General features: G+C 35.5%; 223 protein-coding genes, 6 pseudogenes and 1 riboswitch (1 of these 230 cut by a window edge). Of the genes and pseudogenes, 177 read left to right on the top strand and 52 right to left on the bottom strand.

Features of this window, described 5'->3' with window-relative positions; translation table 11 throughout:
* Positions 1-554: 554 nt before the first annotated feature.
* Positions 555-1,595, bottom strand: a complete 1,041-nt coding sequence (locus tag JNUCC51_RS02835) for an NAD(P)/FAD-dependent oxidoreductase (RefSeq protein ID WP_337990743.1) — start codon at positions 1,593-1,595, stop codon at positions 555-557.
* 148 nt (positions 1,596-1,743) lie between these two features.
* Here JNUCC51_RS02835 and JNUCC51_RS02830 point away from each other — a divergent pair, with 148 nt between their 5' ends.
* From JNUCC51_RS02830 to JNUCC51_RS02815, 4 genes are read left to right on the top strand one after another with little or no spacing between them, the layout of a single operon-like run.
* Positions 1,744-2,532 carry an ABC transporter ATP-binding protein gene (locus JNUCC51_RS02830; RefSeq protein WP_100544342.1) on the top strand — a complete coding sequence of 263 codons (789 nt, stop codon included), beginning with the start codon at positions 1,744-1,746 and terminating at the stop codon, positions 2,530-2,532.
* A gap of 14 nt (positions 2,533-2,546) precedes the next feature.
* Positions 2,547-3,464, top strand: coding sequence for an iron-hydroxamate ABC transporter substrate-binding protein (locus tag JNUCC51_RS02825; protein WP_337990742.1), 918 nt, complete (start codon positions 2,547-2,549; stop codon positions 3,462-3,464).
* A 25-nt stretch (positions 3,465-3,489) separates the two neighbouring features.
* Positions 3,490-4,491, top strand: a complete 1,002-nt coding sequence (locus JNUCC51_RS02820) for a FecCD family ABC transporter permease (RefSeq protein ID WP_337990741.1) — start codon at positions 3,490-3,492, stop codon at positions 4,489-4,491.
* Positions 4,484-5,491 (top strand): FecCD family ABC transporter permease, encoded by a 1,008-nt coding sequence (locus JNUCC51_RS02815; protein WP_337990740.1) that lies wholly within the window; start codon positions 4,484-4,486, stop codon positions 5,489-5,491. The genes JNUCC51_RS02820 and JNUCC51_RS02815 overlap by 8 nt, the downstream gene beginning before the upstream one ends.
* A gap of 380 nt (positions 5,492-5,871) precedes the next feature.
* Here the strand turns inward: JNUCC51_RS02815 and JNUCC51_RS02810 are convergent, their stop codons facing one another.
* The gene (locus JNUCC51_RS02810) at positions 5,872-6,126 is read right to left on the bottom strand and encodes a hypothetical protein (RefSeq protein WP_337990739.1); all 255 of its coding nucleotides are present in this window, start codon (positions 6,124-6,126) and stop codon (positions 5,872-5,874) included.
* 178 nt (positions 6,127-6,304) lie between these two features.
* Positions 6,305-6,538, bottom strand: a complete 234-nt coding sequence (locus JNUCC51_RS02805; protein WP_337990738.1) for a hypothetical protein — start codon at positions 6,536-6,538, stop codon at positions 6,305-6,307.
* 69 nt (positions 6,539-6,607) lie between these two features.
* Between JNUCC51_RS02805 and JNUCC51_RS02800 the strand changes: the two genes are divergently transcribed.
* From JNUCC51_RS02800 to JNUCC51_RS02760, 9 genes are all read left to right on the top strand, one after another.
* The gene (locus JNUCC51_RS02800) at positions 6,608-6,763 is read left to right on the top strand and encodes a hypothetical protein (RefSeq protein ID WP_337990737.1); all 156 of its coding nucleotides are present in this window, start codon (positions 6,608-6,610) and stop codon (positions 6,761-6,763) included.
* A gap of 282 nt (positions 6,764-7,045) precedes the next feature.
* Complete coding sequence (locus JNUCC51_RS02795; protein WP_337990736.1) at positions 7,046-7,993, top strand: nuclease-related domain-containing protein; 948 nt, start codon at positions 7,046-7,048, stop codon at positions 7,991-7,993.
* 677 nt (positions 7,994-8,670) lie between these two features.
* Entirely contained in the window at positions 8,671-8,928 is a 258-nt protein-coding gene (locus JNUCC51_RS02790; RefSeq protein ID WP_337990735.1) for a hypothetical protein, read from the top strand.
* Positions 8,929-8,972: 44 nt separating this feature from the next.
* Positions 8,973-9,392: a MarR family winged helix-turn-helix transcriptional regulator gene (locus JNUCC51_RS02785; protein WP_337990734.1), complete on the top strand. Its 420-nt coding sequence runs from the start codon at positions 8,973-8,975 to the stop codon at positions 9,390-9,392.
* A gap of 12 nt (positions 9,393-9,404) precedes the next feature.
* A complete protein-coding gene (locus JNUCC51_RS02780) occupies positions 9,405-10,604 on the top strand; it encodes an MFS transporter (RefSeq protein WP_337990733.1) in 1,200 nt (399 codons plus the stop codon).
* Positions 10,605-10,767: 163 nt separating this feature from the next.
* Positions 10,768-11,634, top strand: a complete 867-nt coding sequence (gene efeO, locus JNUCC51_RS02775) for an iron uptake system protein EfeO (RefSeq protein ID WP_337990732.1) — start codon at positions 10,768-10,770, stop codon at positions 11,632-11,634.
* A 6-nt stretch (positions 11,635-11,640) separates the two neighbouring features.
* Entirely contained in the window at positions 11,641-12,900 is a 1,260-nt protein-coding gene (efeB, locus tag JNUCC51_RS02770) for an iron uptake transporter deferrochelatase/peroxidase subunit (RefSeq protein ID WP_337990731.1), read from the top strand.
* Positions 12,875-14,590, top strand: coding sequence for an FTR1 family iron permease (locus JNUCC51_RS02765; protein ID WP_337990730.1), 1,716 nt, complete (start codon positions 12,875-12,877; stop codon positions 14,588-14,590). Before efeB ends, JNUCC51_RS02765 begins: the two co-directional genes overlap by 26 nt.
* Before the next feature lie 978 nt (positions 14,591-15,568).
* Positions 15,569-20,038 (top strand): endonuclease, encoded by a 4,470-nt coding sequence (locus JNUCC51_RS02760; protein WP_337990729.1) that lies wholly within the window; start codon positions 15,569-15,571, stop codon positions 20,036-20,038.
* Between the two features lie 162 nt (positions 20,039-20,200).
* Here JNUCC51_RS02760 and JNUCC51_RS02755 read toward each other — a convergent pair whose 3' ends face one another.
* The gene (locus tag JNUCC51_RS02755) at positions 20,201-20,581 is read right to left on the bottom strand and encodes a hypothetical protein (protein WP_337990728.1); all 381 of its coding nucleotides are present in this window, start codon (positions 20,579-20,581) and stop codon (positions 20,201-20,203) included.
* A gap of 191 nt (positions 20,582-20,772) precedes the next feature.
* Between JNUCC51_RS02755 and JNUCC51_RS02750 the strand changes: the two genes are divergently transcribed.
* The gene (locus JNUCC51_RS02750) at positions 20,773-20,958 is read left to right on the top strand and encodes a hypothetical protein (RefSeq protein WP_337990727.1); all 186 of its coding nucleotides are present in this window, start codon (positions 20,773-20,775) and stop codon (positions 20,956-20,958) included.
* A gap of 380 nt (positions 20,959-21,338) precedes the next feature.
* On the top strand, positions 21,339-21,554 hold the full coding sequence (locus tag JNUCC51_RS02745; RefSeq protein WP_337990726.1) for a hypothetical protein: 216 nt from the start codon (positions 21,339-21,341) through the stop codon (positions 21,552-21,554).
* Positions 21,555-21,888: 334 nt separating this feature from the next.
* Here the strand turns inward: JNUCC51_RS02745 and JNUCC51_RS02740 are convergent, their stop codons facing one another.
* Positions 21,889-22,758 carry a pentapeptide repeat-containing protein gene (locus tag JNUCC51_RS02740; RefSeq protein WP_337990725.1) on the bottom strand — a complete coding sequence of 290 codons (870 nt, stop codon included), beginning with the start codon at positions 22,756-22,758 and terminating at the stop codon, positions 21,889-21,891.
* Positions 22,759-22,952: 194 nt separating this feature from the next.
* Here JNUCC51_RS02740 and JNUCC51_RS02735 point away from each other — a divergent pair, with 194 nt between their 5' ends.
* The 21 genes from JNUCC51_RS02735 to JNUCC51_RS02635 all read left to right on the top strand — a co-directional run bounded on the left by JNUCC51_RS02735 (position 22,953) and on the right by JNUCC51_RS02635 (position 44,300).
* A complete protein-coding gene (locus tag JNUCC51_RS02735; RefSeq protein WP_337990724.1) occupies positions 22,953-23,585 on the top strand; it encodes a TetR/AcrR family transcriptional regulator in 633 nt (210 codons plus the stop codon).
* Positions 23,586-23,710: 125 nt separating this feature from the next.
* Positions 23,711-26,029: an ABC transporter permease gene (locus JNUCC51_RS02730; protein WP_337990723.1), complete on the top strand. Its 2,319-nt coding sequence runs from the start codon at positions 23,711-23,713 to the stop codon at positions 26,027-26,029.
* A 3-nt stretch (positions 26,030-26,032) separates the two neighbouring features.
* A complete protein-coding gene (locus JNUCC51_RS02725) occupies positions 26,033-26,791 on the top strand; it encodes an ABC transporter ATP-binding protein (RefSeq protein WP_337990722.1) in 759 nt (252 codons plus the stop codon).
* Between the two features lie 4 nt (positions 26,792-26,795).
* Positions 26,796-27,071, top strand: coding sequence for a hypothetical protein (locus JNUCC51_RS02720; protein WP_337990721.1), 276 nt, complete (start codon positions 26,796-26,798; stop codon positions 27,069-27,071).
* Between the two features lie 195 nt (positions 27,072-27,266).
* Entirely contained in the window at positions 27,267-28,040 is a 774-nt protein-coding gene (locus JNUCC51_RS02715) for a hypothetical protein (RefSeq protein WP_337990720.1), read from the top strand.
* Entirely contained in the window at positions 28,037-28,393 is a 357-nt protein-coding gene (locus JNUCC51_RS02710; protein ID WP_337990719.1) for a GntR family transcriptional regulator, read from the top strand. Before JNUCC51_RS02715 ends, JNUCC51_RS02710 begins: the two co-directional genes overlap by 4 nt.
* A 10-nt stretch (positions 28,394-28,403) precedes the next feature.
* Positions 28,404-29,099, top strand: coding sequence for an ABC transporter ATP-binding protein (locus JNUCC51_RS02705; protein WP_337990718.1), 696 nt, complete (start codon positions 28,404-28,406; stop codon positions 29,097-29,099).
* Between the two features lie 5 nt (positions 29,100-29,104).
* Entirely contained in the window at positions 29,105-30,028 is a 924-nt protein-coding gene (locus JNUCC51_RS02700; protein ID WP_337990717.1) for an ABC transporter ATP-binding protein, read from the top strand.
* Positions 30,006-30,944: an ABC transporter permease gene (locus JNUCC51_RS02695; RefSeq protein ID WP_337990716.1), complete on the top strand. Its 939-nt coding sequence runs from the start codon at positions 30,006-30,008 to the stop codon at positions 30,942-30,944. Before JNUCC51_RS02700 ends, JNUCC51_RS02695 begins: the two co-directional genes overlap by 23 nt.
* A gap of 232 nt (positions 30,945-31,176) precedes the next feature.
* Positions 31,177-33,123: an N-acetylglucosamine-specific PTS transporter subunit IIBC gene (gene nagE / locus JNUCC51_RS02690; RefSeq protein ID WP_337990715.1), complete on the top strand. Its 1,947-nt coding sequence runs from the start codon at positions 31,177-31,179 to the stop codon at positions 33,121-33,123.
* A 60-nt stretch (positions 33,124-33,183) separates the two neighbouring features.
* On the top strand, positions 33,184-33,873 hold the full coding sequence (locus JNUCC51_RS02685) for a glucosamine-6-phosphate deaminase (protein ID WP_337990714.1): 690 nt from the start codon (positions 33,184-33,186) through the stop codon (positions 33,871-33,873).
* Between the two features lie 179 nt (positions 33,874-34,052).
* Positions 34,053-34,922: a LysR family transcriptional regulator gene (locus tag JNUCC51_RS02680; protein WP_337990713.1), complete on the top strand. Its 870-nt coding sequence runs from the start codon at positions 34,053-34,055 to the stop codon at positions 34,920-34,922.
* A 139-nt stretch (positions 34,923-35,061) separates the two neighbouring features.
* Positions 35,062-35,724, top strand: coding sequence for a response regulator transcription factor (locus JNUCC51_RS02675; protein WP_337990712.1), 663 nt, complete (start codon positions 35,062-35,064; stop codon positions 35,722-35,724).
* Positions 35,721-36,764, top strand: coding sequence for a sensor histidine kinase (locus JNUCC51_RS02670; RefSeq protein ID WP_337990711.1), 1,044 nt, complete (start codon positions 35,721-35,723; stop codon positions 36,762-36,764). The genes JNUCC51_RS02675 and JNUCC51_RS02670 overlap by 4 nt, the downstream gene beginning before the upstream one ends.
* A gap of 47 nt (positions 36,765-36,811) precedes the next feature.
* Positions 36,812-38,329, top strand: a complete 1,518-nt coding sequence (locus JNUCC51_RS02665) for a multicopper oxidase family protein (protein WP_337990710.1) — start codon at positions 36,812-36,814, stop codon at positions 38,327-38,329.
* 227 nt (positions 38,330-38,556) lie between these two features.
* Positions 38,557-39,294, top strand: a complete 738-nt coding sequence (locus tag JNUCC51_RS02660; RefSeq protein WP_337990709.1) for an urease accessory protein UreH domain-containing protein — start codon at positions 38,557-38,559, stop codon at positions 39,292-39,294.
* Positions 39,295-39,393: 99 nt separating this feature from the next.
* Positions 39,394-40,299 carry an aminoglycoside phosphotransferase family protein gene (locus JNUCC51_RS02655; RefSeq protein WP_337990708.1) on the top strand — a complete coding sequence of 302 codons (906 nt, stop codon included), beginning with the start codon at positions 39,394-39,396 and terminating at the stop codon, positions 40,297-40,299.
* 227 nt (positions 40,300-40,526) lie between these two features.
* Positions 40,527-40,850 (top strand): YnfA family protein, encoded by a 324-nt coding sequence (locus JNUCC51_RS02650; protein WP_100544371.1) that lies wholly within the window; start codon positions 40,527-40,529, stop codon positions 40,848-40,850.
* 315 nt (positions 40,851-41,165) lie between these two features.
* The gene (locus JNUCC51_RS02645) at positions 41,166-41,573 is read left to right on the top strand and encodes a GNAT family N-acetyltransferase (protein WP_337992177.1); all 408 of its coding nucleotides are present in this window, start codon (positions 41,166-41,168) and stop codon (positions 41,571-41,573) included.
* A gap of 321 nt (positions 41,574-41,894) precedes the next feature.
* Positions 41,895-42,965 carry an IS30 family transposase gene (locus tag JNUCC51_RS02640; protein ID WP_337989642.1) on the top strand — a complete coding sequence of 357 codons (1,071 nt, stop codon included), beginning with the start codon at positions 41,895-41,897 and terminating at the stop codon, positions 42,963-42,965.
* Between the two features lie 384 nt (positions 42,966-43,349).
* Entirely contained in the window at positions 43,350-44,300 is a 951-nt protein-coding gene (locus tag JNUCC51_RS02635) for a sensor domain-containing diguanylate cyclase (RefSeq protein WP_337990707.1), read from the top strand.
* 183 nt (positions 44,301-44,483) lie between these two features.
* Here the strand turns inward: JNUCC51_RS02635 and JNUCC51_RS02630 are convergent, their stop codons facing one another.
* Entirely contained in the window at positions 44,484-45,941 is a 1,458-nt protein-coding gene (locus JNUCC51_RS02630; RefSeq protein ID WP_337990706.1) for a stalk domain-containing protein, read from the bottom strand.
* A gap of 694 nt (positions 45,942-46,635) precedes the next feature.
* Between JNUCC51_RS02630 and JNUCC51_RS02625 the strand changes: the two are divergent.
* The 8 genes and pseudogenes from JNUCC51_RS02625 to JNUCC51_RS02590 all read left to right on the top strand — a co-directional run.
* Positions 46,636-46,827, top strand: a pseudogene (locus JNUCC51_RS02625) (sporulation membrane protein YtaF); the annotation flags it as partial.
* A gap of 112 nt (positions 46,828-46,939) precedes the next feature.
* The gene (locus JNUCC51_RS02620) at positions 46,940-47,602 is read left to right on the top strand and encodes a helix-turn-helix domain-containing protein (protein WP_337990705.1); all 663 of its coding nucleotides are present in this window, start codon (positions 46,940-46,942) and stop codon (positions 47,600-47,602) included.
* A 76-nt stretch (positions 47,603-47,678) separates the two neighbouring features.
* Entirely contained in the window at positions 47,679-48,647 is a 969-nt protein-coding gene (locus JNUCC51_RS02615; RefSeq protein ID WP_337990704.1) for an LCP family protein, read from the top strand.
* A gap of 789 nt (positions 48,648-49,436) precedes the next feature.
* Positions 49,437-50,405: a 2-keto-3-deoxygluconate permease gene (locus JNUCC51_RS02610; RefSeq protein ID WP_337990703.1), complete on the top strand. Its 969-nt coding sequence runs from the start codon at positions 49,437-49,439 to the stop codon at positions 50,403-50,405.
* A 195-nt stretch (positions 50,406-50,600) separates the two neighbouring features.
* Positions 50,601-52,310: an NAD-dependent malic enzyme gene (locus JNUCC51_RS02605; RefSeq protein WP_337990702.1), complete on the top strand. Its 1,710-nt coding sequence runs from the start codon at positions 50,601-50,603 to the stop codon at positions 52,308-52,310.
* A 415-nt stretch (positions 52,311-52,725) separates the two neighbouring features.
* On the top strand, positions 52,726-54,327 hold the full coding sequence (dcuS, locus tag JNUCC51_RS02600) for a DcuS/MalK family sensor histidine kinase (protein WP_337990701.1): 1,602 nt from the start codon (positions 52,726-52,728) through the stop codon (positions 54,325-54,327).
* On the top strand, positions 54,324-55,031 hold the full coding sequence (locus JNUCC51_RS02595; protein WP_337990700.1) for a response regulator: 708 nt from the start codon (positions 54,324-54,326) through the stop codon (positions 55,029-55,031). Before dcuS ends, JNUCC51_RS02595 begins: the two co-directional genes overlap by 4 nt.
* A gap of 784 nt (positions 55,032-55,815) precedes the next feature.
* The gene (locus tag JNUCC51_RS02590) at positions 55,816-57,975 is read left to right on the top strand and encodes an alkaline phosphatase PhoX (protein WP_337990699.1); all 2,160 of its coding nucleotides are present in this window, start codon (positions 55,816-55,818) and stop codon (positions 57,973-57,975) included.
* Positions 57,976-58,279: 304 nt separating this feature from the next.
* On the opposite strand, the gene nhaC is transcribed toward JNUCC51_RS02590, so the two are convergent.
* Together nhaC and JNUCC51_RS02580 are read right to left on the bottom strand one after the other, a co-directional pair.
* The gene (nhaC, locus tag JNUCC51_RS02585) at positions 58,280-59,662 is read right to left on the bottom strand and encodes a Na+/H+ antiporter NhaC (protein WP_337990698.1); all 1,383 of its coding nucleotides are present in this window, start codon (positions 59,660-59,662) and stop codon (positions 58,280-58,282) included.
* Between the two features lie 120 nt (positions 59,663-59,782).
* Positions 59,783-60,440 (bottom strand): annotated as a pseudogene (locus JNUCC51_RS02580) (sulfite exporter TauE/SafE family protein).
* Between the two features lie 685 nt (positions 60,441-61,125).
* Here JNUCC51_RS02580 and JNUCC51_RS02575 point away from each other — a divergent pair.
* From JNUCC51_RS02575 to JNUCC51_RS02525, 11 genes are all read left to right on the top strand, one after another.
* On the top strand, positions 61,126-61,746 hold the full coding sequence (locus JNUCC51_RS02575) for a DUF47 domain-containing protein (RefSeq protein ID WP_049666165.1): 621 nt from the start codon (positions 61,126-61,128) through the stop codon (positions 61,744-61,746).
* 15 nt (positions 61,747-61,761) lie between these two features.
* Positions 61,762-62,778: an inorganic phosphate transporter gene (locus JNUCC51_RS02570; protein ID WP_337990697.1), complete on the top strand. Its 1,017-nt coding sequence runs from the start codon at positions 61,762-61,764 to the stop codon at positions 62,776-62,778.
* A gap of 60 nt (positions 62,779-62,838) precedes the next feature.
* A complete protein-coding gene (locus JNUCC51_RS02565) occupies positions 62,839-63,015 on the top strand; it encodes a hypothetical protein (RefSeq protein ID WP_337990696.1) in 177 nt (58 codons plus the stop codon).
* Positions 63,016-63,162: 147 nt separating this feature from the next.
* Positions 63,163-63,372 carry a hypothetical protein gene (locus JNUCC51_RS02560; RefSeq protein WP_337990695.1) on the top strand — a complete coding sequence of 70 codons (210 nt, stop codon included), beginning with the start codon at positions 63,163-63,165 and terminating at the stop codon, positions 63,370-63,372.
* Positions 63,373-63,422: 50 nt separating this feature from the next.
* Positions 63,423-63,731 (top strand): hypothetical protein, encoded by a 309-nt coding sequence (locus tag JNUCC51_RS02555; RefSeq protein WP_337990694.1) that lies wholly within the window; start codon positions 63,423-63,425, stop codon positions 63,729-63,731.
* A gap of 190 nt (positions 63,732-63,921) precedes the next feature.
* Complete coding sequence (locus tag JNUCC51_RS02550) at positions 63,922-64,620, top strand: response regulator transcription factor (RefSeq protein WP_337990693.1); 699 nt, start codon at positions 63,922-63,924, stop codon at positions 64,618-64,620.
* Positions 64,617-66,065, top strand: coding sequence for a HAMP domain-containing sensor histidine kinase (locus tag JNUCC51_RS02545; protein ID WP_337990692.1), 1,449 nt, complete (start codon positions 64,617-64,619; stop codon positions 66,063-66,065). The genes JNUCC51_RS02550 and JNUCC51_RS02545 overlap by 4 nt, the downstream gene beginning before the upstream one ends.
* On the top strand, positions 66,065-67,126 hold the full coding sequence (locus JNUCC51_RS02540; protein ID WP_337990691.1) for a LolA family protein: 1,062 nt from the start codon (positions 66,065-66,067) through the stop codon (positions 67,124-67,126). Before JNUCC51_RS02545 ends, JNUCC51_RS02540 begins: the two co-directional genes overlap by 1 nt.
* A gap of 10 nt (positions 67,127-67,136) precedes the next feature.
* Complete coding sequence (locus JNUCC51_RS02535) at positions 67,137-67,358, top strand: hypothetical protein (protein ID WP_100544391.1); 222 nt, start codon at positions 67,137-67,139, stop codon at positions 67,356-67,358.
* A gap of 148 nt (positions 67,359-67,506) precedes the next feature.
* Positions 67,507-68,076 carry a DUF6434 domain-containing protein gene (locus JNUCC51_RS02530; protein ID WP_337990690.1) on the top strand — a complete coding sequence of 190 codons (570 nt, stop codon included), beginning with the start codon at positions 67,507-67,509 and terminating at the stop codon, positions 68,074-68,076.
* Positions 68,077-68,253: 177 nt separating this feature from the next.
* Positions 68,254-69,216, top strand: coding sequence for an MBL fold metallo-hydrolase (locus JNUCC51_RS02525; protein ID WP_337990689.1), 963 nt, complete (start codon positions 68,254-68,256; stop codon positions 69,214-69,216).
* Between the two features lie 47 nt (positions 69,217-69,263).
* On the opposite strand, the gene JNUCC51_RS02520 is transcribed toward JNUCC51_RS02525, so the two are convergent.
* The 4 genes from JNUCC51_RS02520 to JNUCC51_RS02505 form a co-directional block, all read right to left on the bottom strand.
* Positions 69,264-69,560, bottom strand: a complete 297-nt coding sequence (locus JNUCC51_RS02520) for a YrdB family protein (protein WP_337990688.1) — start codon at positions 69,558-69,560, stop codon at positions 69,264-69,266.
* A gap of 151 nt (positions 69,561-69,711) precedes the next feature.
* Entirely contained in the window at positions 69,712-70,065 is a 354-nt protein-coding gene (locus JNUCC51_RS02515) for a DUF4260 domain-containing protein (protein WP_337990687.1), read from the bottom strand.
* Positions 70,052-70,492, bottom strand: a complete 441-nt coding sequence (locus JNUCC51_RS02510; RefSeq protein WP_337990686.1) for a MerR family transcriptional regulator — start codon at positions 70,490-70,492, stop codon at positions 70,052-70,054. The genes JNUCC51_RS02515 and JNUCC51_RS02510 overlap by 14 nt, the downstream gene beginning before the upstream one ends.
* A 57-nt stretch (positions 70,493-70,549) precedes the next feature.
* Complete coding sequence (locus JNUCC51_RS02505) at positions 70,550-70,681, bottom strand: hypothetical protein (protein WP_337990685.1); 132 nt, start codon at positions 70,679-70,681, stop codon at positions 70,550-70,552.
* Between the two features lie 274 nt (positions 70,682-70,955).
* On the opposite strand from JNUCC51_RS02505, the gene JNUCC51_RS02500 reads away from it, so the two are divergent.
* The 7 genes from JNUCC51_RS02500 to JNUCC51_RS02470 all read left to right on the top strand — a co-directional run bounded on the left by JNUCC51_RS02500 (position 70,956) and on the right by JNUCC51_RS02470 (position 78,734).
* Positions 70,956-71,462: a sigma-70 family RNA polymerase sigma factor gene (locus JNUCC51_RS02500; RefSeq protein ID WP_337990684.1), complete on the top strand. Its 507-nt coding sequence runs from the start codon at positions 70,956-70,958 to the stop codon at positions 71,460-71,462.
* Entirely contained in the window at positions 71,455-72,657 is a 1,203-nt protein-coding gene (locus JNUCC51_RS02495; RefSeq protein WP_337990683.1) for a hypothetical protein, read from the top strand. The genes JNUCC51_RS02500 and JNUCC51_RS02495 overlap by 8 nt, the downstream gene beginning before the upstream one ends.
* 521 nt (positions 72,658-73,178) lie before the next feature.
* On the top strand, positions 73,179-74,624 hold the full coding sequence (locus tag JNUCC51_RS02490; RefSeq protein ID WP_337990682.1) for a GGDEF domain-containing protein: 1,446 nt from the start codon (positions 73,179-73,181) through the stop codon (positions 74,622-74,624).
* Between the two features lie 652 nt (positions 74,625-75,276).
* The gene (locus tag JNUCC51_RS02485) at positions 75,277-75,792 is read left to right on the top strand and encodes a sigma-70 family RNA polymerase sigma factor (protein WP_049666144.1); all 516 of its coding nucleotides are present in this window, start codon (positions 75,277-75,279) and stop codon (positions 75,790-75,792) included.
* A complete protein-coding gene (locus JNUCC51_RS02480) occupies positions 75,779-76,441 on the top strand; it encodes a TIGR04104 family putative zinc finger protein (protein WP_337990681.1) in 663 nt (220 codons plus the stop codon). Before JNUCC51_RS02485 ends, JNUCC51_RS02480 begins: the two co-directional genes overlap by 14 nt.
* Positions 76,442-76,588: 147 nt before the next feature.
* A complete protein-coding gene (locus JNUCC51_RS02475) occupies positions 76,589-77,146 on the top strand; it encodes a biotin transporter BioY (RefSeq protein WP_337990680.1) in 558 nt (185 codons plus the stop codon).
* 13 nt (positions 77,147-77,159) lie between these two features.
* Complete coding sequence (locus JNUCC51_RS02470) at positions 77,160-78,734, top strand: amidohydrolase (RefSeq protein WP_337990679.1); 1,575 nt, start codon at positions 77,160-77,162, stop codon at positions 78,732-78,734.
* Between the two features lie 41 nt (positions 78,735-78,775).
* On the opposite strand, the gene JNUCC51_RS02465 is transcribed toward JNUCC51_RS02470, so the two are convergent.
* On the bottom strand, positions 78,776-78,991 hold the full coding sequence (locus JNUCC51_RS02465) for a hypothetical protein (protein WP_337990678.1): 216 nt from the start codon (positions 78,989-78,991) through the stop codon (positions 78,776-78,778).
* Positions 78,992-79,248: 257 nt separating this feature from the next.
* Here JNUCC51_RS02465 and JNUCC51_RS02460 point away from each other — a divergent pair, with 257 nt between their 5' ends.
* The 4 genes from JNUCC51_RS02460 (at position 79,249) to JNUCC51_RS02445 (ending at position 84,117) form a co-directional block, all read left to right on the top strand.
* Positions 79,249-81,018 carry a glycerophosphoryl diester phosphodiesterase membrane domain-containing protein gene (locus tag JNUCC51_RS02460; RefSeq protein ID WP_337990677.1) on the top strand — a complete coding sequence of 590 codons (1,770 nt, stop codon included), beginning with the start codon at positions 79,249-79,251 and terminating at the stop codon, positions 81,016-81,018.
* A 14-nt stretch (positions 81,019-81,032) separates the two neighbouring features.
* Positions 81,033-82,304 carry a Trk family cation transporter gene (locus JNUCC51_RS02455; RefSeq protein ID WP_337990676.1) on the top strand — a complete coding sequence of 424 codons (1,272 nt, stop codon included), beginning with the start codon at positions 81,033-81,035 and terminating at the stop codon, positions 82,302-82,304.
* On the top strand, positions 82,301-82,987 hold the full coding sequence (locus JNUCC51_RS02450) for a hypothetical protein (protein WP_337990675.1): 687 nt from the start codon (positions 82,301-82,303) through the stop codon (positions 82,985-82,987). The genes JNUCC51_RS02455 and JNUCC51_RS02450 overlap by 4 nt, the downstream gene beginning before the upstream one ends.
* Before the next feature lie 182 nt (positions 82,988-83,169).
* Positions 83,170-84,117 (top strand): stalk domain-containing protein, encoded by a 948-nt coding sequence (locus JNUCC51_RS02445; RefSeq protein WP_337990674.1) that lies wholly within the window; start codon positions 83,170-83,172, stop codon positions 84,115-84,117.
* Positions 84,118-84,420: 303 nt separating this feature from the next.
* Here the strand turns inward: JNUCC51_RS02445 and JNUCC51_RS02440 are convergent, their stop codons facing one another.
* Positions 84,421-84,864 carry an Imm30 family immunity protein gene (locus JNUCC51_RS02440; protein WP_337990673.1) on the bottom strand — a complete coding sequence of 148 codons (444 nt, stop codon included), beginning with the start codon at positions 84,862-84,864 and terminating at the stop codon, positions 84,421-84,423.
* A 398-nt stretch (positions 84,865-85,262) separates the two neighbouring features.
* Between JNUCC51_RS02440 and JNUCC51_RS02435 the strand changes: the two genes are divergently transcribed.
* Together JNUCC51_RS02435 and JNUCC51_RS02430 are read left to right on the top strand one after the other, a co-directional pair.
* Positions 85,263-85,811 (top strand): cysteine hydrolase family protein, encoded by a 549-nt coding sequence (locus tag JNUCC51_RS02435; protein ID WP_337990672.1) that lies wholly within the window; start codon positions 85,263-85,265, stop codon positions 85,809-85,811.
* A complete protein-coding gene (locus JNUCC51_RS02430; RefSeq protein ID WP_337990671.1) occupies positions 85,811-86,356 on the top strand; it encodes a GNAT family N-acetyltransferase in 546 nt (181 codons plus the stop codon). Before JNUCC51_RS02435 ends, JNUCC51_RS02430 begins: the two co-directional genes overlap by 1 nt.
* 772 nt (positions 86,357-87,128) lie before the next feature.
* On the opposite strand, the gene JNUCC51_RS02425 is transcribed toward JNUCC51_RS02430, so the two are convergent.
* Positions 87,129-88,343, bottom strand: a complete 1,215-nt coding sequence (locus tag JNUCC51_RS02425) for an MFS transporter (RefSeq protein WP_337990670.1) — start codon at positions 88,341-88,343, stop codon at positions 87,129-87,131.
* Positions 88,340-89,383: an ArsR family transcriptional regulator gene (locus JNUCC51_RS02420; RefSeq protein WP_337990669.1), complete on the bottom strand. Its 1,044-nt coding sequence runs from the start codon at positions 89,381-89,383 to the stop codon at positions 88,340-88,342. Before JNUCC51_RS02420 ends, JNUCC51_RS02425 begins: the two co-directional genes overlap by 4 nt.
* 762 nt (positions 89,384-90,145) lie before the next feature.
* Here JNUCC51_RS02420 and JNUCC51_RS02415 point away from each other — a divergent pair.
* The gene (locus JNUCC51_RS02415; protein ID WP_337990668.1) at positions 90,146-91,237 is read left to right on the top strand and encodes a low temperature requirement protein A; all 1,092 of its coding nucleotides are present in this window, start codon (positions 90,146-90,148) and stop codon (positions 91,235-91,237) included.
* Positions 91,238-91,322: 85 nt separating this feature from the next.
* On the opposite strand, the pseudogene JNUCC51_RS02410 reads toward JNUCC51_RS02415, so the two are convergent.
* A pseudogene (locus JNUCC51_RS02410) lies at positions 91,323-91,741 on the bottom strand (transposase); the annotation flags it as partial.
* A gap of 73 nt (positions 91,742-91,814) precedes the next feature.
* Here JNUCC51_RS02410 and JNUCC51_RS02405 point away from each other — a divergent pair.
* From JNUCC51_RS02405 to JNUCC51_RS02370, 8 genes are all read left to right on the top strand, one after another.
* Positions 91,815-92,285, top strand: a complete 471-nt coding sequence (locus tag JNUCC51_RS02405) for a GNAT family N-acetyltransferase (protein WP_337990667.1) — start codon at positions 91,815-91,817, stop codon at positions 92,283-92,285.
* A 466-nt stretch (positions 92,286-92,751) separates the two neighbouring features.
* Positions 92,752-94,698 (top strand): primary-amine oxidase, encoded by a 1,947-nt coding sequence (locus JNUCC51_RS02400; protein ID WP_337990666.1) that lies wholly within the window; start codon positions 92,752-92,754, stop codon positions 94,696-94,698.
* Positions 94,699-94,720: 22 nt separating this feature from the next.
* On the top strand, positions 94,721-95,266 hold the full coding sequence (locus JNUCC51_RS02395) for a hypothetical protein (RefSeq protein WP_337990665.1): 546 nt from the start codon (positions 94,721-94,723) through the stop codon (positions 95,264-95,266).
* Between the two features lie 14 nt (positions 95,267-95,280).
* The gene (locus JNUCC51_RS02390; RefSeq protein WP_337990664.1) at positions 95,281-96,801 is read left to right on the top strand and encodes an aldehyde dehydrogenase family protein; all 1,521 of its coding nucleotides are present in this window, start codon (positions 95,281-95,283) and stop codon (positions 96,799-96,801) included.
* 33 nt (positions 96,802-96,834) lie between these two features.
* A complete protein-coding gene (locus JNUCC51_RS02385; RefSeq protein ID WP_337990663.1) occupies positions 96,835-97,644 on the top strand; it encodes a helix-turn-helix domain-containing protein in 810 nt (269 codons plus the stop codon).
* 678 nt (positions 97,645-98,322) lie between these two features.
* Positions 98,323-98,514: a hypothetical protein gene (locus JNUCC51_RS02380; RefSeq protein WP_337990662.1), complete on the top strand. Its 192-nt coding sequence runs from the start codon at positions 98,323-98,325 to the stop codon at positions 98,512-98,514.
* A gap of 74 nt (positions 98,515-98,588) precedes the next feature.
* Entirely contained in the window at positions 98,589-99,167 is a 579-nt protein-coding gene (lepB, locus tag JNUCC51_RS02375) for a signal peptidase I (protein ID WP_337990661.1), read from the top strand.
* Between the two features lie 221 nt (positions 99,168-99,388).
* Complete coding sequence (locus tag JNUCC51_RS02370) at positions 99,389-100,093, top strand: SAM-dependent methyltransferase (RefSeq protein ID WP_337990660.1); 705 nt, start codon at positions 99,389-99,391, stop codon at positions 100,091-100,093.
* Positions 100,094-100,264: 171 nt separating this feature from the next.
* Here JNUCC51_RS02370 and JNUCC51_RS02365 read toward each other — a convergent pair whose 3' ends face one another.
* Positions 100,265-100,858 carry a YdeI/OmpD-associated family protein gene (locus JNUCC51_RS02365; RefSeq protein WP_337990659.1) on the bottom strand — a complete coding sequence of 198 codons (594 nt, stop codon included), beginning with the start codon at positions 100,856-100,858 and terminating at the stop codon, positions 100,265-100,267.
* 312 nt (positions 100,859-101,170) lie between these two features.
* Here JNUCC51_RS02365 and JNUCC51_RS02360 point away from each other — a divergent pair, with 312 nt between their 5' ends.
* On the top strand, positions 101,171-101,938 hold the full coding sequence (locus JNUCC51_RS02360; protein WP_337990658.1) for a CsxC family protein: 768 nt from the start codon (positions 101,171-101,173) through the stop codon (positions 101,936-101,938).
* Between the two features lie 294 nt (positions 101,939-102,232).
* Here JNUCC51_RS02360 and fumC read toward each other — a convergent pair whose 3' ends face one another.
* Entirely contained in the window at positions 102,233-103,624 is a 1,392-nt protein-coding gene (fumC, locus tag JNUCC51_RS02355) for a class II fumarate hydratase (RefSeq protein WP_337990657.1), read from the bottom strand.
* 462 nt (positions 103,625-104,086) lie between these two features.
* Entirely contained in the window at positions 104,087-104,302 is a 216-nt protein-coding gene (locus tag JNUCC51_RS02350; RefSeq protein WP_049666100.1) for a hypothetical protein, read from the bottom strand.
* A gap of 525 nt (positions 104,303-104,827) precedes the next feature.
* On the opposite strand from JNUCC51_RS02350, the gene JNUCC51_RS02345 reads away from it, so the two are divergent.
* The 4 genes from JNUCC51_RS02345 (at position 104,828) to JNUCC51_RS02330 (ending at position 108,048) form a co-directional block, all read left to right on the top strand.
* Positions 104,828-105,136, top strand: coding sequence for a hypothetical protein (locus JNUCC51_RS02345; RefSeq protein ID WP_337990656.1), 309 nt, complete (start codon positions 104,828-104,830; stop codon positions 105,134-105,136).
* Positions 105,137-105,496: 360 nt separating this feature from the next.
* Positions 105,497-106,228, top strand: a complete 732-nt coding sequence (locus JNUCC51_RS02340) for an AAA family ATPase (RefSeq protein ID WP_337990655.1) — start codon at positions 105,497-105,499, stop codon at positions 106,226-106,228.
* Positions 106,225-107,448: a GNAT family N-acetyltransferase gene (locus JNUCC51_RS02335; protein WP_337990654.1), complete on the top strand. Its 1,224-nt coding sequence runs from the start codon at positions 106,225-106,227 to the stop codon at positions 107,446-107,448. Before JNUCC51_RS02340 ends, JNUCC51_RS02335 begins: the two co-directional genes overlap by 4 nt.
* Before the next feature lie 201 nt (positions 107,449-107,649).
* Positions 107,650-108,048 carry a DUF5412 domain-containing protein gene (locus JNUCC51_RS02330; protein WP_337990653.1) on the top strand — a complete coding sequence of 133 codons (399 nt, stop codon included), beginning with the start codon at positions 107,650-107,652 and terminating at the stop codon, positions 108,046-108,048.
* A gap of 25 nt (positions 108,049-108,073) precedes the next feature.
* Here the strand turns inward: JNUCC51_RS02330 and pdxR are convergent, their stop codons facing one another.
* Positions 108,074-109,462: a MocR-like pyridoxine biosynthesis transcription factor PdxR gene (gene pdxR / locus JNUCC51_RS02325; protein ID WP_337990652.1), complete on the bottom strand. Its 1,389-nt coding sequence runs from the start codon at positions 109,460-109,462 to the stop codon at positions 108,074-108,076.
* A gap of 112 nt (positions 109,463-109,574) precedes the next feature.
* On the opposite strand from pdxR, the gene JNUCC51_RS02320 reads away from it, so the two are divergent.
* The 5 genes from JNUCC51_RS02320 (at position 109,575) to JNUCC51_RS02300 (ending at position 112,328) form a co-directional block, all read left to right on the top strand.
* A complete protein-coding gene (locus tag JNUCC51_RS02320; RefSeq protein ID WP_337990651.1) occupies positions 109,575-110,015 on the top strand; it encodes a GNAT family N-acetyltransferase in 441 nt (146 codons plus the stop codon).
* An 18-nt stretch (positions 110,016-110,033) separates the two neighbouring features.
* Complete coding sequence (locus JNUCC51_RS02315) at positions 110,034-110,462, top strand: GNAT family N-acetyltransferase (protein ID WP_337990650.1); 429 nt, start codon at positions 110,034-110,036, stop codon at positions 110,460-110,462.
* A gap of 60 nt (positions 110,463-110,522) precedes the next feature.
* Entirely contained in the window at positions 110,523-110,924 is a 402-nt protein-coding gene (locus JNUCC51_RS02310; RefSeq protein WP_337990649.1) for a hypothetical protein, read from the top strand.
* 220 nt (positions 110,925-111,144) lie between these two features.
* Positions 111,145-111,753, top strand: a complete 609-nt coding sequence (locus JNUCC51_RS02305) for a CPBP family intramembrane glutamic endopeptidase (protein ID WP_337990648.1) — start codon at positions 111,145-111,147, stop codon at positions 111,751-111,753.
* A 389-nt stretch (positions 111,754-112,142) separates the two neighbouring features.
* A complete protein-coding gene (locus tag JNUCC51_RS02300) occupies positions 112,143-112,328 on the top strand; it encodes a helix-hairpin-helix domain-containing protein (RefSeq protein WP_337990647.1) in 186 nt (61 codons plus the stop codon).
* A 743-nt stretch (positions 112,329-113,071) separates the two neighbouring features.
* On the opposite strand, the gene JNUCC51_RS02295 is transcribed toward JNUCC51_RS02300, so the two are convergent.
* Positions 113,072-114,598 (bottom strand): MDR family MFS transporter, encoded by a 1,527-nt coding sequence (locus tag JNUCC51_RS02295; RefSeq protein ID WP_337990646.1) that lies wholly within the window; start codon positions 114,596-114,598, stop codon positions 113,072-113,074.
* 475 nt (positions 114,599-115,073) lie between these two features.
* Positions 115,074-115,571: a DUF1648 domain-containing protein gene (locus JNUCC51_RS02290; protein WP_337990645.1), complete on the bottom strand. Its 498-nt coding sequence runs from the start codon at positions 115,569-115,571 to the stop codon at positions 115,074-115,076.
* A gap of 91 nt (positions 115,572-115,662) precedes the next feature.
* Here JNUCC51_RS02290 and JNUCC51_RS02285 point away from each other — a divergent pair, with 91 nt between their 5' ends.
* Both JNUCC51_RS02285 and JNUCC51_RS02280 read left to right on the top strand, forming a co-directional pair.
* Positions 115,663-116,403 carry a sulfite exporter TauE/SafE family protein gene (locus JNUCC51_RS02285; RefSeq protein WP_337990644.1) on the top strand — a complete coding sequence of 247 codons (741 nt, stop codon included), beginning with the start codon at positions 115,663-115,665 and terminating at the stop codon, positions 116,401-116,403.
* A 366-nt stretch (positions 116,404-116,769) separates the two neighbouring features.
* Complete coding sequence (locus JNUCC51_RS02280) at positions 116,770-117,705, top strand: PD-(D/E)XK nuclease family protein (RefSeq protein ID WP_337990643.1); 936 nt, start codon at positions 116,770-116,772, stop codon at positions 117,703-117,705.
* A 256-nt stretch (positions 117,706-117,961) separates the two neighbouring features.
* Here the strand turns inward: JNUCC51_RS02280 and JNUCC51_RS02275 are convergent, their stop codons facing one another.
* Positions 117,962-118,591, bottom strand: coding sequence for a hypothetical protein (locus tag JNUCC51_RS02275; RefSeq protein WP_337990642.1), 630 nt, complete (start codon positions 118,589-118,591; stop codon positions 117,962-117,964).
* Between the two features lie 503 nt (positions 118,592-119,094).
* On the opposite strand from JNUCC51_RS02275, the gene JNUCC51_RS02270 reads away from it, so the two are divergent.
* Positions 119,095-119,322 (top strand): hypothetical protein, encoded by a 228-nt coding sequence (locus tag JNUCC51_RS02270; protein WP_049666076.1) that lies wholly within the window; start codon positions 119,095-119,097, stop codon positions 119,320-119,322.
* 306 nt (positions 119,323-119,628) lie between these two features.
* On the opposite strand, the gene JNUCC51_RS02265 is transcribed toward JNUCC51_RS02270, so the two are convergent.
* Positions 119,629-119,748 carry a YjcZ family sporulation protein gene (locus JNUCC51_RS02265; protein WP_337990641.1) on the bottom strand — a complete coding sequence of 40 codons (120 nt, stop codon included), beginning with the start codon at positions 119,746-119,748 and terminating at the stop codon, positions 119,629-119,631.
* A gap of 566 nt (positions 119,749-120,314) precedes the next feature.
* Here JNUCC51_RS02265 and JNUCC51_RS02260 point away from each other — a divergent pair.
* The 3 genes from JNUCC51_RS02260 (at position 120,315) to JNUCC51_RS02250 (ending at position 121,792) form a co-directional block, all read left to right on the top strand.
* On the top strand, positions 120,315-120,611 hold the full coding sequence (locus tag JNUCC51_RS02260) for a YfzA family protein (RefSeq protein WP_337990640.1): 297 nt from the start codon (positions 120,315-120,317) through the stop codon (positions 120,609-120,611).
* 149 nt (positions 120,612-120,760) lie between these two features.
* Entirely contained in the window at positions 120,761-121,141 is a 381-nt protein-coding gene (locus JNUCC51_RS02255) for a VOC family protein (protein WP_337990639.1), read from the top strand.
* Positions 121,142-121,303: 162 nt separating this feature from the next.
* The gene (locus JNUCC51_RS02250) at positions 121,304-121,792 is read left to right on the top strand and encodes a hypothetical protein (RefSeq protein ID WP_337990638.1); all 489 of its coding nucleotides are present in this window, start codon (positions 121,304-121,306) and stop codon (positions 121,790-121,792) included.
* A 99-nt stretch (positions 121,793-121,891) separates the two neighbouring features.
* On the opposite strand, the gene JNUCC51_RS02245 is transcribed toward JNUCC51_RS02250, so the two are convergent.
* From JNUCC51_RS02245 to JNUCC51_RS02235, 3 genes are all read right to left on the bottom strand, one after another.
* Positions 121,892-122,137 (bottom strand): YkuS family protein, encoded by a 246-nt coding sequence (locus JNUCC51_RS02245; protein ID WP_337990637.1) that lies wholly within the window; start codon positions 122,135-122,137, stop codon positions 121,892-121,894.
* A gap of 575 nt (positions 122,138-122,712) precedes the next feature.
* Positions 122,713-123,024 (bottom strand): RNHCP domain-containing protein, encoded by a 312-nt coding sequence (locus JNUCC51_RS02240; protein ID WP_337990636.1) that lies wholly within the window; start codon positions 123,022-123,024, stop codon positions 122,713-122,715.
* A 476-nt stretch (positions 123,025-123,500) separates the two neighbouring features.
* Positions 123,501-124,649 (bottom strand): hypothetical protein, encoded by a 1,149-nt coding sequence (locus JNUCC51_RS02235; RefSeq protein ID WP_337990635.1) that lies wholly within the window; start codon positions 124,647-124,649, stop codon positions 123,501-123,503.
* Between the two features lie 241 nt (positions 124,650-124,890).
* Here JNUCC51_RS02235 and JNUCC51_RS02230 point away from each other — a divergent pair, with 241 nt between their 5' ends.
* Positions 124,891-125,079, top strand: coding sequence for a transmembrane Fragile-X-F protein (locus tag JNUCC51_RS02230; protein WP_337990634.1), 189 nt, complete (start codon positions 124,891-124,893; stop codon positions 125,077-125,079).
* A 216-nt stretch (positions 125,080-125,295) separates the two neighbouring features.
* Positions 125,296-125,946, top strand: coding sequence for a DUF4085 family protein (locus tag JNUCC51_RS02225; protein WP_337990633.1), 651 nt, complete (start codon positions 125,296-125,298; stop codon positions 125,944-125,946).
* Positions 125,947-126,145: 199 nt separating this feature from the next.
* On the opposite strand, the gene JNUCC51_RS02220 is transcribed toward JNUCC51_RS02225, so the two are convergent.
* The gene (locus tag JNUCC51_RS02220) at positions 126,146-126,721 is read right to left on the bottom strand and encodes an LOG family protein (protein WP_337990632.1); all 576 of its coding nucleotides are present in this window, start codon (positions 126,719-126,721) and stop codon (positions 126,146-126,148) included.
* Positions 126,722-126,864: 143 nt separating this feature from the next.
* On the opposite strand from JNUCC51_RS02220, the gene JNUCC51_RS02215 reads away from it, so the two are divergent.
* The 3 genes from JNUCC51_RS02215 to JNUCC51_RS02205 all read left to right on the top strand — a co-directional run bounded on the left by JNUCC51_RS02215 (position 126,865) and on the right by JNUCC51_RS02205 (position 128,412).
* Entirely contained in the window at positions 126,865-127,182 is a 318-nt protein-coding gene (locus JNUCC51_RS02215) for a MazG nucleotide pyrophosphohydrolase domain-containing protein (RefSeq protein ID WP_337992176.1), read from the top strand.
* Positions 127,183-127,204: 22 nt separating this feature from the next.
* Entirely contained in the window at positions 127,205-127,648 is a 444-nt protein-coding gene (locus JNUCC51_RS02210; RefSeq protein WP_337990631.1) for a GNAT family N-acetyltransferase, read from the top strand.
* Positions 127,649-127,905: 257 nt separating this feature from the next.
* Entirely contained in the window at positions 127,906-128,412 is a 507-nt protein-coding gene (locus tag JNUCC51_RS02205; RefSeq protein WP_337990630.1) for a hypothetical protein, read from the top strand.
* 80 nt (positions 128,413-128,492) lie between these two features.
* Here JNUCC51_RS02205 and JNUCC51_RS02200 read toward each other — a convergent pair whose 3' ends face one another.
* Positions 128,493-129,665 (bottom strand): multidrug effflux MFS transporter, encoded by a 1,173-nt coding sequence (locus tag JNUCC51_RS02200; RefSeq protein WP_337990629.1) that lies wholly within the window; start codon positions 129,663-129,665, stop codon positions 128,493-128,495.
* Between the two features lie 429 nt (positions 129,666-130,094).
* Here JNUCC51_RS02200 and JNUCC51_RS02195 point away from each other — a divergent pair, with 429 nt between their 5' ends.
* The 6 genes from JNUCC51_RS02195 (at position 130,095) to JNUCC51_RS02170 (ending at position 133,176) form a co-directional block, all read left to right on the top strand.
* Positions 130,095-130,958 carry a GNAT family N-acetyltransferase gene (locus JNUCC51_RS02195; protein WP_337990628.1) on the top strand — a complete coding sequence of 288 codons (864 nt, stop codon included), beginning with the start codon at positions 130,095-130,097 and terminating at the stop codon, positions 130,956-130,958.
* Positions 130,959-131,065: 107 nt separating this feature from the next.
* A complete protein-coding gene (locus JNUCC51_RS02190) occupies positions 131,066-131,596 on the top strand; it encodes a GNAT family N-acetyltransferase (RefSeq protein WP_337990627.1) in 531 nt (176 codons plus the stop codon).
* A 179-nt stretch (positions 131,597-131,775) separates the two neighbouring features.
* Entirely contained in the window at positions 131,776-131,991 is a 216-nt protein-coding gene (locus tag JNUCC51_RS02185; protein ID WP_100541764.1) for a hypothetical protein, read from the top strand.
* A gap of 345 nt (positions 131,992-132,336) precedes the next feature.
* A complete protein-coding gene (locus tag JNUCC51_RS02180) occupies positions 132,337-132,723 on the top strand; it encodes a DUF2178 domain-containing protein (protein ID WP_337990626.1) in 387 nt (128 codons plus the stop codon).
* 18 nt (positions 132,724-132,741) lie between these two features.
* Positions 132,742-132,945: a helix-turn-helix transcriptional regulator gene (locus JNUCC51_RS02175; RefSeq protein WP_049666047.1), complete on the top strand. Its 204-nt coding sequence runs from the start codon at positions 132,742-132,744 to the stop codon at positions 132,943-132,945.
* 15 nt (positions 132,946-132,960) lie between these two features.
* A complete protein-coding gene (locus JNUCC51_RS02170) occupies positions 132,961-133,176 on the top strand; it encodes a hypothetical protein (RefSeq protein ID WP_337990625.1) in 216 nt (71 codons plus the stop codon).
* A 99-nt stretch (positions 133,177-133,275) separates the two neighbouring features.
* On the opposite strand, the gene JNUCC51_RS02165 is transcribed toward JNUCC51_RS02170, so the two are convergent.
* Complete coding sequence (locus JNUCC51_RS02165; protein WP_337990624.1) at positions 133,276-133,680, bottom strand: hypothetical protein; 405 nt, start codon at positions 133,678-133,680, stop codon at positions 133,276-133,278.
* Between the two features lie 820 nt (positions 133,681-134,500).
* Positions 134,501-135,646, bottom strand: coding sequence for a YhgE/Pip domain-containing protein (locus JNUCC51_RS02160; RefSeq protein ID WP_337990623.1), 1,146 nt, complete (start codon positions 135,644-135,646; stop codon positions 134,501-134,503).
* A 154-nt stretch (positions 135,647-135,800) separates the two neighbouring features.
* Between JNUCC51_RS02160 and JNUCC51_RS02155 the strand changes: the two genes are divergently transcribed.
* Entirely contained in the window at positions 135,801-136,421 is a 621-nt protein-coding gene (locus JNUCC51_RS02155; protein ID WP_337990622.1) for a TetR/AcrR family transcriptional regulator, read from the top strand.
* A gap of 183 nt (positions 136,422-136,604) precedes the next feature.
* Positions 136,605-137,381 (top strand): class I SAM-dependent methyltransferase, encoded by a 777-nt coding sequence (locus tag JNUCC51_RS02150; protein ID WP_337990621.1) that lies wholly within the window; start codon positions 136,605-136,607, stop codon positions 137,379-137,381.
* Positions 137,382-137,472: 91 nt separating this feature from the next.
* On the opposite strand, the gene JNUCC51_RS02145 is transcribed toward JNUCC51_RS02150, so the two are convergent.
* Positions 137,473-137,868 (bottom strand): glucosamine 6-phosphate synthetase, encoded by a 396-nt coding sequence (locus JNUCC51_RS02145; RefSeq protein WP_337990620.1) that lies wholly within the window; start codon positions 137,866-137,868, stop codon positions 137,473-137,475.
* Positions 137,869-138,165: 297 nt separating this feature from the next.
* Between JNUCC51_RS02145 and JNUCC51_RS02140 the strand changes: the two genes are divergently transcribed.
* From JNUCC51_RS02140 to JNUCC51_RS02045, 20 genes are all read left to right on the top strand, one after another.
* Entirely contained in the window at positions 138,166-138,777 is a 612-nt protein-coding gene (locus tag JNUCC51_RS02140) for an undecaprenyl-diphosphatase (RefSeq protein ID WP_337990619.1), read from the top strand.
* Between the two features lie 740 nt (positions 138,778-139,517).
* Positions 139,518-140,306: a DeoR/GlpR family DNA-binding transcription regulator gene (locus JNUCC51_RS02135; protein WP_337990618.1), complete on the top strand. Its 789-nt coding sequence runs from the start codon at positions 139,518-139,520 to the stop codon at positions 140,304-140,306.
* A gap of 177 nt (positions 140,307-140,483) precedes the next feature.
* Complete coding sequence (locus JNUCC51_RS02130; protein ID WP_337990617.1) at positions 140,484-141,350, top strand: carbohydrate ABC transporter permease; 867 nt, start codon at positions 140,484-140,486, stop codon at positions 141,348-141,350.
* Between the two features lie 3 nt (positions 141,351-141,353).
* Positions 141,354-142,181, top strand: a complete 828-nt coding sequence (locus JNUCC51_RS02125) for a carbohydrate ABC transporter permease (RefSeq protein ID WP_337990616.1) — start codon at positions 141,354-141,356, stop codon at positions 142,179-142,181.
* A 25-nt stretch (positions 142,182-142,206) separates the two neighbouring features.
* Positions 142,207-143,562: an ABC transporter substrate-binding protein gene (locus tag JNUCC51_RS02120; protein ID WP_337990615.1), complete on the top strand. Its 1,356-nt coding sequence runs from the start codon at positions 142,207-142,209 to the stop codon at positions 143,560-143,562.
* A gap of 114 nt (positions 143,563-143,676) precedes the next feature.
* Positions 143,677-144,384, top strand: coding sequence for an HAD family hydrolase (locus JNUCC51_RS02115; protein WP_337990614.1), 708 nt, complete (start codon positions 143,677-143,679; stop codon positions 144,382-144,384).
* 38 nt (positions 144,385-144,422) lie between these two features.
* Positions 144,423-144,749, top strand: a complete 327-nt coding sequence (locus JNUCC51_RS02110; RefSeq protein WP_337990613.1) for a hypothetical protein — start codon at positions 144,423-144,425, stop codon at positions 144,747-144,749.
* Positions 144,750-144,816: 67 nt separating this feature from the next.
* Positions 144,817-145,779, top strand: coding sequence for a sugar phosphate isomerase/epimerase family protein (locus JNUCC51_RS02105; protein ID WP_337990612.1), 963 nt, complete (start codon positions 144,817-144,819; stop codon positions 145,777-145,779).
* A 41-nt stretch (positions 145,780-145,820) separates the two neighbouring features.
* Positions 145,821-146,921, top strand: a complete 1,101-nt coding sequence (locus tag JNUCC51_RS02100; RefSeq protein WP_337990611.1) for an ABC transporter ATP-binding protein — start codon at positions 145,821-145,823, stop codon at positions 146,919-146,921.
* A 494-nt stretch (positions 146,922-147,415) separates the two neighbouring features.
* The gene (locus tag JNUCC51_RS02095; RefSeq protein ID WP_337990610.1) at positions 147,416-149,035 is read left to right on the top strand and encodes a spore germination protein; all 1,620 of its coding nucleotides are present in this window, start codon (positions 147,416-147,418) and stop codon (positions 149,033-149,035) included.
* A 3-nt stretch (positions 149,036-149,038) separates the two neighbouring features.
* A complete protein-coding gene (locus tag JNUCC51_RS02090; protein WP_337990609.1) occupies positions 149,039-150,229 on the top strand; it encodes a Ger(x)C family spore germination protein in 1,191 nt (396 codons plus the stop codon).
* A gap of 2 nt (positions 150,230-150,231) precedes the next feature.
* A complete protein-coding gene (locus JNUCC51_RS02085) occupies positions 150,232-150,468 on the top strand; it encodes a hypothetical protein (protein ID WP_337990608.1) in 237 nt (78 codons plus the stop codon).
* Positions 150,469-150,498: 30 nt separating this feature from the next.
* On the top strand, positions 150,499-151,599 hold the full coding sequence (locus JNUCC51_RS02080; protein WP_337990607.1) for a GerAB/ArcD/ProY family transporter: 1,101 nt from the start codon (positions 150,499-150,501) through the stop codon (positions 151,597-151,599).
* Between the two features lie 786 nt (positions 151,600-152,385).
* Complete coding sequence (locus tag JNUCC51_RS02075; RefSeq protein WP_337992175.1) at positions 152,386-152,730, top strand: ankyrin repeat domain-containing protein; 345 nt, start codon at positions 152,386-152,388, stop codon at positions 152,728-152,730.
* 831 nt (positions 152,731-153,561) lie between these two features.
* Positions 153,562-155,385, top strand: coding sequence for an IucA/IucC family protein (locus JNUCC51_RS02070; protein WP_337990606.1), 1,824 nt, complete (start codon positions 153,562-153,564; stop codon positions 155,383-155,385).
* Entirely contained in the window at positions 155,357-157,111 is a 1,755-nt protein-coding gene (locus tag JNUCC51_RS02065; RefSeq protein WP_337990605.1) for an IucA/IucC family protein, read from the top strand. Before JNUCC51_RS02070 ends, JNUCC51_RS02065 begins: the two co-directional genes overlap by 29 nt.
* Positions 157,112-157,113: 2 nt before the next feature.
* Complete coding sequence (locus tag JNUCC51_RS02060; RefSeq protein ID WP_337990604.1) at positions 157,114-158,346, top strand: AMP-binding protein; 1,233 nt, start codon at positions 157,114-157,116, stop codon at positions 158,344-158,346.
* On the top strand, positions 158,343-158,600 hold the full coding sequence (asbD, locus tag JNUCC51_RS02055; RefSeq protein ID WP_049666019.1) for a petrobactin biosynthesis protein AsbD: 258 nt from the start codon (positions 158,343-158,345) through the stop codon (positions 158,598-158,600). The genes JNUCC51_RS02060 and asbD overlap by 4 nt, the downstream gene beginning before the upstream one ends.
* Before the next feature lie 13 nt (positions 158,601-158,613).
* Entirely contained in the window at positions 158,614-159,588 is a 975-nt protein-coding gene (locus JNUCC51_RS02050) for a DUF6005 family protein (protein ID WP_337990603.1), read from the top strand.
* On the top strand, positions 159,585-160,409 hold the full coding sequence (locus tag JNUCC51_RS02045; RefSeq protein ID WP_337990602.1) for a sugar phosphate isomerase/epimerase family protein: 825 nt from the start codon (positions 159,585-159,587) through the stop codon (positions 160,407-160,409). Before JNUCC51_RS02050 ends, JNUCC51_RS02045 begins: the two co-directional genes overlap by 4 nt.
* Before the next feature lie 193 nt (positions 160,410-160,602).
* Here the strand turns inward: JNUCC51_RS02045 and JNUCC51_RS02040 are convergent.
* Positions 160,603-160,914: pseudogene (locus JNUCC51_RS02040) on the bottom strand (ATP-binding protein); the annotation flags it as partial.
* A gap of 952 nt (positions 160,915-161,866) precedes the next feature.
* Here JNUCC51_RS02040 and JNUCC51_RS02035 point away from each other — a divergent pair.
* Positions 161,867-163,633 carry a M60 family metallopeptidase gene (locus JNUCC51_RS02035; RefSeq protein ID WP_337990601.1) on the top strand — a complete coding sequence of 589 codons (1,767 nt, stop codon included), beginning with the start codon at positions 161,867-161,869 and terminating at the stop codon, positions 163,631-163,633.
* A 389-nt stretch (positions 163,634-164,022) separates the two neighbouring features.
* Here JNUCC51_RS02035 and JNUCC51_RS02030 read toward each other — a convergent pair whose 3' ends face one another.
* The 4 genes from JNUCC51_RS02030 to JNUCC51_RS02015 all read right to left on the bottom strand — a co-directional run bounded on the left by JNUCC51_RS02030 (position 164,023) and on the right by JNUCC51_RS02015 (position 167,469).
* Positions 164,023-164,532: a YfiT family bacillithiol transferase gene (locus tag JNUCC51_RS02030; protein WP_337990600.1), complete on the bottom strand. Its 510-nt coding sequence runs from the start codon at positions 164,530-164,532 to the stop codon at positions 164,023-164,025.
* Positions 164,533-165,192: 660 nt separating this feature from the next.
* The gene (locus tag JNUCC51_RS02025) at positions 165,193-165,657 is read right to left on the bottom strand and encodes an aminoacyl-tRNA deacylase (RefSeq protein WP_337990599.1); all 465 of its coding nucleotides are present in this window, start codon (positions 165,655-165,657) and stop codon (positions 165,193-165,195) included.
* Between the two features lie 353 nt (positions 165,658-166,010).
* Positions 166,011-166,535: a DinB family protein gene (locus JNUCC51_RS02020; RefSeq protein WP_337990598.1), complete on the bottom strand. Its 525-nt coding sequence runs from the start codon at positions 166,533-166,535 to the stop codon at positions 166,011-166,013.
* A gap of 400 nt (positions 166,536-166,935) precedes the next feature.
* The gene (locus tag JNUCC51_RS02015; RefSeq protein WP_337990597.1) at positions 166,936-167,469 is read right to left on the bottom strand and encodes a hypothetical protein; all 534 of its coding nucleotides are present in this window, start codon (positions 167,467-167,469) and stop codon (positions 166,936-166,938) included.
* A 227-nt stretch (positions 167,470-167,696) separates the two neighbouring features.
* On the opposite strand from JNUCC51_RS02015, the gene JNUCC51_RS02010 reads away from it, so the two are divergent.
* From JNUCC51_RS02010 to JNUCC51_RS01955, 12 genes and pseudogenes are all read left to right on the top strand, one after another.
* Positions 167,697-168,002, top strand: a complete 306-nt coding sequence (locus tag JNUCC51_RS02010; RefSeq protein ID WP_337990596.1) for an ArsR/SmtB family transcription factor — start codon at positions 167,697-167,699, stop codon at positions 168,000-168,002.
* A gap of 102 nt (positions 168,003-168,104) precedes the next feature.
* Positions 168,105-169,253, top strand: coding sequence for an MFS transporter (locus JNUCC51_RS02005; RefSeq protein WP_337992174.1), 1,149 nt, complete (start codon positions 168,105-168,107; stop codon positions 169,251-169,253).
* A 616-nt stretch (positions 169,254-169,869) separates the two neighbouring features.
* Positions 169,870-170,244, top strand: coding sequence for a toprim domain-containing protein (locus JNUCC51_RS02000; protein ID WP_337990595.1), 375 nt, complete (start codon positions 169,870-169,872; stop codon positions 170,242-170,244).
* A gap of 717 nt (positions 170,245-170,961) precedes the next feature.
* Positions 170,962-172,842, top strand: a complete 1,881-nt coding sequence (ltrA, locus tag JNUCC51_RS01995; RefSeq protein ID WP_337990594.1) for a group II intron reverse transcriptase/maturase — start codon at positions 170,962-170,964, stop codon at positions 172,840-172,842.
* 111 nt (positions 172,843-172,953) lie between these two features.
* A complete protein-coding gene (locus tag JNUCC51_RS01990) occupies positions 172,954-174,759 on the top strand; it encodes a type IA DNA topoisomerase (protein WP_337990593.1) in 1,806 nt (601 codons plus the stop codon).
* Between the two features lie 19 nt (positions 174,760-174,778).
* Positions 174,779-175,120, top strand: a pseudogene (locus JNUCC51_RS01985) (topoisomerase C-terminal repeat-containing protein); the annotation flags it as partial.
* A gap of 238 nt (positions 175,121-175,358) precedes the next feature.
* Positions 175,359-175,543: riboswitch (cobalamin riboswitch) on the top strand.
* Between the two features lie 200 nt (positions 175,544-175,743).
* Positions 175,744-176,718 carry a FecCD family ABC transporter permease gene (locus JNUCC51_RS01980; RefSeq protein ID WP_337992173.1) on the top strand — a complete coding sequence of 325 codons (975 nt, stop codon included), beginning with the start codon at positions 175,744-175,746 and terminating at the stop codon, positions 176,716-176,718.
* Complete coding sequence (locus JNUCC51_RS01975; RefSeq protein WP_337990592.1) at positions 176,719-177,492, top strand: ABC transporter ATP-binding protein; 774 nt, start codon at positions 176,719-176,721, stop codon at positions 177,490-177,492.
* A 57-nt stretch (positions 177,493-177,549) separates the two neighbouring features.
* Positions 177,550-178,542 (top strand): ABC transporter substrate-binding protein, encoded by a 993-nt coding sequence (locus tag JNUCC51_RS01970; RefSeq protein ID WP_337990591.1) that lies wholly within the window; start codon positions 177,550-177,552, stop codon positions 178,540-178,542.
* 50 nt (positions 178,543-178,592) lie between these two features.
* Complete coding sequence (locus tag JNUCC51_RS01965) at positions 178,593-179,312, top strand: precorrin-3B methylase (RefSeq protein WP_337990590.1); 720 nt, start codon at positions 178,593-178,595, stop codon at positions 179,310-179,312.
* A gap of 351 nt (positions 179,313-179,663) precedes the next feature.
* Positions 179,664-180,113, top strand: coding sequence for a MarR family winged helix-turn-helix transcriptional regulator (locus JNUCC51_RS01960; RefSeq protein WP_337990589.1), 450 nt, complete (start codon positions 179,664-179,666; stop codon positions 180,111-180,113).
* A complete protein-coding gene (locus JNUCC51_RS01955; protein ID WP_337990588.1) occupies positions 180,110-181,174 on the top strand; it encodes a threonine aldolase family protein in 1,065 nt (354 codons plus the stop codon). The genes JNUCC51_RS01960 and JNUCC51_RS01955 overlap by 4 nt, the downstream gene beginning before the upstream one ends.
* Before the next feature lie 596 nt (positions 181,175-181,770).
* Here the strand turns inward: JNUCC51_RS01955 and JNUCC51_RS01950 are convergent.
* Positions 181,771-182,283 carry a peroxiredoxin family protein gene (locus JNUCC51_RS01950; RefSeq protein WP_337990587.1) on the bottom strand — a complete coding sequence of 171 codons (513 nt, stop codon included), beginning with the start codon at positions 182,281-182,283 and terminating at the stop codon, positions 181,771-181,773.
* 205 nt (positions 182,284-182,488) lie between these two features.
* On the opposite strand from JNUCC51_RS01950, the gene JNUCC51_RS01945 reads away from it, so the two are divergent.
* From JNUCC51_RS01945 to yiaA, 13 genes are all read left to right on the top strand, one after another.
* Positions 182,489-183,844, top strand: coding sequence for a transposase (locus JNUCC51_RS01945; protein WP_337990586.1), 1,356 nt, complete (start codon positions 182,489-182,491; stop codon positions 183,842-183,844).
* A gap of 607 nt (positions 183,845-184,451) precedes the next feature.
* Entirely contained in the window at positions 184,452-184,895 is a 444-nt protein-coding gene (locus JNUCC51_RS01940) for a MarR family winged helix-turn-helix transcriptional regulator (RefSeq protein ID WP_337990585.1), read from the top strand.
* A 70-nt stretch (positions 184,896-184,965) separates the two neighbouring features.
* Positions 184,966-186,729, top strand: coding sequence for an ABC transporter ATP-binding protein (locus JNUCC51_RS01935; RefSeq protein WP_337990584.1), 1,764 nt, complete (start codon positions 184,966-184,968; stop codon positions 186,727-186,729).
* Positions 186,722-188,557 (top strand): ABC transporter ATP-binding protein, encoded by a 1,836-nt coding sequence (locus JNUCC51_RS01930; RefSeq protein ID WP_337990583.1) that lies wholly within the window; start codon positions 186,722-186,724, stop codon positions 188,555-188,557. Before JNUCC51_RS01935 ends, JNUCC51_RS01930 begins: the two co-directional genes overlap by 8 nt.
* Before the next feature lie 229 nt (positions 188,558-188,786).
* A complete protein-coding gene (locus JNUCC51_RS01925; protein WP_337990582.1) occupies positions 188,787-189,065 on the top strand; it encodes a phosphotransferase family protein in 279 nt (92 codons plus the stop codon).
* 14 nt (positions 189,066-189,079) lie between these two features.
* Positions 189,080-189,661 carry an aminoglycoside phosphotransferase family protein gene (locus JNUCC51_RS01920; RefSeq protein WP_337990581.1) on the top strand — a complete coding sequence of 194 codons (582 nt, stop codon included), beginning with the start codon at positions 189,080-189,082 and terminating at the stop codon, positions 189,659-189,661.
* A gap of 374 nt (positions 189,662-190,035) precedes the next feature.
* Positions 190,036-190,425: a GntR family transcriptional regulator gene (locus JNUCC51_RS01915; protein WP_337990580.1), complete on the top strand. Its 390-nt coding sequence runs from the start codon at positions 190,036-190,038 to the stop codon at positions 190,423-190,425.
* On the top strand, positions 190,422-191,108 hold the full coding sequence (locus tag JNUCC51_RS01910; protein WP_337990579.1) for an ABC transporter ATP-binding protein: 687 nt from the start codon (positions 190,422-190,424) through the stop codon (positions 191,106-191,108). The genes JNUCC51_RS01915 and JNUCC51_RS01910 overlap by 4 nt, the downstream gene beginning before the upstream one ends.
* A complete protein-coding gene (locus tag JNUCC51_RS01905; RefSeq protein ID WP_337990578.1) occupies positions 191,108-191,935 on the top strand; it encodes a hypothetical protein in 828 nt (275 codons plus the stop codon). The genes JNUCC51_RS01910 and JNUCC51_RS01905 overlap by 1 nt, the downstream gene beginning before the upstream one ends.
* Positions 191,936-191,946: 11 nt before the next feature.
* Positions 191,947-193,122: a hypothetical protein gene (locus tag JNUCC51_RS01900; RefSeq protein ID WP_337990577.1), complete on the top strand. Its 1,176-nt coding sequence runs from the start codon at positions 191,947-191,949 to the stop codon at positions 193,120-193,122.
* Positions 193,123-193,392: 270 nt separating this feature from the next.
* Positions 193,393-193,869 carry a GNAT family N-acetyltransferase gene (locus JNUCC51_RS01895; protein ID WP_337990576.1) on the top strand — a complete coding sequence of 159 codons (477 nt, stop codon included), beginning with the start codon at positions 193,393-193,395 and terminating at the stop codon, positions 193,867-193,869.
* Between the two features lie 76 nt (positions 193,870-193,945).
* Positions 193,946-194,302 (top strand): hypothetical protein, encoded by a 357-nt coding sequence (locus JNUCC51_RS01890; RefSeq protein WP_337990575.1) that lies wholly within the window; start codon positions 193,946-193,948, stop codon positions 194,300-194,302.
* Positions 194,303-194,542: 240 nt separating this feature from the next.
* Positions 194,543-195,037 carry an inner membrane protein YiaA gene (yiaA, locus tag JNUCC51_RS01885; protein WP_337990574.1) on the top strand — a complete coding sequence of 165 codons (495 nt, stop codon included), beginning with the start codon at positions 194,543-194,545 and terminating at the stop codon, positions 195,035-195,037.
* 171 nt (positions 195,038-195,208) lie between these two features.
* Here the strand turns inward: yiaA and JNUCC51_RS01880 are convergent.
* The 4 genes and pseudogenes from JNUCC51_RS01880 to JNUCC51_RS01865 form a co-directional block, all read right to left on the bottom strand.
* A pseudogene (locus tag JNUCC51_RS01880) lies at positions 195,209-195,397 on the bottom strand (3D domain-containing protein); the annotation flags it as partial.
* Between the two features lie 267 nt (positions 195,398-195,664).
* Positions 195,665-196,048, bottom strand: a complete 384-nt coding sequence (locus tag JNUCC51_RS01875) for a hypothetical protein (protein ID WP_337990573.1) — start codon at positions 196,046-196,048, stop codon at positions 195,665-195,667.
* Positions 196,048-196,188, bottom strand: coding sequence for a helix-turn-helix transcriptional regulator (locus JNUCC51_RS01870; protein ID WP_443136992.1), 141 nt, complete (start codon positions 196,186-196,188; stop codon positions 196,048-196,050). The genes JNUCC51_RS01875 and JNUCC51_RS01870 overlap by 1 nt, the downstream gene beginning before the upstream one ends.
* A 594-nt stretch (positions 196,189-196,782) precedes the next feature.
* Positions 196,783-197,451, bottom strand: a complete 669-nt coding sequence (locus tag JNUCC51_RS01865) for a hypothetical protein (protein WP_337990571.1) — start codon at positions 197,449-197,451, stop codon at positions 196,783-196,785.
* Positions 197,452-198,325: 874 nt separating this feature from the next.
* Between JNUCC51_RS01865 and JNUCC51_RS01860 the strand changes: the two genes are divergently transcribed.
* Positions 198,326-198,676, top strand: a complete 351-nt coding sequence (locus JNUCC51_RS01860) for a papain-like cysteine protease family protein (RefSeq protein WP_337990570.1) — start codon at positions 198,326-198,328, stop codon at positions 198,674-198,676.
* Positions 198,677-198,967: 291 nt separating this feature from the next.
* Complete coding sequence (locus tag JNUCC51_RS01855; RefSeq protein WP_337990569.1) at positions 198,968-199,420, top strand: hypothetical protein; 453 nt, start codon at positions 198,968-198,970, stop codon at positions 199,418-199,420.
* 408 nt (positions 199,421-199,828) lie between these two features.
* On the opposite strand, the gene JNUCC51_RS01850 is transcribed toward JNUCC51_RS01855, so the two are convergent.
* Positions 199,829-200,887, bottom strand: a complete 1,059-nt coding sequence (locus JNUCC51_RS01850; RefSeq protein ID WP_337990568.1) for a LysM peptidoglycan-binding and 3D domain-containing protein — start codon at positions 200,885-200,887, stop codon at positions 199,829-199,831.
* Positions 200,888-201,194: 307 nt separating this feature from the next.
* On the opposite strand from JNUCC51_RS01850, the gene JNUCC51_RS01845 reads away from it, so the two are divergent.
* The 6 genes from JNUCC51_RS01845 (at position 201,195) to JNUCC51_RS01820 (ending at position 208,585) form a co-directional block, all read left to right on the top strand.
* The gene (locus tag JNUCC51_RS01845) at positions 201,195-201,821 is read left to right on the top strand and encodes a hypothetical protein (protein WP_337990567.1); all 627 of its coding nucleotides are present in this window, start codon (positions 201,195-201,197) and stop codon (positions 201,819-201,821) included.
* Positions 201,822-201,958: 137 nt separating this feature from the next.
* On the top strand, positions 201,959-202,675 hold the full coding sequence (locus JNUCC51_RS01840) for a helix-turn-helix domain-containing protein (protein WP_337990566.1): 717 nt from the start codon (positions 201,959-201,961) through the stop codon (positions 202,673-202,675).
* Between the two features lie 40 nt (positions 202,676-202,715).
* Positions 202,716-203,837: an ethanolamine utilization protein EutH gene (gene eutH, locus JNUCC51_RS01835; protein ID WP_337990565.1), complete on the top strand. Its 1,122-nt coding sequence runs from the start codon at positions 202,716-202,718 to the stop codon at positions 203,835-203,837.
* Positions 203,821-205,599: an aminopeptidase P family protein gene (locus tag JNUCC51_RS01830; RefSeq protein WP_337990564.1), complete on the top strand. Its 1,779-nt coding sequence runs from the start codon at positions 203,821-203,823 to the stop codon at positions 205,597-205,599. The genes eutH and JNUCC51_RS01830 overlap by 17 nt, the downstream gene beginning before the upstream one ends.
* Positions 205,600-205,811: 212 nt before the next feature.
* Positions 205,812-207,026, top strand: coding sequence for a formaldehyde dehydrogenase, glutathione-independent (gene fdhA / locus JNUCC51_RS01825; RefSeq protein WP_100542294.1), 1,215 nt, complete (start codon positions 205,812-205,814; stop codon positions 207,024-207,026).
* A gap of 1,064 nt (positions 207,027-208,090) precedes the next feature.
* Positions 208,091-208,585, top strand: a complete 495-nt coding sequence (locus JNUCC51_RS01820) for an LURP-one-related/scramblase family protein (protein WP_337990563.1) — start codon at positions 208,091-208,093, stop codon at positions 208,583-208,585.
* Between the two features lie 233 nt (positions 208,586-208,818).
* Here JNUCC51_RS01820 and JNUCC51_RS01815 read toward each other — a convergent pair whose 3' ends face one another.
* Together JNUCC51_RS01815 and JNUCC51_RS01810 are read right to left on the bottom strand one after the other, a co-directional pair.
* On the bottom strand, positions 208,819-209,436 hold the full coding sequence (locus JNUCC51_RS01815; protein ID WP_337990562.1) for a sterol desaturase family protein: 618 nt from the start codon (positions 209,434-209,436) through the stop codon (positions 208,819-208,821).
* Positions 209,437-209,457: 21 nt separating this feature from the next.
* Positions 209,458-210,141: a GntR family transcriptional regulator gene (locus tag JNUCC51_RS01810; protein WP_337990561.1), complete on the bottom strand. Its 684-nt coding sequence runs from the start codon at positions 210,139-210,141 to the stop codon at positions 209,458-209,460.
* A gap of 264 nt (positions 210,142-210,405) precedes the next feature.
* Here JNUCC51_RS01810 and JNUCC51_RS01805 point away from each other — a divergent pair, with 264 nt between their 5' ends.
* Positions 210,406-210,609 (top strand): hypothetical protein, encoded by a 204-nt coding sequence (locus tag JNUCC51_RS01805; RefSeq protein WP_337990560.1) that lies wholly within the window; start codon positions 210,406-210,408, stop codon positions 210,607-210,609.
* Between the two features lie 114 nt (positions 210,610-210,723).
* On the top strand, positions 210,724-211,446 hold the full coding sequence (locus tag JNUCC51_RS01800; protein WP_337990559.1) for an SDR family oxidoreductase: 723 nt from the start codon (positions 210,724-210,726) through the stop codon (positions 211,444-211,446).
* A gap of 139 nt (positions 211,447-211,585) precedes the next feature.
* Here the strand turns inward: JNUCC51_RS01800 and JNUCC51_RS24755 are convergent, their stop codons facing one another.
* Together JNUCC51_RS24755 and JNUCC51_RS01795 are read right to left on the bottom strand one after the other, a co-directional pair.
* A complete protein-coding gene (locus JNUCC51_RS24755) occupies positions 211,586-211,678 on the bottom strand; it encodes a hypothetical protein (RefSeq protein WP_443136972.1) in 93 nt (30 codons plus the stop codon).
* A 95-nt stretch (positions 211,679-211,773) separates the two neighbouring features.
* Entirely contained in the window at positions 211,774-212,496 is a 723-nt protein-coding gene (locus tag JNUCC51_RS01795; protein ID WP_337990558.1) for a helix-turn-helix domain-containing protein, read from the bottom strand.
* A gap of 545 nt (positions 212,497-213,041) precedes the next feature.
* Here JNUCC51_RS01795 and JNUCC51_RS01790 point away from each other — a divergent pair.
* On the top strand, positions 213,042-214,127 hold the full coding sequence (locus tag JNUCC51_RS01790; RefSeq protein ID WP_337990557.1) for a DUF418 domain-containing protein: 1,086 nt from the start codon (positions 213,042-213,044) through the stop codon (positions 214,125-214,127).
* Positions 214,128-214,243: 116 nt separating this feature from the next.
* Here the strand turns inward: JNUCC51_RS01790 and JNUCC51_RS01785 are convergent, their stop codons facing one another.
* Positions 214,244-215,326, bottom strand: coding sequence for a helix-turn-helix transcriptional regulator (locus tag JNUCC51_RS01785; protein WP_337990556.1), 1,083 nt, complete (start codon positions 215,324-215,326; stop codon positions 214,244-214,246).
* A gap of 253 nt (positions 215,327-215,579) precedes the next feature.
* Between JNUCC51_RS01785 and JNUCC51_RS01780 the strand changes: the two genes are divergently transcribed.
* Positions 215,580-217,241, top strand: a complete 1,662-nt coding sequence (locus JNUCC51_RS01780) for a M28 family peptidase (protein WP_337990555.1) — start codon at positions 215,580-215,582, stop codon at positions 217,239-217,241.
* A 128-nt stretch (positions 217,242-217,369) separates the two neighbouring features.
* Here JNUCC51_RS01780 and JNUCC51_RS01775 read toward each other — a convergent pair whose 3' ends face one another.
* Positions 217,370-218,308 (bottom strand): helix-turn-helix transcriptional regulator, encoded by a 939-nt coding sequence (locus JNUCC51_RS01775; RefSeq protein ID WP_337990554.1) that lies wholly within the window; start codon positions 218,306-218,308, stop codon positions 217,370-217,372.
* A 244-nt stretch (positions 218,309-218,552) separates the two neighbouring features.
* On the opposite strand from JNUCC51_RS01775, the gene JNUCC51_RS01770 reads away from it, so the two are divergent.
* Positions 218,553-219,002, top strand: a complete 450-nt coding sequence (locus JNUCC51_RS01770; RefSeq protein WP_337990553.1) for a VOC family protein — start codon at positions 218,553-218,555, stop codon at positions 219,000-219,002.
* Positions 219,003-219,127: 125 nt separating this feature from the next.
* On the opposite strand, the gene JNUCC51_RS01765 is transcribed toward JNUCC51_RS01770, so the two are convergent.
* Positions 219,128-220,330 carry a macrolide family glycosyltransferase gene (locus JNUCC51_RS01765; RefSeq protein ID WP_337990552.1) on the bottom strand — a complete coding sequence of 401 codons (1,203 nt, stop codon included), beginning with the start codon at positions 220,328-220,330 and terminating at the stop codon, positions 219,128-219,130.
* Positions 220,331-220,636: 306 nt separating this feature from the next.
* On the opposite strand from JNUCC51_RS01765, the gene JNUCC51_RS01760 reads away from it, so the two are divergent.
* The 8 genes from JNUCC51_RS01760 to JNUCC51_RS01725 all read left to right on the top strand — a co-directional run bounded on the left by JNUCC51_RS01760 (position 220,637) and on the right by JNUCC51_RS01725 (position 226,386).
* A complete protein-coding gene (locus tag JNUCC51_RS01760) occupies positions 220,637-221,512 on the top strand; it encodes a helix-turn-helix transcriptional regulator (RefSeq protein WP_337990551.1) in 876 nt (291 codons plus the stop codon).
* Between the two features lie 251 nt (positions 221,513-221,763).
* Positions 221,764-222,558, top strand: a complete 795-nt coding sequence (locus JNUCC51_RS01755; protein WP_337990550.1) for a MerR family transcriptional regulator — start codon at positions 221,764-221,766, stop codon at positions 222,556-222,558.
* A gap of 182 nt (positions 222,559-222,740) precedes the next feature.
* Positions 222,741-223,469, top strand: a complete 729-nt coding sequence (locus tag JNUCC51_RS01750; RefSeq protein WP_337990549.1) for an NDxxF motif lipoprotein — start codon at positions 222,741-222,743, stop codon at positions 223,467-223,469.
* A 159-nt stretch (positions 223,470-223,628) separates the two neighbouring features.
* Entirely contained in the window at positions 223,629-224,462 is an 834-nt protein-coding gene (locus JNUCC51_RS01745) for a CPBP family intramembrane glutamic endopeptidase (RefSeq protein WP_337990548.1), read from the top strand.
* A 109-nt stretch (positions 224,463-224,571) separates the two neighbouring features.
* Positions 224,572-224,790, top strand: a complete 219-nt coding sequence (locus JNUCC51_RS01740) for a hypothetical protein (RefSeq protein WP_337990547.1) — start codon at positions 224,572-224,574, stop codon at positions 224,788-224,790.
* A 186-nt stretch (positions 224,791-224,976) separates the two neighbouring features.
* Positions 224,977-225,291: a thioredoxin family protein gene (locus JNUCC51_RS01735; protein WP_337990546.1), complete on the top strand. Its 315-nt coding sequence runs from the start codon at positions 224,977-224,979 to the stop codon at positions 225,289-225,291.
* Between the two features lie 284 nt (positions 225,292-225,575).
* Positions 225,576-225,785: a hypothetical protein gene (locus JNUCC51_RS01730; RefSeq protein WP_337990545.1), complete on the top strand. Its 210-nt coding sequence runs from the start codon at positions 225,576-225,578 to the stop codon at positions 225,783-225,785.
* A 223-nt stretch (positions 225,786-226,008) separates the two neighbouring features.
* Positions 226,009-226,386 carry an SET domain-containing protein gene (locus JNUCC51_RS01725; protein WP_337990544.1) on the top strand — a complete coding sequence of 126 codons (378 nt, stop codon included), beginning with the start codon at positions 226,009-226,011 and terminating at the stop codon, positions 226,384-226,386.
* 366 nt (positions 226,387-226,752) lie between these two features.
* On the opposite strand, the gene JNUCC51_RS01720 is transcribed toward JNUCC51_RS01725, so the two are convergent.
* Entirely contained in the window at positions 226,753-227,640 is an 888-nt protein-coding gene (locus tag JNUCC51_RS01720; RefSeq protein WP_337990543.1) for a LysR family transcriptional regulator, read from the bottom strand.
* A gap of 118 nt (positions 227,641-227,758) precedes the next feature.
* Between JNUCC51_RS01720 and JNUCC51_RS01715 the strand changes: the two genes are divergently transcribed.
* The 4 genes from JNUCC51_RS01715 to JNUCC51_RS01705 form a co-directional block, all read left to right on the top strand.
* Complete coding sequence (locus JNUCC51_RS01715; protein WP_337990542.1) at positions 227,759-229,129, top strand: MFS transporter; 1,371 nt, start codon at positions 227,759-227,761, stop codon at positions 229,127-229,129.
* A 175-nt stretch (positions 229,130-229,304) separates the two neighbouring features.
* On the top strand, positions 229,305-229,460 hold the full coding sequence (locus tag JNUCC51_RS24750; protein ID WP_443136991.1) for a DUF4362 domain-containing protein: 156 nt from the start codon (positions 229,305-229,307) through the stop codon (positions 229,458-229,460).
* 316 nt (positions 229,461-229,776) lie between these two features.
* Complete coding sequence (locus JNUCC51_RS01710; protein WP_443136971.1) at positions 229,777-230,109, top strand: hypothetical protein; 333 nt, start codon at positions 229,777-229,779, stop codon at positions 230,107-230,109.
* Between the two features lie 347 nt (positions 230,110-230,456).
* A protein-coding gene (locus tag JNUCC51_RS01705) for a hypothetical protein (RefSeq protein WP_337990541.1) crosses the window boundary here: on the top strand, positions 230,457-230,686 show its 5' portion. The gene runs 58 nt beyond the window's last position; the window shows 230 of its 288 coding nt (coding positions 1-230); the start codon lies at positions 230,457-230,459; its stop codon lies off the right edge, out of view.

Below are 230,686 nucleotides of genomic sequence, written 5' to 3'. Positions count from 1 at the left end.
TAAAAATACTATGGTTCCTGAGTTGTCATGAAGAACCTTTACAAAAAAGGGGGGGAGATTAATAAATAATTTGGGCTTCGACATTTTTACAATACATATCTATATATTTTTTTAGCACCTTATTCGATAGTCTAAACAATAAAAAAATACAGACGTATACTAGAAAAAAGATATTTGATAGGGGGTGAATTGATGCCATTTTATCCGCCTAATCCTAGAATGAGACCACCATTCCCACCAAGAAATAGACAAGGTTTTGGCCCTCCTATGCAAGGTAGAAGAGTGCCACCTTTCTTTTACCCTAATCAACAGCCCCAACCTTCTAGATTTGGAAGATTGCCACAGCATTTAAATACAATTATGAGCCATGCGGGAACAATAACAAATGGATTTGGTATGTTAAGGCAGATGGGAGCATTAATAAATTTCTTTAGGTAGATGGATCTTTTTAGACCGCCTTTATAAAGCAGGAAAGGCTTGAGAATAATTAGAACCCCTCTTAAGAGTAATTTCTCTTAAGAGGGGCTATTGTGATTGATAAATCATATTAATGCTTATTTAAGTTGCTTTTCAATAATAGAGCGATTTTTCTCTTTAAATACTTCATTATGTGATGACACGACCCCGTGGCGGTAGGCAGTAGGCTCTAAATAAGTTTTGATAGAGTTCACAGCATTGGCTGCATCTTGGAAAGTACCTAGAAGGAGATGAATTTTTCCTTCAAATGATAAAATATCACCTGCTGCAAAAATACCAGGCTGCTCAGTTTCTCCCGTGGCTTTCCCTTCGAAATAGTAATCATCTTTTTTAGGAACGGTAATCGCTTGATCTAACTCTAATGATGCCTCACGGTTATAACCATGACTAACAATTACTTCATCAATTTGACGGGTATAGCTTTGCTTTGTTTTTGAGTTTTCACACGTCACTAATTGAATTGCCGTTTTGTCAGCATTAGCGGTCAATTTAGAAATAGTTGTATGGCATTCAATGTTTACTCCAGCATCTATAGCCTCTTGAATTGTTGCTTCATGGGCAGATAATTTATCTTTACGATAAACTACAGTTACGTTTTTAGCGATAGGACTAAGTTCAACTGCCCAGTCAAGAGCCGCATTTCCGCCTCCTGAAATAATAATTTCCTTGTCCACAAAGTGTCGATAAGACTGTACGGTATAGTGTAAATTAGTCATTTCATATTTTTCTGCACCTTCTAGTGAAAGTTTTTGAGGGTTAATAATACCACCACCAACTGCTAAAAGAACGGTTTTAGAGTAATGTTTATCACCTTGTGCAGTATGTAGAATAAAAATATCATCTTGGCGCTCGATAAAATCGACTTTTGTCCCTGTTAAAATGGTTGGATCAAAAGTTTTTGCCTGCGCAATTAACTGTTTTACAAATTGTTCGCCTAATACTGGAGGGTGACCACCAATATCCCAAATTAGCTTTTCTGGATAAAGTAAAACTTTACCGCCAAGCTGTTGTTGACTCTCAATTAACTTCGTTTTCAATCCTCGTAAACCACTATAAAAGGCACTATATAGGCCTGCAGGGCCACCACCAATAATTGTTACATCGTATATATGTTGCATTTATATCGCCACATCCTTAAAAAATAATAAAAAAGTGTTTGACAAAACTTAATAGGAAAACTAGACTAAATTAAGTGATAATGATTATCATTATCGAATAATCGTTATCATAGCATGAAAAGAAGTAAAAGGAAAGAGAGGTTATGTTGTGCGTTTACAAGTTGAATCGATTCGTATCGGCTACGAGGACAAAACGATTGTGCATGATTTATCGCTACAAATTCCGGACGGTAAAATAACGACCATTATTGGTTCCAATGGCTGTGGTAAATCAACACTTTTAAAGGCTATTACAAGGATTTTGAAGCATAAGAGTGGACAAGTCATATTAGATGGTCAAAATATTTCCGAGATGAACACGAAAGAATTAGCGAAAGAGCTTGCCATATTACCACAAAGTCCGGAAAGTGCACATGGTTTAACAGTGGAAGAGCTTGTATCCTACGGTCGATTTCCATATCAAAAAGGTTTCGGTAATTTATCGCAAAAGGATAAAGAAATGATTGACTGGGCCTTAAAGGTAACTAAAACGGATGACTTTCGTCAGAACACAGTTGATGCCTTATCAGGTGGACAGCGTCAGCGTGTGTGGATTGCAATGGCATTAGCGCAAGAGACCGATATTATTTTTTTAGATGAACCAACAACTTATTTAGATATGGCGCATCAATTAGAAGTTTTAGAATTACTTAATAAGCTTAATGAAGAAGAGGGACGCACAATTGTCATGGTGCTACATGATTTAAATCAGGCAGCACGTTTTTCAGACTTTATTGTTGCGCTGTCAAAAGGAGAGCTTGTGAAGTTCGGTACTGCTGAGGAAGTAATGGTACCTGAAGTATTAGAAAAAGTGTTTAATATTGATGCAGTCATTGGTAAGGATCCACGTACAGATAAGCCAATGTGTATTACATATAACTTACTACAAACAGTGTAAAAGGAGATTTATTTATGAAAAAGTGGCTATTACCAATGTTTATGATGGTCGTACTAGTGCTTGCAGCGTGCGGCAATAAAGAAGATAAGGCGGATGAGGGCTCAAAAGATAAAGCATCTGCAGAAACGATTACGTATCAATCAGAATCAGGTCCTATTGAAGTACCAGCTAACCCAAAACGTGTAGTGGTGTTATCTTCATTTGTTGGGGATTTACTAAAGCTTGGCGTTAATGTTGTTGGTATTGATTCATGGTCTGAAGATAATCCAAACTTCCAAGATGAAATTAAAGATGCAGTGGTTGTTGAGAATACGGATATCGAAAAAATTATCGAGCTTGATCCAGATTTGATTATTGGTTTAAATGGTATTGAAAATGCAGATAAATTAGCAGAAATCGCACCAACTGTATTATTTACTTATGGTAAAGTTGATTACTTACAGCAATTTATTGAAATCGGTAAAGTTGTGAATAAAGAAAAAGAAGCAACTGATTGGGTAAAAGATTTTAAAGAACGTGCTGCAAAGACGGGCACAAAAATTAAAGAAAAAATCGGTGAAGATGCAACGGTTACTGTCGCAGAAATGTTTAATAAACAAATGTATGTGTATGGGGATAACTGGGGTCGAGGAACAGAAATTTTATATCAAGAAATGGGCTTGAAAATGCCTGAAAAAGTAAAACAAGATGCTTTAAAACCAGGTTATTTTGCAATTTCTTCAGAAGTATTAAATGAATATGCAGGTAACTATGTGATTTTTAGTACGTTTAAAGGTGAAGATAGCGCCATCAAAAATGCTGCGTGGTTTAAGGATTTAGAAGCGGTGAAGAATGGTCATTTATTTGAAGTGAATGGCAACGAATTTTACTTTAATGACCCAATCACTTTAGATTATCAACTAGATTTCTTTGAAAAGAAATTTTTACAATAATTTCAGTAGAGAGTAGCGAAGGCAAATGACAAAGTTTCGACATTTCCCATTTTGGCTTCAAGTATTGCTTGCACTGATCTTATTAGCGGTGACAGTTACGATCTCACTTTGTGTCGGCGCGGCAAATACAAGTATTGAAGATGTCTATCAAGCGATTGTCGGACAAGACGGTGGAAAGCATTATTCTATTTTACGTGAAATTCGATTTCCTCGCATTATTGCTGCTATTTTTGTAGGTAGTGCACTCGCAGTTGCTGGGGCAATTATGCAAGGGGTTACTAGAAACCCATTAGCAGATCCGGGACTTCTTGGCCTCACAGCAGGTGCAAATGCGGCACTTGCATTAACGATGGCATTTATCCCAAATACGTCGTATTATACGCTTATTTTTGCATGTTTCATAGGTGCAGGTGTAGGGATGATTGTTGTCTATGGTATTGGCGCATCAACAAAGAATGGCTTTTCTCCATTAAAATTAGTATTGGCCGGGGCAGCTGTATCCGCGTTATTACAGGCAATAGCTGATGGTACGGGAATATTATTTAAAATTTCAAAAGATGTTTCGATGTGGACGAGTGGCGGTTTAATTGGCACTACATGGCAAGCTTTAATAATTGCTCCTGTTATTTTAATAGGATTAGTGATAGCTTTTGTATTTAGTCGTCAGCTAACTATTTTAAGTTTAAATGAAGAAGTAGCTGTTGGATTAGGACAAAACACAGCAATCATTAAAGGCATTATGATGTTTGTAGTTGTCATTCTTGCAGGCTCTGCAGTAGCGCTAGTAGGTAATTTAGCGTTTGTTGGGCTAATGGTGCCGCATATTGTCCGAGCAATTGTAGGGACAGACTATCGATTTGTCTTACCGATGAGTGCTATTATCGGTGGATGGTTTATGGTGACTGCGGATTTTGCAGGTAGAGTGATTAATGCTCCATATGAGACACCGGTAGTTGCAATTATTTCAATTATCGGCCTTCCATTCTTCTTACTTCTTGTTCGCAAGGGAGGTCGCCAGATTGTTTAATGTAGGACGAAAAAAACAACGTAGATGGTTAATGGCTTGGATACTATTAACAGTAATTATTTTTGTTATGGGTATTTCAATGGGAGCAGCTTCGGTTTCAATTGATCGAATAATACCGATTTTAATGGGAGACGGTAGCTTCAAAGAATCATTCGTATTGTTCTCAGTTCGTTTACCGAGATTGTTTGTGCTAGCAGCTGCAGGGATGGCATTAGCATTAGCTGGTGCCGTTTTGCAGGGAGTGACCCGTAATGACTTAGCCGACCCTGGTATTATTGGGATTAACGCGGGTGCAGGTGTTGGTATTACGCTTTTTTATCTCCTTGTTAATGGAGATCTACCTAACTTTGCGTATGTGTTACCACTCGTAGGATTTTGTAGCGCTCTATTAACGGCATTCTGCATTTACTTTTTCTCGTATAAGCGCAATCAAGGTGTACAACCGGTCCAGCTCATTTTAGTCGGAGTAGGTGTAGCATCTGCTTTATCGGGTTTAATGATAATGATAATTTCCTCAGCTGAGCGTAGCGATGTGCAATTTATTTCGCAATGGCTAGCGGGCAATATTTGGGGAACAGATTGGCCATTTTTCTGGGCTTTATTGCCTTGGCTTGTGCTAGGCATTCCATTTATTTTTTATAAAGCAAATGTGTTAAATGTACTGGCGATGACAGAACAAACGGCGGTTGGCTTAGGCTTAAATATCGAACGAGAGCGTTTGCAACTATTAGTTGTCTCTGTAGCATTAGCTGCAGCAGCTGTATCGGTTACAGGAGGCATTGCCTTTATCGGTCTTATGGCACCACATATTGCAAAGCAGCTTGTCGGACCACGCTTCCAATTCTTTTTACCACTCACATTATTTATCGGTGCAAGCCTACTAATGCTAGCGGATACTATAGGCCGCGTAGCAATTTCAAGTGCGACAGTGCCAGCAGGTATAGTAGTAGCATGTATCGGCGCACCCTATTTTTTATATTTACTACGAAAAAACGACTGAATGGCTTAGGCTGTTCAGTTGTTTTTGTGTTGAAATGCTTTTCGGTAAGCGAGGTCACATCAAAGGAGAGTAATTCCATGGAGAAGGATAAAATTAGCGCGACGGAAGGGACTCCGATATCGACGGAAGGAACCCCTGCAACGACGGATGTCTATCTCAGAGGGACGGATAGAATTAGCGGCGACGGAAAACTAGACCTCATCGACGGATCGAAGACATAGAGCGACGGAAAGAACTTCGACATTGACGGAAAGAACTGCCGAAGCGACGGATGAAATTAGCGGCGACGGAAAGCGAGGGCCCATCGACGGATAGAAGTCTCAGAGTGACGGAAAGAACTACGATATCGACGGAAAGAAATGCTGAAGTGACGGATGAAATTAGCGGCGACGGAAAGCGAGGGCAGACCGACGGATAAAAGCCTCAGAGCGACGGATAAAAGCCTCAGAGCGACGGAAAGAACTACAATATCGACGGAAAGAAATGCCAAAGCGACGGATGAAATTAGCGGCGACGGAAAGCGAGGGCCCATCGACGGATCGAAGTCTTAGAGCGACGGAAAGAACTACGATATCGACGGAAAGAAATGCTGAAGTGGCGGATGAAATTAGCGGCGACGGAAAGCGAGGGCCCATCGACGGATAGAAGTCTTAGAGCGACGGAAAGAACTACGATATCGACGGAAAGAAATGCTGAAGTGGCGGATGAAATTAGCGGCGACGGAAAGCGAGGGCCCATCGACGGATAGAAGTCATAGAGCGACGGAAAGAACTACAATATCGACGGAAAGAAATGCCAAAGCGACGGATGAAATTAGCGGCGACGGAAAGCGAGGGCCCATCGACGGATAGAAGTCATAGAGCGACGGAAAGAACTACGATATCGACGGAAAGAAATGCTGAAGTGACGGATGAAATTAGCGGCGACGGAAAGCGAGGGCCCATCGACGGATAGAAGTCTCAGAGCGACGGAAAGAACTACAATATCGACGGAAAGAAATGCCAAAGCGACGGATGAAATTAGCGGCGACGGAAAGCGAGGGCCCATCGACGGATCGAAGTCATAGAGCGACGGAAAGAACTACGATATCGACGGAAAGAAATGCTGAAGTGACGGATGAAATTAGCGGCGACGGAAAGCGAGGGCCCATCGACGGATCGAAGTCATAGAGCGACGGAAAGAACTACGATATCGACGGAAAGAAATGCTGAAGTGACGGATGAAATTAGCGGCGACGGAAAGCGAGGGCCCATCGACGGATCGAAGTCTTAGAGCGACGGAAAGAAATGCCGAAGTGACGGATAAAATTAGCGGCGCTGGAAAGCGAGGCCCAACCGACGGATAGAAATTTTAGAGCGACGGAAAGAATATGGCCACCGACGGAAAGTGAGCAAAAAAATACTAACAAGAGCTGAATCGTGGGAATTTTTCCGTTCTTTCTATCTAAAAATGTTGGTGAAAAATTTAATTTGTACTATAGGCATTTCAAGTTTTTTGGAACCTCTTTTAATGAGGTTCTTTTTTTATAAAATAGTCATAGGAGGTGATGAGAAAATGATTTTATTAGATCGTCAGGAATCGGAGCAACACAAAATTTTAGAAGCTTTAATACGAAGATTACCTAGTACACATACTGAATACATGAACTATTTTGAGAAGTTGAGGCGTATACACGCAGGCTTTGCTGGGGAGCAAAGAGTAGATGCCGAATGGCTTGAAATTATTTTACCTCATCCGCATTATTTTCTTCATAATTTACAAATACTCAATCACTTTGGTACTACACATCAAATAGACACCGTTTTACTATGTCCTCAATTTATATTGATACTCGAAATTAAAAATGTAACAGGCTTTCTAGATTATGATGAATCCTTTAATCAATTTACAAGAACAACAGCAGAAGGAGATGTAGAGGGAATGACTAATCCACTTCATCAAGGAAGGCGACATATGGAGTGGATGATGGTTATGTTACAACAGTCCCGGCTTGAGATTCCCGTTCATTATGCAGTCGTTTTTGCAACGAAAAATGCTATTTTATCAAAGAGTTTAAGGGGGCAACCAATTTTTCATGTTTCAGGTCTGCGATATTACGTTAGAGAATTATTTCAGCAGCATAAAGAGGAGGCGATGGATGAGGAAAAGCTCTTTCAATTTGCTTCTAAATTATTGTCCATTCATAGGCCAATCAAAAGAGAAATGGCAATGCCTGTTCAGGATATAGTAAAAGGTGTGCTATGTGAAAGTTGTTTAAATGGACAGACCATGATCTATCGTTACCCAAGATGGTATTGTCAACGCTGCGGAACAGTTGATCAAGAGGCAATTTTTAGAACGCTTGAAGATTATCGATTACTAGTAGGCAAAGCGTTAACAAATAAAAGTTTTTGTGAGTTTTTTAAAATAGATTCGCCGAACACAGCTTATAAATTATTACGAAAGTTACCGTTGAAAGCTGAGGGAACTAAAAGTAATAGGAAGTATTTAATTGGAAATTAAAGAGCAAAAATTCAAGCGGTCTGAATTTTTACTATTTATGTTGTAAATGGATTGAACCAAGACATCAACGAAAAGAACCCTCAAGGTGTTGTATAAAATTAGCGGCGACGGAAAGCAAGGCCCAACCGACGGAAAGAAGTATTAGAGCGACGGAAAGAACCCCTGCAACGACGGAAGTCTATCTCAGAGGGACGGATAAAATTAGCGGCGCTGGAAAGTCCGGCCCAACCGACGGAAAGAAGTCATAGAGCGGCGGAAAGAACCCCTGCAACGAAGGATGTCTATCTCAGAACGACGGATAAAATTAGCGGCGACGGAAAGCAAGGCCCAACCGACGGAAAGAAGTATTAGAGTGACAGAAAGAACCACTGCAACGACGGAAGTCTATCTCAGAGCGATGTATAAAATTAGCGGCGCTGGAAAGTCCGGCCCAACCGACGGAAAGAAGTATTAGAGCGACGGAAAGAACCCCTGCAACGACGGAAGTCTATCTCAGAGGGACGGATAAAATTATCGGCAACGGAAAGCAAGGCCCAACCGACAGAAAGAAGTCATAGAGCGGCGGAAAGAACCCCTGCAACGACGGAAGTCTATTTCAGAACGACGGATAAAATTAGCGGCGACGGAAAGCAAGGCCCAACTGACGGAAAGAAGTCATAGAGCGGCGGAAAGAACCCTTGCAACGACGGAAGTCTATTTCAGAACGACGGATAAAATTTGCGGCGCCGGAAAGTCCGGCCCAACCGACGGAAAGAACCCCTGCAACGAAGGATGTCTATTTCAGAGGGACGGATAGAATTAGCGGCGACGGAAAACTAGGCCTCATCGACGGAAAGAACTTCGACATCGATGGAAAGAACCCTGACCCCGCCGGAAAGACAGTTCAAAACGCAGGACTTCTCGCTTATTTCCTACTAGACAAATACAATTTATAAGCGTATAGTTAGCTAGGCTAACTAATATAAAAGGAGTGGTAACTTTGACGATTGAACAAGAATTTTTTAATCAGTACCGCTTAATGTACAGACCGTTTATCAATCAAGTAAATGTGCTGCTAGAGGAATATCAGTTATTTAGTTCTCAATGGGCACTTCTTCGATTATTGAAGGATAAAGGACCACATACATTTGTTGACATTGCGAATTTTATGTTTATTGAAAAGCCGAGTGTGACAAGGCTTGTGCAAAAGCTTGTGGAGCTTGGCTATGTAGAAACGGTAGCTGGTAGGGATAAGCGTGAGAAGCTTGTGCAATTAACGGCTAATGGTGAAGAGATTGTGCAAGAAATTCAGGCACAGTTAAAGCCATTTTTTGAACAGGCACTCGTAGGGGTATCAAAGCAAGAAATTGAAATTGCGACACAAGTTTTAGCGAACATTTGTGCAAACATCAATCGGTAGGAGAGAAAAAAAGTGGAAGCATCTAGACAAAAACTTTGGACCAAGGACTTTTTAATCGTCTCACTTATTAACTTTACCATTACATTAATTTTTTATTTATTAATGGTTACAATTGCAGGCTATGCGGTTGAGCATTTTGGGGCATCAACTAGTACGGCAGGGCTTGTATCGAGTATTTTTATTATTGGTACTTTATTTGGTCGTCTTGGGACAGGACGTATTATTGGAGATTGGGGTAGCAAAAAAACATTATTTTGTGGATTATTATTGTTTATGCTATCAACGATGTCTTATTTTATCGCGACGAATTTGCCGCTTTTAATGATCAATCGTTTAGTACAGGGGATTGCACTTGGGATGGCAAGTACGGCGACGGGAACAATTATTGCACAAATTTTACCGCCTGAGCGTCGAGGAGAAGGGATTGGGTATTACAGCTTAAGTGCTATTTTAGCTACTGCTATCGGACCTTTTATAGGTATTCTTTTAACACAGCTGTTTGAAGATTATCGAATGATTTTTGCTGTCGATTCCGTATTAGCTATTGTTTGCTTTTTAATGTATTTTATCGTATCTGTTCCAGATGCACCGAAGAAGGCCAAAGAAATGGCAGAGAAAAAAGGCTTTAAATTAAGCAATTTTATCGAAATGCGCGCTTTGCCAATTGCTTTTGTGGCGCTCGTTATTGGCTTTGCCTACTCAGGGGTTATGTCATTTATGACGTTTTACGCTAAAGAGCTTGATTTGGTTGCAGCAGGAAGTTATTTCTTTATTATATATGCAATTGTAATTTTAGCGACACGCCCGTTTACAGGGAAATTACTAGATACTAGAGGTGCGAACATTATAATTTATCCATGTCTAGTCATTTTTGCGATCGGTATGTATGCCTTTAGTACGGCAACAAGTAGTGTTGTCTTTTTACTAGCTGCTGCTTGCATAGGGATTGGTTATGGCAATTTCAATTCAGTAGCGCAAGCAATAGCTATTAAGGTTACACCAAATGAACGTTTAGGACTTGCGACATCGACATATTTTATTTTATATGATTTAGGCTTAGGTGTTGGTCCTTATTTCTTAGGATTCTTCGTTCCGACTTCAGGGTACAGCGCCATTTTCTTCGCAATGGTATTTGTTATTTTAGTGTCAATTGTGCTTTATTATTTCTTATATGGAAAATATGAATATAAAAAACAAGCGAAAATTTCATAGTTTAGAATCATTATATTGTAGAAAAAATGATATTTTACTAGTTTTTTTAAATTTATAAACTAGAAAATGTCGTTTTTTTCTTTAAATAAAAATACTTCTTGCAATCGGTGATGATAATCATTATCATTCTCAATATAAACTATTTCGGAAGTAGGTACTTGGCATGAAAAAAACATCATTATTGTCAGTATTAGTTGCAGGGGGCATTCTTATGACTGGCTGTGGCAATACAGATGAAGCTAAAAAAGAAGATAAGCCTGCAACAGAGCAAGCAGAAAATACTACAAAAGTTGATCTATCCGCTGAATTAACAGCCTATCAAAAATTTGCGTTAGAGCAAATGGATCAATTCCTAATAAAAACAACAGACTTTGTGAACGCATTTAAAGCCGGTGACATCGAAAAAGCAAAAGCAGCCTATGCACCAGCACGTATGTATTTCGAGCGTTCAGAGCCAATCGCTGAGAGCTTCGGTGACCTTGACCCACGTATTGACGGTCGTTTAGCTGATATTCAAGAAGAAGGTAAGGGCGAAGAAGAATGGACTGGCTATCATAAGCTTGAACATGCGCTTTGGGTAGAAAATAAAACTGCAGGCTACGAGGCAATTGCAGATAAATTACTAGCAGATGCTAAAGAATTACACGCTTTAGTTCAAACTGTAGAAGTAACACCAGATTTAATGATTACAGGTGCGGTTGATTTATTAAATGAAGTATCAACATCTAAAATCACTGGTGAAGAAGAAATCTATTCACATACTGACCTTTACGACTTTAAAGCTAACATCGAAGGCGCAGAAAAAATCTTTGAAATACTACGTCCGAAATTAGAAGCGAAAGACAAAGACTTAGTAGCAACATTAGATGAAAAATTCAAAGCAGTAGATGATTTATTGGCTAAGCATGCAACAGCTGATGGCGGATATGTTTCTTATAAAGAATTAACTGAAGAAAACACAAAAGCGCTTGCAGCAGCAGTAAATCAACTTGGAGAACCATTAAGTCAAATGGGTATTATTTTGGAGTGATAATAAATGACAGTGTCAAATGATGGAAAATGGATTGATAAAAAAATATCTAGACGTGATATGTTAAAGTTAACAGGCATAGGAGTAGCTGGTGTAGCTATCGGTGCTTCCGGATTAGGTGGTGTTATGAAAGTAATGGGCTATGATGTGTTTGAGCCTGTTGCAGACAGCACGACAGCAGTTAACAAAGTTGATTTCTATGGAAAACATCAATCTGGCATTATTACACCAGTTCAAACAAATATTTATTTTGCTTCTTTAGATGTTTTATTTACATCAAAGAAAGAACTACAAGAGTTGTTCAATCAATGGACACCTCTTGTTGTGCGTTTAATGAATGGTGAATTAATGGTAGATTTAACAACAAATACTAGAGTGCCAACAGGAGATACAGGTGAAGCGGATGGCTTAGATGCTTCAAATTTATCGATTACGATCGGTGTAGGACCATCTTTGTTTGATAAGCTCGGTATCCAGCATTTGAAGCCTGAGGAATTAAAAGACTTACCTCATTTCCCAAAGGATCAGTTGCAAAAAGAATTTACTGGTGGAGATCTTTGTATTCAAGCATGTGCGGATGACCCACAGGTGGCATTCCACGCAGTACGTAATTTAGTTCGTGCAGCATCTGGAAAGGTAGAAATTAAATGGTCACAAGCAGGATTTAACTCATTCCCAGCTGGCGGGGGCTCACCTAGAAATTTATTTGCATTTAAGGATGGTACGGTAAATCCATCGAATACCGATGAAAAAGATTTAAATAAAGTAGTATGGGTAGATAAAGGTTGGCTAAAAGGCGGCTCTTATTTAGTTGCCCGTAAAATTCAGATGCATCTTGAAACATGGGATCGCACATCTTTAAAAGATCAGGAGGCAACTTTTGGTCGTTATCGCGATAGTGGTGCACCTTTTGGTAAAAAGAAAGAGTTCGATGATTTCGATGTAGAGGCGAAAGATAGCAACGGTGAGTATATTATGCCGGATACTTCACATGTGCATTTAGCACGTAAATCTGGTGCGCGTATTTTACGTCGTTCTTACTCTTATGCATCTGGAGTTATGACGAATACAGGTGCGCATGATGCAGGACTCCTGTTTATTTCTTTTCAAAAAGACCCGGCACAATTTACAACAGTCCAAAATAGCTTAGGACGTATGGATAAAATGAATGAGTACATTACCCATCGAGGCAGCGCAGTGTTTGCTTGCTTACCTGGAGTATCAAAGGGGAGTTATATAGGTGAAGCACTTTTTAACGCGCTGTAGTTTAGTAGTTTGCTTGTTATTGGCACTTGCTGTACCAGTGCAGGCAGCGCAATCATATAGTCAGTTGTATATTTCAATTAGTGATGCACTGATGAATACGAAGCAGGACAAGGAAGCTGAGGCAAAACATGCCCTTGAACAGTTTGCTACAGATTGGGCGTCGGTCACATCTGAGCAAAAAGACGCAAAAGAAAAAGTGGACGAAATTCTTGCGCAAGCAGTTGAAGCTACATCTAAGGATGAACGTTTAAAGGCACTATCTGACTTGTCAAATGCCTTACGTGCATTAGAAAAGCTTGAGAATCCTGTAGATGAAGCAGCGCAGCGAGCAGAATTTGGCACGAAATTTAAACCAGTTATGAAAGCATTTGAGGATGCTTTAGCAAGTGGTGATTTAACTACAATCGACGAAGCATATAAGGATTTTAATGCGAAATGGAAAAAAATTGAACGCCCTGTACGTGAGCAAAGCATTGCTATGTACGGCCAAATTGAAACACAGATGGCCTTTATTCGGATCTCACTTGCTTCCGAAAAGCCCGATGTAGCCTTAATGCAATCTCAATATGCAGAATTAAAACAAACAATTGAGGATTTTGTAGCAGGTAATGATACGGCGAAGGTTGTTGAAGGTGAGTATTCTTTAGCAACTTTAGTCGCTTATATTGATGATGCGAATGATTTTATCGATGCAGGTGATTATAAAGCAGCTTCTGATAAAATTCGAGATTTCATTAAAATATGGCCAAGTGTAGAGATTGATATTTCAACGCGTAACGGCAGCCTTTATACAAAAATTGAAAGTGATATGCCGATCATTGTTGGTGACCTATTGAAGTCTAACGTCGATGCCAAAGCTATTAAAAGTAAGCTTGATACTTTCCGCACAGAAATTGAACTGATTCAAGGTGACTCAGACTATACTTTGTGGGATGCAGCATTAATCTTACTGCGAGAGGGCTTAGAGGCACTGCTCATTATTATGGCATTAGCATCGTTCTTAGAGAAATCAGGACAAAAAACAATGCGCAAATGGATATATGTGGGTGCATTTGTAGGGATCTTACTATCAGCGGTAGCAGCTATTTTAATGTCGACACTTTTCCAATCTGCGACAATTGATACTAGTCGAGAGCTAATGGAAGGTTATATTGGTTTACTAGCAGCTGCAATGATGATTGGAGTTGGTATTTGGCTCCATAGTAAATCAAGTGTGACAAGCTGGAATCGCTATATCTCCAAACAAATGGGCAATGCAATATCTAGTGGTTCGGTTTTTGCGATGGCAGCTATTAGCTTCCTTTCCGTTTTCCGTGAAGGGGCAGAAACACTTGTCTTCTATGCGGGAATTGCACCTAAAATGGAGACATCACAATTTGTGCTAGGTATCGTAGTAGCAATTTTAATATTAGCTATTTTTGCATTTGTGTTATTTAAAGCAAGTGGAAAAATTCCAATTCATAAATTTTTCGCTGTCGCAACGGTGTTAATTTATGTGCTGGCATTTAAAATTATTGGTGTCAGTCTGCATACATTGCAGCTAAGAGATTCAGTTTCAACAACAATTGTTGATGGCTTGCCAGTTGTTAGCTTCATTGGTTTCTATCCAACTGTAGAAACAATGATAGGACAAGCGATTTTACTTTTACTTGTTGTAGCTACGATCATATATAAAAAGAAACAAAAATAATAGAAGGGCAGATGAATATCTTTTCATCTGCCTTTTATTTTGTAGAAAGACTATTATGTCAATAAGGAAACACTATTACGAAAAATGTAGGGTTAGTTTCCGTTCTGGCTGTGCACTTTCCTGGGGCGTCTGATGAGCCGTATTGTTGCTGCTGACGCTTCGTTAACACTTCGCTTTTGCGCAGATAAAACATTGCTGCTGACGCTTTGCTTACGCGCAGAATACAACCGCTGCGATGTAGGGTCACATAATCACTTATCTTTTAAAAGTGGGTGGAGCAGGGACATGTACAATTTCCAAAATGTACGTATCAATCTCCCGATACAGCACTCCAACATTTCTAAAATCTTTTTTAGTTTAAGAAAGTATAAAGGAGTAGTAAGAAAGATAGTCTCTTGACCAGTAATTGGTTAAGAGACTATTTTTTTGACGTAAATGTAATTAGCCCGTTCTTTTATAGTTAGGTAAATCGGGCGAGTGTCAAATTTTGTTCATATGTTAAAATTATGTTATAAATCGTTAAATTCCCTTTAGTAGATGTGTTTTTCTATTATTACAATTCATTAACATAATATAAATAATATAAAAATAGTGAATTAATAATAATATGGTTACATATATATGTATTGGGGAAATATGTTTTGGATAGTTCGACTATTTACGACATGCCGTATTCGATGAATGTCGTCTGTACGGTATAGTCCCAATTGAAAGCCTAGATAGAGAGTGGCTATGAGGTTAAATAGCAAAGATAGATTTACTTTGTCGTTAATGCATTCAAACGACACACAGCCGCGAATTTAAACAATATTGCTAGAAAGGTGACAGCAGTTAAGGAGGTTAGAGCCAATAAATAACAGAAGGACACCAAGCCTTAGTTGATTTCATTAAGGGCACAGTTCCCGATTCCGAACGCAATTATGTCAATGCATAATTGATAAAACTATCATTCTTAAAACTGAAAGGAGAATTGACTAGATGTCTAAGAAGAATTGGAAGAAGCCATTAAATACCTTTTTAGCAACAACTTTAGTAGCAAGTATTGCCGCACCAATAGCACCCATCACTGTAAATGCTGAAACACTTGCAAAGGATTTAATCATTTCAGAGTATATTGAAGGAAGTTCCTTTAATAAAGCAATTGAAATTTATAATGGTACAGGCACCGCGGTTGATCTGAGTAATTATACGCTAGAGCTTCATACGAACGGAGAAGCAACCGCGAAGAATAAAGTGAGTCTGACAGGTACTCTAGAAAACGATGCTACGTATGTTTTATATCATAAAGATGCAAATCCAAACATTAAAGCAAAAGGAAATCTTGAAAACACAACTGTTATTAATTTCAATGGGAATGATCCAGTCGTATTAAGGAAATCCGGTGAAATAGTCGATTCCATTGGACAAGTTGGTTCTTCAGCAGATTTTGCTAAAGATGTAACTTTAGTAAGAAAGGCTTCAGTCTTGAAGGGCGATACAAATATTAATGATCCATTTAATTCAGCATCAGAATGGAATTCATTTTCAGTAGATGAATTCTCCAATTTAGGCCAACACGTAATGGACAATTCAGGTGAGCCTGTTGACCCCGAAGCACCTTCAATTCTCTCAATTGGGGATGCTCGGAATAAAGGTGTAGGTGAAACGGTCACTATCAAAGGTAGAGTTGCAGCAGGCTTGAAAAATACATTCTCGGTCCAAGATGATACAGGTGGTATTGCTGTAAGACCGACTAGTCTAGCTATGTCTGTCGGGGATGAAGTTATTTTGAAAGGTAAGTTAGCTGATTACCGTGGGTTACTACAATTAGATGGTGCTACAATCGTTGAAAAAGTTGAAAATGCCGGTGTACCTTCTCCAAAGGTAGTAACAGGTGCTCAAGTAAATGAGGATAGCGAATCACAGCTAGTAACAGTGAATAATGTTACTCTTACAGATGTTCAGCAAGGGGCTGGATGGGCAAACTTTACTGCAAATGACGGAACGAATTTCCTCGTACGGGATGAAACAAATTCGCTGGGATTAACTGTCGGTACAAACTATGAATCTATCACTGGTATTGTTCAACAGTTCGATAAAGACTATCAAGTCATTCCTCGATCAAAGGAAGATATCGTAGAGGATAGTTCAGCACTAAAACCTGCTATTGCATCTCCTGGAAGTGGAACGTTTGTTGGGAAAACAACAGTTACATTAACAACACCGACGGCAAATGCAGAAATTTATTATACAGTAGATGGCACGGAACCAACTGATAAAAGTATTAAATATGAAACACCAATTGAGATTAGCAAAAATACTACTTTAAAAACAATAGTTAAAGCTAAAGATGGCACATACAGTGAAATATCTACATTTGATTATACCATTGCAGATAAATTACAAATTCATGATATTCAAGGTGCAGGGCATGCTTCAACATTTGATGGTAAGACAGTTGAAGGAATTGAAGGGATCGTAACTTATTCATTTACGTTAAATAATAATTGGTATTATACGATTCAAACGCCAGATGAATTAGTTGATAATGATCCAAATACTTCTGAAGGAATTTTTCTGTACAGTGGAAATAAACCATGGCCAGTAAAGGTGGGGGATTTAGTATCTGTTAAAGGTAAAGTAAGCGAATATGCTTACGATGGCTATGATGACAGGCAGCAAACAGATTTAAAAACTACACAAATTAATGTGCGTAATGATCAAAATGGGAAAGTAGAAGTACTTAAAAGTAGTGTAGCATTACCAAAAGCAATTAATATTGATAAGTTAAAAATGTCTTTTAGTAAAATCGACAGTGATCAGCTTGGCATTTTTAATCCAACAATCGACGCTATTGATTTTTGGGAAAGTATCGAAGGTATGAGAGTAGAAGTTAGCAACGTGAAAGCGGTAGCGCCACAGGAGCATGGAGATTTAGTAACGGTACTTGAGGATGAAGCAACAAACACAATTCACGGTGGGGTATTGTATGAGAAAGATAGTGCAAATCCAAACAGAGTTCAATTCCGATTAGAACCGAATGGAGCTGCACGTGATTTTGAGGTTGCTACAGGTGATAAGTTTAAAGGGCCAATTACAGGAATCGTAGGCTATTCCTATCAAAACTTTAAAATCTATGCTTCCTTAGATGAGATGAAGGAAGCTTATGAAAAAGGGAATACATCACCAGAGACAACAAAAATAGTAAAGGCAGAAGATAAGTTAACAATTGCCTCGTATAATTTAGAGAACTTCTCTAATAACAAAACTTCTACTACTGATGATAAAGCGAAAAAACTAGCAAGAGCAATTGGTATTGATATGGGCAGCCCTGATATTGTTGGTGTAACAGAGGTGCAGGATAATAACGGGCCATCTCCTGGAGATTCCAAAGCGGATCAAAGTTATAAAAGATTAATTGACGCTATCAAAGGTGTAAGTGGCGTCGAGTATCAATATGTTAATATCGATCCAATTAACAATCAAGACGGTGGAGCACCAGATGCGAATATTCGAGTTGGCTTCCTTTATAATCCAGAGCGAGTGAAGCTGAAGGAAGGTATGCCAACAGGAGATGCCACAACAGCTGTTGGTTATCAAGATGGGAAATTAACACTGAACCCTGGTCGTATTGATCCAGCAAACGATGCATTTAAAAGTAGCCGCAAACCTTTAGCTGCACAATTTGAATTCCAAGGTGAAGATGTAATTGTTATCGCAAATCATTGGAATTCTAAAACAGGAGATACGCCTTTATTTGGTGCAGTTCAGCCTCCACAATATGGAAGTGAAGTGCAACGTAAAAAAATTGCCAACATTATTTATAATTTTGTTGGGGGCGTTAAATCAAAAAATCCAGATGCAAACATAGTTTCTTTAGGTGATTTTAATGATTATCAATTTGCGGATTCGCTTAAAATCCATGAAGGTCAATTAATGACAAATATGATTAATAAAGTAGAAGCCTCTGATCGTTACACATATGTATTTCAGGGGAACTCACAAGTATTAGACCATATTTTAGTGTCAAACAATTTGGCAGAGAAAACGGATGTTGATATTCTTCATATTAATGCAGATTTTACAGACATGGCTGGCCGTGCAAGTGACCATGATCCTGTAATGGTTCAAATAGATGTTAATAAACCAACAGTTGAACCAATTCAGCCTGAAATAGTATATGACTATAAGAACTTCAAAAAGAACAAATTGACAATTAATAAACCTAGTGTAGCAGTACACCTAGATGCTCAATCTGTTATTCCAAAAGGTGTGTTCCTTAAAGGAGCCTATGCGGAACTACATGGAGAAGGCTTTAAGACGACTGATGTTATTCTTAGCCCAGCGAAAGCAGGGATGATTATTGACCTTAAAGGCACTACCGTGAAATCACTCACAATTGAAGGTGCAAAAGTAAGTGAAATAAGAGGCGCTGAAAATTTAGATTTAAAATCGATCATATATACTAAGGGTGCAGCTCCTGAGCAAATTAAATTTACAGATTCGAAGGGGAAACCCATTGTGGATCCATCTGTGCCTGCAGAAAACAATCAACCAATAATTCAAAATCCGATTTCAAACAAAACTGTAGCTGTAGGAGAAGAAATTAAAATTGATTTAACAAATCATTTTTCCGATCCTGATGGTGATGAACTTTCATTTACGGCTACAAAAGGCACTATCAATGGAAAGGTTCTAATACTCAATTTAGATGAGGGTAGTCATATTGTTGGCGTTACAGCATCTGATGGAAAGAAAAGTGTCACTACAAGTTTTAGTGTTACAGTGATTGCTAATGATTATTATGCAGGTGCCTATAACAAGGAAGGTCAAGCGCTAAAAAAGGCTCTTCATGATATTATTTCTGAACAAAAGGTACTTTCTTATGATGATGTTTGGAATGCATTGAAGTATACAGATGAAGATCCTTCTAATCCGAGTAATGTCATTTTATTTTACTCTGGTAAATCTAGTCCAAAAACAAACAGTGGTGGTAATGTAGGGAACTGGAACCGAGAGCATACGTGGGCAAAGTCACATGGTAACTTTGGGACAAGCAATGGACCCGGAACAGATATCCATCACTTACGCCCAACCGATGTACAAGTTAATAGCTCAAGAGGAAATTTAGACTTTGACAATGGTGGCAGTCCAGTGGCTGGCTGTAATGGTTGCTTGAAAGATTCAGATTCATTCGAACCACCTAATCGCGTAAAAGGTGATGTAGCACGTATATTATTATATATGGCCACTCGCTATGAAGCTGGAGATAAGGTGGATCTTGAATTAAATGACAAAGTTAATAATGGAACAGCTCCTTACCACGGTAAACTTTCTGTTCTTTTACAATGGCACAAGCAAGATCCTGTAGATGAATATGAAAAACGAAGAAATGAAAGAATTTACGAAATTCAAGGAAATCGAAATCCGTCTATAGATCATCCTGAATGGGTGGAGAAGATTTGGTAAGTTAAAGAAGAGTACTCAAAACGCCACTTCAAGGTTTAAGTTGAAGTGGCGTTTACTTTGCAATGAATCGTGAGCATACCGATGCGGCACATACCTTGTCCGAGGAGAGTGAAGCGGATTTTTACCATTTAAAAATATGTTAGAATTCTTATGAAGGAACTTTCAGACAACACCTTGTAAATCATTTATTTTTTTTATCTCAGCTTCATGCTGAATCGAGCGGGCAGATAATATTTCAATAATGCGGTGCTGACTTTCTTGAATAACAGCTAATCGGTTTATTTTTTCGTTCGTTTCTAAAACAGCTTGTTTGACTTGTTGCTGTTCAAATTCTACTATTTCAAGACGATTTTCCACTGACTCAAGACGATTTTCTACTGATTCAAGACGATTTTCCACTGACTCAAGACGATTTTCCACTGACTCAAGACGATTTTCCACTGACTCAAGACGATTTTCTACTGATTCAAGACGGCTTTCCATTGAATTAAGACGGTTGTCGATTGAATCAAGATGTTGATTGATTTGCTTAAGTTCGCTCAAAACTTCCTCCATCAATTTCACCTCTCTTCTATTAAATTATATCTATTTTGTTAATCTATCTCTCTTTATAATAATTCCTCTCATTATAGCATGGAAAAACTAGCTTTCAAGTATCAACATTGCATTCATTGACTAAATACGGCAGACTTAAATTAGAGGAAATGGAGTATTATTGTATAAGGAGGATAGATGTGGCAAAAAATGTAAAGAAGAATATGCAATATTCGCTAATTTTTTTCATACTATTTATTACATTTCGATGGATATTTCGAGGAGACATTCAATGGGGACAAATTATTGGAATATCAATTTTATATTTCCTTTTTAATATATTTTACGATTGGGCAAAAATTCCTTATAAATGGAAAAAAGGATAAGATTATCTGAGTTATTATCCGAATAGACTTATTAATCTTAAACGGTACTAACTCAAAGTTGGATCTGTTTAGTTCTCATCGTATTGTTGCTTGTAACAGTCAGTTAGTCCCTCAATGACATATTTTCCATTTCTCTACCACCTGCTTCTCTCCCGTGCTACAATTGTTTTAAACTTCTTTAGTGTGTGTCCAAACAACCTCTGAAATATATGGAAACAGTCTAAGAACTCCACGTCCTTTGGCAATTCGTCTGTGAGAAAGAGAAGCGACAGCAACAACACATGACTGAGTGACCTATATCAAGTTGGCTAAAAGTCGAGGCATAGTTAATTAGAAAGATTTCGCGTTAGTTAAGAAAAACAAAGATAGGGGGAATGAAGTTGGATAGTGTCAAACAGGGTAATGAAAGTAACGAAATCTACAGTTACAGAATCTACAATATTTTGGCGTATATTATCGCTATTCTATTTTCATCATTACTAGGAGTGATTATGGGAATTATAGGTGTAACACAGCGTAAGAAAAATGCTTGGAGTATTGTCATTATTTCAATTCTTAGTTGGGCTCTGAATTTATTTGTACTTAATAAAATATAAATGCAACTATACTAAAATAGGGATTGTATAATTATTGGGTGCAATTTTCATAATAATTTTTTAGTTCTAACAATCTAAAGGACTTGTACATATTACAACTCATACACATTAGTCCTTTTGTTCCATTGTTCACTAACAGGAACGTTTCTACATCTCATATGCTTTGAACAGTCAAAGCTGTGGTTATGATTGAATCAACGCTCATAAGTGCTACAGCTGCTGTGAAGACTTCTGTGGTCGTAATCAAACTTTATTACAAATATAGGTGTTAGCCGTTTAAAATTATCTACTGTCAGAAGGGCAGATGAATTAGGTTCATCTACCCTTTTTCATGTTAGTCAACCCAATAAGAAGGACGTTTCAGGTGGGATGGTAGTTTTGTTTGATGATTGCCTTGTGCTGAATTAATTTGCATTTGAGTTAAAAACATACTCGTTGAAAGGTCTGCACCGCGTAAATTTGCGTCACGTAAATCCGCGCCAATAAAATCAACCCCTCTTAAATCTGCATTTTGTAGATTGGTAGCAATTAAATAAGATCCTCTGAGATCAATTGCTCTTAAATCCTTGCCCTTTAAATTTTTCCCAATCCAATCGACCCCTCTATAGTCATACTTTCGAGAGTTTTTTTGATTATCAATTTTTTTGATTAGGCTTTGGCGAATTTGTTCACTTGTTTCTAACAGTAAACTATTCACTGGCAAACGAAAATTAGGAATATCTATCGCTAGTAAAGCATCAGCTTCTAGCTCTGTTGCACGCTGTAGCTGTTCTAATTGTATTTGTAGCTTGTTAAATAGAGATGAATTTACCTTATAAGATATTGCCTCTGCTACGTAAGCAATCATTTCATAAAGTTGTTCCATAATCGGAAAGACACGAAACATTTTCTCAGAAGTTTCAGGATAATTTCGCCAGTCTTGTCCGTGGAAGGTTGTTTGTGAAACCTTTTGTCCAGCTCCTAAACAATCAAAAACTGTACATCCTTTAAAGCCTTGATCTCTAAGTTTACTATGAATTTGACAGCTAAAATTTGATTGTAGATTAGGGCAAGGTGTCCCAGCTGCTTTATTAATGGCAAAATCGCTAGAAGCAGCAATATTTAAAGCCGTGCAGCATAGACCAAAGCAGCTTTGGCAATCTGCCTGTAAACTTTCACGTATCTTTTTCCCCATTGTATAATCCATTTTTTGTACTTCAGACATTTTTGTTTTCCTCACTTAATATATAAACTTCTTACATTTAATTCTATCACTTAAAATGAATAAGAGAATATTTTTACATGTGAGATTTCAATAAATTGATAGTTTTTACAAAATCGGAACAGCCTATTGACAATTAATTGTAAAATGCTATAATTTTTATCGACAGACTGTCGGTCTAATTAGGGGGAGTAAAAATGAGAAAAGAAGCGACGGAGCGCAGAAACGAAATACTTGATGCGGCTGATGAGCTTTTCGGCCAAAAGGGCTTTGATGGCACAAGTACTAACGATATTCTCGAAAAGGTCGGAATTGCACGGGGAACGTTGTATTATCACTTCAAGTCGAAGGAAGATATTATGGACGCGCTAATTGAGCGATATAATACTCAAATTTTAGGTTCTGCAAAAGAAATTGCCTCAAATAAAAATATACCCGTTCACGAGCGTATTGTCCGTGTTGTGATGGCACTAAACATAAGTGGCGGAAACGGTAAAGAAATTATTGAGCATATACATAAGCCTCAAAACGCGCTTATGCATCAGAAAATACAAAAGGTCATCATTAACGGTCTGCCACCGATATTGACGGAAATAATCCGTGAAGGTATCGAGCAAGGACTATTTAGTACGCCATATCCGTATGAATGTATGGAAATGATTGTGGCTTATACGAATACTGTTTTTGATGATGATATGGTAGATCTAACAGATGAAGAGCGTGCTGCACGTATACTAGCTTTTATTTTCAACGTAGAAAGACTGCTCGGTGTCGAAAGCGGAAGTCTTATGTACATGATGAAGATGTTTGGCAACGGAGGTGAGGATTGAGGAATTGGAAACGACGGTGGTTAATTCTGAGGATTCTTTAGAAGATATAAAGCTCATTTCAGCAAAGGAAGCGGGCTTGGGAATTACTTCATTAATTTTCTTCAACTTGAAAACCGAGGTGACTTATGTATTTCAGATTAATTCGTAATGACCTTTCTAAAAGCAAACTAATTACGCTAACAACAACGATATTTGTCGCCGCTGCGGCAATGCTGGTTTCTCTATCGGCGATACTTATTGTCAATCTTTCTGGTGCGATAGATTCCCTTATGCATCAGGCTAAAACTCCGCATTTTATGCAAATGCACTCGGGGGATATTGATACCGTAAAGCTTGCGAATTTCGCGGAGCAGAACAACAACGTCGATGAATTTCAAGTACTTGAGTTTCTCAATATGGATAACGGGCAAATTATTTTAGGTGAACAATCACTTGCCAATAATGTTCAAGACAATGGCCTTAGTATACAGAGTGAAAAATTTGATTATCTTCTTGACCTTAAAGGAGACATAATAAATGTATCCGATGGCGAGCTTTATGTTCCGATAAACTATATGAAGGACACCGCCATAAAGGTTGGTGATAAAGCAATAATAGGCGGCAAGGAATTTACTGTAGCGGGCTTCCTCCGTGATTCACAAATGAATTCTATGCTGTCTTCTTCAAAAAGATTTCTTGTAAGTCAAAATGATTACGCGGCAATAAAAAAACATGGAAGTACGGAGTATTTGATTGAGTTTAGACTAAAAGATTTATCAGCACTTGGTGAATTTGAAACTGCTTATGCCTCCGCAGGACTTGAAGCGAACGGACCAACGATTACATATCCACTTTTCAAAACACTTAACGCAATTTCTGATGGGATAATGATAGCGGTTATCCTTCTGATAAGTGTTCTTGTCGTTGCAATTGCATTTATGTGCATACGTTTTACACTTCTTGCGAAAATTGAGGACGATTACCGTGAAATTGGTGTTATGAAGGCGATAGGGCTGCATCTTTCCGACATTAAAAAAATTTACCTTGCGAAGTACACAGCTATCGCGGCGGTAGGTAGTATTGTTGGTTTTGCACTATCGTTGCTTTTCAAAGACCTTCTTCTTGAAAATATCCGACTTTATATGGGGGAAAGTGAAAACTCTTCTTTTGCTGCGGCATTAGGAATTATCGGCATACTGCTTGTATTCCTCGCAATAATTGCCTATGTAAGCGGAGTGTTAAGACGCTTTCGGAAAATATCTGCTGCAGAAGCAATACGCTTTGGCACATCACAGGAAAGAAACGCGGTTACAAAACGTTTTAGCCTGAATAGAAATAAGCTGTTTAACACGAACATTTTCCTTGGTATCAAAGACGTTCTCGCAAGGAAAAGACTATACGCCACAATGCTTGCAGTACTTGTAATTTCAGCATTTATCATTATTGTCCCACAAAACCTTTACAACACGATTTCCTCAACAAGCTTCATTAAATATATGGGTATTGGAAACTATGATATTCGTATCGATATTCAGCAGACCGATCATATATCCCGAAAATCTGCTGAAGTATTAAAATCTATGAACAACGATAATTCCATTACAAAATATACCATCCTTACAACTAAGACATTCAAAACAAAAACGGAAGACGGTTCGGAAGAAAATATAAAAATCGAACTCGGAGACCACTCGATATTCCCTATTGAATATACCGAGGGTAGAGCACCCGCAATAGAAAACGAAATTGCACTTTCAGCATTGAACGCTGATGAAATGGGCAAAAAGGTCGGCGATGTCATTACAGTCGTGATGAAGGGGAAGGACATAAAGCTCACGGTAAGTGGCATTTATTCCGACATAACTAACGGCGGAAAAACGGCAAAGGCAATCTTTACAGACACTTCGAAAAATATAATGTGGAGCGTAATTTGCGCGAAGCTTTCCGATAAATCTCTTATTGATGAAAAAGTCTTTGAATATGCAGATAGATTTACTTTCGCTAAGATTTCCAATATTGACGAATTTGTCACTCAAACATTCGGCTCAACCATAAAATCGGTCGGCAAGGCCTCCATTGCTGCCATTGTCATAGCACTCGTAATAACGGTACTAGTAACACTGTTGTTTATGAAAATGCTTGTCGCAAAGGACAAATATTCTATTGCTGTCATGAAAGCAATAGGTTTTACAAAATCGGATATTACGATACAGTTTGCTTCGCGAGCAGTATTCGTATCAATTATCGGAATTGTTCTTGGAACTCTTCTGGCAAACTCACTTGGAGAGGCACTTGCAGGCGCAGTTATCACCTCATTTGGCGCGTCGTTGTTTAGTTTTTCGGTCAATCCACTTTCTGCGTACGTTCTTTGTCCTTTAATAATGGTGTGTTCGGTACTGATCACAACAATAATTGGCACATCCGGCGCTGGGAAAATAAAAATATCCGAAAATATAAAGGAGTAGCTTATGAAGAAGATTATAATCGGTGAACACATTGTAAAATCTTTCGGCGAGGGCGATAAAAAGCGCAATGTTCTCGACGGAGCGTCCGTTGACATAAACGAAGGTGAGTTTGTTGCGATAATGGGACCCTCTGGCTCGGGTAAATCAACGCTAATGTTTGCACTGAGCGGCATGGACAATGTTGATGACGGAAAGGTTATTTTTGATGGCGATGAATTATCGTCAGTTGGAGAGGTTGCACTTTCAGACATACGTAGAACTAAAATGGGCTTTGTATTTCAGCAACCAACGATGCTCAAAAATCTAAATATCCTTGATAATATTATTCTTCCATCAATGCGCGATAACAGAAAAAACGTTGCAAAAATTTCGGAGAAGGCAAGAGAGCTTATGAAGAGAGTAGGCATTGCGGAGCTTGAAATGCGAGACATTACACAAGTTTCGGGAGGTCAGCTTCAGCGTGCAGGGATATGTCGAGCACTTTTGAACAACCCGAAAATCATTTTTGGTGATGAGCCTACGGGTGCACTTAACACAAAATCAGCGCAGGAAATCATGGACATTTTTTCCGAAATAAACGCGGGCGGTACTGCGCTTATGCTTGTCACACACGACGCAAGTGTAGCGGCGCGGACGGAGCGAATTATGTTTATGCTAGACGGGAAAATTGTAAGTGAACTAAAGCTTCCGAAGTTTGACGGAACGAATATTGATGGCGGAGTAAGGAAAGTAACGGAGAAAATGTGGGAAATAGGAATATGAGTTGTTGTATGAACTAACGCTGGATGAGATCTTGGAGCGCAAACGAGCCATGACGCTCCAGGAAAGCGACCATTCGAAAAAGAAAACACCAACTTATTATGCCTCTGAATTAACGGACAGTTTTATGTGTGAATCTTTTTTTGCTCTTTGGAAGGTGGATGTCGATAAAATTCAGAAGTTGGTTGTTAAAACGCAAAAGTTGGGTGATAAAACTAAGAAGTTGGTTGTTAATACGCAAAAGTTAATTGATAAAACTAAAGAGTTGGGTGATAAAACTTGAATGTGTTCCATCTAGCTCGGAACGGGAGTCAGCCCCATATTGCCCAAGATACTTACTTTATTGAACTGAATTGCATTACAACATGAAGGAAGAAGCCTATATTTTAAAGGTTCTTCCTTTTTTTTGCTTTTAATGCTTGCAAATTAAAAAGTCATAGTGTAATATTCAACTAGTACACTATGACACGAGGTGTTTATGTTGAAAAAATTCGCAGGGCTATTAAAAAAGGAATGGGTGCTCTATAGGGCATGGCTATTTGTTGGAATTTTTATAGGGATCACATTGTCAATGATAGTTCCATACTTAATTAGGCGATTAAGTGATGGATTTACGATGGAAAATCAGCTGTCATTTGCCTTCTCAATACTAGTACTTGTTTTAGGTGGATTTTATTCGATATTACAATTCCTTGCTAGTATCCGTCATGACTTGAAGAGCAAAGAGATATGGCTGCATTCAACTAGTTCTATTGCACAACTTGTGGGTGTGAAAGTCGTATTTTCTTTAATAGGATATGCTATCTTCAATATTATCTTTATGAGTATAGCAATTTATAAAGTCAAAGATGAAATTGTTGGAAACTTCGCCCAAGTACTTTTATTGCTGTTATTTTTTGTCGTAATTATTGTAATTCTTCAATTGATGATGTTTGTAATAATGGTATTATTTTTCGCATTTTACCTCCAAATGAAACATTTAATTGGTAGATTTTCTATTGTTATCACTATGGTTACCTTTTTCTTCAGTATGGATTTATGGGTCAAATTTACAGAAAGTAAATTATATGATAATATTTTCCATCATATAGAGATTCCGTTAACTTGGCTGGAACAATATTTCCCGAAATTATTAACAATGGAGTCAACCTTCGGCTCAATATATGTCGTAGAAGAAGTTGCATCTATCATTTTTGTAGCCATTCTATTTATCATTGCGACAAAGTGGCTTGAAAAGGTGGTTTTACGATGACAATCGACTTTTCACGTGATAAGCCTATATATAGCCAGCTCGTAGATCGGATTTGTGGGGACATTTTGAAAGGAAAGCTTGTGCTTGGGGACCGACTTTCTTCGGTTCGAGAATATGCAGTGGAAACAGGTGTCAATGTAAATACTGTGCAAAGGGTGTATAAGGAGTTAGAGGCAATGAATATAACGGAAACCAAACGAGGTCAAGGTACATTTATTACAACTGATGAAGAGCGAATTGCGCTTTTACGCGAAGAAATGAAAACTCAATTAGCAGATCAATTTTTAACTTCCATTGAAGCACTTGGATTTTCCAAGGAAGAGATGCTCGTTGTTTTACAAAATAAATCGTGAGGTGAAATAAATGTTACAGCTATCGAATGTTTCTTTTCGTTATATGAAAAAGCCTATTCTACAAGATGTGTCTTTTTCCTTTCCTGTTGGACAAATCATAGGTCTTGTTGGAGAGAATGGTAGTGGTAAGTCGACACTATTAAAAGTGCTGGCAGGCTTATTACGCCCAACTAGTGGTGAAGTATTGCTAAATGGAATGCCTGTTACGCGTAGAAGTGCTGATAAAATTGCATATTTACCAGATATTGATTTGTTTTTTGATTTTTACACAGGCGAGCAGCTTTTTCAGCACTATGCTTCTCAATTCGAAGATTTTTCGTATGATAAGGCAAGTATTGTTGCGGAGTTTTTACAGGTTGATAAAAATGTGAAGCTACGGCAATTATCAAAGGGGAATCGTGGTCGAATGAAAATGGCCGCAACTCTTGGGCGAGAAGTACCCTTTTATTTAATGGATGAGCCATTTTCTGGTCTTGATCCAATTGTTCGTGAGCAGCTTATTAAAGGGTTAATTCAATTTACAGATTTTGAACATCAGACAATATTATTATCAACGCATGAATTATATGAGGTAGAGCCTATTTTAGATCAAATCATTTTATTGCAAAATGGTTCGATCATTGCACACGAAGAAGTAGAGACGATTCGAGATGTTTCGAATAAGGATGCTGTGCAATGGATGAAGGCGTATTATAAGAAAGGGTGAAATTAATGACAACACAACCAATTGTTCAATTGCAAAATATTTCAAAAACCATTGGTGGTAAGCAATTGATACAGCAATTGAATATTGATTTATATCCAGGTCAAATTACTGGATTTTTAGGACCGAATGGCGCAGGTAAAACGACGACAATTCGTATGATGACAGGACTTATGCATCCAACTGAGGGGAATGTCATTATTGATGGGCTTTCCTTAAAGGAGAATTATGAGGAAGCGATTAGTAAGGTCGGCGTAATTGTAGAAAATCCGGAAATGTATAAATTTATGTCGGGCTATAAAAACTTACTGCACTTTGCGCGTATGCATAAAAACGTTACAAAAGAGCGTATTGAAGAAGTCGTTAAACAAGTTGGACTTGAGAAACGTATTCATGAAAAGGTTTCAACGTATTCACTAGGGATGCGTCAACGTTTAGGACTTGCACAGGCACTACTTCATCGACCAAAATTTCTAATTTTAGATGAACCAACAAATGGTCTGGATCCAGCAGGTATCCGCGAGTTTCGTATGTATTTACGTAAAATTGCTGCGGAGGATGGCGTATCTGTTTTTGTCTCCAGTCATTTATTATCCGAAATTGAATTAATGTGTGATCGAGTGGCTGTCATACAAAATGGCAAACTTATCGATATTCGTGATATTAACGTTGTAACTTCTTCGTTTTATTATATTGAAGCTACACCAAATGATCGGGCTGCAGAACTTCTTCAAAAGTTCGATTATAACTTTGTGACTGAAAATAATGGTTATGTAGTGGAAATAAAGAAAGAAGATATACCAAAACTCATTTCGCAATTTGTTAATGAAGGAATTCAATTATTTGCAGTACAACCGCATCAAAAAACATTAGAGGATCAATTCTTAGAAATGACAGGAGGTGGCCAAATTGCTGAATCTAATTCAAAATGAATGGATGAAATTATGGCATAAAAAAGGGACTTGGGTAATGGTCGCGCTATTAATCCTCTTTATTATTGGTCCTGGTATTATGATGAAATACTATGAAACAAAAACGACAGAGGATACAACGTGGCAGGAAACTGAAAAGCAGGCTATTAATGATTATAAAGAAATCATGAAAAGTGATGACTTAACAGCAGAGGATAAAACACTTTACGAGGAGAAAATTGCTATTTCGGAGTATCGATTAGCAAATGATGTGCCGTCTCAAGAAGAAGGTAGCGTAGCAAGCTTTATGTCATTTACAGGTGGCATGCTGACTTTAGTAACATTATTTACAGTTATTATTGCGGCAAGTATTGTATCAAGTGAATTCTCTACTGGTACGATTAAAATGCTATTAACACGTCCGGTTTCACGAGCAAAAATATTAACCTCAAAATTACTTACAACTTTCATATTTGGGCTCTTGTTATTTGTTGTCAATGTAGTAGTAAGTGCTCTAGTTGGATTGATACTATTTGGTGGTTCCACTGGTGTTGAGCTAGAAATGGTCAACGGTCAGGTTGTTGAAAAAGCAGTATGGAATGATTTAGCTTATCACTATTTACTTTCTGGCGGAGACTTTGTCATGTCGATATTATTTGCTTTTTTAGTGGGATCAGTTTTCCGTTCAAGCTCTTTAGCGATTGGCTTAACGATGTTCTTATCTTTTACAGGTGGAATGATTGTGATGTTCTTAAGTAGATTTGAAATCGTTAAATATATTTGGCTAACACATTCGAATTTAACACAGTATGAAAGTGGTCACTTTATAGTAGATGGTATGACAATGCCATTCTCACTCACAATTCTTGCGATTTACGCTGTAGTTTTCCTTGTGATCAGCTATATGTCATTTATGAAGCGTGATGTAACAGCATAAAAAAGGCGTTAGACGTTTAATGAACTGCACCTCAATTGTTAGAAATATAACTAACAATTGGAGGTGCTTTTTTAGCTGAAAAACTAGGGATTTAAAACAAACCGTATACATAAAGGCAAGAAGTTAGATATCGAAAATTCTGAAAACCGGTTGTTTTTTTCGAGATAAAGAATATAATAGATTGTATAATAATTGGTATAGACAACTATACCAAAAAGAGGGAGGCAGAAAAATGTTAGCTTTCTTACAAAAAATCGGTAAGTCGTTAATGTTTCCAATCGCCACATTACCAGCAGCTGCATTATTATTACGCTTAGGTTCAAATGATATGCTTGGTGCAGTGCCAAATGACGTTGTTCATTATATTGCAAGCATTATGGCTGCTTCAGGTAATGCTATTTTAGGTAATTTACCTATTATTTTTGCGATTGGTATTGCTATGGGCTTAGCGCACGATAATAGTGGTGGAGCTGCGTTAGCAGGTGCCATTGCACATCTTGTGTTAGTTGCAGTTCTAGGAAGCATTAATGAAGATTTAAATATGGGTGTTTTTGGCGGTATTATTGCTGGTGTTACAGCAGGTTTACTTTATAACAAATTTTTTAATGTGAAATTCCCAGAATGGCTGTCATTCTTCGGAGGAAGGCGTTTTGTGCCAATTATAACGTCTATTACTATGGCGATTTTAGGTGGTATTTTAGCTGTAGTGTGGGGGCCAATTCAAGGCGGGATTGATGGAGTAGGGAATTGGTTAATCGGTGCAGGAGAAGTTGGTGTTGGGATGTATGGCTTCTTAAATCGTTTATTAATCCCAGTGGGTCTACATCATGTTGTTAATACTGTGATATGGTTTGACTTTGGCGAATTTACAAATGCGGCAGGTGAAATTGTTAAAGGGGATATCCATCGCTTTTTAGCAGGTGACCCATCAGCTGGACATTTCCAAGCAGGTTTCTTCCCAATTATGATGTTTGGATTACCAGCAGCTTGTCTTGCGATGTACTTCGCAGCGAAAAAAGAAAAGCGTGCAGCAGTCGGTGGTATGTTCGTATCTATCGCGTTAACAGCATTCTTAACAGGCGTAACAGAACCTATTGAATTTACATTTATGTTCTTATCACCTGTACTTTATGGTATCCATGCTGTATTAACAGGTATTTCACTTGCTGTTTCTTATATTATTGGATTCCGAGATGGTTTCGGTTTTTCAGCAGGTTTAATTGACTATTTATTAAACTTTGGTTTAGCAGATAAACCATGGCTATTAATTCCATTAGGATTAGGTTTCGGGGCTATTTACTTTGTCGTTTTCTATTTCTTAATCAAGAAACTAGACTTAAAAACGCCTGGTCGTGAAGACGAAGATGAGGACGGAACAGATGCTGTTTCACCAATATCTAACGATTTAGATGTTCGAGCTTACAAAACAATTGAAGGATTAGGTGGGCAAAATAATATTAAGCAAGTCGATTATTGTACAACAAGACTTCGAATGACTGTAGGTGATGTGGATCAGGTGGATGAAAAAGCCTTAAAACAAGCAGGTGCGCGTGGAATTATGCGAATTAGCAAAACCAACGTACAAGTAATTATCGGTACATCTGTAGAATTTTTAGCAGAAGCTATGAAAGATCGTCTGAAAAAAGGTAACCCAACTCCTGCAAATATTTCATTACAGCAAGATCCGTCTGTTAATCATGAGACTAAAGCAGAAGCAACAATTTCTTTAGATTATTTTGAAATGCCTATGACAGGCGATTTAATACCGTTATCAGAAGTGCCTGACGAAGCTTTTTCATCAGGTATTATGGGGCCGGGTTTTGGTGTTCATCCGAAAGATGGTACAGTTCACGCACCGTTTGATGGGCAAGTAGTCATGATTTTCCCATCGAAGCATGCTATTGGCTTAAAATCCGATACAGGTGTAGAACTATTAATTCATGTCGGTTTAGATACTGTAAAGCTAAACGGTGAAGGTTTTGAAACGTTAGTTACAGAGGGTCAATTAATCAAACGAGGTGATCGGTTATTAAAGGTAGACTTTGAAAACATAAAAGACAAAGTACCTTCTATCATCACACCAATTGTTTTCACAAGTTTAATTGGACGAGAAATAATACTTGAAAAATCCGGCTTCCAACGAGCGGGTTCTAATAATATTATTTCTATTAAAAAGTAATAAAAGAGATAAACGAAATGCTTTAACGTAGATAGAATTTGAGTAAAGGGGTATTAAGAATTGAAATTAGAACGTTATTCTTCTAGGAAAGATTTATACGCTCGTGCAGTAGACATTATCACAAATGCTAAAAATGACGGTGCTACAACGTTCGGTCTAGCCACAGGTGGTACAATGGAACCGCTATATTCTATTATCTGTGAAAGTAATGTTGATTTTTCAAATTGTATTAGCTTTAATTTAGACGAATACGTTGGACTAAGTGCCAACCACGGACAAAGCTATACAAATTATATGGATAAACATTTATTTCGTCATAAACCATTTAAGGAATCCTATTTACCGAATGGTTTAGCTGATAACCCTAAAGAGGAAGCTTTGCGTTATGAATCGCTTTTACAGCATAATCCGATAGATTTCCAATTGCTTGGTATCGGACAAAATGGCCATATCGGTTTCAATGAACCAGGAACGCCATTTGATTCTTTGACACATCTTGTAACGCTTGAACAATCAACCCGACAAGCAAATGCACGCTTCTTTGATTCAATCGATGAAGTTCCAACCCAAGCAATAACGATGGGGATTCAATCCATAATGCGTGCAAAATCCATTTTACTAATCGCTGTTGGAGAAGCAAAACGAGATGTATTACAACGTGTACTTGATTCAGAATATACTGAAGATATTCCAGCAAGTGTTCTAACAAAGCATCCAAATGTTATGATTTTAACAGATCTACAAGAGTAGGGAATAAGTTCTAGCACGTCCAGCTAGTCGGCTTCTAGCAGATAAGGTAATAGGCAGTTGAAGATACAAGAAATTGTACTGCTTCAACTGCTTTTAAGTTTCCTTTAGCATTTGTTAGAAAAGATTTCAAGACGTAAATAGTATAGATATAATGAATGAAAAACTATAGAGGTACATTTATGGAAACAGAATGGTTACGAACTTTTATTGTTGCTGCTCAAACAGAGAATTTCCGTGAGACGGCAGAACTGTGCTTTATTACACAATCAACGGTATCGAAGCATATTCAACATCTAGAAAATGAACTACAAACAACACTTTTTGAACGACAGGGAAAACATGTGAAATTAAATCATATCGGTGCTCACTTCCTTCAACACGCAGAGATAATGGTGGCAACGATTGATGAAGGGTTACATAGTACTTTATCTTTCTTGAATGGTTATACGACACAGTTAACGATTGGTGTTGCACCACAAATTGCCAATTCTACTTTACCAGCAATCATATACACATTTCAGCAGCAAAACCCCTCTATTCAATTAAAGATTGAACTGTTAAAGTCCAATGAAATTGGAGAAGCGCTATATACAGGCAAAGTCGATGTTGGTTTATCAAAATTGACATCGACACGTGACATTCACACTGTACTTCTCGCACAGGAACCACTTCATTTGATAGCTCCGATAACAAAAAAGGGGACAGATGCACATACTCTTTTACAGCAGGAAACAATATTAACGCATGAATATGCACCTTACTGGCAGGACATACAACAAGTGCTTCAGCAATTCCCAAGTTATAAAAGCATGAATATTAATCAAACAGAGGTGATTAAAAACTTTGTCAAACAAGGATTGGGAATTGCCTTTTTACCAAAGAGTGTAATCGTTGCTGAATGTCACAAGCAATTACTTCATAGTTATTCGTTAAAGGAATGTTCCCATATCGTTTCGAATACTTATTTTTTAACAAAATATGTAACAGCGGATATTGAGGCATTTTTAGCAGTCTGTCATCTGATTTACAAAGACATTATTAGTGATTAATATGAGAGCTAGAAAGATCAATCCAAAAGAGTGGTTTAAAAAGGTTATATAATAAAGTTCCGTATAAATGAAACGCTATTTCTGTTTTATTGTTTATAATATTTTTGAATCTCTTATACAAAGTTGGTGTAATTAGAAAATGAAAGTGTTAATCGTAGATGATGAAGTAAAGATTACAGAGGTATTGGCATCTTATTTTGAAAATAACGGAGATCATACATATATTGCACATACAGGAGAATCCGCAATCCAAGTGATCGATCAAGTACCTCTTGATATGATTATTTTAGATTTAATGTTGCCGGATATGGACGGAGAAGATATATGTCAATATGTAAAATCAAATTACGATATTCCAGTGATTATGCTTACAGCAAAAATCTCTATTGATGAAAAGGTAATTGGATTTGAAATGGGTGCAGATGACTATGTCGTTAAACCATTTCATCCTAAAGAAATATTAATAAGAGCAGAGAGATTGTTACCTAGTTTACATAAAAACCAAATTATTATTTTAGGACAGTTGGAACTCCATAAAGATGAGAGAAAAGTTTTAGTAAATCATCAAAGTATTCAGCTCACTCCACATGAATTTAGCATTTTACTATTACTAGCTGAAAATCCTAAAAAGGTTTTTAGCAGGGATGATATTATTCAAAAAATATATAGTTTTGATTCGGACATGAATCCTCGTATTGTGGATCAACATATTAAAAATATCCGTAAAAAAGTTCAGGAAGAGTACATCCAAACTGTCTTTGGGTTGGGATACAAAATAAATGAAAAGGTTATAAATCAATGAAATTTCATATAAAAATTGCCTTAATTATAGCTATTTTTTCTACAAGCATACTCTTATTCATCACTGGGATATTACTTTATAAGGGACATGAACATTTGATGATGCTCCATATTACAGATTCTAAGGAATTAATTCACCATTTTGATATGGCATTAAGGGAAACTGCAATGTGGTCATTTGGTCTTTTGCTTATTTTAATACTAATTTCTAGTTTGTTAATTGCAAAAACATTAACGAAACCTATCCAAGAACTGAATCACTTTGCGTTAAGACTAGTGCGTGGAGACCGTCATTTAAATATAAGCTATACGATTAATGATCAAATTGGTCAATTAGGTAAATCACTGATGAAACTAGATGAAACATTAAACGCTTATGAACTCCGTCGTAAAGAAATGACACAGGATCTTGCACATGAAATTCGTAATCCATTAGCCTCAATAAAAAGCTATTTAAGTGCATTTGAAGATGGGATTTGGACAGCTACTCCAGATCGTTTGAAAGCATGTGTTGATGAAATTGATAGGCTGATTCTCCTTGTTGGAGAATTAGATACATTAAATGATATTAATAATCCTACATTTAAGGTCGTTATGAAAGAGCAACCGATTGCTAATGTAATCGAAAAGTCTGTTATTGCAGTGGCAAGTGAATTACTTGAAAGAGAAATACAGGTAGAATTGGATTTAGACAAAACAATTAATGCAAAGGTAGATGCTTTGAGATTGAATCAAATTCTACACAATATAATAAAAAATGCTATGTACCATGTTCAAAAAGATGGCATTATAGTAATCAAACTATTTAAAGAAAGTGGCTATTATATAATTAATGTACATGATAATGGAGTCGGTATGGATGAAGAAGCAAGTAAAAAAATCTTTGAGCGAAATTATCGAGTGGAAAATCGATATACTGGCAATGGTATTGGTATGACAATTACCAAAAAGCTAGTGGAAGCACATAACGGTACAATTTCCGTCAAAAGTGAGAAAAATATAGGAACAACATTTTATATACAAATGCCTCTTTCTACATAATTCCTACACAACTGTTCTCTATACTTAAGGTGAAAGGAATGGTTGATATGAGGAAAATAGCATTAGCAGCAAGTATTATCGCAAGTTTGGGTATCCTTGGGGCTTGTAGCCAAGGAAATAGTAACGATATGAAGGACATGGATCATTCCTCTATGAAGATGGAAGGTATGGATCACTCTTCGAAAGATATGAAAGATATGGATCATGACAAGATGAAGGGTCATGAGAGTCATAGCAATGTGGGAAGTTTAAACAATTCGACTGGGGTAAATGAAGTAAACATCCCTGCTGAGCTTAAACGTAATAATAAGGATGAAGTTGTATACACAGTTAAGGCACAAAAAGGAAAAACAGAAATATTCGATGGTTTTCAAACAAATACGTATGGGTATAACGGATCGTTTCTCGGCCCGATGATTCGTCTTGAAAAAGGTGAAACCGTAAAGATTAGAACTATAAATGAACTTGATGAGGATACAACTTTTCATTGGCATGGACTAGAGGTGTCAGGGGAAAAAGATGGTGGTCCACAAAGCATTCTTAAACCAGGAGAAGAAAATACCTTCGAATTTAAAGTAAATCAGGAAGCGGCGACGCTATGGTTCCATCCCCATCCTCATGGAAAAACGGCTGAACAAGTATATAACGGGCTTGCAGGCTTGGTTTATATTGAAGATGATCATTCAAAAAGTCTAGGATTGCCAAATGATTATGGGAAGAACGATTTCCCCTTGATTTTCCAAGATAGAATATTTGATGATAAGAAACAATTGAATTATAGCGCTGCAATGAACACAGACGGAACGATTGGTGATACATTATTAATTAATGGAACGCTCAATCCTAAACTGACTGTAAACAAAGAGAAAGTGCGTCTTCGCTTATTAAATGGATCAAATGCGAGAAATTATACTTTTAAATTGAATACAGGAGATTCCTTTCTTCAAATTGCAACAGATGGTGGTTTCTTGAATGAACCCGTCTCTTTAAAAGAGATTACACTAACGCCTTCTGAAAGGGCAGAGATTGTAGTTGACTTTTCAAAAATTAAGGAAGTTAATGACCTAGCTTTAATAAATGAGGATGGATCTGTCCTTTTACCATTTGTAGTTACTGATCAAAATGGAGAAACGAGTAAGGTCCCTAAAAAATTGAATGATCTTTCATTAGAAGATAAAGAAATGGATTTACCCGTTACAAAAAAAGTGGAACTCTTTGGAATGATGGACATGGTCACGATAAACGGAAAGAAATTTGATCCGGAAAGAATTGATTTTACCCAAAAACAAGGGGTTACCGAAGTATGGGAAATTTATAATAAACCGGATATGATGGGCGGCATGATTCATCCGTTCCATATTCATGGAGCACAATTTAAAGTACTCTCTCGTGATGAGAAAAAGCCACCTGAAAATGAACAAGGGTGGAAGGACAGTATCTCCGTAAAGCCAGATGAGACAGTGAAAATAGCTGTACAATTTAAGCATAAGGGCATCTACATGTTCCATTGTCATATTTTAGAGCATGAGGATAATGGAATGATGGGTCAAATTAAGGTGGAGTAATGTTTAATTGAGGTTAAATTAATATTTGATTAAAATCCTGTGTTAATTTTTTTGATACAGGATTTTTCTTTTATGTTCTTGTGAAAGATTATATTGAATAGCTATTTTTATACGAAATATGTAACAACTGATATTGCGGCGTTTTTAACAGTTTGTCATCTGATTTATAAAGACGTAGTTGATGATTAGGTGAGCAACTTAATTCTACTAATAGAGGGTGTTTATAGATGTATAGTTTAATGTCGAAAATAAGCCAAACCATTAGTGAACCGTTTACAGTATTTCTAAACTCCTATGAACATTCCACATTCATTATTGCGATTCTTCTTGGATTAATAGGCGCTTTAGCTCCTTGTCAATTAACGGGGAATATGAGTGCTATCACTTTTTATGGAAGTCGAAATTTACGAATGAAAAACAATTGGCAAGAAATTGTCTTTTTTATTCTAGGGAAAGTCGTTGTATTTAGTTTAATAGGTTTATTCGCTTGGCTTTTCGGTCAGTCCTTTGAAACTGAGATGACTAAGTATTTTCCTATTTTTCGCAAAGCAATTGGTCCAATCATGTTATTAACAGGACTCGTGCTAATTGGAATCTTAAAATTAAAATTTCTAAATCGAATTCCTAAGTATATTCCGCCAGTTTTAAAAGATGGGAAATTGGGCTCCTTTCTGATGGGGGCAAGTTTTTCCGTAGCCTTTTGCCCTACGATGTTTGTGCTATTTTTCGTGTGGTTAATGCCAACAGTCGTAACCTCTTCGTATGGTGTAGTTTTGCCGGCCATTTTTGGTATCGCAACCTCCGTGCCACTTCTAGTGATACTGGGACTTATTCATTTATTTGATGCAAAAAGATTCATTATGCGTACAAGCATGAAAATGGGAAGAGTGATTCAAATCGTAGCGGGTGTTATATTGATTATTATAGGCGTAATAGATACGATTACATATTGGGGATTGAATTAAAGAGAAAGCAGGCATTGAACAATCTCCTAAAAAGCTTATAGAGCTACTAAACATCGAAATGGGATTTCGTCTCCATATTTTATCTATAGGAGGAAATATATGATTGAACAATTATTGAAAGAAATGCCTTTGCTAAGAGGCTATAAAGAATTCAAGAAAATTAATAAGGGATTTTCTTCAGATGAAAAGTATTTCATTTCTCTAAAAAATAGCGATGAAAAATATATGATAAGATTTTTCCCAATTAGTCAATTTGAAGATAGAGAAAAGGAGTTTGCAATACTAAAAACAATTGAGTCTTATTCAATTAAAGCAATAAAAGCGATTGAGATTGGGAAAATTCAAGGACATGGTTATATAGTAACCACTTATATGGATGGGAATGATGTTGAGGAAGAATTGTTAGTATTAACAGAAAGAGAACAATATCAATTAGGTTTTGAAGCGGGGCAAGAACTATTGAACCTACATAAAATACAAGCACCTAAACATTTAAAACCATGGTATGAACGGAAAAGTTTAAAGCATAAAAAATATGTAGAGGCTTATTTAGCATGCCCAATAAAAATTGATCAAGATGAAAAAATCCTACAATTTATAGATAATCATATGTTGTTGATGGAAAATCGCCCTAATATATTTCAGCATGATGACTATCACCCAAGTAATTTAATTGCACAAGAAGGGAAATTCAAAGGAATTATTGATTTTGGGAGATATGATTGGGGTGATCCGATTTATGAATTTTTGAAAATTGGTATTTTTACTCGAAATATAAGCTTACCTTTTTTCATCGGTCAAATAAAAGGTTATTTTAATGGAGAAGAACCAAGTGATGAATTTTGGACTTTATATAGTCTATATTTAGCCATGTGTGTATTTTCAACAGTTGTCTGGACATTAAAAACAATACCAGAAGATATTGATAATATGCTAAATAAAATTAATACCTTCCTAGATGATCATCAGTATTTCAAAAATGTAAAACCAAGTTGGTATAAATAAAACAAAGACAGCTATTATGAAACCTTAAAGACTGCAACATATTATTAAAAACATAATAGCAATATCAACCTTCAATATTTCGCGTTTCTCTCGTTAAAATAAACAACCGCTTATATATGGTTGTACAGGAGAAAAGCGAAATTTTTAGATTTCATTAATTAATGGTAACTGTATAATAGAGCAGATAATGCAAATCTTCTTCAACATATATAGAAAGAGTGAAAAAAATGATTAGTGCTACATTATTATTTATCCTCGCAGGAATCGGCGAAATTGGGGGCGGCTATTTAATATGGCTTTGGTTAAGAGAAGGTAAACCATTTTATTGGGGAGTTATAGGCGGAATTGTGTTGGCTTTATATGGAGTTGTCGCCACTTTTCAGTCCTTCCCAACCTTTGGTAGAGTCTACGCTGCTTATGGAGGTGTCTTTATTGTCCTTTCTATTTTATGGGGCTGGGGAATCGACGGAAAAAAACCAGACATCTTGGATTTTGTAGGAGCAGGCATTTGTTTGATTGGTGTTTTGGTGATTTTAATACCTCGTTCATGATAGGGAGATTTTCACCTTATAAAAATTTTGAACCTTCACAGTTTGAGTAAATTCATGATTGTGAAGGTTTGTTTTTTGTAACGAATCTTAATTAATATCTATAAAATTCTCAAAATGATATGGAAGAACGTATATTCTTAAATTACTGTGAGCTTTATTCCTTGAATTTTATCTACCAAATGAAGGATTTTAAGATCTTTATATCGAATATCTTATAGTAATCTCAAAATGTTTGGAGGTCGCAATATTGCTACTTTATTTTTAATATCTATCATCTACCTAAAAATTTAAAAATAATTTAGGAGTTGATATATGTTGATATACAAAAATTCTCTTGATGGAATTTCTTCAGAAATGTTGAATGGCTTTTTTGTTGATTGGCCGAATCCACCAAATCCACAAACTCACTTAAAGCTATTAAAAAACAGTAGTAAGGTGATCATAGCTATAGACCATCATACGAATCAAGTAGTTGGATTTATAACAGCGATTAGCGATGGCGTTCTATCTGCCTACATTCCATTCCTTGAAGTTTTGCCAGAGTATAAAAGTAAAGGTATCGGCAAGGAATTAGTCAAACAAATGTTAAAAGAGCTTGATGATATATATATGATTGATTTGTGTTGTGATAATGACTTAGTTCCTTATTATGAGAAGTTAGGAATGATAAAATCAAACGGAATGCTCGTTAGAAATTACGAAATGCAGTCAGGAATTAAATAAATATAATGAAAAACGCTTGGATTTTTCCAAGCGTTTTTTTATGCGCTAAATGATACGTCAATGTTTACTGCAACGGCATTGTTATTTTTTTTAGCAACAAAACGTAATTTGCAAGAATCGGCACCCATTGGCATCTGATTCTTCATAACCATTGTGCAGCTATTAAAATTAATTCATTTTTTTATTTCATTTAATGGAGGTATTAAATAAAGGCGAATAGTAGAATCAAGTTGAACACTTTAGAAAAATAAAAACATCGTACGCGAAATCGTGTATTATTGAGGTTCCTACACCAATCAATAAGAAGGGATTTCGAATACGATGCTAGAACAGGATAACATAAAAACACGCATTAAGAAACCACGCCTTACACAGTTCCAACGTGGAGAACTTCAAGGCTACTTGAACGCTGGAATTACAAATAAGAGCGAGCTTGCGCGAAAACTCAAGGTTTCGCGTGGGACAATCTACAATGAACTCGCTCGTGGCACGACCACTCAAGTAAAGAAAATTAACGGAAAACATATCTACACGACGCAATATCTTGCGGAAACAGGTCAAGCTACAACTGATCGAAACGTGGCTCGTTCTCGTAAACCGTTGAAGTTTGAACGTGTGAAGGCATTCTTATCGTTCGTTGACGGACTGTTACTTGATCGCACAAAGACCATGTCTCCAGATGCGATTGTTGGTCTCGCGAAGCTCAAAGGGTTGTTTTCTCCGGAGGAAATGGTCTCAACAAAGACGCTTTATCACTATATCGCGCTTGGTCTTCTAAAAACTCGAAACAGTGACCTTCTCTTAAAGGTACGTCGAAATACCAAGAGTACTAAGAAAACGCACCGCCCGAATAAGACGGTTCTCGGTAAAAGTATTGAAGAACGTCCTGATAGCGTTGAATCTCGTGAAGAATTCGGTCATTTTGAAATTGACTCCGTCGTAGGGCGCAAGGATAAAGAAGATGATGTGCTATTAACCTTGATTGAACGTAAAACCCGTCGTGAATTCATTGTAAAAATGGACGGGAAAGACGCTGATTCAGTTAACTACGCACTCTCTTCAGTCCTCAAAGAATTTGGTGAATATGCATCTACTGTCTTCAAATCAATCACGGCAGATAATGGTTCTGAATTCGCGGGGTTGTCAGAAATGTTTGGTGATAGGATAGATATCTATTTCACTCATCCTTATTCTTCATGGGAGCGTGGAACGAATGAGAACCACAACGGAATCATCCGTCGTTTCATTCCTAAAGGACATGCGATTGAGGATTATAGCCGGACGCAGATTCATATGGTTGAGGAAGCTATGAACAACCTACCAAGAAAAATGTTTGACTACAAGACACCAAATGAACTGTTTGAGGAGGAACTCCAGAAACTTGTCGCTTAAAGATTGCGGGGACACCCCGCACCCCTTGAGCCTCCCTCGAAACAGAAAAGTCTCCTGTTCATCAGTCAGCAGCAAATCCTAACCTGTATTGGCTAAATCCGCAAGGGAAAGCGCCTTGCAGATCTAGCCAACACAGGTTGAACGACCTATGCCGACCGACGAACAGAAGACAAAGGAACCTCTGGGGTGTTTTTGAAAAAAGTGTTCAACTTGTAATTGTAATTTAGGGGTATTAAATAAATAATATATACCCTTTTGTTATAGGTAAAAAGGAGGTATAATTTACTTTATGTTGTAAAATTCGGAAATTGTATTCGAATGTTATTTCCGGAAAATAAAATTACAAAATTTAAATGCACAATTTAAATGAGGGCGGGTTATTATATGTGGATTTTTTTGGGGGGCATAATAATAGGACTTTTACTAATATGTTTACGCCTACATTATCAAAAATCTAAGCTACAACAAAAAGTAGAGTTATTAGAACCACTGGTAGAATCGGTTGAAAATATACGTGATATTTTATATTACTGTGAGACGGATCCTAAGTTGAAATATCTATATTTAAGTCCTACTATCAATAATCTCCTTGGTCCAAATGCATTAAGTGATCATTTACAGGATACTGATAAAATTTTTGAAATCGTCCATCCAGATGATTATGAGATCTTAGAAAAGAAAATATTAGGGACACTTAATTTTAACCAGCCTATTACGGTGCGTTTAAAAAATCATCTTGGGGAATATATTTGGATTGAAGAATATGCTACACCTGTTTATACGGATGGCAAGTATATAGCTGTACAAGGTTTATTTAGAAATATTAATGATAAAATCGTATTACAACAGCAATTAGAGTACAAATCTACACATGATGCCTTAACAAATTTGTATAATCGTGAATATTTTCAAGCAAAGATGGCTCATTTTAACGAACGCAACGACCCGATTACAGTAGTCCTAGCAGATTTAGATGAGCTGAAATGGGTTAATGACAAATACGGTCATCAAATGGGGGATAAATTAGTTTGTGAAACAGCAGCTTGTTTGGAAGCTTTTGCAGATAATGACATGCTGATAGCAAGAATCGGTGGTGATGAATTCTCTATTCTTATTCCAAATAAAAGCGTTTTACAAGTCGAGCAATATTTAAAAAATGTTGAGATGAAAATGCAAAAAGACTATAAAGATTTGCCCTTCTCTTCAATTAAAATATCTATCGGATATGAATATAGCAACACCTCTTACGGCGTTATGGAGCAGTTGTTTAGCCAAGCAGATGCGAAGATGTATATAAATAAGAAGAAAAGAAAATTATTAAAGGAAAAAGTTTAGTCTTTTATTTTGACGCAGTGAACCGCACCTTAAGTAAGTGCGCTTATAAAAAGATAGCGTGGGACATAATAAAAAGTCATCATTTTTCGAAAGAGAAAAATGATGACTTTTTGTCATTGAAGGAATTGATTTGCTTTCCGGGTACGCTTTAAGCGACTTGTTTACTAGAGAAATTTACTGTAATTATTTAATTAAAATGCTCTTGTTTTTAGCGTTCCATAGTACAGATTTACCGAGTGCTTCACTTACAAAGCGAAGTGGAACAAATGTCGTGCCATTAATGACTTCAGGTTTTACTTGAAGTATCTTACCATTGCCGTTCACAGTTACATAATAGCTTTCGGTATTTAATATGATTTTTGAACCGTTTAACTGTACTGTAATATCATTATTTTTAGAATTCCAGTTAACTTTTGCACCAAGCTCTTCACTTACAAAGCGTAAAGGTACAAAGGTTGTTTCTTTTTTAGTGAAAGGTGCAATAGCAAGTGTTTTACTTTTACCATTAATATAGGCTGTTTTGCTATTTAAATATAATAAAATCTCGTTGCTTTTTGCTATTGCATTTGGATAACCAGCAGTTAAAGTATACGTACCAGAAGAGTATTGATCACCCCAATAGTCAGCGTAAACTTCGATATAATATGTGCCGGCTGCTAAATGTTTTGAAGAAGATTCTGAGCTACCATCCAACCATTTTTTATTGGCATCATATATTTTAAAACGTATTGGCGCTGAAGTATTGGATAACGAGATGTTTACATTTCCTTCTTTATTTAAAGTAATTGAATAAAAATCAATATCAGAGCTATTTGAAATTTGAGAGTTGATTGAAACATTTGATTTGATAGGGAAAGCATTTTCAAGCGTATCATTAGGTTCCAATGTTGATGGATTGTGCTCTTTGGAATTTGTAGAATAGGTAGCAATTAAATCATAGGTACCAGAAGAGTATTGTCTATCCCAATAGAAATCATAAACTTCAATATAATATGTACCAGCTTTTAAAGATTTGAACAGAGATGAGTTATTGCTAGCAATTAAATTTTTATTACTATCATATAGGTTAAATTTGATTGGTGCGGATGTATTTGCTAAATAAATATTCACATCCCCATTGTCTACAGTCGTACTAAATTTATAAAAATCAACATCATTTTCATTTGAAATTAAAGAAGAAATCTTTTTTCCTGACTGAATAAGGAAAGCATTTTCACGCGTATCATTAGGTTCAAATGTAGTCGGATCATGAGTAACATTTTTTCCACTACTATACGTCGCTTTAATTTCATAAGATCCGCTAGAATAGCTATTACCCCAATCGTAATCATAAACTTCAATATAGTATGTACCAGCTTTTAAAGTTTTGAAAACAGATGTAGAACTCCATTCAATTAAATTTTTATTACTATCATATAGAGAAAATCTGATTGGTGCAGTTGTATTTGCTAAATAAATATTAATATCGCTGTTATCTTGCGTAGTATTAATTTGATACCACTGTGATTCTTTTGGAGATGTTAGTGTGTTTGAATGTGTGTTGCCAGATTCTAAATAAATCGTATTTGATGCATTGCTTGTTGAAGCGAATCCAAACATAGCAAACATCACAAGAAATAAACTTAAAATATGTTTTTTCATTAATGACACTCCTTTAAAACTAGATTGCATTATTATACAAAAAACATACAAAAAAATTAACTATAAAATCAATAAAAGGATATATTATCCTAGATTTTCGAGGTTATGCATTAAAGTAAAAAATACCGAGGAGCTGATGAAAATTAAATATTAGCTTTATAAAAATTTAGTATAAATTTTAATATTAAATAAATTATTGATGGATAATATTGACCAATGTAGTAGAATAGTACATTTTTATGCGGCAATTTATTATAGATGGACAACCAGCGACTTTTTCCCTAAATATATGGTGGATCAAGATGCAGATAATAATAGTTATATTGTTAGTGAATATAACTTAAATTAATGTACGCTTGTCAATGGATTCCCTATTGAAGGGTAGCATTAAACTTATTGGATAAAAACTGAAAAATGGTTAAGGTTTTGAAAGTAGTATGCCATCTTCTTTAACTCAATTTACAATACGAATAAGAAAGAGCGCTTCCTACTGTTCAAATGGAATTTCACTATACAACCTTGCGAAAGAATGAATATTTCGCTAGGTCTTTTTTGCGTGCGTAAAAAATATCGACCACATGAATGGTAATAATGCAATATTTCCTAAAGTTTTAGTGTTACTAAGGTAGTCTTGTTGTTTTTTTGTCAACATTTTCTGGATAAATACGCACCATTTGTCAACGCGAATAATATGCTACTTGGTCTTTCGCCGCTTGTCATCTCGATACTTGATGCAATTGGGAGTTTTATTACTGTTTGGTTAGGTGTCAAGTTAGGAAGTAAAGTAGCGGATGTTCGCATTGGTTCATTTTCTGTTGGGCAATTTGGAACAATTATTATTAGTGGAGTAATGTTGTTAATAATCGCTTTTGCAGACTTCTTCTAACTAAAGTGTTGACAAATTGTCAATGTAATTATACACTTCTTGAGATTGAGCTTTTCATAAATAGACAACTGCGTGAAGTCATGTTAGTCACTGTAAGAAGGGAGAATCGAAAATGGCTGATCAGAGAAACAGTAATACACTTGGTTTATTGCTGAGAGAATTATTGAAAGAACGTTCATTATCTATGCGGAAGTTTAGTGAACTCACTGGAATCGACACAGCTACAATCTCACGAATAATAAATGGTAAGAGGAATGCGACACCACAACATTTAGATAAATTTTCCAACTGCCTTGGTGTTCCTTTAATCAATCTATTTGAAGCAGCAGGATACCCTATTGAACAGAGACAAGAAGAGTCCGATTCAGATTCAGATTCTGATATTCATACGTCTGTTGACGCAATACAATCTCTTCTTAAATCTTCTAATGTTTATGATGATGAATTTTCGGTGTCACACGTAGAACAGAAACTGGAAAGCTATGGACTCTATGCGCAAACAGAAGAAGGTAAAAATTCGATTCATAAGGATTTTGATGAAAAAATTAAGAGTGTAGGAAGTATAGGCCCATTTATAAGCAAATTAAAAGAGTTATATGAGAAATTCTCACTGGGGAAAGGAACACTTTTTGAACTAACCGTAATCGGAAGTACTTTATTATATTTTATTATTCCTGTAGATGTTATACCGGATTATCTATTTCCTATTGGTTATTTAGATGATGCAATAGCTGTACAACTTACTACAAAGACATTGATTAAAAAAATAACTTAGAGTTTAACTTCTTCACAAAGCTGATTCCAGACGCAATTATGCCGAGGAATAATTGATAAGATAGGTGGATTTAATTATGAAAAGAAGTAAAAAGAGCCGTAAATGGCTAAGAAATTTGTTCTTGGCTTTCGCATTAGTAATCGTAGCAGGGATTATTTATGGGGTGTATCAATACAATAGTGGATTGGCAATGGCAGACGATAGTCATGTAAAAGATAACGATAAGATGTATGACCCATTTGAAGGTGCGGATGTGCAATTTGGTCAGATTAATGTGCTATTAATGGGAAGTGACGCTAGAGACGAGGACGGTAGATCGGATTCGTTAATGATTTCACACTATGATCAAACGACGAATGATGTAAAACTTGTTTCTATCATGAGAGATACGTATGTCGACATCCCAGGGCACGGAATGAATAAAATAAATGCTGCTTTTGCTTTTGGAGGTCCTGAACTTGTAAGGAAAACAATTAAGCAGAATTTTGATATTGATGTTAATTACTATGCTCTTGTTGATTTTAAAGGATTCCCCAAAATTGTAGATCTTTTAGCACCGGATGGGATTGAAGTTGATATTCCTTATGAAATGTCCTATGGAATTGGTATGACCTTACATCCTGGAAAACAAGTTTTACATGGTGACGAGTTATTAGGCTATGTACGATTCCGCCACGATCGTTTAAGTGATTTTGGGCGAGTGGAACGCCAGCAAGAGGTTTTGACGAAGGTAAAAGAACAAATCGGTGTATCAAGCTTAATGAATTTGCCAAAATTACTTGGTGTTGCAGATTCATACTTTGATACAAATGTTGATAATAAAACAATCCTTACAATTGGAAAAGGAATCGTAAATGGAAAATCTAAGGGTATGGAGACTTTACGAATTCCTGTTGCAGATTCTTATGAAGATAAACGTACGAATGTAGGGGATGTCTTAGATATTAACTTAGATAAGAACAAACAGGCATTAGAAGAGTTTTTATCATCAAAGGACAAAGAAACAGATGACGCTTCATCTTCGGAGTCAAAGGGATCAAACTAATTAAGTAGTTAATAGGTCAATACACAAAAAAATTAGAGTATGTTTTGAATAATTATTCCAAACATACTCTTTTTGTTGTTTTATGGGTTTCTTTTCGAGAAAATCCCTCCTTACACAATTATACGAGGATTGTCTTTTTAATATTGGAAAGAAAAAATTCCAGATACATAGAAATCTTTTTGAAAACATCTATTAACTCAGCAGCAATAGTGCTAAGGTTTTCACAAGTTTTTACATAGAAAATAAACTCCTGAAATTACTTTAGGCGCAGAAAAAAATCGTACTAAGTTAATTTTCACAAGATAAATCTCTTAATCGTATAGGCAACACCGTTTTTCACTATAGCAAGTTGTCGTGTAAGTACTCCGCTTTTTCATCTCTTCTTCTGCATTCCTCATAAAGAAAGCGCTCAAGTAAAACCCCATAATTTTTTTAGCTATTTCTTACTTTCGAAAACCTGTTTATTTTCCCTGTCCGAACCGGGGGATGTTCAACTGTCAATTATAAAAAATGCAATGGTTCTTACCTTGATTACGGGAGGTGCCATTTTGCTAATTCGATGATTAATGATAAAGGCTGCTTACTTTTTTTATTTACAAAAAGGATTATTTAACTTTCATAAACTATGAAAACGCTTTTCATCCGAATATGATAGACACGTAACAAAACAAAGGGAGAAAAAATAGTATAACATGCGAGAAAATTGGAACCGCTTTCTGCTATTAACGGAGAAATTGGTAAAATAATCGATTCACTCGAAGTTATAAAACTATTTTAGGAGGGGTAAAAATGCAAATTCCAATTAAGAAAACGCTTGATAAAATTCCAGGTGGAATGATGGTTGTCCCACTTTTTTTAGGGGTATTAACGAACACATTTTTTCCGGAAATTTTAAAAATAGGAAGTTTTACAACAGCATTATTCAGTAAAGAAGCATCATCAACTATTTTGGCATGTTTTATGTTTTTAATTGGTTCACAAATTAATTTCAAATTAGCACCAAAGGCAATAAAAAAAGGTGCAATATTATTAACAGGAAAATTTATAGTAGGTGCTGGAATAGGTATAACTGTAGCAATGATTTTTGGGCCTACCGGAATACTAGGATTATCACCATTAGCCATCCTTGCAGCGTTATTAAATGCTAATGGAGGATTATATGCATCTCTTGCTTCATCGTATGGTGACGAAACTGATGTAGGCGCATATGCTGTATTTTCTTTAAAAGATGGTCCATTTTTCACATTAGTTGCATTAGGTGCATCCGGCCTTGCCACAATTCCTTTTCAAACACTTATAGGAGTATTAATTCCAATAATAATAGGAATGATTTTAGGGAATATTGATTCTGATATGAGAGAGTTCCTTGGAAGCAGTAAATTATTATTAATCCCATTCTTCTCATTCCCATTAGGTGCTGGGATGGATCTTACAACTATTATAAAAGCGGGAGGTCCTGGCATACTACTTGGATTAATAGCTGCATTCACTGGAATTGGAGCTTATCTACTTTTAAAATTATTTAAAGAAAATCCTATAGTTGGTCTAGCAACAGGATCAACTGCAGGAAATGCTGTAGCTACACCAGCTGTTGTTGCAGCAGCAGATCCAACCTTAGCTCACATAGCACCAGGAGCTACCGCACAAGTTGCAGCAGCATGTGTAATATCTGCAATACTCTGTCCGATTATTGTTAATTATGTATATAAAAGATCCGAAAAGAAAAAAGCTAAAGAATCCATTGCAAGGGCAACATGACAATAAAGTAAAATTCTACGGTTATCCCTGCCATTAAAATGAAACAAAGATAAAGCAGTCAGCGGTCTCACTGTCTGCTTTGTTTAGTTCAAAAAAGGGTCATTATGTTAAAAAAATAATGGATAAGGAAAATTTTATTAACATGGTTGCGGTATTGTCGGTATAGATATTTTAAGATAGAAGGAAGGAAACACCATGAATATACCTAATAATGTTATTATAACTACAATAAAAGGAAAAGAAGTTCTCTCCAATCCTTTTTTGAATAAAGGAACAGCTTTTACGAAAGAAGAAAGAGAAGACCTTGGACTTGAAGGTCTGTTACCGCCACAAGTACTCACCCTTGATGAACAAGTTAATAGGGTCTATGAACAATATTCGACGCGAACTACGAATCTGTTCAAAAATGGGCTTCTTTTTGATTTATACAACCGCAATGTTGTCTTGTTTTATCGTCTTTTGAAAGAACACCTGGCAGAAATGCTCCCTATCATCTACACACCTACTGTCGGTGATGCAATTCAGTCATACTCTCAAAGCTACAGACGACCAGGTGGCTTATATCTTTCTATAGAGCATCCTGAGTGCATTGAAAAGGCATTTTCTAATCTAGGAAAGCAAAAAAATGGTATTGACTTAATCGTCGTTACAGACTCTGAAAGCATTCTTGGTATTGGGGATCAAGGGATAGGCGGTATTAATATTGCGATTGGTAAACTTGCCGTATACACGGCTGCAGCTGGTATTGATCCAAGCCGTGTTCTGCCAATCGTGATGGATGTTGGCACGAACAATCAGGCTCTGATTGAAGATCCAATGTATATCGGGAACAAATTCGCACGTGTCCGCGGTGATCGTTATGATCAATTCATTGATTTATTCGTTCAAACTGCAAGAAAGTTCTTTCCAGAGGTTCTCATTCACTGGGAGGACCTTGGCAACGTCAATGCGCGAAAAATCTTGGACAAATACGGTGACAAGATCCTTACCTTCAACGATGACATCCAGGGAACAGGTGCTGTTACCCTTGCTGCTATCATGTCTGCTTTAAAAGTAACAGGAGAATCCCTGAAGGACCAGCGCATTGTTGTTTTTGGACCAGGAGCAGCCGGCATTGGTATCGCAGACCAAATGGTGGATGCCATGGTTCTAGAAGGGTCTACCAAAGAACATGCCTGTGATCGTTTCTGGGCTGTAGACTATGGTGGTCTACTAACAGATGAAACACCAGATGTTCTTAACTTCCAGAAGCCTTATACAAGAAAGATGGATGAAGTTAAGGAATGGGATAAGAATGTGGAAGGGATCCTTTCATTAACGGAAGTAGTTCAAAGGGTGAAGCCGACCATCCTTATTGGTACCTCAGGACAAGCCGGCGCGTTCACTGAGGAAATTGTTAAAGAAATGGCCAAACACGTTAAGCGTCCTATCATCTTGCCTATGTCCAACCCTACGGCACTAACAGAAGCATTACCAGAAAACCTGATTAAGTGGACAGATGGCAAGGCTCTAATTGCAACCGGCAGCCCGTTTGCCAATGTAGAATACAAAGGTGTTTCCTATGAAATTGGGCAGTCAAATAACGCATTTGTATTCCCGGGCCTAGGCTTAGGAGCGATTGTTGCCAAAGCTGAAGTGATCTCAAAAGGAATGTTTGCAGCTGCTGCTTATGCGGTTGCAAGAATGTCAGACACAAGTAAACCTGGAGCATCTCTACTGCCATCTATTGAAAAGCTTCATGAAGTTTCAAAATACGTAGCCATCGAAGTAGCCCACGCTGCAATAGACGAAGGAATTGCTAGAATAGATATTCAAGATGTTGAAAAAACTATTGAAGATTCTATGTGGAAACCTGAGTATAGAGAAATTAAAAGTGTAGGCACTTGGACAAAGATTAATTCCTAACCATATTAAATAGTTAAATAAAAATGCCTGTACTCCTGGTAATTAATCGAACTTTCGGTATTCCAGGCAGTGACAGGCATTTTTGTAATGAACTAGATTAAACGGGGACAATCCTTTTTTGGTTTTTAATGTTCTAGATAGAAGTCAAGGGGGAAGCTGAAAATAGGAAGCCCTCCATAATAAAACAGAGCCTTAATATTGAATAAAAAATAAAGATGGAGCAATAGTTTTACATTGACGCCATCTTTATTTCTTTACCATACCTTGCTTACCCCATTCATTGCGAGTGATTTTACTAATAAGATGAACTAATATAGAGACTGCAAAGATCTTCCAGAGAGCTTTGCGGTCTCTATGAATGTAAAGGATAAAATTTATTCATACTATTATTAAGCAGATAAACCTGGAGGAGATTATGAAAAAGGGCAGATTTAGTTTACAAGTCATCATTATTATTTTTGTATGCCTTGTCGTCGCATTGTCACTTGGTATAACCGATTTGCTAATTAGTAAGAGAATTACCTCCAGTGTGGAAGAGACACAGAAAGAAAAGGCACTCAATATTGCAAAAATGGTTTCCGTAAGCCCACAAGTGATTGGGTCTCTTGAGGGGGAATCAAATCCGAAAGAAGTACAAGCTTTTGCCAATCAAATAAAAGATTTAACGTACGTTAACTTCGTTGTCGTCATGGATATGAAAGGAATCCGACTTTCCCACCCGGATCCAGATGAAGTGGGAAGGAAATTCAGGGGAGGAGATGAAGGGCCGGTCCTTCAAGGGAAAGAGTATGTATCCATCTCAAAGGGTATTCTCAGCCCCTCCATGCGGGCATTTACCCCAATAAAGAATTCACAGGGAAAACAAGTCGGCGCAGTTGCTGTAGGGATTTCTTTGGAAACCGTAACGAAGGCTGTACATAAAGGTCGGATGGGCATGGTAATCGGGACATTAATAGGAATACTTATCGGGGTAACAGGTGCAGTGGGATTGGCCAAGGTTATTAAAAAAATCCTTTTGGGACTCGAACCGTTCGCTATTGCCAGGCTGCTTGAAGAGCGGAGTTCCATGCTCCAGTCTGTCCGTGAGGGGATTATAGCCATTGACCAAGAAGGGAAAATTACCCTTGTAAACAGGGCTGCCCGAAAGCTTTTTAAAAAAGCTGGTCTAGAAGGAAATCCAATGGGACTCAAAATAGAAGATTATTTACCTAGTACCCGTTTAAACCATATTTTGAAGTCTGGAGGAACTGAATATGACCAAGAACAGGATCTGCATGGGGTTACTATTTTAGTAAACAGGGTACCGGTAGTAGTGGATAATCAGCCGGTTGGAGCAATAGCTACATTCCGTGATAAAACAGAAGTTCAGTTATTGGCCGAACAGCTCACAGGTGTACGCAATTATGCGGATGCCCTACGTGCCCATGCCCATGAATACATGAATAAGCTGCATGTCATTCTTGGACTTGTCCGTACTGAGCAATATCATACACTTGCAAACTTTGTGAGTGAAACGGTTAACAACCGGGAAACGGAAATGGGTTTTGTAACCGAGAATGTCCAGGATCCAGTTCTAGCCGGATTTTTGATTGGCAAGCAAAGCTTTGCAAGAGAATCAGGTGCATCATTATCTTTTGATTGCTCCAATAAGCTTCCCAAGCCTGTGAACCAAGAAATCACCAATGACCTCATAACGATTATTGGAAATCTCGTCAATAATGCAATGGAAGCGATTGCGGACAGTCCTATCAAAAAAGTTGACTTAAAGCTCGATTACGCAGATGATATTTTAACAATCGAGGTTAAGGATACAGGGATGGGAATGACGAAAGCAATTCAAAATAAAATTTTAGATAAAGGCTTCTCCACGAAAGGGGAAAATCGTGGGTTAGGGCTGTATCTTTTAGCAAAGGCTATTGAAAGACTAGAAGGGGACCTAATCATTTCTTCTAAGCCGGGAAAGGGAACAAATTTTGCGGTATATATACCTTATAAAGCAGAGGATGAAGAGGCATGATCAATGTAATGATTGTCGAAGACGACCCCATGGTGGCAGAAATCAATAAACGATACCTTTCTAAGATTGGTGGGTTCCGTTTGGCGGCAATAGCCAATTCAGTCGATGAGGCTATCCGTTTGCTCGGAAAAGAGGAAATACAGCTAATACTTCTGGATATTTTTATGCCGGGTCAGCAGGGCCTAGAGCTATTGGCGTATCTCCGGAAAAATGAACTTGAAATCGATGTAATCATTATTTCGGCTGCATCGGATTTGGAACGAATCAAGAGGGCATTAAGGTACGGCGTTGTCGATTATTTAATAAAGCCTTTTAAATTTGAAAGGTTCAACGCTGCTCTTGTCAGCTATCAGCAAAAGAACCGGCTTACTGGTACACTGGAAGCAGTCAGCCAGCAGGAGCTCGATAATTATCTTTTGCACAGGGATGAAGCTACAATAGTTGAAGACCTCCCAAAAGGGTTGACTAAAGATACCTTAAAGCAAGTCTGGGAAGCTGTTCAGGAATTGAAAGAAGGGCCGTTTTCCACCGAAGAAGTGGCAAATGTTGTAGGCATTTCAAGGGTCTCTGCGAGAAAGTATCTGAACTTCTTAAAGGATTTAGGAATCCTTGATGTCAAGGTTATTTATGGAACAATCGGGAGGCCTGTTTACCAGCATGAATATAACCAAATTAATGAGTACTTAATAAAAACCTTTCTGTAAAAAGAAGAGGAACCCATGAATTCTTGATAATGTAATTCTTACAACATTAAAAGGAAAAGAGGTTCTTTTTTTAATAAAGGAACCGCTTTTACTAAGAAGAAATTAAGGGAAGAGAGCTTGAACTCGAAGGCCTGTTGCGACCTTAGGTACTCAGGCTTATGAGCAATATTCAATGCGGATCACCAATCTGTTTAAAACGGGCTCCTTAATGATTTATATAACCCAATATCGTTCTGTTTTATCGTCTTTTGAAGAACCATTTTGCAGAAATCTTACTGATTATTTACGGGCCGTAAACCGCGCTACTTTACAATTTCTGAAATCATGCGAGAATTTAACATCTCTCGTTTGACAACTATTTGCCCATAAGCAGTGCTAGTTAAAGTCTAAATAATTTTGAGTTTGGCCAGTTACCCCATATTGTCTCACACCCAGTAAAGATAGAAATTCCTTTTATTCGTTTTAGTAAAAAAGGTTAAACTTCATTTAAATAAGTTATGGAGTAAAACCGAATTATAAATAAATGAGTTTTTGTGAATAACAGAGAGACAGCACCATTCCATTACGTGTGGAGGGTGCTGTTTTTGGTAAATGATATTTTAAATTTGAACGATAAAATCCAGCTTTTAATTCCAAGTCGTATCATTCTTTTCATGGAATGTTACAAAAAAAACCCCTAGTAACATCAAATGTTAATAAATTCTAAATATAAAATCAATAGTAAATTAACATTCACATAGTTTAATAAAACTGTACAAAAGGAATCTACTAGGAGGATTATTAGATGATTAATAAAAAACTTGTGAAAAAAGGTGCTACATTAGCACTTGCTCTAGCTCTTGCAGTTCCAGCATTATCACCGACAGCGGTGAATGCTCAGAAAAATATAACAGTTGAGGCTGTTAAATTTAATGGAATGAAAGCACCATCTACTATTGAAGAAATGGTAAAAACTTATACAACCGCAACAGTTGATGTGAAATATAGCAATGGAAAAGTAAAAACATTTCCGTTGTCTTACAACTACCTATTTAAATCAGAAGATAAGGTAGCAACAGTTAAAGGGAAAAAAATCCCTGCAGGTACACCAATAGATGTAAAAGGAAATCCAATTAAGGATCCAAGCAGCGCAGACGGAAAATACTTTGTTTCCGATGCTCCGGATTCAAACAGCTTAATGATGCCTATTAATGGAAAACTATATATGGTTACACATTATGAATATCAAACCATTGATGCTACAGGTAAATCAGCATACGGTTTAGTTCCCGCCTCTATGTCTTTAACTGAGTTGGAACAGGACAAAAAAACAGGTGAATTGAAACCTGCAAAAGTAGAAAAAATTGATTTTTCAGCAGTAAATGGACTTTGGATTCCATGTAACGGATCATTATCTCCTTGGAATACACATTTAGGTTCTGAAGAGTATGAACCAGATGCACGACTTTTCTTAGATCCAACTTCGAAAGTAAGAAGTCAAGTTGAAACATTCTCTCAATTCTATTTTGGAGATAAAGCAAAGGCTAATCCTTATTTCTATGGATACACTCCTGAAATTACAGTAGAAAAGAACGGGAAAACATCAGTTGTAAAACATTATAGTACGGGACGCTTCTCTCATGAGTTAGCGAAAGTCATGCCTGATAACAAAACTGTTTTTTACGGGGATGATGGCGGTAATACAGGAATGTTTATGTATGTGGCCGACAAAGCAAAAGATTTATCGTCAGGTACATTATATGCAGCTAAATTTAAACAAATTGGTACTGAAAACGGTGGATCAGGAGATTTACAATGGATTAATTTAGGACATGCAACCGATAAAGAAGTGAAAGCTATTATTGATAGCGGCATTACATTCAATGATATTTTTGAAACTTCGGATGCGCCAAAAGAAGGTTTTACAGCTATTAAAACATACTCAAACGAAGGGAAAGTTGAGTATTTAAAACTTAAACCTGGCAAAGAAAAAGCAGCAGCCTTCCTAGAAACTCGCCGTTATGCTGCCATTCTTGGTGCGACTACAGAATTTAACAAAATGGAAGGTTTAGCACTAAATGAAAAGGATAAAAAAGTATATATCGCAATTTCCGATCAAAGTAAGTCTATGGAAAAAGATTCAACTGGAAAAGACCCAGCAGACCATATTCAACTAGCAAAAATTAAAGCTGGTGTAACTTATCAATTAGATTTACAAGGTAGTCAAAAGGATAGCGAAGGAAAGGCTATTCATAGCTCTTATGTAGCTCCATCAATGTCTGGATTAGTTGTTGGTGAAGATTTAAAACAAGCTGATTCATTTGGTAACACTGCAAATGTAGATAAAGTAGCCAATCCAGATAACTTAAGTTACTCTGAATCAATGAGAACTCTCTTTATTGGTGAAGATAGTGGAGCTCACACAAATAACTACGTATGGGCATATAACGTTGATACGAAAGAATTAGATCGTGTCTTATCTGTTCCAGTAGGAGCGGAAGCAACTGGATTATTTGCTGCTGATGACCGCAATGGATTCTCATACATTTTCAGTAATTTCCAGCATCCTGGTGATGAAGTAGATGCTAAGTCAATTACAGCTGTTAATAAAGATGAATTACTTAAAGCTGTTGACGAACAAATTGGTATTAATAAAACAGGTGGTATTGGTTATATCTCTGGTCTGCCTTCTTTAACAAACATGCCAGATTTCACTGCACCTGATGCTCCTAAAGTAGATAAAGTAACAACAAAATCTAAATCAGTTACAGGTACAACTGAAAAAGATGCTATTGTACAAGTTTATAACGGGAAAACATTATTAGGGGAAGCAAAAGCAAATTCAAAAGGGAAATTCACTGTGAAGATTGCAGCCCAAAATGCAGGCACAAGTCTAACTGTTGTAGCAAAAGACAAGGCTGGAAACAAAATTGAATCAACAGTCATAAAAGTTGCCTCTAAATAACAAACACTTACATTTATTGTGCAAATATAAAATGAAAAGGGCTGTCATAAAAGTGACTTTTGTGACAGCCCTCATTCTATCCCATGGTTTTCTATTCATTTACTTCTAGCAATCTCTCTTTCTTCCAGAGGGCCAATAAAGATAAATCTTTTGTAAGCGGCTAATAAGTAGCTTTTCATGCCTCATATTGTCCAAATTGCTCTACGACCTTCCATATCAAAAGCAAAGTGACAGCTACAATTATACCGAAACATAGATAGAAAAAAAGTAGCTGACGAATTCATCAGCTACCAATCTTATTATCTTATTTTTCAAGCTTCGTTAATGTTTTACCGCTCCAGCCAAAGATGACCGTCAAAATTGGTCCGAGTAGACAGAAGAAAGTGAAAGGTAGGTAAGTTGTTGTTGGAATATCTAGTACACTAGCAATGAATATACCACAAACACTCCATGGAACTAGAGGATTGACTACAGTACCTGCATCTTCCATAACACGGGATAAATTTTTAGGGGCAAGTCCTACTTTCTCAAACTGTGCTTTAAATGCTTCACCAGTAAGTAGGATGGATAAATACTGCTCACCAATTAATGTGTTAACACCAATCCCCGTAATAGCTGCTCCTGTAATAACAGAGCCAGCGCTTTTAAAGAGGCTCTCTACCTTTGCTAAAATACTTTGAATAATACCGAGCGTAAATAATAGACCGCCCATTGTTAATGCTAATAAGACTAAGGCAATTGTAAATAGCATACTGTTCATACCACCGCGGCTCAGTAACGCATCCACGTCTTTATTCCCCGTAGTAGATACATAGCCTTCAAAAAGCATTTTAAAGACATTTGATAGAGCAATTGGTTCTTGTATGTAGGCAAGTCCAACACCGATAACTGAGACGACTGCGAGTGTGATAAGTGCAGGCGCTTTATAAAAAGTCATAATAACAAGCACAACAATTGGCAATAATGTATACCAATGAATAAGTCCAGTTGACAGTAAACCCTCTTTAAATTGCTCAACTGTTTCAAATGAAGTATTTGCTTCTGTTGGTGATAATATTGCATAAAGGACGAATGAAATCAGGAAAGCTGGAATCGTTGTCCAACTCATATTTTTAATATGCTCGAAAAGATCGACGCCAACCGTACCAGATGCAAGATTGGTTGTATCCGATAGGGGAGACATTTTATCCCCAAAGAAAGCTCCCGATACAATTGCACCAGCCGTTATCGCCAAAGAAATGTCCATAGCACCGGCAATTCCCATAAAAGCAACGCCCACAGTCGCAACAGTAGTTAAAGAACTACCAACTGACACACCGACGATACTACAAATTAAAAATACGATTGCAAAGAAAAAGCTTGGTGTAACTGTTAAAAAGCCGTAGTAGATAAGTGTTGGAATTGTACCACCCATAATCCAACTCGAAATTAAAATACCAATAAAGAAGAAAATAAAAACTGCCCCAAGTCCAGCACTTGCACCAGCAATCATCCCAGCTTCAAGCTCCCGAAAAGGAACTTTTTTAAGTAAGCCATAGGCAATTAAAAGTGAAATGACAAGAACAATAGGTATATGGGGTGTCGCTTTTAAATACCCAATACTGAATGCCATCGTGGCAATAATTAAAAGTATAATAAAGCTTGCCTCGATAAATCGAGGGTTACTCTTTGCTTCAATTCGAAACATGCCAATCCTCCTAATAGTTACTTCTGCGCTTCAATGCGGTGAAGCCCAAAAGTATTATAGCACGCTAATAAATTTTGTCAATCCATTGATAAATATTGTCGAAAAATTCGGTAGGGTTTTTTAATGGGTACTAAAATAATCCCATGCATTTTTGACAATTAATGTACAAGTCATAATGATAAAAATAACACGCATCAATTTTGTCCCACGATTCAGCGCAAATTTTGACCCCATTATCGCACCGAAAATCATGACGAAGCCCATAGGAAGACTGTATAAAAAATTAACCTTTCCCAAAATTAAAAACATAGCAAGCGCGGATAAGTTCGACGTGAAATTAAAGGCTTTTGCATTACCCGCAGCCTGCAAGAAATCATTTCCCATCATTAATAAAAGGAAAATAAAAAGAACCAGTGCCAGGTCCGAAGAAACCATCGTAAAAGCCTATAGCAGCAAAAGCCCCAACAAAGGTAATTTTTTTAACAGTACTTAAAGTCCGCTCTTCGGGTTGCTGACCCCAATCTTTTTTGAAAACCGTATAAGCTGTTACTAGAACGAGCATAACAAGCATTAGAGGCTTTAAAATAGCTGGTGATACGAGATGCACAGTGTAAGCACTAATGAATGATTCAATAAAAATAAAAGGCATTATTTTCTTATTCTTTTTAACATCAACTTTGACAGCTCGTAAAAAAGTTAACATGCTAGTCCCGTTGCTAATTGTATTGGCTAGTTTGTTTGTAGCAATCGCTGTACTAGGGGGTAAACCAACAGCCAAAAGCGCTGGTAATGAAATTAATCCTCCGCCACCGACAATCGCATTTAACTTCTTTCAGCAGATGTCTTTTGTAGCGATAGCGAAGCTCCAGCTACAGGTGTTTTAAGTCACTTTCTAGCGGTGTCCAAACAACTGTTGAAAGAAGTTAAAGCCTCCAGCAGATGTCACGGAGTCGGAAAGGAGTGATTTGTGCAAGCACAAATCCGACTCTGGACGCAATTATGAGAGGCATAATTGATAAAAGATGCGATAAAGCCAAATACTAAAAGTATTACAAGTGATAGTAAATCGATGTCCATATGTATGATACTCACATCCTTATTAAGTTACACTTTTCTTATAAAAGTACTGCGAATTGTAATAAATAACAATGAAGGAATGTAAATATCGTTTACAATTCCTTAACATTCATAACGATAAAAAAATAGAAGGGAAAAAAGTTTTTTCAAGTATTTTTATAAAAATGAAAGAAAAAACGGTAATATTTGAAGAAAAATCGATAATTTTTGTTATTGAGTTTCCAAGGTTTTCAACTTGGAAAAGCACTTAAAAATAATTGTGGCTATTTTTATATTACATTTTTGTAAATTCAACTATTTTATGTTTAAAAATCTGTAGAAATATGTGAAAGTTTTGTTATGATGATTGCAGAAATCGACAATATTCATTCAACAGGAGGAACACGATGTTCAACTCAAACAAGCAAGATCCATTTTTCAAAGCATTATTAAACATTTCTAAAAATGTCAAAGAAGGTATTTACTATGCACATAATGCACGTATTGAAAATATAGATTCACTAAAAGAAATCGCAGACACAATGAAGCAATATGAAACAAGTGGAGATAAATTGATTCACGAACTTATCGTTATGCTAAATAAATCATTTATGACACCTATCGAGCGTGAAGATATTTTAGCACTTGCCAATAAATTAGATGATGTTATTGATGGTATGGAAGGCTGTATTGCTCATTTTGACATGTATAATTTAACAGAAGTTACAGAGCCGATGCGTCAATTTTTAACATATATTGCGAAAAGTACAGACGAAATGGTCCAGGCAATGGAGCTATTAAATAGTAAAAAACTTGTTGAAATGCGTAAACATGCAATTCAAATTAAGGACTATGAGCGTGAATGTGATGAAATTTTCCGCTCTTCTATGAAGCAATTATTTATTCAAGAAAAAGATCCAATGCGCATCATGGTGTTCAAGAGTATATATGAACAATTTGAAGATATTGCAGACTACTGCCAAACTGTAGCAAACACAATTGAAACAATAATTATGCGTAACGCGTAAGATGGAGTGTAAGAAATGGATACGATATTACTAATAACAATATTAGTCGTTATGTTCGCGCTTGTGTTCGATTTTATTAACGGCTTCCATGATACAGCCAACGCGATAGCAACTTCTGTATCAACAAGGGCATTGAGGCCACGTACAGCAGTATATATGGCTGCACTTATGAACTTCATCGGAGCTATTACATTCGTTGGGGTAGCGAAAGCATTAACAAAGGATATTGTTGACCCGTTCAGCTTAAATGCTTTTGATGGAGATATTACAGGTTCTGTCGTTATTTTAGCGGCATTATTATCAGCAATTACATGGAATTTAGTAACGTGGTACTTTGGAATTCCTTCTAGTTCATCACATACATTGATCGGTTCTGTGGCGGGTGCTGCAATTGCAGCGGCAGGTTTTAATGTATTAAACTATAGCGGCTTTATAAAAATTATTCAGGCACTTATTTTCTCGCCATTACTTGCGTTTGCAGCCGGTTTCTTAATGATGTCTTTATTTAAAGTGTTATTTAAAGATATGAACTTATATCGAACGAATAAAGGCTTCAGAACAATGCAAATTGGTACAGCAGCATTACAATCATTTACTCACGGTACAAACGATGCGCAAAAAGCGATGGGGATTATTACGCTCGCATTAATTGCTGGCGGCTTACATCACACAGATGACATTCCTTTCTGGGTACGTTTTGCAGCAGCATGTGCGATGGGTCTTGGTACATCTGTAGGTGGTTATAAAATCATCAAAACAGTTGGCGGCAAGATTATGAAAATCCGTCCAGTAAACGGGGTTGCAGCAGACCTTGCTTCTGCATCCATCATCTTCGGTGCAACACTAATTCACTTACCAGTATCTACAACGCATGTTATTTCTTCCTCTATCATGGGGGTAGGAACAGCGCATCGTGTAAAAGGTGTTAAATGGGGCATGGCACGTAAAATTATAACAACATGGGTTATCACCATGCCAATTTCCGCAGTCATGGCCGCAGCTATTTACTTTATATTAAGTTTATTTTTCTAACATATTGGGAGGAATGCACAAATTATGTGCATTCCTTTTTTTATTTGAATTGGATTTATCGTGGCAAAGAGACGATTGGAGCGATGGAAAGTCCGATCAGAACGACGGATAGGAAAGGCGAAGCGACGGAAAGCTCGAGCAGAACGACGGATGGAAAAGAAGGTGACGGAAAGACTGGACAGAACGACGGATAGGAAAGGCGAAGCGACGGAAAGTCCGAGCAGAACGACGGATTGAGAGGGAGAAGCGACGGATAATCCATGCAGAATGACGGATAGAAAAGAAGGCGACGGAAAGACTGGACAGAACGACGGATAGGAAAGGCGAAGCGACGGAAAGGCCGAGCAGAACGACGGATTGAGAGGGAGAAGCGACGGATAATCCATGCAGAACGATGGATGGAAAAGAAGGCGACGGAAAGACTGGTCAGAACGACGGATAGGAAAGGCGAAGCGACGGAAAGCTCGAGCAGAACGACGGATGGAAAAGAAGGCGACGGAAAGACTGGTCAGAACGACGGATAGGAAAGGCGAAGCGACGGAAAGTTCGAGCAGAACGATGGATGGAATAGAAGGCGACGGAAAGTCCGGTTAGAACGACGGATAGGAAAGGCGAAGCGACGGAAAGTTCGAGCAGAACGACGGATGGAGATGGAGAAGCGACGGATGTCCGAGCAGCGACGGATAGGAAAGGTGAAGCAACGGAAAGTTGGAGCAGAACGACGGATTGAGAGGGAGAAGCGACGGATAATCCATGCAGAACAATGGATGGAAAAGAAGGCGACGGAAAGACTGGACAGAACGACGGATAGGAACGGCGAAGCGGCGGAAAGCTCAAGCAGAACGACGGATGGAGAAGGAGAAGCGACGGATGTCCGAGCGGCGACGGAAAGTCCGGTTAGAACGACAGATAGAAAAGAAGGTGACGGAAAGACTGGACAGAACGACGGATAGGAAAGGCGAAGCGACGGAAAGCTCGAACAGAACGACGGATTGAGAGGGAGAAGCGACGGAAAGTTCATCCCAATTGACGGATAAAAATCGGAAAGTGACGGATAGCCAGATCTATGGTAATTATAAAGAAAGTATAAAGTTCAGAAAAAATGTCTTTTTACATAGTAAGGTTAGTACAGGAGGAAAACAGATGAAAGAAAAGCTATTACTGATTGAGGATGATACGGCGATTGGACGTATTGTGAAGGATACGCTTGAGCTGGAGGGTTACCAGATTACTTGGGCAACAACAGGACTTGAAGGGCTAGCGGATTTTCAAGCGGATACGTTCGATTTAGTGTTAGTCGATTGGATGTTACCTGAGATGGATGGTCTTACTGTTTGCCAAAATATTCGTTGGGAAAGTGATGTTCCTATTTTAATGATGAGTGCGCGTAAGGAAGAGTCAGATAAGGTTGAGGGTTTGCAGGGCGCTGACGATTATATAGCTAAACCGTTTAGCTTAGAGGAGTTAAAGGCACGTGTAGCCTCACACTTACGTCGCTGGAAACGTTATACGAAAAAAGAGATAACAGAAGATGTTACATCCTTTGCACACGGCTTAAAAATTGATTGGCAAAAGGAAACAGCGCGCCTTGATGATCAAGAGCTCGCCTTAACACAGAAGGAATTTGCTCTGTTAAAACTACTTGCGAAAAATCCAAGTCAAACCTTTTCAAAAGAAGAGCTCTATCAGCATATTTGGCAACAGGCAAGTGTAGATGACACACATACAGTTACAGTACATATAAAGGCGCTACGAGAAAAGCTAAAGGACCCAGTCAAAACCCCTTATTATATACAAACGGTTTGGGGGAAGGGCTATCGATTTATTGGTGAACCGCTATGAAAATAAAAACATGGTTACTCATCACTTTTTTCATTGTGATGGTTTTACCGATAACAGGTGCGTATAGCCTTTATGTATGGATTAATGCCTATTACCATGAAAAAAGCTTTGAAGAATATTTTGAAAAGCTGACTGAGCTTAATGATATAAAATCTGTTATAGGTAATCCTGAATTATATAAAAGAAATGCAAATTTAAAAGAAGTGAATACTTTTACGAATGATCAGCTAGCTATTACGCTTTATTCCAAAACGGGTATTGTTTTGTATTCCTCCAATCCGTTGACAACAAGATTTGCGTCGAAAGAACAGGTTTTTAAGAACCTATATGAACTAAAACAAAAGTACAACGCCTTTATGTATAAAGAACCGGTTTATCAAAACGGCGAATTGCTTGGAATTTATGAAATTCAACTAGTTCGGACGGACTGGAAACAGGGAGTAGAAAATCGTTCTTGGTTTGTAATGGTCGGAGTAATATTATTGTTTCTCCTAATTTATATGGCAGTTATATTGCTACTTAATCGCAAATTGAATCGACCACTGCAAGAACTGATGCGGCAAATGCGTGCTTTTGCAAAGGGGGAGCATGTGGAATCGGATTTAGTGGCAAGAAAAGATGAAATTGGTGAACTTGCTCAAACCTTTCTTGCCATGCAGGAAGAAATTGAAACTGCTCGTGCTCATTTAAAAGCTGAACAACAGCAGAAGGAGCTAATGATTGCAAGTATTTCGCATGATTTGAAAACACCTCTTACAGCTATTCAAGCATATGCGGAGTCTTTACAAAGCAAGGTGTTATCGGAAGAACTGCAGGACGAGTACCGTCAAATTATTTTAACAAAGTCTGAAACGATGAAGCAGATGTTAGAGGATTTACTAATGTACACTTTACTGCAATCTACAAGCTATAATTTAGATCTTATAGAAGTAGATGGGGCTGAGTTTTTTGAAATGGCACTATCTGATTATGAACAGCTAAGCAAGGATCATGGATTTATGCTTGAAGTTACTTGTGACATAGAGGGGATATATGCCGTTCATCCGAAGCAGCTTCAACGAGTGATCGACAATTTAATGAGTAATGCTTGGCGCTACGGGGCAGTAGGTACGACGATAGGCTTAGCAGCCGTAAGGGCAGGAAAGTGTCCAATATGGTGCTTTGATTTTGTATCGCCAGCACAGGAACAGCAAGATGGTATGTATATCATTGTGCAAAATAGCGGGCAAGGCGTAAAAAAAGAGGATATTGAGAAGTTATTTGAGCCCATGTACCAGGCAGATACGGCAAGAACAAAAGCCGGGGAGCGGGGAACTGGACTAGGTTTAAACATAGCAAGACAAATTATTGAAAAGCATGGTGGGACAGTAGAGCTCGTATCGAAAGAGGGCTATGGAACAGCTGTACTTTGCTGGTTGCCACCGTATAAAGGAGAGATTTCATAATGAATTGGAAAAAATCATTACGTGCAGCAGGTTTAATTGCAGCACTAACATTCAGCTTAGTTGGTTGTAATACAGAGGGATCATATTCACCACAGGAAATTATTGATCAAGCAATGCAGGAAACGAAAGAACCACTTACTTATTACGCTGAATACAAAATGGATATGGGTGACGTTGGTGGAAAAGCTCAAGTTAAGGAGTGGGCTAAAGATGGTAAACGACGAATAGAGACAACAGCTGAAAATGGTGAACATATCATCACAGTCAACAATGGTTCACAAGTCATTATATATGATGTTGTAAAAAACACTGTTAATAAAATGGATTTAGGCAAAGACGGTTTAGATGGATTCAAATCACCAAGAGATCAGGCAGAATTACTATTTAATCTAGTAAAGGATACACATGATGTGAAAATTGATGGAGAAGAAAAGATTGCTGGAAGAGATACGTATAAAATTGTAGCGAAAGCAAAAAAAGATGATACTTTAATAGGTGATATAGAAGTTTGGGTTGATAAAAAAACATGGGTAACGTTAAAAACAATAACGAATAGCGCTGGAAATAAAATGATAACAGAGTATACGAAAATGGATGAAAATGCAAAAATTGATGATGCAAAATTTACAATTGATATTCCAAAGGATGCAAAAGTGGAAGAAATAAATGGATCTGAATTAGTAAAACTGGATACAGTGAAAAACGAGCTTGGCGAATTTTTAATGGTGCCGGAAGAAAATGGACTAACTTTGGAGCAAATTTCATTAGATAAAGGGATAGAAAATCGTTCAGAGTATACCTTTAGTTATGCGAAGAATGGCCAAGAAGATATTTCAGTAACAGTTTTTAAAGCAAATAGTAAAGCTACAAAGGAAGAGCCTATTTTAGGTGAAAAAGAAATGGACATCCGAGGTCAAAAAGGTACTGTAATGGATGAGCAAAATTTCCGTTGTATTAGCTGGCAGGAAAATGGCTATCAATATAGCATTTTTCTTGCAAACTCTAAGCTAACAATCGAAGACCTTGTAGCATACGCAAAACAAATGACCATCGTTAAGTGAGGTGAATTGTATGAAGAGCAATGAATTTATTAAATGTCTCGCATTGTTTTTATTTAGCACAGTTTTTTTATACGGTATAGGTGAAACATATGGTGTCCCGTGGCTGCAATTTCATTTCTTCGGACAATACAATGACGGGGGTTTTTATTTCAGTTTTAGTTCTTTAACCCCTATACTTGGTGGCTTACTAATTGTTGCATTATATGAAACGAAAATTAAGCGACTTATTTAAAATAATGAGAAAATCCATTCTGAAAAAGAGTGGGTTTTCTTTTTTTAGGTGTTTTAGTAAAGTTTGTTGCTATTTAAAATAATAAAATTTGATTACATTAAATAGCAAACATTCTATAATATGAATGTGTTTATAAGGAGTGTTATGAATGAGACCTATTCTTACAAAAGAAATTAGTATTCAAGATTTTATGGATTATTATTGGTTGAAAGAAGAATTGCAAACATTTTGTAGAGATAATGGAATAAGCGCATCGGGTTCTAAAATAGAGATTTCAGATAGAATTGAAACATTTCTTAGGACAGGAAAGATAAAAAAACTACAGAGAAATTTAAAGGCTAATAATAAATCTCGAACTATCAGTGAGCTCAGCCTTGATACAGTCATTACGGAAAATCATCGATGTAGCCAAGATGTGAGAGCATTTTTCAAGACTGTAATTCCAAAGTTCCATTTTTCTACCTATATCCAAAACTACATTAAAAACAATATTGGAAAAACGTATCGTGATGTTGTAGATGCTTGGTATGAAGAAGAAAAACGCAAGAAAGACCCATCCCACCAGAAGAAAATTCCTCCTCAGTTTGAATACAATCAATTCATTCGTGACTTTTTTTCTGACTCAAATAACAAAGGAAAAAGTCGTGCAGAAGCGATTGAAGCTTGGAATAAAATTAAGAAACTCCCTGGAAGCAACAAATATATACCTGAAAATTAGACTTTTAATAGCTTTTAACATCTATACAATTAATTGATTTGATTTTTGGTATTTTCCATTCTAAAGCCAGCGAAACCAATACCTCATTGTGAAGTAGGACAGCAACAATCTTTAAGAAACATCCTTTTTTAAATTTTGAATGCTATAATATGTAAAAACTGCTAGGGGGAGCTATGTATGGAACAAGAGATAGTAGAAACAGAATATTTTACTTTGCATACTTTATGTGATGGTGTGTTTGCTGCCATTGCTAAACCAGGTCAAGGTGCTTGGAGTAATGCGGGAATAATTGATTTAGGTGACGAGCTTTTAGTTTTTGATTCGCTAAGTACTCCATCAGCGGGGGAAGAGTTAAGACGTCAAGCTGAAAGTTTAACGGGTAAGAAAGTAAAGTATCTGATTAACAGTCATTATCACGGGGATCACGTTTTTGGAAATCAAGTATTTTCAGATACAACGATTATTTCTACATATGTAACGGAGAGAATGTGCAAAGAAAAAAATAAGATTGAAGATTATGAGAAGGAAAAGCAAGACATGAATCATTATTTGCTTCAGCTAAAAAAACAAATCGATTCAACAGAGGATACCATAATAAAAGCGAGTTTGATCAATCAATATCAAGAAATGTCGAAAGTGTTGGAAGACTTATCTCAATTGCAAATTGTGTTACCATCCATGTTGTTTGAAGAAAAATTGACCATAACTGGTGCAGATAGAACTGTGGAATTATACTGTTTAGGCGGGGGACATTCGCCGAGCGATACATTTATGTACTTACCTAAAGAAAAAATAGCCTTTATGGGTGATATAGTGACAGAAGATCTACATGTACCGATCTATAACCCTGAAGATTTCTTGTCCATATTAAAGCGAGTTAAACAAATTGATATAAGTAAAATTGTACCTGGTCATGGTAATGTTTCAGATCTGGCTTTATGCGATACATTAATTGAATATTTATCTTTAATCACTTACCGCGCGAAAGAAGCTATTCAATACAAATTGTCACTGGAAGAATTTATCTCTGGATTTGATATACCTAAAGTGTATAGAGAATGGAAGGGTGTAAACGGTATTAAAGCTAACCTTACAACGATATACACTTACCTTCAAAAAACTAAAAAATCCACCTTTTAAAAAAGTGGATTTTTTAGCTTTGATGAAATACGGACAATAAAATCTGATTAATGATAAATTAGTATTGCAAATACAATAGCTAATTGTGTCCGTCCTACTGCATATAGAGCTATGACGGCTAAAGAGAATATTACAAATTCAAGCATAAAATGCATAGGTCCATTCAATGGAAAAGTTGCTTTAGGTGAACCAAACAAACTCCAAATAACTACGAACAAAGCCGGTGCCCCAATGCCAAGTAAAAGCTTGAAGAATATGCCCTTCCCAGTTTGTATACCCCAATACCCATAAGCCATTAACACACAAATTTCTAATAGAAAGCGAAGAACTAAATTCAACACCATGTTATTTCTCCAAAAATTGGTTTTTGAAAGGGTAAACATAAACGCTCTTAAAGTGAACAGAACTACTGATAAAAAAGCTCATCGCCGATATAACCACGAACATTTCGCTAAAAAAGTTAACAAAACCTCCGATAGGATCGCAAATTCTACCTTAAGCTATTTGTTGTAAATGAGTTTTATTAAAGGCTTCTTCATATTTTAATCCATAGCCTAGTGCACGATCTAAAAAGATATGGGCAAGCCAAATTATAGAGACCATTAGTAGCGGTGTCGATACAGTGACAAAGCCTAAAATCAAGAGAATGGCTGGCATAACTAAACTATGGCCAATATTGTAAAATATTGCGCCAACTTTTGTGTTTACTACGTAGCCTAACATGCTTATATCAGGTAGTAATAAAAACAATACAAAATATAGGAACGAAAAATCAAAATGCCAATAGAAAAATATACTTACTAAAAATGCTATTAAGTATTCAAATGAGATAATTTTACGTAGTTTCATGATGACCACTTCCTTCTTGTAATTTATTAAACATATCCTCGATAAGTGAGCCGATGACCAACTTATTTTCTTCGTATTTTCCTTCAGCCATTAATGTTCGAGTAAGCTGTAAGGATTGTAGTGCTTGCTGATAAAAAATTAACTGATGTTCAATGTGGGTGATTTTAGCTGAGAATAGTTGTACTGTTTTTTGATTGCAGGCATCTGAAGTTGGCTTTTGCTCTAGTGTCAAAAGCTGATTGATTTCTTGTAATGTAAAGCCAAGCTGTCTTAGTACTAAAATAAATTTTATTGTATGTTCACAAGTGACATCATACACTCGATAGCCATTATCCTGTTTATTTGGGTGTAGTAACCCTTCTTTTTCATAGTAACGAACGGTATCAGTAGATAAATTATACTTAGCTGCGAATTGTTTGATAAGCATGTGAGCACCTCCTGAATTAATCCTAACATTGGAGTATGCTCCAAGGTCAATGCTATTTTAAATTCTTTCAGTAGGTGTTTGGACACCCACTAAAATAGAGGAACTCAGTCTAAGAACGCCACGTCCTGTGGCAATGACTGAGTGACCAACATCATGCTGTGTTGCCGCTGCCGCTACTCTTTCGCGCAAAAAACATCTGTTGGCCCAAAGCCTCCGGCGGATGTCACGGAATCGGAAAGGAGTTCACATAGGATGTTAGCCTAAAATCATCGCATCCATGCGATAACGGCTAACTGACCTGCGTCATGCCGCTGACGCTAGCTTTTGCGCAAAAAACATCTGCCGGCCTATGCACAAAGCCGATTTCGGACGCAATTATGCTGAGGCATAATTGATATTTATTTTTTTGAAATTAAGTGAAACGGTCATTAATTAGCAGTCGTTTATAGTGTAAGAGGGGGAGGTGAACGGCATACTTGAAAAAATTATGGATGAACATGCAGAGCATTTATTGCGTCTCGCCTATTTTTACGTGAAAAATAGACACGCGGCAGAGGATATCGTGCAGGAGGTTTTTATAAAATTTTCGCAGCAAGGCTATGAGGAACGTGGAAAGCTCCGTGCTTATTTATCTAGGTTAACAATTAATAGAAGCAAAGATTATTTAAAAAGCTGGCATTATAAAAAAATAATTTTACAAGAAAAAATATTTCCAGTGAAGGCTAACATACAGCGCGATACATTGGTTGAATCGGAGGAAAGATCGCATATTGGGGAAGCTATTTTAAAGCTTCCATTAACATATAGAGAGCCAATCATCCTTTATTATTATGAAGAAATGAAGATTGCCGAAATAGCACAAGTTCTAGGAATTGTAGAAAACACTGTGAAAACAAGGTTAAAAAGGGCGAGAGAAGCCTTAAAGTCTCATTTTAAGCAAGAGGAATGGGAGGTGCTTGGACATGAATGAATGGCAAAGGGAATTGATGAAAGTAGCAGGGGATATGGAAGAGAGTAAAGAGCGTGTCAAAAAACGTGTCTTACAGCAGCAAGTTATCAAAGCTAAAAAGCCCATTCTTTTCACGCTTTTAACGGCAATTGTGACGTTTTGCTTAGCTGGATTTGTCTTGGTACAGCTACTAAATAAGGAAACGAAACAATCTTCTAACGTATTTAATGAAACACAACTTACTCATTTTGAAAAAATCATACGCATCAATTGGGGTAAACAAGACGAGGGATTTTACACAAAAGAGGCGTTCGAACGCTATAAGAACGTAGTTGCCATTTATTATTATGCGAAGTCACTTGGTCTTCATTATTCTGAGGAAGAGCTAAAAGCTGTGAGAAATGAGCATTATGAAGATCTTGTTAGGATACAAAAAGTACCTGAATATGCTGATCTTTTTAAAGAAGAGGGAGTCGAAAAATATTTTAAGAAGTATTTGGAGCCGTTGTTACCTATGTATACAGCTAAAAAAAAGCTTGAAACCTTTTATCTTGAAAAATACCCCACTTTTCCGAAAGGTATAGTACAAGAAATAGCCGCTCAAGATGCTCTTCGTTATTTTGATAAACATTTTGTAGAGCAGGCAAAAACTTTTGAAGAGCAAAATGGCATCAAGAATTATTATAGTAGCTCACAAGGAATTATTTATTTGGGAACAGTTATAAAAATAGAGGTAGAATCCAATGCTTTTCTATTTGTTGAAGGTGTTATTCCGAAGGACTTAGAAAACCTTTCCCAAGAGCAAATCGTGAAAAAGTACCCAAAAGCTACTTGGTATCCGGTTTTGGATGATTTGCCTGTAAAGCAAGGAGATTATGTCAGAATAGAATCAAATAGTAACCAGTCAATTGATGAAAATGGAATTGTCACACACTACGGTGTATTAAACAATGTGGAAATTAGTGAACCAACAGTTACTACTAAGCTCAACATTCAAAATGAACAGGAAGTTATGCAATTCTTTCGAAAAACAGAGTGGCAGCCTGCCGGAGATATGGGAACCCCTCCAGATTATTCATTTATGCTAGAAGGAGTTCGTATAGATGTCTGGCTAAGTTATGGTCAATCACTTTATTTGAATAAAGTAGGTTACGGTACTGTACATCTTAGTCAAAAAAGATCAGAAGAGCTAAAGAAGATAGTAGGTATTAAATAATCGTAAACAGACAAACCTTTTTTCTTGCCCACTTGAAATGAAAATCAGCCTTAAATGGTTTATGAATATAAGGTTGTTGATTAAAGTGAAGGTTAGGCGACTCCAATAGGAATCACGGCGACAAAGATGTGTGATAACGCTTTTGTGGCTTGTCCAAGGGCTCATTGGACGCTACAAGGAAAGCAATCAGCCAGAACGAATATCACCCCATTTTATGGTGAAATCCACATTAATTTATTTTCATTCCAACATTCTTCAAGCCTCTTTAGAGCAGAGGCTTGTTTTTTATTTGTCTGGAAATTATAGTTATTGTACTGTCTTGAACTACCCCCCACTTACTTACTAAGCTCCCTTTCCATTTTACAGATTGTGTATCACCATTTTGGGAGAAATGAATCACTGCATGGTATTTTGAGATTAATTTTACACATTAATTTGGAAATAAATGAGTCCGAGGAATTGTAATATTATGCGCATAAAGATAGTATTAAAGAAGTAGGGCGAATATAAGGAGGGGCGGTATGAACACACATGAGTTTGAAGAATTATGGATTACACTAAATGAATTGTATGAAGCGAATCGCTTTATAGAATATATAGAACTAAGTAGTGCCGCAATTGAAAGTGCTATTGAGCTTGGTATGTATAAAAAAGCAATTCTGTTATTGCGATATAGCTGTGCAAGCTATTTCCAAACAGGTGATTTGCAAGTATCCATTAGTGTGCTTGAGCAGTATCGCGAATTAACCTTTCAATATGGCGATGATATCGATTTAATCCATCATTATATTTTAGCATCCATTTATTGGGGGACGTTTGGCCATATTAAGAAGTCGAAAGAGTTTATGGTTAAGGGACTAAAGATTGCTGAGCGTATTCAACATATAGATAGTATAGGGAAAATTTATAATAATTTGAGCGACCTAGAAAACTCTTTAGGGAACCATCAAAAAGCGAAGGATTTTGCATTAAAGAGCTTATACTATGCTAATTATTTTGAGACAAAGCATGAAAATCCATATTCAGGGATTATTTATTCAAAAATAAACTTAGCTGTTGCCCACATTTGCTTGGAGGAATTTGATGAAGCTGGGGAATTATTGCAAGAGCTGTTAGTGACGATTCAGAAACCACCTTATTCAAAGGTACAATTGGAGGTTATAAATGCCTATGCATTACTTTGTGAAAAACAGGGACGCGTTGGCGAAGCCATTGATTTGTATCAAAAGTCAAAGCACTATGCTTTACAAAATAATGATTTATCTATGCTTCAAACGATCTACAATTCTTTGGTGAGGCTAATAGAAAAGCAAGGTAATAAACTTATATTGTGCGCGATACAAAAGGAGTATATTAACATTTTGCTAGAAATTCAAAGGGAAAATTATACTCATTTATTATTTGAGATGGAGTACAATGACCAGAAAAAACATTTTGAAAAAACCTCTTACATTGATCCATTAACGAATATTTATAATCGACGCTATTTTGATGAGAATGCAGAGAAGATGGTGGAGAAAGCTTCAGTAGAAAATCAACAATTAGCATTGATGATGATTGATTTAGACCATTTTAAAGAAATTAATGATACAAATGGTCATTTATTTGGTGATGATGCTTTAACGATTACTGCCACTACATTAAAGGACTATTTTCAACCTTTTGAGTCGATAGTTGCTCGTTTTGGCGGGGACGAGTTTATTGTACTTTGTCAATTACAGGAAGGTGAATCTGTTCAAACGATGACAGAAAATCTCTATCAAACATTAAACTCTCTATCCTTAACAATCAATGATGAGAACGTTCAGTTGGAATTTAGTATTGGCGTAAGTACAAATAAACAAGGCCAGATTACCGTGGTCGAAGAGTTAATTCATATCGCGGACACAGCACTGTATGAGTCCAAACGTAATGGTCGTAACCAAATCACGATCTATAATCAATATAGCGATGTGGGAAATAGTTAATAACCAGGTCAGATGATGGTACTGGTGAATTTTAAATTGTGGTGTTTCCAATTATAAAGGATCTGTTTCACTTCAACGAACAGTCGTTGGAGTTTTGCAGATTCTTTTTCTTTTGGTTCTATTTAATTAAGGTGTTAATATTTGATTAATAAATTATATATGTTCGACGGAGGAAAAGTTATGAAGAGAGTCGAGATTATCACTGGGATTATAAAATTTATCCAATGCGAATAAAGAACATCTATTAACGCACCGAGGAAAAATGATAGCATAATAAATTTGAGAATATTTGTATAATGATAAATAAATGAAAGAAACATAAGTAAGCTTACATAATGGTTCACATACGACAATTTATTTATCTGATGTAGATGCAAATAGAGAAGATGCTTGGTATTTCTTTTTAAAAGATGAAAAAGGGTTAGATACCCTTTACGAAGAGATTTTTCAAAAAATTGAAACGTTATAAAGGTAGATTTTTATGTATTTGTCACTTTAAAACCAGCGTATTCGAAAATTCTCGAATACGCTTTTGATACGAAAAAACAACAATTAAGTAAAATGGATACTTTCTTTAAAAAATTTTTTTGAAAAAATGAATCGGAAATGAAGTGGGGTCCGTCAGTAGTTTAGAAAGAAGGTGAGGACAGCGATGGATATCGAAAAAATTATTGCGGAGCACGGTGACTATTTATTAAAGGTTGCTTATTTATATGTGAAAAATGAAGCAACAGCAGAAGACATTGTGCAGGATGTGTTTATCGCCTTTTATCAAAAGCAGGAGCAATTTCGTCAAGAATCATCATTACGTACATATTTAGTGAAAATGACGGTCAATCGAAGCCACGATTATTTGCGTAGCTGGAAAAGTAAACGACTGACACTCTTTGAAAAAATAACAGGACGTACAACAGCGGTTACGCCTGAAAAAGAATTTCTTGCAAAGTCTACCAAACGAGAGCTAGTGGAAGCTTTGTTTACATTATCGGTGGCATATAGGGAAGTGTTGATTCTCTATTATTTTGAGGATATGACGACAGTAGAAATTGCACAGCTCGTATGTTGTCCGGAGGCAACGATACGCACAAGATTACAGCGTGCTAGAAAGCAACTTGCAACAGCAATCGGTGATTATGATTGGGAGGTGTTACGCCATGAATCAATTTAAAGAAGAGGTGCTAAAAGAACTTCGAGATGTAAAGCTTACAGATGAGAAGAAATTAATGATTGCCCAAAAAGCTCGTAGTAAAACTAAACAAAGAAGAAGTAGTCCGTGGCAATATCGCGTTGTACTAGCTACGTTTACGCTTTTTGTCATTGGTTTTAGTTATTTATTATCACACAATAAAAATTCAGGAAGTCATCAGGCAGCTAGCTTACAGCAAAAATCGGACACATGGAGTATATGGACATTTTTACAATACGATTTAGTAAAAGGTATATTGCTTTTTAGCTTTTTGGTAGGGATTGCTATGATTATTAAACGGGTGTTAATCAAGAAAGGATATGGCCTTCCGGTATGCATTGAGTGTGGGGAAACTTGGTCAGAAAAGCAAGCTCGAAAAATGTACCGGAAAAATGGACAACTAGAATGTCCTTATTGTGGGAAGAAACAATATCGTACGAAAAAATCTATGCAAGTGGGTGGCATTTTAACATTTCCAATTCCTTTTTTCGTTTTTATGCAATTTGTTTTTGATAATATTACGATTGGAATTATTTTCTTTATAGTGGGTGTTCTTATTTATTATCGGCTATTAGCACCGTATGTCTTTGATTTACAAGAAAAAGATCCTATCAATGATCCACTTTGGTAATTTATGAAGAGAAATTGTTAGTTCACTATAGCAATTTCTTTTTTTATAGCAATTTTTCAAAATAGATTGACAACAGTTTTTATTTGCATTATCTTTGTGTTAACTTGTTTTCAGCGTGAGTTAACATACAAAGGGAGGCAATTTAGTTTGAAAAAGAGTAGTACATATAATTATGTGTTGGCAGCATTTGGTGCAGCGATTATCGCCGTGTTAGCACAAGTAAGCATTCCATTACCATTTTCACCTGTACCGATTACAGGACAAACATTAGCAGTAGGCTTAATCGTAACGATTTTAGGGACAAGACTTGGTACGTTCTCAGTACTAATTTATATATTACTTGGCGCAGTAGGTCTTCCGGTATTTAGTAGTATGTCGGGAGGATTTGCAATTTTGGTTGGCCCAACAGGTGGCTATATTGTAGGCTTCCTAGTTACGGCAGTTATTATGGGCTTATACTTAGATAAATTTGGCATTACAATCTTCCACGCTGTTATTGCGAATCTGATAGGGATGGTTGTGACATTAGCATTTGGAACGGTTTGGTTAAAAGTTGCAGCAGACTTAAGTTGGACTGCAGCATTTATGGGCGGTGTGGCACCATTTATCATTGTCGGTATTTTAAAAGCGATTCTGGCAGCATGGGTTGGCGTAATTGTTCGTCGACGTTTAGAAAGTGCACGTTTAATAGAAGCGATTGCATAGGAGGCGAATTGTTTTGGCAACGTTATGGACAGGTGGAAAGATTTACACGATGGCACAAGTTGGCGAAACAGTTGAAGCAGTCCTTGTAAAAGAAGGGAAAATTGTGGCGACAGGCTCAGTAGACAGCTTGTCGCCACAAGCTACTTCTATTAGACATTTACAAGGAAATGTAATGTATCCAGGCTTTGTCGATAGCCATTTACATATTATTGGCTACGGGGAGAAATTAAAGCATATTGATGTCTCGAACGTCAGAAGTAAGGACGAGCTACTAGTAATTATTCGTGAGCGGATGCTAGAAGTTCCCACTGATGAATGGGTGATTGCTATAGGACTAAATGAGACTCAATTTGAAGATCCTATTTTCCCAACATTAGCGGAGCTTGATGCTCTAGGGGATGCCCATTTAATTATTAAGCGAAGCTGCCATCATTTAATTCTGGCTAATTCCAAAGCGTTGGCATTTGCGGGAATTACAAAGGACACAACATCTCCAGAAGGTGGCGTCATTGATAAAGTGGATGGACAGCTAACAGGAGTCTTAAAGGATGCAGCATTGTATATGATTGTAAACCATATGCCTCATATTACGCCTGAGTATATTGAGGATGCTCTTGAAAAGGCGGTAGTCTCTTTGCAATCATATGGTTTAGTGGGTGGCCATTCTGAGGATTTAAGCTACTACGGACCACCGATTCAACCAATAAATGCTTTTCGGAAGATTGTCGAGGCAAAGCAATCGTTTAAAGTTCATTTATTACAACACCACACGGTATTTGAGGAAGTTGCCAATATGGAGGCACTTTCTTCTCCGTATCTAGAGTTTGGTGCAATGAAGATCTTTATCGATGGTGCATTTGGAGGACGGACGGCTGCCCTACGAGAACCATATTGTGATGAGCCAGGTAATTACGGTATGCTTGTACATTCAACAGAACAATTAGCGGAATATGTTCAACTTGCACGTCAGCATGGACAAACAGTGGCGGTTCATGCCATTGGTGATTTAGCCATTGAAACAATTTTAAAAGTATTTGCCGCCTATCCACCCCGCGAAGGACAATTAGATCGTGTTATTCATTGCAGCTTGATTGATGAAGATATTCTAGAAAAACTTTCTGCATTGCCTGTCGCAATAGATATGCAGCCTCAATTTGTCCAGGGTGAATATTCGGCGGAACTAGCTAGGCTAGGAGAAGAAAGAGCGAAAGGTTTGCACCCATTAAAATCGCTGTTAAATCGTGGTTTAGTCGTTGCGGGTGGCAGTGATGCCCCGATTGAAGTGCCAAATCCTTTATTTGGTATATATGCTGCAGTAACAAGACGGAATTTTGGGGAATCCCATAACGGCTACGGTCCAGAAGAGAAGATTTCACGTTTTGAAGCAGTAAGAATCTATACTGTAGGATCTGCACAAATAATAGCTCAAGACCATGTTCGAGGAAAGATTGAAAAGGGTTATACAGCAGACTTCACAGTTTTAGAAGAAGATCTTTTTACAATAGATATTGAGAACATTCCACAAGTAAAAGTCGCATATACGGTTGTTGATGGCCGTATCGTTTATGAAAAACGCTGTAAAGAATAAACTTTACAGCGTTTTTTCATTCATCAATATTTTTTTAGGAGCTAGCGTCTTTCTGATAAATTTTTTACTTGATGTTCTAGAGATGTCACTCGTGTTGTTAAATCATCTACTTTTTGCTGAAGAGTTTCTTGGGGAGGCACAGGAGCTGTAGATTTCATTTTTTTTATCATATTAATCATGACGAAAAATAGGGCCAGGAAAATTACAAGAAGTACGGTTGTACTAATATCTCCAAAGTTAAAAAATGTTTGTCTCATATTTATTAGCCCCCTTAATTTGTTTCGATTGTATTATTTACTGAGTTACATACAAAAAAGTTTCAAGAAAATATTTATAGACACTAAAAATACAGAAATCTTATCATTTTTCCGCGCATATTATATGGAACAAATTGTATTTCAAATGGGAAAAGTAATTTAAAATAAATTGCTTTACATATCATATAGGAAGAGCTTATAAAATTCGTAAAGATGCTTAAGATAGGGGATACGATAGGTATGACTGGGGTGGGAAAATGCACAAAGAGGGACAAGTAATGCGACAAGCCGTCTACAATATTTATATGTATCGCTTCGATTATATACGGGTTTTCGCACTGATTAAGTTATTTCAGTTTTTATTAATTGTTCCTATGACGGCTATCGTATTTAAGCTTATGCTGCAAGTAACGGGCTACACACATATTACGGAGCAAAATATTCAAAGTTTTATGGTGCATCCCTTTGTCATCTCGATGATTATTCTTTTGATCATGCTCATGTTGCTATTTATTTATTATGAAATGGGCTTTCTTTTTTTAATGGCCTTTTATCAACAACGGGGAATTCGCTATCGATATCTAGACATATGGCAGCAGCTTAATCGTAAGGCTATTTCTTTTTTTAGTATTCAAGTCATTTTATTATTTCTATATATTGCACTTTTATGGCCATTAGCTTCACTTATATTTCCACTAACGTTAACTCAAATATTGTCCATCCCCCATTTTTTTACAGATGAAATAATGAGCAGTCTATTTGGTCGTTTACTTTATGCTGTTGTAGTAATAGTTTTAATAATAGTGGGTATACGTAGCATTTTGGCATTGCCGATTTTTGCAATACAGCCCAAAATATCATTATTTCGTTCTTTAATACAGAGTTGGCGTTTATCAAAGCAGGGCTTGTTTAAAATCCTTGGATTATTAGCTTTGATTGTTGCGGTTCACTTACTGGTGATGCTTGGAATTACACTTATAAGCTCCTTGCCATTATATATTTTGGAGCGTTTGATACCGAGTACAGCACTTGTCACAGCGGCGATTACTCTTGCTTTTTTAGAAATAGTCTTCGTTGTGTTATTTAGTATACTGCAAGCAATGTTTTCACAAGTATTGGTGGCTTTTACCTATAATACGCCTTTAGTCAAATCAAGGTTTACACCGAAATTTCGGAGAAGGCGCAATAAGCCATTGTTATTCATCATTTTGTTTGTTTTCATCGCATTAAGTGTGATAAACATAATTTCGTTAGAGAAAAGTGTCTATGCACCAGATACCAAAATTATTGCTCATCGTGGCTACACGGAGGGTAATGTGGAAAATACAATCAGTGGCCTTGTCAGCGCAGCAAGTGCAGGTGCAGACTTAATCGAGGCAGATATTCAGCAAACGGTAGATGGACAGTTCGTTGTATTTCATGATCGAACATTAAGAAGACTTACAGGTAAAAATGGTGTAATCGCCAATATGACGCTCGGTGAATTAAAGACGTTAACGATTCATGCGAATGGCTTTAACGACAAAATTTCATCTTTAGATGATTTTATTGAAATAGCAAAAGCACTAAATGTTTCCTTACTGATTGAATTGAAAGTTCATGGTAAAGAAACGGAAGATGTATTGCCCAAGTTAGTAGAAAAACTAAAAGCTTATAAGGTGCTCGATAAGTATTATGTACAATCATCAGATCCACAAATGATGTCACAGTTAAAAAAATTGGCACCGAACTTACGTGTTGGGATTGTCTACGCATTAAATATTGGTCCGATGGATGAAACGGTTGATTTTATTTCACTTGAGGAAGCATGGGTAACAGATCAGCTTATCGCTGAGATGAAGCAACAAAAAATTGATTTGTTTGTATGGACATTAAATAAAGATCAATCATTACACGATTTTATTCGGAAAAATGTCAATGGAGTCATAACCGATCTCCCAGATGTGGCTCTAAAATTAAGGAAAAAACAAAATCAGCGTGAATATTTTTTACAGCGTATACTAAACCTACTTCAATTTATGTTTTAAATGAATATGATTATATGCAATACCCGCGGGAAGCAGGGAGAATACTCGCGGGAAGCAGAGTGAATACCCGCGGAAGCAAGGAGAATACCCGCCGCGGAAGCAGGGAGAATACTCGCCGCGGAAGCAAGGAGAATACTCGCCGCGGAAGCATGGAGAATACTCGCGGAAGCAGAGTGAATACTCGCGGAAGCAGGGAGAATACTCGCGGAAGCAGAGTGAATACCCGCGGAAGCAGGGAGAATACTCGCGGAAGCAAGGAGAATACTCGCGGAAGCAAGGAGAATACTCGCGGAAGCATGGAGAATACTCGCGGAAGCATGGAGAATACTCGCCGCGGAAGCATGGAGAATACTCGCGGAAGCAAGGAGAATACTTGCGGAAGCAAGGAGAATACTCGCGGAAGCAAGGAGAATACTCGCGGAAGCAAGGAGAATACCCGCCGCGGAAGCAGGGAGAATACTCGCCGCGGAAGCAAGGAGAAAACTCGCCGCGGAAGCATGGAGAATACTCGCGGAAGCAGAGTGAATACTCGCGGAAGCAGGGAGAATACTCGCGGAAGCAGAGTGAATACCCGCGGAAGCAGGGAGAATACTCGCGGAAGCAAGGAGAATACTCGCGGAAGCAGGGAGAATACTCGCGGAAGCATGGAGAATACTCGCCGCGGAAGCAAGGAGAATACTCGCGGAAGCAGAGTGAATACTCGCGGAAGTAGGGAGAATACTCGCGGAAGCAAGGAGAATACTCGCGGAAGCAGGGAGAATACTCGCGGAAGCAAGGAGAATACTCGCGGAAGCATGGAGAATACTCGCGGAAGCATGGAGAATACTCGCGGAAGCAGGGAGAATACTCGCGGAAGCAAGGAGAATACTCGCGGAAGCATGGAAAATACTCGCGGAAGCATGGAGAATATTCGCGGAAGCATGGAGAATACTCGCGGAAGCATGGAGAATACTCGCGGAAGCAGAGAGAATACTCGCGGAAGCAGAGTGAATACCCGCGGGAAGCAGAGTGAATACTCGCAGAAAAAGTGTGAATACTCGCGGAAGCATGGAGGATACTCGCGGAAGCAAGGAGAATACTCGCGGAAGCAAGGAGAATACTCGCGGAAGCAAGGAGAATACTCGCGGAAGCAGGGAGAATACTCGCGGAAGCAAGGAGAATACTCGCGGAAGCATGGAGAATACTCGCGGAAGCAGAGTGAATACTCGCGGAAGCAGAGAGAATACTCGCGGAAGCAAGGAGAATACTCGCCGCGGAAGCATGGAGAATACTCGCGGAAGCAGTGAGAATATCCTCGGGAAGCAGTGAGAATACCCGTGGAAGCAGTGAGAATACCTGCCGCGGAAGCAAGGAGAATACTCGCGGAAGCAAGGAGAATACTCGCGGAAGCAGAGAGAATACTCGCGGAAGCAGAGAGAATACTCGCGGAAGCAGAGTGAATACTCGCGGAAGCAGAGTGAATACTCGCGGAAGCAAGGAGAATACTCGCGGAAGCATGGAGAATACTCGCGGAAGCATGGAGAATACTCGCGGAAGTAGGGAGAATACTCGCGGAAGCAAGGAGAATACTCGCGGAAGCAGGGAGAATATTCGCGGAAGCATGGAGAATACTCGCGGAAGCATGGAGAATACTCGCGGAAGCAGGGAGAATACTCGCGGAAGCATGGAAAATACTCGCGGAAGCAGAGAGAATACTCGCGGAAGCAGAGTGAATACCCGCGGGAAGCAGAGTGAATACTCGCAGAAAAAGTGTGAATACTCGCGGAAGCAAGGAGGATACTCGCGGAAGCAAGGAGAATACTCGCGGAAGCAAGGAGAATACTCGCGGAAGCAAGGAGAATACTCGCGGAAGCAAGGAGAATACTCGCGGGAAGCATGGAGAATACTCGCGGAAGCAAGGAGAATACTCGCGGAAGCAGGGAGAATACCCGCCGCGGAAGCAGAGAGAATACTCGCGGAAGATGACTGAAAACCCGGGAACGAACCGAACAAAATACTCATTCAAATAGTATAAGTGAAAGCCGTGATTCTTCATCTTAAAAGAATCACGGCTTTTTTTAGCGGAATGAAAAAATGTTGGCAATGCTGTAACCTTTTTCTTTTATGATCGACTACTACTTTGAATTCGTGAAATGAAGGAGATGCTTTTTTATGAAAATGACGAAAGTCGTACCATTTGCCATGTCAGCATTATTAATCGGGGGCGCTGTAGTAGCTCCAACTGCATCAGCAAACGAAGGAGCAGCGGTTGTGACGAACGCTACTGATAATAATGAGCAAAATCCACAAGTTCAACCTATTTTTATTAAAATAACTGGAACTATTGAGAATGTTGAAAAACGTGAGGATTCAACATATTACACTGTTAAAGCGGACGAAAATACAAATGTTTTTGTCGTAAATAACGATACACTAGTTTACGATAATACTGGTAAAGAAGTTAAACTACAAAAAGGTGATAAAGTAACGGCATACACATATGCTAATAAGCCAATGCTTATGATTTATCCACCACAATATAACCCAGAGGTAATTATTGTGGAAACAAAAGAAATGGGAACTGTAGAAGTAGACTTTTTCAATAAAGAATTAGTAAATACTGATAATACGCTAAAACTAAATGTTGGTAAAGAAACAGAATTACTTAGCCTATCGGGTAAAAAAGTAAAAGCTAAGGATTTAGCAGAACAACATTTATTAGTGTTCTATACAATTGCAACGATGAGTATCCCAGCACAAACACCACCTTCTAAAGTTGTCGTTTTAGATACAATCGGACAAAAACCTGGTGAGGTTGATCCTGGTGAAACGGATCCGTCTAAAGCTGCTGTACAACAGATTATTAACAATGACTTTTATGTGGTTGAAGGTACTAAAATGGTACCACTGCGTTTAATTGCCGAAGAGTTAGGCTTTAAAGTAGAATCAACAGGAAAAGGCGCTATTATCTCTAAAGGCGCATTATCTTATACAATTACACGTGATCAAAAAGAATATGGCTATAATAAAGCACTTCGTTATTTTAAAGTAGCACCAGCTTTATTAGAACCAACAAAAACATATGTACCAGTTGAATTTGTTGAAGAATTAATGAAATAAAATGTTGTTTACCCCCTTCATGGCATTTGCTATAGAGGGGGTTTTTCGTGTGTATTCATTTGGATTTATTTAGACTTATGTGTATTTGAGAGTAATTTTAGTTATTCTGAAATAACTATTCATAATATCTGTAAATGAATAATAAAATGCTAACGCCATCTAATAGGGAAGGAGTATAAGAAGGTTTTATAAATAATTTTCTAAATTAGGCTGAAAAAATGCTCATAGGTTAATCTTTCACTCATATGGTTTATTCCCCCTACCTGTGATCGACTCAAAACTTTAATCATTTCTTGAAACGAATCAAATTTTATAATACGTTCCTATGATTTCGTCAACTTTATCTTTAAACCGGTCCGGCTCACCTCGGCTAATTGATTGAAGTAATTGAATAAGAGGTTGTTTCTGATTTGGTTCAAATGTATGGAGATACTCTTTGTACCATATAAGAGATTGATCATGATTTAGAATTCTATAATGCATTGTATCTGCCCATTCTGCGGCATTTTCCATCATTCGCGGAGTGGCTAACATGACGTGTTTTAGTGCATCCTTCCACTCGAATGCTTCAATACAATGAATCAAACCATACATAACCTCTGGGCATTCCGTTTCATCATCAAAAACGAGACAAAAATCATAAACCAACGCAGGATTTGACAGATCAACTTGAGCTAGTGTAGTTTCGAATGTTTCGAATTCCTCTATGGAGTTTAAAAGCCATAGCATTTCTGCAATTTTGTGCATTTGTCATTATCCTTTCTTGCATTTATCAAGAATATGTTTTGTCATATGAACAGGATCATGGTTAAATTTGAATCTACATTACATATTCCAGAATTAAAAAAAATTGATTTAAAACTTTAACCCTATATTTTCATTAGAAGAACTCCTCAAATTTAAAAATTTTATCTAATACGCAAAAAGTGCTTATGTTTTGGAGCTATCCTCTATTTTTAGATGAATGGCATACACACACTAAAGATGTCCCATTGTTTAAAAGAGCAATACAATTGCTATAGTTCGGTAAGTTGTTTTAGACGCATTGTGGGAAAACTACATCATTTCTCATAATTTTCTTTAAATGGAATGCGAATTTCTGTACAATGAGAGAATTAAAGTCAGATTCTTAAAGGAGAACTAGAATGAAGCAAGCTCTAATTATAGTGGATATACAGGAAGCCTTCTTTTTGGATAGTGAAAACTACTTATTTAATTATGAAAAAGTATTAGAAATCATTAATATGTTAATAACTTGGGCACGGCACAGCGAAGTTCCGATTGTTTTTATCCAGCATACGGATTCAAATCAAGACGACGATTTTGCGTTTGGCAAGCCAGGCTGGGATCTATATCACGGGCTTTTACGACAACCAGAGGATAAAGTAATTCAAAAAACAACGTGGGATGCATTTTATCAAACGGAGTTGGCTCAATACTTACAGGAGCAACAAATTGAGCAGCTTATTTTCGCTGGTGCTCAAACAGAGTTTTGTCTTGAAACGACCATCCGAAATGCCTATAGCCGCGGATACCATCAAAATATGTTAGTTGAAGGTGCACATACCACACTAGATAGTCACGTTTTAAATGCACAGCAAATTATAAAGCACCACGAGTCCGTTTGGAACAATCGATTCGTGAAAATTCAGCCACTTTCTTTTTTAATACGAAGTAAAGAGGGGGTTCAATAATGCTCATAAACAGCCAAGAATTTTATGTAAATGAACTTCATTATACAATTAGATCCGCTAATATCGATGATGCCCAAGCACTATCAGATTTAAGGTTACAGCTTGATGGTGAAACGGAAAACTTCGATAGAGAACAAGGGGAGGACTTTATCGATACGAAAGGATTCGAAGAGATCATTAAGAAAGACACAGAAAGTCCAAGGAATTTGTGTTTAGTGGCAGTGGTCGATAATCGAATCGTCGGATTTTCTAGATGTGCGGGGTCTCCATTAAAAAGAATTGCTCACAAAGTAGAATTCGGTGTGGGTGTATTAAAGGAGTTTTGGCGCTTTGGGATAGGAAAAAATTTCTTGAAAGCATCGGTAGTGTGGGCTGACGCTAATGATATTAAAAAAATGGCTTTGAATGTTATAGAGACAAATGACAAAGCGATTTTGCTCTATAAAAAGCTTGGCTTTGAAGTTGAAGGCGTCTTAAAAAATGATAAACTTCTTTCAGATGGCAACTATTATAATACGATTGTCATGGGAAGAATTAAGGCATAATTTTAATATAAACCCAGCTAAGCAAATAGGTGCTTAGCTGTTTTTTTATAACAAAAACAACTCGCTTTTCAAATTTGCTACGAAAAAATGACCTGGACATACGATCCTTTGCAAACACGTAATGCATATTTGAAAATAACTAAATTACATTGATTTTGTGATACGTATATTGAGAATTATTATGGCAAGATGGAAGACGGTCTAAATGGATGTCTACCATCTGATCGTTTCCAAATAGATTGATGGATTACTAGTGATTATGTAAATCAATTTGAAAAAAAGAATATGGTCACCTATCCGTACTTGAAACATGGTTTTACAATAAGCAGCGGGGAATCAATGTAAAAAGGTAAAGTCTCTTGTAGCGAAAGAAGCATAATAATTGAGGATTAAAACTAACAATTTTTATGAGGCGTAACAAAAGGGGAATTACTTGTTTAAAATCCTAAGAAAATTACAAAACGTATATGTACTTAAGTGAGTGGGAGCAACTAATTATGGATAGCTAGAATAATATTTATTGAGCAATCGCTTCTTGTGCTAAGGAGGCAGGTTAGTTGAGGAGTGTTATTTAACTTGTTGTTTAACAATCGGACCAGATTGTTGAGTAACGTTTTCAATGGGTGTTATTGTTGAAATATAGAGTTAGATAAAGATTAACTCCATTTTGATCAATCTTTTTTCAAAATGGAGTTTTTGCATTTGCTGATAAATAAAGTCTGAAGGTAATTTTTTGATCAATCTGTATTCTAAAGCTACATTTACTTGTTTTTTATTTTTTATTTGTAAGTAAATCTTTATTTGGTTGGGAAAATGAAGCAAGGAGGTGAAATAATCCAGGTAAAACAATTAACATACCAACAATCGCATATATTTGACGTGTACTTAAATCTAAAAATGTTGAGGAAGCAAACAATATCCCTAATGGCATGGTAACTCGAATGAATAGTAATCGAACTGCACTTAGTTGGGTTAAACGATCTCTAGGAGCTTCACGCTGAAAAATTGCTGCACTTTGAGCATTGAATAAAGGAAATACCATTCCTCCAAACAATTCACACATCCATGCAATAGGAACTGAATTTACAAAAAACAAGAGTGCGAATGAAAGACCTCCTCCTATTAAACCGAGGTACATAGTTTGATAAGTTTTTGGTAACTTCGTAAGTAGTACCATACCTACAGCATAACCGACTGGGAAAGACCCAGAAAAGATCGCATATTCCCAAGAATGACCATTAAGGTCTCCTCGTATAAAAGGAATACTTAAAACCATCGTAGCTCCAACCGCAAATTGTACCGTGGAAGAAAGAATGGTAAGTCGAAAAAGATTTGGATATTTAAAGAATGTTCGATAGCCTTCCTTCATTTCTGCCCACCAAAATTTCTTTGTCCAAGTTGCCACTTTCTTCTTACTTGATTGAGGGATACGTGAAAGTGCGAGAAAGCTGATGAGGAACATAACAGATGAAAATCCATATATAAAATGTGTAGGACTGACCAACAGCAATAATGAAGTTGCTCCAGGAGCGATAAAACTCATAAGTCGAATAGTTCCATCTAGTAATGCATTTGCTTCGACAAGTTCCTTCTCTTTACAAATTTCTGGTAGAAGTGAAAAAGATAGACTTGCGTAAATTGGTTGCATCAAGCCTAACAAACATTGTAAAACGACTAATCCTAAAATGGTTCCCACGTCTGTACCAATTAAATAACCAACAAGTGGAAGGATGTAGGCTCCAGCACGAATCAACTGTATGTTTTGAAGCATTTTCTCCTTCACAACATGGTTTAGGAAAGGCGCACTAATGCCTTGCAAAATTAAAGAGGGGATAAAATATACAAGCCAAAGTACACCCATCCATTCCCTTGATCCTGTCAATTCATATAGTAACAATCCATTAATGATTCCTCCAGCTGCTCCACCAAATTCAGATACAATTTCACCTATCCAAAGTGCTTTAAATGACTTAGAGAACTTATTCATTTGTGAACCCCCAGGTACTGAGTGAGTCGTCCAGAAAAAGCGTTAATCTGCGTTAGATTTGCTGAATAGATACCTTTATCAACACGAATAAACTTTGCTGCTTTCAATATAGAAAGTTGGTGATGTAGTGTTGTTTTAGATGTATTAAACTGCACGCTCAACTCTTGAAGTGATAAAGGTCCCTTTAGAAGTTGATAAAGCAATTTCAATCGAAGTTCATCCCCTAAGGCCTTATGACCACGAATTAACTCATTTGATGGAACACCAGGCTCTATCAAATATTCTTCCTTTAAAGGATAAAAGAAAAGTTTAGTATCAGGTGTGCGTTTTTCTAAGATCCAAGGACGATAAGATACGTGTGGAATTAATTTGACATTCCAGACAGAAGGTTCAGGGAGATACTTGATTCCACCCGTAATTCGTTCGATTTCCTCAATAGGATTTGTTATATCCAATGACTTGTATTGTTTCTGTTCAAAAGCAAGCGCATGAGTCCATTTTTCCCATTCTTCTTGTTGACTTACCCACATGTACCACTCAACCAATGTATTGTTGAATAGGTCACAAATTTCTTGTTGTGTATAACGACTAAGATTACGCACATACCCACCTAAGTAATCATGGTTTTCAAAATATGTCGCATACTTCTCAAATAATTCACCTCGATGATGTTCAGTGGCTGTCGCTTTTCTTATAGGCTCTGTATTCCGATCTTTGTACGGCAAAAGTATGTCATAAAAGCGAGCAATTGGAATTTCTGAAAGTTGATTCGAAAAATCTTGAACAGATAATGCAGATAGTTTATCTTGAAGCATAATCAGTCCATACCATAAATTGGTCTCCTCAATTACCTTCAAATGTTTTAATAATGATGAAGGCATTGAATCTTGCTCTGATATCCACTTTTCATCTAAATCGAATGTATGTCGAAGTTGTCCATGTGTGAACCCTGCAATACCAAGTATCACTTCCCAAACAGGTGAGGATTCTACTTGTAAGGAAATGCTTTCAGCTGGATATGGAGAATAAAGGTGTTTCATAAAAGAGCCTCCTTATTATGTATTTCTATATTCTAATATATTAGAATTTTTTATTCAATAAATTTGGAATTTAAATTTCTGCTTGCTCCCTTGTAACAAAATACTTCCTTTCGTTCTTGAAAGGGAGATTTTTACAGTAAAAAAGCTCGTATTTTAGTTATTCCATTAAAGGGCGCAATTCTGTAATAAGGATCAGCGCTCGTTTTCATAAAAGGACCAGATTGGACGACAGTTTGGACTAATGTTAAAGGTTTATTTGAACAGTTCTTTATTTTGTTCATATGAAGATATTGTTAACTCGTTACAAAATTTCTTAATACCAATAAATTTAAGGATATATTCGTAATGGATACAGCTTCAATATATAATACTCAATTTGCTACCCTTAAATTGAATTTTCCAGTTAACTACTGAACAGCAAATTTTAAGAATATGGAAAAAAGGTATAAATATTGTGTGATTGAAACCTATTACAATGATTATATAATCAATACAGGAGATTGATAATTTGTTATATTAAAGTGGATATTAAAATTTTTATAGAAATTGTGAAGAAATGTACATAGACTAACGTGGCAGTATTGATCAATAAGTATCCTGAGTTTTATGGTGCAAAAGGAGTGATGTTTTAAGGGGTTACAAAACTGTTTGGAATGTAAAAAACAATTCAAATGGAATAGCATTCCGATCTATTCGATGCAGTTAATGTGGTCTTCCTATTTTTTAGAAAATAATTAATGATAGTGGAGGATTGGTACAAAAATGGAAGACAAAAAGGTCACTTGGTTAGAACTATTTTATGATTTGCTAATTGTAGCAGCTATTTCTACTGCAACTCATGTTTTGCTTCATGTTGAAAAAGGGTACATCCATTCGGACTATCTATTAAAGTTTGTACTGATTTTTATTCCCATCTGGTGGGCTTGGGTAGGACAAACAATGTTTATCAATCGCTACGGGGAAGATTTATTTCATCACCGTATATTTTTAATTTTACAAATGTTCTTTGCGCTAATCATGATTGCTAGTTTATCAGTAGATTTCGATTCGTATTATCGATCTTTTCTAATAGGTTATATTGGACTAAGGGCATTAGTTGTAATTCAATATCTTGTTGTACAACGGACAGAGGTAGGGGCTCGAAAGAAAGCTGCACTCTTTTTTGGAAAGTACTTTTGGGTTGGCATTATTATTTCATTGTGCTCCCTCTTTTTTGACTCATGGGTTAGGTATCTTATATTGTATACAGGTATACTTGTGGATATTTTAATCCCAATTATTGGGCGAAATCGATTAGTTATGGTACCTACAAATACAGCTCATTTATTTGAGCGATTTGGTTTATTTACTATCATTCTCTTCGGTGAAACTCTAGTTAGTACACTGGCTGTAATTCAACCAAAACAAGGAGATTGGAATTCAATCTTATTTACTATAGTTTCATTTGTTTTAATCATATCAATGTGGTGGCAATACTTCGATAATTTAGAAAAGAAAGTCAATAAATCTATAAAAACAGCGGGTCAAATGATTATATATGGTCATCTATTCATTTTAATGTCTTTAAGCATGATTGCAGCGTCGATAAGATTATTGTTTATGCATGAGGTTAATTATTATTTTATTTTATTTTTTGTTTTTGGATCGGTATTACTCTACTTTTTATCAACTTCATTTGTTTTTCATCAATATAGATATAAGAAACAACGATTAAAAATATATCATTTAGGTTTATTTTTAGGGATTTTAGTTGGATTCTTTAGTCTTAATTTAATCATTTCAGTACCTACTATTTTAATTATGGTAGAATTAATTGTATTTTTTGTTATCTATGCTAAGTTAACAACTGTTTAATCAACTATGGAAGTAGTTTCTTATTTTCATAAAGAGATTAGATTTATAGTTTTGTAAGAGTTTGTTTGTACAAGCTATTACAGCTATCATAAAACGCCCGTAATTTCTTATTATGAGGAAGAATTTCATCCGCTGTTTTTTGTTTTCGACAGTCACGAATAGCGCATTTAACAGCCATATACAAAGCTTGCCGTAGTCTGCTAGAGCCTCTTTTGGTTATTCGGTTGTAAGTACCTTTGAATGTACCAGATTCAAAGACACTTGGATCAAGACCGGCAAATGCGATTAGTTTCTTAGGATGATTAAACCTTTCAATTTCCCCAATTTCAGAAACAATCGTGGCAGCGATTTTTTCTCCGATACCGGGAATTGATCGGATAATCTTAGATTCTCCAATACTTTTTGATAAAACATCTATCTCATTTTCAAGCATGGATAGATGTTTTTATATTCAAAGAGCATATTAATATACATATCTAAGCTTAGGGCAAGACTAGAATATACGGCACAGATTAAAAAGGAAAAAATAAATTCTTGTTTAATAATAAAAAATATAAATATAAAGAAGGTGAAATTAATGGAACTTAGATTGGAAAAAGCAATTGAAAACGATGCTCAAGCTATTTTTGATATTCAGGTTAAAGCCTTTATGCCTTTGTTGAATAAGTATGAAGATTACGAAACAAACCCAGCAAATGAAACTATCGAAAGAGTAATATCGAGAATAAATCAACAGAATGGTAGTTTTTATAAGATATTAGCTGACAATACCCTTGTGGGAGCTATCTTTGTTCATTGGAGAGAAGAAGTGCAGTTTTGGATTAGTCCGATGTTTATTTTGCCTACTCACCAAGGAAAAGGGATAGCGCAGAAGGTTATAAATTTAATTGAAGGTATGTTCCCTCAAGCAACCACGTGGGAATTAGCTACAATATTAGAGGAAGAACGCAATTGTTATTTATACGAAAAAATGGGTTATAGCAAAACAGGAAGAAGCAAGAAATTAAACGATAACGTAACCCTTATATTTTATAAAAAGGTCTGTTAAAACACAAAATAGCTTGTTAAACTCCCATGAAAGAACTTAATCATCTTTCATTTTCTGTGATGTAGTGCTGGTTTTTGAGCTACATGGATGGCTAAAGGGTGGTTGGTTAAAGAAGGATTTACTAAAGACCAAGTTAATCTACAAAATGTGTAGAATTAACTTGGTTTTTTTGTATTAACAGCCTTACTAAATAACCCTTCTATTTATTGTTTTAACTTAGAAATAAGCTGAGCGATAACTTCAAATCCTTGCCTATTTGTATAAAGAAAAAAATAATTTTGGAGAACCTTAAAAGAACTACAAACAGCCTAATTAGTACTTTGTGTGGATAAAGAATGTGATAAGTAGAAAATATTGTATATTTATAGCTAAAAATAACTTATCTGTAAAAATGCCGTTATTTACAATAACTTCACCGAATTTTCTGATTATAATTAATGAGAACAAATTATAAGGGGTTGATAAAATGTCGGTAAAGGTTAATCCAAACGTTGAGCTAAGACACCCATTATCACCATTATCTGAAGTAGAAATTGAAAAAGCTGTTCAAATAGTCAAGGAACAGCAACAGTTGTCTGAACATGTACGATTTATGTCAGTGATGTTACATGAACCTAAAAAATCAGAAGTACTAAACTACAAACCAGGTAATACTGTAGATCGCCAAGTATTTTTAGTGATTTTAGATGATAAAGAATTGAAAACATTTGAAGCAGTTGTGAATTTAACTTCAGAAAAAGTTGATTCCTACGAATATATTCCCGGCGTACAACCTAATGTAGCCTTAGAGGAATTTGAGCAATGCGAAGAATTAGTAAAGAGCCACCCTGATTTTGTAGCAGCTTTACAGAAACGTGGCATTGACAATCCTGATTTAATCATGGTGGATCCTTGGTCAGCAGGGAATTTTGGTATTCAGGAACATGAAGGTAAACGCTTACTTCGTGCGATTTGCTGGCAAAAAAAATCACTAGAAGATAACGGATATGCTTACCCTTTAACAGGTATTGTAACGTATGTAGACCTAAACAAAATGGAAGTTTACAAAGTAGAAGATCACGGGGTACGTCCAATCCCAACAACATCAGGTAATTACCATCCTGAAGTTGATGAATCGATTGTGTTTAGAAATGACTTAAAACCATTGGAAATCATTCAACCTGAAGGTCCAAGCTTTACAATTGAAGGTAATTTGATTAAATGGCAAAAGTGGAGTTTCCGCTATGGATTTACACCACGTGAGGGCCTTGTATTATACACAATTAATTACCATGACAAAGGCAAGGATCGTCCGGTTCTTTATCGTGCAGCATTATCAGAAATGGTTGTTCCTTATGGTGAACCAACATTTTCACATAACACACAAAATGCCTTTGATGCTGGTGAATATGGAATGGGTCAATTAGCCAATTCGTTAGAACTTGGTTGCGACTGCTTAGGCGAAATTCAATACTTTGATGGTGTTGTAGCTGATGTTAAAGGAAATGCGCGTACGATCAAAAATGCGATTTGCTTACACGAAGAAGATTACGGGATTGGTTGGAAACATACAGATTGGCGTACAGGACATGTAGAAGTAAGGCGTTCACGTCGACTAGTGATTTCATTCTTCTGTACAGTTGGAAATTATGATTACGGTTTCTATTGGAGTTTCTACCAAGATGGTACGATTGAAGCTGAAGTAAAGCTAACAGGAATTTTAAGCACTGGTACATGTGAAGATGGCATCCAAACAAAATATGGATCTGAGATTTCTCCAGGATTAAACGCATCACATCATCAACACTTCTTTAATTTCCGACTTGATACGATGTTAGACGGTGAAAATAACTCAGTAGTTGAAACAGAAACAGTTTCAGAAACATTGGGAGAGCACAATCCGAATAGTAATGGTTTCTATCCTCTTTCACGTATCTTAAAAACGGAGAAGGAAGCTTTACGTAATTTAGATTTAAAAACACAACGTACTTGGAAAATTATTAATAAAAACTCACTTAACCGAGTGAATCAACCTGTTGGATATAAAATTTTGCCTGGCGAAAATTGCTTCCCATTTGCTCATGAAGAATCAAGTGTTATGAAACGTGCTGGTTTCCTTAAACACCATTTACACGTTACGCAATTTGATGAAAATGAAAAATATGCAACAGGTATGTATCCAAATCAACATGCTGGAGGAGATGGACTTCCAAAATACGTTGAGAACAACCGTTCAATTGATGATGAAGATATCGTTGTTTGGTACACAATGGGCCATCATCATATCCCGCGCCCAGAAGATTGGCCCGTAATGCCAACTGCATACATTAATTTCCAACTGAAACCTGTTGGATTCTTTGATCGAAACCCAGCAATAGACGTCCCTAGACCGGAGAAGAAGTGTCACACAACTTCGTCTTGTCATATTCAATAAACCTCTTTAAAGGAGTGATTATATGCTACCATTCCTAAGCATGTTGGTGATTGTTACTTTTACGGTAATCACTAACCGTTTATTAAAACAGCGTTTTGCAAATCATGGCATGGCCAAGTGTTGTATAATGCTGATTTCTATGACAATGAGTACTGCTGTTGGGATGAATATGGCTACCTGGCTTCCCGATATGGTACTAGGTGCAATAGCATCTATTATTATTTCTATAGCATTAGGCTATTTACTATCAATAGGCTTACCGATGCACCTATTCATGGAAAGTGCAGGATCTAGTTTCATGGGAGCAATGATGGGCGCGATGCTAACTTTAATGACCACACAATATTTAACGTTAAGTATTATCTTTTTTACAATGATGTTTATTGTAAGTGCTATCATTTCTATCGGTGTATGGAATCGTGAGATGTTTCCTATCTTTATAAAAGCCATTCCAAAGCATATATACATTGTGGCTGGTTTAATGATTTGTGTACTAGTACTAAGTAGTTTTGAGATTCAAAATGAGGTACCTGTAAAAGAGGAACAACAGCATCACAATCATCATTAAAGGGGTCGATAAATATGGTAAAGGTAAATGTTAAACCGAATATTGAAGAATATGGCATTCAATTCAAAAAGAAATATGACAATTTTATTGGTGGTGAATGGGTAGCACCTGTAAATGGAGAGTATTTCGATAATATTTCGCCTATCACAAAAGAAGTATTTACACGTGTAGCTCGTTCAACAAAAGAAGATGTAGAGCTAGCATTAGATGCCGCTCATGACGCCCAAAAAACTTGGGGGAAAACACCTATAGCAGAACGGGCACGTATTTTACTAGCCATTGCTGATCGTATGGAAGAAAATCTTGAAAAAATTGCTAGGGTAGAGACTTGGGATAATGGGAAAGCGATTCGTGAAACTATGTATGCTGATATTCCATTGGCAATTGATCATTTCCGCTATTTTGCAAGTGCCATTCGCGCACAACAAGGGCAAATGACACCTTTTGATGAAGATACAGTAGCTTATCATTACCAAGAACCTATTGGTGTAGTTGGCCAAATCATTGCATGGAACTTTCCTATTTTATTGGCAGCATGGAAATTGGCGCCAGCACTTGCTGCAGGGAATAGTGTTGTTTTAAAACTAGCAGAACAAACGCCGGTATCATTCTTATATGTAGTTGAACTTATTCAAGACCTAATACCAAAGGGTGTATTAAACGTCATTAATGGTTTTGGTGCAGAGGCAGGAAAAGAGTTAGCTTCAAGCCCACGTATTGCCAAAGTAGCATTTACAGGTTCTACAGATGTCGGCAAACTAATTATGAAATATGCATCTGAGAATCTTATTCCTGTTACACTAGAATTAGGTGGCAAATCCCCTAATATTTTCTTTGAAGATGTCATGGATGCTGATGACGGCTATCTAGATAAAGCGATTGAAGGATTAGTTATGTTTGCTTTAAATCAAGGTGAAGTTTGCACTTGTCCATCTAGAGCCTTGATCCATGAGTCTATTTATGATCGTTTCATGGAAAAAGCCATTGAACGAGTAAAGCAAATTAAAGTTGGTGATCCATTCGAACTTGAAACAATGATGGGTGCACAGGCATCAGAAGAACAACATAAAAAAATTCTTTCTTATTTTGAAATTGCCAAACAAGATGGCGCAGAATGTTTAATCGGTGGTGCCGAAAATCACCTTGATAATTTAGATGGTTATTTTATTAAACCAACTATTTTTAAAGGCGATAACAAAATGCGTATTTTCCAAGAAGAAATTTTCGGTCCTGTATTGGCAGTGACTACGTTTAAAACTTTCGAGGAAGCGATTGAAATTGCAAATGATACTATGTATGGATTAGGGGCAGCTGTATGGTCACGTAATACAAACGTTACCTATAAAGCAAGTCGAGAGATTCAAGCAGGACGTGTTTGGATAAATACGTATCACCAATACCCTGCTGGTGCAGCATTTGGCGGCTACAAAAAGTCAGGTATCGGTCGAGAAAATCATTTAAAAGCTTTAGAATCGTATCAATCAACTAAATGTGTCTTAGCTAGTTACAATGAACAGGCGCAAGGATTCTTTTAATTTTACCTAAGAGTAAAGTGAGGGGGCGGCTTATTGAGTAGCTATTATCCAATCCAACCTGAATTGGTCCAAAAAACGTATTATAGAGAAATGACTCCAAACAGTAATTTAAACCAGGAAATACTTTTATATTATGAGTTTGAACCAATAAGCATTAATAGTGATATTCATATCATTCCTGATGCTTGCCAAGATTTAATGTTTTACATGGGCAAAGATCAAAAGGTTGTCTTAGGTAATACCCCGACTACACGTGGAATTTATTCATTTACCCCAAAAGGTAAATATTTTGGTGTTCGACTAAATCCAAAACAAACAATTATTCAATACAATTGCGCATTAAAACAAATTGTTCAACAACCGTTTGTTAATGTTGAATCAGGCTGCACATTAGACTCTAAATTTATACAAGCTGTTTTTGAAGCAGGAGATTTCGAACAAAGAGTGCAGATTTGTAATGAGTATTTTTGTTCTCAAAAAAAGGAAAAAAGCTTGGGTGATGAAATATTCGCTACTTGTTTTGATTCTATTATTGAAAATAATGGGCTGTTCTTACCAGATGTAATTCAGCATAAAACAGGTTATTCTGAGCGATATATCCGAGAACTTTTCTACAAAAAAACAGGTTTTGGACCAAAAAAACTCAGTAAATTCATACGTATTCAACTCTTACTTCAACATTTTTCTTTTGAAGAGACACCTGTAAACATTGACCAATATGGTTACTATGATCCTTCACATTATTACAAAGACTTTAAAAGCTTACTTGTAATAACACCTGCTGAATATATAAAAGAATTTTTAGGTAGGAAAAATATAAAACGAAAGTATCTATCTTATTAGTCCCTCAAATCTTTCACTCTTTCTTATAAAAAACATACTAATTTTAGTATGTTTTTTATTTGTTCTTGAACAGTATAATTCCTTCCAGAAAAAAACATATCAATTAGTTTAGCTACATTAACGATTCGCTACCCTAACTTTATGGAAAAATGCTATTAGCTATAAAAATTCTTATAATTGATTCAGTTGCAACAGATACTCTCAGACTTAAAAGTAATCCTTTAAATTGGATAATTGTTTTGTAAGGAAGTACAAAAAAGAAACGTATCCTTTTCATCTCATTAGCGAATGGTATAGGAGGATATTTAAATTTGATATTCCCTAAAATTCCAGTGATTGTTCTAGCATCTGTAATTTTTATGATAGTTCATTTAAAGAATATGCAACCATGGAAATGGTTAAATTGTTCTGTGGCTGTTGGATTATCATCTTCAATACAACCTTCATTTTGGGGAACAAAACAAACAACAATACATAATATAGAAACATGAAATATTTATTTTCATTCAGTCAAACACCTACTGAATGAAGATAAAGCCTCCGGCGGATATCATGGATTTTGAATTGTGCCGGCACAATTCAAAATCCAGACTCAATTAGCCAAGGCGAAATTGATAAAAAAAGGATGATGTATTATTTCTATAATAAGAACTGGTACCCTTCCTAACGGAGAAATACATGACGGCTGGGAAGATGTTGATGTTGTTTGGGACATTGATCGTTGGGAGAATGATGGCGGTAGAAGTCTTGGAACAAGTCCCGGAACTTGAAAAGGCTGCCTATAATAATGGAGAGGGAGACAAAAACTTGTCTCCCTTTAAAAATGTTCTTTATGTAAATAGAAATGCCCTTTATGTTGGATTATTTTAGGATTACGAACATAAAATTGAAACTATTTCCCTTTTTTTACGTATTAAATAAGAGAAACGCTGGGAGGTGAAATTTTGGAAGAGAAAGTACAAGGAAAACAAAAAAATGAGTTAGTTGAATGGATAAAGGCGATTGCATTCGCTTTATTGGTGGCGTTTGTCATCAAACAGTTTTTATTTACCCCTGTCCTCGTAAAAGGGGCTTCGATGATGCCGACTCTTGAAGACCAAGACCGTGTTATTATTAACAAAATCGGTCCGAAATTTAAGTCGGTTGATCGATTTGACATTGTGGTTGTTAAAATGAATGAAGAAGAAAATTATATTAAACGTATCATTGGTCTACCAGGGGATAAAATTGAGTATAAGGATGATCAATTATACATAAACGGAGAGAAATACAGTGAACCTTATTTAGACCAATACAAAAAAGAATTAAAAGATTCTGGGTCACTCACTTATGATTTTAAGTTAGAACAAATTTTAGGTGAAACTACCGTACCTGAAGGGAATTACTTTGTATTAGGTGATAATCGTCGGGTTAGTAAAGATAGTAGGTTTCCTGAGGTAGGGTTCATCCCTAAAGAAAAAATAATGGGTACAACAAGTATCATCTGTTGGCCGATCGAGCATATTGACTTAAGTTTTAACTAAAGTAAAACTTTGGTTTTAATCTAGAAAAAAGCAAAGCAGGGGAGATTCAAAAACTTAATTGTGTAACCTGGGGAAGATATAGAATACAACGAGGGAGCCTTTAAGTTTATATTATCGTTCACCACTGAGAGAGCATTTGATGTTAAATTCAAATGCTCTTTATAATTTTATACGGTATGGTGATGTCTCTTGGATTACCAAAAATAAAAGGAGAAAAATAGATGAGTATTGTTAAAGAAGATTTAAAGTTAGATATTAATCGAATTGTATTTATCGGGCGAACATATAACGAATACATTAAAATGTTTGATTTATCTCCAAAAGATTTAATTAATAAGAATGTTTTAGATTGTGCTGGAGGAGCATGTTCTTTTACAGCGCATGCTAATAAACTAGGAATTCAATCTACCGCTTGTGATATTGCTTACTATCATCATGTGAATGATTTAGAACGAAAAGGGTTAGCAGATATTGAGCATACAATGAAGCACATGGAAAAAGCAAAAGAAAATTATGTGTGGGATTATTTTCGAGATATAGATGCATTAAGAGAAGAAAGGAATCGCGCATTAAAAGATTGTGTAGAGGATATAAGAACTAATCCACAACATTATCGAGCTGTTACATTACCATTACTGCCATTTAAGGATAAACAATTTGATATGTCAATTTCTGCACATTTGTTATTTATGTATTCTGATCGATTAGATTATCAATTCCACTTGAAAAGCATTAAAGAACTAATTCGTGTAACAAAAAAAGAAATTCGCATTTTTCCATTAACAGATTTATATGGTCATAAATACAATCTATTATCGCAGTTAATAAAGGATATAAAAGAAGATATTCATTTAATTGAAGAAGTAACAGTACCATACGAATTTCAAAAGAATGCTAATGCCATGTTATTCATTAAACTGAAGTAATATTGGATATTCAAAGACTGCCAGTAAATTTGAAACAGGGCTCGATAGATTCATTTACCCACAAGAACGGAATATGGGAGATTAAATATTTATAGCTACCTTTATCGGACTGGCAAATAAAAAAGGACTGGGGTACTATCCCCAATCCTACTTAAATTTCTCACGGTATACTTAATCATTTAATCCTTTACCATCAAGTATTTGCTGCGTGCATTTTTCGATCCTTGACACTCTAGTTTTGGATTGTTTAGGTTGTGAAAAATGTAGAATATATGCTCTTTGTCGTCCAGGCGTCAATTCTTCAAAAGCGGTTTTTAAGGTAGGCATTTCATCGAATTTACTGTGCAGTTCTTCAGGAATTATGTATTCCTTATGCTCTTTCATAGGCACTTCTAAACCAGCTTTTTCTACTTCAATGGCTTCACGAATATACTCTTTTATGATAGTTTCCATTCCGACTATTTCTTGAACGCTGGTGAAACGAATTTGGCGCGCTGCCTGTACATTTTCTGTTTGTTGAATTAGAATTCCATGGGCATCTTTTAGCAAAGCACCTTTGTGAAACAGAAGTGCACAATAATCTTTAAATCCATGTATTAAAACTATGTTTTTTTTCTCGAGCGTGTAACAAGGATGCATCCATTTAAATTCTTCAGTCAGTTCACAATCAAGAACAATATTTCTCAACGCCGAATATTCTTCTTGCCACTTTTTTGCTTTACTTAAAAATTCATCAACCTTCGGATTCATTTTACTATTTGTCATCAAGGAACACCCCTTTACCATTATTTAATTACATGAAATTAATTAATTTTTTATCTAATCGATTTATAATAAAACATTAATTAGTGTTATGTCTAGCTAAATCTAAAAAGGTAACTAAACAATTAAAACCGGGTGATCAAACGGGTGAATATCTAGCATTTTGATGTTCATTTTTATCTTTCAGTTCAAAAATTCCTTTTTAAAAATCAGAAAAAAACTAGTATACACGTCCATACATAGATTTAATCGCTACATATTCTAGCAATATAGAGAGCATTCTCTAATGCTAAAAATGAAAGGAGGGAATTTTTTTTGAGTAGTCAATTTGAAAATCAAAATCTACCTTGTCCAGTAACATCAACTGAACAAATACCATTCAATAGTGAGGCTACTACACTAGTTACTACACCGGTTACAGCTCCAACTATCAAAGTTCCAGTTGTACTTGCAGAACCAACAATTCAAATTGTAATTGAGTCGGATATTACACTTACTCCTGCAGCAACTGAAATCAAAAGAGTGAAGAAAAATGTATTCCTAAATCAAGTTAAACTAGTACCAGTTAGCTTTGCACGTATTGCTAACACTGACTTCTTTAGGGTAACAAGAGCTAAATTATTTGTTGCCGGACATATTCGTAAAAATATTGAATATGCTGCAGCAGCATGTAATGCGGCACTTCAAGATAGAATTGCAGATGTTCCGTTTTCAGGTTTTACAGATCTAACTTTCCCACAAACAACTGGAGGTCCTACTCCAATCTTAGGAATTTCTGAGTTTGCCGAAGCGAACTTCCTTAATGAAAGTACGCAAATGGATGCTAGATTAGACAAGGTTTTCTTCCAAAATCTTGTTAAATACAATGAACAACCATTTGGCGAGTTAGTTGCTGCAAACTTCTTTGAACTTGATTTTTCACCAATGATGGTAGCACCAGAAGCTGCTTTCAGCACTTTACGTGAAAAAATTGTACTTGATTTAACTGTAAAAGTACTGCAAGTTCAACAAGTCCGCCTTGGAGCTGGTACTACTGTAGTAACTCCTAGTCTTTTAGGACTTACTCCTCCTACTAGTTTATAATCTCTAGCTTTTAGAGGACAGTACACTAATAAAAATCTAATATTTAAGTTGGCAGTTGAAAGTTTGGTTGAATCCGATTTTCAACTGCCTTTTTGCAATTTAATAACCAAGAGTATTAGTGCACTTGCTACAGCAGGTGTTTTTGTGGAAGGCAAAATAAAAAGGACTGGGATATTACTCCCAATCCTACTTACCCAATCCTATAAACATGCCCATCAAAGTGTTATTAATAAGCCAAGACCCCAAAACATGCAGTAATATACATCAACTTGCTAAGTACATATTACATTCCTGTCACTTTACATTTGGATAAATCATCGTTGCAGGGTCCACATATTCATCGAACTGTTCTTCTGTTAGTAAACCTGTTGCAATCGCTGCTTCTTTTAATGTTGTGCCTTCTTTATGGGCTTTCTTCGCAATTTTTGCCGCATTTTCATAACCGATATATGGGTTTAATGCAGTTACAAGCATTAATGAATTTTGTAAATTGTGGTCAAGTACTTCTTTATTTGGCTCGATACCGACAGCACAATTATCATTAAATGATTTCATTGTGTCTGCTAGTAGGCGAGTTGATTGTAAGAAGTTATAGATAATTACTGGCTTGAAAACATTTAACTCAAAGTTACCTTGGGAAGCGGCAAAGGCAATTGTTGCATCATTGCCAACGACTTGTGTAACAACCATCGTCATCGCTTCACTTTGCGTTGGATTTACTTTACCTGGCATAATGGATGAGCCTGGTTCGTTTTCAGGGATCGTAATTTCTCCGATACCTGAACGAGGACCACTCGCTAACCAACGAACATCATTGGCAATTTTCATCAAGTCAGCTGCAAGTGCTTTTAATGCGCCATGTGCGACAACAGCTTCATCATGACTTGTCAGTGCATGGAATTTATTTGCTGCAGAAGTAAAATGTTTTCCTGTTAATTCACTAATTTCCGCTGCTACACGCTCACCAAATTCGGGATGTGCGTTAATACCCGTACCAACTGCTGTTCCACCAATCGCTAGTTCTTTCATATATTCAATATTTTGGACAATCATTTGGTCAGATTTAGCAAGCATGGCTACCCAGCCACTAATTTCTTGACCTAAAGTTAAAGGTGTAGCGTCTTGTAAATGTGTACGACCAATTTTAATAATATCTTTAAATTTCTCTGCTTTTTCATCAAGTGTTGCTTTTAGTAAACGTAGTCGAGGCAATAAATAATCTTCAACTTTTAACACTGCAGCAATATGCAAAGCCGTTGGGAAGGTATCGTTTGAGCTTTGAGATTTATTGACATCATCGTTTGGATGTATGCGTTCACCTTCGCCAGCATTTTGTAAAAGTTGGTTTGCACGGTGCGCAATTACCTCATTGACGTTCATATTTGACTGTGTACCACTACCAGTTTGCCACACTACAAGAGGGAATTGATCATCCCATTGACCTTTTAAAATTTCATCAGCTGCTTGCACAATCGCATTTGTTTTTATATCTGATAATTTACCTAATTTATTATTGGCGATCGCAGCACTTTTCTTTAATATGGCCATTGCTTGAATTAGCTCAATAGGCATTTGTTCTGTCCCGATTTGGAAATTCTCTTTACTGCGCTGCGTTTGAGCACCCCAAATTTTATCTGCAGGTACTTTAATTTCACCCATAGTGTCTTTTTCAATTCGATAATCCATGTAAAACAGCTCCTTTATTTATGTAAATCTCTTAAATGATCATTTATGCCTTGGCATAATTGCGTCTGGATTTGGTTTAAAGTTGCAGCTCGAAAGCAAAGCGGCAGCAACAACAGGATGCAATGATTTTAGGCTAACATCCTTTGTTAACTACTTTCCAAATCCGTGACATCCGCTGATAAAAGTTAAAAAACGGATATTCTTAGTCTGATGTAAGAATATCCGTTTGATACATGCTTATTTCAAAAAAAGGGGGATTCTGAACTAAGCATTTTTTGGAGTAGAGAAATAATCTATTGATAATGATAATTGTTATCATTTAAAAAGTCAAATACTTTTCTTTAAAAGATTATTTTCGTTGAGAATAATTCGCAATGGATTTTTTCTCAGAGTTCGAACCCGTTTTTTAAAAGTTAAAACGCTACCATTAAATGATAGCGTCGCTAGGTAAATAGGGAAGAGCTACCTCTTTTTCTTACCAATTTCTTTTAATGGTTGTTTTTTAGGCACTTTTTCAAAGATGATACTTACTTGATAGTTGTTGTCGTCAATTTGGACAATTTGAACAACTTTTGCTTTACGTCCTTTAATTTTAATGTTCTCTTCGACAGTAGGTAAATTTACGAGCAGCTGACTTAAAACGGACGTCTTGTTTTCATAAAAATGAGTTACAAACATAATTCTTCTCCTTATAACTTTTTTATTGAACCTAGAAAAAAGCCCTTCCATAATTGCTCGTATGTAATGTAAAAGAGACTGGGTTTTTAGAAGGATAATTAGCAGGGGGAAGGTTTTACTCAATTTATGATAAGAACCTATAATATAGAACATTTGTTATACTTCAGGGGAACATATTTTGGCTAGTTGCTTGACGAAAAAGTTGAAATGAATTCTGATGTATTGAGTAATGAATGTAGTTTGCTTTAGAGAGGTGATGGCTGGTGAAAATCATCTCGCAAATCATTTATGAACTCGTCCAGGATTTTTTATAAGCATGAAAGGAAAATACCGTTATAGTAAAGTGAGCTTTCTAGCTAATCAGAGTGGTACAGCGGATAACTCCGTCTCTATATTTATTTGAGATGAAGTTTTTTTATTTGGGAAATGAGACACGAATGAATACCTGATTGCTCAAAAAAGATTGATTTACTTCATCGAAAAAATTCACGGTCTGTCTGTGTTTATAAAAACAAGTAGGGGGAAATGAAAGGAGATTACAAAAAACAGGCAACTACAGTAGGATTAGTAGCACTTATATTATCAGCATTTTTAACATCCGTGAACAAGATTTTCTATGATTGGGGAATTGCCACGGGGACCTTTATCGCTTGTACTATATTAATATTAGCGGTAGTGAGTGGGAAATCGGCTGTTCAAATGGACATAACTTTGCCCGTGATTTTCGCGTTGATAGCGAGTATTGGCGGTGTGGGTGAAGCTGTACTTTGTACGATGTACTCTAAGAAATTAAATGAGGCTGGTTGGACTACTTCTATGAATGATTTTAGCTAACCGTTATTATGGCATAATTTTATTATCTTTTTTCGCGACTTTCGACATATTTTTTAAGTATTTCTCGGGAAATATTTCATGGATAATCGCAGTGACGGCAGTCGGTGTCATGCTTCCAATGTATTTATTGTAGATAGGTATTCAGTATTGTTCGCCTTTAATAGTAATGATGAGTTTATGCTTTGTTCCAATATTCGTATTTTTATTTCAGATATTTGATTCAAGGTTAATATGGTCGCCCATTTCCCTTTTTGGAATAAGCCTTTTGTTTATTTTGGGGGTGTGTAGCTTGTATTTAGAAAAAAGGTCGGTTTCAGAGTAGCGTAAGAGCGATATAATAGTAGTAAAGGAGGAAACGAAATGTATTTAAAATCATGTAAAGTTTTACAGGGAGATATTGAAGTTAAAGACCAATATCCCTTTAATATACCAAGTTTGCAGGATTTACAGGAACTAGAGTTTCCTACGAACGTGACCTTCTTTGTTGGGGAAAATGGCTCTGGGAAATCAACCTTATTGGAGGCTATAGCTGATTGCTGTGATTTTAATACAGCGGGGGGCGGCCGTCAAAATTTATATGAAGTACATAAAGCGGAATCTGCACTTGGAGAATTTATCCGTTTATCATGGTGGCCAAAAGTTTCAAATGGCTTTTTCCTACGTTCGGAAACGTTTTATCAATTTGCGAGTCATATTGATTTGTTGGAAAGTCATCCTAATAAGTATGCCGCTTTTGGGGGTAAGTCGTTACATCATCAATCACATGGCGAGTCCTTTTTATCACTATTTATGCATCGCTTCAAAGGCAAGGCAATTTATTTATTGGATGAGCCTGAAGCGGCTTTGTCACCAACAAGACAGCTTAGCCTACTCAAAATTATTAAAGATTTAGAGCATGAGGCACAATTTATTATCGCCACACATTCACCTATTTTGCTTGGTTATCCAAATGCTACAATCTATAGTTTTGATAATGGGGAGATAGAGTCTATACGTTATGAGGATACTATACATTACATTGTTACGAAGCGCTTTTTAGATGCACCAGAAACCATTTTTTCAGAGTTATTTGATGAGGAGAGAGAATCATGAATCAACGTAAAGGCTTAGTCATGCGAGAAATTCGATTAGATGAAATGGCACAGTCAATAGACTTGCTTAATTATGTTTTTCAAATGTCCATGTCTATTCATAAGGATCGTCGCTTTGTGAATGCTAAAAGTAAGCAATTTAATGAGGGACATGCGATTGGTTGGTTTGATGGTTCACATCTTGTATCTCAAATTTTAAGCCTACCTTTTGAAGTAAATGTTCATGGTAGGGTTTATGAAATGGGAGGCATTACTGCGGTCGGAACGTATCCTGAATATTCTAGGCATGGTTTGATGGAGAGCCTTATTATTGAAAGCCTAGAGCGGATGCGAGACGAGGGACTATGTATTTCCTATTTATTTCCATATTCTATCCCGTATTACCGAAAAAAGGGCTGGGAAATTATGAGTGATATAGTTGAATTTCAGATCAAGGATACGCAGCTTCCGCACTATAAAGGGTTAAACGGGAAAATTCGCCGTGTCGATCCGAAACATGAAGATGTTGTGGCCATTTATGCGAGCTATGCCAAGAAGACGCACGGTGTTATGGTACGTAATAGTATTGCTTGGAATGAAAAATTTCAGGAAGATTTTTGGGAGGAAAAATTTATTGATAGTGATGTGAATCTCCAGGCAGCAGTGTATTATGACGAAGATGATATGCCACAAGGTTATATGTTTTATCGTATTATGGAGGAAAATTATTATATCGATGAAATTGTCTATTTGCAGGAAGAGGCGCGTAAAGGTTTATGGAATTTTGTCTCAGCACATAGCTCGATGATTTACAATGTCTATGGTAAAACAACTGGCAATGAAGCCGTCGCCTTTTTGTTAGAGGATAGTGAGATTATACAAAAGGTGTCCCCTTATTTTATGGCACGAATTGTAGATGTAAAAGAATTTCTGTTACGCTACCCATTCACGGGAAATGATTTTCACCTTAGACTCGCTGTTACTGATCGCATTGTGGCATGGAATAATGGCACATTTGTCATAACGAAGCAAAACGGAAAAGTTGCAGTTGAAAAGGTGAGTGAGACACAGTCAGAAAATGCTATTCAGCTAACTGTTCAAACACTTGCTACGATGTTACTTGGCTATAAACGACCGAGCTATTTAGAAAAAATCGAGCGTTTACAAGGCAATGCTATTGAGATTGCATTACTAGAGACGGTGCTACCAATAGGCATTCCAACGTTTATTGATTATTTTTAAAAAAATTATTGGGGAGTATGTACAGAGACACTGTGCATATTCCTTTTTTATTCGGTAAAGGGAAAACTGCTCAGGTTCAGCAGAAAACTGCTCAGGTCAGTCCAATTCCTCGAAAGAACTTCTCTATCGAATTCATTTCCTAAATAAGGAAACATCTATTCCGCTGAAATCGTCTCTATTTAAACAGATTGGAGGATGCAGATGAACGATGCCGAAAGGTTAGAAATTAAGAAAGTATACAAAAAAACTCTTCTAGTGCTACTTATTTGGATTTTGTTTTTTGCAGGTATTATAGGGTACGGTATTTATTGGCTGTTTTTTGATTGGACTAGGTTTAAACAAGAGCTGATTGCTGAATCTACATCTCCACAAGGAACCTATACAGTGAAAGCTTATGTTTCAGACGCTGGTGCGACGACTTCTTTTTCAGTGTTGGGAGAATTAGTATTCAATCATGAAAAGAGAAAGTCCAAGAAAATATATTGGCAATATCGAGAAAATGAAGCACACATTAATTGGAACGACGATGATACAGTAAGTATTAACGGTGTGACATTGAATGTGCCTGATGAAACATATGATTTTCGAGATAATGAGTAGCCATAACCATTTCAGTTATGGCTTATTATTCTGTGATCCAAGCTTTTTTTAGCAGTTGAACGCCGTGGATGATTTCCTCCATTTTTAACTTACTAAAGCCTAATTGAATAATAGGCACAGAGCTCGGAGGTTGTAGAAAATATGAGCTTGTAGGGTAGACCTTAACTCCATATTGTTGTGCATTTTGAATGAGCTGTTTTTCTGAAAATTGTGTATGAACTTTGATCAATATATAAAGTCCAGATTGCTCTCCGAGTATTGTAATTTTTTCTCCGAATTGCTTTTTTAGTTCCTCTACAAGCGTATTTATTTTATGTTTATAGGTGATACGCATTCTTTTTATATGTCGTGTCCATTCACCTTGTTCCATGAATTTCGCCATTGTTAATTGATGTAAGGACGAAGCGTTATGTTCAAAATGAGCAAAGCGTGCTTTATATGGCTGTACAAGTGCTTTCGGTAGTACCAAATAGCTTAAACGAATGGCTGGCAAAAATGATTTTGAAAATGTTCCAATATAAATAACACGTGACTTGTCGAGTGAGGCGAGAGCAGGAAATGGCTGCTGAGTATAACGAAATTCACCATCATAATCATCCTCAAGAATATAGCCATCAACTTTTTTAGCCCACTGAATTAAAGTTTGTCGCTGCTGAATGCTCATCGAAACCCCGTATGGAAAATGATGAGATGGTGTGACATAGAGTAAGCGCGAATGTAAATGCGTTAAATGCTCAAGCTTTGCACCGTTTTCCGACACAGGTAAAGTCTCTATCTGAAAGCCATGCAGCTTAAACGCTTCTCGTGCACCGTTGTAACCAGGGTCTTCTAAAATAACACTTTGGAATTCCTGCTTTAATAGGAAGCCTAGATATATTAACATTTGCTGCGTGCTGCTACCGATAATAATGTCCTCTTCATTTACATGAACGCCTCGAGCTTGAAGCAAATAATGCACAAGCTGTTCCTTTAAAAGTGGCTCGCCGAAAGAATCGCCATATTCATAGCATTTTTTTAAAGGTAACACTTGATTAGCCATTTGACGCCATACTTTCAGCGGGAAATGCTGTTGATCCACTGCGCCGGCACGAAAGTCAATGATGATATCTACACTGGTATTATTCGTTTTTGGGGTAAGACTTGGTCGTTCCTCCTCCTGTAGAAAAACCTGTTCAAATTCATTGACAAAATAACCTCTTCGTCCTTCACCGCGTATGTATCCTTCCGCTACGAGCTGCTCATAAGCAGTCAAAGTGGTATTCCTACTGACATGCAAAGATTCGGCTAGCCTTCGAATGGACGGAAGAGAATCATTCTTTTTCAATCTCCCTTGTTCGATTAACCATTTGATTTGCTGATAAATTTGTTTGTACTTTGCTTCTGCATCTACGAATAAGAAAATAAAATCCTCCATAAAGTTCCTCCTTGACATGTTGCGATGTAGAGAACTGTTTCTTTTAAAATGTCAGTTTGTTTTTTATCATAATACAAGAATTACATATAAAAAGAAATGGGGAGATCAGTTAATGGAGATTTGTACAGTAACCTTAGCGACAGTTCGAGACGTGGTGCCTTTATTTAATGCATATCGAGAATTTTACGGTCAACCATCAGACTTAGGGCAAGCTGAGGAGTTTCTCGTAGAGCGTTTAAAAAAGGAGGAATCGACTATCTTTCTAGCTTATTTGGACGCGCAGCCAGTTGGTTTTGTCCAGCTCTATCCTGTTTTTTCATCTGTTGCAATGAAAAAGGCGTTTATTTTAAATGATTTATTTGTGGCAGAGCATGCCAGAAAACAAGGTGTGGCACATAGCCTAATTGAACATTGTTACTCATACTGTTTACAGAATGATGCACGTTATATTGGGTTAGAAACAGCGACAGATAACGTTCGTGCTCAAAAACTATATGAAAAGCTTGGGATGAAAATAGATGATGGGGTATTTCATTATATTAAGTATTGGTAAAAGGAGGAGATTCGAAAGATGACCGTAACAATCAAGCAGTTAACCTCTCAGCAGGAGTGGATGGAAGCATATCCCGTTATGGCGCAGCTTCGTACGGAATTAACATTAGAAAAGTACCTCCTATTATTAAAGGAAATGACCCGTGATGGCTATATGTTATTTGCATTATATGAACACATGCAAATTGTGGCGGTAGCCGGATTAAGTTGGAGAGTCAATTTTTACAGTGAACGCCATATTTTTGTCTATGATTTAGTAACGGATGAGAAGTATCGTTCTAGAGGCTATGGTGAGAAATTATTACAATATCTTCACCAATGGGGAAAAGATAAAGGCGGGCACTATATTGCTTTAGAGTCTGGTATTCAAAGGACTAGTGCGCATCGTTTTTATGAAGATCGATTAGGGTATGAAAAATGGTGCTATTCTTTTCGGAAAGCATTGTGATCAAAAGGAATATGATTTTTTAAACCTCACACACTAGTGGAAACATGAAGGAGGTTTAAAATGAAAGCACCAGTCAAAAAGTTTTTTCTCACGAGCATACTTATAATGAGCTTTACACCAATTGGATATGCAAATAATGTAATTCAACAACATGCAAATGGTGAAGAAGGACAGCTTGTTTACCATGTGAAATACGATTATGATGCTATTTGTAAGGTTCTCGGGATCACGAAAGACGTGTATGATCAATACTGGAAAGAAGGACTTTCTATTGTCGATATGGCAAAAAGGGAAGGTATTGACCAACGTGAAATTATAAATTATTTTGTGACATTCCACTATCAAGAAATGCAAAAATGGCGAAAGAAAGGCGCAATGAACGAGCATCATTATTTTAATTTAGTTTATGATTTAAAAGATGAAATTACAGATTTTATTGAGCGAAATCCGAATAAAGAATGAAAGCGACTAGTATATTCTAGTTGCTTTTTTTTACTTTTTTTAATTATAAAGAATAATTTTTTAACGATTATCATTAAAAAACGGTTGATTTTAACTCTGCTCTTTAATATGCTTAATATGAAGAAGGATAGCAATATTGACTACCGACGATTTCCGAAAAGCACCTTGCACCCATTGCTTGTCATTCTTAATGTAAACATTATGAACAGGGGGAAAAATTATGGTTTTGGAAAGTGTAATAAATGCAGTTTTTCAGGTCATTTTATTTTCGGCTATACCGTTTGTTTGGTGGTTTTTCTCAGCAAGAAAGGAACAATCATTTTTGACATGGCTCGGCCTTCAAAAGCCTGTCATTGAAAATAAGGGGAATTATTTTCTATGGTTTTTATTCATTATTATTTTATTATTCGTACCCCTTACTACAATCAGCTATTTCTACCTAGACAGTTCAACCTTAGCGACCAATCGTTTTACAGGACTTGGTTTTTCAGCGCTCATTCCAGCACTTTTCCATTCATTTGTACAAACAGGGTTGTCAGAGGAGCTGTTATTCCGAGGCTTTTTATTAAAAAGATTCATGCATAAGTTTGGTTTTCAAATGGGGAATATAATACAAAGTTTATTATTTGGCATTTTACATGGATTGATGATGTTTTCTTTTATTCCTTTTGGAGTTGTGGTGTTAGTTGTTATCGCAACTGCGCTTGCAGGTTATTTAATGGGGTGGATCAATGAAAGAAAGTCTAATGGCTCGATCATAACAAGCTGGGGCATACATGGCATTGGTAATCTTATTGCTTCCTTTATGGCAATGTTTAATGTGCTCTAATGGCCTAGCTCATTTGCATTTCATCATGTTCGATTGCATAATAAAGCAGAGAGGTGATAGAAGTGCAATTCATCGAGCAGGTAGTAAAAGGATGCTTGATTGTCGGTTTTATATTAACTTCTTTCAGTATCTGAAAAAAGTTAATGCCTCCGGCGGATGTCACGGAATCGGAAAGGAGTTCTTTGTGCACGCACAAAGCCGATTCAGGACGCAATTATGCCGAGGCATAATTGATTGGGAGAGCGTATTATCACCGCAATATGCAGTTATTATAATATAGCTTTTACGACTTTTTTGCTGATTATCATGTCGTCTCACTAGTTATACTCATAATAGGTATTATAGGAACAGAGATACTTAATAGACGAAAAAAGAAGGGACGAGCATAAATGACGGAATGGCCAAAGGGAGTAGCAAAACCTGCTATACGTGCATTAAATGCGGCAGGCTATACACAATTAGAGCAATTAGAAAAGGTTGATTTATCAACGTTAAAAAACTTACACGGGATGGGACCGAAAGCGCTAGCGGCCATTGAAGTAGCACTGAATGAAAGTAGGAAGCACAGTGAATAAACTGACTTTATTTTTACTGGCAATGGTGGTCTATTATATCCTTGTTGTTTTCGTGATTAGCAAGTTATTTATTATTCCTCTAATGAAGTTTATGGCGCTTGTATTCTTCCTTGGAGCAGGCTTTATTTTTTCTCGAAAAATGCGGAGGAAACTACAATAGGAGAAATTATAAAAATTACAAAACTGGCCATTTTCATTTTGGTGTTACACTAGCTGGGGTTCACTTATCTATTTTATCGCGGGATTTTTTTGCCATTATTGCAATCGCATTGATTTATAGACTTATACATATTTTATTCTGGACAATTTTATGAAATTAGAGGATAAGTTAGTAACCTTTGTTGGGACATGAAAAGTATCAAACTGCCCGAAAATAGGCCAAGTTGTTCAATCATGCTCGTGAAGAAATGTATGATGAATGGCTGTGAAATAAACTCTTTATTTATGAAGATTTGATTAAAAAAGGCTGTTTTCTCAAAAATTGTTGCTGTTGAAACTAAAAGACAGATTTAACCTACATAACGTGTAGAATAAATCTGTCTTTTGTGAATTGAAAATTTAACTTAAGCTCCAGTAAATATAGTATGATTTAAACTTATTTCTGATATATTTTTGATTTTATTGGCTTTTTTTTAATTGCTTTTTCATACGATTACCTCAATCTTTATTGCTGTTTCGAATTCTAATAGTTTTAATTGAGGAGAGGTCGCATTTTGTTAATTTGTGAAATACAGGCTCATATATTAATGTGATGCATCTTTATTGTACGTTTCCATTTCAGAAGCAGGGTCGAATTGCTCTCTACCCATAGCAAATGCCATAATTAGCGCAATAGCAGCTGGGATTATCGCCCAAGCAAAAGTATGAGCAACTGAAATAGTAAGTGCTTCTTGCATTTTATCGAGAACCTCTACAGGAATGAAGCTTCGAGTTTCGGATGTTAGAATTACACTCGGATCACTTAAATCCATACCAGTAGGTGCTTGACCACTAAACGCGGACGTTAATTTATTTGAGAAAATATGGTTTTGAATAATCCCAAACACTGTAATTCCTAATGTCATTCCAAGTTCTCGATTGAAGTTTAGCGTTGAGTTAGCCGAGCCACGTTGTCTCATACTGAGACCATGAATAACGGCATTGCTCAACACAGAGAAAGACGAGCCAATGCCAAGACCAACAAGTATCATAAAGATTGTTACCATAAGGTGCGACGTTTCAGTTGTCAATGTTGTAAGTAAGGCAATACCAACAACAAATAAAGTTAAAGTCGGTAACATAATCGTTCGATATTTAAATTTCGTGAGGAGAGCGCCACCCACAGATGCTGTTACAACTGAACCTACCATCATCGGAAGTAAAATAAGACCTGAGTTCGTTGCAGAGCCTCCAAGTACACCTTGAACAAAAATTGGAATGTAGATGGCAGCGGTAATGTAAGCAGCACCAGCAAATATTGAAATGATATTACTCGTTGCATAGAGACGATTTTTGAACATTTTAAAGGAAATAATAGGCTCTTCTACACGTAGTTCAATTAAGATAAAGCTAATAAGAAACACTGTAAATAGAGCGAATAATCCAAGAATCATTGCGGAATCCCAAGCATATTCTTTGCCGCCTAGCTCAAGAGCAAACATTAAACTTACTACTGAACTAACTAAAGTAACTGCGCCAAAGTAGTCAATTTTTTGCTTGGTATGTGCAATAGATTCATTGTAAAATTTTGCAACTAACACAAAGGCAATTAGCCCAAGTGGTAAATTAATATAGAAAATCCAAGACCAATGAACATAATCTGTTAAATAGGCTCCAAGAAGCGGACCAAAGATACTTGAGAGACCAAATACTGCCCCAAATAATCCACCCATTTTCCCGCGTTTATCTGGAGACACTACATCAAACATAATTGTGAATGCGATTGGCATTAATGCACCGCCACCAATACCTTGAATTGCACGGTAAATGCTAAGCTGAATAATTGAGTTTGATGTACCGGCTAGTGCCGAACCGATTAAAAATACAACTAAACCGAAAATAAAGAATCTTTTACGACCATACATATCGGATAATTTACCGAAAATCGGCATACCTGCAATCGACGCTATCATATAAGCTGATGTTACCCAGACAAGTTTGTCATATCCACCAAGATCCCCAACAATTGTACTGATTGCAGTTGCTACAATTGTATTATCCATTGCAGCCATTAAAATCGCTAACAATAGCCCAGCGATTACTACACCTATTTTATTTGTATTCTTTGCCACTTTCAAACCTCCGTTTTGGTGAATCCCTACTATTTTTAACTATCAATATGTATCTTGATAGGGGATGTTTAAATAACCATTTGCTATTATATCAGTTCTGTCAAGTTTATATATGCATATAGGATCCAGCATTTTCTTTTGGAGAGAAGTGGGTCATTTGAAATTGAAGTAGATATTGCGGATTAGATTTTCGAAGAAAGTTATACATAATGAAAAAAATAAATGAATATAAAGCCGGTGAAATTTTACGACGAGTAAAATTTCACCGGCTTTTTGATATCAGGTCTTCTCATTTCGCATAAAACCTATTATCTCAATAAATTTAAGGTGTCATAATATATAAAATATGACTTTTCTGCACAACGAGGAAAAGAAGTACATATTTCTGAACAAAATGAAAGAGCACAGAAACCCCTTTAGACAAAACATATCTAAAGGGGTAAAACGATGCCATACATTAGTACTAGGACAGCTTCTATTTCTTTTTGTTCAATAATATGCCACGTACGATACTAAATATAAATATAATACTTAGTACAAATAGAAATAAATAAGCATGCCATTGCAATAAAATACGTTTATGGCCTAAAGCCACTGTTAGGTCATTGAAAAGTGAATACGTAAAGTATAATAATATACTATTTTTGATTAGACAAAAGGTAATGATCCCATTTTGTCGTTCAGTATGAGATAAGGTCGGCTTATTTTTACGTAGGACAGGATAAGCAGCTTTAATCTCTAAGTATTGTAAAAGCAAAAATAGCATTAGGGCAATGAAGGGTAAATAAAAAATGGCGATTTTCGGCCCAAATTGCGCATGTTCACTCGAAAAGCTTTGCAAAACGGGTATTGTTGCGGGAAGCTTATTGTATTGGATAAGCGTTGCCGTAATGCCAGCTAAAAAAATCGTCGCGACAATAAGCGTTAGCGGCTTACAAAAACGCGGTGTAGGTGTTTTTTGTTGTTCAAGCATTCGTTCACCTCTTAGTTTATCTTAAAAAATACCAGTCTGTTATACTGTATCATATGAATACCATCATGTGTGTTATAGAAAGAAGGATTAGATGGAATACTTGTTGTTTTTACTAATAGGTATCACTGGCAACGTCATTGGAACGTTAGTGGGAGGTGGCGGGTTAATCACATTACCAACCATGATGCTTATGGGGGTACCGGTCCATTCGGCGATAGGTGCGAATAAAGTTTCAAATATGGTTAGTGCTTTTTCAAGCTTCTATACTATTTATAAAAGAAAAGAATTGTTATGGTCAGAAATGCGTTCAGTATTAGTTGTTTCCCTAGTAGGGGGTACACTTGGTGGTCTGTTTGCATCGTTTATGAGCAGTCAAACATTGACGTTCATCGCGATTGTTTTATTAGGATTTGCTCTTATTATGTCCTTTATAGGAGGGGCTGAATTTGGAGATAAAGAAAGCTTTATAATGAATCGCAAAAACGGACCAATACTTTTAGGTGTTGGTTTTTATGACGGAATGTTCGGTCCTGGTAGCAGTACGCTGGCACTTTATACGTATGCTCATGAGAAAATCTCTTATATGAAAGCTGTTGGTCTTTCACGTGTAGGTGTTTTTGCGATGTGCTCAGGAGCCGCAATTACGTATATTGCTACAGGTAAAATCGATTGGCCATTGACAATTGTTTTAATGGTTGGTTCTGTAATTGGTGCGCAAATAGGAATTATTCTTGCAAGAAAGGTAAAGGCCAATCAAGTAAAGCTATTACTACGTATTGTGACCATTGTGCTGATCTTACAACTCTTGTATGATTTTATCTTCATTCAGTAGAAAACACCCACATATGAAGGTGATGAGATAAATGGAGATGAAATTCCTATTCAGCGGATATCCAAACATCTACTGAAATAGAGGAACTCAGTCTAAGAACGCCACGTCCTGTGGCAACGACTGAGTGACCAACATAGTGTTGGCCTAAAGCCTCCGGCGGATGTCACGGATTTTGAAAGGAATGAATATAAGGAAGTTAGCCTAAAACCTTCGCATCCTGCGAAAACGGCTAACTGACCTGCGTCGGTGCTGCTGTCGCTACGCTTTCGCGCAAAAAACATCTGCAGGCCTGAGCACAATTCAAAATCTGGACGCAATTACGCCAAGGCGAAATTGATAAAATACAGATATAAGGAGGCGATATCCATGTTTGAAATTACACCTTATCCATCTTTTTCGTGGTCACTGTCACGTCATAAAACGTTAACAAGCTGTGCGCGAAAATATGGCTATGAATATTATTTTTCTCATAATGGCTGGCTTAGCTACAATGTGGAACCATATCATCAACATGTCTATCGCTTAAAAAAGCTTCAATCCATGCCGATTTTATTTGGCCAAATCGTCCATCATTTAATAGAGCAATCGATCAATGATTATTTGCAAACCAGCAAGGCGCCGACTGTTACTGAGCTAGTAAATCGTGCACGTGGCCAGCTCAATGCAGCTTTTATTGATTCTACTCGTCATGTAGATTTGTGGAGACATAAGCCTAATAAATTTTATATGATGCAAGAAGTTTATTACGAAGGGCAGTTAAATCCTGAACTTGTACAGGACTATAAGGAGCGAATGACGGCTGTCTTTGACAACTTTCTTAACAGTGAAACGTTCCAGCAAATTACCGCACAAAAAGGCTCTCTACGAATCGGTGAGCCTGAACAATTTCGTTCCATGAAAATCGAGGGGATACAAGTTTTCGTCGTAATGGATTTTCATTATTATGATGAGATGGCAGACAAGTGGATTATTATCGACTGGAAAACAGGCGGAGAGTCCGATGATGATCGCCAGCAATTAGCACTCTATGCTTATTATATTCAGCAGAAATATCGCGTATCTCTTGATCAGATAGATGTCTATAATGAATATTTATTGACAGGCAAACGAAAAAAATACGCCTTTACAGCATTTGATATGGACAATATTTTACATACGTTTCAGAGAAGTGTGTTAGAAATGAAAAAATATCAGGCGGATATTTTCTCCAATGAACCAGTAGATTTTGAGGAATTTGAATTAACCTCTGAAAAATGGCACTGTAAAGGGTGTAATTTTAAAGAATTATGTATGCAGAATTGAGGAGAAAAATGAAGCGAGTGACCAATAAGTAATCAAATAAATTAAGTCGTCAAAATAGTCACTAGCTTTATTTTTATCTTTACTAGTTAAATGACTATAAATGTTAATCGTCATTTTTATATCAGAGTGACAGGTTATGTATTAATTCAGAGATGTCACCATTGTTTTTAGAGATACTTAGAACAATTGGTAAGGCTGTTTAACTGTATAGTTAAATGGAAAACAAGCTGACTCATTAAAGTCAGCCTGTATATTTTCAATTATCAATTTTTGTAACGACCAATGATGGGAATCTATAAAAGACGTTTCCTAAGGCTGCAAAGACCCTGATACTAAGTCTATCATCTTTGTTTAATCGTAGTTGTACTGTTTTTCCTATTGTGGTAATTATATTTGAGTCTACAAATTGATCGCCGGGTGAAGTTGTAATAAAGTTATTAGATTCAAAAATACTACCAGTCGCAAGGATTGAATCATTGATGAACAATCCAAACTGCACAGCCGCATTGGTAGTAAAATTAGAAGAGCTAAATAGACTGGCTGAGATGTCCATACTGATTTCATATACGCCACTGGTAGCAACCTGAAGATCCGTAGTATTATTAGGAACGGGAGCAGGATCTACATTTAATGACGGACCAGGTGTCGTGAAAATAACTTTCTGCCCTAAAGTAGGTGATGTAATTGGAGTTACCACCGTTACATCTTTTCCAATGGGATCGTAAAACGATCCATATGCCACAGTTTCCTCATTTGTTGGTTCAGGAATACTAGGTGGTATACAGGATGCGTCAATAGCCCTAAACTTATCAGTACAATTAAAATTTCCATTACCGCACTGTTGACAATCACAGTCTGCTTGATGAAATTTATTATTTGAATTCATATTAACACCTCTTTTATTTATCATTCTATTTAAACGTATGTGTCAACCAACTATCTAATGTTTGAAAGAAGTGTTCAATAACCCTAAAAAGACCACTCCGTGATGGGTGGTCTTTAAAAAATAAGTGACTAAAAAGTGACCAACAATTGACTAAACGTTACATTCAGCTAGAGTTGGTGATTTTTAATGACAATACAATGATAAGTAAACATTGGTAAATCAAGATTTTGATTAAACTTGAAACATAATGATAGTTTGATTTCAATATCAAGCGGATATCTTCTCCAATGAACCAGTGGGATTTGAGGAATTTGAGCAAATCTTTGAAAAATGGCACTGTAAAGGGTGTAATTTTAAAGAATTATGTGTGCAGAATTGAATCGGGAGACCAAAAAGTGAAAGGTTATTATAGAATGTCATACCTAACTAGGTGTGGCTTTTTATTATGCTCATATTTCTTGTCATTACAATCCATTATATAGATAGATGGGAGGTGTTGACTTATGGAGTATGAATATACAGTGAAGTTTTACTTTGACGAAGGTCGTGAAGAAGAACATAAAATCAAGAGCAATATTGAACAAGAAACATTTACAGAAGAAATTTCTAATGAGTTCAATGAAAAATCTTGGTATTCATTTACTGAGACGGAAAATTTCAAAACAATATTAATTAGTACTTGGGGTGTTTACAAGGTTGAAGTAGAAAAAAATGTTTTAGAATTTGATTAATCTTATGTATGAAGTCATATCTTTTAACAAGGTGTGGCTTTTTATTATGTTTTGAAAGGATGAAAAAACTATGACTTTTAATTTACAAATTCTTTAATCCTTCGTAAGGTGAAGAACCCTTTCAAACAATTTTAATATTGGATTATTATCAATTGAACAAGCATTTTGGCATTCCATATTAAAAGGGTCACCGAAGGATAGCGACCCTTAGCAAAGAAATAGAGGTATATGGAATTTTTTTTATGAACATTAGAGGTTTTAAAGTCTAAATGTTATGAATTAAATAGCTATGATTTTTGTAAAATATTAATAACTATTAAAGAGGAAAGCAGCTCCGATAATAATTAGAAGAATGAATAGAACTACAAGTAGCGCAAATGCTGTACCGTAGCCAGAACCCCCGTAACCACCACAATTTTTAGACATAATAAAATTCCTCCTTTCTTTAATTTATAATATGTTTAGTTTTCAACAGGGATTGCGATATCTGTCATAGGATTCCTTAGAAAAAGGTTTAAAACAGCTATAAAAATGTTGGGCGTTAGCTAACTCATATCCAGTTGAGTATGGCTTTTTAATGTGTGCCAGGTATGCCTTAGGATGAAGTACCGAACTACAATGATAGAAGTACTGGTGTGATAGGATAAGGTTTCATTACAAAACAACATCCTTTCTTTAGAAGGGCATATCAAATAGATGAGACGAAACGATGGTGTGAAAATACGAAGTAAGCAGAATTTTACTTCTGAATGAATGAGAAGGACCGGACATTTCAAAGAGAAAATCCCTTACATTACAGTTTTCAATGAAGAACACTGAAAATCCAAGATGGAACTACCCGGTAGAGATAGTGATGAATCCCTTGAGAGTCGGATGGAATTATTTTAAGTAGTTTTTAATGTAAAACAGACAGTGCTGTTTAATTTTGGTACATATCCCTTGATTTTACTTAAATCTATAAATAGTATTTAATGGGGGAGGGAGGTGATTACATGGCTAAAAAACAAAAACATATTCCATTTTTGAAAAGACCTTGGGTATCTTCAATTGGTGTATTTATATTGTCGCAGATAATCTTTATTACATTTGAAGTAACAGGGTGGATACCAAATTATCGAGATTTTGGTGGAACGTTATTTGGCAGAATTACGGAATCTTCTATTTTCAATTGGTTTACTTTTTACGAAACACAACATTTTAATTTACTTACTATCTTTTTTGGTATCGTATTTCTCGTGCCTGGAATATTAGGTGCGATTAAAAACGTTTTTTCACCAAGATCTACATAAGTAAAAACTATAAAAGACTGTTGTCGAGTACTAAATACGATACTTTAATTAAAAACAATAGGTCACTGTATGAAATAATAAATTGAAAAGGATTTAACAAAAAGTTGTCAAATATAGTTAATAAAAAAAGTATAAGGAGAATAAATTTTATGACTAAACAACTTTTAAAGGGGATGGAAGGTGTTTTTATTCCTGTTAAAGACCCAAAAATTTCAGCCGATTGGTATGCAGAAATACTCGGTTTTGAATTAATTTACATTGAAGAAGAGTCTGCTGTAATGAAGATTGCTGAACATTCTCAAACAGTAGTATGTTTGGTTAGAACTTTAAATCATAAGCCAATGGAGTTTCCGAATAATAATTTTGGTGTGGGAAAATATTATAATTTCATTCCAAATAATGATATTGAAGAAACCTATAAATTTCTAACCGAAAAGAATGTAAAGGTAAACACTATTCATGGAGAGGGTTCTTCGAAATTCTTTACCTTTTATGATCCGGATGGTAATCCTTTAGGTGTTTGCCAATAGAATATAAATATAGACCACTTCAGGATGAACTGCGCCCAATTGTTAGTCACACCATATAACAATTGGAGGTGCAGTTTTTTTGCGACTAATTTATGAGAAAAAAGGGTAATAAAGAAAATACATTGATAAGTTGATAAACCTAACGAACCATGAAATTTGATAATGAAAAGAAATTTAGTTATGGCGATATTAAAAGATTGCTCTAGTAAACCTAGTTGTGAACTTGAACTAAATATCAAATTTGTTAATGAAGAAAGTATAGAATTTCGCATTGATCTCCGCTCCGGTCCTGCATTTCCAGAGGTGCATATGGATATCGCTTGTTTACGGAGGGACTTCTTAAAGTTATTAGATGATCTACAGCATATTGATAATATCCATCTAAGCATGCTAGAGTTTCTTGACCCAGGATTGTGTATATACCATATTCCTGAATATGGTACCTATCATTTCCCTGGTTATGGTTTTTTTCAAATGACTGAACAGGAAAGACAAGAAAATGAGCCTCGTATTAAATTAATTTTTGTATTAGATGCCGGTGAGAAAAATCAATCAGCTGCAACGGGATGTGGACCTGCATTATGTATCGTAAAAATGGACCAAATTAAGGAATTTGTAGAAACTTTAATAGTGGATGTTAATCAGTATTGAGGTTTTTAGTATATTTCTCATATTCGTTTTCGCTTTATTTAATATTAAAAGGTGCTGCTCCATAGTCAAAAAACTATAGCGACAGCACCAAGTCATTTATTAGTGGAAATATTTATCGACACGTTGAATTACTTCGTCAGCAGAAAGACCATCAGCGTCAATAACAGGTCCTGCCATGACAGGATCGCTAATTCCCATAATATCTCTGTCTTGCCCAGTGATTACACAGGCATCACATTTTTTTGCATCTTCTTCAGTACGAAGTTGAATAACTTCATAACCTTTTGCCTTTAAAGCGTCTTCAACGTTTGTTAATGATTGTTCCACACCAATTATTCTAGACATTATTCTTCCACCTCCTATATGTAATGTGTCATATAGGATTGCTAATTATGCACTTAATTCATTTTTTTGTTATACAATGGCGAGAAATTGAGTAAAATGCATTTTCTATTTGAGAAAAATTATATTGATGATCATATATGCTGAATAGGTGAGAATTGAATGGGGAGACTAAAAATAAAAATAATTAGTATGTTTTACATTTGTATGTACGTATATGCTAATGCTGGACCCCAAAAGCCTGTTGTATTTCGGAAGGCCAAGAGGTACCATTTGTAAAAAGTACATATTGTTGGGGAAATATTATAAATTTCCACCACCAGAAATTATAGCTAATAAAAAGATTGTTCCGTATTCAGTTTCACCTCAAAGTGAAATTAAAATCAATTTAAGCAACAACCTATTGATGGGATAAATGTTAGAAGAAAAGGTGAGTAGTGATGAGATTGAGCTAGTATTTCCGGAAGATGGGACAAAAGAGATTCTTCTTATATTTGCTATAGAGGTAAAATGAAAAAAGATTGATAAAAGACACATTGTTAATTTCCAATGTGTCTTTAAATAATATGAACACTTAACTAAACTATTGATTGCATATATTGGATGATTTGATCCTCTTGAATGGAATCAGTAGCCACTTTATTTCGACTAATCTTTTGACATTTTGTACATTGATGGATAAGTTGAAAACCCTTTTTTCCAGTATAATCGACTCCAATTGGTCTCATCAAACCTTTACAAGTACTCGCTCTGTCTCCTGGAACATTATCCATATGTTTTGAAAATAAACAATTTGGACAATGATTTCTGAAACTTCCATTTGTTAATGGTTCAACCATAATACCGCAATTTTCACATTGAAATGCTGTATTCTCATTTTTTCTACTCAATTGCTCTTCCTCCAAAATGTTATTTCAACATTGAAGGAAGGGTTCCGTTTTCTTTTTCTGCAATAGCAGTATCAGGCTTTTATAGGGAATGTCCGAATTCACCGTCTTGCTCTTCAAAACGATTACTTCTAGTTCCTGCTTCACAAAGACATATTTCATCCTTTGATCCGGACCACGATTGATTTTATGCTTTTGTGTCAACCACTGTAAGACGGACTGCTCCATCTTCCACTAGTAGGTGTTCTCCTATAATCACTGGCTTCGGCATTCGTCCCCTAACGAGCAATTGTTTTGAATAGATCAAACGTCAATCTATCACCCCTTTTTAAATGGAATTTATTTCAATCATATAAAGGATAACAAATATATCGAAATATTTAAATAGTCTGTACTTGGTGAACGAAGCTAACTTTTAATCTAAAAAGGGAATCCCAACAGTCATATTAATGATTGTTGAGACGCCCCGATTCTTTTACTTATTGTGAAAGGAAATCTTGGCCGTTAATTGTTACTTTAGAAGCAGAGATTAGGATTTCGTTATATTCATCAAAATATGGATTTAAAATAGTGTTGAATGCTTCCCATTTCTCTTCAATTTTTGCTTGTTCTTCTTTTTTATCTAGCTTTAAGATTTCTTCATAAAGCTGTTTTAATTGCTTGCTATCCTCTTCACTGACTTCGAATTCATAGTCAGCCATGTATTCTTCAAATGTTTGAGGCTTTATGAACTGATCAATGATGTCATAGAATTCCTCGTATAGTTTTTCTTGCAAGTCATAATTGTCATCTTTATCTGCTTTTTGGATATCCTTATAAATAGTTTTTAGTTTTGCTAAAGTTTCAGCAGGGATATCTACTAAGTTGAAGCCTTCCATATATTCTTCAAATGTTTGAGCTGGATGAAGTTGTTCAAAATATGGATCGAGAATTTCGTAAAATTCATTCATTTTTTCTGTAGCCTTTTCGTCGTGACCATCTTTTTCAAGTTTTACCCATTCTTCATAAATAGCTTTAAGCTGGTTTTTATCATTTTCTGCAATAATTATATTTTTCTCACTAAATCCAAATTCCTCTATATATTCTTCGAACGTTTGAGGCTGCCAATTAGCTAATATATATGGTTTTATAATTTTATACATATCTTCATGAACTTTTTTGATTTCTTCAAATTTCTTGTCAAACTCTTCATCTGTCATTTCACGTGACAATTCTTTTTGCAACTTCTTCACTTCATTAAACATTTTTTCTAATTTTGTTAACTCTTCATTTGTTACTTCTTTAGGCAATGATTTTTTATAAATCTCGAAAGTGTAAAAGTCTATATAATCCTCTACTACACCACCTTCAACTGTTATTTCCTGTCCTTCTACTAATTTCATTTGTTCTAGTTGTTCTTCAGAAAATTTATAAAAACTGATATAGTAGTTTTTACCATCTCTACCTTTTAAGTCAACCCCGGATTCGCCAATGAATTTAATCGTTCCTGTAATTTGTTGTTCGATTTGAACAGTAACACCATTTGCTGGTTCTACTGAAGTAGCTCCTGCTTGTAGGGGCGTTAGAACAGCCATTCCTATTGTTAGTGCTGAAGCAATCATCCAAGATTTTTTAATTGGTTTTTTCATAGTCATATCTCCCTTTTTTTACTTTGGAACTCTCTGTTTCCAATATTTAGACGAATTACCAGATAAAAAGGTTCGCCATTTTTGAAAAAGTTAAAAGGTTTTAAAAGTTCGTGTAAAGTGTTTAAATAGTTGTATAACAATGAAGTTTGAGGGGACAAGTTTAGGGGTAAAGACTTCAGAAGAATTAATGACAATAAACTAAATTTGGTATGACGATAATCTGGTGTCTGGTGGTGTGAATATGGGAATTGCTGAAGTATTAACGATTGTCTTTGTAGTATTAAAGCTAACGAATGTTATCGCGTGGTCTTGGTGGTTAGTGCTTTTACCAGCGATCATATCCTTTAGCATTTACGCAATAATTTTGGTGATAAAGTTAGTAATGGTTATGATTGCGGTAGTGGCAGTGAAAAATCGTAAAGAGATGTAGAATGGAGATTTATAGAAAGGGGATGCATACTAATAATGCGAGTGGTGATTTTCGATTTAGATGGAACATTGTTAGATCTTGATAGTTCAGTTCTTTCATTTATAGAACAGCAATACGAGCGATTAATTTAAAGACAACTATGATGGATAATTATGGATATTAATAGAAGGATAAAGATTAGTAAGAAATGTACTTTAACGAACGGGGGATTATTTATTGAAATTTTTCACTCAAAATTGGTATCGAGAAATGCAAGTCTATGGTTTTTTAACCTTTCCTGACTCTAAAGAAGATTGGGAAGAACGTTTAAACTGGAAAAACGAAGATGGTACGAGCTATATTGAAATTTTACAAGCAGAGTTGGAATGGCGAAAAGTTGATTTATTAACATTTCTTCCAGCACCATTTCATCCATATATTTTAGATGGCTCTCTAAAAACAGAATATCCATCTAAAAAATTACGAAAAATGGCTGAAGAGTGGAATGAAAATTATCAAAGTCGTAGTCACGATATACGTAAACAGTATATGGAACAATTTGAGGAAATAAAAGAGAAGCTCCCATCTCAGGTTCTTGAAATACATACAAAATCATTGCACGATGGAGAAATATTAACTATCACTACATCTGAATCTACAATTACGCTCATTATAGCTGGAACAGGTGTAGATTGGTATGACACAATTGTAAAACTAACTTTTAGTGATATAGAGAAATGTTCGATTCCAGAACAATTAGAAAGTTCTTGGTGGTTATATGATGAAATCTATAAAACTGAAACAGGGTTTGAATTACGAGTATTATTAGAGAATCCACTTTCTGAATTAATGATACAGGCTAGGGAGTTAAAGATTGAGACACTATAAAAATAGAATGTGCAGGAAGAAAATACATAAGTAACGGAAGCATTTTTTACCAATAGTTACACGCTTTGCCTAAGAGTCATACTTTATTTAATCTGATACTTAATCTTATTGATTTAAAAACAACATGGAAAAACAGCTGAATTCATAGTTTTCAGCTGTTTTTCGGTATGTAAGAGTGAAGAATTTTTATTTCCTAAATTTATTTATTAGTTTGATATGTTTTAACTGCAGGAGGTACATAGGCAGCACATTTATCTAATATTCCAACAACATCTTCATCTACAAGTAGTGCATTTCGAGATTGGGCTTGTAAAAATTGCTCGTTTTGCATATGGTCAAATAACTCTATGAGTAAATCATAATAATGATTGATATTTAATATGCCACAAGGCTTTTGGAGAAGGCCGATTTGATTCCAAGTGAAAACTTCAAAAAATTCTTCTAACGTACCAGGTCCTCCAGGTAAAGCAATAAAGCCATCAGCTAGTTCCATCATTTTGCTTTTGCGTTCATGCATAGAATTGACGACAATTAGCTCTGTTAAATGCTTATGAGAAATTTCACGTTCCTCTAACAATGTTGGAATAACGCCAATCACCTTACCACCTTCACTAAGAACCGTGTCTGCAACTGTTCCCATCACACCTACACTGGCTCCGCCATAAATTAAGGTAATATTACGTTTTGCTAATTCTTTTCCTAGAAGAATAGCTCCTTCTTTATATGCCTCAGAAGCACCGATGCTCGATCCACAAAATACTGCAATACTATTCATCATTGTTCCTCCATATCTGATAAGTTTCTTTCCGGATTAACGGGCAGTGAACTTTAAACGGGAGATGAAAAAACCCCGCTGATTCACGTTTCACTTTTATAGTATAATTTAATTTTAAGAGGAAAGAAATGGAGGAAATAGAAATGGAATTAAATGAGTTTCAAAAATGGTTGAAAGATTACTATGATACACGTGGTTGGTCTGATTTAAGTATTTTTACGCGTATTGGCTTTTTAGCTGAAGAAACTGGGGAAGTAGCAAGAGCTATACGAGCTTTAGAAATTGGTAGAGATAGACCAGATGAAAAGATTCAAACATACGAAGAAAATAAGCAGGAATTAGTAGAGGAGCTTGGAGATGTTTTAGGGAATATTATTGTTATCGCTAATAAATATGATATTTCACTAGAAGAAATTTTTACTGCTCATCAGGAAAAACTAATGGAGCGTTATAAAGCATAGAAATACATAAAGGGGGATTCATATGGATTATCAAGTAGAAGTTTTATTAGAAAAACACGATGACTTTACTACGTTTTTAAACACAAAGATTAGAGAGTATAACGATGAACATTCACCATACCATAAAAATACTCGACAAAAAGGTTCTGTTCGTCCGTTAAACTTAATCGTAACCGATCATCAACAACAATGGATTGGTGGTATCACTGCTGAGGTTTATTGGGGTTGGGTAGAAATCAATAAGTTTTGGTTTAGTAAAGAATATCGTGGAAAAGGTATTGGTGGAAAGTTACTAGCGAAAGCTGAAGAAGCAGCCATGCAAATGGGTGCTACGAAAGCATTGTTAACTACATATGAATTCCAAGCACGTACGTTTTATGAGGCTAGGGGTTATCAAGTTGTAGGTGAAATAAAAGATTATCCCCCTGGAAGTTGCTATTATACTATGGTAAAACATCTAATTTAAGTTTAGAAAGGCTGTCTGTTGAGCTCTTTGTGACAGCCTTCTGTTAAATCCTTATTTATCTTCAGATCGCGACAAACCTAATTCAATAAGTTTCTCCAAGTTCCTTCAACCACACCAGACTTGCTAACCTCATTTACAAAAGGTTTAACGCCAATTTCTATAGGTTCGTAATCAGAACATTATTTTAAAAATATATGGCTGAAAGATGACTAAAAAAACTCCCTAATGTCAAACTTATAATAAAGGGGAGATTTAGTGTGTACTCGTTATCAAACTTTAAATTACTTGTTGATAAGCAGGCAGAAATTGATACCATTCATCAAAATTGTGATAATTTAATACAGTCAACTGTAACGCCTAAAATGGATGCGGAAGTCAATACATTGTTAGATGCCATTAATAAAAAACTAACCGAACAGGGCTTTACTATTACGGTGACATCAACTGGGTTGATCGCACAATATAGTGAAGCTGTTATTAACGTTGATAAGCATTCAAAAAGTTTAGAGGAGTGCTTTTTCATAAATTTAAATAATTTTGCGGAAGATCAAGTTTCCATTATTTTAGACGTTTCCGATGCAATGATGCCGAAAATCTCTAATAATCTTGACGGTTACACGGAGATAATCGAGCAAATGACAGATACTTTAAAGTACGCAAAAAGTCTCGAAAAAGCTTGTACTGAACCAAAATTTATTTATAGAACTCAAAGCAATATCGTTTTTCATTCAGCTGAGGAAGTAGTCAATTATTATTTTCAGTAAAGAAGCAGCCACCCTACTAGATATATAGGGTGGCCGATAAAGGAAGTGCTATTGATTATATATATTCCCGCTACAATATTTTACACAATAAACTTTCTTCCGAATAATAACAGTATCATCGATAAGATGAAAAAATATAGTGGCATAATCATCAATGAACCATTATGCAGGAAACTCATACCAGATGTTATTATGCTTACGAGTAAGTAATAGCCTAAACTGAAAATTGCGCCAGCTGTCCCGATAACGTCCTGAAAGTTGACAAGTGCAAGGCTTAAGCAATTAGGTAGAGCAATTCCTGATCCTAATAAGGTAATAAAAATTGATACTAAAATGCCCATTAGTAAGACGATATTAGACAATGGTAATGTACTAACAATTAGTAATAATAAAGCTCCGACAGTCATCACAAGACTACCTAGATGGATCACTTTTTCTGGTCGATATTTGTTGACTAGTCTTTTGGAAATCATGGCACCAATAATAGAGGCAAGGGCCACAATTATACCAAGAAATCCATAAAGTCCAGGTGATAAATTGAAATGATCAATAAAGATAAAAGGAGCTTCTGCATAGTAACTGAATAACACACCATTTATCCCACCAATTAGCAATCCAAATACAAGAACCCTTGGTGAGGAAATAATACGTTTGACAACTGGGAAAATAGCAATTCTTTTTCTCGTTGTTTTATCTGTTGTTTCAGGAAGTCTGAAATAAGCGTAGATAAACAACAAAATACTCATCGCAACGAGCACAAAGAAAACAGCTCTAAATCCAAGTGCTTGATCGACCCAGCCACCAATCAAAGGCCCTACTGCAGGGGTAAAGGCAATCACCGCAGAAATTTGTGCAAACATAGCATGTCTCTTACTGCCAGATACGCTTTCTCGCAAAATGGTTTGCGTTATGATCGAGCCTGTCGCCGCCCCAAAAGCTTGTATAAATCTACTAACTAATAGAAATGTAATAGTTTCAGCGTAAAAACACATGAAACTGCCTATACTATAAAAAATTAAACCGCCTAGCATGGCCGGTCTTCGTCCAATAAAATCAGAAATCCATCCCCAACAAAAGACACCAATTGCAAACCCTATAAAATAAATACTTAAGGTTAGCTGTACAGAGCGATTTGAAGCATTTAATGCCTCTGAAAGATCAGGTAGAGATGGTGAATAGATTGACTCACTAATCTGTGGAAAAGCTACAAGAACAATCATTAATAATAAAGATGGTGCTACATGTTTTTTCAACTTATTGCCCTCCTACAAGCAAAATCTACTTCTTTAGAAAAGAGTAGACGTAGCTAGGGAAACGGCGGGACCATAATAAGTATTCGTTCATAAGATGTCATTTTTAATCACCTAAATATGCTTAAAGTAGGAGTGCATAGTCTAGCTTCTATTATAATGATATTTGCTATTTTTAAAAGGAGAATTTAGAAATATTTTCAATAATTATCATTATTTACATCATAACGTGGGGGTGGTTTCCGTTCCTGATAGACGCTCTCGCTCAGATAAAATATTGATACGTTAGCACTTAACTTATTAAATTGCTCTCTTTTAAAAAAAGTCACTACAAAATTCAAAATATAAATCTAAATTTTATAAAAATTTACTTGTATATAATAGCATACACATATAAAATAGAAACAAATGTTCCGGAAAAGGAGGGAAAGAATGACTACATTTAATCAATTACAGCTAGTATTATTCGATGCAAATGATATTCCAGGATTAATTGATCTTTCTGACTCTGTCGGGTGGGATTACGATGAATCTGAAATTCAAACAGTGATGATGTCGGGCAAAGTATTTGGGCATAAAAATGCTAAGGGGGAAATTGTTTCAAGTGCTGCCATTATCACATATGATACAAATTTAGCATCAATAGGTATGGTCATTGTGCATGAAAATTACAGAGGCCTTGGACTCGGGAAATTAGCTACTCAAAAATGTATTGAAAGTGTTTCAGAACATACAGCAATTATGCTCGTCGCAACAAAAGACGGTGAACCGTTATATAAGAAAATGGGCTTTACCACTGTTGATTATGTACATAAATATCTGACTGAAAACTATATCGGTGCCCATAACTTAGCTTCTAATGAGTATATTATTGAAGACTTTAATGAGAATGATTTCGCTGAAATTGTCAGCCTAGATGTAGCTGCCTTTGGAGACAACAGAAGTAATTTTCTACGAAATAGGATAAAGCAATCTAAGCGTAGTGTCGTTGTAAGAGACCATTATGCAAATATTATTGGCTTTGGGTTGTCTGTTTTAGGTCCAATTAATCTAATTTTAGGCCCAATCATAGCACCTGATTCTAAAACAGCCAGTCTTATAATTAATACTCTAGCGAAAAACCATCATGGAAAATTAAGAATTGATGTACCATCTGGTCATGCTGAATTTATAAAATGGATAGAGCGAAGCGGCTTTATAGAGGCAAATAGACCTCCTATTATGATTCTTCACGCTGAAAAAATGCCAACTAGAAATAATACGCTATTTGCGATAGCTGCACAAATTTTTGGTTGAAATTACATAAACAAAATGGGCACACTTTCTATTTGTTGTGCTTTTTTTGTTTTTAAAGGATTTTACTGGAAGTGTGGAGAATAGATGATATTAAAGGGGGAGAATCAATGTTTCCTAATTTAGAGACAGAAAGACTTATTTTAAGAGAGCTGACGCAGGAGGATGCTGAAAGTGTCTTTAATTGCTTTTCTAATGAAGAAGTAACTCGCTATTATGGACTAGAGCCATTTAAAGAGATACAGCAAGCAGAAAATCTAGTTATATTGTTTTCAAATAACTTTGCTGGAAAAAGAGGAGTAAGATGGGGTATTGAAAGAAAAGAAACAAAGGGAATAATCGGGACAATTGGTTTTAACCTATGGTCGCCTAACCATAGACGAGCAGAAATTGGTTATGAAATACATCCTGATTATTGGAGAAAAGGATATACTCAAGAAGCGGTTACCGAAATCGTGTCGTATGGCTTTGAGCATATGGGGCTCACTCGTATTGGTGCTGTTGTATTTACAGAAAATGAAGCCTCAAATAAGCTACTAACTAAAATTGGCTTTCAACAGGAAGGAATTCTTCGAGATTATATGTATCAAAATGGCCAGGCACATGATACATTTGTCTATTCCATCTTAAAAAATAGATAAACTCAACATTATTTCTCGTATGCTAATGATATATATTTTTTATCATTGGTGTATACCTTTTATTAGATAATAAATGATAACTAAGTCATGGTTTTGTTCTCGCTTTTTTCGGTTATATTGCTAGTAAAGGCTAGGGTTTTTATTAGTGATGAAAAAGTAACAGTAAGGGGCTTTGTGAAATGGGAATACAATATAGCACAGCTTATTTTGAAAAGTTGGATCTACTTGAAATTCTATATGCGGGGCAGGCAGCGTTAAAAAAAACTCTACCAACGCACAGCGTTAGTAAAAGTCAGTTAGAACGCTTTGAACAAATAGAAGCGGCCATTGCAAAGCTAAACAAGGAAATTAGAATCCTTGAGCTAAACATTATCCAGTCCGTAGATTCAAAATAAAATAATAAAATTAACTCATGCAAAAAATAATTATTTGCATGAGTTTTTTGTTGGCTTCGAGTTACAACAATAATATCAAGTGTAAGATACAAGATGTATTTGGTACTTTTTTGTTTATACGCGTGCTTTAATTTACATTCAAAAACGTTGAAAACTAAACGTTATTTTCTCCTTTTGACGTTAGTTGTTAGACAAGATGTGAGGTAGAATTATTAATTTTTTTAGAGTTTTTAATAAAATATTCATAATTTGGTAAATATTTAACTTGCAATTATTTTAAGTAGACGCTAATATGAAGTTAACTTCATATGAAGTAAACTTCACATTCAAGAGGAGAGTATTGTATTGAAACGAAAGTTATTTCAAAGATTATTAACAGCATTCCTTGCAATAATTTTAGGTGTTATTAGTCTTTTGATGAATCCAACAGAAAAAATGACGGCCATCTATCTTTTCGTTGTTGGTATTATTATTTTGATTGTATCGATTACAATCTATTTAAGAAAATCAGAAAATGAGGATGATTTATCGAAAGAATATGATGAAAGAGATGCTCTAATTGAAGGACAAGCTTCCAATATAACTATGCAATGTATTACTTCATTAATAATAGTATTGCTGTTTTTGAGTAATTTTATTGTATTGTCTGTAAAAGCAGTTCTTTTACTATTAATACTCGCTCTTTTCATTCTATATACTGTAAGCAAGTTTTTCTATGAACGAGTCCTTTAATTTTAAAGGAGAATGAATATGGAAAATATAGTACGAGATTTAAGAAAGCAGCACAATTTAACTCAGCAAGAATTGGCTGATCGTGTAAGTGTATCGTCAAGAACGATTATTTCACTTGAGAATCAGAAGTATAATCCTTCTGTAATACTTGCTTATAAAATTGCATCGATTTTTAATAAATCGATAGAGGAAGTTTTTATTTTTGATGAAAATGACAAATAAGGAGATTATTTAAGTATGTTAGGTTTAGTAAGTATTTTTATTATTTTTGGGATTGTTTTAACTGCATGGGGAATTTATCGAATGAAAACAGATGATGGTATCTTTGGGAAGAGCCAAAAAAGCAAAAATATTTTTAATCTGTTATTAATGGGGGAAGCATCAGGGATCGGACAATTTTTAGGTGGAATTGTTTGTGTAATTATAGGGATTGCTTATTTATTGTTCGGGTAATTCAAAAGCTACCAACCGTTTATTCTTATACAATTAAGCAAAAAACCAGGACTCACTTAATTCGAGTACCTGGTTATTTTGTGCTTATTTTTAGAAAATCTATATTTTGTATAAAGCTCTTGAGCTATTCTGTTTCGACTTTTCATTCAAATTACGATTGAATAGTGAAAATGCTGCTAAAAATGCCATAGTAATGTTTATTACAAGGGCAACAATATTTAAAAAGTCATTTGTTGGCATGATCACAATAATTAATGATGTTACAGCAACAAATAATGGAATTATTTTATTTATCTTCGGGACTAGTTGTAACTTGTGAAAATGTCTAAAAATAAAATAAATACATATTAAGATTGGTGCTGTAAGGAATACCCCTAAATATCCTATTGCATCTTCAATAAACCAAGGGAAAAAGCGCATTCGTGAAGTAAAAATAAAAAGATTTAAAATGATAGAACCTACTAATAGGCTGTTAATTATTATGATTTTCTTGTTATTCTCCATTTTATTACTCCTAAATTGATTATTTATTTGTTATTCGTGAAAAATGACTCATGAATTATTCCTCTTAAACGTCATTAGCAACGATAGTCGTTCGTATTAAATACGAATAAGCTGACTATTTTGTTTTAAACAAAACTTTCTTTTTCCTGATACCTTTTCCCTCCTAATGTTTTTTCTTTTGGAGTATTCATACTTTCGTGAGCTAGTATTGCATTCGTCCAATGAAAGATTTAATAGAAATCGCTTAATTCAATAACCATTCTTATGACTATCAGTTACTTATAGTGTAATTTTACACTATAAGTAACCTTATTGTAAATAGATTTATGTCGGTAAATAGTTACATTTAAAATGATTGTTTATGGTAGAAGGGGGTTATGTATACGTAAGTTAAAAGGGGATTGCTACCATATAAGAGCCTTTTTCTTTGAGCGTTTTCCAAAATTAAAGGAACAAGAAATTAACCGCAGACATAGTAGTGTATAGGATGAAAAGCTATGGGAATAAGAGATGTGTATGGACAGAAAGAGCAATAATTAAAAGATTTTCGGGAAAGAACATAGAAAATATTTTGCAGTGAAATGAAAAGGGAATTTATCAAATGTAAAGAGGAACTATACGTTAGTTGAATGATTCTGTCCATCAGCCCAGTCTTTCTAAACGTCGATTCGAAAAAATAGCTCTCGTTAGCCTTTTCTAACGAGAGCTATTATTATTTTTTGTGGCACACGTTAACCCTTTTTGATGAGCTTCATTTTATAATGGGTACCTAATTTTCTTCTTTCTGCAATACGATTGACCTTAAACTTCTACTTCTTCATCATTCATAACCTTCTGCTAAATTATCCTCTTTATAGGAGCTACGTTTTATTACAGTTAGAAGTAATACTACAATACTTACAACAGCAATCCAGCATAATAATACAGCAGCTGTGTTCCAAAGTTCTCCACTGAAGAAAAGTATCTCCTTTAATCCTTCAAACATAAAGCGGAATGGTAACCATGGATAGACCCAATCAGCGTAAAAACTAGGTAACATTTCTGGTGCGATTTGTAGAAGCGGTAAACCAAAGAACATTAATAGAATGAAAATTGGTAAAGCTGCGTATTTAATCCATGTAGTTATGGCTAGTATTAATAATATAAAGGTTGCGCAAGTCAGTGATAAAAATAGAGCAACATAGTTAAAATCTGCAAACTCATAATCTAGCATCCATGTGGAGTACCAAGTTAATAAATATCCTCCAAATAAACCAATGATCATGGCAATCAAAGCTTGGAATCCTCGGAATTTTAATTGCTCCAATACAGAATTAAATTTGCGATTTCTTCCTGTAAACCATAAAAGAATAGCACTGATTAGACTACTCATCCAAATAGGCTGGAAGAATGAAAGTGGTGCATTGCTTAATTTACCAGTTTCATGTACATTAACTATTTCACTCTGGATAGGCGTAAAATAAGTGCGTGCTTGATTAGCATTTAACGGAATATTATTTTTTTCAGTAACAGCTAATAATTGGGCACTGACATTGTCATTCATTTTTTCAACCATCGTAGATAAAGCTTGTGTAACCATAGTTGCAACGTTTGCATTTTTCCCTTGGTTTATATAAATTTTTAACATTGCTGATGTAGGTGTTGGTGTTTGGAATGAAGCATACTTTTCAGAAAAATCTTTAGGGATATAAATAGCTCCATACAATTCTTGATTTGCTAATTTTTCTTTCATTTCTTGTTCATTTTTTAATACAACCCATTTAAAGGGCGCTTCCTTTGTTACTTGTGAATTTTTTTGTATCATCTCGACAAAAGTTTTCCCCATGTTGCCTTCATCCTCGAGAACTAGACCTATGGGAAGATCTTTAGGTGATGAATGGGCTCCAGGAATTTGTGTTGCTACAAAAATGAAGGATAATAAGAGTACAGCAACAAAAGTTATACAAAAAAACTTATTTTCTTTCATCATAATTCTCCTTTCAGATAATGTACATCGTGTTGATTATTTCTTAGCTTGATTATATACTCTAAAAAAATCACTTCCTATAATCAAAAGCAGCAAAAGTGTTCAATACTCAACATATAAAAAAATGTGTTCATTAAAAGGGAGGAATGACTCCATGTCAAAAACCGATCGACGAATTATACGAACGAAGAATGAAATTAAACAAGCATTTTTCTCTTTGCTTTCTGAAAAGAACTTTGAAGCCATTACGGTTCGAGATATTACTGAGCTTGCCAATATTAATCGAGGAACTTTTTATCTACACTACGTGGATAAATACAATTTATTAGAACAGTACGAGAACGAAATTTTTGAAAAGTTCAACGCAATTTTAGATGCAACTACAAATTTAGATTTAGATATCAATCAGTTTAAACAAGAGCGATTGCCTGTAATGATCCAAATTTTACAGGTGTTTTATGAAGAAGCTGATTTCTTAAAATTAATATTAGGTCCAAATGGTGATCCATATTTCCATGAGAAAATGAGACAATTTTTTGTGAGATACTTCAATGCTTATCTAGGAAATCGCACAGATAAAAGCAAATGGAAGTTTCCGATTGAATTAACATTAGCGTATAACTCAAATGCAATTTTGGGAGTTATTACGTACTGGCTACAACACGAAATGCAACAATCACCAGAGGAAATCGCCACGATGTTGATAGAAACAATCTTAAAAGGAACTTTTGAAGCTAGTGGATTACGTTCAATTTTTGAAAAAGATAGTGAGTAGGAGAGATAATAACTCATTTGAAAACTTAACGATATTTTTCTATATCATTACTATTCATCTATAAGGATAACTTATGGGAATTAATAATTAACATTGATTTTACTTATGTATACAAAGATTGTAAAATAATGTTAGCAAGAATATCCATAAATGGTATTATAAAAACAGAAAAGAGTGATGAAGATGGGCATTGATTTTCACAATAAGGACAATCAAACTATTTATACAACTCGACAGGCTGACCACTCATGGATGGAAGCAATGAAAGATCTGGTCCCTATCATGAATATTTCAAAGGCTACAGATATTGGCTGTGGCGGAGGAATTTATTCGAAAGCATTAGCAGATATGGGCGTATCTTCTGTAATAGGAGTGGATTTTTCACAGACTATGCTCGTTGGGGCAAAAGAAAATTGTAAAGACTATCATAATATTACTTTCAAGCAAGGAAATGCATTCGCTACAGGCTTAGACAATGACAGCTTCCAGTTAGTATTGGAAAGAGCTTTAATACATCATATCCAGGATTTAAAGGCTTGTTTTCAAGAGGCATATAGAATTTTGGAGGATAAAGGGGTTTACATTATCCAGGATCGTACACCTGAAGATTGTTTATTAAAAGGTGATGACTACCATATAAGAGGCTATTTCTTCGAACGTTTTCCAAAATTAAAGGAGCAAGAAATTAAACGTAGACATAGTAGTGAGCTAGTAGTTGAGACTCTTAAGGCAATTGGGTTTAGCGAGATTGAAGAAGTGAAATTATGGGAAACGAGAAGTGTTTATGAGCAGAAAGAGCAGTTGCTAAAAGATTTACGAGAAAGAACTGGTAGAAGTATTTTGCACGAGTTAGACGATGACGAATTAAATGAATTAGTGAATTATATTGATAAGTCCATTTCAACTGAGGGTTCTATAGTTGAAAAGGACAGATGGACCATTTGGAAAGCTGTGAAATGATTAATTTTTTATGAATGTTTTCAGCCTATATATCCGGCGATTTAATAAAATGAAGCTCTCATTCGCTTTTCAAACGAGAGCTTTTTTCTATTTATTTTACTAATGCGAGAAGGTATTTGTCTCGATCTGCTTCCTCTTGCATTTTATTATCTACCAGCATTGCACCGTTTCTAACATTTGTCATATCACGGTCAACTAAAAATTGAACATTCACTTTTTCGGTTTTATTATTAACAGGACAGTCTCCTTTAAATTCCACAACATCCTGTCCTTTTTGAGTTTCAAAATACACCCAATATGGATTTTGACAGGAGTTGGCAAAACCCGATTCTAAAGTTTTATTACTATTATCGAAAGAATAGTTTTTAACATATGTAATATATTCATTATCTGTAATGTCCTTTTGTGGACCATAAAAATACCAGAATACCCCTAAAATTCCGATTGGCACAATCCACAGTATATTCCTTTTGCTTAATTTCCCCATATTTGAAGCCCCCCTTTATAAAAATATTTTATCATCTTTATACTGATTTTTGCTAGCTTACAATAATATTTTCTAGTTTAGGATTTAATGTTGTATAAACTAGTTCGAGGGTGATGTGAATTTTTAACAGGTTCTTCTGTAGTTTGTTGATGAATTGTGTTTTTTTTTGTAAAAAAAAGAAACTATGTAGCTTTTGATGACGTCATGTATGAAAGGGTAAGCGGGTATTCAACTGGATATGCGCATGTTTGAAAAACATTAATTTACTCAGAAATTAAAAGCAAGGAGATTTACAAAATGAATTATGGAATATTTCAATGGATTAATGATCTAGCAGGTCGCTATCCTTTGCTGGATAAAGGGATGATTTTTATCACTGATAGCGTTCCTTATGTCGTAATCGTATTCATGTTATTTTTATGGTTTACTGCAAATAAAGAAAAAAGAACAGAAAAACAATATACTGCTATATACATTGTCTTTACATGTTTACTTGGATTGGGTCTAAACGCACTCATTCACGCTGTCTACTTTCATCCACGACCATTCATAACATATAATGTTCATCAGTTAGTACCACATGCCAATGATTCATCGTTTGTAAGTGATCATTCAGTATTAGTATTCTCTCTAGCATGGACGTTATTTTTACGAAAAGACTCATGGAAGAATCCAGTATTAGTATGGGCCATCTTAGTAGGTATTTCGCGTATCTTCGTTGGAGTACATTATCCAGCTGACGTAATTGGTGGGGCCCTTCTGTCATTAGGGGCAAGTTTTGTCATTATCAAGTTCTCCAAAAAATTGGAGCCAGTTGTACAAGTTCTATTCAATATCTATAACAAACTAACGAAACACATCCCTTTTTTAGCGAAATTCGCCCATAAAGATCTAAGTCAGGGGAATTAATAAAGTAAAGATGGAGAGTCGCATTTACATGTGGCTCTTTATTTTGTTTACTCTTTACTATGAATGCACCCTAATGGAATAACTAAAATTGATTTGATAATTAAAAATTTCTTCTTTACTTAAGCCCCATTACTTTAAGTGCGACTCTTCACAATCTGTATCAGCGGGGTCCAAACATCCGCTGAAAGATCTTAAAGCCTCCGGACGCAATTATGCAGAGGCATAATTGATTGTGCACTTGGTTAGGAAAGAACACTATAGTATTAGTTTGTAAATAAAATATAAAATAATGTAAATATGAAGGTTGAGAGGGTCGTATTTTTATGCGGCTCTTTTATTTAGTCAACTTTACATTTGAAAAGGTGAAGTTGATATGATTATTATATTAAGAGTAAGGGAGCAAGTTAATGAAGTAATAAAAGCGACCTTCATTACAGAATGCTAACTATTTTGATGTAGAGTTATCAAGATTCAGTTTAATTTAGTTCAAAAAAAGGGTGTCAACTTTCCTCAGATTTTACTTAAAGAAATAAATAGTAAACATATGCCTTTTGAAATGTAAATGGAGTGTTTAAAAAGTTAAGTGTTAATAGGAAAACTTCCATTTGCTTGGTAAATTAAATACAATATAACTAAGAATCAATACTGAAGTCTGTTCTTGATTGAAAAAAAGGTTAGTATAAGAGTACATATTTCGGTAAAGGTTAAAGTATATTTGTGGAATACAAAGAGGTGTTTTTATGAAATCTTATACACAATTTGAGCGAAGAAAATACATACTTGATGAACTAGATCAATACAATCGTGTGATGGTAAATGATTTGGCAAAAGTATTAAATGTTACGACAGAAACTATTCGAAGAGATTTAGATTTGTTGCACAAGGAAGGCAAGTTAACAAAAATACACGGTGGAGCTATTAAGAAAAACGATCAAACTGTTGAATTATTTTTTAATAAACGTCGCAATGAAAACATTGCTGAAAAACGTAAATTAGGAATGGCAGCAAGTAAACTGGTAGAGGATAATGATATTATTGCTATTGAAGTTGGAACAACTACGCTGCAAATTTTGGACTATATTTATGACAAAAGAAACATAACTATTTTAACAAACTCTATCCCTGCCGCTAATAAAATAATTGAGCTAAAGGAACAATATGATTCATTTGATTGCAAACTTATAGTCGTTGGTGGAATGCTAAATACAAATTCGTTAGCACTGTCTGGTGATATGACGTTGAACTTACTTGATCATTTTACGGTAAATAAATTATTTGCTTCTTGTGATGGAATCTCATTAGAAAAGGAATTAACATGCACGTATATTGAGGATGCTCAAATATTTAACCGCTTAAAGAATAATGCAAGACAAGTTGTCATGATGGTAGATGAATCTAAATTCAACTTAACGAAATTTTATAAAAGTGGGAGTTTTGATGATGTCGATATATTATTTACGAATGCTAAACTTGATTCAGAATGGCACAATGCTTTAACAGCAAAAGGTGTAGAAACAATAATCGTATAGAAGAAAAACTGATAAAAAACTATTTCTCAATGAAAACGAGAAATAGTTTTTTTGTTCCAATATATTGGTTTTTTGTTGTTTTACTTTGTTTATATGTTTGTTTTACAACTTGTTAATAAAAATACAACATCATATTAATAATTGAGCTTTACAATGTGAAACAGGAGGTGACACTGAATGCAAATAAAATTTTCAAAAGCTGCGTTCTTTTTATTACCGGTTGGAATACCTCTTATACTCTTTTGGATTATTCCGAATTTGTTTAGTTTAGGTATTAGTTTTACAGACTGGGATTTTATGACAAATGATTTTAATTTTGTTGGTTTAGATAACTATATAAATTTGTTTACTCAGTCATCTTTTAGGCAGGCATTGCTAAACACTCTTTATTTTGGATTTGGGACAGTTATTCCAACAATTGTACTAGGATTAGTTTTTGCTTTGTTCTTTAGAAAAAATTTCAGAGGCTCTGCCATTTACAAATTGATGATTTTTTCACCATGGGTAACACCAACAGTAGCTGTATCGATGGTATGGTCACTTCTATATGAACCGGAATTAGGTGTTATTAATAAGGTGCTAGGTTTAGTAGGGATACCTGGATTGGATTGGCTTAAGAGCAGTGATACCGCAATGCTAGCAGTTATTATTGTAACGGTTTGGAAGCTAGTTGGATGGACAATGATTTTCTATATTGGAGCGTTAGAGAAAGTACCTGATAGCTTATATGAAGCGGCAAGTATTGATGGAGCTAATGCTTGGCAGAAGTTTCGACATGTAACACTCCCGATGGTTTCACCAACAACTTTTTTCTTAATTGTTGTGAATACGATCGTATCGCTGCAAGCATATGATCAAATTAAAATCTTAACACAAGGTGGACCGAGTGGTTCGACAAGAACATTACTCTATTTATTCTTCCAACAAGCATTTGAACAATTTGATATGGGATCCGCGACAGCCATCGCATTTATCATATTAATTATTACAATCCTATTATCGTTTATAAACAAGATAATAGGTGACAAGTGGGTGAATTATTAAATCATGAGTAATCATAAAAAGACATCGAAAATTTTAAAGCATCTCTTTTTAGCTTTATCGAGTATCTTATTTGTCTTTCCTTTTATTTGGATGATCCTAAGTTCATTTAAAACATCTAGTGAAGTACTACAAGGTGGTTTTTGGCCAAAAGAATTTCATTGGGAAAATTATCAAGAAGTATTAGGAGTCATTCCTTTTCACACGTATATATTTAACAGTTTCTATACTTCATTGATTATTACAATCTATGTTCTTATTTCGTCAGCACTCTTTGCTTATATGTTGGCATTTTATAAGTTTAAAGGGAAAGAATTAACGTTTGGCGTTGTTATGGCAACATATATGATTCCGGGCGCTGTATCGTATGTTCCTGTGTATATGATGTTAGCAAAAATGGGAATGTTAAATACTCATTTTGGATACATTATTTCTTTATCAGTTAGTGTATTTGGGATTTTTTATTTTAGACAAGCGTTCCTTAAAGTTGGTCATGAAATTGTAGAAGCGGCCAAGATAGATGGAGCAAGTGATTGGAAGATTCTTTGGAAGATTATCTTCCCGATGACACGATCATCATTTGTGACACTAGGTTTAGTGACATTTATCGAAAACTACAATAACTATATTTGGCCAGCGCTAGTATTAAAAGATAATGATAAAAAATTAATTACTAACGGTATTGCTGATTTTTTCATTAATAGCTCATTAGGTAGGGATTGGTCACACATTATGGTTGCAAGTACAATCGCTACAGTCCCACTCTTACTTGTATTTTTAGTTTTACAAAAATGGTTTCTCTCAGGTGTTTCTGATTCTGGAATAAAGGGTTAACTAATTTTAAAGGAGGCAATTCAGGGTGAAGAAATTATTAACGCTTTTTATGGTTGTATCATTATTTGTTGGTGTACTTGCAGGTTGTTCTGGAGGAGAAGGAAATACAGTTAAGGTAACAAAAGAAGGGGATAAAATCGTTGTCCCATTCATTAACGGAGTTGGGGGGGCACTTGCTGATCGTTTAGATAAAATTGTGATGGATTTCAATCAAAGTCAGGACAAGTACGTTGTAAAAACGACTAAAGCAGGTAGCTATGATGAGTCATATCAAAAGCTTCAAAGTGGATTTGCGGCAAACAATCAAGAAGCTATTGCTTTACTAGGTTCAGACGTTATTCAAAACTATATTAACAAAGAGCTAGTTGTTCCAATTGATAAATTTATAAACGATGATAAAAAATTAAAAATAGACGATTATGGTAAAGGTTTTGTTAGTCAAGCAACAGTTGATGGGAAATTATATGGAATTCCTCTATATGGTACAACACAGATTCTTTATTATAATAAAAAAGTATTAGAGGAAAATGGTTTTACTACAGATGACTTAAAGACATGGGAAGGAGTAGAAAAGGTAGCCGAAAAAGTATCAAAACGTGATGGAAATGGAAACGTTCAATACGCAGGGTGGATGCCGATTTGGGGTACGACAAACTTAATCGATTCGGTTCGAAGTGCTGGTGGAAACGTAATAAGTGAAGACGGAACAAAAGTTTTAATTAATGATGAAACATGGGTAAAAGTATGGGAGAAATACAAGAAGTGGCTTCATGAAGATAAAATTATGAACATCCATACAGGTGGTACTGGATGGGAATATTGGGATAACACAATTATCGATTTTGTTGAAGGTAGAACGTTAGGATATACAGGTTCATCTGGTGACCAAGGATTTGTCTATAAATCGTTAGGTGAGGGAATGGATGAGGCCGAAAGACTAGCTACATTTGGAGCAGTTCCACAACCAGGCTGGGGTGACCATAAGCCAGCGCCTAAATTAGAAGCTTATTTTTTAACATTAACTAGAAATACCGATCCTGAAGTAGCACAAGGTGCATATGAGTTTATGAAATTTGCGACGAGTACTGAGAAAACAGCAGAATGGTCAATGGAAACAGGCTACATCCCTGTTCAAAACAATGTAACGGATTATAAGCCTTATGCTGATTTCGTGAAAAAACAACCACAGGCGTTAATTCCGTTAGAGCAAGCAAATAAATATGGAGTTTCGCCATTTATCGATCCAACAGGCGGAAAAATCTATGATGCACTAGATATAGCGAAAGATAAAGTAGAAATCGAAGGAATTTCTGCTAAGGAAGCATTAGATGAAGCAGCGAAAATAGCTCAGGAAGAATTAGATAAAGTTAAAAAGAAATAATAAACTATTCGAAGAGGAATGGAGCTACTTCTCTTTTGAATGAAAGAAGTACCTTCATTATTAGGATTGGTTCTATTAGAATAATAGGCTTTATGTTTTAGGGGGCGAAGGTAGATGAAGAAGGGTATTATTTTCGATAAGGATGGAACATTAATACAGCTCGATTCGGTTTGGTACAAAATCGTTGATTGTGTGCTTAATGATATATTTCAAAAGTATCCGAATGAAAAGAACAAACGAGATGAATATATGCAGATAATTGGAATGGATAATAATGATTTCGAGAGTACAAGTTTACTAGCTAGTCAAACGAATTCTTTTATTGCAGCTGCATGGTATTCAATTTTGGGTGAAAAAAAAATCAAAAAAGGTGAATTTATAAATTGTGTTTGTGCATCCTTTAAAAAACACTCTACATCAGATGACCTCGTATTTACGGAAGTATTAGGTGCAAAAGAAACGTTAAAGTTTTTAAAAGATCATGACTATATTATTGGAGTTGTAACTGCAGACGATGTTGATGCAGCTGTTCATTCGCTTAAAATGACTAATTTATATGAGTATATAGATTTTTTAAGTGCAGAGGATGGAATTATCAATCCTAAGCCTAATAGTGATTGTTATCATATTTTCAAAGATAAATTCCTACTGAATGATGAAGAAGTTTTAATGGTAGGTGACACGTTAACTGACATTCGATTTGCACGAAATAGCCGTATTGAAGTAGCTGGAGTTCTTTCTGGTGCTTGCAGTAAGGAAGATCTAGAAGGAAAAGCTGACTATATTATAGATAGTGTTAAAGATATACAAAAGATTTTATAGCACATTGTCATTAAATGAGAGAGGTCTATCTAAAAACAATGACTATATTAATTGAAAATAAATGGGTAATATTGTTGTGCTTAGAGATTTTAGCATGGTTGTCTACATTTTTAATGTTGTATGCAAGATACGGCATGAAGTCAAAATTATGGTTCCAGATTAGTTCAATCGCATTTGCAATTACCGGAGTAATTCCGCAAGTGATTATGGGAATAATTAATTATTGGTTTACAAAGGAATTAGATTTATTTACATTCATAGTTGTTTTAATGATTGGATATGGTATGACTTTCGGTAAAAAACAGGTGAAAAAGCTAGACAAATGGGCTGAAGCTAGATTTTCTAGGAAAGTAAGCTTGAAGTAGATTTATATGAATGTATTAGATTTAATCATGGAAGATTCGAAAAATTTTATTAGAGATGGTGAATCGGATGAAATTAGGGTTAGAAACGGAAACCTATCATTTACTTTTTCAAAATGGTCGAATGGATATTTTTGATTTTATTAGAAAAACAGCGGAACACGGTTTGGATGGAGTAATGATTAATGTCATTGCATACCCCGGCGATAAATACTTACATCCTAAGTGGGGGGTTCTTGGGGGCGCCGAACCTGATCATTTAGAGAGGGTACGTAAGGAAATTGAAAAATATGGATTATACGCTGAGATTGACGCAAGAGGAACAGAGCCTGATCATTTATCAGAGGTTATCGAAGTAGCACATAAAATTGGAGCAGATGTGATTCGGACGTATTGCTGTCCAGGGATATATGATAAAGATTTACTAGCTCAAGCACCAAACAATATTAAAAAAGTTGTGCCACTTCTAAAAAAATATCGCATTAAATTAGCTGTTGAAAACCATGAGGAAGAAATAGCTGACGAAATCATACAGATTGTAAAAGAGGTAAACAACTATTGGGTAGGAGCCCATTGTGATTTTGGCAATTCAATGATGGCATGGGAAGACCCGGTGGAAGCAGTAAGAAAGCTTGCTCAGTATACGTATACAACCCATTTTAAAGATCATATTATCATCGAAGCGGAAGATGGGTATAAAGTGTGCGGTGTACCTGCAGGACAAGGAAATATCGATTTAGACGAAATCTTTAAAATTATGGTGGAGCATTCCCCGTTAACAAGAATTAATATTGAAATGTGCTATCCTTATGTAGCTCGATTTAAAAGGGAAAAAGGGACAGGAGGTATTTTTGAAGTAGGAGAAGGGGCATTTAAAGTGGAGAATCCTCCATTTGATCGAAATGTCATCGAGCCAGAAAATTATTACTATCCTCCTGAAGAACATTTAGAAGAGCTGATCGAAAAACAAATTCAAGGTGCTGAACAATCGATTAAACATGCAAAAGAGCTTAGAGATAAGTATTGTAGATAACGTTAATTTTCACTTGAAAATTACAATATTAGGAGGCAATGATGGCTCAACTATTATTTGAACATATTTATAAAAAATATGATAACGATACAACAATAGTAAAAGATTTTAATCTAGAAGTGAATGATGGAGAATTTATCGTTTTTGTAGGGCCTTCAGGGTGTGGGAAATCGACGACATTACGTATGATTGCAGGGCTTGAAGAGATTACAGATGGAAATTTTTATATTGATGGACAGAGAATGAATGATGTTGCACCTAAAGATCGAGATATCGCAATGGTCTTTCAAAATTACGCTCTTTATCCACATATGACGGTATTCGATAATATGGCATTCGGTTTAAAACTTAGAAAGTATAGCAAAAAAGAAATTGAAGAACGTGTAAAACATGCAGCGGAAATCCTTGGGCTTGAGCAATATTTAGAGCGAAAACCAAAAGCACTTTCCGGTGGACAACGTCAGCGTGTAGCATTAGGACGTGCGATTGTTCGGAATGCAAAAGTTTTTTTAATGGATGAGCCGTTATCAAACTTAGATGCAAAGTTACGTGTTCAAATGCGTGCCGAAATTTCGAAATTACACCATCAATTGCAAACAACAACGATATATGTAACTCATGACCAAGTAGAAGCGATGACAATGGCTTCACGTATAGTTGTGTTAAAGGACGGTATTATTCAACAAGTTGGTACACCTAAAGAAGTTTATGATAGCCCAGCAAACGTTTTTGTAGGAGGTTTCATTGGCTCTCCAGGAATGAATTTTTTCAAAGGCACACTAACAGAAGGTGCTTTTATAGTCGGTGATTGGAAGCTTCAAATCCCAGAAGAAAAACTAGAGTACTTAAAAAATAAAGGGTATATGAATAAAGAAATGATCTTAGGTATACGACCAGAAGATTTCTATAATGGTCAAACAACTTTAGACTTGTTCAATCAAAATAAAATAAATGTCAAAATTGATGTGTCAGAATTAATGGGATCAGAAACTTATCTCTATTCGAATAATAATGGTCAATCTTTCGTTGCACGTGTTGACTCCTCAACAGAAGTGCATAATCAATCAAAGATAGATCTTATGTTGAATATGGATAAAGCTCATTACTTTGATGCTCAAACTGAAAAAAGAATTATTTTATAGGTCTTCATTATTGGAGTAGATTCCTATATAAGGATATAAAAAAGAGATTTAGGCTTAGATCTAAATCTCTTTTTGCTTTATCAAGCACTACATTACTACTTTAATACATATTGATTTTATCCCGCAATAACTGGTAGTAAATTATTGAATAAGACCCCTACGTAATGCTTTGGCTAAACGAATATAATCTTGGACATTAAACTCACTAATCCCAATAGAATTATGTTTTCCATGTACTTTTTTTGTTCCTTAATTAGAAGTTTTGTCGAAAAAAACCTGCTATTTAATAAAAGTAGTATGATTTATTTTATTAGAACAAAATATGTGATTTAAGATTATTTTAAAGGAGTTTCCTCATAGAAAATGAGATTCTATATCTTATAACATGCTTAATAGAAAATTTAACTGATCAAGCGATATTTTCCTAATTGGCTAAGTATTAAACAAAATTATATGTAAGCGCGCAAAAAAATAAAAAGTAAGTGAGGTAGTCTATGGGCTTTTTCAGAAAGAAAAGTAATTCTAAAATGCATTCCAATTCTATTTCAACTAGCCAAATGATGAAGACAAATTCAGTAAACAAATTAAAAACAAATCTTCAAGAAAATTTACAAAGAATAAAAGATTCCCTTGGCAAAAGCTCGGATATTATCATTCGAGAAATTCGAGTAGGAAAAGAAGAAACTATTAAAGCTGGTATTATCTATACGGATGGATTAACTGATACAACCGCATTACAAAATTTCATTTTAGAAACGCTCATGCTAGATGTCGATGGTACCGAATTACAGAAAAAGCTATCTCCTGAACAAAATCTGATTAGCATATTAAAAGATTTTGCCATGACAGTAGGAGAAATTAAAGAACTATCTAATTTTGAAGAGCTTCTTACTGGACTATTATCGGGGGATACGATTATTTTAATCGATGGATATGCCCAAGGTTTAATCGTTTCCAATAGGCATTGGGTTGAGCGTGGAGTAACGGAAGCAACAGCCCAGGTGATAGTAAGAGGACCCCGCGAAGGATTCTCCGAAAATTTGCGTGTAAATACCGCATTAGTTCGTAGAAGACTGAAAGACCCAAATCTCTGGATGGAATCAAAAATTATTGGAAATCGTACGAAAACGAATGTTGCCATGATGTATATCAAAGGAATTGCAAATGACAAAATAGTGAAAGAAGTCCGTTTGCGTTTGGATAGAATAGATATTGACGGGATTCTTGAAAGTGGAAATATCGAGGAATTAATTCGGGATGAACCATATTCACCTTTTCCAACCATACTTAATACGGAACGTTCGGATGTAGTAGCTGCAGAATTATTGGAAGGAAAAATAGCTATTTTTGTAGATGGAACACCATTTGTCCTAATTGTTCCAGCGATATTAATTCAATTTTTTCAATCTTCAGAAGACTATTATCAAAGTGCAGATATTGCAAGTCTTATTCGGCTCCTTCGTTATTTTGCATTTGCGATTGCAATGCTTGCACCTGCATTATTTATTGCAGTCACAACTTTTAATCATGTAATGCTACCTCCTTCACTTCTCATTAGTCTTGCAGCCCAACGAGAAGGTGCTCCATTTCCGGCATTTGTTGAAGCAATTATAATGGAAGTCACCTTTGAAATCTTGCGTGAAGCAGGCTTAAGAATGCCACGAAGCATTGGTTCAGCAATGTCTATTGTAGGGGCATTTGTAATTGGAACTGCAGCGGTTGAAGCAGGCATAATCTCTGCAGCGATGGTAATCGTGGTTTCAATAACCGCCATTGCAAGTTTCGTTTCTCCAACCTACAACTTAGCTATCTCTGGAAGGATACTACGCTTTGGGTTTATGGCAATAGCTGCTTCTTTTGGTTTATTAGGAATAACGATTGGTTTAATCGCTCTACTTCTGCATTTATGCAGTTTACGTTCTTTTGGAGTGCCTTATATGTCTTCACTAGCTCCTTTTAATCTTTCTGACCAAAAGGATGCGTTTATTCGCTTGCCTATGTGGAAAATGTTTACTAGACCTCGTCTAATCAATCAACAAAATATCGTTAGGCAACAAGATTCAGCCTCTGCAAAACCGGAACCACCAAAAAATAAGGAGTCTGAAGGGGGCTAAACGATGAAAAAGTGCATGTTTGTGCTCCTGATTCTTAGCTCCATTCTTGCGGGGTGTTGGGACAAGAGGGAATTAAATGAGCTTGGCATTATGTTGGCAATAGGAATCGATAAAGTGGAAGATGAATATCGAGTAACTGCTCAAGTGGTAGTACCTTCGGAAGTATCTACGAAAACAAGTACTGGGCGTTCACCAGTCATCATGTTTCAGGAGAGCGGAGAAACGGTATATGAAGCGTTTCGAAAAATTACAAAGAAATCGCCTCGGAGAATATATCCTGGACATCTTCGAATGCTTGTGCTTGGTGAGGATTTAGCTGAAGAAGGCATAGCCGAATCCTTAGAGTTACTATCAAGAAATTGGGAACTTCGGTCTGATTTCTTTGTTGCTATTGCTAAGGATAGGACCGCAGAGGAAGTACTGAACGTCAGAACAACGATTGAAAATATACCCGCCAATGAAATGTTTAACACGCTTAAAACTTCAGAAGCTATCTGGGCTGCAACAAAGGGCTTTACATTGGATCAGTTGATAGCTGATCTAACAAGTGAGGGAAAGGAAGCCGTATTAACAGGGATTCTAGTAACAGGGGAACAAGAAATGGGATCAAGCAAACAAAATGTGGAATCGATTACTCCTTCTGCGCTAATTCAATATGATGAATTAGCGGTGTTTAAAAAAGATAAACTGATAGGCTGGTTAACTGAACGAGAAAGCAGAGGGTTTAATGGCATTGTCAACGAAGTGCAAAGTTCTGTAACTGCTATATCTTGTCCGGAAGGCGGAAAAGCCACTATAGAGATTAATCAAGTAGATTCTAAAATGAAAGGCAAGATAAACAAAGGTAAGCCAGAAGTAGATATCAATATAAAAGTAAAAGGAGATGTTGGTGAAGTAGAGTGTCTAATTAATCTTAATAACCAAGAAACACTTGTTGAACTAGAGAAGAATACTGAAAAGTATATGGAAGAGACCGTTAACTTGACCATTGAAACAGTACAAAAACACTATAAGTCAGACATATTTGGATTTGGTGAAGCCATTCATCGATCTAATCCGAAAGAATGGAAAAAGATTAAAGAGCATTGGGATGAGGAATTCGCGAAGATGAAAGCGAATGTTAAAGTAGACGTGAAACTTGTGCACACGAGTACAGAAGGTAATTCCTTCTTAGAAAAGTTAGAGGTTAAATAATCATGATAAAAGCTATAGGAATATTTCTGATTGCAGCAGTTATTCTGTGGATTGAAGTTCCATCTCTCTTGGAAAAAAAGTATAAAAAAGAGTTATTTGTATTTTTAATTCTTCTTGCAATTGGGGTAGGTCTAAGTATTACACTTTTTGTATTTGAAAAAACTATTCCTAATCCATTTGATTTACTCACTATTATTTTTAAACCGCTTAATGACTTTTTATCTCTTTTTTTGAAATAAAATAACAGTAGAGGGGAAGGTATGATATGAATGATGCAAGACGTTAAAATAAATTCGTACCAATTTCTAGTATTAGTTATTTTATTTACAATTGGTACGAGCATCTTAACTGTACCATCAGCATTAGCAACCGTTGCAAAGCAAGACGCCTGGATTTCCACTATAATTGGTACAGTAATAGGTTTATTAGTCGTATGGCTATTCATCACTATAGCAAATTGGTTCCCTCACCTCACCTATGTCCAAATCATTGAAAAACTATTTGGAAGATGGATAGGTAAAGCCCTTTCTGCTTTTTTTGTATTTATAACTCTTCTTTATGCTTCAGAACTTTTGTATTATTTTGGGATATTCCTAAACATCCATATGCTGCCGAATACTCCAATGGTAGTCCTTAATATTCTTATGGCGGGGATTGTGGTGATGGGAGTCCGTCTTGGATTGGAAACGTTCGCTCGTACGGCAGAAATCCTAATTGTCGTGTTCTTCGTCTTTTTTTTCATTTTAGTGGTGTGTATTTCACCTGAAATAAAGTTAGAAAACCTACAGCCTGTATATGAGATGGGGACAAAAAAGATCGTTCAATCATCCTTTTTTTATGTAATAGTATCTTCAGTAAATGCCGTTGTTCTCTTAATGATTTTTCCTTCTTTTGTTAATAAAATGAAACAAGGTAAAAAAACTTTTTTAATTGGAAACTTAATAGGCGGCATCGTCATCATCCTAATTACATTTTTGTGTGTTACAGTATTAGGTTCTGAGAAAACTGCAGGAGAGATTTATCCAAGCTATGAATTGACCAAAAAGATAAATATCGGGAATTTTATACAGCGTATTGAAGGATTAATGGCATCACTTTGGATTATCACTCTCTATATTAAGACGACCCTTTATTTTTACGTTTCCGTTTTAGGGATGGCACAAATTCTGAGTTTGAAAGATTACCGCCCTTTAACATTACCGTTAGGCATGATTGCCGTTATCCTTTCTCTCGTGATTTATCCTAATATTATCTACCAAAAACATTTTGACGATACAACGGGTAATTCTTTAACATTATCAATCGGTCTTTTTTTACCTATATTGTTGGTTGTCGTATATACAATACGAAAAATATTGAAATTGAAATAAACGAATAGATAATTATATTGAATAATCTATAGAAAAACCTATGATGGGACTAAGAATATAGATAGAAACTCTATCATTCATAGAGAAGGAAACACTGAAAGGAAGAATTCTAGGTTCCTTAAATGCATTAGCGATAGTTGGAAATAAAGTGATAAATGATAATTACTTAGTCACTGCAGCCTGATTCCGTCAAAATTGCACTTGCACAAATTTTAATGAAGCTAGACGAAATTGATTAGCTTGCGACTGAAGGTTTAAAATATTTGATGGGTGCTTCTGGTACAAAGATTTTAGTAAGTGATATTTTAAATTGTTTAAAGTAAAATAGTAGTAAGGTATTTCACAATAAACTCAACTAATCTGATTAGTTGAGTTTTATGTTTTTATATAAAAAGCTACTAAAATATTTTAAAGAAGATGTGATGATTAATGGGGAAAATCGCTGTTTTATTATATGGATAGGGATGGACAAACAATTATAAATGTAGTTCTAGAATTCTTAATAACGTATGATATACAGAGGTTTAAAAGAAATAGTTTTGTTTGACTACTATAATGCTTTGGATAAGATCTTGGAATATCGGGGCACTCCATTACAGTTTTGCAGTATGCACAATAATGTTGAGGCATTTCGATTATTAGCTGAAAGAGGCGCGAACGTTGGTAAACGAGCTCTCACACAAACACCTCTTGAATTGCTTTTAAATATTCAAGCGATATTGTTAATTATATTCATTCGGAATATCCAGATATTTATGAGAAGGAGGTAAAAAGAAATGTTTTAAGATCGCTCTTCATTGTAAAGATGTAGTTCTACTAGAGGACATTTTAAAATTAGGCTGCGACATAGACCAGGAAAGAAAGCCATTCCCTCCACTGCACAACTTTGCGGATACTAATAACGTTATCGGAATTAAATTCCTTCTGAATCGTGGAGCTAATATTGAATGCAGGAATCAGTATAAACAAACAGCGCTGCACAGGACAATTAAGGCTAGAAATACTGCTGCTGTTGAAATGCTATTAAAATACGGAGCGGACATTTATGCTAAAGATCATGAAGGAAAAACAGCTTTAGATTTAGCAAAAACTTGTGAAAATAAAGATGTTTTACATTTTATAGGAAAATAATAGTGGGAATGTACGAAGACAATTTCATAATAAAGGCAAAGATACAGCAAGGGCTTTTGGCCTTCTTTTGCAGCTTTTTGACGCTAGGGGTTTTGAAAAAAAGATGGAAAAGTGGCATATGGAGAACTTTCTATTTATCCCTGTGAATTTTCGTTACAAGGTGAGGCGGATCCTAAAAAAGAGGGAAAGAAGATTTTGGAGCAAGAAAACAGTTGAGAATCATTAATAGCTTATTGAAGTGACAAGACGATCAAATGGTCATTACTGTGTTTGACTTTGATTTATCTCTATAAATATATATGTACATATTCATAATTTTAACCCTTTCGTTGATAAGAAAGGGTTTTTTATATATGTTCATTTACGCGTAAAAGATTATGGACATAAATCTTAATTGTTATTGAAGTAAAGATGAAAACGAAGTAACGGCATAAAATTATTACAAAAAACTATGCACATTAAAAAAACATAAAGACCTTTTCCAAATCGTACGATTCTTTTTTAGTTCTTTATAATATTTTGTTGTCACACCGTACTGTATATCAATAATCTTGCACGTATGATACAAGAAACGACGTATTCTTATGCACTTTTACTTATTTCGATGGTTTATATTGCCATATAGGACTTTAGGCAGTTGAGTCATTTCCATCTTTCCTATAATATATAATTGAAATTGATAATCATTATCAATTGTTGTCAGCACCACTTTTGTTTCTATTTGCTTCTTATCATCAGTCTTTCTAATTAGGGAGACTAATTTTTTTATCAGCGAGTGATAATCATTATCATTTGGTAGGGAGAAGGCTTTGTGAAAGGATGATTAATTACATGCAACAGATAGCTAAACAGATTGCAGAAAATGCAACGTTTCAGGCGTTTATGAATTGTTATATACGAGAGGTGAGTAGCGGACATTGGGTCAGAAAGGAGGAGTGGATAAAAGAACAGCGACTATCTATCCTGATTACAGAGGCACAAATGTTAGAGATTGAGTTGCCTATCCAAAACACACGTTTTGCATTTGGCATGGAGTACAAATCTCTTGTTGGAAGACATATATTTGGTGTCTCGTTGAAGTATTGTACGAAACAAAAACAATGGCTTGTCGAAGATAAATTAACGATACTCATCACGCTCATTCAGGAACTACATTTTATGGCTAAGGCGGATGGATGTCTTGGACTATCTTCCCGTTTTGATGAACTCATTCTTCGCATAATAGAGAGCTATCAAACGATGGCAAATTATATTGAAAAGAGTTTGGAAGGTAAGAAACAAAATGGAGCTAACTGTACGTTTATTGAAGCTGAGCAGTCTCTCTTACTTGGACATTGGCTTCATCCGACACCTAAAAGCAGACAAGGGATGGCAGATTGGCAACAAACGAGTTTTGCTCCAGAGTTACAAGGTTCTTTCCAACTTCACTATTTCCGTGTCGACCATAAAATTGTGAAAGAGTCTTCTGTATTAGAAAAAAGTGCAAGTGAACTCATTACTCAGTCTTTAACAAAATCACAACCTGATTTTGTTATGTCAGAGAAGCATTGCCTCATTCCGATGCACCCGCTTCAAGCACAGTGGCTTTTACAGCAACAGTATGTAAAAGAAGCGATTGCTGAAGGGTTGATAAAATACGAAGGTGCGCTTGGGGCATTTTATACAGCAACCTCTTCAATTAGAACGGTATATAGCTCAAATGAAGTAATGATGTATAAGTTTTCAATTCCTGTAAAAATAACGAATTCATTGAGGGTAAATAAAACTCATGAACTAAAAGCCGGAATTGTTATGGCTCGGTTAATGAATAAGATTGATTTCTTACAGAACCATCCATCTTTCCGGATGATTGATGACCCAGCCTATATGACTGTAGAGTTCCCAAATCAGACGGAGTCAGGGTTTGAGGTTATTTTTCGCTCAAACGTATTTCCTAAAGGGCATGATGAAGGAATATGCATGATCGCTACTCTTGTGCAAGAGCCCTTGCCAGACGAAAAATCAAAACTGTGTCAGCTTATTATGAAAATCTCTCAATCAGAATTCCGCTCAATAGAGAGTGTAAGTTTAGACTGGTTTAAAGACTATTGGAAATGTGCTATTGAACCATTATTAAGGTTATACGATGAGTATGGAATAGCTCTCGAAGCGCATCAGCAAAATAGCGTGTTAAACATTTCTTCAGGTTATCCAACTACATATTATTATCGTGATAACCAAGGTTATTACTTATCAAAAACATATAAAGAAGTACTTCTTTCAATAGAGCCTTCTTTACTTGAAACAGCTGAGCTATTTTACGAAGATGCCCTTATTCATGATAGATTTACATATTATTTGTTTATGAATCAACTGTTTCCTGTTATATCTCGATTTGGAGCAGATCAGCTAATCGATGAAAAAATTCTTTTGAAGTGGTCTATCGATCAACTGCACTTATTAGAAAAAGAATTTACAGGTTTCGGGAAGGTATTTGTTCGTAACATTCTAAAACAAGAAGAGCTTGCGTTCAAAGCAAATTTATTAACAAGGTTACATGATGTAGATGAACTAGAAGCCGAACTTGAACAAGCGGTATACACGAAAATTCCAAATCCGTTTGTTCTTCAGCATGAGGAGGCAGAATATGCAGCAACTACAGCCTTTAGCTTCTAAACAAGAAGAACTACGTGTAAGGCGGCAACTTGTAGAGGCCATGATTTTTGAAGGACTAATCAAATATGAAGAAACACGTTTAGATAAATGGACTTCAATTTTTACTCTTGTTGGTCAGAAGTGCACCTATCGTTGTGAAGGAAGAAGAATGGCATTTGATCGCATCCGAATAAAGGGAGATAGTATTTTTCTAATTGAAAAAAATGAAACGATATTAGAGGCCACGCTTGAGGATCTAGTCGATGAATTACTTTCGACCCATAGTGACAAAGCTAGATTACTGAATGAACTTCATTTAACGAGTAAGCTATGTGAATGGAATGATCGTCATCTTCAAATGCCAAAATCGAGAAGAAATTCGAGCTATGAAGAACTAGAATCCGAAATCATTGAAGGACATCCATATCATCCATGTTTTAAATCAAGAACCGGTTTTACAATCGATGACCATAAAGACTATGGCCCTGAGGCAAAGCAATCTTTTACCCTACAATGGGTTGCAGTGAGAAGAAGCTACGTACGAATTTCTGTTCTTGAAGAGGAAGAGAACTTTTGGAAAAGAGAGCTAGGGCATTTGCTGTGGGAAGACCTTCTTGCAAAGCTTGCGGTATTCGATGGAACATTTGAAGAATATACGTTCCTGCCGGTTCATCCTTGGCAATGGCATAACATGAGGCAAGAACTAGCTGGATTAATGGAGCAAAAAGATCTAATACCTCTAAATGTGAAAGGAGATTACTATAGGGCAACCCAATCAGTGCGAACATTATGGAATTTTTCAAATCCAAAAAAGGCGCAATTAAAATGCTCGATGAATATGGTGAATACCTCTTCATTACGAAAATTACATTCTCATGCTGTTTGTGCCGCTCCTCATATTTCAGCATGGCTTAAACGGGTGATTCAATTAGACGACTATTTACATAATGAAGCGTCTTTTATTGTACTGGAAGAATATGCAGGAATTATTTTTGAACCGAATACAAAAAAACATAGTAGAAAACTAGAAGGTCAGCTTGGCTCCATATGGCGAGAAAGTGTGCGCTCGTATATGAAGGATGAAGAGGGAGCGGTACCGTTTACGGTACTAATGATGATGGAGAGAGATGGGCGTCCATTTATTGATGATTGGCTTTGCCGATATGGAACGGAGGAGTGGGTAAAACGCTTGATCGAAGTGAGTGTTATTCCTGTGTGGCACTTGCTTGTCGCTCACGGTATTGCTGTTGAGGCACATGCGCAAAATATGATTTTATTACATCAAAATGGGTGGCCAACTCGAGTTGTACTGAGGGATTTCCATGACAGTATTGAATATATGGAAGAATTCATTGCAGACAGAAGCCTCGTTCCAGACTTTGAAACGATACACGAACGTTTTAAAGATGCACCTGTCGATCATTATTATTGGATGTCTTCTGTAGAGGCTTTACGCGAGTTAGCTATGGATACACTATTCGTGTTTCATTTAAGTGAACTATCTTATTTGCTAGAAGAACAGTATGGATTTGCAGAAACACGTTTTTGGAGTCTAGTTAAGAACGGAATACAGAAGCACTTTGAACATTTTCCATCATTATGCTCAAGAAATGAACAGCTTCAGCATACTAGCACACATATTTATGTTGAATCTTTGCTAACTAAGAAAGTTCAAAATCAAGAAGAAGGTAATTTTCGACATATCGTCAACAATACGTTGGCGCAAGCGGATGAAAAGGGGAAATGATGATGTTTTATGTCAATGATCAATTTTATACAGTAGGAGATATCGAGAAGCAATTTGAAATATATGAAAGCTTACCTCAACTAAGGGAGTGTAACAATCGCAGGCTAGCTATTTGTACGGATGATACTTTCCAATATATAGCTCTTTGTTTATACATTCGCGAAAAAGGTGGATCAGTTGTCCCAATCCATCCTGCGACGCCAAAAGAGGGGGCTGTTCGGCTTGCTTCTTCAGCAGGTAGTCATCTTTTGTTGTTCCAATCGATCGATTCTTTCATTGAACTATCAAATCATTCCAACAATCAAGAAGGCGTATTAGTTCAAATGAGCTCAGGTACAACAGGAGCTCCGAAATGTATTGAACGAACGTGGAATTCAGTGGAAGAAGAGATTGAAAGTTATGTGAAGACATTACCTGTCGACACCTTGACAAATTCTGTTGTTGCTTGTCCAGTTACTCATTCTTATGGATTCATTTGTGGTGTCTTAGCTTGCATAAGAAGGGGAGCAAAGCCGGTTATTATTACGAATAGTAATCCTAAATATATTTTGAAAAAGCTAAAAGAATATCCTAAGCACATACTCTATGCGGCTCCAGCTTTACTTTTTACATTAAGTAAATTATTACCTATTGATCAACAATTTGATCGCGTGATGACGTCAGGAACTGTGATGCCACATAGCTGGTTGACATCGTTAAGAGAGAAATCTAATCAAGTACTACAGCAGTATGGATGCTCTGAATCAGGGTGTGTTGCGATTCACCCTAGTGTGGAAGATCCGAAAGAAATGGGTTATCCCCTTCCTCATGTGAAGGTGACAGCTGGTAATAAACAAACACCGAGCGAAATTATTATTGAAACGTCTACACAAACGATTTATACGAAAGATCTTGGCTATATAGAGGATAATGTTCTTTCTTTTCTTGCAAGGTTAGATGACACGATTAATGTAGCAGGCTTGAATGTGTATCCGCAAGAAGTTGAAAACGTGTTAATGGATGAGCCAAGGATAGTCGAAGCAGTCGTATATAAAAAACTTGACAACTTATCAGGAGAGCGAGTATGTGCACTATATGTGTCTACTGAACCGATCGATAATATGGAACTAAGAGAATGGTGCCGGAAATTTCTCGCGCCACATCAAATTCCGATGGAGTTTGTGTTTGTTCATGAAATTGAAAAGCTCCCTAACGGAAAAGTAAGTAGAAAAAAACTTGGAGGCATACCAGTATGACGCGCCAACAATTGATTAAGAGCATCTATGATATTATGGAAAATTCATTAGAGTTGCAGACATTGTCCTCTTTTAATGAAGATGCCCGACTAAATGAGGATTTGTATATGGACTCAATTATGGTCCTTCAACTGATTCTTCATATAGAGTTGGATCTTGGCATTTCCATTCCCGATGAGGTTCTCGTTCCGAAAGATTTCAAAACAGTAGGAACACTAGCAAGCTTTTTAGAAAAACAGCAAAAGGTAGAATAATCGGAGGCTAAAAATGATAAAAGTTCATTGTTTTGTAAGCTGTGTTTGTGAGGTTATTAAGAAAACGAAAGGCGTCGATCATAGGCCCTACTATTTTGGAGTATGGGACGCTGATTTTGATGTGCTTGATAACGGAGTGCTAGCATACCACTCTGATCAAATTGATCATCATTTCTTTCAAACATGGTATGAAATGCTCTATGGAATCAAGCTTTACAAATGGTATGACGAAAAGCAATCAAAACAAGAAAATATAAACAAACTGCTAGGATTATTAGAGAATAAATCTCCACATCAACATGTGATGGTGATGCTGGATTTATCGATGCTTCCAGAGCGAGAGAATAAATTTCATCAACGTCCATTCCCTCATTATGTGATGCTAGAATCGACAGAAAATGAAGAAGAATGGTTTATGTATGACCCTGATTTTCGCTGGGAAGGGATTTTACCAAAGGAGAGAATTTTAGCTGCAATTCAAGAGCCAACTGTCGAAGGTGGTTATTACTTTGATGCAAAGACGATCATTCCTCCAACTACAGAGACGGTGGAAGCCTATTTTAATACATGTATAAAGCTTCATTGTAATCCGTTGACAGATGCAATTACAGAAATTATTAAAGAGTATATCGAAGGAAAAGAAAGAGAAAGGATGTCAAAACTTCCGACTGCATTAAAACAATTGCCGGTTATAGCGATTAGAAAGTATGCATATGAGCATGCGTTTGCATTTTTTTGGGAAGCACTTGGCCGCGAAGAGGAAGGCTTTGACACATGGTGTAATGAAATTGAGCGTCTAGTGAATGGCTATACAACGATTCAGTATCGAGCGATGAAACTTGCGATGACTCAAGATTTGTTAGTAGTTGAAGATATTTTTGTGAAGTTAGAAGAACAAAATCTCCTTGAGTTCAAGATTAAGCAAGGATTACAAGAATGCTTTCAAGCATGGTTAACATTACAGCACAAGAAAGAGGTTATAATATGAAACTATCTATCTGTACAATCTCGTTTCGGCACCATCTCCATTCGATTGACCAATTAGCCCAATTTGCAAAAACGCAAGGTTTTCAAGGAATCGAGCTTTGGGGTGTTCATGCAAAGAACTTGGCAGATGAACTTCATTATGGAGCAGATTGGCTAAGCTCCTACGGTTTGGAAACGAGCATGCTTAGTGATTATTTGCCATTAGAAGCACCAGTTTCTGTGATGATGGCTGAAACAGAGAGGTTATCTTCCCTTGCAAGGCGCTGGGGAACGAATAAGATTCGTACATTTGTAGGAAAGAAGGGCAGCTTAGACACGAGTTCAAAAGAAAGGGAAGAACTTATTTTTAGACTTAGAATGCTCTGTGATTATCTTGAGTCAAAAGGACAATATTTGCTTGTTGAAACTCATCCGAACACATTGACAGATAATCTACCTTCAACAATGCAGTTACTCGAAGAAACGAATCACTCAAGCCTACGAGTGAACTTTGACGTTTTACATATATGGGAATCTGGGATGGACCCTATTGTCGCCGTGAAGCAACTTCGTCCTTATATCTCACATTTTCACTTTAAAAATATTGCCTCACGTTCACAACTTGGTGTTTTTGCTCCTAACAATGTTTATGCTGCAGCGGGGTCTAGAGAAGGGATGGTTCCATTGTTTGAAGGTGCAGTTGATTATAATGAATTCCTAGCAGAAGTAGGTTCAACCGTGGAGGTTGATGCTTCATTAGAATGGTTCGGATCGAATGTGAAGAGCATATTAGCAAATGATGTACAGGAGGTTAAGAAGGCGTTGCAGTTGGTGCAAGTATAATATGTTAAAGCAAAATTTAAAATTGAAATCAGAAAAGTGTGAGAAATCAGGAATTGATTTCTCGCACTTTTTAAAGTTGTTTTGACTAGTTTTGTTCCCTGCTTCAATTTTAATAGGCTAAGAAAGCAAAAAGATTTCGGAGACCATTCACTGTATTATTATTTGGAAAATATCGTGTGGTTCGGCGTTGAACTTATGTTTTCCCAACTGTATGATATTGTTTGTTTTTAGGGAAATGTAAGATAACTTTAGTGTATTCATTCTCTTTTGATTCAATAGAGATATCATGACCTAATTTAGAGGATAGGCGTTTAGCTAAATATAAGCCTAATCCAGTTGATTTGGTATTTATCCTACCATTAAGTCCAGTAAATCCGCGTTCAAATACTCGTCCAATATCTTCAGCTTTAATACCAATACCATTATCTTGAATAATGAGATGTTTTTCATATTCGTCTTCTTCTCCGATAAACTTAATTTGCCCACGATCATTTGTATACTTTACCAAACAAAATTGCGGATAATCAATATTATGTACAAATACAAGGAACGGGGAAATGAAAGATAATCGACGTTAACGTTAGTGTGAAGTGGGGAAAAGCCGGAGATAACATCAAAGGCTTACCTATCACTATAAGATTTAGAGAACTTAATTAAACAATTTTATTATCCATTTTTGAACAATATTGATTTGATAGATCTGTATTTATACAACTTTAAAACAGCGTTCCACTAAGTATAATGAGTAGGCTCTAGTTTTATTTGAGGGGAATTAATTGACTTTTATAAATATCCATACATGAGTTCTAGGACAAAAAACCTGAAAAAAATAAAAATAAGAGGTTAGCTTTTATGTCTACTCCTTTATTCTTATATAAGAATAATTTTTATACCTAATTTAATCCAGATTTTTGAGATCAAATAATTATTGTTAGGTTTTGGTACTAGTGTTAGAGTTTATAAATAATAAAACAGTCTCTTCCCTTCTGCACAAAGGGAAGAGACTGTTTTAACACTGCAATTCTATCAAGGTGCTTTTGCTTCAGAGACGCCAAAATATTAACACGAGGGCTGATAGAATATGAGTGAAGAATTTGGTCAATACATGACAAAAGGGGGGAAAGGGACGAAAAGATCCAGTCGAAAAAGTTAATATAGAATTACTGGAAGCTCATAGTCACTATAACTAGATTTACATAAGGTCTTCGGAGAAGTAAAGCAAGATTATATTGCTTTGTTACGAGATGAAATGTTTAAATGTATGGGGTTTTCTGGGTAATAGAGAAGTGATACTTTATATTTTGGGTCGGCGTTTGTTGGATGAAGATGGTATAGAGTGGGAAAATTCTATTTAAATTTATTATCTTAATATAATAATTAAATATACAATTTTTCTTTAATAAGTAAAATAGATTTATCTTGTAAGAAATAATTTGTACAAAAAAAGGGAGCCTTATATGTTACAAAAACCACTAAAAGTATTAGCAACGTCCGCTATTTTAACAACTACATTATTTACTCCTATCATGACAAATCATGTAGTTGTTTATGCTGAAACACAAGAACAGACTGCAGAAACACAAGTATCCACCGAACGTACTTTTCATGTGGCAGGCAAGGGAGATATAGAAAAAATCAGAGATAGAGATAGACGACAATTTAAGTTTAGTCCCTATGAACCAACTGGACTATATGCAAGTCCCAATGAAAAAATAACAATTCAAGTAGAAGGAACACAGGACATTCAGGCTTATATAGGAGCATATGGCTATGATGCAGGATGGCGTGAATATGGGACAAAAATAAAGTCATTTACTTTAAATCCAGGAGAAAATACAATCGAAAATCCAAATGGTGGAATGATTTATTTTTATAATTCACAACAAGGTGGTACAGTAAAAGCTGAGATTAAAACAGGAGGAACACCTATACCTTTCTTTGAATTAGGAAAACATACGAAACAAGATTTAATTGATATGCTAGATAGATATCCTAACGCCTATGCAGTGGAATTAAAAGGGGAACGTTCCTTAATAACAGCAAGTTCTGAACGAGTTAAAAAATACTTATTAGGTTCTAATACAGATCCTACAGAACTCTTAAAAAAAATAGATGAAGCTATTAGAATTCAAGATGAGCTTGCTGGTTTATCCGAGGAACAAGCAGATAAGCATTACGTAGCATTTGCAGAAGATAATCATACTCCTGATTATTATATGTATGCTAATGATTTTGTAACATCATATGTTGGAGATGCGATTCAGCAAGTACTAAACTTGAAAGAATTTACAGAAAACGGATGGGGACCTTGGCATGAAATGGGTCATCAACGTCAACAAACTCCTTGGATGTGGGATGGATTAACGGAAGTCACTGTAAATATTTACAGTATGTTTGTACAACGTAATTTAGGACAGAAATCAAGATTAGAAGAAAATTCATATGAAAAAGCATTTGATTATTTCAAAAAGCCTCAATCAGAAAAGGACTATAATAAAATTGATGACCCCTTTATGAAAGTAGCAATGTTTTGGCAATTAGATTTAGCATTTGGAGAAGAATTCTATCCTGAAATACACCGATTATACCGTGCTATTCCTGATGGAGAACTACCTAAAACTAGCGAAGAAAAGGTACAAGGTTTTATTTACAACGCATCCAAAGTAGCAAAGCAGAATTTACTTCCATTCTTTGATAAATGGGGATTAAAAGCATCGGTAGAAACTCGACAAAAAATAGAATCTTTGAATCTGCCAACATTAACTGCTCCTATTTGGGAAGCAACTGATTCTAAACGTGTTCCGTTAAACACATTGCCTAAAGAAAAAATGAAAGTAATTGCAAGTAGTGAAGAAGTAGGGGTGGAACCTGCAACTAATGCAATTGATGGGAATCTATATACAAGATGGCATAGTAAATGGAGTGAGCAAAATCAATATCCATCTAATTTAACGATTGACCTTGGCGAAACTCGTACAATTACACAGTTGTCATATCTTCCGAGACAAGATGAATGTCCAAATGGTCGTATTTTAAGCTACAACATTTACACAAGTACAGATAGTGTGAACTATCAAAAAGTAAGCTCTGGAACATGGGAAAATAGTACAAAACAACAATTTGCAACATTTAATCCCGTATCTGCTAAATATGTAAAATTAGAAGTGTTAAATGGAGTAAATGGCTATGCTTCGGCAGGAGAAATAGATATTATCGGAAATTAATCTATCTCTAAAACGAAAAAAACGTTATCCTTTCTATAGAATTATAGAAAGGATAACGTTTTTTTCATCTCTCCACTTATCTCTTTGAATAGCAAAATTAAAGAATATTGTGTGTTTTATATTATTAATAAAATCGGCACTAAAACATTTTAGATGATAAAGTAAAAATATTAAGCGTCAAGTATTTTTCACATTTTCTATCGTGATATTTATTTGACGCCTACTTGTTTGACTTTTAAAAAAGGTCGAACAGGACTTATACCTTATAATATAAAGGATTAAGGAGATTGACCTAAAAATGGGATACGTATTATTAATTGCAGAGAATCATTATCCTCCAGAGTTGTTTAAATAGGCTAACAAATATTTTTTTATAAAAGTCCAAAATATTAATTATTTAATGCTTGTTGAATATGCGCTAAATGATGATTATCATGCCATACGTAAAGTGCAATACTTTGTTCAATTCGCATTTTACTACCATCTGAATACTGATATGTACGTTGTAATTGAGAAGTCGTTAGATTTTTCAGTAAATTTATCCGCTGTTCATGTAGACTTTCTAATAACTGTAAAGAAACTTTTATAGGCAAATTATAATCTGTTAGCTTTGCCCATTCACTTTCTTCATATGTTTTAACCAATGGATTTTCTTCTGTCAAAGCTAATTTCATTCGTAGATAGCCTTTCATGTGACTATCGACAATATGATGAATAAGTTGACGTATATTCCAACTCTGTTCTCTATATGTTTTTGTTAATTCCAATTCATCAAGGGATACGGTTAAACTAATTAAACGAATAGGTAGAGTAGATAATTCTTTAATCCAAGCTTGAATATCTTTTTTTTGTACTTTAATAGGACAATCGAATTGTTCAATTGGATATCTTTTATCCATTATAAATTCCCCTCACTTTTCCTTGCAGTAGTTAAATAAAAATACTTACTTATTTGTATCGTAATAGAAAAAAAGCAATCACTATTTTAAGAAATTTATTGCCCTATAAAAGACTTTTATTAAACAATAGAGAGAATGATTTTAGCTTTACTGAACAATCTGAAGAAATAAACAAATAAGGTAAGTGCTTCATATGCATTATGAGTGGTTAAAGAACTATTAAAAATTAGAGGATGAAATTACAGGCATCGAATTAAATCTCAAACGTAGCAAGAATGAATTAAAAACGCTGGGTACATGGTGACTTTACAAAAGTAAAATTAACTTCCGAAGTCATGGTGCTCAATTAGAAGAAATTATCGAAGTTGCTGTACATGAAATAGCACATAAAATGAATGACTTGGAAGAAATGAAAAATCTGATTAGTTCATTCAGAGGGTTGGATAATCAGATATTGTACAAGTATCATGTGGAAGGTAAAACGCTTTTATCCATTGCAAATGAGTTAGATAAAAGTCCAAATCACATTTATAACAAGCATGCTCAGATTATGAAAATGGTTAAGTATAAATATGCTGAGAGTGTGAATGTGTGATTGAAACAAAATGTGCAGCTTAAAATGCAAAAACAACCGTCATTTTATACGGTTGTTAAGAGTTACTATTTACTTACTTTAACAATAGTACCTTGATTGATTTTTAATAAGTCTTGAACATTTATTTTAACTAATGAGTTTTCGGAACCACCACCAGTATATATGTAATCCATATTTGTCACTTTAGGATCAACTAAAAAGTTTGCTTGAAAACCAAAAGAAGGAACTCCACCTGGTGGGAAACCAGTACGTTCAATAATTTCATTTCCATTAGCAAGTCTTGGCTTTTCTATATTTAATGATTTTGCAACACGAGTTGTACTTGCTCTATTATTTCCTTTTACAATAGCTACTATTAATTCATTATTTGAGTCAATCATGCAAATATTTTTTACAAAATCGTCTTCCGAGCCACTAACTGCTTCAGCGGCTTCTTTTACTGAGTGGCAAGATTGATTAAATACGAAGTGTTCAGCTTTTACATTATTAGAGCTTAAAAATTCCTTTACTTTAGTTTCATGAGAATTCATAAAGGTCGCCTCCTAATATTTTTATTTATGTAAATATTAGCACAATAAAGTAAATCTTAAAAACGCTACTGAACAATATGAGGAAATTAATAAATATGGTGTTATCCACTTTTCATTGCGAATATCAAAGAATTCGAGAAGAATCACACTTAAACTAGCGGTGCAGGCTAGTTTAAGTGTGTTGTTTAACTTGTGTTCAATAATCGGGCCATATAATTGAATAAGAAATTAAAGAAAATAGGAAATTTATAAATAGAGATAGCATCAGGAAAATGCGGATTTATAACGCTAAGGAAGTTTCACTATTAAAAAACCTAATTTCTCAGTATTAGATGAGAAATTAGGTTTTTTCATTAATAGAAAGAGACTGATAAGTATTTATCACTAATCACTTTCATATGGTGTAACTCGTGCCCAACAATGCCATATGCAATGGTACCTACCGAAACTGGGCTGTTCATTACAGTTCCATTACGAACCCACGCAGCTTCATCAATAGTTGAAATCAGGCTTAACGTGTTGGAGCGTACCGAGTCTAAATCAGCTAGTAACTGTTCCCAAGATAATTTGTTGAAGTTTGCCGCAGAAACGTATTGATCCTGATCCATTGCTGGGAGTGGTGCACTTTCATTTCGTGCAATGGCAAGCATTCGATACGACATCACACGTTCCGAGTCGGTCATATGCCCAATCACTTCTTTTAAAGTCCATTTCCCTGGTGCGTACGTCTTCCTTGCTAACTCCTCTGATACGCTGCCTAAGAGGGTAAGGGTCTTAGTTCGTTGCTTACTCAGTATTTCTTCAATATCTCCATCTGGCACAAGACTAACATACCTATCATGCTCTGGATTTTCAATAAATAATGGTCGTGGACGCACAAGAATCCTCCTCATCGGAATAGTTAATTATGGTTGTAGGGTAATATTCTACTTTCAAGAGGATATTTCCTTTATTTAATATTTATTTTCATTACCGCTATTTCGAAAACATATTAAATAATCGGGCGCGATTGTTTAATAATCGTCGCTGTTCTTCTTCAACTAACGGCAACTTTTCTTGAAGATCATTGAGTTGCATAGGCAGCGCTTTTTTTCTTTACTCAACGAACGGAGCAGTTTAGTTGAAGAGTGTTGTCCAACAATCGGGCCATTATATTGAATAAGAGCATTAGACCCTCTTGTCGCGTTTGTCTCATGGATAACGAGCAGGATGCACTGATCTTCATCGATGGAGACATCACGCGGACGGCGAGAGTCTTGTCTTCGAGTGATGTGAGTTCTAAACTGTGAGTTCTAAACTTTCAATTAACGATAGTGATACAAAAATTACATTTTCTGCACCAGGTTCTTTAAACACAGCTACACCTTCACGGACTTCAATCACGTTTACCCGGGTTATCGAATTTAAACCAATTGAATTAACATTTAATAATTGGTTATTTTTCTTGTGTAATTTTAACCGTTCACGCATGGATATTACACAGGTGTCTACAATACAACGACAATTATTGCAATTTGGCGGAACAAATGTTGAAGGATTTCCTTTTAATGGACTATAGGAAAAAATAAAACATATTTCAAAATCAATTTGTTCACAATTATTAGGAAGATTTGCTGTAACAGTTCCACAGGAAACGTCCGAAAATTTCAACACTGTATTTCTTCTAGTAACAGTTTGAATGTCACCAGGTGAATTTCTATACTTAGATAAGACTTCCCTCATGTCCCTAACAGAAACAGTTTCTAAACACTTGCAAGCTGAGTGATGGTGATGGTCTTCAGAAGAGCTACTTTCTTCAAAATGTTCACTCATACATGGCACCTCCTTTTTAGTAATCATTAGTTGTCGAGACTAATCTTTTTAAGTCTAAAAAACCGATGTAATATATTTATATTATTATTTTTCAAAAAGAACACGGTTCTTTGTTTACTATCTTTAGCATATTTTTGTATAAAGCGTTTCTCCGCAAAAGGCTTTAAATCAGTGGTTTACCAAAAAAATCTAAAAATAGATTTTTAATTGTTATTTATTAAAGAATAATGTATTATAGTTTTATGATTATCGAACAACAAAATGAAGACCAAATTAGAGTACAAATTTTTAAGGCATTAGCTGATGAATCCCGGTTAGAAATTATTCGGATTCTTAGAGATCAAAAGGGAGAATTAAGCTGTGGGGAGGTAGGTGAACATATTAATATTTCAAAATCAACAGCTTCTTACCATTTTAAAACTTTGAGAGAGGCAGGATTAACATCAACTCGTAAAGAAACTCGCAACAAATACGTTAAATTAAGACTGGATACATTTGAGAAATATTTGCCAGGTTTCCTAGATTCTTTGTAAATCTAGGAAAAATTTTAATTTTTAGTTCGATAGTTTTTAAACTATAAAACATTTGGAGTGTTAGCATTGAATAGAAAAGTTTCAATTATTTTTTTCTTAATAATGTTTGTTATTGGGACAGATACCTTTTTAATATCCCCATTACTACCAACTTTACAGGTGGCTTATAATATACCAACAGAATGGTCTGGGTGGATGGTTAGCACTTATGCTTTGGGATATGCTTTTTTTGCTTTAATTGCAGGACCTATTTCTGATGGAATGAATCGTAAGAAGATAATGATTTTAGGTTTAGTGGGATTTGCAATCTCAACTTTTTTATGTGGAATTGCTTCGAACTTTTGGGAAATGATTGTATTTAGACTTCTAGCTGGTGTTAGTGCTGCTTTTGTAACACCTCAAGTTTGGGCCTCTATTCCAATATTAGTAAAGCCCAATGATATAATAAAAATAATGGGATATGCAACGGGCGGTTTGGCTGTTTCTCAATTGATAGGAATACCCATTGGAAGTTTATTAGCGGCTTTCACATGGCATACGCCCTTTTATATAATTTCAATATTATCGATTTTCTTGGTATTTGTTATTACAATGTTTTTTCCCTCTATTGAAGCAACAAAAAATATTGAGAAGCAATCAATATTGGGAAAATACCAACACATATTTAAAACACCAAGAGCAATTAAATATTTCTTAGCTTATTTTATTTTTCAAATAGGTAATTTTGCTGCATTTTCTTTTATTGGTTCTTGGTTTTCGGAGAGTTTTTCATTAAGTGTTTCTGCGATTGGAATAGCAATGATAAGTTTAGGGCTCGGAAATGTTATTGGCTCCTTTTTTGGAAGTAGAATTGTAAAAAGGTTAGGAGAACCTAAGTCCTTATTATTATCATTAGTAAGCTTAATCCTTTTTTACATATGCCTTCCTTTCTCTCCAAATCTATATGTAGCTGAAATAAGTTTCTTTTTTATATTTTTGATCGGTGGGTTTATATTTCCTGTTTTTATGAGTACCTTGCAGAGCTTAACAACAACAGCTCGTGGTACGGTTTCCGCCTTGGCCAACGCTACTATGTATGGTGGTACAACACTTGGTGGAGTTATTGGTGGTGTTCTTTTTAGTCATATATCAGGGTTTAAAGGGGTTTCTCTCTTTACTGCTATTCTTTATATCGTTTCTTTACTTATTTATAAAAGCAGTGACATATTTAACGAAGAACAATCATTGGATACTAAAGATGTTTCCTCTTAAGAGATGAGTTCAAAGGAGTTCAGCTGCCAAGTGGGAGAGCTTACTTGTAATGTAGGTTGTGAAGGTTGTACTAGAGTCTTTAGTCGAGAAGTATTTATTAAAAGTATGAATTTAGATAAAGGTACCTGGAATCGTGGTAAAGGTTGAGTATTATGGAAGGCATTAATTATTTATAATAGCCTAAAAAGTAAAAACGTCGTTATATTGTTGATGCAATTCTAAATGATGCGTAAACCTACATAAGGATGTTAGTTTTATTCGATGAGCATAATGTTTGTGAATAAATGTACTTAAACTTCCATGAAAGAACTTAATCATCTTTCATTTTCTGTGGTGTAGCGCTGTTTTTTGCGCTACATGGATGGCTAACGGGACAGTTTCGTCAAAATTGCACAAATTTTAATGAAGCTAGACGAAATCGATTGGCTTGCGACTGGAGATTTAAAATATTTGAAGAGTGCCCCTGGTACAAAGATTTTAGTAAGTGATATTTTAAATTGTTTAAAGTAAAATAGTAGTAAGGTATTTCACAATTAAACTCAACTAATCTGATTAGTTGAGTTTTATGTTTTTATATAAAATCTACTAAAATATTTTAAAGAAGATGTGATGATTAATGGGGAAAATCGCCATTTTGGCAGAGAAACCATCTCAAGCAAGAGCTTATGCAGACGCATTTAAAATTAAACAAAAAGAGAAAGTATTTATAGAATTGGAACCTTGTTCTACTTTTCCTAAGGGTGCAGTAATTACCTGGGCAGTTGGTCATCTTGTTGAATTAAAGGAACCAAAAGAATATCAAAAGGAATGGGAGAAATGGTCGCTTGGATCATTACCGATCATTCCTCAAAAGTTTGAAGATAAAGTTGTCTCTAAAATGTATACACAATTTAATGCTGTAAAAAAAATCTTTAGTGATCCGCAAGTAACAATGATTTATAACTGCTGTGATAGTGAACGTGAGGGTTCAAATAGTGCGACACGTTTCTAGTTGAAAAGACTAGACGCGCCTAGCTCAAAAGCGAGGCGGAGAACTTTTAGTTCGAGTGGTGGAATGATAGGGTAACGCCTTGAAACGCCCCTTTAATACTCCGACATGCGACAAGTAGATATGCGTTATCGAAAGTGGTGTGAAGCTCGGTGAAGTCGGCAGAATTATACCGAAGTATCCCTAAAGGAAAACCGCAAAGGCAATAGAGGTATTGTCCGTATAAGATATGCCGGAAGTCGTAAAAAGCATAGTATGGTGAGAATGTGGTAAAACACTGACGAACTGGCGAATGTACTGTCCTATAAACCTAAGGCATAGAAATGTGTCTGGTAGAGCCTCAAGAAGAGGTTATTCTATGGCATCATGCGGTGGAGTAAGAATTGTTTGTATGAAACTCCGTGAAGTGTTACAGGCACTTGAACTGATGCAGGGCAAAAGCCAGCACCTAAACTATTGCATTGATAGAACTAAGGGAACGTGGGAAATCAAGAACGTGGAGTGAACGCACACTATGAAGCGTTACCAGAGAAAACCGAAACAAGGTATAACCTGGTTTTATCTTGATGAAAGTAGTGGCATGAGCTATGAAGCTCTTGTAATGAGAGTGGAGCAACAGCCACGAGTCAACTAATAACAATATAAGAAACCTAAGTCATTACCGTAGCTTTCCTGTAAGACCAAAAGGTCACACCGAAGGAATAAAGGGGGTGACGAACTATGGACAACGAGCGACGCAAAGATACTAAGCTTCGATATTCTGAATACTATGGTACACAGAAAATCTTCGATAACTTGTATCAAAAAAGTGTCGAAAACCAGAATTTTAAATCTTTAATGAAAATCGTCATATCAGATGATAATATCCTACTGGCATATAGAAATATAAAGCGCAACAGTGGGAGCATGACAGCAGGAATTGACGGTAAAACTATTAAAGACATTGAAAAATTAAATACAACAGAATTTCTTGAAATAGTGAAAAAGCGATTCGCACAATATGCACCCAGAAAGGTTAGAAGAGTAGAAATTCCGAAGCCTAATGGCAAGACTCGTCCATTGGGCATTCCGTCAATATGGGATAGAATTGCACAACAGTGCATTTTACAAGTACTAGAACCTATCTGTGAAGCAAAATTTAATCCACACAGCCATGGTTTTAGACCTAATAAATCAGCTCAACATGCTATTGCTGATTGTGCAAAGAAAATGAATAATATCAAAATGCACTATGTGGTAGACATTGACATCAAAGGGTTCTTTGATGAGGTCTGGCACTCGAAGTTAATCAGACAAATGTGGGCTATGGGAATTAGGGACAAGCAACTTATAGTAATTATCAAAAAAATGCTTAAAGCACCTGTAGTTCTTCCAGACGGAACGATTGAATACCCAATTAAAGGAACGCCACAAGGTGGGATACTCTCTCCCCTATTAGCAAATATCAATCTAAACGAATTTGATTGGTGGATTGCTGATCAATGGGAAAACCGTAGATTGTCAGAAATAAAAACACAATACAATGCTAACGGTACAGAGCATATGGGAAATCATCATAGAAAAATGCGTTCGCACACTAAACTAAAAGAATTTTACATCGTTAGATATGCGGATGATTTTAAACTTTTCTGTCATGACAAGGAAACTGCCATCAATCTCTACCATGCCAGTAAGCAATGGTTAGAAGAACGATTGCATTTACCTATTTCAGAGGGAAAATCTAAAATCACGAATCTTCGTAAGGAAGAAAGTGAGTTTCTAGGTTTTACTATGAAGCTTGAAAAGAAAGGGAAAAGTCGTCGTGTCATGCACTCTTATGTTTGCAATGAAGCAATAACAAGAATAAAAAATGAACTGAAGGAACAAATAAAAGTTATCAAAAAGTCACCAAAAAGCATATACACAATAAGGGCGATTGGAAAATACAACAGTATGGTCATTGGTATCCATAACTATTATCGGTTAGCAACACACGTGAACAAAAGTTTCGAAAAGATACACTATCCAGTGTGGCTTGCTATGAAAAATAGATTAAACATTGTTGGGCTGACAAGTGTTGGAACATATACAGGTAAAGATAAAGGAATACTACCATATACAAAATCTAAGAATATGAAATACCTTTTAGGTAGACCTATCATTCCAGTAAGTTATGTACAACATAAAAACCCAATGTATCCAAAGGTAAGTATTAACAAGTACACAGTGGAAGGTAGAAAACTAATACATTCCAACCAAAAAGCTGTATCTGAAAAATCCCTTCAATGGATACGTGAAAATCCTATTATTAATGACCGCGCAACAGTAGAATTCAATGACAATCGTCTATCCCTATTTGTAGCCCAATACGGAAAATGCTCAGTAACTGCAGAAGAACTAGACGTTTATGATATGCACTGCCACCATCGTACTCCATATCACTTAACACACGACGACAGTTACGAAAACTTGACTTTAATTAAACCGGAAGTTCATTTACTTATTCACGCAACCAAAGAGGACACGATACACAAATATCTATCGATAATACAACTAAATGAAAAGCAATTAATGAAGCTTAATAAATTGCGAAAATTAGTTGGCAACAAATCTGTTAAGTAAATAATTTTTCAAATAAATCGTTGTAAGACTTAGGAAAACAAATATATTGTTTAGTTGATGGAACGCCGTGTGCGGAGAAACTCGCATGCACGGTGTGGAACGGGGGAAAAGTTGAAGATAATATCAAAAACTTACCTATCGTTATTCTTCTACTCAATATTAAAAATGACGAAAGTAAATAAGCCTGTTAAACGATTATGGATCAATTCATTAGAGGTTGAGGAGATTCGAAAAGGTTTTAATAATATGCAAAGTAATGAGCGTGATCTGCTCATGTACCAAGAAGCAAAAACACGTCAAATCAGCGATTGGTTAGTAGGCATGAACTGTAGTCGCTTATATACGCTACTTTTACAAAAGAAAGGCTTTAAAGGTAGTATCTCCATAGGACGTGTGCAATCGCCAACCGTATATTTAATTTATAAAAGACAACAGGAAATCGAACATTTCAAGCCGGAAAATTTTTATGAAATTGAAGGGATTTTTAAAGCACAAAATGGTGTATATAAAGGGAAGGCAAAGTTAAAAACAAAAGAGCGTGTAGAGGCTGTGCAATTATTGCAACAACATGGGGTTGAACCGATGGATACAGGTCTAATTACGAGTGTAACGAACAAAACGAAGCGGATTGTACCACCCAAACTACATGCGTTATCAACTTTACAAGCCGCTGCCAATAGACGTTGGAAATACAGTCCGTCGCATGTGTTGAAACTTACGCAATCACTTTATGAGAAAAAGCTCGTTTCTTACCCACGTACCGATTCACAGCTCATTACACATAATGAGTTTGCCTATTTAAATGAATCATTGGCAAAATATCAGCAGCTTGTTGGAAAGTCATTTAATGCGATAAATCGAGGGAATAACAAACGCTACGTCGACAGTGCCAACGTTGGGGAGCACTATGCTATTATTCCAACGAAAAAAGTGCCGACAGAAAAAGCGTTACAATCAATGAATGCTGATGAACGAAATATTTATTTCGAAATAGTCAATACGACACTCGCTATGTTCCACCAAGATTATGAATACGATGAAAAAACGATTTTAACGAATGTTAAAAATATAGAGTTTAAAACTGTAGGGAAAACAGAACTTGTAAAAGGTTGGAAAGAATTGTTTTCAAGTGAAAAAGAGTTAAAGGAGCAGGAAGAGTCGTTACCTGTCGTTTTCCTAGATGAGATGGTACAAAGTAAGATTTCTATTATAGAAGGTACGACAACACCTCCTAAGCCTTATACAGAAGGGCAACTCATTACGATGATGAAAACATGTGGTAAATCAGTTGAGGATGAAGAGGAAATCGAGGTGCTGAAATCGATTGAAGGTATTGGTACAGAAGCAACTCGAAGTGGCATTATAGAGACGATTAAAAAGCATGAATTTATTGAAGTACGAAAAAACATAGTGAGCATTACGCCCAAAGGTGAGCTATTATGTCAGTCAATTGAAGGGACATTACTTTCAAGCCCATCGATGACTGCAAAATGGGAAATTTACTTAAATAAAATTGGTCGTGGAGAAGGCTCTGCAAAACATTTTATTGAAAGTATAGGTAAGTTTGTTAATCAATTAATAGCCGAGGTACCTAAACAGTTAGAGTCACTCACAATTGACGAAGAGCAGTTTAAACCAACTGCTGTGAAAGATATTGTGACGTGTCCGACATGTAAAGTAGGAAAAATAGCTTTGCGTAAAAGCTTTTACGGTTGCTCGAATTATAAAAATGGTTGTAAACAAACGTTCCCTGGAAGGCTATTAGGAAAAAAACTAACTGAAAAGAACATTAATGATTTATGTAACATTGGTAAAACTGCTCTGCTTAAAGGGTTTAAATCAAAAAATGGTAAACAATTTAATGCGTCACTTCGTTTGGTAGAAGGAAAAATTGAATTTGAGTTTAATGAAAAGTAATAGCAGAAGAGATTTTGTCAATGCCGTTCAAACGATTAAAAATAGTGAAGATGTGACACTTAGCAAAGTAACACGAGCGAAGAAGAAATTCGAAGTAGTGGGGAAATGCCCATTATGTGGTCATAGCGTGATTCGAAGGACAAAAAGAATTCGGCTGCAGCAACTGGAAAAAGGGCTGTAAATTCGTCATCTGGAAAAACGATAAATTTTTAGCTACGATGAAGAAGAAGCCTACTAAAACTATTTGAAGAAATTGTTAGCCGATGGAACGGTATTGGTAAAAGGCTTAACAAGTAAAAAAGGTACTAAATTCGATGCTCAATTAAAATATGAAAAAATACAGACAACGAATAGAATATGAAAAATAAGGATTAAAATTAAGCATATTTGAATCTTTTCGTAGAGTACTTTGATGAAATTGTATAGTAAGGTAAGAAGAATTGTTTTCTAAATTTATTTATTTTTCTAATAATGATTAATGTATTATAATTCTACTTTACAGCTGTTAAACGCTCGTTTGTTCATGTTTTTGCTTTATTGTAATATATATTATACTTGCTGTATGGAAAACACTCTGATATTGTTCCTCTTATAACTTAATAAAATATTATTTTGTTGGTGTGAATGACATTGTTCGTTCGCTTAAAAGGGAAATCGGTGCAAATCCGATGCTGTCCCGCAACTGTAATGGAGAGTCTATACAAAATGTCACTGTAGCGAGCTATGGGAAGGCGTATAGATGATGAACCTAAGCCAGGAGACCTGCCAATAAAAGCAACAAACTTACATAGAACCACGAGGATGGTTGTAGTGACTGGGAAGGGACTTCCTTTATTTAACTATGACATCCTCTTGTAAACAAGGGGATTTTTTTATGCCCTTTTAAGAGAGGAGAGCGTTTTGAAGAATCCAACAACAAGAAAAGTCAACCTACTCTTATTAGTACTGACTGGTATCGTTCTAATATCCTTGACGGTAGCGATAATGGTAGGCTCTGTTTCTATTACACCTAGTATTGTATGGCGCATTATTTTATCGCATATCCCGTTCAATCCACTTGGCATTACATCGGATTGGAGTCGTTCGCAAGAAATCATCATATGGCAAATTCGTACTCCGCGCGTAGTACTTGCCATACTAGTTGGAGCGGGTCTTGCGATTTCGGGAGCTGCTATACAAGCTTTAGTTCGCAATTTAATCGCGGACCCCTATATTTTGGGAGTATCTTCTGGTGCATCTGTCGGGGCTACATCTGTTATTTTGCTTGGTACTTTTTCGTTTTTAGGTATGTATGCGCTATCATTTGCGGCATTTATAGGTTCGACAATTGCAGTGCTAATCGTGTTTTTCTTAGCAAGAGTTGAGGGGCGAATTTCAGTTGTTCGATTATTATTAGCAGGAATTGCTGTGTCACTAGTTTTGTCAGCAATGACGAACTTTATGCTGATGATAACGAAGGAAGAGGGCGGCATAAAGGCAGTGATATATTGGATGATGGGAAGTTTGGCTGGAGCGAAATGGGTGAATATAATGATTCCGTTCGTAGTTTTAACGGTCGTCTACACAATTTTACGTCTCCATGCACGCCATTTGAATTTACTTTTACTAGGCGAAGAATCTGCAGTTACGCTGGGGGTTAATTTAGAGAAATTTCGATTGCTACTAATTTTATTAATTTCCCTATTAACAGGTGTCCTTGTAGCTGTAAGTGGTGCAATAGGCTTTATAGGCCTGATTATTCCACATATCGTACGCATGATTGTCGGCTCAAATTATAAGTTTGTACTGCCAGTCAGTGCATTAATTGGTGCGATATTTTTAATATGGGCTGATGCAGCTGCGCGCATTGTGATTGCACCTGAGGAAATGCCGATTGGAATTATTACTGCTTTATGCGGATGCCCATTCTTTATATGGATGTTGCGTAAGCAAATGTATTCTTTAGGGGAGGAGAATTAGATGGTATACGTAGCAAAAAACCTTACTTTTGCCGTGCAGCAGGTGAAAATATTAAACAATGTTTCAGTACATATTCAAGAACGCGAGTTTGTAGGCATAATTGGCCCTAATGGCAGTGGGAAATCGACCCTATTAAAAAATATGTACCGTATGCTACAACCCCAAGAGGGAGAAGTATTTTTATTTAATGAAAATATTTATAAGCAATCTTCCAAGGTAATAGCAAAGCAACTAGCCGTCGTAGGGCAGGAAACACCAGTGCTATTTGAGTTCGTTGTTAAGGATCTTGTTGCAATGGGACGTACACCGCATAAAAGGCTTATGGAAATGGATTCAAAAGAAGACCTAGCTATTGTTGAGGAATCGATGAAGCAAGCAGGCGTAATGCATTTAAGTGAACGTAATTTTAGTTCATTATCTGGTGGTGAGAAAAAACGAGTCATTGTTGCAAGGGCATTGGCGCAACAGGCTAAGGTCATGGCATTAGATGAGCCAACGAATCATTTAGATATTCAACATCAACTCCAACTCATGGATTTAATACAAAGCTTGCCAATTACGGTCATTGTGGCCTTGCATGATTTAAATATTGCAGCAACTTATTGCGATAAAATTTATGTTTTAAAGGACGGAGAAATTGCGGCGTATGGGACTCCGTTTGATGTATTAACACCCTCATTGCTACAAAAGGTGTTTGGTGTACATGCGGAAGTTAGTGTACATCCTGTCACGAAAAAGCCGCATATTTATTATATATCTGAGCAATTTTTATAGTTAGTTAAAGAATCATAGATTTCTTTCTATTTATTTTTAGAAAAAGGAGAAATAGACATGAGGACATTAAAAAGCGTATGGCTTGTTCTTGCAATCGCAATGCTATGTGTTTTAGCGGCTTGTGGTAACGAACAGGATTCAACATCGCAAAGTGAACAAGTAGAACTAGCAAAAGCAGGAGCAACGGAAGTAACGATTGAAAATAACGATACGACACAAGTCTATTCGGGAGCACCTAAAAAAGCAATTAGCTTAAATCAGCATGTGACAGAGATTATGCTAGCTTTAGGCTTAGAGGATTCAATGGTCGGAACAGCATATTTAGATGATGCAATTTATCTACCGTTACAGGCAGCGTATGAAAAAGTTCCGGTATTAGCTGAGCAATATCCAACGAAGGAACAAGTAATAGATGCAGGAGCAGATTTTTTATATGCAGGCTGGAAAAGCGGGTTTAGTGAGAAGGGTGTCGGAACACCAGAAGAACTAGAAGCACTTGGCATCCATACTTATTTACATACATCTTCAAGCATTAAAAATCCTAAGTTAGAGGATATTTTCGGCGATATCCGTAACATAGCTAAGATATTCCACGTGGAAGAGCGTGGAGAAAAGTTAATTGAGCAAATGACAAAAGAAGTAGAGGACATTCGTACGAAACTTCCCCAAAAGGAGGGGAAGTTACGTGTTCTTGTATTTGATAGTGGGGAGAAAGAAGTTTTCACTGCTGGACAAAACTTTATGAATGAACTTGTGACAATAGCAGGAGGAAAAAATATTTTCGGTGATGTTGAGTCTGGCTGGACAACCGTTTCAAAAGAAGATGTAGTTGAGCGCAACCCTGAAGTTATCGTTATAATTAACTATGGTTCAACTACTGATGTTGAAAAAATTAGGTTCCTAAAAAATGATCCGGCACTAAAAGAAACGGAAGCGGTATTAAAAAGACGTTTCGTTATTTTACCACTATCAGCAGCGTCTGAAGGTGTTCGTGTGGCTGATGCAATTCGAATTTTGGCACAAGGATTTTATCCAGATAACTTTCAATAAAGAAGCGTAGCTAGCCATGTGCTAGCTTTTTTCATAGGAGGAGGGTAAGAATGACTATAAATGCTTTCAGCCATAACATTCCTGAAAAAACATTTGCTAAGTTAAACAGAGATGGTGAATATACGCGTCTTGCTGTGAGTCCTGGCATTATCAATAAACATTATACACCAGCACAATTTCAAACAATTGCGGAGGTAGTCGGAGTGAGTGGCTCTATTAAATACTCTGCTTCCTACAGTATGCTACTATCCGTACCGACGATAGAATTAACGACGGCTAAAAGGAAGTTGGAAAAGGCGGGCTTATATATTGCCAAGCAAGGGCAGATTGTAGCTATGAAGGCTTGTGATTTTTGTGATGGCGATAAAATGGAGGCAGCTCAGATTACAGAGGACCTGTATCAGCAGCTTGAAGGCTTGGAAGTACCGAGCAGGATACACATTAATATGAATGGCTGTGCATCAGCTTGCTATAATGCCGTTTATGATGATATTGGGCTTGTATATCAGAAAGATAGTTTTGATGTGTATTTAGGGGCTGTTCCGATGGGGAAAAATGCACAGGCAGGGGAGCTATTTGTGAAAAAAGTGCCTGTTCAGGATATCGAAAATCTTTTGAAAGAAATAATTGGGTTATATAAAGAACTTGCTCACCATAAAGAACCATTTTATAAATTTTACAAAAGAACAAAAGGTGCAGACTATTGGCAAACGATAAAAAATCATCTAGGTAATTCGAATGACACGAAAAAACACTTAAATATGCCATAACACCCGTAATAGATGCAAACCTATTGTTATTGTAGATTTGAAATAAAGTCACGATGTTTATAAAAAAGATCCGATGTTTAAAATAAAGTTGCGACGTTTATAAAAAAGTTTAACTGAAAATCCTGAGTTGCTATGCAGGATTTTTTCTTGTTCAACAAACGGTCCTAAAAAAGATGAATTAGAGATTATTGCAGGCAAGAAATTAACTGACATAGAGTAAGTTGATTTTTCACAAACAGGGGTAAAGTTTAAGATCTTTAAACTTACCATCAACTTTAAAAAACGTTGACAAAGTCCACTAAATAAACTAGATTAGTTGTTGACAGAGTCCACAAAAAAAGGAGGGCTAAAATGAACCTAAATGATAATATCATAGCTGATATACGGCAATTCAATCGGTTTTATACGAATAAACTTGGTTTATTAGATAAACATGTATTGAATAACAGATATTCTTTTACAGAGGGACGGGTAATTTTAGAGATTGGTTTCTTGGAACCATGTATCGCAAACCATCTAGTCGAAAAATTGGATATTGATCGCAGTTATTTGAGTAGAATCATTGCCAGGCTATGTAAAGATGGACTTCTCATAAAGGAAGGTTCGTCGGTGGATAACAGAACGAGTCTGATTAGATTGACACCTAAAGGTATTGCTTTTTTTAATGAACTAAATGAAAAATCTAATGAACAAATAGTGAAATTACTTCAAGGTTTATCACAAAAAGAAATAAAAGAAATACATGCTTCTATGTTATTAATTCAGGAAAAATTACATGGGTCTGAGGAGAATTTTGAATGATACGATTTGACAATGATTATGTAGAAGGTGCTCATGAGCGAATTCTGAAACGAATAGTGGAAACTAATGAGGAGCAGACACCCGGGTATGGTTTGGATGAGTATTGTGAAAAAGCTAGAACTTATATTAAAAAAGCATGTGATGTAGAGAATGCAGATATACACTTTTTAGTTGGGGGAACACAAACAAATAGTACAACTATTGCTTCCGTATTACGTCCGCATCAAGGCGTAGTAGCTGCAAGTACGGGTCATATCGCAGTACACGAAACAGGAGCAATTGAAGCTACTGGTCATAAAGTGCTTACTTTGCCGAGTGATGATGGCAAAATCAAAGCAGAACAGGTAAAAGAATTATATGATGCTCATTGGAACGATGATGTTCATGAACATACGGTACAACCAGGTATGGTTTACATTTCTCACCCTACTGAGAATGGAACGACTTACAGTAAATCTGAATTAGAAGAATTAAGCAAAGTTTGCCGGGAATGTGGTTTGCCATTATTTATGGATGGCGCCAGATTAGGATATGGTCTGGCTTCAAAAGACGGCGATTTATCCTTAGCAGATATCGCAAGACTTTGTGATGTGTTCTATATCGGGGGAACGAAAATAGGAGCTTTGTTTGGGGAAGCATTAGTCATCATAAATGATGACCTTAAAAAAGATTTTCGGTATTTGATTAAGCAAAAGGGTGGATTACTGGCTAAAGGTAGATTATTGGGGATCCAGTTTGAATCTTTATTTGAAGATGGCTTATACTATGAAATTTCTAGACATGCAGTGGAAATGGCGATGATGATCCGAGAGGCGTTTGTTAAAAAAGGCGTTTCATTACGATATGATTCCAAAACAAATCAACAGTTCCCTATTTTGCCGAATGATGTGTTAATGAAATTGGGCGAAAAGTATTCCTTTTCGTTTTGGGAAAAAGACGACGCTACACACAGTGTTGTTAGATTTTGTACCAGTTGGGCTACAAAAAGGGAACATGTTGAAATGCTGATAGAGGATATTAAGGAATTAGAATCGGAATCTGTGAATGATATGTTGACTTGAATCAATAGTTTTTAATTTAAGGAATATAGAAAACACCAGTCATGTTATTCAACAATCGGGCACTTTAATTAGCAAGGGTCACAAAAATTATCAAACTTTTTTTATAAAAGTATGATTCAATTGAATTTAGAAAAAGCATATTTTGATCAAACTTTATTTCAAAACAACAGTTATCGTTTTTAAATGAATTTGGAACGTGGATGGTTAGTGAAGTTGATTAGTGGTTACATTTATATAATCTCAATAGAGAATTAAACATGAAGATATAATCTAAATAATAACTTACGAAAATCGAATTCACGTTAATAGCTACTAATGGAATTAGATTTGTTTTTTTGCCTACATTATTTACGTTATAACTGACGAAATTGATTCCACATATAGAAAAAAGGTAATCTCATCTTAGTTATGTCTAATGTGGGATTACCTTTTATTGTTACGCATTTTTAGATTTTAGGTCAATAGTATAATAGCAAATAAAGTTTGATCAAAAATACCTCTTGAATTCAAATTTTTCAATAAATAAAAAATCCATTCGAGATTAATCATTTTCTATTTGTGTTACTCTAAAATTGTGCACGATCAAATATTTATATTTATTGATTTGTCTTTAAATTCTTTCCAATATATTGGACAATCTTGCGAAGTTCTGTAGATGACGGTCGTCCAAATGGACTTGTTTGTCTTTGTTGATATAGTAGTTGTCCATTTTCATCAACTAGGAAATAAGCTGGCTCTCCATGCGTGCCATGATCCTCATAGGGTGCATTTTCTCCATGATAAAGAACATCATATGCTTTTAATGTTTTTAACTCTTCATCGGCCAAGACATTAAAAGTAAGATTGTGCTCATCTACCATTTTCTTTAAATTATCTAATTGATCATTTGAGATTGTAATTAGATGTACATTTTTGCCTTCAAAATAACTTTTGTTTTCTTCAAGCTCTTTTAAGTCATGAAGACAAACGGGGCACCATGATCCTCTGAAAAAGATAATGAGATGCCAACTTTTATGCTGATTTTGATGTGATAAAAAAGAGAATTCTTCTCCATTAACTGCTGGAAGAGTAAAATCGGGTACTTTGTCACCTAAATTAAATGTAGACATACTTATCCTCCTAAATTGAATATTGAGCACTGGTACGGATTTGGAACTCCTTTATATTATTTCTTATTTTTATTTAGATGAGTTAATTTCATAATTCTAATCCCTTTAGTATCAAGGGTTCTAAAACAATAAAAAACGGGCACCTCCCCAATTCGGTATAATGGTAGCGACTAAACTAAACCATACTGAATGAGGTGAATGCCCTATGACTATTGTAAAACAAATGAGCCTATTTGGCATCCAAGAATTATTGGAAATGGAAAGTTCACGTCGATTTGATGAAATTTTCGCCACTTTCGACGTGCAGCCCGTTTTTCAGCTGTTTTCCAAAAAGACGTTACGTGGTGCCCCACGTGAATTAAATTACGGTGCGATGATACAATCACTCATTATTCGTATTGTCGAACGGATTCCAACAATCAAGGATTTAATCAAGCGTTTAGTCAACGATCCTTTATTTCGATTCGATTGCGGTTTTCTCGTTTCAGACGTGGTTCCATCTGAAGCGTCTTATTCACGTATGATCGATGTCATCAGTCAATCAGATGTTCTCGACCACATGCAAGATACATTGATTCAAACTGCCTTTATAGAAGGCTTTCTTTATGATGAACACCTCGCGATTGATGCCACACATTTTGAGTCACGTGATGCGGCAAAGCCCTCGGAGAAAAATGAGCCTGTACCACCAAAAAAACGTGGACGAAAATCAAAAGAAGAACGCGAGGCTTGGCTTACGGAACAAGCAGAAATCAAAGCCAACCAGTCAGCTTATGAAAAAGAGATCAAGGACCAACTCGATACATCACTAGAAACATTGTGGCAAGATGCGCCCATCGAACCGAATTGGGGCATTAAAAAGAACAGTGATGGCAAAAACACGTTTTGGTTTGGCTTTAAGGGACATCTCGCGGTGGCTACAAAGAGTCAATATATTGTTGGACGCCTTATGACATCTGCCAATTTGTCGGATAGTAAAGCAGCGATTCCTCTTTTAAAGAAAGGAAAAGACCTATTTCTAGAACATTTTACGACCGCTATTTTGGATGCAGGGTATGATTACGAGCCCATTCACAGTCAATTACATACGTATCAAATGCGTGCAGTTATTCCATATAATGTCCGCAATGAAGGAGAGTACCTTGGCTTTGATGAACATTTCAGACCGACCTGTGTACGTGAACACAGCTACTGTTACGACAGCTTTGATGAAAAGTATCGAACACTAAAATTCACCAAACCAAAGGAATGTGTAACCTGTCCGTTACGTAATGATTCCCTCTGTCAGAAGGTTTTCAAAATCAAATCTGACACGGATATACGAAAATTCACGTATCCAGCACGTGGCTCTGAACTTTGGAAACAACTGTATAAAGAGCGCACAGCCGTTGAACGTGTGAATGCCTATTTAAAACAATATTTTCAGTTAAACAACATCCGTCACAGAACAGGAAGAAAAGCCAAACTTCACTTCAACCTGGTGACGTTTATTTATAATGCCTGTAAATTAGCGGTGGATCGTTTGAATGCATTATTACAATCACAAACTCAAGCAGCATAATTTTTAAAAACGTAAATTTTCTTAATTGGAGCAGTCTAAGCTCTTGAAAAAAGTGATTTATGAAATTGATTCAGATATGTAAAATAAAAAATTGATACTCTTCTGTTGCCATTACTCTCGTTCGATCTCAAATTTTTCGAGTACTTTTCCTTTTAGTAATTTGTCCTTCATTTGAATGTGCGGACTTCCACGATCGGCTCAGCAGTTTTAGGATGAGTAGAGCGTTTAATGGCTAAGTAACTGTAAAAAACAATTGTTCCTTCCGAATGCAAAGTTGTAATTTATTTATGTACTAAGGCTAAGAATAGAGAAAATGTGCATTTTATTTTGACATATAAAGAAATACTTTATTTCAAAGCAACAAGAACCGCGTACAGTATATTTGTTAAAAGTAAAATACTTTTTTTTCTTAACTTAAAAGTGGTTTGCTTTTTTGTTGAATTTTTTGCAGTCGTTATGGCAAACTGAATACGAAGATAAATCTGAACATGATCCATCTTTCACCTAGTGATATAAGCATCTTACGAATAAATTGTTAAGTACGCCATGACACTATAATAGTATTACTAAAGTTAGTAGGCTAACATATTGGATTGGAGGAAGAAGATTGAGCAAAAGGAGATCAGTTGGGTTAGAGCTGCGTACATTGTCGCTTTTAATGAGAAGACAATTGGATCAAACCACTTGGACTACGCTAACGGAAAGAGATAACCTTACTGCTATGCACGGTTGGACGATTAGTTATCTTTATAAAAACCAAGATAAAGATGTTTTTCAAAAAGATTTTGAACGAGAATTTTCTATTCGTAAATCAACAGCATCTAGAATACTAAAATCTATGGAAAATAATGGATTGATAACAAGGCAAACTGTTCCATACGATACAAGACTCAAAAAAATTGTCTTAACCGAAGATGCGCTGAAAATACACGACAGTATTATGATTCGTAGAGCAAAGCTTGAACAAAAATTATTAACAGGTATCCCGGAAGAGAAACTTGAAGTTTTTTTTGAAGTGATGGATGCTATGAAAGAGAATATTGAATCTTGAAGAAGATGTTATTTTGAAGTTTTTATTAATAAATAGTTAGCATGCTAACTAAATGAGGAGGACTGCAAACATGTTGAAAATATTTAAATACTTAAAACCAAAAGAATGGACGCTTATCGTAGTCAGTATTGTGTTCATTGTAGGGCAAGTTTGGCTGGATTTGAAGTTGCCGGATTATATGGCTAAAATTACGACCCTTGTACAAACGGAGGGCAGTAAAACGAGCGAAATATGGTCAGCTGGAGGGAAGATGCTCTTATGTGCGCTTGGCAGTATGATATTGGCAATCATTGTGGGCTATTTTGCAGCAAAGGTAGCAACGTCTCTTTCAAAGGAATTGCGAAAAGGAGTATTTAACAAAACTCTATCTTTCTCTATGGAGGAGATTAATGGTTTTTCAATCGCAAGCTTAATTACTCGTTCTACTAATGATATAACGCAAATACAGCAAACTGTTGCAATGGGTCTTCAAGTTATGATCAAGGCTCCTATCCTTGCAACATGGGCTATTTTGAAAATCATGGGTAAAAGTTGGGAGTGGTCAGCGGCAACAGGAGTAGCTGTCATTGTTTTACTTATATTGATAGGTAACCTGATCATCTTTGTGCTACCGAAATTTAAAGTTGTTCAAAAACTGACAGATAATCTTAACCGAGTAACAAGAGAAGGTTTAACTGGTATTCGTGTTGTTCATGCTTATAATGCACAAGGGTATCAGGAAGAAAAATTTGAAAAAGTAAATAACGATTTAACTGATACAAATCTATTTGTGAACCGCCTTATGGCCCTTATGCAACCAGGGATGGGACTGATTATGTCAGGTTTAACTCTTGCAATCTATTGGATAGGAGCGCATGTAATTAATAATGCTGCCGGTATGGATAGAATTGGTAAGTTTAGTGATATGGTCGTATTTTCATCTTATGCAATGCTGGTAGTTATGGCATTTATGCTATTATCAATGACATTCATTTTGCTACCAAGAGCAGCAGTATCTGCAGCGCGTATTAATGAAGTACTAAATACACCTCAGACAATTATTGATGGAGAAATAAAATCGTCGCCTAAAGGAATCGAAGGTGAAATCGAACTGCGTAATGTTAGTTTTAAATATCCTGATGCAGAAGACTATGTTTTAAAGGATATTAGCTTTACAGCACATAAAGGTGAAACTGTTGCTTTTATCGGTTCTACGGGTAGTGGTAAGAGTACGCTAATTAATTTAATTCCAAGATTTTACGATGCTACTGAGGGAGAGGTATTAGTCGACGGCATTAATGTAAAAGAATATGCACAAGAAGCTCTTTATAATAAGCTTGGCTACGTTTCTCAAAAAGCCGTATTATTTTCAGGTACCGTAAAATCTAATGTTGCCTACGGTGATAACGGCCAGACTTCATCCACAGATGAGGAGATCAAAAAAGCGGTAGAAATTGCCCAAGGGCAAGAGTTTGTGGAGAAAATGGAAGGCGAATATGATGCAACTATTGCACAAGGTGGTACAAATCTTTCAGGGGGACAAAAACAACGTCTTTCTATTGCAAGAGCTGTGAATAGAAATCCAGAAATCTTTATTTTTGATGACTCTTTCTCTGCTCTAGATTATAAAACAGACCGTCAACTTCGTTCTACTTTGAAAAAAGAAACGAAAGGTGCAACTTCTTTGATTGTGGCGCAGCGAATTGGAACGATTAAAGATGCTGATAAAATCATTGTTCTTGATGAAGGTAAAATTGTTGGTATGGGGAAACATAGTGAACTATTAAAAACTTGTAATACTTATCAAGAAATTGCTTATTCTCAGCTATCGAAGGAGGAGTTGGAAAATGACTAATACACAAAATAAGCCTCGAAAAGGTCCCGGTGGTCCCGGCGGTCCAGGTCATATGATGGCTCCTGGAGAAAAGCCAAAAAATTTTAAAAAGCCCATGGGAAAGCTGATTGCCTATTGTAAACCTTATTTACCAGCGATCATCTTTGCAATTGTTTTGGCAGTTACAGGAACAATTTTCACAATCATTGGACCTAATAAGCTGAGTGAGATTACCGATTTGATAATGGATGGCATGTCTGGTGAGATTGATATTACGGCAATTGGAAAAATCGGTCTGTTCCTTGCTATTTTGTATGGGTTGAGCTTTATCTTCAATTATATTCAGGCGTTTATTATGGCTACAATTACGCAGCGAGTTTCCAAAAGGTTACGTTCAGATATTTCGAACAAAATCGATAGATTACCATTGAAATACTTCGACTCGACAACCTACGGCGATGTGTTAAGCCGTGTGACGAATGATGTGGATATGATTGGACAGTCTCTAAACCAAAGTATTGGTTCGTTAGTGTCAGCGGGAGTTATGTTCTTTGGATCTTTGATTATGATGTTCTATATTAATGTTACGATGGCTCTTTCTGCTATTGCAGCAACTTTCGTTGGATTTGTATTCATGTCATTTATTATATCCAAATCCCGCAAGTACTTCGTACGCCAGCAGCAAGACCTTGGTAGAATAAATGGCCATATTGAAGAAATCTATTCAGGGCATAATGTCATGAAGGTTTATAACGGTGAAAAAGTAGCGAAGCAAGAATTTAATGAAATCAATGAAAGTCTATTTAATAGCGCTTGGCGAGCACAGTTTATGTCGGGTATGATGATGCCTCTCATGATCTTTATTGGAAATTTAGGTTATGTTGTTGTTTGTGTAGTAGGTGCTGCACTGACTGTGAAAGGTTCTATTACATTTGGTGTTATTGTTTCATTTATGGTGTATATCCGCTTATTTACGCAGCCGTTGTCTCAGTTAGCGCAGGCAGCTACAAGCTTGCAGTCAACTGCCGCAGCAAGTGAACGTGTATTTGAGTTCTTACAAGAAGAGGAGCTTAAAGATGAGAGTGATAAGAAAGTCACTTTAGATGCAAAAGATGTAAACGGTAATGTAGAATTTAAAAACGTTAAGTTCGGATATACGAAAGAGAAACTTATTATAAAAGATTTTTCTGCTCATATTAAAGCCGGCCAAAAAGTGGCAATTGTTGGGCCTACTGGGGCTGGGAAAACAACGCTTGTTAATCTTCTAATGCGTTTCTATGAAGTAGATAGCGGGGAAATCATGATTGAGGACGTATCAACTAATTCAATTACTCGTAAAAATGTTCACGATTTATTTTGCATGGTGCTACAAGATACTTGGCTATTCGAAGGTACCATTAAGGAAAACATCATTTATAACAAGAATCATGTAACCGATGAAGAAGTAGTAGCAGCTTGTAAAGCGGTAGGTTTGCATCACTTTATTAGAACATTACCAAACGGTTATGATACAGTTTTAAATGATAATACAAGTTTATCTGTAGGACAAAAACAGCTTATTACGATTGCAAGGGCAATGGTTAAAAAAGCACCATTGCTTATCTTAGATGAAGCTACTAGTTCCGTTGATACGCGTACTGAAGCGCTAATTCAAAAAGCAATGGATAAATTGATGGTGGGTAGAACATCATTTGTTATTGCGCATAGACTTTCAACAATTAAAAACGCCGATTTGATTTTAGTTATGAAAGACGGAGACATCATTGAAAGTGGTAATCATGAAGAACTGATTGCAGAAAAAGGATTCTATGCGGATCTATATAATAGTCAATTTGAAGATGCTTCTTAAAATGAATGCCATATATTCGCTATTTGCTACTAGCGTAGTGTGTAGCTTCTTAAATAAGTAAGATTGATAATAATCACCTCGTTCTTTAGAGGTGATTATTTTATTGGATATTTATGTTAAAATGTATTTAATTTTTGTGAAGAAATGTAGTTAAACTAATTGCGTATGATAGTTCAACAAGAGTTTAGGAATCAAAGCAATAGAAAGAGACAAAAGGGGGTATTTCCAAATGAATAATAACTTTATTGAAAACATTCAATCCTGTTATTCTGACCTTTCCATTGAAGACTTTTATCTTAATGAAATTGGACAGAATAATGATGTGTTAATTGTAAACAAATCTTTGGTTTTTAGATTTCCGAGATATAAAAATGGCATCATTCAATTAAGAAGAGAGACTGAAATTTTGAAATATATTATAGGGATCGTTTCCACCCCTATTCCGAATCCGATTTATCAGTCTTTTGATGAGTTAGAACCAGGTAGGTCTTCACTGGCTACAAACTAATAGATGGTGTTCCTTTGTGGAAGGAAAATTTAACAGATGTAAAGAGTGTTGAAGTGGTGAAGAGGTTGGCAAAACAACTTGTTTCTTTTCTTATAGAACTCCATTCTATTTCAGGAGAAAAAGCTAGTCGAGATTTGAAACTAAAGGTTCGTAATCCTAGGGAAGAGATGTATAACTTGTACGATAAGATTCAAAATACAATATTTCCTTATATCAGAAAAGACGCTCAAAAGGAAATATCACAATCCTTTGAAACGTTCTTAAAAGGGAAAGCATTCTCAAATTTAGATATAACACTTATACACCGAGATTTCGGAGCATCTAACATTTTGTGGAATCCAGAAACAAGTATGATTTCAGGGATAATAGATTTTGGTGGTTCTGGTTTAGGAGATCCAGCGTATGACTTTGCTGGCATACTCTCTAGCTATGGTGAAAAATTTTTTGAAATGTGTATTAACCTATATCCTAACGGTAATGAAATATCTGAACGAGTTAAATTTTATAAAAGTACATTTGCTTTACAAGAAGCCTTGCACGGGATTGAGAATGACGATAGACAGGCTTTTGAGAGTGGAATAAAAGATTATAGATAGATTCCTTGTTTAACTAAAGAGTGCGTTGACCTCTCTGTTCTTATTAATCTAACTTGTGGGCTTTACTTCAATAAGGAGTAGAGCACAATTGATTGTCTTTTAAACATTGAGATTTATTTCCATGGATTTGATTGACATAAAAAGTGTATTAAGCCTATAATACATTACGAAGAGTGTATTGTATGCTTAATACACTTTTACATTTTTTTGAGAATGGTGTATTAAGTTATTAATACACTATGGCCGATTAGCGGGGTAATGGCTAAATAATAAATTGGGAGGTTCTTTCTTTAAAAGTACATAGCCCACCATTATGCTCATTCTGTATTAAGTGCTTAATACGCGAAAATATGATTTTCTGGGAGTTGAGTTAATTGACTGTAAAGTTTAATAATCGGGATCCAGTTTATGTTCAGGTTATCCGGCATTTTAAAGAGCAAATCGCCAAGGGGTATTTTGAACCTGGTCAGGAGATTCCGTCAAGAAGAGAACTAGCCAACCAGCTGAAGATTAACCCAAATACTGCGCAACGAGCTTATAAGGAAATGGAGGAACAAGGATTGATTTTTACTGAGGGAAATATGCCGAGCTGCATTACTAAAGATGAAGCGGTCCTTAAAAGTGTCCGTGAGGAATTGATTATCGAAGCGGTTGACTTATTTTTAGGTTCTATTAAATCCATCGATGTGCCTTTATCCGAAGTGTTGGAGCTAGTGAAGAAAAAGCATGATGCCGAAAGCGGAGAATCGGAGGAATCGAAATGATCGAAGTAAAAAATGTCATGAAGAAATACGGCAGGAAACAGGTATTAAAAGGTCTTTCTTTTACTGCAGAAAAAGGTGAAATTACTTGTTTAATCGGTATAAACGGAGTAGGAAAGACGACAATCATGAAAGCGATTATGGCGCTCACTCCTATTAATAGTGGTGAAATTTTGATTGATGGTGAAAAAATTCGGAAAGAAAGCTATGAAAAAGTTACTTTTATTCCAGATACGATTACGATGTTGCCGCAAATGAAAATTTGTGATGCATTTGCGTTCATGGCCGATTTTTATAAAAACTGGAATCCAAAAAGGGCAGAAGAGTTACTGCAATTTTTTAAGCTAGATCCTACTGACCGGATTGCCAATTTATCGAAGGGGAATATGGCTAAAGTCAATATGATATTAGGTTTGGCACTGAATGTAGATTACTTACTGATGGATGAACCATTCTCTGGTATTGATATTTTCTCCCGTGAACAGATTGCCGAAGTGTTTACAAGTCATCTAATTGAAGATCGTGGTGTGATTATCACAACCCATGAAATTAGTGATATAGAACACTTGATTGATAGAGCAGTGCTTATTAATAACGGTGAAGTAGTAAAAGAATTTAGCGTAGAGGAAGTACGTGAAAAGGAAGGGAAATCAGTCGTTGATGTCATGAGAGAGGTGTATTTTTGATGAAAAACTATTTAAAACTTCTTAATTTCGAAGTAAATCGATTTTTCAAACTGTACCTAACTTTAATAGGATTAATAATTGTCAGTCAATTCATTGGGGCGGTTGTCGTGTCAAAAGGATATATGAATGACGTGGATCAAGTGATGTATAAAAAACAACTATCAATGAGCCAATATACTAAAGATTACGGATCATATTCTTTTGATCGGTTCGTTGGTTCTGAATGGTTTCTGCTGCCAATCTTTTTTAGCATAGCTGTATTGATGATTTATGTTTTCTTTATTTGGTATCGGGACTGGTTTGGAAAAAATACATTTATTTATAGATTATTAATGTTGCCAACTGAAAGAATTACTATCTATTTCTCTAAATTAACGACAATTATGCTTTTAGTACTTGGTTTAGTTGCCTTGCAAATAGTATTAATCTCAATCGAAATTCAAATTGTTAATAGTATTATACCAACAGATTTACAATCGCATTTTTCAATTTATGATTTTGATAGTCTAGAAATGTGTGACTGGCTCTATCCGAATACCTTAACAGGATTTATCCTGATTTATGGAGTCGGGCTAATCTTTGTAGCAGTTCTATTCACGGCCGTTTTAATTGAACGAAGTTACGGTTTAAAAGGCATTTTTATCGCAATCGTTTATGGAATGCTTTCGTTCGGAGTATTTATTGCTCCACTATTAGTAAATAGGTTATTAATTGGCTATTTTTACACACTAGAAGTCTTCCTAATGGAACTGGTAATAAGCATCATCGTATTAGTCAGTGCCATATGGATCGCAAATTATTTGCTAAAATATAAAATCAGGGTCTAAGGGGGATGGCAATGAAAAAATATTGGAAAACGATATTGATTAGTTTGTTCATCGTGACGACAATCGGTTCTTACTATATTCAACAGGCAATGGCAAAGAATTTATCTTTTAAAATTGAAACTACTAACGGAGATAAGGGAGAAATCGACAATTTAATCATTCATGCAAGTTATCAAAGTGTTGATATTTATCGTAGCTTAGATATATCAAAGGATGGTTCGACTAATCAGAGTGGGTCTTTTATCGGAGAGTTGAAGGGACGCTATTACCCTGGGATGTTTCAAAAATATATTCAAGAACACCGTAAGTTTATGCGTGGAAAAGAAGCAAATCCTGGTCAGTATTTTGAAGACGAAAACCGTTTAATTTATACGACTTTTTCAAATAAAGAGGGCCGAGGAGAATCTTTCATTCTGAAAATCGATATACTTGATAAAAATACAAATGAAAGTTCTTCATTTGAAATCAATATGCCAGACCAAGTCAGATATGACTGGATCGATGAGAGAGATGTCTATGTAGAAAATGGGAAAATAAAAATATTAGCAACAAGCAATCTCAATAGTGAGGAAGAGTTGCACTTATACACGGTTGATGAAAACAAAAAGGAATTAGAACAAGACTCAATTATTGCAAAAATAGAGTCAGACGAGGTAAACCGCGCCATCATCGATATATTTAATGACTATAAAAAAATACAAAACGAAAATTATTTCCTATATATGGTTAAAAAATACAAATATCTAGAAGATGGTGAGAGTGAAATTATCTCTAGCCCAATGTATTTGTATAACTATCTGAATAATGAAAAGAAAGAATGGACAATTCCGGCCGAATTAAAACCATATAAGCACTCGATCATTCTTCAAGGAACAGATATATTTATTCCTGTTCGTTCAACCAATGGTTTAGTACTGAACCGTTATAATATAGAGAAGAATCAGTGGGAAGAACCTATTAGCTTTAAATATCCAAGCATTGCTAATGCTAAAGAAAAACCTTCTATACAGATTACAGATGGTAAACTATATTTAATCGATCGTGTTTCGGATGGTCATTTGTTCCTAATCGGTGATTTACGGACAGGTGAATCATTATATGAAGGTAAAATCATCAGTGAAAATAAAGAAAATCGAGATGCAGATTACTCACTTTATATCGAGCAAATATATAACAACACTCATTGAATTAAAGAACAGACAATTAAGAAAATTATAGTAGCATTGGCAGGTATGAATTCCATGATTCATATCTGCCAATTTTTGATCCTGGGATTGATGATTATGAAATACTAATTGACAGTAGCCGATAATGAAGTTCGTCAATAGTAGTTTAACTTTTAAGGTAACGAGTACAAAAGTTTAAGAAAAAAGTTGCCGAAGTCAAAGGCAACTTTTCTTATTGAGCTATGTTAATATTAGTTTAAATATATTTTTACATAAATTAGGAGGGCTAAGATGGAAATTCGTTCAGTTAAAGGTTCAGACTACTACGTAATTTCACCACCTCTAATCAATGAGTGGTGGGGTGGTAGGAATATGTCTGATAAGTTACCAAAATTATTCTTCGACCATTTTACACAAACAAGTTTCGTTGCAGAAAAGGATGGTAAACTTGTGGGTTTTCTAATAGGATTCCTTTCTCAAACTCATTCAAATGAGGCGTATATTCATTTCGTTGGAGTTCATCCAGAATACAGAAAGCATAATATTGGAAAACACTTGTACAATAAATTTTTTACTGCGGTAAAGCAAAATAATCGAAGTGTTGTTCGTTGTGTAACGTCACCTGTCAATAAAGTTTCGATTGCCTTTCATACCAAAATGGGTTTTGAAATTGAAGAGGGAGATAGAATTGTGGATGGTCTATCAATAAATACAGACTATGACGGAGAAGATCAAGACAGAGTTTTATTTGTAAAAAACTTAGATTAAATTATAGTATTTGCTCCTATTTTTTGGGTTACCAAAAAAATGTTTCGAAAAATCATATGAAGGAGGAAACGATAAATTGAAACTGATTTGTAAAGCATGTAATTTAGAAATTTCTGAACCATTGGCGGAATTAAAAGACCTGAATTTGATTAATGAAAAAGATGGTCAAGATTATATTCCTAGAGGCTTTTATTTAATTCAAGAGGAAACCGCTTACGAATTATTAAAAGGATCGATCATTATCAACATCAAGGATTTAATTAATTCAAACCGGCATTCAGATAGCAGTAGATTAAATGGTTGTTGTGGTCTTGACGGCTGTGATGGAATGAACAGGGTTTGCTTGAATGACCACAAAATTGGTACAGAATACTCTGATTGTTGGAGGTATCATAAAGTTGTATTAAATCCAGAGTTAGTAAAACTTATTTAAGATTTACACTCATACCTCATACAGGCCTAATCACAAAGCCAATTCTGGACGAGGCATAATTGATCGCGGAAACTTAAAGGTTGTGAAGTTATCTTCCTCATGCTAATGAGCATATACTTTAATAACGAAGGTCTTTTTTCTTGTTCAACTTATTGGCAGGTTAGTTTTGTAAAGAGGGTGCACTACAGTGTCACTGGTGCTCCATTTTTATTAGATTAAAAGATGGAGGCGAAAAATTGAATGTCCAATGATAATGAGGTTTTATTGGATAAAGAAAAACGAAATGATTTAAATGTGAAGGAAGAAAGGAAAGTAGACAGGAAAGAAGAAAGGAAAGAAGGAGAACCGACTTCAGCCTTCAAAGGGGCTTCGTGGGCAGCGCTATTAGTAGGTGTTGCGTCTTATCTTATAGGTTTGTTTAACGCAACTATGCAATTGAACGAAAAGGGATTTTACTTTGCAGTTTTAGTATTCGGACTTTATTCGGCGATATCTTTACAAAAAGCAGTTAGAGATAAAGAGGAGGGAATACCAGTTACTAGTATTTATTATGGTATTAGTTGGTTCGCACTTATTGTATCAATTGCATTAATGGCCATCGGTTTATACAATGCAGGAAGTATTATTTTAAGCGAAAAAGGATTTTTTAGTATGGCATTTGTCCTTAGTTTATTTGCAGCTATAACGGTTCAAAAGAATATAAGAGATACACAGAGGGCAAGAGAAAGAGGTTGAGTTTTGTACCACAATGGGGCAGAACCCACTATGTTGCAAGGAGTTTCCTTGGCTCGTTAGGTTTAAATGGTTGAAAAAATAAGCAAAAAAGAACCCAATCTGGTTCTTTTTTTGCTTAGTCATCTTTTTGTACATATATAGAAATCCTAGGGATGGGCTGAAATAGATATATTAGTTTAATATTGTGACCTTTAATTGTTTAACTCCAAAATTGATTGCATCCTGTTGAGAAGGAACAAAGACATCGATTCGATTTCCTTTAATGGCTCCGCCAGTATCCCCAGCGATAGCTTCTCCATAGCCTTCTACATAAACTTTACTACCAAGTGGAATTATGGCTGGGTCAACTGAGATGACCTTGCAGGCATTATTGGTTTGTCAGTTACAGCTGTACTAGTTTTCAAACCATCAATGATGGATAGATTTAAACCTGGGTGAATGAGGTGTGTATCTCCTTTTTTATACATGTTGCTTTAAGTTTTGACACCTAAATAAAAAAGACCACCTCATAATCATATGAGATGGATACCTCTTTCCCCCATTAATTTAAGTGCAGAATAAAATTGCATATTCTGAGTGAAGTTATTAATATCGTTTAATTTCAAAAGCAAATAATTCATAATCCCCCTATATACTATTTGCATAAACAATCATTGTTAGAGGTATTGTAGTAACCATAATGCAAAATAAAACAATCAAAACATGTGAAGCTGATAATACAAATGGTCCTAAGGAACCTGTCAGTAAAATTAATAAGGTCATAGAACCGAATAATACAAAATAATTTATACTCATGCTTTTACACAGAATTTCTTTTGAACGCTCAACTTTTGGGAATAAATGTGGCGATAAATAAGCCATCATTAGAGAACTAGTACCTATAAATAATATCATAATGCCTTCTGGAAATGTATTTTGCATTATATAAGGGTAGTTTATATAAATACCTAATGGGACCATTACTATACCTAAAAATAAATAACTAATTTGATTTTTACGTGCTTGTTTCATTATGAATTTCCCCCCTCGTATATATAAATATCTTCGATTCCGCATTTGAATACACCCGCTAATTTAAAAGCAAGTGTGATTGAAGGATTATATTTTTCTTTTTCTAGCGAAATGATTGTTTGCCTCGAAACCTCTAACATTTCGGCTAATTGGTCCTGAGTTAAATTATGTTTGCCTCTTAACAACTTAATATTATTTTTCATTCGCTCATAGATAGACTTAAAGAACAACGAGATTTGATCATCCAACAATAATAAATGTTGAAGAAATTAAGCAAACAATTAGAAGAAAGTAAGAAAAGTTTTTGGCAGAAGTTATTCTCAAAATACCTTCTGCCTTTATACATTCTAGGAGGGAATTCGCTATAATTAACAACAAAAATGGTCATCTCTTTTAAAGACCATAGATAACCGTTTAAGACATATTAATTGTTAGCTTCATAAAAACACCCACCAATCTTTCGTTAAAAAGCGTTTTGGTACGTTCCTATGGCGTTTAAATAGGGGTGTAGGGTTATATTGTTCCCGGCGAAAATGTTGGATATAGTTCTGGGTCAAAATTCATTATCATAAAATATATTACTGAACTGGTCTAAAAAAATACTGTATGTAATCCATTAAGATTACATACAGTATTTTTATATTGAAACAAACAATAAAAATACTATAACACCAACAATAATTTATCCTATAATAGTGGAAATAATTAAAGATTTAAGAATAAAACCACCCCTTTTATTGTGGCTCTATATCATAAACCATCGCCCAAGTCATATCAACTATTACTCCAGTATTATATGCATTATTTGCAGTAACACGTGATGAGTAAAGAGCGCAGTATGCTGCTGATATTATACTAGCCCAACCCATTCCTGGAAACCAAATTGCTAGAATGCCAGCTCCTGCAGCTCCAGCACCTACACTAGCTAGATCAGCTGCAAATTTATTGGCATCGCATGAATTAAATTTTCTACTTTTACCCCACCAATGTACTGTAGGGCTTGTTGTTACTCCATTACAATTAGCAAATAAATATATCCCTTTATTAGGTAAAAATGTATCTGGATTAGAATCTAAATTAGTGATTTCTAAATTTTCATCTGCTTTTAATTTACCTTCATTTATTTCTAAATTTAGAGAATCGAAATATCTTTGCTGACCTTCTAATAGCTCTAAACTAACGCCATCTTTAACAGCACGTGTTGTATCTAAATTAAACAATCCTTCATTGACAGAAACATATTTTTCCAAAGACATTATGTCTTCAAAAGTATATTCACCTTCAATATTTTTTGTTTGAATAGGTGACTCTACATTTTCTGTTGCAAATACATTAAGACCTGAAAAAGAGAACATCGAGATAATTAAAACTAACGATAAAATAAAATTAAAAGATTTCTTCATCAAAACAACTCCTTTTTTTCCTAAGTTTCAATTTTATTATTTTTACAAAGTTATCATAAAAATGAGGTTAATAGGGTGATTTATTGTCAGAAGATCGTTTTTTTTATCATTCGTTCCTTTATTAGTTCGTTTAAATCAACTTAGAATCAACGTTAGTTCGTTCTTTCGTGGAACGTCCGCTGTAGTCGAGCTTTTACTTGAATTAGTCTTAGAAAATACAGATAATTAAATTCCGTATAATTTAATTTTAGTGCTATAAGATGCTTCATCACCTAAATCTGTACAAGACTCTATAACTGAATGTTCCTCTTTTTTTTACTTTTCCCCGGGTATGTTAATATCTTATCATTAGCCATTAAAAACTTAAAATCAAGTTTTGTTGTTAATTGAACAAAAATTGATAAAAGTCAGTAAATTAGCTGTTACTTCCGAAAAATTTGAAGTTTTCTTGTTTAATTTTTCTTGTTTTTATAGTGTAATAAGTTACTCTCTTTCACTTAATCTATATATTGTGTTCATATCCGCATGAAAATAGTTCCTAATTTAAAGCATGTTTTCAACCTTCTTTATTTTTTCTCAATTCAAAATCAATTTTTGTCATAAATAGAACAAAAATTGATAAGTTCAAAAAAATACGCATCGCCAAACGTTTTGGGTGACAAAATCGGCGATCTATTTCTAAACGTAGCCGAAGGAATAAGCTATTACTGAAGATCGCAATGTCAGAGAAAAATTGGCTTTTCCTTGTTCTTCATTATGCAAAATTTTATACATGCTACAACTTGTAAAGTAGATCCAAAACACTGTCAAACCAATGATGTGTAAAATCTTGTATACACAATAAAAAGGCATTAACGAAAATTTAATAAATCATTTGTATTTCGATATAAATTCTTATGCGTTAGATACTAATGAGTATTCTTTCGCAAATGGTCTAAAATTACACTTAAATCATGACATGTCTGGATGGAACTATAACGCAAGTGATGCACCATCATTTGGAACTATACAAACAGCAATTAATGGTAAAAATCCTGTTGGTGCTGTTTGGTTAGCATTCAGTGGTGAAAGTTACCATTGGCGAGTGATTAATGGTTATGACGCTGATGGTGGTAATTTCGTAGGTTATAAAGATCCAGACGGTGGACAAAATAATACAGCTACGAATTACGTAAGTTGGTCAACTGTATCGGGTAAAATTAATACTGTTTATATGTTGAAATAATTCGATTGTGGGGGAAGAGAGTGAGTAAACTATCATTGTTTCTATATTCTAAAAGTTATATCATGACTGCTATCATTTTTTGTTTAATAAATTTTTTGACTGCACCGATTGTGATAGGAAGTTCAAAGAATAGTATAAGTAATGGTAATCCAGGGCTCTTCCCCATAATATTTATAACACCACTTACATTAATCATCTATTCAACTAATGGAGGGCGTTTATCCAACAAGGATTTACGCTTTTTTTGAATTTTATATACTAAAGGGGTAGTTTTGTTGAGGAGGAGTTATAATGCGTTTTCTTTTTTGGCTAAGTGTTGTTGTCTCAGGAATTGTAAGTGTTGTCTGTTTTGCATTCACTAATATGACTACTAAATCATTCGACCCCACAGGTGTCAATTTTGTTGGAGGGAATGGAAACCCAGGCTTAATGTTTGTTATGTTTCCGATGTTAATTATTCTTTATTTTTTCTTTGCAATGATGTTTGTTTTTGAAAAGTTCCATGGGCGTTTTTTAGTGAAAAGGAAACTATTTCAAGCCTGCTATGCAGGGATGTTTGTGCTGATTTCGGGAATTACGATTTACAGAATCGTTTCATTTCGAAATGAAATCAATCCGTATTTTGAATACGAAATATCCTATTTAAATCCTTTTTCTAATCATTTATTTTTTAATTTCTGGACATTTATAGCCTGTCTTTGTGTTTCAGGATTTTGCTCATTTTATTTAAAGAAAAGAATATGAAGAAATGTACTTAAAGCTTTAGTTGAATAAGAATTAAACAACTTTAAAGTAGCGAGGCTCTTATATTTTTAGTTCAGAATTAAATAACTTTAATATCACTTTGGGCGAGAGAAAAAGGTTGAGTTATGTACCACAAGGGGGTAGAATCCTACTATGCTGTAAGGAGTTTCCTTGGCTCGTTAAGAGTATAATAGCTACTATAAGATACACATTTTAGATCAAGTGAAGTGACCGTTAATTTTAGACATAGTTGTTTCATTAGGCAGCGTTTTTAGCTTGGGTGGTACGAGGGGAAATAAGTAATACAATTTAACATTAGTTTACCTATTGAAAAGGTTGAAAAAATAAGCAAAAAAGAACCCAATCGGGTTCTTTTTTTGCTTATTTTAAGATTTTAAGTCACTTATATTAGTTTAATATTGTGACCTTTAATTTTTTTACTCCAAAATTGATTGCATCCTGTTGAGAAGGAAAAAAGACATCGATTCGGTTCCCCTTAATGGCTCCGCCAGTATCCCCTGCGATCGCTTCACCATAGCCTTCTACATAAACTTTACTACCAAGTGGAATTATAGCTGGGTCAACTGAGATGACCTTTGCATTTGGGTTTGTTTTAAGGTTAATTCCAGTAGCGGTAATACCTGTACATCCCTCACATGAAGCCGTATAGGCTGAAGCTTGCACTGTAATTTCCTTTGCAGCAGTCTTACTTGTTGATGGAGCGGTTGCTGCAGGTGTATGAACCTTTGAAGCAGTCTTACTTGTTGATGGAGCGGTTGCTGCAGGTGTATGAACCTTTGAAGCAGTCTTACTTGTTGATGGAGCGATTGCTTCAGGTGTACGATCCTTTGAAGCGGTATTGCTTGTTGATGGAGCATTTGCTGCAGGTGTATGAACCTTTGGAGCGGTCTTACTTGTTGATGGAGCATTTGCTGCAGGTGTATGAACCTTTGAAGCAGTCTTACTTGTTGATGGAGCATTTGCTTCAGGTGTACGATCCTTTGAAGTTGTTTTATTTGTTGATGGTGCGGCAGATGAAGTTGTAGTTCCCTTTGATTCATGTGCTGCAGGCATTATTGGTTTTTCAGTTACAGCCGTATTACTAGTTTTCAAACCATCAAAGATGAATAGTTTTAAACCTGGATTAATGGAATCAGTTTGTAATTGGTTCCATTCTTTAATTTGCGAAACTGTTACTTGATGATCTAAGGCAATGTTCCATAATGTATCACCTTTCTTAACTGTATATTGTTTTTGTTGTGCAATGGTTAGGACATCCCCAGGGTGAATAAGATTAGTAGTAATATTATTCAACTTTTGGATATTTTCTACTGATGTATTATTTGCACGTGATAGATCCCAAAGGGTATCTCCTTTTTGTACAGTAATCGTTGCAGCTTGAACATTAGCACTTAAAGATACTGAGAGCATTGCAACTGGTACAATTGATATAATTTTTTTAAACATTCATTTATCCTCCATGTTCTGGGTTGTTAATTTTAAATTATCGTAACATAGATTTTTCTGAGAAAAAGAACAAGGAGATGTTAATTTGTTTACGTCTATGGCAATTATATTGCAATAATATTTCTAAAACGATACTATCTCCTAGATGAAGATACCTTATGTAAGGTGGTTCTTAGGTTTAATGCAAAAAAGACAGTGAAAAGTCTAGTTTTATCAAGAGGTTGAATTTATTTTGATAACAGATTTGTTATGGGTTAAATGTGATAATGTATATACATAAAATATATTTGATAAATGAGGGATAATCATGTCAGTTTTGAACCTGTTAGCTTCTCAACTAAGTCGAAATGATGAAGAGCCAAATATTGAGCTGGCACATATATTAATTAATGAAGAAAATTATACGGGCATAGAAGAAATAATTGAAAACCTAACTTGCAAAGATAAAAAGATTCAATACGATTGTATTAAAGTAGCATACGAAATTGGACAAGTTAAACCAGAACTCATAAGTAAGTATGCCCTGACTTTTATAGAGTTGCTAAAAAGCCGTAATAATCGTTTGGTCTGGGGCGGAATGACGGCATTAGCAACGATTGCCGAAGGAGCATCAGAAACTATTATGGCTCATCTTGACATATTAAAAAGTGCTATGAAAGTGGGTTCAGTTATTACAATTGATAAAGGTGTCCTAACTCTTGCGAAGCTAGCAACTGTCAGTAAGGAAAACAATGATGTGATTTTTCCAATATTACTCCATCACCTTGAGAATTGCAGACCAAAGGAAATTCCACAGCACTCGGAAAGTACGCTTTTAGCCGTAACAGATGAAAATAAAGAGGAATTATTGAATGTGTTACGAAAAAGAGAAAAATACCTAACAGCACCACAATTAAAAAGAGTCAAAAAGATTTATAAAACATTAGAAGCTTAATAAAAGTAAATATTGAGGTTATGGGTACCTTATTTGAGCGAGGTACAATAAGATAACACTTTTACATATTTTTTATTTATCAATGAAGGCGCAGATCTAATAGATCATGCGTCTTTTTTGTGATTTAGGGTGTAATTATGCGGACTTTTCTTGAGAGAATATATGATAATGTTAAAAATATTTTCATGAATATGAAATTTTTTTCATCAAATGTTGTTTGTGGGTATAATATGTATTATATTATTCATAAAAATGAAATTCGAGGTGAAATGATGAATATTGGAATGGAAATAAAGAAATTGAGGACTGAAAAAGGTATTACTTTGAAAGAGTTAAGTGAAAAAAGTGAACTATCTGTTGGGTTTATATCCCAATTGGAAAGAGGACTTACTACCATAGCAGTTGATTCGCTTGAAAAACTAGCTGAAACTTTGGGGGTGCATTTAACACATTTTTTCGATTACCCACGTAAAAGGAAAGATATGGTTCTGAAAAGTTATGAACAAGAAATAATGGATTCAGTAGAAGGAGGTTTTATTAAGTATAGTTTAAGTTCAGATTTGGAAAATAAACAACTTGTCCCAAGGCTTATAGAAATTCTTCCTCAAAGGAAAGATGAAGAAATATTATCCTATAAACATGAAGGAGAAGAGTTCATTTATGTTTTAGAGGGTATATTAACAATTTACATAAATGATAAGAGGTATGAAGTATATCCTGGTGACAGTGTTCATATGGAATCAAGTATTGCACACAATTGGGCAAATTACACTAATAAAAAGGTCAAGCTTATAGCTGTTAATACGCCTAATTATATGTACAATAGAGGATTTGATAATACAGATGCTGACTAGTAAAGACATTATACAAAGTAATTAGAAAGTGATAATAACAATGGATAAATTGATACTATATCTAATTGGTTCTTTTTTTGTAATTGGAGCTATTGATTATATTACCGGAAATCATTTGAAGCTGGGTGGGAAATTTGAGGAAGGCATAAAGACTATGGGGACTTTAGGGCTTGGTATGATAGGAATAATTTCTTTAGTTCCTATATTTACAAATTTTTTATCTGTTGTGATTATTCCAATCTGTAGAGTTTTTCATCTAGATCCTTCTATAGTTCCGGCAGCATTTTTAGCTGTAGATATGGGTGGCTACCAAATGGCTAATAAGCTAGCATTGTCTGAAGAAATGGGGGCATTTTCAGGAATTATCATTGCATCTACTTTAGGAGCCACCATCAGTTTTTCAATACCCGTCGCGTTAGGAATGCTTTCTAAAGCGGATGAAAAATATTTTTCTAAAGGTGTGTTGGTTGGAATTATTACTATACCAATAGGATGTCTGGCAGCAGGATTATGGCAAAAAATAAATATCAATATATTAGTTCTGAATCTGGTCCCTATATTTTTTTTCTCCATTATTTTAGGAGCAGGATTATTAAAAGTTCCTCATGTTTTTATAAAAGTTTTTAATGTATTTGGAAAGCTTATAGTGAGTTTGAGTACTGTTGGATTACTTTTACAAGGTATAGATGTGATATTTGGTGTAAAGCTTGTCTCAGGATTAGCACCACTTTCTGAATCTACTGTTATAGTAGCCAAGATTGCACTTGTTTTAGGTGGAGCATATCCCATGCTAGCACTTATTAATCGAATCTTTAAAAATACTTTTGAAAAAATAGGGGAGAAGTTTGGAATTAATTCAGCCTCAGTAGCAGGCATTCTAGGAAGCTTAGCTAGTAATTTGTTGATATTTGGAACATTTAAAGAAATGAATCCTAAAGGAAAAGTGGTATGTACTGCCTTTGGAGTAAGTGGAGCATTTGTATTTGGTGGTCAACTTGGTTTTGTGTCAGGAGTAGCGCCAGAAATGATAGGCGCATTTATAATATCGAAGCTTACGGCCGGAATAATTAGTATAGTATTAGCTATATGGCTGTATGAGCGTGAAAGTAAAGAATTTAGTCTTAAAGAAAATGGAGGTATTAGTAATGAATATCAAAGATAGGGTAGAAAAGTTAAGACAGCTAATGAAAGAAAATCAAATGGATGCTTATATAGTTCCCAGCTTTGATGCACATCAGAGTGAATATGTAGCAGAACACTGGAAATGTAGACAATGGATATCAGGATTTACAGGGTCCGCAGGTACTGTAGTTATTACATTAGAGGACGCTGGTTTATGGACAGATGGCAGATACTATATTCAAGCTGAAAAACAGCTTGAGAGCTCAGGAATCAGATTATTTAGAATGATGGACCCAGGGGTACCATCTTATACAGAATGGCTAGCAGATGTTCTTAAAGAAGGAAGCAATGTGGGCTTTGATGGAAATGTTTTTTCAATTGATATGGTTAAAAAGATGGAAAGGGATCTAAAAGCAAAGGGAATCGAATTAAAAATGAATAAAGATTTAATAGGTGATCTGTGGGAAGATAGACCGGAGATTCCTAAAGGACAAATTTTTACGCATGACGTAAAATATGCAGGCAAATCACGAGTAGAAAAATTAAATGAAGTTAGAGAAGAAATGAAAAATAAAGGAGCAAATTATTATATTTTAACTTCACTTGACGACATTGCATGGCTTTTGAATATAAGAGGGGCAGATGTGCCTAACAATCCTATTGCAATAGCTAATGTAATCGTAGCAGAACATAAATGTTACTTGTTTATTGATTCTTGCAAGGTTTCCCCTTTGATTAAATTAGAACTGGAAGCTGAAGGAATTGAGTTAAAAGCGAGCGATGAAATACAAACATTATTGGGAAATCTTTCAAACGGAGATGCTGTTATTCTAGATACAAATAAAACAAATATCAGATTATATAATGCCATTAACAGCAGTACAAAGAAAATTGAAAGCCCTAACATCACAACTAATTTAAAAGCTATTAAAAATGAAGTTGAAATAAAAAATTTAAAATGGTGTGAAATAAAAGATGGTTTAGCCATGGTGAAATTTATTAAATGGCTAAAAAACTCAGTAGATAAAACAGAAATTTCAGAGATTATTGCAGAAGAAAGATTAGAAGATTTCAGAAGGGAGCAGGAGGGATTTGTTGGACCTAGCTTTGATACGATAGCAGGTTATAAAGAACATGCTGCGATGATGCATTATAAAGCTAATAAAGAAACTCAATATACGCTCAAGAATGAAGGTCTTTTTTTAATTGATTCAGGTGGACAGTATTATGATGGAACAACAGATATTACAAGAACGATTGTTTTAGGAAAACATAGCGATGAACAAAAAAGAGATTTTACGTTAGTGTTAAAAGGGTTTATTGCATTAAGCTCAGTAAAATATTTATACGGAGCAACAGGCTCAAACTTAGATGTTTTAGCAAGACAACCAATTTGGAAGTATGGTTTGGACTATAAATGCGGGACTGGCCATGGGGTAGGTTTTTTCTTAAATGTTCATGAAGGACCACAAAGCATAAGAAATAATAATAATAATGTTATTTTAGAAAAAGGCATGATTATTACAAATGAACCAGGAATATACCTGGAGGGTAAATATGGAATTAGAATTGAAAATATGATGTTAGTAGTTGAAGACGAGAAAACAGAGTTTGGTCAATTTATGAAGTTTGAAGCAATCACGTATTGCCCTATTGATTTAGCCGGTATAAATAAAGAGATGTTAACAGAAAGTGAAAAGCAATGGTTAAACAATTATCATCAAGAGGTCTACACAAAGCTAGGTCCTTATTTAAATGAAGAAGAGAGAGTATGGCTTAAAGAAGAAACTAGGGAAATATAAGTATGAACTAAAAGAAGAGAGTCAGTTCTTTATGGACTAACTCTCTTCTTTTAGTTCATATGCAGTTTGCAAGGAAAAAATCTCTACTTAATTGAAATGGATGAATTCAATTGTAAAGTAGAGAAATAGACGTGAGAGATAAAGGAATGATTAGGACAAAGTGGCCATATATTTAGATTGTATAAATTTATGATATAGGGGAGGAATTGCAAGTGGTTGGAAATAGAGCTGTGGCCTATATGGGCTCTGGAAAAGTAGAAGTGCAAGATATTGGTTTTCCAGATTTGGTTTTACGAGATGGACCAGGGGTAAATCCACTTAACGTAGGACGCAAATGTGATCATGGTGTTATTTTAAAGGTAGTAACAACTAATATTTGTGGAAGCGATCAGCATATGGTGAGGGGGAGAACTACAGCTCCGACAGGATTAGTTCTAGGCCACGAGATTACTGGAGAAGTGATTGAAGTAGGCCGAGATGTTGAATTTATTAAAAAAGGTGATTTAGTTTCTGTTCCATTTAATATAGCTTGCGGTCGGTGCCGTAGCTGTAAGGAGCGCAATACTCATATTTGTGAGAATGTTAATCCAGATCGTCCTGGTTCAGCATATGGTTATGTCGATATGGGAGGATGGGTTGGAGGTCAATCTGAGTATGTGATGGTGCCATATGCCGACTTCCAATTATTAAAATTTCCTGATAAAGACCAAGCAATGGAGAAAATTAGAGATTTAACAATGCTTTCAGATATATTTCCAACTGGATATCATGGTGCCGTAAGTGCAGGTGTGAAACCGGGATCAACTGTGTATATCGCAGGTGCAGGTCCAGTTGGTCTCGCTGCTGCTCATTCAGCTCAGTTACTAGGAGCCGCCGTAGTAATTGTAGGAGATTTAAATGAAGAAAGGTTAGCTCAAGCTAGAAGCTTTGGTTGCGAAACAGTTAATTTACGAAATCATTCAAACCTAGGAGAGCAAATAGACCAAATACTTGGAGCACCTGAAGTAGATTGTGCTGTAGATTGTGTAGGGTTTGAAGCATCTGCACATGGAGCTAATGCAGTTGAAGCACCTGCTACTGTTTTAAATTCTATTATGCAAATAACACGTGCTGGAGGACGTTTAGGTATACCGGGTCTTTACGTAACCGGGGACCCTGGTGGAATTGATGAGGATGCAAAAATTGGTACGTTAAAAATTCGTCTTGGCTTAGGATGGGCTAAAGCACATACTTTTGTAACTGGTCAAACACCTGTAATGAAATATCATCGCGATTTAATGGCGGCAATTTTGAGTGGAAGAGCTCAAATTGCGAAAGCTGTTAATGCTACAGTAATATCATTAGACGATGCTCCAAAGGCATACCAAGATTTTGATAATGGGGTTGCCAGAAAATTCGTCATCGACCCACACGGTCTAGTAAAGTAAGAGATTTCTGCAGGGGTTAAGGGGTTAAATTGAAATAAGCATAGAGGACAAACCTTTGGCTACTTTTCAATAAGAACTTGCTAGCATGCTGATATTCTAAGGAGACTTTGAACTTCATTTCTCAAAGTCACCTTTTTTTCGTTGCTTATTTACCACAAATATATTTGTATTCATGTTGATCTGAATGAAGAAACCACTTCGAACTTGTCCCGTCCAGTTTTGTAAGGATTCGTACCATTGTACGCTATCAAAAAAGTTCATCTACTGTTGAAGTATTTGAAAACCAGATAAGTGGAGGAAAGAATCAAGCTGTCCATCATCTCCCCGAACGCAGCCAGTCGGAATAGTACTTTGTTTAACCAGCAGTAAAGGAAGCCCATATTAGAAAGCCAAAGAAGGTTCAATTTGTAGGAATGGTAAATACGATTCACCTTGAGGAGTAAGAGATAATAGGTTTTAGTAGAGCAGCTGCACAGCCATAGCTTAACTTATGGCTTGTAGTTAATAATTGTGTAGAAATCAAAGATGAAGATTGGTCCAAAAATATTGAAGTTAAACAAGTACTTGATGGATTAAATTCAATAAATTCTTTACTTACTATTTAACTTATACTTTTTTAATGTATTTGATTGTTTATCATTATCTTGGAGTTTGTGTTGATTTTAAAAGAAGAGACGAAACTAGCTTTTCAATGGATTCTAATAAAATCAACCATTGTGTTTAACAGAGCCTATAGTTTTTACATCCCAGCGAGTTAATAAGCGAATTGGTTTTAAAAGAAAATGTACAGTTTCTCATTTAGATACATTACGGGGAACCGTATCATAAGTAAGTGCGTTTTCTCTGTAAAAAAACAATAAGCCTATTTAAGGTATAGCAGTCTTGAATAGGCTTTATTTCCATGTTACAAGTAAGAGAGTTATTTAAATCGTGAATATATATAAAGAAAATATTTTTCTACTAGGCAAATTTCATTAAATATTATACATATAAAACCCACTTCTGTAATTATTGTCTATGATAAAAACAGTTTTAGTAATATGCTATTAAAAAGGAGGCGTAGTATGAAGCAACTTTATATAAAGCAGAAGGTATTCAGTTTAAGTGGAAAATTTACGGTAAAAGATCAGCAGGAGAAGGATGTTTATTACGTGGAGGGCAGTTTTATGCAAATTCCAAAAACGTTCTCCATTATGAATGCAGCAAGAGATGAGGTCGCGCTTATTACGAAAAAGGTGTTCAGCTTTTTACCGATTTTTTTTGTTGAAGTAAACGGTCAAGAGGTGTTAACGATTAAGAAGGAGTTTTCTTTCTTTAAAGCACGCTATACAATTGATGCGGCAGGCATTGAGGTAGAAGGTAACTGGTGGGATATGGATTTTCAAATCTTACAGCATGGTGAAGTCGTCGGTAAAGTGAACAAGGAGTGGTTCACTTGGGGCGATAGCTACAAGGTACAAATATTGAATGAAGAGATGGAAGCTATCATTATTGCGCTCGTTGTCGCAATTGATTGTGTAAAGGCTGACCATGCTGCTGCCTCAGCAGCGGCGACTTAACGTAGGGACGTACTGTATAAAGTGCTTAGAGGTTTTCTTTAGAAATTAAAATTTGGAATAATATTAAAAAAGTAGGGAAATCTCGAAAGAATTCCCTGCTTTTTTCACCGCAGAGTTGCCAGCGAAAGGCAAGGGCCAAAATCCAATCATCAAATAACGATGATTGGATTTTTATCATAAAGACAGCATAGGGCCGAAAATTTCAGAAGGCATATCTTTTATAATTCTAATTTCTACTCGCCACGTTTCTCTAGATTTTTAGCAGTTTTACTTTGGCCAACATCCTTTTGATTTTTAAAGGTACCCATGAGAAAATCATAGGCTGGGTTCGTAACACCATACCAGTAATTTTCATTTTTGAAATGATGCCATAAATGAACCTTTTTCATCCAACGCCCCCATGGAGATATTGGCTGAAGAGGGCGATGGGCGATATAATGCTTCCACTCATAAAATAATAAAAAGAGCATGATACCTGCAATAAACGCGTTTGTAATTACAAAGCTAGATGAAAGAATATAAAAAATAGCTGCTACAATTGCAATGTTTGGCACACTGTACCATAAGGGTAAAAATAATAAATGTAATTCATTCGGATTTGCATGGTGGTCATAATGTAAGCGTTTAAGCATTTTTAACAAGAATGCATTCTTTGGTGGTTTCAGATGAAAAAGAAACCTGTGTGTAACATACTCAGCTAAGGAATACATAATCATTCCTAGAATAAAAGCACCCAAAATTCCGATAGAAGTAAAATGTAGAATCATATATCCAAAGCTAATGAGAAATAGACAGGTCATGATTAATATATCAGGGTAAGAAAAATATTCTTTAAAATATTTCAATCTCATTTGTCACGCCTCCAGTATTCTTTATTTTTTTCTATCTTTCCAAAGAGCCAAGCTTTTCGCCATTGTTTCCGTAGACAACCTTTCCGCTTCCATTGCATCTCCCTTTAATGCAGCTTTTAATAAATCGTGGTAATAGTTGAAGGACAACTCACGATGATCTTTTATAGAAAAATATCTTTTCGCCATATCTAAATAAATAGAATCGAAGCTATTTAAAACGAGTAGAAAGATTGGATTGATGGCAAGGCCGGCACACCTTTTTTGCAAATCCCAATCAAATGCGGCATAGCTTTCTGCACTATCTTCAAGCTGCTCTAGATTGGCAAGAAGAGCAACTACTCTAGGTTGATTAAACGTAACAGCATCACGAATATAAGTCGGCGTCAAAGAACTTCTTAATTCTAATAAATACATGATAAATTCATCTGTTACGATATGATGATTCTCAACAATATTAACAAGAGTCGTTAGATTCCCATTGCGCCAATAATCATTAACATTCGCAGGCATTCCTTTTCTTCCTGTTATCCATCCACCCCTTCCTAAACGTTGAAGCGCCTCCCGAATAGTTGGACGACCAACACCAAATTCTTTTGCAAGCTCTCTTTCTGGCGGCAAATTACTTCCTACAGAATAAACACCAGCCAATATGGATCTAATTAATTCTTTCTCAATTTTATCTGAGGAGCTTTCCTTTTCTTTCAAATCCTCGTCCCCTTTATTTTGTGGTAATACAAATCAATGACATTGGTAATACCAAAAATTATATATTAAGCCTGAATTTTCTGTCAATATGACGAACCAATTTTTATTAGAAGGCTCGTTTTAAACTTGATAATTAAAAGGGGTTTAATGAAAAATATGGAAATGTATAATAGTATTAGGTTTTCTAAGTTCGAGTAATAAACAATTTACTTCTGCACTAATGTATTTGTTTAGTTTAAGAAGTAACAGGGAGAGAACACCAAAATGAGAAACGAAGAATATAGTTCTTTCAGCCAACTGCTTGGCGAGTTAATTAACGGTAATTCTAAAAAGCAATCCACATTCTTGATTGGAATAGATGGTTGCGGAGGCTCTGGAAAAAGTACTTTTGCCGATAAAATAAAAGAGGAATATGGTTTCCTAGATCGAAGTGACGATTGTACAACTTATTGGGTAAAAGAGGTATAAAATGAACGAGCATAGACAATTTGTTTTACCTAATATTTCTATAAATCGCTTTAGTTGTTACTAATTTTTCTATTAACTATACTTATGTTGTAGTTATATAGAAAGGGTGATTGGGTGAGTAAGAACTTTATTATATTTGGAGCAAGCCAAGGATTAGGTGATGCATTTGTAAAGGGATTACCAACAGAAGGGGACACAGTATGGGTGGTATCGCGCACACGACCAAGTAGTTTAGATTTAAATGATGGCGTCATTCGGAAATGGCTGACAATTGATTTATCTAGTCAACAACATATTTCTGCTTTAAAAGAAGCTTTAAAAGACGTTGCTATTGATGTATTAATTTACAATGTTGGAGTATGGGAAAAACGTGGTTTTGAAGATGATTATACGTTTGATAACGATGAAGTTGGGGATATTGCAAATTTAATTAATATTAATTTAACTTCTACTATTACATATATCCAGGCGCTGTTACCTAACTTAAGACAGGCGAAAAGCGGAAAAATTGTTTTAATTGGTTCAACTGCAGGTTTAGATCATTCGAATAATGCGCAAGTTTCGTTTGTTACATCTAAATTTGGCTTACGAGGCATTACAAATGCTTTGCGAGAGCATGTGAGAAAAGATAAGATCTCGGTAACGTGTATTAATCCAGGAGAACTTGCTGCTGAAGTACCTTTTGAAGAAGGGGCTGAAAAGGCAATTAAGCTGTATGAAGGTACACGTATTCCTGTTCAAGATATTGTAGCCATTGTCCAATGTATTATTAATCTATCACCAGTTTCATGTGTGAAGGAAATAAATATTCCTGCCATTACAGACATGAATGTATAATTCAGTAAAAAAAACGGCTCGCATTATGAACAAGTCTGTTCAAAATGTGAGCCGTTTAAAATGGTGTTTATTTCTATCATAATAATTAATAATACCATTTCGATGCTTGAATAAAAGCTGTAGCACGGAATGATATGAGCTAGTAAAATTGAGGAGGATTACTACTTGCGACGTGCAAACTCAACTCATTTGATTGTAAATGAGTTCGAGCAAAATTCTTTGCCCATTGCAATAACAGCTTTCCAACTCCTTTTCTTCTATGCTCCGGACTAACAGAAATGTCTATAATTTAGCATTCTCTAGCATGTGATTTATATTCTAATAAATTTAACTTTTTTCGGGAATTAGAATTTCTAACTCAAGACTATTACTTTTAGTAAAAATGCCGCTTGAGAGCTCCATTACATAGATAGGGGCTTTCTTCTTGTCGATAATGGATAATATTTGTTCCTCAAATTCATCATCATTTTCACTAATAATAAATATAGAACTATATTTACCTTCATTCATGATGAAATCAGCTTTATGTTCTGTTTTTATACACATATGATATTCATCTTCTTCAAAAACATAAATAATATCATTATAAAAAAATTGAGTTGATAATTGTAATTTTAAAAAATCTTTGGCGGATAAGGTTTCATTAGTTTTTAAAGTGAATATTTTTTCTAAATGATTTTTTTTTAAGTATTTTGTTGACCTTACTTTTTTGTTTGTAATATTTACATAATGGTTATCAATTGCCTTTTTAATTTTTTGTAGTTTGTTTATTTCGTCTGAAAGTTCTTTTGATTTTTCGCTTAATAAATTCAAATAATCATTTTTTTTATATGTCGTTACAACATCTTTAATTTGTGCGATTGAAAGATTTAAGTCTCTCAACATTAAAATTTGAGCAAGTTGATAAATTTCCTTAAGAGAATATTTTCGATATCTATTATTATCCGTGTAGGATGGAAATAAGATCCCTTTTTCTTCGTAATATCGTATTTGATGATGACTAATATCAAATATTTTAGCTAATTGATTTATTGTAATTGTTTCATCCATAATATCCCTCTTCTCTAGCATAAATATAAACTCTAGGGCTAGCCTAATGTCAAACAATAAACATAAGATAAAACTTTAAACAGTTATCACTGATAATGAAAGAATGGTTATAAGAAGTTGTAAGTGATAAAGATAACGGATTTTCAGCGTGTGGGTTTTAGCATCATTCTACCAATGAATAATTGGGCAAATGAATTGAGAAGAGTACACAAAAAAGTTGGTTTGACATTAGGTCAACCCTATAGTTTATAGTTAGGATGTATTAAGTAGGGCGCCCCAAAAATGCATAGGTTTCTGATAAATAATGGTTCATCAATATTTTAGTAGATATAAAAAGTCTGCAATATCTATAAAAGAATGTCCCAATATGACTATTGATCAATAGAATAACCGACCGTTAACAACTATTATTTTAACTTCTTTCAGCAAAATGTTTTTTGTAACGTAAGTTGCAGAAGCCTCCCATCTCTATAGGTGATGAGATGAATGAGGAAATAAGAATATTGAAAGAAGGTCATTAATCGTGTACTTAAGGAGGAACATTTATGATCAAACAGTTACAATCTAAACGTATTGAAGGGTTAGATTTTGCCAGAGCCTTGGCTATGCTTGGAATGCTGATAGTAAACTTTAAAATCATTATGGGAGCGGTAGGAAATGGGCCAGCGTGGCTTATATGGTTTACTGGACTTTTTGAAGGAAGAGCGTCTGCCACTTTTGTTACGCTGGCAGGTATCGGAGTTGCTTTGATGACAAGAAAAACTAGGAATGGCGGTGACATTTCTACTATTAAAGCGAAATTATGGAAACGTTCCGCTTTTCTTTTTGTTCTAGGATTATGTTTATATGTAGCAGATTGGACTGGGGATATTCTCCATTATTATGGAGTTTATATGCTGATTGCATCATTTCTTATCATTGCTTCTACAAAGTTCATGATCATCATATCTAGTCTTTTTTTAATAACATCGCAAATCTTACAAGTGACAATGAATTATTTGAAAGGGTGGCACCCTAAACAACCATTTATGGAATATCTTGATTTTTGGACAATAGAAGGTTTTATCAGAAACCTTTTGTTTAATGGGTATCACCCAGTATTCCCTTGGATATGTTTCTTTTTACTTGGAATGATCATTGGCAGACTTGACTTATTGAAGAAATCTGTAAGAAACAAAATGTTGTATTTTTCTTTATTTTTACTAATAACGGTAGAGGTACTCTCGAAAGTGTTGATGCGACTATCACTGTCGGTATTAGATGGTAACAGTGCCGAATTCTTGTTTCAAACTGGACCAATTCCACCAAACATATTTTATATGTTATCAAATTCCGCCTCAGCGATAATTGTCATTGTTGCTTCTATTTATATAGTAGAAAAGTTTGCTGGCCAATGGCTGATAAAATCACTTATTCAAACAGGACAATTAACATTAACGCATTATGTAAGCCATGTATTCATCGGTGTTGGTATATTGGCTTTATTAAATAGGTTAGAAAATCAAACGTTAGCATTTTCATTATTATTTACAACATTTTTTTTCGTAGTAAGTATTTTATTTTCTGTTTTATGGAGAAGAAAATATAAAAGAGGACCCATTGAATGGGTTATGAGAAAAATTACAAATTAATATTGTAGTGGAATTGCTATTTCAGGTTTACAAAATTTGCAGGAACGTTTTCATTCTAGAAGGATAATAAGAAGTGGTAAAAAGTTATGTTGCAACTTTTTACCACACTTTTTCACTCATTTAATTGTTGCCTCAATTAATGCAAAATACTGAGTATCCCCTAAACCGTATTGAGGGAAGAGAAGGAGTAGGTTTCGTACGATTTCATTTTGAGATAGATGTTGATGTGCTTGAATATATTTAGTAATTTCATTGTCATTTTGAAGAAGTTCTAAATACAATTTGATTCCTTGATACATAACAGGTATCAATTCTACATCTGGCATACGGTGGTCTAATAACACTGATTCATATATATCATAATAGCTGCCTAATGTTATTTCAGTTTCTTTCACATCATATGTTTGCTCTCTCACCGCATGATAATAAATAGTTCCTTCAAATGATATTTGTTCTAAATAAGCTAATATCGTTATTAAATTCATCTGACAGAACATATCTTCACCAAACCAGAGAACGATACATTGATATTTTTTTGAAAATAAGGTTTTTTCAAGTGGCACAACTGTAATTGCTTCATATTCTGCTAATGAGACTTCATGTCCTGTCGCTCGAACTTGTTTGAATGAGTCGCTAAAAATGGTTTCAACGGTGTCGTGTACACACATCGCTTCATTAAAAGGTGCGTAATCACTTTTTCCCATTAATTGTTGAGAACTGAATTCTTCAAACATCATTTGTCCATTTAAAATATTCAATACTTCGTGATCAAAATGTTCATCCACATGTTTTTGTAAATCTTCAATTCTTAATTTTTTTGAAATGTCCATATCATAACTCCTCGCTTCATTCATAGTGAGTTTTACATATGTTTGCAATGGTTCAGGACATGAACGAAAGGCATTGGGACTAACTCCAAAGATCTCCTTGAAAGCTCGGGAAAATGCTTCTTGGGACGAGTAGCCATGTTTGATCGCTATTTCAATGATCCTTTCGTCTGTTTCACTAAGACTGATTGAAGAAAGATAGGTTTTTCTAAGGGTCATATATCGTTTGAGGCTAATGCCCGTTATTTGATGAAATTTAAAGGAACAATAGTAAGAAGAATAGCCCATTGCTTCACTTAGTTTCGTCAGGGAAAACCCTTCAAATAGATGCTCTTCAATCCAATCAATCATATCTTGAATCATGTTGTTCATCATATATCACTCCTGTTTTTAATTATAGTGAAGAATTAAAAAGTGTTTTGATATTTGTTGTGTTTTTTGAATGAATCGAACATTCAACGAAAAGGTGGAAATGATGTAATATCAAGAATTTTTTATGTAAAATCGAATTGACCTTTAAGGTATTTCTTAGATTGGATGATTGGAAATAAAGTAAAAATAAAACATATGATATGTCTAGGTTTCATAAATTTCAGTGTTAAGAAAAAATTAAGGAGAGTAATAGGTGAAAAAAAGAAGATTGCTTATTTTTGCGATATTACTAGGATTGATAACGCTATTTATAAGTTTTAGTCAATTTATAAGTCCTTCTACAGAAGAAATGGGGGGAACTGAAAAGGATTTTTCATCAGAACGAGCTCTTGATTATTTAAAAGAAGTTGCAAAGGAACCGCATCCAATGGGCTCTCCTGCGAATAAAAAGGTCAGAGATTATATTGTCAAATACTTTCAAGAAATAGATGTGCCTGTTGAAATTCAATCGAAGCCAGTTAAGGATATTAGAGATGAGAAGTATGCTGCGGAATTAGGTACAGAGACTGTTGAAAATATTATTGCGAAAATCCCAGGGACATCAGGGGATGACAATGCGATTTTATTAACAGCTCATTATGATTCTGTAACTAAGGCTCCTGGAGCGTCAGATGATGGCTACGGAGTTGTCACAATTATGGAGACAGCAAGAGCGTTAAAACAAATGCAGGCACCTAAAAACACAATCTATTTTGTACTAACAGACGGTGAGGAGCTAGGTTTACTTGGGGCGAGTGCTTTTAAAGATCGAACGGATGTTTTAAATAAAGTTAGCGTTATGTTTAATTTCGAAGCAAGAGGAAATGCAGGGGTACCAATTTTGTTTGAAACGAGTTCAAATGATTTAAAGCTAGTTCAATTGTATAAAAAGACCGTTCCATACCCTATAGCATACTCATTTGCTTCTGAAATGTATAAAAGGATGCCAAACGATACGGATTTTACCGAATTTAAAGTGACCAGAAAACTAGGCTATAATTTTGCGAATATGAATGGATTAGAGGCATATCATGCTGAGACAGATCGTGTGGAAAATAGTAACGAGGGAACAATTCGTCACTTTGGAAGCTATGCTTTTCCTTTAGTGAAAAAGTATATGATGATGGATGAAAAAGAGTTTCAAGCCTTAGAGGAAAGTGAAAGTGATGCAATTTACTTCCCATTAATGAAAAAAACATTAGTCGTGTACTCTGAAAAGGTAGTCATCCCATTGATGGTTGTTTTGCTGGTACTAACAGCTGCAATATTCTTCTACAGTTTTAAAAAGCAAGTGATACAGATTAAGGGTTTTGCTTTAAGTTTTTTTGCGATGATAGGTAGTCTTGTTGCCATTTTCGTTTGCTTTTTCCTACTAATCAGGCTTTTAACAATTGTATTTAATGGTGGCATAGATGAATATAATATGATTATGTTTGGTAAGTTTGATCCGACAATTCTTACTTTGTTGGTCTTACTCGCGGTAATGTTCAGTTTCTTTTTTTCGAAGTGGATTTCGAAAAAATACGGTATTATGAATTTCGCGGTGAGTACGCAAATTTTATGGATTGTATTGGCTGTGATGACTAGTCTTACGTTCAAAGGTGTTAGTTACGCATTTACGATTCCAGCGATCATTAGTTTGCTGTTGGTTATACCAATCGTATTAAAATTAAATTGGGCGAAGGCTGTGTATCATTATGTAGTGGTTGCAGGATGGACAGTCCCAAGTATTTTATTACTGGCACCAATTATGTATCTAATGTATGTTGCACTAACAATTAGTATAGCACCGATATTAGCCATTCTAACGGCAATCATTACATTTCCAATAGTAGCAATTGTCAATTGGTTAATGACTGACGATAGTAAGACATAGCCGAGTTTTATATAAAAAAGAGGAGAAAAGCGACTTCGTTTTTCTCCTTTTCTTTGTCTGAAAATTGATGGCTTATGCACAGTAGTTACTCAGCTGGATAACCTCTCAAATTGCATCGTTGATCTAAATCATAACTTTTTAAAGTGATTGTATAGATTCTCTACTTTATCCTGAATTATTTGTTTTAATGATTCAGGTTTCACTGAGATAACACTATGTCCAAACCTCATAAAATAGTAAGCGATAAATTCTTCTTCTCCAGGATTATAAAATCCACTTATGACTGTTTTATTACCAATTTCTATTTTCATTGAGGGATATTGTTCTTTATAAAATAAATCCTTTGCTTGAGCAAAAATCTCTACCTCAAAGTTAATCCTCTTCTCGGATTGGTATATTTCTAATGAACGTCTAAGAAGTTCATCTAGAGAAAAGTGAGGAGTATTTTCTTCCTCTTCGATAAAGGTTATTCTATCACATCTAAAAACTTTATATTTATGCGTATTGAACTCTATTCCAGTCGCATACCATTGACCAAACCTAGAGGAAATTTTGAAAAATTGAACATGGTAGCTTTTTTGCTCATCATTTTTAAAATAATGAATTTTACAGGTGCTTTCATTAAGAATGCTTTTTAAAATTTTATCTAAAAAACGACTAACATTATTATGTTGATTTACTTCAAACTGCAAGACTTTTTTCATTTTGTGAATCTGCAGAATTTGATTGTTAGACAGACAGTTTTCAAACTTCTCATTTAGTTTATGAACACTTAAATGGAATGGGGTGGATTGATAAGATTCTAACGTCAGCATTGCGAAGTACAGAGCATACACTTCATCAATTGTAAAAATAATAGGGGATAATAATCTATTTTTTAAGATACCATAACGTCCATGTCTGCCGTGCTCCGAAAAAATAGGCATTCCTAATTGTTCTAATGAAGTTATATCACGCAGAGCGGTGCTTTTGGAAATATTGTACTTAGCCATTAGGTCATTTAAATTAAAGTACTCTCGACTGTTTAAGTATCTAATCATGTCATTTAATCTTTCTGATTTTTTCATAGAAATCTCCTTATCAATTTCGCCTTGGCGTAATGCTGTTGTCGCTTCACTTTCGCAACATAAAAAATTTGTTGCTGAAAGGGAAACACATCCGCACTTATCTCACCACCTTCAGATGGAGCGTTTTTTCTGAATGAAGATAAAGGTGTCATGTTTTGATACCATTACATCTTAAAATAAGGTCAAGGCAATATCAATTAAAAAGATATTTACCTTAGTCATTTTATTAAAGGAGATTGATACCATGAGTTCAACACTAGAAGTCGCTATATTCTTATCTATGAAAGGAAAAGCAAAGGAGGCCATCGATTTTTACAAAAAACACTTTAACGCAGAGGTACTGTTACTCGTTACTTATGAAGATATGGCAAGACGTGACAGCTCGCTACAGCTTAATGAAGAGAATAAACATTTTATTACTCATTCCGTCTTAGCAATAGGTAAAACAAAGATCATGTTGGCAGAAGATACAATGGATGTCACTGAAAAATATATAGTAGGGAACAATACCTCACTATGTATTCAAAGTGCTGACTTAGAAGAAATCGAACATTTTTACAAGAGCTTAACGACAGATAAGAGAGTGAGAATTATTGTGCCGTTATCAAATAATGTTTTTAGTAAAACATACGGTATTATTGAAGATCCGTTTGGTGTTCAAATACAATTAATGTTTGATGATCGATTGCATTAATGTTTGGGGTAAAAAAGCTGGGTATAAGAGAAATCTTTACCCAACTTTTTATAATTATAATTTCCATTACTTTATTAAAGTGGTAATTTCTCCTACCTAAAAAAAGCCACCAATAATGGCAGCTTTTAAATACCATATTGACTTTTAAATTTGAAAATTTCATCAACAGCTTTTTGATACCCACCTGATTTTTGGAAGGATTCTTTAATATTTGCAACAGCCTTATGGATGGAAGGGTTGTTTAACACTTGATCGGCAGCTTCATTTAATTGATTTGCCGTCAAGGTTTGCATTTGTAATTGAATCCCTGCTCCGATATTGGTAACTTGCTCAGCAATTATCGGCTGATCCGCACTTAATGGAATTACGATTAGCGGAACCCCGTTATAGAGTGCTTCATTAGTACTGTTCATGCCACCATGTGTGATAAATAATTTGGTGTATTTTAGTAATTCGGTTTGTGGAACATAATTTTTTACAATGAAGTTTTCAGGAATCTCTCCTAATTCATTAAGTTGAATTTGTCCTCCGATAGACATGACAACGGTATGCTCAGTATTCCCGAGTGCCTTAAAACAAAGCTTATAGAAAGCAATGGCTTGATTTAAGACAGTACCGAGTGAAATGTAAATGGGGCTTTTTTCTTTGATTGTAGTAAGGTCGAAATTTTCATGTGTTAATCGTGAAGAGATGGATGGACCTACAAATTTATATGATTGGTCAAATGCTTCTCTAAAAGGTTGAAAATCCCTAGTTGTATAAACGATTGTAAGCGGTGCGGGATTACAAAAAACTTCATAAGGAGAATTGATTTCAAAACCATATTTTTCTTTAATTTTTGCTGTTAGCTGTTGAAAATCATCATTTATTTTTTTAAAAGCTTCAGTTTGGACATTTTTTGAAAGATGTTCTAATGTTCTATCAAATGATTGTTTAGTCTCAGCAAAAGATGTACATGAATTGATTGCAGGAAGCTTAAGGATTTTGGCAAGTAAATGGCCACATCCAAACATTGAATCGTGGATGATGTAATCAAAATGCTCTCCTTTAATCTGTTCAAGAACGCTAGGTATGACGATATCTGCAGTAAGTAAAAGTCCGTTGACTCTTTCAAGTAAATGATTTCTTCCACCTGAGATAAAGGCTTTTATAAATTTTTGACCGTCAAATGTGCGCACAGTCGCTCCGGTCTTCTCAATACGCTCTCGGAAAGCTTCTGTTGTAAAGAATACGACCTCTTCTCCTCGCGAAATTAGCTCCTGCACAATGCCAATAGTTGGATTGATATGTCCTTCTGATCCACCGTTAATAAATAAAACACGTGCCAATTCTACCACTCCTTAAGTAAAGATATTTTCAAGATTGTGTAAGAGTAATGGATACTGTCACATATCATTGCTTAACTATGGTAAGGCACCGTGAGATCTTTTAGCAAGTATTAGCATTTAGTGAAATTGTAAAAGGAGCAAAATAGCCACTTATATACTTTTACACTTGGATTAGATTGTAGTAAATCGATTTAATTGAAGATGTTTTGTTAAAGTATCTCTGGTTTTGAAGAATATCGCAAAAAAAGTCAAAAATTATGAATTCTTTTTCGTTATGATTATAAGTAAAGAGGAGGTGATATACCATTGAGAAATGACTGGCTAATTCAAAAAACAATAAATTGGATTGAATCACATTTACATGAGCAAATTTCCGCAGATGATATTGATGCAGTGAGTGGATTTTCAAGATATCATTTTCACAGGGTTTTTCAAACCTCTGTTGGAATGTCTGTCACGGAATATATTCGAATGAGGCGACTTGCAAATGCTGCAAGTATACTTCTTCATACGAATGAAAGAATTATTGATATCACGTTCTATTATCAATTTGAGTCACAAGAATCCTTTACAAGAGCGTTCAAAAAACTGTATGGTTTGCCACCAGGGCAATACAGAAAAGTAATGAGAGCTATGAGAAAAAACAAGGAGGAATCAATAATGGAAGAGAAAATTAAAGGCTGGTTCATTAGTGGGAGTCATCCATATAATTATGAGATAGGAATAGATCAGGAAAATGTACATCAAGGAAAAGCAGCGGGATATTTAAAATCAAAAACTGTTCAGGATCAGGATGAATTTGCAACAATGATGCAACAATTTAAGGCAAATGAATTTAGAAATAAAAGAGTTAAGCTCTCGGGATTTATTAAAACTGAAAATGTTAAACAATTCACAGGACTTTGGATGCGAGTAGATAATGCATCGGAGGATATCCTGCAGTTTGATAATATGAGTGATAGACCGATCCTTGGTACAAATAGTTGGAATCGATATTCTATAGTTCTAGATGTACCAGAAAATAGTGCAATAATATCGTTCGGTATTTTACTGACAGGAAAAGGGGAAGTTTGGCTGGATGGGCTTCGTTTTGAGGTAGTTGATAACAATACCCCTACAACCCATATTAGTTTTGATAACCATCTTTTAGAGGAACCGACAAATCTATCTTTTGAAGAATAAAAGCTTTTTTAGAATCCTGGAGTTGTTTCGGCAGCTCCTATTTTTTTATCATTATTAGAAAAAGAATTTTATTATTTAAAATAAACAAGTTAAAAAACGTAAGTTCTTACTTCAATGTAGCTGTAACTAATAAACCTTCCGTTGCTTGGTCAGAGTATCATCTGGCAACTCTTAATAAGAAATGGTATTATATGGTTATTTGGTTAATGTGAAACATCATAAAGAATTTGTATCAAAGATAGGAGATCAAAATGTACACAATTGGGCAGGTAGCTAATTTTTTAGGTGTATCTAGAGATACCTTGAAATTTTACGAGGAAAAGGAATTAGTAAAACCAAAGCAAAATATGGAGAATGGGTATAGAAAATATAATCATTATGATATTTATGATATAACAACTGTAAATTTTTATAGAGAGATTGATATTGAAATTAAAAAAATCCAGGAATTAAGAAAAAGTAAGAGTATTGAGGGAATACATTCATTATTAGAAGAGAAAGAACAGGAAGTTTTACAGGAAATAGAGTATAAAAAGCTTCTTTTAAAAAAGCTTCAAATAGTAAAAGAGGATTGTGAGAAAATTAAACAATTTTTAGGACAATACATAGTTAAGGAAATGAAACCTTTAGAAATAAAGGGGGAGATAGAACATTTTACTGCCTATGATAAATATGACACTCTAAAAAAGAATGCAGACAACTTAAAAAAAGCAGTTACACTCAAATCTTTAAGAAGAGTCATCAGTTTCAATGAAGAAGGTATGATAGAAGATAAATTTATAATTGTAAGAAAAGTGGAAGACGCTGATGAAGAAATAAAAGGCGAAATTCTATCTCATCCAAAATGTATATATACAATTATGGAGGATGGGAGATGGTCAACTGGTGGAAAAAATATTGATCATAACGTGGAAGCGAGTATAAGAAACGTAGCAATAGAAAAAGGATATGATCTTTCGGGGCAAGTTTATATAAATCTATTACTGACCACTTATGAAGATGGACTTGAACGTGTATTTTTAGAGATTTATGCACCTATAAAGTGAACTTATTATATCATCGCCTTGCATAGGAGGTATACTTTATTCAACTTAATTTCACCAAGGAAGAGCCCTTTATTATTTAGGTGTTCTTCCTTTTATTTGGATATAATGCTTGCGAACTCAGGAGTTATAGTGTACTATTTAACTAGTACACTGTGACTCAAGGTGTATGAGGAAGAGCCTATTTGAGATTAAATTATTTATTGCAACATGGTTCGTTCACTGCACATGAGGAAGTAGAGAGGATTCGAGAAGAAAGCGTGAAATTAATGACAAAATGGATTGAAAAGGAGATTAGTATGAAAAAATTTATTTTATATCTACTAATGGTTTTCACAATTGTATTGATGTGTGCTTGTTCACACGATACAACACCTAACGAAGAAAGTAATAAAGAAAGTAATGAAGAAAGTAATGGGAAATCTGTTAACAATGTACTTGTTAAAATTCCTGACGATATATTTGTTTCTAATAAAAAGAATGAAACTATTAGTGAAGACGAAATGAAAGCAAGTATAAAAAAGTATATGGATTATAGTCATGTGTTAGACAAAGAAATGGAGATAATTGTTTATAAATATGAGGATGCTACTAAATCTGATCAGGAAAAATTACATAAATTAGTAGCTGAAGGGGAAAAGAATGATACCAATTTCAATGATTTTATTAGTAATAATAATATCCCTGATGATTATAAAGAACCTTCAAAGACAATCTATGAATTTGTTTCATCCATCAGAGCAACTTTAATACAATTTGAAGATGAAATTGTTGGAATGGCCGAAAGTGGTAACTTGACGGATATATCAAATTTTGCTTCAGAGCATTTTACTAAAGCGAACGGAAGGCAGCAATTAAAAATCGAAAAATTTTTAGATGAGAAAAATATTAAAACTACATATTTCGATGAATAGAAAGAATATTTTAATTACCCTTTAAGTTTTTGAAGGGTATTTTTTTATTCGGTGAATTTTGAGACGGTAAGAGTGTTGACCTGTGAGTTACCCCTAGGTTTAAGCTTAAGGTATTCTTAAAATTTTTAATAAAACTTTAGTTTGAAGCGGGGAAAATACATGTATAGAGAAAAGAAACTAAAAAAACCAGTAGCAAGTTTTATTTTACTGACCAATATCATTTTTTTGCCACTTTTTTGTCTTGTAGGTGCCACAAGCGTGTTAGGATTTCCTAAATGGGTTTTTGATGTAATGCTCTGTATATCAGCTTGGTCATCAACTTTTGCTTTTGCAATATTATTTAAAAAAATCTATCCTGGGCAAAGTTTTATGCAATTTGTAAAATATAAATTCAAGAATAAACTTAAGTTTTCTGTGATTTTCATTGCAATTATGATTCAAGCTTTCATATTTTTGATGATTTTGTTTATTGTATCTAATACTAGTGAAGTAGACTCTATTTTTACTGTTTCTTCATGGGGAATGCTAATCTATTACTTTTTTAACCACTTTCTTTCTGGGCCACTAGGAGAAGAATTAGGGTGGAGAGGTTTCGCTCAAATGGAGCTCCAAAAAAAGCATTCGCCATTAAAAGCTTCGATAATAATAGGGTTTTGGTGGGGGATGTGGCATTTACCAATATGGTTTACTACAGGGCTTGTGGGTGTTGATTTAATCAAATATATTCTACTCTTTATGATCGCAATCATGTCTACTAAGATCGTCATGACAGCATTTCATAATTTAAATCAAAATTTAATCGTCCCAATCATTATCCACCAATTCTTTAATTTTTTTATGGGCCTAATAAACGGAAAATTAATTGATTTACTCATGTATAACGCCATTTTTTACTTCATTGTAGCCGTTTTAATCATCATTATTAATCCAAAGAACGTATTGTACGGAAAGGAAGATACAAACGTTATTCATGCAAAACAATTCATGGTTTAGTGTTAGTTAAGCGAGAGGAGCGGCAGTTGATCAACGAACGGCTATATTAAGTGGGGTTTTTAATCACAGAGCAAATGTGCAAATTTGAGCAATACGGAGGAGAAATGAGATGGAGAGAAAAAATTTGCTTGTCGTTCCCGTGTCAGATTTTGAAACAGAGATAGGGCGCTGGATATGGTGTTTAGAAGATGTTAGGCGTACGCTTTTAGAAAAAATTTCAGGAATAAGTCAGCAACAGCTCGATGCCAAACTAAACGGTCACTCAATTGGATCATTGTTATATCATATAGCATTAACTTCTATCAGCGGGTGTACAAACATCCGCTGATAGAAGTTAAAGGATATAAAGCCGCGAAGGCAGTTGTTTTCGACAGTATTATTTAAAAAATTTTTCGCTTAATTATGGATATAAAAGATCTTTAATGTGTGATAAAGGGAGAGAGTAGGGTCTAATAATAATTATTAGCATATTATAACTTCAAGATTTGTATTTCCACAAAGGAGGAAAAGAGTTATGTCGATTGTTCATGTAACAACAAAGAAAGAATTAAAAGAACACTTAAAAACTAAAAAAGTTGTGTTATTAAATTTCTGGGCCGAGTGGTGTGGCCCCTGTAAAATGCTTGCAGGAGTTCTTAATCAACTTAGTGAAGAATTCAGTGGTAAGATAAAAATTATCAAAGTGAATATTGAAAAAAGCCCAGATATTGCAGCAGAATTTAAGGTAATGGGCATTCCTCATTCCCGATTGATTATTCACAATAAATCATATGAACCCATTGTTGGATATGTACCTTTTGAACAACTAAAACAGATGATTGGAATTTGATGTATTCAATTATGGTTGGAGGACCCGCATAATAGATCTTTCTAGAGTCTTTCCGAATTTCGGAAAAGTGGAAATTTAACATTGAAATCCTAACTTTTTGGGGATAGAAACCGTTGACGCATCAATCTTTGTAGTGAGATATTAGATAACGATATCTTGAATCTGTTTAATTATGTACCAGTTCATGTTATAATAAGTAGCTTAAGGTAATTAAGACGTTCCTTATAATTGAACAGATGCCAAGAAAGCCTTCGCATTGAGATAAAATATAGAGGTGTAAGAGATTGAATAAAAAATGGACAATTGATAAAATTAAAGAATTTGTTGAGAATAATTCGGAAAGTAAGTTACTAACGACAGAATATCACGGTTTTTCTCAAAAGTTACTATTAAAATGTGAATGTGGTAGCAAATTTGAAAAAACATTTACTAAATTTAAAAATAAACATCAACGTAAATGTGACGTCTGCCAACCACCAAAAGAGTCACGCTAAACGTATAAATGATCAACAAAGTGTTTAAAGAGTAGATGGCGTTATTTTCATATTGACGATTTTGATCAGATCACTTTATGCTAGTTTGAAAAAAATTACCTCTTACTCTGAAAAGATTTTGAAGTAACATACTTAGGCAAACGACGCAGATTTAAAAAGACCTCAATGTTAAAATTATGTTAAAGCTAGAAAGAATATTTTAAAAGTGAGTAGGAGACCAAACATGATTGAGATAAAAACATCTCCATTAAGTGATGGAGAATTCAATAGAGGGGTATTTGCAACATGTGATATCAAAAAAGGAGAGCTTTTACACGAAGCACCTGTCATTTCTTATCCAAACGAACAGCATCAATACATTGAGCAAACTTTACTCGGTGATTATGCTTTTGAGTATGGGATAGGTCAATCAGCTATCCTTCTTGGTTATGGAATGTTGTTTAACCATTCATATGAACCTAATGCAATATATGAGATTAATTTTAAAAATCGCACATTTGACTTCTTTGCTTATACGGATATAAAAGCAGGAGATGAAATTTTAATCAATTATAACGGCGATGTTGATGATAAAGAGCTACTATGGTTTGATCAGGAATAAAAGGATTTACAATAAATCGGGGCGTTGATCCAAGAAGGATTGACGCTTTTTTTTGTTGACGTATTGCATAAATCCTCAGGCTGTCAACGGGGAGCTTACTTGAAGATCATTGAGCTGTTTTAAGTTGGGTACAAATGAGTTGTATATAGACAGGAATTTGGGTTTGAGAAACATTATTAATCAAACTCAATTTCAAAACTACCACTTTCACTTATTCTATCTTAAATAACATTAGATCTTTCAGAACATAAAAAACTTCTAACAAATAAACATACTATGCACGTTATTCGTTAGAAGTTATAATACTCCATTTAGTGGTAGAATGTTCCATGACCCAATCGAATCGGTATGAGTCATGACGTATGATTAATTGGACTGGTTCGATATTGTCTCAAAATAGTCCAGAACAACCTCGCGGAATTCCAAAGAAGCTTGCGTCATGTACCGACTTTTATGCCATAATAAAGCGATATCACGTACAAGTTCGTGATTCTCAACTTGCAAATATTTAATCTTTTCCGATGACATTTTTGCTGTGCTTGGTATGAAGGCAAGTCCAATTTCAGCTTCTACAAGTGTAATCAGACGTGTAGGTTCATCACCCTCATACACATATTTAAGGTCAAATCCAGCCGATTTGCATACAGAGTCTACTAAATCACGAGTGCTGTAGCCTTTTTTCACACCGACAAAGCATTCATCCTTTAGTTCTGTTAAAGATACGCTACTTCGGTCTGCCAGCCGATGCCCCATAGGAACAGCTACAAGAATGGGATCAACGAAGACAACTTGACATTCGATGTCTTCCCCTTGAAAAGGAGAGGACGACAAGCAAAAATCGACTTCACCTCGATGTAAAAGAGTGACCATTTCCATTGTGGTCAGCATTTGCACATGAAATTGGATATTAGGCCGTTTTTTACGAAACTCTCGTAGAATCTGGGGCAATGTGCTTGCAGTGGTTACCGCCAGCTTGAGTGTGCCAGATTCTGCGTTGGACAAATCGCTAATCTCCTGCTTCCCCTGTTCCAACTCAAACAAAGCCCTTTCCGCACGACGAATGAATTTGTTGCCAAAATCATTTAATCGCAGTTTCCTACCTGTTCGATCAAATAAAGGTACCCCTAAATCTTCTTCCAGACGTTGAATCGTTTTGCTTAGCGACGATTGCGTAACGTGGAGACTTCGTGCAGCTTCGGTTACATGCTCTAATCGAGCTACCTCTAGAAAATATTGTAGTTGAAGAAGTTCCATTTCTTTTTATCTCCAATCATTCCTTTTGATCAATGATATCATAACTTTAAATGCGTTGGAATGAATGTAAAGTTTCAAGTAAGATATCAATGTAACAAATGTAAAGGGGGATAAAAAAGTGAATTCTCGTAGCAGGTGGTTAATGATATCCGTTGGACTAGGAATATTATTAAACCCTTTAAATTCATCAATGATTTCTGTTGCTATTGCTAGGTTGCAACATGTGTATAGAATTGATTTTACCTCTGTTTCCTGGATTGTATTTTCTTTTTATATCGCTAGTGCTATCGCCCAACCTATAATGGGGAAGGCTAGTGATTTATTCGGTCGGAGAAAGATATTTCTGGCTGGTCTTGTTGTATCCTTAGTTTCTTCTATTCTGGCTCCATTTTCTCCGAATTTTGGATGGCTTATCGTGTCCCGAATTGTGCAATCAATCGGAACTAGTATGTTGATTGCAGTTGGAACAGCAATTGTACGCATTCATATTACAGAAAAGCAAGCAGATGCTTTGGCAGGTTTGTCGATTTTCCTATCTGGTGCGGCAGCTATAGGACCTTTTGCTGGAGGAGTACTTATTCAATGGTGGGACTGGCAGGCGATCTTCTTTGTCAATATTCCGTTTGTAGTGGCAAGCTTTATATTAGCTTGGAAAATGATTCCTAACGATGGGTCGGCAGCAACGGTTTCACGTGACATGTCGTTTCGAAAATTACTTGGTGTGATTGATGTGGTAGGAATTCTGCTCTTTGCGGTGGGTCTGATTGCCCTTCTAGTTGGCTTGCTGTCAGCGAAATCATCTGGGCATTTCTCTTTGTGGAGTATTATCTTTGTATTAATAGGGCTCGTAGCGTTGGGAATATTCGTACGACATGAGTTAAAAACCACGTCGCCCTTTATTCCTTTGCGCACCTTCGCCAAATATCCAGGGATGACTTGGGTCAATATACAATATTTGCTCGTTAACTTACTTTATTATTCACTCTTTTTCGGGATTCCATCATACCTGCAAATGGTGCGTCATGTCAGCGAATTCCAGACAGGTATTCTTATGTTAACCTTGGGCTTGAGCTCGATTGTAGCTTCGCCAATAGCAGGGAAATGGGTCGGTAAATCGGGACCCAGACCTGCATTGATTATATCCTCATTACTGATGCTAGTGGGGTCAGTGTGGATCGTGACATGGACACAAAGTTCACCGGTCATCAGTGTGTGCCTGGCGTTAGCCGCATTCGGTATTAGCAACGGGCTAAACGCTGTTGGTATGCAGGCGGCTTTGTTTAAAAGCTCACCAAAAGAAATCGCTGGTGTAGCATCTGGTTTATTTAATACATCGAGATACTTGGGAACAATTTTATCTTCACTGTTGACAGGCATCATTATGGGAGGTACGTTCAACTTTATAGGATTCCGATTGCTGGGAGTTTTCCTAACAGTCATTGCATTGGTCTTAGTATTTATAAGTCTGCGAATCAGATATTCTGAATAACTTTATATAGGGGAGAGTGATAAAGTTGAAAAAAATTAGTTTAATTTCTGTCTTTAACACTTTTTCAATAGTGATACTTGGTTGCCAACAAGAAAGTAAAATTAACAATCCACAGAAATCTTATTCTTCTGAGGAGGCAATAGAGAATGGAGATGTAGTCAATCTTCATGGATAAATTAGTAACTTAGATAGATTTGAGAGTTTTATAGAAAATGTTGAGAGTGGTGTTAAAGATGAAATTCGTATCTCAATGTACACTATTGAAGAAGACCCTATTTTCTATAATTTAAATTATAATGGTAACAAAATTCAATATATTAATAATTCATAGGATGGATATACAGGTACTGGAAAAGGAATAGAATCAAGAAATACAGGGAATGGAGTTGAATATTATTTAAGTGAGTGTTCTTCGGAAGTTGGCAATTCTTTCAACTTTCGAGTTTCGGAATAAAGAGCAGTAGAAATCATGTGAAATATTTTACTTATGCTAACGGGAGCGATTGTTCAATAGAGCATTCGCTTTTTGACTAAAGGAGAAGGTTAGTTTATTAACGGTGCAGCTAAGTTCAATAAACTAGTCTCAAATATTAAACTTACATATCCATTGAAAATGATGAATAATACATCATTAAAAGGTGGTAGAAATGGGGTTGATTTATTTGGATGAGTTGAAGAAAGTTGTACTTAGATTATTTGAGATCATTGTCATCTTATCGATTGGTTTACTTTTCACAACTTATATTTTAAGACCTATATACGAGAATTTTGGAATTCAATATACAGGAAACGTATGGGTAAACTGGTTTGGGGTTTCTTATATTTTATTCGTATTATACTCGTTGATTGTTGGTTTGTTTATATCTCGGGAAAGTATTCTCTTTAAGCAGCGACTTACATCGGTACTCTTTTGGCTTATTTTTATTGGTTCAATTTATGTAGTTTTTATCCCTTTTATTAAAGGTGAAAATCCATTCTAAGCTAAAAATAAACAAGATATAAAATTTTTAGTTAGTGGGGTAGCATCAGGAAAATGCGGATTTACAATGATAAGTACAAACATACCCAAATGAAAGTTTGGAAACACACTTAAAATCAACAAAATGAAGTTTAGTTATTCCATTAAAAGGCACTTTCACGGAATAAGAATTGCTCCCTTTTTGCTTTTAATGGCCATTTAATATAAGAGGAATGGTTTTATCAGTTCATATGTTAGTCGTAAATCGAAGGAGCGAAGTCTGTTTGGAACAAATTCTTCAACTAACGGCGCAGGTTAGCATAATAATATAGAATATCTGTGGGTAAAATTTGAAATGAGGTGGATTCAATGGAGAATGTTAAATGGATAAATGGAAGCTATAAAGAGGATAACCGTATTTTTGATTCGGAGTTTGAAGTTAAAGAATGGACAGAAGCATTATATCCAGATTTTGTTGCCTATTTAAGTGATAAAAATAATGTAGGATATGCAACACCTGATGAAAAGGTAATTAAATATTTAGCATCCCTTTTTCCTCAATGGGCTGTTTATAACAAATTGCAAGTCAGTGTCTGTAC

The sequence above is a fragment of the Lysinibacillus sp. JNUCC 51 genome, assembly GCF_015999525.1.
In the GTDB taxonomy this organism is placed as follows: Bacteria; Bacillota; Bacilli; order Bacillales_A; family Planococcaceae; genus Lysinibacillus; species Lysinibacillus xylanilyticus.
Note: the sequence above shows the minus strand (reverse complement) of the source record. Positions and strands in the feature narration are given on the sequence as shown.

What these genes read in the sequence shown, in the direction of transcription:
- JNUCC51_RS02835 (WP_337990743.1), bottom strand. Translation starts at nt 1,595, where the DNA reads ATGCAACATATATACGATGTAACAATTATTGGTGGTGGCCCTGCAGGC.
- JNUCC51_RS02825 (WP_337990742.1), top strand. Translation starts at nt 2,547, where the DNA reads ATGAAAAAGTGGCTATTACCAATGTTTATGATGGTCGTACTAGTGCTT.
- JNUCC51_RS02820 (WP_337990741.1), top strand. Translation starts at nt 3,490, where the DNA reads ATGACAAAGTTTCGACATTTCCCATTTTGGCTTCAAGTATTGCTTGCA.
- JNUCC51_RS02810 (WP_337990739.1), bottom strand. Translation starts at nt 6,126, where the DNA reads ATGGGCCCTCGCTTTCCGTCGCCGCTAATTTCATCCGCCACTTCAGCA.
- JNUCC51_RS02805 (WP_337990738.1), bottom strand. Translation starts at nt 6,538, where the DNA reads ATGGGCCCTCGCTTTCCGTCGCCGCTAATTTCATCCGTCGCTTTGGCA.
- JNUCC51_RS02800 (WP_337990737.1), top strand. Translation starts at nt 6,608, where the DNA reads ATGAAATTAGCGGCGACGGAAAGCGAGGGCCCATCGACGGATCGAAGT.
- JNUCC51_RS02795 (WP_337990736.1), top strand. Translation starts at nt 7,046, where the DNA reads ATGATTTTATTAGATCGTCAGGAATCGGAGCAACACAAAATTTTAGAA.
- efeO (WP_337990732.1), top strand. Translation starts at nt 10,768, where the DNA reads ATGAAAAAAACATCATTATTGTCAGTATTAGTTGCAGGGGGCATTCTT.
- efeB (WP_337990731.1), top strand. Translation starts at nt 11,641, where the DNA reads ATGACAGTGTCAAATGATGGAAAATGGATTGATAAAAAAATATCTAGA.
- JNUCC51_RS02760 (WP_337990729.1), top strand. Translation starts at nt 15,569, where the DNA reads ATGTCTAAGAAGAATTGGAAGAAGCCATTAAATACCTTTTTAGCAACA.
- JNUCC51_RS02740 (WP_337990725.1), bottom strand. Translation starts at nt 22,758, where the DNA reads ATGTCTGAAGTACAAAAAATGGATTATACAATGGGGAAAAAGATACGT.
- JNUCC51_RS02735 (WP_337990724.1), top strand. Translation starts at nt 22,953, where the DNA reads ATGAGAAAAGAAGCGACGGAGCGCAGAAACGAAATACTTGATGCGGCT.
- JNUCC51_RS02730 (WP_337990723.1), top strand. Translation starts at nt 23,711, where the DNA reads ATGTATTTCAGATTAATTCGTAATGACCTTTCTAAAAGCAAACTAATT.
- JNUCC51_RS02725 (WP_337990722.1), top strand. Translation starts at nt 26,033, where the DNA reads ATGAAGAAGATTATAATCGGTGAACACATTGTAAAATCTTTCGGCGAG.
- JNUCC51_RS02715 (WP_337990720.1), top strand. Translation starts at nt 27,267, where the DNA reads ATGTTGAAAAAATTCGCAGGGCTATTAAAAAAGGAATGGGTGCTCTAT.
- JNUCC51_RS02710 (WP_337990719.1), top strand. Translation starts at nt 28,037, where the DNA reads ATGACAATCGACTTTTCACGTGATAAGCCTATATATAGCCAGCTCGTA.
- JNUCC51_RS02705 (WP_337990718.1), top strand. Translation starts at nt 28,404, where the DNA reads ATGTTACAGCTATCGAATGTTTCTTTTCGTTATATGAAAAAGCCTATT.
- JNUCC51_RS02700 (WP_337990717.1), top strand. Translation starts at nt 29,105, where the DNA reads ATGACAACACAACCAATTGTTCAATTGCAAAATATTTCAAAAACCATT.
- nagE (WP_337990715.1), top strand. Translation starts at nt 31,177, where the DNA reads ATGTTAGCTTTCTTACAAAAAATCGGTAAGTCGTTAATGTTTCCAATC.
- JNUCC51_RS02680 (WP_337990713.1), top strand. Translation starts at nt 34,053, where the DNA reads ATGGAAACAGAATGGTTACGAACTTTTATTGTTGCTGCTCAAACAGAG.
- JNUCC51_RS02675 (WP_337990712.1), top strand. Translation starts at nt 35,062, where the DNA reads ATGAAAGTGTTAATCGTAGATGATGAAGTAAAGATTACAGAGGTATTG.
- JNUCC51_RS02670 (WP_337990711.1), top strand. Translation starts at nt 35,721, where the DNA reads ATGAAATTTCATATAAAAATTGCCTTAATTATAGCTATTTTTTCTACA.
- JNUCC51_RS02665 (WP_337990710.1), top strand. Translation starts at nt 36,812, where the DNA reads ATGAGGAAAATAGCATTAGCAGCAAGTATTATCGCAAGTTTGGGTATC.
- JNUCC51_RS02660 (WP_337990709.1), top strand. Translation starts at nt 38,557, where the DNA reads ATGTATAGTTTAATGTCGAAAATAAGCCAAACCATTAGTGAACCGTTT.
- JNUCC51_RS02655 (WP_337990708.1), top strand. Translation starts at nt 39,394, where the DNA reads ATGATTGAACAATTATTGAAAGAAATGCCTTTGCTAAGAGGCTATAAA.
- JNUCC51_RS02650 (WP_100544371.1), top strand. Translation starts at nt 40,527, where the DNA reads ATGATTAGTGCTACATTATTATTTATCCTCGCAGGAATCGGCGAAATT.
- JNUCC51_RS02640 (WP_337989642.1), top strand. Translation starts at nt 41,895, where the DNA reads ATGCTAGAACAGGATAACATAAAAACACGCATTAAGAAACCACGCCTT.
- JNUCC51_RS02635 (WP_337990707.1), top strand. Translation starts at nt 43,350, where the DNA reads ATGTGGATTTTTTTGGGGGGCATAATAATAGGACTTTTACTAATATGT.
- JNUCC51_RS02630 (WP_337990706.1), bottom strand. Translation starts at nt 45,941, where the DNA reads ATGAAAAAACATATTTTAAGTTTATTTCTTGTGATGTTTGCTATGTTT.
- JNUCC51_RS02620 (WP_337990705.1), top strand. Translation starts at nt 46,940, where the DNA reads ATGGCTGATCAGAGAAACAGTAATACACTTGGTTTATTGCTGAGAGAA.
- JNUCC51_RS02615 (WP_337990704.1), top strand. Translation starts at nt 47,679, where the DNA reads ATGAAAAGAAGTAAAAAGAGCCGTAAATGGCTAAGAAATTTGTTCTTG.
- JNUCC51_RS02610 (WP_337990703.1), top strand. Translation starts at nt 49,437, where the DNA reads ATGCAAATTCCAATTAAGAAAACGCTTGATAAAATTCCAGGTGGAATG.
- JNUCC51_RS02605 (WP_337990702.1), top strand. Translation starts at nt 50,601, where the DNA reads ATGAATATACCTAATAATGTTATTATAACTACAATAAAAGGAAAAGAA.
- dcuS (WP_337990701.1), top strand. Translation starts at nt 52,726, where the DNA reads ATGAAAAAGGGCAGATTTAGTTTACAAGTCATCATTATTATTTTTGTA.
- JNUCC51_RS02595 (WP_337990700.1), top strand. Translation starts at nt 54,324, where the DNA reads ATGATCAATGTAATGATTGTCGAAGACGACCCCATGGTGGCAGAAATC.
- JNUCC51_RS02590 (WP_337990699.1), top strand. Translation starts at nt 55,816, where the DNA reads ATGATTAATAAAAAACTTGTGAAAAAAGGTGCTACATTAGCACTTGCT.
- nhaC (WP_337990698.1), bottom strand. Translation starts at nt 59,662, where the DNA reads ATGTTTCGAATTGAAGCAAAGAGTAACCCTCGATTTATCGAGGCAAGC.
- JNUCC51_RS02575 (WP_049666165.1), top strand. Translation starts at nt 61,126, where the DNA reads ATGTTCAACTCAAACAAGCAAGATCCATTTTTCAAAGCATTATTAAAC.
- JNUCC51_RS02570 (WP_337990697.1), top strand. Translation starts at nt 61,762, where the DNA reads ATGGATACGATATTACTAATAACAATATTAGTCGTTATGTTCGCGCTT.
- JNUCC51_RS02560 (WP_337990695.1), top strand. Translation starts at nt 63,163, where the DNA reads ATGCAGAACGATGGATGGAAAAGAAGGCGACGGAAAGACTGGTCAGAA.
- JNUCC51_RS02555 (WP_337990694.1), top strand. Translation starts at nt 63,423, where the DNA reads ATGGAGATGGAGAAGCGACGGATGTCCGAGCAGCGACGGATAGGAAAG.
- JNUCC51_RS02550 (WP_337990693.1), top strand. Translation starts at nt 63,922, where the DNA reads ATGAAAGAAAAGCTATTACTGATTGAGGATGATACGGCGATTGGACGT.
- JNUCC51_RS02545 (WP_337990692.1), top strand. Translation starts at nt 64,617, where the DNA reads ATGAAAATAAAAACATGGTTACTCATCACTTTTTTCATTGTGATGGTT.
- JNUCC51_RS02540 (WP_337990691.1), top strand. Translation starts at nt 66,065, where the DNA reads ATGAATTGGAAAAAATCATTACGTGCAGCAGGTTTAATTGCAGCACTA.
- JNUCC51_RS02535 (WP_100544391.1), top strand. Translation starts at nt 67,137, where the DNA reads ATGAAGAGCAATGAATTTATTAAATGTCTCGCATTGTTTTTATTTAGC.
- JNUCC51_RS02530 (WP_337990690.1), top strand. Translation starts at nt 67,507, where the DNA reads ATGAGACCTATTCTTACAAAAGAAATTAGTATTCAAGATTTTATGGAT.
- JNUCC51_RS02525 (WP_337990689.1), top strand. Translation starts at nt 68,254, where the DNA reads ATGGAACAAGAGATAGTAGAAACAGAATATTTTACTTTGCATACTTTA.
- JNUCC51_RS02520 (WP_337990688.1), bottom strand. Translation starts at nt 69,560, where the DNA reads ATGGTGTTGAATTTAGTTCTTCGCTTTCTATTAGAAATTTGTGTGTTA.
- JNUCC51_RS02515 (WP_337990687.1), bottom strand. Translation starts at nt 70,065, where the DNA reads ATGAAACTACGTAAAATTATCTCATTTGAATACTTAATAGCATTTTTA.
- JNUCC51_RS02510 (WP_337990686.1), bottom strand. Translation starts at nt 70,492, where the DNA reads ATGCTTATCAAACAATTCGCAGCTAAGTATAATTTATCTACTGATACC.
- JNUCC51_RS02495 (WP_337990683.1), top strand. Translation starts at nt 71,455, where the DNA reads ATGAATGAATGGCAAAGGGAATTGATGAAAGTAGCAGGGGATATGGAA.
- JNUCC51_RS02490 (WP_337990682.1), top strand. Translation starts at nt 73,179, where the DNA reads ATGAACACACATGAGTTTGAAGAATTATGGATTACACTAAATGAATTG.
- JNUCC51_RS02485 (WP_049666144.1), top strand. Translation starts at nt 75,277, where the DNA reads ATGGATATCGAAAAAATTATTGCGGAGCACGGTGACTATTTATTAAAG.
- JNUCC51_RS02480 (WP_337990681.1), top strand. Translation starts at nt 75,779, where the DNA reads ATGAATCAATTTAAAGAAGAGGTGCTAAAAGAACTTCGAGATGTAAAG.
- JNUCC51_RS02465 (WP_337990678.1), bottom strand. Translation starts at nt 78,991, where the DNA reads ATGAGACAAACATTTTTTAACTTTGGAGATATTAGTACAACCGTACTT.
- JNUCC51_RS02460 (WP_337990677.1), top strand. Translation starts at nt 79,249, where the DNA reads ATGCACAAAGAGGGACAAGTAATGCGACAAGCCGTCTACAATATTTAT.
- JNUCC51_RS02455 (WP_337990676.1), top strand. Translation starts at nt 81,033, where the DNA reads ATGCAATACCCGCGGGAAGCAGGGAGAATACTCGCGGGAAGCAGAGTG.
- JNUCC51_RS02445 (WP_337990674.1), top strand. Translation starts at nt 83,170, where the DNA reads ATGAAAATGACGAAAGTCGTACCATTTGCCATGTCAGCATTATTAATC.
- JNUCC51_RS02440 (WP_337990673.1), bottom strand. Translation starts at nt 84,864, where the DNA reads ATGCACAAAATTGCAGAAATGCTATGGCTTTTAAACTCCATAGAGGAA.
- JNUCC51_RS02435 (WP_337990672.1), top strand. Translation starts at nt 85,263, where the DNA reads ATGAAGCAAGCTCTAATTATAGTGGATATACAGGAAGCCTTCTTTTTG.
- JNUCC51_RS02430 (WP_337990671.1), top strand. Translation starts at nt 85,811, where the DNA reads ATGCTCATAAACAGCCAAGAATTTTATGTAAATGAACTTCATTATACA.
- JNUCC51_RS02425 (WP_337990670.1), bottom strand. Translation starts at nt 88,343, where the DNA reads ATGAATAAGTTCTCTAAGTCATTTAAAGCACTTTGGATAGGTGAAATT.
- JNUCC51_RS02420 (WP_337990669.1), bottom strand. Translation starts at nt 89,383, where the DNA reads ATGAAACACCTTTATTCTCCATATCCAGCTGAAAGCATTTCCTTACAA.
- JNUCC51_RS02415 (WP_337990668.1), top strand. Translation starts at nt 90,146, where the DNA reads ATGGAAGACAAAAAGGTCACTTGGTTAGAACTATTTTATGATTTGCTA.
- JNUCC51_RS02405 (WP_337990667.1), top strand. Translation starts at nt 91,815, where the DNA reads ATGGAACTTAGATTGGAAAAAGCAATTGAAAACGATGCTCAAGCTATT.
- JNUCC51_RS02400 (WP_337990666.1), top strand. Translation starts at nt 92,752, where the DNA reads ATGTCGGTAAAGGTTAATCCAAACGTTGAGCTAAGACACCCATTATCA.
- JNUCC51_RS02395 (WP_337990665.1), top strand. Translation starts at nt 94,721, where the DNA reads ATGCTACCATTCCTAAGCATGTTGGTGATTGTTACTTTTACGGTAATC.
- JNUCC51_RS02390 (WP_337990664.1), top strand. Translation starts at nt 95,281, where the DNA reads ATGGTAAAGGTAAATGTTAAACCGAATATTGAAGAATATGGCATTCAA.
- JNUCC51_RS02380 (WP_337990662.1), top strand. Translation starts at nt 98,323, where the DNA reads ATGACGGCTGGGAAGATGTTGATGTTGTTTGGGACATTGATCGTTGGG.
- JNUCC51_RS02370 (WP_337990660.1), top strand. Translation starts at nt 99,389, where the DNA reads ATGAGTATTGTTAAAGAAGATTTAAAGTTAGATATTAATCGAATTGTA.
- JNUCC51_RS02365 (WP_337990659.1), bottom strand. Translation starts at nt 100,858, where the DNA reads ATGACAAATAGTAAAATGAATCCGAAGGTTGATGAATTTTTAAGTAAA.
- fumC (WP_337990657.1), bottom strand. Translation starts at nt 103,624, where the DNA reads ATGGATTATCGAATTGAAAAAGACACTATGGGTGAAATTAAAGTACCT.
- JNUCC51_RS02350 (WP_049666100.1), bottom strand. Translation starts at nt 104,302, where the DNA reads ATGTTTGTAACTCATTTTTATGAAAACAAGACGTCCGTTTTAAGTCAG.
- JNUCC51_RS02345 (WP_337990656.1), top strand. Translation starts at nt 104,828, where the DNA reads ATGAAAGGAGATTACAAAAAACAGGCAACTACAGTAGGATTAGTAGCA.
- JNUCC51_RS02340 (WP_337990655.1), top strand. Translation starts at nt 105,497, where the DNA reads ATGTATTTAAAATCATGTAAAGTTTTACAGGGAGATATTGAAGTTAAA.
- JNUCC51_RS02335 (WP_337990654.1), top strand. Translation starts at nt 106,225, where the DNA reads ATGAATCAACGTAAAGGCTTAGTCATGCGAGAAATTCGATTAGATGAA.
- JNUCC51_RS02330 (WP_337990653.1), top strand. Translation starts at nt 107,650, where the DNA reads ATGAACGATGCCGAAAGGTTAGAAATTAAGAAAGTATACAAAAAAACT.
- pdxR (WP_337990652.1), bottom strand. Translation starts at nt 109,462, where the DNA reads ATGGAGGATTTTATTTTCTTATTCGTAGATGCAGAAGCAAAGTACAAA.
- JNUCC51_RS02320 (WP_337990651.1), top strand. Translation starts at nt 109,575, where the DNA reads ATGGAGATTTGTACAGTAACCTTAGCGACAGTTCGAGACGTGGTGCCT.
- JNUCC51_RS02315 (WP_337990650.1), top strand. Translation starts at nt 110,034, where the DNA reads ATGACCGTAACAATCAAGCAGTTAACCTCTCAGCAGGAGTGGATGGAA.
- JNUCC51_RS02310 (WP_337990649.1), top strand. Translation starts at nt 110,523, where the DNA reads ATGAAAGCACCAGTCAAAAAGTTTTTTCTCACGAGCATACTTATAATG.
- JNUCC51_RS02305 (WP_337990648.1), top strand. Translation starts at nt 111,145, where the DNA reads ATGGTTTTGGAAAGTGTAATAAATGCAGTTTTTCAGGTCATTTTATTT.
- JNUCC51_RS02300 (WP_337990647.1), top strand. Translation starts at nt 112,143, where the DNA reads ATGACGGAATGGCCAAAGGGAGTAGCAAAACCTGCTATACGTGCATTA.
- JNUCC51_RS02290 (WP_337990645.1), bottom strand. Translation starts at nt 115,571, where the DNA reads ATGCTTGAACAACAAAAAACACCTACACCGCGTTTTTGTAAGCCGCTA.
- JNUCC51_RS02285 (WP_337990644.1), top strand. Translation starts at nt 115,663, where the DNA reads ATGGAATACTTGTTGTTTTTACTAATAGGTATCACTGGCAACGTCATT.
- JNUCC51_RS02280 (WP_337990643.1), top strand. Translation starts at nt 116,770, where the DNA reads ATGTTTGAAATTACACCTTATCCATCTTTTTCGTGGTCACTGTCACGT.
- JNUCC51_RS02275 (WP_337990642.1), bottom strand. Translation starts at nt 118,591, where the DNA reads ATGAATTCAAATAATAAATTTCATCAAGCAGACTGTGATTGTCAACAG.
- JNUCC51_RS02270 (WP_049666076.1), top strand. Translation starts at nt 119,095, where the DNA reads ATGGAGTATGAATATACAGTGAAGTTTTACTTTGACGAAGGTCGTGAA.
- JNUCC51_RS02265 (WP_337990641.1), bottom strand. Translation starts at nt 119,748, where the DNA reads ATGTCTAAAAATTGTGGTGGTTACGGGGGTTCTGGCTACGGTACAGCA.
- JNUCC51_RS02260 (WP_337990640.1), top strand. Translation starts at nt 120,315, where the DNA reads ATGGCTAAAAAACAAAAACATATTCCATTTTTGAAAAGACCTTGGGTA.
- JNUCC51_RS02255 (WP_337990639.1), top strand. Translation starts at nt 120,761, where the DNA reads ATGACTAAACAACTTTTAAAGGGGATGGAAGGTGTTTTTATTCCTGTT.
- JNUCC51_RS02250 (WP_337990638.1), top strand. Translation starts at nt 121,304, where the DNA reads ATGAAAAGAAATTTAGTTATGGCGATATTAAAAGATTGCTCTAGTAAA.
- JNUCC51_RS02245 (WP_337990637.1), bottom strand. Translation starts at nt 122,137, where the DNA reads ATGTCTAGAATAATTGGTGTGGAACAATCATTAACAAACGTTGAAGAC.
- JNUCC51_RS02235 (WP_337990635.1), bottom strand. Translation starts at nt 124,649, where the DNA reads ATGAAAAAACCAATTAAAAAATCTTGGATGATTGCTTCAGCACTAACA.
- JNUCC51_RS02230 (WP_337990634.1), top strand. Translation starts at nt 124,891, where the DNA reads ATGGGAATTGCTGAAGTATTAACGATTGTCTTTGTAGTATTAAAGCTA.
- JNUCC51_RS02220 (WP_337990632.1), bottom strand. Translation starts at nt 126,721, where the DNA reads ATGAATAGTATTGCAGTATTTTGTGGATCGAGCATCGGTGCTTCTGAG.
- JNUCC51_RS02215 (WP_337992176.1), top strand. Translation starts at nt 126,865, where the DNA reads ATGGAATTAAATGAGTTTCAAAAATGGTTGAAAGATTACTATGATACA.
- JNUCC51_RS02210 (WP_337990631.1), top strand. Translation starts at nt 127,205, where the DNA reads ATGGATTATCAAGTAGAAGTTTTATTAGAAAAACACGATGACTTTACT.
- JNUCC51_RS02195 (WP_337990628.1), top strand. Translation starts at nt 130,095, where the DNA reads ATGACTACATTTAATCAATTACAGCTAGTATTATTCGATGCAAATGAT.
- JNUCC51_RS02190 (WP_337990627.1), top strand. Translation starts at nt 131,066, where the DNA reads ATGTTTCCTAATTTAGAGACAGAAAGACTTATTTTAAGAGAGCTGACG.
- JNUCC51_RS02185 (WP_100541764.1), top strand. Translation starts at nt 131,776, where the DNA reads ATGGGAATACAATATAGCACAGCTTATTTTGAAAAGTTGGATCTACTT.
- JNUCC51_RS02175 (WP_049666047.1), top strand. Translation starts at nt 132,742, where the DNA reads ATGGAAAATATAGTACGAGATTTAAGAAAGCAGCACAATTTAACTCAG.
- JNUCC51_RS02170 (WP_337990625.1), top strand. Translation starts at nt 132,961, where the DNA reads ATGTTAGGTTTAGTAAGTATTTTTATTATTTTTGGGATTGTTTTAACT.
- JNUCC51_RS02165 (WP_337990624.1), bottom strand. Translation starts at nt 133,680, where the DNA reads ATGGAGAATAACAAGAAAATCATAATAATTAACAGCCTATTAGTAGGT.
- JNUCC51_RS02160 (WP_337990623.1), bottom strand. Translation starts at nt 135,646, where the DNA reads ATGAAAGAAAATAAGTTTTTTTGTATAACTTTTGTTGCTGTACTCTTA.
- JNUCC51_RS02155 (WP_337990622.1), top strand. Translation starts at nt 135,801, where the DNA reads ATGTCAAAAACCGATCGACGAATTATACGAACGAAGAATGAAATTAAA.
- JNUCC51_RS02150 (WP_337990621.1), top strand. Translation starts at nt 136,605, where the DNA reads ATGGGCATTGATTTTCACAATAAGGACAATCAAACTATTTATACAACT.
- JNUCC51_RS02145 (WP_337990620.1), bottom strand. Translation starts at nt 137,868, where the DNA reads ATGGGGAAATTAAGCAAAAGGAATATACTGTGGATTGTGCCAATCGGA.
- JNUCC51_RS02140 (WP_337990619.1), top strand. Translation starts at nt 138,166, where the DNA reads ATGAATTATGGAATATTTCAATGGATTAATGATCTAGCAGGTCGCTAT.
- JNUCC51_RS02135 (WP_337990618.1), top strand. Translation starts at nt 139,518, where the DNA reads ATGAAATCTTATACACAATTTGAGCGAAGAAAATACATACTTGATGAA.
- JNUCC51_RS02130 (WP_337990617.1), top strand. Translation starts at nt 140,484, where the DNA reads ATGCAAATAAAATTTTCAAAAGCTGCGTTCTTTTTATTACCGGTTGGA.
- JNUCC51_RS02125 (WP_337990616.1), top strand. Translation starts at nt 141,354, where the DNA reads ATGAGTAATCATAAAAAGACATCGAAAATTTTAAAGCATCTCTTTTTA.
- JNUCC51_RS02115 (WP_337990614.1), top strand. Translation starts at nt 143,677, where the DNA reads ATGAAGAAGGGTATTATTTTCGATAAGGATGGAACATTAATACAGCTC.
- JNUCC51_RS02110 (WP_337990613.1), top strand. Translation starts at nt 144,423, where the DNA reads ATGACTATATTAATTGAAAATAAATGGGTAATATTGTTGTGCTTAGAG.
- JNUCC51_RS02105 (WP_337990612.1), top strand. Translation starts at nt 144,817, where the DNA reads ATGAAATTAGGGTTAGAAACGGAAACCTATCATTTACTTTTTCAAAAT.
- JNUCC51_RS02100 (WP_337990611.1), top strand. Translation starts at nt 145,821, where the DNA reads ATGGCTCAACTATTATTTGAACATATTTATAAAAAATATGATAACGAT.
- JNUCC51_RS02095 (WP_337990610.1), top strand. Translation starts at nt 147,416, where the DNA reads ATGGGCTTTTTCAGAAAGAAAAGTAATTCTAAAATGCATTCCAATTCT.
- JNUCC51_RS02090 (WP_337990609.1), top strand. Translation starts at nt 149,039, where the DNA reads ATGAAAAAGTGCATGTTTGTGCTCCTGATTCTTAGCTCCATTCTTGCG.
- JNUCC51_RS02085 (WP_337990608.1), top strand. Translation starts at nt 150,232, where the DNA reads ATGATAAAAGCTATAGGAATATTTCTGATTGCAGCAGTTATTCTGTGG.
- JNUCC51_RS02080 (WP_337990607.1), top strand. Translation starts at nt 150,499, where the DNA reads ATGATGCAAGACGTTAAAATAAATTCGTACCAATTTCTAGTATTAGTT.
- JNUCC51_RS02070 (WP_337990606.1), top strand. Translation starts at nt 153,562, where the DNA reads ATGCAACAGATAGCTAAACAGATTGCAGAAAATGCAACGTTTCAGGCG.
- JNUCC51_RS02065 (WP_337990605.1), top strand. Translation starts at nt 155,357, where the DNA reads ATGCAGCAACTACAGCCTTTAGCTTCTAAACAAGAAGAACTACGTGTA.
- JNUCC51_RS02060 (WP_337990604.1), top strand. Translation starts at nt 157,114, where the DNA reads ATGTTTTATGTCAATGATCAATTTTATACAGTAGGAGATATCGAGAAG.
- asbD (WP_049666019.1), top strand. Translation starts at nt 158,343, where the DNA reads ATGACGCGCCAACAATTGATTAAGAGCATCTATGATATTATGGAAAAT.
- JNUCC51_RS02050 (WP_337990603.1), top strand. Translation starts at nt 158,614, where the DNA reads ATGATAAAAGTTCATTGTTTTGTAAGCTGTGTTTGTGAGGTTATTAAG.
- JNUCC51_RS02045 (WP_337990602.1), top strand. Translation starts at nt 159,585, where the DNA reads ATGAAACTATCTATCTGTACAATCTCGTTTCGGCACCATCTCCATTCG.
- JNUCC51_RS02035 (WP_337990601.1), top strand. Translation starts at nt 161,867, where the DNA reads ATGTTACAAAAACCACTAAAAGTATTAGCAACGTCCGCTATTTTAACA.
- JNUCC51_RS02030 (WP_337990600.1), bottom strand. Translation starts at nt 164,532, where the DNA reads ATGGATAAAAGATATCCAATTGAACAATTCGATTGTCCTATTAAAGTA.
- JNUCC51_RS02025 (WP_337990599.1), bottom strand. Translation starts at nt 165,657, where the DNA reads ATGAATTCTCATGAAACTAAAGTAAAGGAATTTTTAAGCTCTAATAAT.
- JNUCC51_RS02015 (WP_337990597.1), bottom strand. Translation starts at nt 167,469, where the DNA reads ATGAGTGAACATTTTGAAGAAAGTAGCTCTTCTGAAGACCATCACCAT.
- JNUCC51_RS02010 (WP_337990596.1), top strand. Translation starts at nt 167,697, where the DNA reads ATGTATTATAGTTTTATGATTATCGAACAACAAAATGAAGACCAAATT.
- JNUCC51_RS02005 (WP_337992174.1), top strand. Translation starts at nt 168,105, where the DNA reads ATGTTTGTTATTGGGACAGATACCTTTTTAATATCCCCATTACTACCA.
- JNUCC51_RS02000 (WP_337990595.1), top strand. Translation starts at nt 169,870, where the DNA reads ATGGGGAAAATCGCCATTTTGGCAGAGAAACCATCTCAAGCAAGAGCT.
- ltrA (WP_337990594.1), top strand. Translation starts at nt 170,962, where the DNA reads ATGGACAACGAGCGACGCAAAGATACTAAGCTTCGATATTCTGAATAC.
- JNUCC51_RS01980 (WP_337992173.1), top strand. Translation starts at nt 175,744, where the DNA reads ATGGTAGGCTCTGTTTCTATTACACCTAGTATTGTATGGCGCATTATT.
- JNUCC51_RS01975 (WP_337990592.1), top strand. Translation starts at nt 176,719, where the DNA reads ATGGTATACGTAGCAAAAAACCTTACTTTTGCCGTGCAGCAGGTGAAA.
- JNUCC51_RS01970 (WP_337990591.1), top strand. Translation starts at nt 177,550, where the DNA reads ATGAGGACATTAAAAAGCGTATGGCTTGTTCTTGCAATCGCAATGCTA.
- JNUCC51_RS01965 (WP_337990590.1), top strand. Translation starts at nt 178,593, where the DNA reads ATGACTATAAATGCTTTCAGCCATAACATTCCTGAAAAAACATTTGCT.
- JNUCC51_RS01960 (WP_337990589.1), top strand. Translation starts at nt 179,664, where the DNA reads ATGAACCTAAATGATAATATCATAGCTGATATACGGCAATTCAATCGG.
- JNUCC51_RS01955 (WP_337990588.1), top strand. Translation starts at nt 180,110, where the DNA reads ATGATACGATTTGACAATGATTATGTAGAAGGTGCTCATGAGCGAATT.
- JNUCC51_RS01950 (WP_337990587.1), bottom strand. Translation starts at nt 182,283, where the DNA reads ATGTCTACATTTAATTTAGGTGACAAAGTACCCGATTTTACTCTTCCA.
- JNUCC51_RS01945 (WP_337990586.1), top strand. Translation starts at nt 182,489, where the DNA reads ATGACTATTGTAAAACAAATGAGCCTATTTGGCATCCAAGAATTATTG.
- JNUCC51_RS01935 (WP_337990584.1), top strand. Translation starts at nt 184,966, where the DNA reads ATGTTGAAAATATTTAAATACTTAAAACCAAAAGAATGGACGCTTATC.
- JNUCC51_RS01930 (WP_337990583.1), top strand. Translation starts at nt 186,722, where the DNA reads ATGACTAATACACAAAATAAGCCTCGAAAAGGTCCCGGTGGTCCCGGC.
- JNUCC51_RS01925 (WP_337990582.1), top strand. Translation starts at nt 188,787, where the DNA reads ATGAATAATAACTTTATTGAAAACATTCAATCCTGTTATTCTGACCTT.
- JNUCC51_RS01910 (WP_337990579.1), top strand. Translation starts at nt 190,422, where the DNA reads ATGATCGAAGTAAAAAATGTCATGAAGAAATACGGCAGGAAACAGGTA.
- JNUCC51_RS01905 (WP_337990578.1), top strand. Translation starts at nt 191,108, where the DNA reads ATGAAAAACTATTTAAAACTTCTTAATTTCGAAGTAAATCGATTTTTC.
- JNUCC51_RS01900 (WP_337990577.1), top strand. Translation starts at nt 191,947, where the DNA reads ATGAAAAAATATTGGAAAACGATATTGATTAGTTTGTTCATCGTGACG.
- JNUCC51_RS01895 (WP_337990576.1), top strand. Translation starts at nt 193,393, where the DNA reads ATGGAAATTCGTTCAGTTAAAGGTTCAGACTACTACGTAATTTCACCA.
- yiaA (WP_337990574.1), top strand. Translation starts at nt 194,543, where the DNA reads ATGTCCAATGATAATGAGGTTTTATTGGATAAAGAAAAACGAAATGAT.
- JNUCC51_RS01875 (WP_337990573.1), bottom strand. Translation starts at nt 196,048, where the DNA reads ATGAAACAAGCACGTAAAAATCAAATTAGTTATTTATTTTTAGGTATA.
- JNUCC51_RS01870 (WP_443136992.1), bottom strand. Translation starts at nt 196,188, where the DNA reads ATGTTAGAGGTTTCGAGGCAAACAATCATTTCGCTAGAAAAAGAAAAA.
- JNUCC51_RS01865 (WP_337990571.1), bottom strand. Translation starts at nt 197,451, where the DNA reads ATGAAGAAATCTTTTAATTTTATTTTATCGTTAGTTTTAATTATCTCG.
- JNUCC51_RS01855 (WP_337990569.1), top strand. Translation starts at nt 198,968, where the DNA reads ATGCGTTTTCTTTTTTGGCTAAGTGTTGTTGTCTCAGGAATTGTAAGT.
- JNUCC51_RS01850 (WP_337990568.1), bottom strand. Translation starts at nt 200,887, where the DNA reads ATGTTTAAAAAAATTATATCAATTGTACCAGTTGCAATGCTCTCAGTA.
- JNUCC51_RS01845 (WP_337990567.1), top strand. Translation starts at nt 201,195, where the DNA reads ATGTCAGTTTTGAACCTGTTAGCTTCTCAACTAAGTCGAAATGATGAA.
- JNUCC51_RS01840 (WP_337990566.1), top strand. Translation starts at nt 201,959, where the DNA reads ATGCGGACTTTTCTTGAGAGAATATATGATAATGTTAAAAATATTTTC.
- eutH (WP_337990565.1), top strand. Translation starts at nt 202,716, where the DNA reads ATGGATAAATTGATACTATATCTAATTGGTTCTTTTTTTGTAATTGGA.
- JNUCC51_RS01830 (WP_337990564.1), top strand. Translation starts at nt 203,821, where the DNA reads ATGAATATCAAAGATAGGGTAGAAAAGTTAAGACAGCTAATGAAAGAA.
- JNUCC51_RS01820 (WP_337990563.1), top strand. Translation starts at nt 208,091, where the DNA reads ATGAAGCAACTTTATATAAAGCAGAAGGTATTCAGTTTAAGTGGAAAA.
- JNUCC51_RS01815 (WP_337990562.1), bottom strand. Translation starts at nt 209,436, where the DNA reads ATGAGATTGAAATATTTTAAAGAATATTTTTCTTACCCTGATATATTA.
- JNUCC51_RS01805 (WP_337990560.1), top strand. Translation starts at nt 210,406, where the DNA reads ATGAGAAACGAAGAATATAGTTCTTTCAGCCAACTGCTTGGCGAGTTA.
- JNUCC51_RS01795 (WP_337990558.1), bottom strand. Translation starts at nt 212,496, where the DNA reads ATGGATGAAACAATTACAATAAATCAATTAGCTAAAATATTTGATATT.
- JNUCC51_RS01790 (WP_337990557.1), top strand. Translation starts at nt 213,042, where the DNA reads ATGATCAAACAGTTACAATCTAAACGTATTGAAGGGTTAGATTTTGCC.
- JNUCC51_RS01785 (WP_337990556.1), bottom strand. Translation starts at nt 215,326, where the DNA reads ATGAACAACATGATTCAAGATATGATTGATTGGATTGAAGAGCATCTA.
- JNUCC51_RS01775 (WP_337990554.1), bottom strand. Translation starts at nt 218,308, where the DNA reads ATGAAAAAATCAGAAAGATTAAATGACATGATTAGATACTTAAACAGT.
- JNUCC51_RS01770 (WP_337990553.1), top strand. Translation starts at nt 218,553, where the DNA reads ATGAGTTCAACACTAGAAGTCGCTATATTCTTATCTATGAAAGGAAAA.
- JNUCC51_RS01755 (WP_337990550.1), top strand. Translation starts at nt 221,764, where the DNA reads ATGTACACAATTGGGCAGGTAGCTAATTTTTTAGGTGTATCTAGAGAT.
- JNUCC51_RS01745 (WP_337990548.1), top strand. Translation starts at nt 223,629, where the DNA reads ATGTATAGAGAAAAGAAACTAAAAAAACCAGTAGCAAGTTTTATTTTA.
- JNUCC51_RS01740 (WP_337990547.1), top strand. Translation starts at nt 224,572, where the DNA reads ATGGAGAGAAAAAATTTGCTTGTCGTTCCCGTGTCAGATTTTGAAACA.
- JNUCC51_RS01735 (WP_337990546.1), top strand. Translation starts at nt 224,977, where the DNA reads ATGTCGATTGTTCATGTAACAACAAAGAAAGAATTAAAAGAACACTTA.
- JNUCC51_RS01725 (WP_337990544.1), top strand. Translation starts at nt 226,009, where the DNA reads ATGATTGAGATAAAAACATCTCCATTAAGTGATGGAGAATTCAATAGA.
- JNUCC51_RS01720 (WP_337990543.1), bottom strand. Translation starts at nt 227,640, where the DNA reads ATGGAACTTCTTCAACTACAATATTTTCTAGAGGTAGCTCGATTAGAG.
- JNUCC51_RS01710 (WP_443136971.1), top strand. Translation starts at nt 229,777, where the DNA reads ATGGGGTTGATTTATTTGGATGAGTTGAAGAAAGTTGTACTTAGATTA.